The organism is Microbispora amethystogenes, assembly GCF_016863015.1.
In the GTDB taxonomy this organism is placed as follows: domain Bacteria; phylum Actinomycetota; class Actinomycetes; order Streptosporangiales; family Streptosporangiaceae; genus Microbispora; species Microbispora amethystogenes.
Genome location: NZ_BOOB01000021.1, coordinates 1 through 217129 on the forward strand (window position 1 = coordinate 1; position 217129 = coordinate 217129).

The window sequence follows — 217129 nt, forward strand, 5'->3', positions numbered from 1 at the left end:
GTCAACTCCGCATCGGCATGAGCACACCTAGGCTGTTCCGGTGACGACTCTTCGGACCGTCACCGTCGACGGCTCCCCCGTCCACGTCCTGGAGAGCGGCACGGGGCCCGCGGTGCTGATGCTGCACGGCTCCGGACCCGGCACGACCGGATCCGGAGCCTGGGCGACGACGGCAGAGGCGCTGGCCACGTCCTGGCACCTGGTGGCTCCCGACCAGGCGGGGTTCGGCCGTACGCCGATCCCGGCGGGCTCCAGGGGTGGGCTCCGGCTGTGGACGGAGCAGGCCGCGGGCCTGATGGATGCTCTCGGTACCGAGCACTACGCCGTGGTGGGTCACTCCATGGGCGGTGCCGTGGCGCTGGCGTTGGCGGCCGCGCGTCCCCAGCAGGTCACCCATGTCGTGGCGGTCTCGACGATGGGCGCCCCCGGGGCGCCGCTGTCCGCCGACCTCGACGCGGTCTGGGCCGCTCCCGCCGGCCCGTCAGGGGCACGGGACATGTTGAGTCGCCTCGTCTTCGACCAGGCGCTCGTGACCGAGTCGGCCGTCGCTGCCCGTGCGGCCGCGATGGAAGCGGGGGCGGCCGCATACGCGTCGCTGTTCCCTCCACCCAGGGCACGTTGGGCCGACGACCTCACCCTCTCGGCGCGAACGCTGGCAGGGGTCCGCGCGCCCGTGCTGCTCGTCCACGGCGCCGAGGACCGACTGACCCCGCTCGGGACGGCGGCCCTGCCCCTGCTCGAACACCTGGCCGATGTCCGTCTGCACGTGCTCGGCCGATGCGGGCACGTGCCGGCGCTCGAGCACCCGCACGACTTCAGGAGACTCCTGTCGTGCTTCCTCGGCCGGGAACGAGGTCACTGATCGCTGCGACGGGTGCGCAGCCCGTCGTCGTGATGCCGCGGGTTGCGCCCTAACTCGGGTAACCACTATAACCAGTTACATGGCATTGAGCTGGAAGCTGGTCGTCGACAGCGTGAACGCGCCCGTGCTGGCGGACTTCTGGGCCGCGGCGCTGGGCTACGAGGTGGAGGATCCCAGCGCGCTCGTCGGGCAGTTGCTGGCCGCCGGTCACCTCCCGGAGGAGGCGGCCGCCGAGCACGGCGGCCGCAGGATCTTCCGCGGCTACGCCGCGATCCGCCACCCCGACGACCCCTTCGACGCCACCAGCGGCGTCGGGCTCGGGCGGCGGCTGCTCTTCCAGGACGTGCCCGAGGGCAAGACCGGCAAGAACCGCCTGCACATCGACGTGCACGGTGAGCCCGGTGGTCTCGACGCCCTGGTGGCACGGCTGGAAGGCCTCGGCGCCACCCGCGTCCGCGAGGTGGACAGGGGCCCTGCCGGTCACTGGTGGATCATGCTCGACCCGGAGGGCAACGAGTTCTGCGCCACGTAGGCGAGCCCGGCCCCCGAGCGCGTCAGCCCAGCTCGACCGCCTGCCTGAGGAAGACGACGCCGTCGATCGTGTCGAGCCGGGCCGGGTCGAGCGGGAAGTAGCGGAAATCCCGGGAGACGCGCGGTGCGGGTTCGGTGACGGCCTCGGCCAGGCGGCGGGCGTCGACGAGAGAGCGGTCCCACGGGAGCGTGGACAGGATGCCCTCGACGGTGTCCGGGGGAGGGGCGTCGTCGCCGGTCGTGCCGAGGGCCGAGGCGAGGAAGGCGTACCGGTCGCCCAGGTGCGCTCCGGCGATGGCCCCCGCGCTCCACCACTCCAGCGTCTGGTCGCCGAGCGGCATGACGCTCTTGTTCCGCTGCAGGTGGAGGTTGTGGCCGAAGACCAGGGCCGGGCCGTGGCCGGCGACGGCCCGCAGGTTGGCGGCCATCATCGCGTCGCGCTGCGCCGACAGGCGGGTCCACCGCGCCTCGGACGCGTCGGCCATCAAGTGGTGGTAGCGGAGCAGGCCGACGGCGGTGCGGGCGTAGAGCGCCGCCCGCTCCCCGTCGTCCGCGCTCAGCCGCGGGACCTGCGTGTCGAGCAGCGCCACCAGGTCGTCGGCGATCAGCCGCAGCCGCCGGGCGTCGGCGGATCGCCCGATCGACCGCGCCGGGTCCCTGGCCGTGGCCTCGTCCGACCACCGGTCGTCCGGGCCGAGCAGTTCGTCCAGCGCCTCGGGAGTGCAGGGGAGCGGACCGTCGAGGAGGGCGTACAGGGCGGTGAGTGCCTCGCGTGGGCTCGCCGCCCAATACTCCAGCGGGCCGTCGAAGCCGAAGAACCGGAGCTGCTCGTCGTGCTCCTCGTTGTACGCGCGCATCCAGCGGACGAGTTCCCGGTTGGCGGCCGACGCGCCGAAGTTGTGGCTGAAGCCGCGTTCCATGACGTCGTCGAGGTCGCCCGCGCCCGTCCTGACGTGGTCGTCCACCACCAGGCCCATGAGACAGTCGCTCTCGATCGCGAACGACCGGTAGCCCTCGTGCTCGACCAGATGCCGGAAGACCTCGTTGCGCACCTCGCCCAGCTCGCCCACGAAGTGTCTCGCCTCGCCCAGGCCGAGCAGCAGGGGCCGCGCCGGCAGCGAGCGGAGGAACGCCGAGACTCCCGCGCCGTCGAGCGGCCGGGCCATGTCCTTGATATCCATGCCTTCGACGGTATCGTTGAACCCTAGGTGGAAACTTTTCCCCGCTTAGTGCTGATGATCGGCGATGAACCTTCAATCGGAGATGCATCCATGAGGCCGGTGGACCTGGCGCGGGAGCACGGCCTGTCCACCCAGGCGGTCAGGAACTACGAGGACGCCGGGATCCTGCCCGCCGCCGGGCGCACCCCTTCCGGCTACCGCGTCTACACGCCGCTGCACGCGCGGGCGCTGCGCGCGTTCCTCTCCCTCGTGCCCGGGCACGGTCACCAGACGGCCACGTCGATCATGCAGGCGGTCAACCGGGGCGCCACCGAGGACGCGCTGCGGATCGTCGACGAGAGCCACGCCCGGCTCCTGGACGACCGCCGCACTCTGGAGGCCGTCGAGGCCGCGCTCCACGACCTGGCGCCCGTGCCGCGGGAACGCGGCGACACGATCGACAGCGACACCTTCAACGGCGACACCTTCATCGGCCCGCTGGCGAGAAGGCTCGGCCTCCGCCCGGCCACCCTGCGCAAATGGGAGAACGCCGGGCTGGTCCGCCCGCGGCGCGACCCGCGGACGGGTTACCGGGTCTACGGCACCGACGACGTACGGGACGTCCGGCTGGCCCACCAGCTCAGGCGGGGCGGCTACCTGCTGGAGCAGATCGCCCCGCTGATCGCCCAGGTCCGCTCGGCCGGTGGGGTCGCTCCGCTGGAGTCGGCCATGGGTGACTGGCAGGCCCGCCTGTCCGCCCGGGGCCGCGCCATGCTCAGGGGCGCCGCCGACCTGGACGTCTACCTCCGGACCCGCGACCCCTGACCGGGAGACCTTCGAAACAGGCCACGCCGGCTCACCTGGCCGTGTAGCCGCCGTCGGCGACCAGCACGCTGCCCGTCATGAACGAGGAGTCGGCCGAGAGCACGAACTCGACGACCGACGCGATCTCGGCGGGCTCCGCCAGCCGGCCGAGCGGGATGTTCGCCGCCGAGTCCGCGAGCGTTTTTCCGAGGCGCGCCTGCTCCCGCTCCAGCATGGGTGTCCTCGTGCCGCCCGGCGCCACGGCGTTGAAGCGGATGCCCTGCTCGGCGTTCTCCAGTGCGAGGACGCGCATCAGGTTGATCACCGCCGCCTTCGACGAGCTGTACGCGCTGAGCCCGGGAGCGCCGACCGTTCCGAGTTCGGACGCGATCGCCGCGAAGGAGGGGGCGGACGACCGCGCGAGCAGCGGCAGGGCCGCCCGGGCCAGCACGAAGACAGCACGCAGGTTGACGTTCAGCACCTCGTCGAACGCCTGCGGGGACGTCTCGGCGGCCGGAGCGGTGTAGCCGATCCCCGCGCAGGCCGCGACTCCGTCGAGGCGTCCCTCGGCCTCCCCGAGCTCGTGGAGCAGCGACTCGACGGCGGCCTCGTCGGCCACGTCGATCGCCCGGCTCACGATCTCGGAGTCCAGTCGCTCCAAGCCGCTTTCGTCGAGATCGGCCGCCCACACCCGCCAGCCGCGTTCGTTCAGGCGTCGCGCGGTCGCCGCGCCGATTCCCGACGCGGCTCCGGTCACCAGGACGGTTCCAGGCATCGTGCTTCCTCTCTCCCGGATCCCCGGCGTCTTCACGGATTTGTCAGATCGTGTAAATGTACGTCAGCTTTGATCGACCTGTGGGGGTGACAATATGCCGCCGCCTCTGTGGTATGTCCAGATTTCGCGACATCAAGGTTTGATAACGCCACCCCTCGGCCGCTTCGGCATGCGGGCTGAGCTGCACCGGAGTTGTCGCACAGCCAAGGCCGCCCGTCGGTGGTTGCCGGTGGTGCTGGAGGGCCTCGTGTGAAATCGATGTGAACACCTACCGACCCCTAGACAACTCTGGAAGACCTCTGTCACATTTGAGGAACATGAGCCGTCCAGCAGGAGGGACACCGGTGGACCACAGCTCGGACCAGCGCTTTCTTCGGGCGGCGCGGGTGTATCCCGCTCTCGGCGACGACGTCCTGCACGACGCGGTGGTCGAGACGCGGGGCGACCGCGTCGTACGGGTGCGTACTGCGGCGGACGCCGCCGACGACCTCGCCCGGCCGGGCGCCCGCGTGATCGACTACGGGGACGCCACCGTCGTCCCCGGTCTCGTCGACGCGCACTGCCACATCACGCTGACCGGCGACGGCACCCCGTACGAGCAGCAGGTTCTCGACTCGGACGAGATGATGGCGCTCATCGCCGTCAGCAACCTGCAGCGGCATCTCGCCTCCGGCGTCACCACGATCCGGGACAACGGCGGGCGCAACCGCATCGTGTTCGAGGTGCGGGAGGCCGTCGAGCGGGGCTATGTCAGAGGACCCCGGATGCTGCTGGCCGGCCGCCCCATCACGCATTCGTACGGGCACTTCTACTGGTGCAACGGAGTCGCGGACGGCGCCGACCAGATCCGCGCGGCCGTGCGCCGCCTGGTGGCCGAGGGCGCCGACCACATCAAGATCATGGCCTCCGGCGGGGCGACGGCCGGGAACATCCCCTACTACTCCTCCTACACCGCCGCCGAGATGCGCGTCGCCGTCGAGACGGCGCACGGCCTCGGCCGGTTGACCACCGCGCACTGCCGGGCCACGTCCTCGATGCTCAACGCGGTCGAGGCCGGCCTCGACTGCATCGAGCACGGGGAGTTCCTCGTACCGGGCGAGATGATGGAGTTCGGCGGCGGCGTCGCCTCCAGCGGTCGCATGGTCTACGACCCGGCGGTCGCCCAGACGGTGCACGACGCGGGCACCTACATCAGCTTCACCGCCCAGACCGGCGGCTGGGAGACGCTGGTCGACCTGCGAAGGCGGGCCGAGCGCGGCCCGCTCGGCGACACGGAGAAGGGCCGGGTCTCCGCCATCGAGGCCTACTTCGACATGAAGCTCGGCATCCTGTCGTCGATGCTGGCCGACGGCCTGGGCCCGCGCATCGCGATCAGCAGCGACGCCGGTCCGTACGACGTCGCCTTCGGCGGGCTCCAGCACGGCATCGAGCTCGCCGTGGCGGCCGGCCTGACCCCGCTCGCGGCCATCCGCGCGGCGACCGCGGTCGCCGCCGAGGCCTGCGGCATCGCCGACCAGGTCGGCACCCTCGCGCCCGGCCGCCTCGCCGACCTGCTCGTGGTCGGCGGCGACGCCACCCGCGACGTCTCCCGGCTGTGGGACGTGCGGGCCGTCTACCAGAGCGGACGGCTGGTCGCCCCACTGGTCGTCGACTCGGGCGCGGACACCGGCGTGGTCCCCCTCCTGCCGGTCCGGCCCGCCGCCTCCGTCCCCGACTGCTGACCCGCCCGAACCACCCCCGGCCCCCGAACCACCCCCGGCCCCCGGACCGCCCCCGTCGAGAGGTGAGAACCCCATGTACCCACGAGACCTCAAGGGATACGGCAGGCGCCCGCCGCACGCCGGCTGGCCGGGGGGCGCGAAGGTCGCCCTGCAGTTCGTCGTCAACTACGAGGAGGGCGGCGAGCGTTCGGTCCTGCACGGGGACCGGTGCTCGGAGGCGTTCCTGACCGAGGAGCCGACCCGGGAGTTCCCCAACGTCCGCAACCTCAACGTCGAGTCGCAGTACGAGTACGGCAGCCGCGCCGGGTTCTGGCGGTTGCACCGGCTGTTCACCGAACGGGGGCTGCCGGTCACGGTCTTCGGCATCGCCGAGGCCCTGGAGCGCAACCCCGAGGCGGTCGCCGCGATGCGGGAGGCGGAATGGGAGATCGCCTGCCACGGCCTGCGCTGGATCGACTACGCGGAGATGCCGGCCGATCAGGAGCGGGAGCACATCCGCCGCGCGATCGACCTGCACACCAGGGTCACCGGCAGCCGGCCCGAAGGCTGGTACACCGGCCGGATGAGCCCGAACACCCGCCGCCTGGTGGCGGAGGAGGGAGGGTTCCTGTACGACTCGGACTCCTTCGCCGACGACCTGCCCTACTGGGAGCACGTCGCCGGCCGGGCGCACCTGGTCGTCCCGTACACCCTGGACAACAACGACGGCCGCTACCTCAACACCTACGGCTTCCAGTCGGAGAGCTTCTCCGCCTATCTGCGCCGGGCGCTCGACCTGCTGCGCGAGGAGGGGGACGACCGGCCGAAGATGATGAGCGTCGGGCTGCACACGCGCATCGCCGGCCGCCCCGGCCGGGCCGCCGACCTGATGCGTTTCCTCGACCACGCCGCCGGGGCGGGCGACGTGTGGGTCACCCGCCGCGTCGACGTCGCCCGGCACTGGCACGAGACGCATCCCGCCGTCCCGGCGTCCGCGTCCTGAGGGGGCCGGCGATGCGTGTGCTGGTGACCGGAGCCTGCGGCTTCGTGATGAGCGTGTTCATCCGGCGCTTCCTCCAGGAGCACGAGGAGGCGCGGGTGCTGGCCCTCGACGTGGGCGAACCGGACGACGCCTGGTCGGGCCATCTGGCGGACGTCGCCGGCCGGGTGGACGTCGAGCGCTGCGACGTGCGCGACCGCGACCGCCTCGCGACGCTGTTCGCCCGGCACCGGCCCGAGACCGTGGTGCACGGCGCCACCGTGACCCTGGTGCCCGAGTGGGAGCGGGAGGACCCCGGGCGGTTCCTGGACGTCAACGTCATGGGCACCGCCGCCGTTTTGGACGCCGCCCGCCGCGCCGGCTCGGTCGGCCGGGTCGTCCACGTCAGCAGCGCGGCCGTGTACGGCGCCGGCGACCCCGGGCGTACGGAACCGCAGGACGAGGACACGCCCCTGGAGCCCGACGACATTTACGGCGTCAGCAAGGTGGCCGCCGAACTGGTGGCCAGACGTTTCGCCTCCCTCTACGGCATGAGCGTGCCGATCGTGCGGTTCACGAAGGTGTTCGGCCCGATGGAGCGGCCCACCTCCGCCCGGACCCTGATGTCCCTGCCGTACCACCTGGCGCGGGCCCTCGTCGCCGGGACGCCGCTGGCGGTGACGCCGCGGACGCTCCGGGCGGCCGGCGACTGGATCAGCGCGGTCGACGTCGCCGCCGCGCTCGGGCTGCTGTGCACCCGGCCGGACGTGGGCAGTGTCGCGTTCAACCTGGCCGGCGGGGCCGGTGTCCCGGTGCCGCGGCTGGCCGAGTTGTTCGGCGTCGAGCTGGTCGCCGACCCGGCCACCGATTCGGAGCGGGCGGTCGCCGACATGGACCCCGCGCTGCGCTCGGGCAAGGACGGGATCTACGACGTGGGGAGGGCGGCGCGGCTCCTGGGGTGGCGGCCGCGCGACCTGGCGCGGCAGGTCGGCGAGTACCGGGAGTGGGCCCTCGCGCACTGGACCCCGGAGACCCTCGCCGGCCCCGGCGGCGTGACGTAGGCACTTCTCACATACGCGCGCCACATATCGCTGACCAACTCAAAAACACTCACCAAGATCCTCAGATCGCTAAATTTACCGTTTGGAAACCCGAGATGATGCACAACCGAAATCGGCGAGGAGTGTTCTGGTCGTGTCGCCCGCCGCGCACCACCCGGAGAGGCCGATGGCTCGTGAACCCTTCCCCTTCAGCCCCCCGCACCCTCGTGGAGCCGGCCGCGTGAGCGCGCGGCGCACGACCGGGACCGCCATGGCCGAGGCGCTCGCCGCCAACGGGGCGGACCTCGCCTTCGGCATCCCCGGCACGCACAACCTGGAGCTCTACCGCGGCATGGCGGCGAGCGGGATCCGCCACGTGGTGACGCGGCACGAGCAGGGCGCGGGCTACGCGGCGGACGGGTACGCCCGGGTCACCGGCCGTCCGGGGCTCGTCGTCACCACCAGCGGGCCCGGCCTGATGAACGCCATGGCCGCGATGGGCACCGCCTACGCCGACTCCGTACCGCTCCTGGTGCTCTCACCCGGGGTGCCCACCGGCCTGGAGCGCGCCGACTTCGGGTGGCTGCACGAGATGAAGGACCAGCGGGCCGCCGCCGACGCGGCGGTGGCGCGCAGCGTCCGGCCCGGCACCCCGGCGCAGGCCGTCGACGCCGTCCACGAGACCTTCGCCCGCTGGGCGGCCGAGCGGCCGCGTCCGGTGCACATCGAGGTGCCGCTGGACGTACTCGAGGCGCCCTGGGACGGCGAGGTTCCGGGCCCCTGGCGCGCGCCGCACCCGCCGGCGCCGTCCCGGGCGGCGGTGACGGAGGCCCTCGCCCTGCTCTCGCGGGCCGCGGCCCCGGTGATCGTCGCCGGGGGAGGCGCGCTGGGCGCCACCGCGCCGCTGCGGGCGGTCGCCGAGGCGCTCGGCGCGCCGGTGGTCACCACCACCGCGGGCAAGGGAGTGCTCGACGAGGACCATCCGCTGGCCGTCGGCCCGTTCCCCGGCTTCGCCGCCGCCCGCGGATTGATGGAGGACGCCGACGTCCTGCTCGTGGTGGGCAGCGAACTCGGCGACGCCGAACTGCCCGACCGCCTGGCGCCGCGCGGCGCCGTCATCCGGATCGACCTCGACCCGGCCCAGCTGCACAAGAACCTCCGCGCCGCGCTGCCGGTGCACGCCGACGCCCGGGAGACGCTGACCGCGCTGGCGGCCGGGCTCGCCGGACCGGCCGGGACGGAACGTGCCGCAGAAGGGGAACGGCGGGCGGCCGGAACCCGGGCCGGGTGCCTGGAGCAGGCCGCGGAGCAGGGCGGCCGGTGGCGTGAGGTGCAGGACGCGCTGCGGGCCGAGCTGCCCGGCGACGTCGTCGTGGTGGGCGACAGCTCCCAGGTCTCCTATCTGGGCACCGCGCCGTTCTGGCCGTTCTCCGCGCCGCGCCGCTACCTCGCGCCGGTCGGATACTCCACCCTCGGGTACGCCCTGCCGGCGGCGATCGGGGCGCGGCTCGCGGAGCCCGCGCGGCCGGTGGTGGCCCTGCTCGGCGACGGCGCGTTCATGTTCAGCGCCCAGGAGCTGGTCACCGGCGCCGAGCTGGGGCTCCCGCTTCCCGTGGTGATCCTCGACAACCACGGCTTCGGCGAGATCCGGCAGAACATGCTCGACCGCGACATCGCGCCGTACGCGGTGGACCTGGCCCGTCCCGACTTCGCGGCGCTCGCCCAGGCGATGGGCTGCCACGGCGTCCGGGTGACGGACGCCGCCGGCGCGGCCAAGCAGGCCGCCGCCGCGCTGACGGCCGCACGGCCGACCGTGATCGTCTGGGAGGTCGGATCGTGATGGAGAGGGGGATCGTGATGGAGGCGGGGCTCGTGAGAACCGTACGCAACATGATCGACGGGCGGTGGCGGGACGCCGCGGACGGGCGCACCGCCGAGGTGGTGGACCCGAGCACCGAGAAGGTGATCGCGGCCGCGCCGGTGTCGGCCGCGGTGGACGTGGACGCCGCGTGCCAGGCGGCCGAGCGGGCCTTCGCCGGGTGGCGGCGGACCACGCCGCGCGTCCGGCAGGACCTGCTGCTGCGGCTGGCCGACGCCGTCGCCGCCCGGGCGGGGGAGCTGGCCGAGGCCGAGTCGGCGAACACCGGCAAGCCCGCGGCCGCGTCGGCGGCCGAGGTGGCCGAGTGCGTGGACGTGCTGCGGTTCTTCGCCGGGGCGGCCCGTCTGCTGGAGGGCAGGTCGGCGGGGGAGTACCTCGACGACCACACCTCGATGATCCGGCGTGAGCCCGTCGGGGTGTGCGCCCAGGTGACGCCGTGGAACTACCCGCTGATGATGGCGGTCTGGAAGATCGCCCCCGCGCTCGCGGCGGGCAACACGGTGGTGCTGAAACCCGGCGACACCACGCCGCTCACCACGGTGCTGCTCGCCGAGATCGCGGCCGGGATCCTGCCGTCCGGCGTCGTCAACGTGGTGTGCGGCGACCGCGACACCGGGCGCGCCCTGGTGTCCCACGAGATCCCGCAGATGGTCTCCATCACCGGGTCGGTCAGGGCCGGGACGGAGGTGGCCGTCGCGGCGTCGGCGTCGCTCAAGCGCCTCCACCTGGAGCTCGGCGGCAAGGCGCCGGTGCTGGTCTTCGCCGACGCCGAACTGGACGTCGCCGTCCGCACGGTCGCCGAGGCCGGGTACGCCAACACGGGCCAGGACTGCACCGCGGCCACCCGGGTGCTGGTGCACGAGAGCGTCCACGACGAGTTCCTGGCGGGGCTGACCGCCGCGGCGGCGGCCGTCCGCGTCGGGCCGCCGGGTGACCCGGCGGCGGCGATCGGCCCGCTCAACAACGCGGCCCAGCTCCGGCGGGTGTCCGGGTTCGTGGAACGGCTGCCGGCACACGCCACCGTGACGACCGGCGGGGCCCGCGCCGCCGGCGAGGGCTACTTCTTCGCCCCCACCGTCGTGGCCGGCGTGCGGCAGGCCGACGAGGTGGTGCGTGAGGAGGTCTTCGGGCCGGTGGTGACCGTGCAGCCCTTCACCGCCGAGGAGGAGGCGGTGGCGCTCGCCAACGACACGGCGTACGGCCTCGCCTCCAGCGTGTGGACGCGGGACAACGCCCGTGCGCTGCGTGTCGCCGCCCGCCTCGACTTCGGGGCGGTCTGGCTCAACACCCACATGACCATGGTCTCCGAGATGCCGCACGGGGGCTTCAAGCACTCGGGCTACGGCAAGGACATGTCGGCCTACGGGTTCGACGACTACACGCGGATCAAGCACGTCATGAGCTTCACCGGGGAGCGGTGAGCGGTCGCCGCCGCGCACCGGACACGTCCGCCCGGACCGGGCCGGGCCGCGGGAGGGGGCCGGCGAACCGGTGCCCGGCCGGGCGGACGACCACCAAGGAAAAAGGAAAGGTAAGTGAGAACGTGAAGGTTTCACGCAATTTGTGGGCCGTCACTTCGCTGGCGCTGGCCCTCACCCTCACCGCCGCGTGCGGCGGAGGGAGCGGGAGCGGTGACGCCGGCGCGTCCGGCGACTCCGGTTCCGTCACCTACGCGGGCTTCGGCGGGACCGGCCAGGAGGCCATCGCCAAGGCGTGGCTCGACCCGTACGGCAAGGAGAGCGGCGTCAGGGTGGTCCAGGACAACCCCGTGACGTACGCCAAGATCCACCAGATGGTCGACGCCAAGAACGTGACCTGGGACATCGCCCAGGGCGGGGTCGACTTCGGGCTGGAGGGCAACCCGCGCCTGGAGGACATCGACTGCTCGGTCGTCGCCTGCGACGACTACGCGGACGGGCCGTTCAAGGTCTACAAGCAGGGCGTGCCGCTGTTCGTCTTCTCGATCGTGCTCGCCTACAACACCGACAAGTTCGGGGGCAACCCGCCCAAGAACTACGCCGCCTTCTTCGACACCGCGAAGTATCCCGGCAAGCGGGCCATCGACGGCACCGCCGGCTTCCAGGGCATCCTGGAGGCGGGGCTGATGGCGAACGGCACCCCCCGCGACAAGCTCTACCCGCTCGACGTCGACGCCGCGCTGAAGCTCCTGGAGCCGATCAAGGACGACCTGATCGTCTTCAAGGACGCCGCGGAGTGCATCAACCTGGTCTCCTCCGGCGAGGCCGTCATGGGCAACTGCTACAACGGGCGCGTCAAGCTGGCCAAGGACGAGGGCCAGCCGATCGACAACACCTGGGGCCAGCAGATCTACCTCTGCGACTACCTCTTCGTGCCGAAGGGCGCCAAGGACAAGGCGAACGCGATGAAGCTCATCGCCTACATCGCCAAGGCGGCCAACAACGGGAAGATCACCGAGTACATCCCGTACGGCCCGGCCAACCCCAAGGCCACGGCCTCCGGCACGTACGCCGCGGACGCCCCGACCGCCCACCAGCTGGAGGGCGAGGACGCCCCGATCGTCATGGACTCCGCCTGGTGGAACGCCAACATGGAGAAGGCGATCGAGAAGACCACCGCCTGGCTGGCGGGCTGACCACCGTGACGGCGGCCCGGCCGTGCCCGAGAGCGGAACGTGCTCGCACGCGGAACGCGGAAGCGGAACGCGCGGTGGAACGCGCGGCGAAGCGCGGACCGAAAAGAGGAGCACAGTGAGCGCACTTTCCCAGATCCCCTCCCGCGCGTCGTCTCCCGGCCCGCAGGCGGGGCCCGAGGCCGGCTCGGCCGTCCGGGCCGGTCACGGCGCCGGGCCCGGCGAAGGCCCTGCCCGCGCCCGGCGTTTCCCCCGGCCCGACTTCTGGAGCGGCGCCGGCCTGCCCGGCCTGGTCTTCGTCGTCGCCGCGTTCGTCGTCCCGATGGCCGTGGTGGTGGTCAAGAGCCTGACCGACCCCTCGCCGGCGAACTACACCGCGATCTTCACCAGTTCGGTCTACCAGCGCTCCGTCGTGGACACCCTGCAGATGGCGCTGGTGGTCACCGTTCTGTGCCTGCTGATCGGATATCCGTACGCCTACGCGATGGCCAGGTCAGGGACGGCCATGCGCACCTTCCTGATGGTCGCGCTGATGCTGGCCTTCTGGACGAGCCTGCTGGTGCGCACCTACGCCTGGCAGATCGTGCTGAACGACACCGGTCTCGTGAACACCGCGCTGCGCGACTGGCTCGGCCTCACGTCCGCCCCGATCCACATGATCAGGACACCCTTCGCGGTCTACGTCGGCATGGTCCACATCCTCCTGCCGTACGCCGTGCTCGCGTTGTTCGCCCAGCTCCGCTCGATCGACCCGGACGTCGAGCGGGCCGCGCAGGTGATGGGGGCGCGGCCGTGGCGCGTGTTCGCGCGGGTCACCCTGCCCCTGTCGCTGCCCGGCGCGGTGGCCGGAGGCGTCCTGGTGTTCGTCCTCGCCCTGGGCTTCTACATCACGCCGCAGCTGCTCGGCGGCGCCCGCCAGGTGTACGTGGGGCAAGCGATCATGCAGCAGATCGAGCAGTTCCTCAAACCGGGCGTCGGCGCGGCGATGGCGGTCCTGCTGTTCGTCGCGGTGCTGGCCGTCCTCGGGCTCGCCGCCCGGTTCGTCGGCCTGGGCAGGATCCTCGGTGTCGGCATGGGGAGGCGGCGATGAGGGCCGGCCTCGGCGTGCGGCTGTTCGCCTGCCTGATCGCGCTGCTGTTCGTCACGCCCACCCTGATCGTCGCGGCGACCTCGGTGACCTCCGGCTCGATGGTGACCTTCCCGCCCAAGGGCTTCTCCCTGCGCTGGTTCCAGGAGGTCCTCACCGATCCCGAGTGGCTCACCGCGCTCGGCAACAGCGCGCAGGTGGGGCTGCTCGCCGCGGTCCTGGCGATGGCGGCGGGCACCTCGCTCGCCTTCGCCGCGGCGCGCAGCCGCTTCCTGCCGCCCGCCCTCGTCACCGGCCTGGCCGTGCTGCCGATGACGGTGCCGCTCGTCGTCGCCGGCATCGGCTTCTACCTGGTCTACATCCGGGTCGGCCTGTCGGGGAACGTGCTCAGCCTGGGCATCGCCCACGCGGTGCTCGGCCTGCCGTTCGTGTTCGTGAACGTCCTGGCCGCGCTCACCGGCGTGGACCGCCGCGTCGAGGAGGCGGCCCGCGTGTCCGGGGCGACCGAGGCGGTCACGCTCCTGCGGATCACGCTGCCCCTGGTGGCCCCGGCCGCGCTGGTCGGCGGCGTGCTGGCCTTCGTCTCCTCCTGGGACGAGGTGGTCGTCGCCCTGTTCCTGAACACGCCGCAGTTCCGCACCCTGCCCGTCGTCATGTGGAGCCAGGTGCGCTCCGGCGTCGAGCCGTCCATCTCGGCGGTCGCGACGCTGATCACCCTCGTCTCGCTGCTCATGGCCGCCCTGGTCCTGGTGGGGCCGGCCGTGGTGAAGAAGGTAAGGAGAAGGACGTGACCGAGACGGCAACCCAGGCCGGCCCCGCCGGCCAGGAGGGCTCGCCGGGGGCGAGGGTCGAACTGGCCGGCATCGTGAAGGTGTACGGCGAGACGCGGGCCGTCGACGACGTGTCGCTGACCGTCGAGCCCGGTCAGTTCCTCACGCTGCTCGGCGCCTCGGGGTCGGGCAAGACCACGCTCCTGCGGATCATCGCCGGCTTCGTGGACGCCGACGAGGGCCGGATCGTGGTGAACGGCCGCGACATCTCCCAGGTCCCGGTGCACCAGCGCGGGATCGGCATGGTGTTCCAGAACTACGCGTTGTTCCCGCACCTGTCGGTCGCCGCCAACGTCGGCTTCCCGCTGGAGATGCGGGGGGTGCGCCGCCGCGACCGGGCGGCGCTGGTCGAGCGGGCGCTGGAGGCGGTGCACCTCGGCGGGTACGGCCGGCGCTCCCCGAAGGAGCTGTCCGGCGGGCAGCAGCAGCGGGTGGCGCTGGCCAGGGCCATCGTGGCCCGGCCGCCGCTGCTGCTGATGGACGAGCCGCTCGGCGCCCTCGACCGCAGGCTCCGCGAGGCCATGCAGATCGAGATCCGCAGGCTCAGCCGCGAGCTCGGGCTCACCGTCATCAACGTCACCCACGACCAGGAGGAGGCGCTGACGATGAGCGACCGCATCGCGCTGCTCGCCGGCGGCCGGCTGGTCCAGCACGGCACGCCCGAGGAGCTGTACGGGCTGCCCGAGAGCGAGGTCGCCGCCCGCTTCCTGGGCGAGTCCAACCTGTTCCGCGGCCGGGTCCGGCGGGAGGGCGCCGACTCCGTGCTGGCCCTGCCGTACGGGCGGGTGCTCGTCCCCGGCGACACGCCGGGGGAGCGGGAGGCGGTCGTCGTGGTGCGGCCGTCGGCCATCCGCATCCGGCCCGCCGGGGCGGAGCCGTCCGCGTCCGTCTCCCGCATGCCCGGCGTGGTGAGCGCCGACATCTACGCCGGCGACTCGCGCAAGGTCCTGGTCGCGGGCGCCGACGGCGCCGAACTGGTGGTCAGGTGCGAGTCCGGCGCCCCGCTGCCGTGCTCCGTGGGCGACGAGGTCGTCCTGGAGTGGGACCCCGGCTCCTGCCACATCATCCCCGGCGCGGCCTGACCGCGCCCGACCTGCGACGAGGGCGCCGCCAGGCGGCCGCCCACGCCTCCGGCATGCCCGGAAACCCCCGCAAACCCCGGGAACAACACCCAGAACAAGGAACGAGGAACGACATGGGACTGACCGAGCGCCAGCGCGCCGGAGTCGCCGCGGTGGAGGAACTCGGCAAGGAACTCTCGGAGTTCCACCGCCTCATCTGGTCGTACGCCGAGCCCGCCTGGCGGGAGTACCGGTCGGCGCAGGCGTACGTCGACCTGCTGAAGGCGGAGGGCTTCGAGGTGGAGGTGGGGTCGGGCGACATGCCGACCGCCTTCCACGCCCGGTGGGGCGACGACGGCCCCGCCATCGGGATGTACTCCGAGTACGACGCCTCGCCGGGTTACTCCCAGGACACCGTGCCCTACCGGCAGCCGCGCCCCGGCCTCCACCCGTGGGCGCCGGGCTTCACCGACGCGCACTCGGCCCTGGGCGTCGGCGCCCTCGCCGGGGCGCTCGCGACCAAGCGGGCGATCGAGCGCACCGGCGGCCGGGGGGTCGTCCACCTGTTCGGCGAGCCGGCCGAGAAGGTGTGCGGTTCCAAGCCCGTGCACGCCGCCAAGGGCTACTACGACGAGCTCGACGCGGTGATCAGCTACCACCCGCTGTTCGAGAACACGGCGGTGTGGGACATCCACAACTGCCTGTACTGGTCGGCGGTCTTCACCTTCCAGTGCTTCGAGGCGCAGCGGGACGACGCCCCGCCGTGGATCGACGGCGACCCCCTGGAGGGGTCGGGCATGGGCGCGCACAACAGCGTCCGCTCCCCGGGGGCGCTGGACGCGCTCGGGCTGATGATCACGGCGACGAAGTACGCCAAGGAGAACATGTTCCCCCGGACCGGCCTGTGGTCGCTCAACGAGGCGATCCTGGGCGCGGCCAACGCGACCGCCGACAACCTGCCGCCCCGGATCACCCAGATCCAGTTCAGCTGGCGCTCGCCCCTGATCGGCGTCCAGGAGCAGATCCTGGAGGTGCTCAGGCGCAACGCCAGGCACGTCGCCGGGCTGGCCAACTGCGAGGTCTCGATGCGCTGGGTGACCCGCACCCGGCCGGGCCTGAAGAACCACGTCATGGCGCAGGCGACGTACGAGAACCTGCTGGAGCTGGGGCCGCGCCGGTTCGCGCCCGAGGCGTACGAGTTCGCCCGCGAACTGGAGCGCACCCTCGGGCACGCGCCCTCCGACGACCCCTTCCGGCCGATGCTGCACCAGGTCACCGACCCGCGCGACCACGACGCGGCCACCCGCGCCACCCTCCCGCCGTGGCAGGACTGCACCGGGGCCGACGACTGCACCGAGTACACCTGGCACGCCCCCACCGTGCGCTTCTACACGGCCAAGCCGCTGCTGCGGGTGGTGGGGGAGGACCTCAACCACTGGGCCAACAACGCCATGAACGGCCTGGCCCCGGCGATCGACCCGGTGTGGGGCTACGCCGGCGAGGTCATCGCCGCGACCGCGCTGCGGCTCATCGACGACAGCGGACTGCTGGGCGCCGCCACGGAGGAGTTCCGGCGCAACCGCGAGGCCGCGCCCGAGGCGCTGCGCGACCCGCTGCTGCCGCGCGACTTCGCGCCGCCCGTCGAGCTGCCCTGGCCCGAGTACGTGACCACCGCCCGCGGCTTCGAGTGGCAACTGCCGACCACCACGGACTTCGGCGAGAAGCTCTAGCCGTCCGTGGGAACACTCTCCCGCCCCCGCCGCGACCCGGGTGCGCCGGTGGGGGCGAGCGGGACCGCGCTCGCGGTCACGATGGTCGGCGCGCTGTTCCTCACCGAGGGACTGGTGCAGATCCTGCTGCCGATCGGCCTGGAGGCGAGCGGCGCCGGGTCCGGGCTGCTGATCGGCGTGCTGCTCGCACTCGCCCAGGGCGCCGGCGTGGTCATGTCCCCGCCCGCGGCCCTGCGCGCCGACCGGCACGGGCGCGGCGGCGTGCTGTTCGCCGGCGGCCTCGTCCTCGCGGCGTGCGCGGCCGCGCTCGCCGCCGCCACGTCGTTCTCCTCGGCGTGGATCTGGGTGCTGCCGCTGCTCGGGTACGGCCTGGCCAGGGGCTCCGTCGTGACCACCACGCTGGCGGTGGTCGCCCGGTCCGGCGACCGCTACCGGACCCAGGGCCTCAACGGCGCGGCACAGCGCCTGTCGGCCGCGGTGGCGGCGACGCTGTCGGTCGTCCTGCTGGCGCGCCTCGGCACCGGGGGCGCCGCCGGGCCCGGGCTCTGGCTGGTCGTCCTGTCGGCCCTGGCCTTCGCGCTGCTCGCGCGGCGGGTGCGGGGCCGGGCCGACCGGGACGACCCCGCCGCCCTGACCGGCACGGCCGGCGCGCGCGCCGGCTACGCGGCGTCGCTGCGCATGCTGCGCCGCGAGCCCGCCCTGCAGGCGTCGTCGCTGATCAACCTCAACCTGAACACCGTGGTCCTGCTCGGCAACTCCTTCTATCCGATCGCGCTCGACGTGCCCGCCGAGCGGCTGCCGGGGCTGGTGCTGACGCTGCTGCTGTGCCGCGACCTGACCTCGGTCGCCGCCGGGCCCTTCTTCGGGCGGGTGGTCGCCCGCATCGGGCTGCGCGGCGCGGTGACGGTGTCCGGCGTGTGCGCGGTGGCCGGGCTGGCCGCGGTGGGGCTGGCCGGGAACGGCTTCGCCGGGGTCGCGGCGGGCGCCGTGCTGCACGGGCTGGCCGGGGCCACCGGCATCGGGGCCACCAACCTGCTGGCGACCGCGAGCACTTCCGCCGGAGGCACCGGCCTGCGGCTGGCCGCGACGAACTATCTCAACGGAGTGGGCATGCTGGTCCTGCCGGTGGTCTTCGGAGCGCTGCTCGACGTCTCCGGGCCCCGCGGCGTGTTCCTGGCCGGCGCCTGCGTCTCCGCCGCGATGCTCGCGGGCGTCCTGGCGCGCACCCCCGCCGCGTCCCCTGCGCGGGCACGGTGACAGGCACGGTGACAGGCACGGTGACAGGCACGGCGCGGCGGGCGGACGCGTCAGCCGGCGGCGGTCTCGAACCGCCACGGGCGGGGCAGCACCAGGACGCGCGCGTAGGGCAGCACGGTCAGGTCGCGCACGCCGTCCACGGCGACGACGCGGCGCGTCAGCGCGGCCAGGTCCCGCGCCGAGCCGCAGGCCGCCTCGGCCACGACATGGAACCGGCCCGCCGTCAGCGTGACGATCGGCAGCTCGGGCAGCGCGACCAGGGCGTCCAGGGCGGCCTCGGGGGAGCCGTCCAGGGTGATCCCGACGGAGGCCATCATGATGACGGGATCGGTGGACACCCGGTCGACCATCGCGGTCGCCTGGATCGTGCCGTCGCGGAACAGCGTCTGCGCCCGCTTGCGCACCACCCAGTAGGGGACCCCGAGCTCGTCCTCCATCTCCCGGAAGCTGGCCCTCGGGTTGTCGACGAGCAGGCGCAGCAACGCCACGTCGAGGTCGTCGAGCTCCGGCCGCCTCGGCGCCGGCGGCCCGGACCGCCGCGGCCTGCCCTGGCTTTCCCACTTGGCCACGTCGAGCTGGCGCCAGACCTCGTGGTCCCCCACGCCCTCGATCGTGCCGGCGATCCGCTGCACGATGTCGGCGAGGTCCGCGTCGTCGCGGGCGGCGACCTCGCACATGACGTCGTACGGGCCGATCGTCTGGGCGGCGAAGGTGACCTGGGGAGTGGCGTTGAGCGCGACGCGCAGCCGCTCGACGGGGCCGCGGTAGCGCAGGCCGACGGTGCCGAGCACGTCGTAGCCGAGGACGGCGGGGTCCACCAGCCCGATCACCCGCAGGACGCCGTCGCCGGCCAGGCGCGCCATGCGGGCGCGGACCGCGTCGGCCGACAGGCCGACCTGTTCTCCGATCCGGGCCAGCGGAGCCCGGCCGTCCTCCCGCAGCAGGCCGACGATCGCCTGGTCCTGCGCGTCAAGTTCGTATCGCTGCGTCAAGGATCCGCTTCCCGTTCCCGTCACCCGCCCGCGACGGCCCTCCCGCCCCGGACAGTGTGGCACAACCATGAACGCGTGCGTACGGATGCCGAACGCCAAATATCCACGATCGACTTCGCTGAATCGATGAACAATGCGAACAGACAATCCTCCGTCGTCGCCGGAGGCCCACCCGGGGCCCTTCGGGCTGGTGGCCCACCGTCCCTGGCGGCTCTGGATCCTCGGCTCCCTGCTGGCCCGGCTGCCCACGTCCATGGCGGGGCTGGTGCTGATGCTCGTGGGCGAGCGGGTCACCGGCTCGCTGGCGGAGGGCGCGCTGCTGGCCGGGGTGCTCAGCCTCTGCTCGGGGCCGCCCGGCCCGTTCTTCGGGCGGCTGCTCGACCGGCTCGAACTGCGCCGCGCGATGAGGGTGACGGTGGCCCTTTCCGGGCTGGTCACGCTGGGCCTGGTCGCGGCCGCCGAGGTGCGGGCGCCGATCTGGGCGTTGTACGTCCTGTCCGTCGTCCTCGGGCTGGCGACGGCGGGGATGTGGGGCGGCATGCGGGCCCTGCTCGTGGTGACGGTTCCGGCCGTCCAGCTCCGCCGCGCCCACTTCGCCGAGTCCCTGCTCGTCGAGCTGTGCTCGGTGGTCGGCCCGGTCCTGGTCAGCGTGCTCGTGCTGACGGGCGGGACCGTCGCCGCGCTCGCCGGGATGGCGGCCCTGTCGCTGCTGGGCGCCTGGCTCATGCGGGCCGTGCCGCCGCTGCCTCCGGCGCCCCGGCGCCCGGACACGCTCCTCCCGCCGCGCGACACGCAACTCGTCTCCGCCCTGGTGCTGTGGATCGGCCTGGCGTACGGGCTGCTCATGGCCAACGTGCCGCAGCGGATGGCGCAGTACGGCCTCGACTCCGGCGCCTCCGGCTGGTTCACCGCGGCCCTGCCCGCCGGGGCCTGCCTCGGCGGGATCGTCGTCAGCGCCTGGCCGCTGGGCCGCCGGCGTGCCCTGCTCACCACGACGGCCATGCTGCTCGCCTCGGCGGCCCTGGCCGTGCCGCCCGGGCTCGCGGGCGGCTCCCTCGGGTACGCCGCGGGGTTGTTCGCCGCCGGGCTGTTCATGGTGCCGCTCAACGGCCTGATGGCGACCGAGATCGAGGGACGGATGGGCCTGCGCCGCCGGGCCGAGGCGTTCTCCTACTTCGGGTCGGCCGCGGTCGCCGGCGGCTCCGGAGGCTACTTCCTCGCCGGCGCGCTGGACGGCCGGCTGGAACCGGCCGCCGTGGGCCTGCTGTCGTCCGCCGCGTTCCTGCTGCTCGCGCTGGTCCTCGCCGCCGTACTGCTGCTGCGGCGCGTCCGGAGGAGCCGCTGAGCCGAGCCATGCATACCCCAATGCAGACCCCCACGCCGGCCCACGCGCCCGCGCCCGCGCCCGCGGCACCTTCCCCCGACACCCACCCTGCTCCCGAGCCTGTTCGAACGGATTCCTGACCAGTGAGCGACGTCCCCTATCCGATCTCCTCCCCTCTGTCCCACCAGGAGCTGTTGCTGCTCGACATCGTCGCCGAGTCGGCCGACCCCGTCGGCGCGCGCATCGCGACGCGCCTCCTGGGCGACAGCGGCATCGCGCTGAGCGAGGCCAGCACGTCCCGGCTGCTCGCCCGGCTGGACGAACTGGGACTGACCGTCTCCTCTGGCCGCAAGGGCCGGGTGGTCACGGACGCGGGCCGCCGCGTGGCCCAGGTCACCCGGCGCACCCGGCGGCAGGCGAAAGGGCTGCACCAGGCGCTGGACATCCAGAACGCGCGTCAGCTGCTCGACCTGCTGTACGCCCGGCGCGGGGTGGAGCGCGAGGCCGCCCGGTGGGCCGCGGCCCGGGCCACCCCCGCCGACATCGAACGGCTCGAAGAACTGGTGAACGGGCACCGCGAGGCGCTCGACGCCGGCGGCGACGCCCGGCTGTGCGGCATGCGCTTCCACCGGGAGATCTTCCGCATCTCCCGCAACCGCCTGCTCCAGGCGATCGGCGACGTCGTGCTCGACGAGTCGCTCGAACCCCTGGAACGGGTGCTCGACGTCATCACGGGCGGCCACGGGACCCTCGCCCAGTCCGCTCCCGAGCACGTCGACGTCCTGGCCGCCATCCGCGCGGGCGACCCCGACGAGGCGGAGCGGACGATGCTCGCGCACGTCGACCGGCTGATCGAGGAGGCCGAACGCGCCGCGACGGACCGCGGCGCCGAGGTCGTCAAACGCCTGATCGAGCTCACGCTCTGACCCGAAGAGACACGAGGAAAACGAAAAGAAAGGGGAGAGGCACATGCCGATCCTGCGCCTTGACGCCCGCTACGTGGTGGCCTTCCAGGACGGTGAGCACCGGCTGCTGGAGAACGGCACCGTCGTCGTGGACGGCGACCGCGTCGTCTACACCGGCCGCGACTACCAGGGGCCGGCCGACGAGCGGGTGGACGCCGGAGACACGCTGGTCACGCCGGGGTTCATCAACACGCACGCCCACCTGGAGACCGCCCCGCTGGACAAGTCCTTCCAGGAGGACGTCGGGAAGCGGCAGTTCTTCTCCACCGGCCTGGTCGAGACCCTGCCGATGCAGGAGAACTCCATCGACGAGGAGGGCGTCGACACCTGCATCGACGTCTCGATGTCCGAGCTCATCCGTACGGGCACCACGACCGTGATGCACCAAGGGCTGCGGGGCCGGCGGGTGGCCGAGGCCTGCGAACGGGCCGGCCTGCGCGCCTACATCGCGGACGGGTACCGGTCGGGCCGCTGGTTCACCCCCGACGGGAACCGCGTCGCGTACGAGTGGGACGAGGACGGCGGGTTCGCCGGCCTGGAACGGGCCGTGCGGCTGATCGAGGAACTGCGCGACGGCGGTTCCGGACGCGTGCGGGGCTTCCTGTCCCCGTGGCAGGCCAACACCTGCACGCCCGACCTGCTGAAGGAGTCGCGGCGGCTGTCCGACGACCTGGAGGTGCCGCTGACGATCCACGCCGCCCAGGCGATGTTCGAGGTGATGGACGTCATGGCGGCGCACGGCATGACGCCGATCGAGTATCTGGAGTCGGCCGGGTTCCTCGGCCCCCGGGTCGTGCTCGGGCACGCGATCTTCACCACCGGCACCTCGTGGCTGAACCTGCCCGGGGACGACCTGCGGCGCATCGCGGACTCCGGCGCCTCGATCTCCTACAACGCCTGGACGTTCGCCCGGCGCGGCATCATGGTCGAATCGCTCCCCGGCTACCGGAGAGCCGGCGTCAACATCACGCTCGGCACGGACACCACGCCGCAGTCCATGATCGAGTCGATCCGCTGGTCGGCCATCCTGGGCAAGGTGGCCGACCGGCGCGCCGACTCCTGGCTCGCCACCCATCTGCTCGACGCCGCGACGGTCAACGCGGCCCGGCTGCTGGGCCGCGACGACCTCGGCCGGATCGCGCCGGGAGCCAAGGCCGACCTGCTGCTGTGGCGGCTCGACACCCCCGTCATGTCACCGGTCCGCGATCCCATCAGGAACCTCGTCTACTACGCGACCCGCGAGGACCTGGCGTCCGTGATGATCGACGGCGCGTGGGTGATGCGGGACGGCGCCCTGCTCACCGTGGACGAGGAGGGGATGACCGAGCGCCTCCAGCGGGCCGGCGAGCGCTCCTGGGCCCGGGTGCCGGACCACGACCGGCTCGGCCGCACCCTCGAAGAGGTCGCGCCGTCCTCCCTCCGCCCGTTCCGCTGACCGTTCCGTCCCCGTGCCGGAGGAGGTTCCGTGCCGGAGGAGAGTCCGGGCGCGTCGCCGGGGGCAGGCTCACGCCGACGGGTGCCGGCCTGCCCCCCGCGCCGCCTGTCTCCCCGGCCACTGCCGGACGTCGATCCGCTGCGGAACGAAGCGCCCGGCGCCTTTGGCGCCCGTGAACCGGCCGTCGCGGGCCACCACCCGGCCGCGGGAGATCGTGAGCTCGGGCAGGCCCGCACCGGTCATGCCCTCGTACGGCTCGTAGTCGCTGCCCCAGCCCGCCTCGAAGGCCGGCCAGGTCCACTCCCGCCCGGGGTTCCACAGCACCAGGTCGGCGTCCGCGCCCACGCGGATCACCCCCTTGCGGGGATACATGCCGAACGTCCGGGCCGGGCCGGTGGCCGACACCTCGACGAACCCCCGCAGGCCGAGCCGGCCCCGGGTGACCGCGTGGTCCCACAGCAGGGGGATCCGCGCGTCCAGGCCGGGGGCTCCCGGCGGCAGCACGGTGAAGTCGGCGGCGCCGGGCAGCTTGTGCTCCAGGCCGTAGGCGCAGTGGTCGGAGGCCACGCTGCCCAGGACTCCGGCGCGCAGCGCGTCCCAGAGGCGGTCCTGCGCGGCGGCGTCCCTGACCGGCGGCGTGATCACGTACTTCCACCCGTCGGGACGCCGGTACACCGAGTCGTCCAGCACCAGGTAGTGGGTACAGGTCTCCGCCTGCACCAGGACGCCCGACTCACCGGCCGCCTCGATGGCGGCCAGCGCCTCGCCGCCGGAGACGTGGTAGACGTACACCGGCGCGCCGAGCTCCCGGGCGAAGTGCGTCACCAGGCCGATCGCGGCGCTCTCCGCGCTGCCGGGCCGGCTGCGGGGGAAGCGGTCGATGGCCGCGGCCGAGCCGGACAGCACCGCGGACCTGGCGTGTTCGAGGATGGCGTGGTTCTCGGCGTGGAAACCGGCGAGCCCGCCCACCTCCGCCACGGTGGTCATCACCGCCCTGATCTCGCCGTCGTCGAGCCGGTCGTCGTACGTCGTGTAGATCTTGAAGGAGGCCAGGCCCTCGTCCACCAGGGCGGGGATCTCCCGCAGCCGGTCCGGGGTGATGCGGGCGATCACCGGATGGAAGGTGTAGTCGATCACCGATGGCGCCGCCTCGGCCATGCGCTCGCGGGCCGCGGCCAGGAGCGACCCGCCGGACGCCGGGACGAAGTCGATCACCGTGGTGGTGCCGCTGACCGCCGCCGCCCGGGTCGCCGAGGCGAAGTCGTCGAGGCTGCGGACGCCTTCCGCGATCGGCCAGGCGATGTGGGTGTGGGTGTCGATCCCCCCGGGGACCAGGACCGCGCCCGGTGAGGCCTCGACGATCCGCGTCCCCCGCAGGGTGCCCGGCGCGGCGAGCGCGGCGATCCTCTCGCCGGTGACGCCGACGTCGGCCACCTCGATGTCGTGCTCACCCACGACGAGGGCACCGCTCACCACGAGGTCGAAGTCATCACGCACCGGACATCTCCCGACAGTAATCCATCAACACGGAAAGATGTCTATCTCAGATATCAGATAACTGTCTAGGTCTATCAAAATTGAGGAAGATGCTTGTATCGTGACGATCGTGAATCGCCGCCTCCAGTGCGTGAAAGGTGACGCCGACATGACCGCTGCGCAGACCCAGCAGACCCATGGCCTCGGCAACCGGGACCTGCTCGACCAGTACCTCGCGGCGGGGTTCGCCGGACGCGTCGGATGGGGGGAGCGCGTGGCCCTCCTGGTCATCGACATGGCCGGAGCCTGGACGAGCCAGGACGAGATGATCGGCGCGAACCTCGACGGCGTGCTGCGCAACATCCGGCGGCTTCTGGACGTCGTGCGCACGCGTGACGACATTCCGGTGGTGTTCACCACCATGGCCTACGACGAGACGTACTCCGATCTTCCCCTCCCGAGCCGGCTGAAGACCCCGCACCTGGAGCGCATGATCCGGGGGTCCGAGCGCGTCCGGCTGGTGCCCGGGCTGGACCGCCGCCCGCACGAGGCGCTCATCGAGAAGCCGCGGGCCAGCGCGTTCTTCAACACCAACCTGCCGAGCATCCTCGCGGCCCAGCGCATCGACACGGTGGTCGTCGTCGGATGCAGCACCAGCGGGTGCGTCCGCTCGACCTGCGAGAGCGCCATCGACCACGGTCTGCGCGCCATCGTCCCGGCCGAGGCCGTGGGGGACCGCTCCGCCTCGGCGCACGAGGCCGCCCTCTTCGACATCAACGCCCGCTACGCCGACGTGCTGCCCATCGAGGAGGTCGTCGGCCACATCGAGCGGCTCCCGCGGACGGCCGGCGCCGTCACGACTGACGCGTGAACATCAGCAACCGGTCGAAGATGCGCACCTGGTCGCTGCGGGAGAAGTCGGTGACCTCGTCGATCAGCCGGGTGAGGTGACGGGCCATCGCCTCCTCCGCCGCCGCCGGCTCGCGGCGGCGGATCGCCGAGACGATCTCCGCGTGCTCGGGCACCGACTGGCTCACGGTGCCGTGGCCTCCGGTGATCACGTCGAGCACCTTCTCGAGCGGGACGAGCGACTCGTTGAGCACGGCGCCCGCCAGCGCCCCCAGGAGATCGCTGCCCGCGATGCGGGCGATCGCCCGGTGGAACTCCATGCCGATCTGGCGGGCGCGTTCGTCGTCGCCCAGGATCGACTCGTGACGGCGCAGGATCTCCTCGAGCCCCGCGACGTCGTCGTCGGTCGCCCGGCTCGCCGCCCGGCCGGCGATCTCCCGCTCGACACCCCGTCTGCCGTGCAGCAGGTCGAGCAGCTGCTCCACCGTGCGGATGTCGAAGGCCCGGGCGAACTCCTCCTCGTGACGCTGCCGCGCCGACATCGCCTCGGCGCAGCGCCGTCCGTGCTCGGTCAGCGTCCGGCCCTTGCGGCCGGACGGCATGGTGAGCCCGAAGTCGTCCAGGCGCTTGAAGATCCGTGAGACGGTCGCCTCGCTGATCTCCAGCCCGCTCTCGCGCAGCTGGCGGCCCGCGAGCCGGGCGCCCACGGGACCGTCGGCCCGCCACACGATGCCGAGCAGGCGCTCCTCTTCGAGGTCGAGGTCAGGAGCGGCGCCGTTCATCGCGGGGACGTCGGAAGCCGATGGTCGCGCTCGCCTCGCCACTTTGCGAGCCTCCCCATCCTTTGGTGGACCCCACTGAAGCGCCCATGATATCGGTCTGCCCGGCACCCGGAACGCTGACTAGAGCGGGTTGTCGTGGGCGATCAGGGCGAGCTGGACGCGGTTGTCCAGGCCGGTCTTGGCGAGGATGCGGGAGACGTAGCTCTTGACCGTGCCGACGCTCATGTGGAGCTCGGCCGCGATGTCCGCGTTGGACCTGCCCCGGCCGACCGCGGCGGCGACCTCGCGCTCGCGGTCGCTGAGCCTGGACAGCAGCCGGCGCGCGTCGTCGCGGCGGCGGTCCTCCGTCTCGGGCGCCAGGTGGGCGATCAGGCGCCGGGTCACGTCGGGCGACAGGATCGGCTCGCCCGCCGCCACCCGCAGGACCGCGTCCACGATGCCCTCCGGCGGGGTGTCCTTCAGCAGGAACCCGCCGGCCCCGGCGCGCAGCGCGCCGAAGACGTGCTCGTCGGCGTCGAACGTGGTCAGGATGACGACCTGGGGAGGGTCGGGCCGCCGCCGCAGCAGGCGGGTGGCGTCGATCCCGTTCAGGCCCGGCATCCGGATGTCCATGAGCACCACGTCGGGCGCGTGCGCGTCGACCGCGGCCGCGACGTCGGCGCCGTCGGCCACACCGCCCACCACGACGAGCTCGTCGGCGCCCCTGAGCATCAGGGTCAGACCCGCCCTGACGAGCGGGTCGTCGTCCACGACCAGCACGCGGATGGCGCTCACACCGGCCATGGTAGCCAGACCGCCAGCCGGAACCCGTCCTCGTCCACACCGGCCCGCTCCACCCGCCCGCCCGCCAGCTCGGCGCGCTCCCGCATCCCGGCCAGGCCGGCGCCCTCGCCCGCGACAGGACCCGCCACAGAGGCGGAACCGGAAGCGGAACCGGCGGCGGACGTCGCGACGGGGTTGCGCACCTCGATGGCCAGCCCCCGGCCGGGGGCGCCGTCGAGGCGTACGGTCACCGGCCGGCCGGGGGCGTGCCTGCGGGCGTTGGTGAGCCCTTCCTGGACGATCCGGTAGGCGGCCCGCGCCGTCGCGCCCGGCAGGCCGGGCAGGCGCACGCCGCCGTCGTGCAGGTCGACGCGCATGCCCGCCCGCCGTACCTCCTCGACCAGCGCCGGCAGGTCGGTCTCGGCCAGGACGGGCGCCTCGCGCAGGACCGAGATCACCTGGCGCAGCTCCTGCAGCGCGTGGTGGGCGCTGGAGCGCATGACCGCGGCCGCCTCGACCACCTCGGCGGGGTCGGCCCGCGCGTTGAACTCCAGCGCCCCGGCGTGCAGCGCCAGCAGCGACAGCCGGTGCGCCAGCACGTCGTGCATCTCGCGGGCGATGGCCAGGCGCTCGGTGTGGCGCGCCTGCTCGACGCGCCGCCGTTGTTCCTCCTCGGCCCTGCGGAGCCGCTCCGCCAGCGACAGCAGAAGTTGGCGGCGGGCCCGCGCCAGCATCCCCCATCCGGTCAGCGCCACCCCGAACAGCACCGCGACCAGCGCCCACACCGGGTACGGCGCCAGGCCCGGCGGCCGCAGCCAGAACCGGGCCAGCGTCGCCGCCACCCACGCCGCGCCCATGCCGATCGCCACCGCCGAACGCCGGTACAGGGCGGTCATCAGCGTGGCGATCCCGGCCGCGACCGACGCCGAGGCGGCGGGCACCGCCAGCGCCACGGCGATCAGCGCCGTGGTGGCCGGCCACCGGCGCGACAGCCACAGCGCCCCGCACGCCACCGCGCCGCCGGCCGCGTCGGCGACCAGGTGCCAGGCGGGCGCCTCGCCGAGGTCTCCTCGCACGACGACCGCGGCCGCGGCCAGCGCGCAGGCGACGCTCCCCGCCCGGATCGCCCGGTCCCGCCGGGTGCCGGCCGGGCCCGGCCGTACGTCTGCCGTCACGGACGCCCAGCGTAACGACGACGGGCGGGGCGGCGGCAGCAACCAAAGTCGACGCGGGGTTGTCACCTGGGTTGCCATGGGCAGGACCGGGGGCGGCAGACGCGGGGGGTGCGCGCGGCACACGCTGGCCGCATGACGGCGAACAAGACACGCGGCCGCCTGGCCGCCCTGCTCCTCGCGGTGATCACACCGCTCGTGGCCGAGTTCACCCTCGGCAACCCGCCGCTGCGCATGGCCTGGCTCCTGCTGCTGTGGATCCCGATCTACGGCGCGGGCGTCGTCCTGGTGCGCGAACTCGTACGGCGGGCCGGGACGGGCTGGACCGGGGTGCTGCTGCTCGGCGCGGCGTACGGCATCGTCGAGGAGGGCCTGGCGCTGCAGGCGCTGAGCAGCCCCACGATGTACGGCGCCGCCGGGTGGGCACCGCGGATCCTGGGCCTGAACAGCGCCTACACCGAGCTGCAGATCCCCTACCACGCGGTCTTCAGCGCCGCGATCCCGATCCTCCTGACCGATCTGATCGTCCCGTCCCTGCGCGACCGGCCCTACCTCGGCAGGCTCGGCACGTGGGTGGCAGGGGTGGTCTTCGTCCTCGGCGCGCTGCTGCTGCGGGTGACGGTCGTGACCACCATCGACCCCGGCTATCAGGCGCCGCCGGCGATCCTGGCGGGCTGCGCCGCCGCCGTGGCCCTGCTGGTGGCGGCCGGGCTGCGGCTGAGGTCCCGCCCACGCGCGGCGGCGACCAGGCCGCCCGCGCCCGCGGCGGCGGGGCTGTTCGGCGCGGTGGCCGCCTTCGCCTACCTGGCCTTGCTGTTCCCCTTCGGCGGCGCGACCCGGCCCGCCTTCACCCACGGCGGGTGGGTGCTCGTGCCCATGTCGGCCGCCGTGGTCGTGGCGGTGGCCGTCGCGTGGCTCCTGCGCCGGTGGACGGCGGACGGCCGATGGACCGACCGGCACAGCCTCGCCCTCGCCTCCGGCGCTCTCGTCGCCCACACCGCCTTCGGCCTGATCTCCAACACCGACACGGCAGCCGACCGCGCAGGCCTGGCGGCCGTCGGCGTGGTCATGGCAGGCCTGCTCGCCGTACTGGGCCGCCGGGTCGCCGGCCTCCTTCGCTTCTGCGAGTGATCACGTTTGTGGAGTGGACGAGGTTGGAGCCCTGGCGGGTCGCTCGTGCCCGGACCGACCGCGGTGAGACAGTGATCGTCAAGTGGATGGGACCGCGTGCCGACGGCAGGCATGCCGAGGCGTGGCGATTATGGACGGAAGTAGCCGCACTGCGGTTCCTGGCGGAGGACCTCCGCGTCGATCTGGCACCACGTGTGCTGGCGGCGGACATCTCTGCGGGACGCGTCATCCTGCAGGATCTCGCGCCACGGGTCGCACTGGACGGACTGTTGCGCGGCGATGGCATCGCCGCGCATGCCGTACGACTGGAGGCCTTCGCTCGTGCCCGTGGCGAACTCGGCGCGTTGACCGCCGGACAGGCGGGGCTGTACTACCGGCGGCGAGCGAGCCTCGGGCAGGTCGATCCGGTTGGATGTGGGTGAGCATGCCCGCACAGCCCGGCGGCTCGCCGCCGACGCAAGTCGCCGAGATCTATCGGCGGGCTCTGGCGGCCGGGGTGCCGCAGGCTGAGGACGATCGGCTCTACGGTGCCGCCCTGGCGGCGGCATGCGTGGCATTCGCGCTGACCCGCCTCTGGCGTCTGCCGGCACTGGACGGGCGGCCGGCGGGGGAGGACAGCCGCGCCCAACTCGTGACGACCTTGGAGGCTGCCGCCGCCACCGCTCAGGCGCACCACGCCCTGCCACAGCTGACGGGCCTGTGCCGGCGCCTGGCTGAGGCGCCGCGTTCTCGCTGGCCCGACGCGGATGTGGACATCGCTGCTCTGGCTCCCTACACGCCGCGACGCCGCTGATGTCTCCTGGGATCTCCCGGTTGGGTCCATGGTGGATAGACCGCGTACAGGTTCTCAGCTGATGGCGCCCCAGGTGAGAGAGAGGCCGGTGGCGGCGCGTTCGGTGCGGATCTCCATCATGCTGCCGAGGATGGTGGCGTGGTCGGACACCACGGGTGTGGCGTCGAGTGTGTAGGTGATCCGGGTGCTGACGAGCACCGGGCTGCCTTGCGGCTCCTGGAGGTGACGCGCGGCGGCGGGGTCGAGCAGCCCGGGCCGGACCACCTCGGACGCCCGGGCGACCGTCACCTCCGCGTCGGCGAGGGCCGTGTAGAGGGAGACGGCGGTGAAGTCGCGGTCGCGGATCCGGTCGGCGACCGGCCGGCGGACCCAGGACACCTGGTGCACGGCGGGACGCCCCGCGAACTCGCGGACCCGCTCCAGCCGCAGGGCGGTGTCGCCGGGGCGCAGCCGCAGCTCCGCGGCGATCCGGGCAGGGGCCCGGCGCACCGCCCGACCGGCCACCGCGGTGCGCACGTCATGGCCCTGCTTGCGCAGGTCGTCGACCAGGCTGCGGAGCGAGTCGAGCTGGTACGCCAGATGCGGCGGGGTGACAAACGTGCCCTTGCCGGGCCGCTGCACGATCAGCTTCTCGTCGCTGAGCTCCCGCAACGCCTGGCGCAGCGTCATGAGGGCCACCCCGTAGGAGGCGCTCAGCTCCCGTTGCGGCGGCAGAGCCTCACCCGGCGCGTAGTGCCCCGACCGGATCTTCGCGGCGAGGTCGGCGGCGATGGCGCGGTATCTCGCCTCGTGCCCGGCGTCGGGGCCCGCCTGGGGGTTCGCCTCGGGGGTCATCGTGGTCGGTCACACTCCTGGTCGAGGGCCTGCCGCAGGGGCGCGAGGAAGGCCCGCAGGTCGTCCGGCCCGGCCCCGTCGAGCACCCGCCGCATGACCGCGGCGCCGACCACCACGCCGTCGGCGTGCCGGCGGGCTCCGCGGGCCTGGTCCGGGGTGGAGATGCCGAATCCTAGCAAGACCGGCCGGTCGGTGACGCGCCTGATCCGCCCGGTGAGCTCCGCCGCCGACGCGGCGAGAGCGGCCCGTTCACCGGTGGTGCCCATCAGCGAGACCGCGTAGACGAAACCACGGCTCCGGGCCGAGATCTCCGCCAGCCGCGGCTGCGGCGTCGCCGGTGACGCCAGCAGGACCAGTTCGATCCCGGCGCCTTCGGCCACGCCGGTCAGCTCGTCCGCCTCGTGCACCGGCAGGTCGGGCACGATCAGGCCGCCGACGCCGGCCCGGCGGAGCGCGGCGCAGAACGCCTCGGGGCCGTCGTGCAGCACCAGGTTGTAGTAGGTGCTGACGACCAGCGGCACGCCCAGGTCCGGCAGGCCGGACAGCTCGGACAGATCGGCGAGGATCCGGCGGGTGCTCGCCCCCCGGGCCAGCGCCGCGTCGCTCGCCTGCTGGATGGTGACGCCGTCCAGCGTGGGGTCGGAGAAGGGCAGGCCGACCTCGATCGCGTCCGCCCCGGCGGCGGCGAACGCCCGCAGGTAGTCCGTCCAGCCCGGGGTGATCCCCCCGGTGACGTACGGCATGAGCAGGCCGCGGCCGACGTCCCGGCGGGCGCGCAGGTGGCGTTCGACCGCGCCCGCGGCCACGGCGGGGTTCGTCCTGGGGTAGGTCACAGCAGCTCCTTCAGGGTCGAGACGTCCTTGTCGCCGCGGCCGGACAACGTCATCAGCACCGTCGATCCCGCGGGCAGTTCGCCGTCGCCCGCCGCGCGGATCACCCAGGCGAGGGCGTGCGCGGATTCGAGCGCCGGGACGATGCCCTCGGTGCGCGCCAGCCGTACCGCCGCGCGGACCGCCTCGTCGTCGGTCACGGTGACGTAGCGGGCCCGGCCCAGGTCGCGCAGGTGCGCGTGCTCCGGGCCGACCCCCGGATAGTCAAGCCCGGCGGCGATGGAGTGCGCCTGGGTGATCTGCCCGTCGCCGTCCTGCAGGAACAGCGAGCGGCAGCCGTGCAGGACGCCCAGCCGGCCGCGGGCCGCCCCGGCGCCGCCCTCCGCCTCGACGCCGACCAGGCGCGCTGGAGTATCGGCGAAGCCGGCGAACGTGCCGGCCGCGTTGGATCCGCCGCCGACGCACGCGACCACGTGGTCCGGCACGCCGGTCCGCAGCTCGGCGGCGCACTGCGCGCGGGCCTCGTCGCCGATGACGCGCTGCAGCTCCCGGACCATCCAGGGGTACGGATCCGGCCCGACGACCGAGCCGATGCAGTAGTGGGAGTCGCCGGTCGCACCCACCCAGTGGCGCATGGCCTCGCTGGTCGCGTCCTTGAGGGTGCGGCTGCCCGTGATCACCGGGACCACCTCGGCGCCCAGCATGCGCATCCGGAAGACGTTCAGTGCCTGCCGCTCGATGTCGCGCTCGCCCATGAAGACCGTGGCCTCCAGCCCGAGCAGCGCGGCGGCGGTCGCGGTGGCCACCCCGTGCTGGCCCGCCCCCGTCTCGGCGATCAGCCTGCGCCGTCCCATCCGGGTGGCCAGCAGGGCCTGGCCCAGCACATTGTTGATCTTGTGGGATCCGGTGTGGGTGAGATCCTCGCGCTTGAGGTACAGCCGCACTCCCAGCTCCTCGGACAGGCGGAGGGCCGGGGTGAGCGGGGTCGGCCGCCCGGCGTGCACGGCGAGCAGCCGCGCCAGGGCGCCGCGGAACCCCGGGTCCGCCCAGGCCTCCCGGAACGCCTCGCCCACCTCGCGGCACGCCTCCACCAGGGACTCCGGCGCGTACCGTCCGCCGTACTCCCCGAACCGGCCCCGCGCCGGCGGACCGCCCATCACCCCGTCCGGCGGGACCGGCTCACGCCGCAGCGGCACCTCTCGCATGTCAGCTCCCATCGTTCTATAACTCATGAGTGAGTTCTATAACAGTGAGTGTGACATGGAGCGGCCCGGACGCGCCACCACGGGTCCGTCGCCGGTGACCGGCTCGGGGAGCCTCGGCGGGGCTGTGTCATGATCTCCGCAAAGCCCCGGCGCGGTCGTCCGCGCCCGACACCCCCGGAGGACCGGTGCCCCTCGTCGCCGGGGTCGACTCCTCGACCCAGTCGTGCAAAGTCGTCGTCCGCGACGCCGACACCGGGGAACTGGTGCGCGAAGGCCGCGCGCCACACCCCACCGGGACCGCCGTACCGCCGGCCGCGTGGGAGGCCGCACTTTCCGACGCGGTCGCACAGGCCGGCGGACTGGACGACGTGGCGGCGGCCTCGATCGCCGGGCAGATGCAGGGCATGGTGTGCCTCAACGCGGACGGCGCGGTGATCCGGGACGCGGTGCTGTGGAACGACACCCGCTCGGCCGGCGCCGCCGCCGACCTGATCTCGGATCTCGGCGGCGGGGAGGCGGGACGGCGAGCATGGGCGGAGGCGGTCGGCCTGGTACCGGTGGCCAGCTTCACCGTCACCAAACTGCGCTGGCTGGCCTCGGCCGAGCCGGACAACGCCGCCCGCACGGCCGCGGTGTGTCTGCCGCACGACTGGCTGACCTGGCGACTGTCCGGCGCGCCGGGGCTCGACGCGCTGCGCACCGACCGCAGCGAGGCCAGCGGGACCGGATACTGGTCGGCCGCGACCGGTGAGTACCGCCTGGACCTGATCCGGCTGGCGTTCGGCCGCGACGATGTGCTGCTGCCGCAGGTGCTCGGGCCCACCGGTCAGGCCGGGCACCTGCGCACCGGCGCGCCGCTGGGCCCCGGCGCCGGGGACTGCGCCGCGGCGGCGCTGGGTGCCGGTGCCGAGCCAGGCGACGTGATCGTGTCGATCGGCACCTCAGGCATCGTGTCCACCGTCTCCGACGTGCCGGCCGCGGACCCGAGCGGGATCGTCGCCGGGTTCGCCGACATGACCGGCCGGTTCCTGCCGGTGGTGTGCACGCTCAACGCCGCCCGGGTGCTGGACGCGGCCGCGACCATGCTGCGGGTGGACCACGCGGAGCTGTCGGCGCTGGCGCTGTCGGCCCCGCCGGGCGCCGACGGGCTGGTCCTGGTGCCCTACCTGGAGGGCGAGCGCACACCGAACCGCCCGCACGCCACCGGAGCCGTGCACGGCCTGACCCTGCGGACCTCGACCGCCGCGCACCTGGCCCGCGCGGCGGTGGAGGGCATGCTGTGCGCACTCGCCGACGGGCTGGACGCGATGATCGCGCAGGGCACGACGGTCAACCGGGTCATCCTGGTCGGCGGCGGCGCCCGTTCGGAGGCGGTGCGCCGGATCGCGCCGACGGTCTTCGGCCGCCCTGTGCTCGTCCCACCGCTGGGGGAGCACGTCGCCGACGGCGCAGCCCGCCAGGCGGCCTGGGTGCTGTCGGGCGGGGAGCGGCCGCCGTCGTGGACGGTCGGGCAGGTCGAGACGCACGAGGCGGATACTGTGGCGGCGATCCGCGAACGGTACGCCGTGGCCCGCGAGAACATCCTCGACCGCGCCGACTGATCGCGGCGGCACGGTCAGCGGGCCGGCGTCGCGAACCGCCGGCCACCGCGGGGTGAACCGCGCCGCTCGGCAGCCAGGGCCGATATTCCAGGGTGTGGGCGTCCATGGTGCGCAGGTAGATGAGTTTTCCGATGGCGGTCTTGACCGAGGTCTCGCTGGCGTCGGTGGCGGCTTTGATCAGGAGGCCAGCCGGGTCATCTTCAGCCCGGCGTCATACTTCAGCAGCCGGTCCAGATCCCCGCGCCGTTCGCCGGTCAAAGGAGGCGGGCGAGAGCTCCCGGACCTCAGCGTGGATCCCTGCGCATGCACCAGGTGCGGGGGCCGTTGTCGGGGAGCCGGACGTCGGCGGTGACCCTGAAACCGTGTCGCTCGTAGAACGCCACGTTCCGCTCGCTGGAGGTCTCCAGGAATGCCGGATACCCAGCTCGTTCGGCCTCTTCGAGACCGGGAAGCAGCACCGCGCCGCCAAGGCCCCGCCCCTGGAACTCGGGGGCGGTTCCCACCGTCTCCAGAAACCATCGCCTATGCCCTGCGTAACCGCCAACCGAAGCTCAGCCGACGCCGACGGTCTGCCACTCGGGTTCGATGACGGCGACGACACGTTCCTCCGTCCGGGAGTAGGGCCGGCCGATGTACTTCTCGGAGATCTGGTCGATGATCTCCCACGCCGCGTCGCCTTCGAGCCATCGGACGACCCGGCCGCGGACGATGACGGGCTGGAACGGGTTGTCGGCGGGCGCCAGGGAGAGTGCCACCCGGGGATCGCCGCGCAGGTTGCGGGCCTTGCGCGAGTGCGGCCCGGTGAGGAAGACGAGGTGGTCGCCGTGGGTTCCGGCCCAGAGGGGGACGGTGTGGGGCGAGCCGTCCGGCAGCACGGTGGCGAGGTGGGCCAGCGAGGTTCCGTCGAAGGCGCGGCGTACGTCGGGGTCGAGCATCTGCTTCTCCTTGCGGGGTTGTCGTCGGTGACACGGCCCGGCCGGTGGCGGGGGAGAGCCCCCACGCCGGGGACGAGGGTCAGCGTTCGACCTGGTAGTGGAGGTGGGTGACACCGGGCGCCGGGACGGCCTGGACGAGGCCCAGGCGCACGTGCCCGGGCAGCGACCGGAAGAAGGGACGCCCGCCGCCGAGCAGGATCGGCACCTGATGGAGGATCACCTCGTCGACGAGCCCGGCCCTGAGGGCCTCGGTGGCGACGCCGCCGCCCATGAGCCCGACGTCCTTGCCCCCGGCGGCCTCGCGTGCCGCCGCGACCGCGTCCTCGATGCCGGTGGTGATCAGGGTCTGCCGCTCGGTCATCTCGAGCGCGGGCCGGCGGCTGAGGACGAAGACCCGGGCCGCAGGATGGGGGCTGCCGCCTCCGAAACCGTCGGAGTCGTCGTACGTGGCGCGCCCTGCCACGATCGCGCCGACACGTCCGGCGAGGGTGTCGAAGACCTGGGCGCTGGGTCCGCTCAGTTCGAAGCCGCCGAACACCTGACTGGGCGTGTCGCCGTCGAAATACCAGTCGAACAGCATGCCCGCGTCGCCCAGTCCGCGCCCGGCGCCGGGGTCGCGCCCGGTGATGTACCCGTCGACCGACACCGCATGGGCAATGAGGACCTTGCTCATCGTGCGACTCCTTTTGGAGTTCCTTAAAGAGACTCCACGACAGTACCATCCTGAGTTCCCTGAGGGAACCTCAAGAACTAGACTGATCCCATGCAACGTACGAACTTCGGGGAGATGGCCTGCTCCATCGCACGCACGCTCGACGTGATCGGGGAGCCGTGGTCGCCGCTGATCCTGCGCGACGTGTGGGTCGGCATGAACCGGTTCGACCAGCTCCAGGCCGACCTCGGGATCTCACGCAAGGTGCTGACCGAGCGGCTCAACCACCTCGTCGGCCAGGGCGTGCTCGAACGCCGCCCCTACGACAACCGGCCACGCTACGAGTACCACCTGACCCAGAAGGGCGCCGAGCTGGTCGACCTGCTCATGGTCATGGCCGGCTGGGGAGACAGGTGGCTGGCGGGCGAAGCCGGGCCGCCGGTGCTCTACCGCCACCACGCCTGCGGTCAGATCAGTCACGTCGACCTGCGCTGTGCCCACTGCGGCCGGTCGATGCACGCCGGCGACATCGACCTGCTGCCGGGTCCGGGTGCCGCCGCCTGACCCTGGCCGCCGCGTCAGCGAAGGGCGTCCGCGTAGCGGCGGGCCAGGTGGGCGAAGGCGGCCTTGAGCTCGGCCGGGCCGACGACCTCGATGTCGGCGTCGAACCTGCCGACGGCGGCGGCCAGTCCGGTCCACGACCACGAGCCCAGGACGAGCCGGCAGCGGTCCGGGCCGAGCTCCTCGACGACCCCTTCGCGGGTGTAGCGGGACACGACGGCGGCGGGCAGGCCGAGGATCACCTCGCCGCGGCAGGGCCAGTCGCCGGAGCCGTCGGAGCCCCGGAACCTGGCGGCCACGAAGGCGGCCACCGTTCCTCCGGGCAGCTCGCGCGGGATGAAGCGGGGCCCGGCCGGGATGCGCGGGGTGATCCGGTCGGCGCGGAAGGTACGCCAGTCCTCCCGGTCGAGGTCCCAGGCGACGAGGTACCAGCGCCCGCCCCACGTGACGAGGTGATGGGGCTCCGCCCGCCGCGGCGGGGACCCCGCGTAGTCGAAACGCAACACCTCACGACTGTGGACGGCGGCGCTGAGGGCCATGATCACCTCGGCGCCGACCTGAGGGGCCGGCCGGGGCGCGGGGTGCTCGACGGCGGTGACCTGGAGGGTGTCGATCCGGTGGCGCAGCCGTGCGGGCATGACCTGCCGTACGGTGTTCAGCGCTCGGGCCGCGGCCTCCTCGATGCCGGCGCCGCTGGTGACGGCGGTCTGGAGCGCGATGGCCAGGGCGACGGCCTGCTCGTCGTCGAACAGCAGCGGGGGCAGCTCCGTGCCGGCGTCCAGCCGGTAGCCGCCGTCGGGTCCCTTGAAGGTCGCGATGGGATAGCCGAGCTCGCGCAGCCGGTCGATGTCACGGCGCACGGTACGCGGGCTGACCTCCAGCCGCTCGGCGAGCAGTGCCCCCGGCCAGTCCCGGCGCGTCTGGAGCAGTGAGAGCAACGCCAGCAGTCGCGCTGAGGTCTTCGGCATGAAATCCAGTGTGCCGTAGGTAGCGGCCACATCCTGACCGCTACCCCTGCGACGGTTGTCGCACAAGAGGCGCTGCACAGCGTCCAGAACCAATAGGAGCGGCATGTCCGTCAAGTCCGTCACTCATCTGAACTTCCGGGGCGACGCCCGCGCGGCGCTGGAGTTCTACCAGTCCGTCTTCGGCGGTCATCTCGCGGTCGTCACCTACAAGGACGCCGGGAACGTGCAGGACCCCGCCGAGGCGGACCAGGTGATGTGGGGCCAGGTGGTCGCCGGCAACGGCTTCCACGTGATGGCCTACGACGTGCCCTCGCGGCTGCCGTGGGACCGGGGCGAGAACTCGTTCTTCCTCTCCCTCCGCGGCGAGACCACCGAGGAGATCACCGCGTACTGGGAGAAGCTCTCAAACGGGGCGACCATCGCGGCGCCCCTGGAACCCGCGCAGTGGGCTCCGCTGTACGGCATGCTGACCGACCGTTTCGGCGTCGTCTGGGTCGTGGACGTCGCGCGCGAATACAACGGCTGAGCAGCGGGGGGCGTGGTGCGGAGGCCCGCACCACGCCCCGGCCTGACATCGAAGGGAACAACCAGCATGAGAACACGGCCCCTGGGGCGGACCGGAGTACAGGTCAGCGCCTACTGCCTGGGCACCATGATGTTCGGGCGGGTCGGCAACCCCGACCACGACGACTGCGTGCGCATCATCCACCGGGCCCTCGACGCCGGGATCAACGTCATCGACACCGCCGACGTCTACTCCTACAGCGAGACCGAGGAGATCGTCGGCAAGGCACTCGAGGGCCGCCGCGACGACGTCGTCCTCGCCACGAAGGTGAACGGGCCGATGGGCGAGGATCCCAACCGCGCGGGCAGCTCCCGGCGCTGGATCGTCACCGAGGTCGAGCACTCGCTGCGCCGCCTCCGGACCGACCACATCGACCTCTACCAGATCCACCATCCCGACCCCGGGACCGACATCGAGGACACCCTCTCCGCGCTGACCGACCTGATGGCCGCCGGCAAGGTACGCGCCATCGGCACCTCCAACTTCCCCGCCTCCGACATCGTCGAGGCCCAATGGGTGGCCGAGCGACGCGGCCTGGCGCGCTTCCGCACCGAGCAACCCCCGTACTCGCTCCTCAACCGCGGCATCGAACGCGAGGTCCTGCCCGTCTGCGAGCGCTACGGCATGGGCACGCTCGTGTGGGGTCCCCTCGGAATGGGCCTGCTCGGGGGCCGTTACCGCAAGGGCCGTGCGACTCAGGTCCCCGAGCGCCGGATGGCCTGGGTGCCCAGGCACATGACCGACGAACGCACGCTCGGCACCGTCGAGCGGCTCGCCCTGCTGGCCGAGGAGGCCGGGCTCGCGCCGGCCCACATGGCGATGGCGTTCACGGTCGCCCACCCGGGCGTGAGCGCGGCGATCATCGGGCCGCGCACCATGGAGCACCTCGACGACCTGCTGGCCGGGGCCGGGGCCGTGCTCGGGGACGACCTCCTCGACAGGATCGACGAGATCGTGCCGCCGGGCGCCGACATCGGCCCGCTCGACGTGTCCTACGACCCGCCTCCCATCACCCGGCCCGCGCTGCGCCGACGGCCGGCCGGCGAGCGTTCGGCGGCGTGACCCGTTGACCGTACTCGGCACCCGCGCGCTCAACCGCGCCACGCTCGCCCGGCAGTTGCTGCTCGACCGCGCCGGCCTGCCGGTCCTCGACTCCGTCGCGCATCTGTGCGGCCTGCAGGCGCAGGAGCCGCAGGAGCCGTTCGTGGGGCTCTGGTCGCGGCTGCGCGGGTTCGACCCGGCGGCGCTGTCGGACCTGCTGGTCCGCCGTGGTGTGGTGCGCACCCACCTCATGCGCCGCACCGTCCATCTGCTCACCGCCGGCGACGCCCTGGCCTGGCGGGCCCGCCACGACCCCATGCTGCGGCAGCGGGTGCTCGGAACCTACCGCCGCGAGCTCGCCGGGGTGAACCTCGACGAACTCGCGGCGGCGGGCCGGGCGGTGATGGCCGACGGCGAGCCACGCTCGATGGGCGAGCTCGCGAGGGCGCTGGCGGGCCGCTGGCCGGAGCCGGGACCGCGGGCGCTGGGCGAGATGCTGGTCGCCGCCCTCGTCCCGATGGCGCAGCTACCACCGCGCGGGCTGTGGCGCGCGAAGGCCGGGGTGCGCAACCTCCCGCTCTCCGCGTGGCTGGGGCAGGAGATCGACCCACCGGCCGCGGACGGCGCCGATCCGGTGGGGGAGACCCTTGTACGGCGTTATCTCGCCGCGTTCGGCCCCGCCGCCGTGGCCGACCTGCGCGCCTGGTGCGGGCTGGCGGGGCTGCCGGCCGCGGTGGCCGCGATCCGCGGTGAGCTGGTCTCCTTTCGCGACGAGCGGGGCCGGGAACTTCTCGACCTCCCCGGCGCACCGCGCCCCGACCCGGACACGCCCGCCCCGGTACGGTTCCTGCCGGCGTTCGACAACGCGATCCTCGGCTACCACGACCGCGGCCGGATCATCGACGACGCCGACCGCGGGCTGTCGGTCGCCGGCGCCCGCGTGGTCCTGGTCGACGGCCGGGTCGCCGCGACCTGGACCGTCGAGGACGGCGCAGTGATCGTCACTCCGCTGCGTTCCCTCTCCCGAGCCGGCCACGCCGACCTGGCCGAGGAAGGCCGGGCGCTGGCGTCGTTCCTGTCCGACGGCGACAGCGACCGCGTACGGATCCTGTGATCGGCAGGTCGTGCTGACCTGGACACTGTCGCCCGGGCGTGATCAGTGTCGGGGAGAACGTCCGGGTGAAGCCGTGGCGGGCCGGATGGCCCGCCACGGCCACACTCCCTAGTCCCCGGCCATCACGCTAGTCCCCGGCCATCACGGTGAAGGTGAATCCGGTGCTCGTCGTACGGCGCAGCGGAACGTCGCACTTGATCCGGCGCAGCACCTGGTTCCGGCTGAGTCCGAGCCCCTGCGCGATGAGCCGTTCCGGGCGCACCGGTACGGGATCGTCGAAGACGACCTCCACCTGGACCGGCCACGTCTCGTCGTGCCAGGCCGGCGGGGTGTCCAGCCGCCAGGCCCCCGTCCAGTCCAGGGTGAAGCGGTTACGCCGGGCGAACAGCGGACGGTGGCCGTCGCCGGTGGCCACGGTGAGGCGGGGCTCCGCGTCAGCGCGAGCGCAGGACGCAGAACTCGTTGCCCTCCGGGTCGGCGAGGACGACCCACGGGACGTCGCCCTGCCCGACGTCGGTGAGCGTCGCGCCGAGGCCCCTCAGCCGGGCCACCTCCGCCGCCTGGTCGTCACCGGCGTACGGCAGCAGGTCGAGATGGACGCGGTTCCACACGGTCTTCGGACCGGGCGTCGTACGAAGGAACTCCAGGTACGGACCGACACCCTTGGCGGAGCGCAGCGTCGCCTGGTCGTCGGTCACCTCGTGGAGGGTCCAGTCCATCGCCTCGTCCCAGAACCGGGCCATGACCCGGGGGTCCGCGCAGTCGACCACCACCGCGGCGATCGGCCCGGTGTCCCGGTACTTCTCCCGCGGCTCCAGCACGCAGAAGACGTTGCCCTCCGGATCGGCCAGAACCGTCCACGGCACGTCGCCCTGCCCGACGTCCGCGGGCGTCGCACCGAGATCCCGAAGGCGCGCGACCAGCTCCGCCTGGTGGGCCGCAGAGGTGGTGGCGAGATCGAGATGCACGCGGTATCGCACCGTTTCGGGGTCGGGGACGGCGACGACGTCGACGCAGACCGCGGCGGGGTCCGGCCAGACGAAGTCGCCCAACGGTTCGACGTTGGTCACGCCGGGTCCCTCGCTGGAGACGCCCCAGCCGAGCGCCTCCGCCCAGAACCCGCCGAGGGCTACGTCATCCCGAGCCTTGAAGTTCACCTGAACCAGTCGCAGCGCCATGCCGCCCAACCCTATGCCCGTTCACTCGATGAGATAGCGCTGGATCGTGGGGCTCAGCCAGGTGATGAGTTCTTCCTCCGTCGCCGCCACCATCGGCGGAAATTTCAGGATGTAGCGAGACAGGGCCATGCCCAGGAGTTGCGAGGCGACCAGGGACGCCCGCAGGGGAGCGCGCTCCGGATCGCCGGTCAGGCCGAGCACGAGCGGCATGACCTGGCCACCGAAGATCGTCCGCATGCGTTCGGCGGCGGCCTCGTTCGTCACGCCGGTGCGGAGCAGGACCTGCAGCCCTTCGTCGGCCTCCCACTTGCGCAGGAAGTGGCGCACCAGGCCGGCGCCGGCCTCGTCCGGCGCCAGCTCGGGCAGCTCCAGGTCGAACTCGGCCGCGGCGGCGAACAGCTTCTCCTTCGTGCCGAAGTAGCGCATCACCATGGCCGGGTCGATCCGCGCGTCGGCGGCGATGGCCCTGATCGTGGCCTTGTCGTAGCCGTCGGCGGCGAAGCGTTCGCGGGCCGCGGCGAGGATCACTGCCTTGGTCTCGACGGAGGATCTCTTCATGTCAACGATTGTAGGCCAACGCGTGTTGACATTCCAATCGGGACCGGCCTACCTTCATGTCAACAGTCGTTGACCAAGGAGGCGCAATGAACGCCGAAGTGCTCATCGTCGGGGCCGGGCCCGCCGGGCTCACCGCCGCGATCGTCCTGGCCCAGCAGGGCCGGCAGGTCATGATCGTCGATGCGCGGGCGGAGGGCGCCGGCACCTCCCGCGCCGCCGTGGTGCACCCCCGCACCCTGGAGGTCCTGGAGCCGTACGGCGTGGCGGAGCGGCTGGCCGCGCACGGCATCCACACTCCGGTCTTCGCCATCCGCGACCGCGACCGGTTGCTGGTGCCGGTGCCCTTCGACGGACTGCCCACCGCCTACCCCTACACCCTGATGATCTCCCAGGCCGACACCGAGGCCCACCTGCTGGCCCGCCTGCACGAACTCGGCGGCCAGGTGATCAGGCCCGCCCGGGTGAGCCACGTCGAGCAGGACGCCGGCGGCGTCACCGCCACCCTGGACGACGGGCAGCGGATCCGCGCCGCCTACCTGATCGGCGCCGACGGCCTGAACAGCACGGTCCGCGAGAGCGCCGGGATCGGCTTCACCGGCGGCACCTACGCCGAGTCGTTCGTCCTGGCCGACGTCCGCCTGTCCGGCGGGGTGCCGCGGAACGAGGTCATCCTGTACTTCTCGCCCGCCGGGCTGGTCGTCGTCGCCCCGCTGCCCGGCGGCATGCACCGGATCGTCGCCACCGTGGACGAGGCCCCCAAGGAACCCGGCATCCCCTTCGTGCAGCACCTGCTCGACACCCGTGGTCCCGAGGCCGAGCCCGCGCGGGTGCGGGAGCTGATCTGGAGCTCGCGCTTCCGGGTCCACCACCGCATCGCCGACACCTACCGCCAGGGCCGCCTCCTGCTGGCCGGCGACGCCGCCCACGTGCACTCGCCCGCCGGAGGCCAGGGCATGAACCTGGGCATCGACGACGCCGTGCACCTGGGAGAGACGCTGGCCCGGGTGCTCGGCGGCGAACCGGACAGTCTGCTCGACTCCTACGCCGCCACCCGCCGCCCGCAGGCCGAGCAGGTGGTCGCCCTCGCCGGGCGGCTCACGAGGCTGGCCACCGCCGCGGCCGGCCGCCGCGTGCTGCGCAACCTCCTCCTCGCCCTGGCCGGCCGCGTCCCCGCCGTACGCACCCGGCTGGCCTGGCAGCTGTCCGGCCTGAGCAGGCGGGATCCCGCCGGCAGCGGGGCAGCGGAACGGAAGGTCGCGGCGGGGAGGTAGGGAGGAAAAAGGGTTGGACGGGGTGACGCCCGGGCTTGTAGCGTGCACGCGACCGTGACGCCGCCCGAGGAGGTGAGACCCATGAACGCTGTAGCGATGTGGGTGCTCCCCCTTCCCGTCACGGCCGGCGACTGACGTAGGTGTCGCCGGGAGCGCCTCCCCACCAAGGCACTCCCGAAGGGCAACACCTATGCATTCCCAGCACTTCACCACCGAGCCGTCGGCGAACGACACGACCGGGCGCGACCTCACCGTCGGCGACGTCCCCGCGCTCGGGTCGCAGACCTCCGGCGCCGACCGCGCGCCGCTCATGGTCGATGTGATCATCGCCGGGTGCGGGCCGACCGGCGCGATGCTGGCCGCCGAGCTGCGGCTGCACGACGTACGGGTGCTCGTCCTGGAGAAGGAGACCGAACCCAAGTCGTTCGTCCGCATAGTCGGCCTGCATGTTCGCAGTCTCGAACTGATGGCGATGCGCGGACTGCTGGAGCGCCTTCTCCCGCATGGAAGACGGCGTCCGGCCGGCGGCTTCTTCGCCGCCATCGCCAAACCCGCGCCCAAGGACCTGGACTCGGCGTACGCCTATCTGCTGGGCATCCCGCAGCCGGTCGTCGAGCGCCTGCTCGAAGAACACGCCGTAGAGCTGGGTGCGCAGGTCCGGCGCGGTCGCGCGGTCACCGGTCTCGAGCAGGACGACGAGGGCGTGACCGTCGAGCTGGCCGACGGGGAACGGCTGCGGGCGCGCTATCTCGTCGGCTGTGACGGCGGGCGCAGCACGGTGCGCAAGCTGCTCGGCGTCGGCTTCCCGGGCGAGCCCTCGCGGACCGAGACGCTGATGGGCGAGATGGAAGCGGACGCGCCGCAGGAGGAGATCGCCGCCAAGGTGGCCGAACTCCGCGAGATTCACCCGTTCTGGCTCCGGCCCTTCGGCGGAGGGGTCTACAGCGTCGTCGTCCCGGCAGGGGGAGTCGGCGACCGCGCGCAGCCGCCCACCCTGGAGGATTTCAGGCAGCAGCTGCGCGCCGTCGCCGGGACCGATTTCGGCGTGCACTCCCCGCGCTGGTTGTCCCGCTTCGGGGACGCCACCCGGCTGGCCGAGCGTTACCGGGTCGGCCGGGTGCTGCTGGCCGGGGACGCGGCGCACATCCATCCCCCCATAGGCGGGCAGGGCCTCAACCTGGGGGTTCAGGACGCGTTCAACCTCGGCTGGAAACTGGCCGCACAGATCCGCGGCTGGGCGCCGGACACGCTCCTGGACACCTACCAGGCCGAGCGCCGTCCGGTCGCCGAGGACGTGCTGGACAACACCCGCGCCCAGACGGAACTGCTGTCCGCCGAACCGGGCGCGCAGGCCGTGCGCAGGCTGCTCACCGAACTGATGGACTTCGACGAGGTGAACCGCCACCTCATCGAGAAGATCACCGCGATCGGCGTCCGCTACGACTTCGGCGAGGGCCCCGACCTGCTCGGCCGCCGCCTGCGCGACATCGACGTGAAACAGGGCCGCCTCTACGACCTGCTGCACCGCGGCCGGGGCCTGCTGCTGGACCGCACCGCACGCCTGACCGCCGGCGGCTGGTCGGACCGGGTCGACCACCTCGCCGATCCCACCGCGGCACTGGACGTTCCCTGCGTCCTGCTGCGCCCCGACGGCCACGTCGCCTGGGTCGGCGACGATCAGCAGGACCTGGACGCCCACCTCGCCCGCTGGTTCGGCACACCGCTCCTCAAGGCGTCCCCAGCCCCGAAGTAGCCGGATGCGTGATCGGGATCGCGGTTCGTAGTCATCACGGGCGCGTGAGAGTGGGCTGGTCGATCGGGGCTTGTGCTTGATCGTGTTCATGTCGGAGGCGGTCGGGTGGAGGGCGGGTGGGGTGCGTCGGGAGTGGGAGCCGGAGGAGCCGATCGCCGCGTGGACACTGCTGGGCGGCGACTGGGAGCTGGTGCGAAACAAGACGGGCGCCACCCGCTCGGGCTTCGGCCGGACATTGAAGATCGTGCCGCTGGGCCGGGCGGAACGGGACGATCAAGTCACAAGCCCTCTACGGTGGGGCGGATGAGAATGGAGATCGATGAGGTCGGAGGGTGGCTGCGGGAGCGGCTGCCGGGGCTGGCGGAGGAGCACGGGGTGCCGGGGGTGGCGGTCGCCGTCGGCGCCGGGGGGCGGGTGGTCGAGGCGGCGGCGGGGGTGCTGAGCACTGCGACGGGGGTGGAGGCGACGGTCGACTCGGTGTTCCAGATCGGCTCGATCACCAAGGTGCTGACGGCGACGCTGGTGATGGGGCTCGCCGCCGAGGGGCTGGTGGAGCTCGACGCGCCGGTGGGCACGTATCTGCCCGGGTTCCGGGAGGCGACCGTCCGGCAGCTGCTGTGCCACACGGCCGGGTTCGAGGGGGACGTGTTCACCGACACGGGCAAGGGGGACGACTGCCTGGAGAGGTACGTGGAACTGCTGGCCGACGTGCCGCAGATCTTCGAGCCCGGGGAGATGTTCTCCTACAACAACGCGGGCTACAGCGTGCTCGGGCGGATCGTCGAGGTCATGCGGGGCGAGCCGTTCGACCGGTGCATGCGGAACCACCTGTTCGCGCCCCTGGGTATGACGCACGCGGCGAGCGATCCGTACGAGGCGATCCTCCATCGCACGGCGGTAGGGCACCTCGGCGGGCGGCCCGTCCCGGTCTGGGCGATGGCGCGGTCGAACGCGCCCGCCGGGTCGATGCTCGCCATGACCCCGCGCGACCTGCTGGCCTTCGCCCGGGCGCATCTCGCCGACGAGGGGCTGAGGGCCATGCGGGAGCCGCAGGTCGTCCTGCCGGACATCGGCTGGGGAACGGCCTGGGGCCTGGGCTGGGAGCTCTACGACCTGCCGGGCGGCCCGGTGTTCGGCCACAATGGCAACACCATCGGGCAGTCGGCCGTCCTGCGGATCGACCCCGTCCGCGACGTGTCCGTGGCGATCTTCACCAACGGCGGCGACCGCAAGCCGCTGATGAAGGAGATCCTCGGCAGGGTCGTCGGGTCGCCCGCCGAGCCCGTCCCGGATCCCTCGGCGCGTCCGGACGTCAGGCGCTGCGCGGGCGTCTACCTGTCGAGCACGAGCCGGACCACGGTGAGCGGGGACGAACAGGGACGGCTCTTGCTCGAGCACGTCCCCCTCGGCCTCGCGGTGGAGGCCGGCGACGAGCCGTACCGGACGGAACTGCTCAGCTGGCGGGAGGACTCCCTGCTGCCCGCGGAGCCCGGTCACGGGCCTGTCGCGTTTCTGGGTGATGACGGCGAGGGTCGTGCGCGTTACCTGCACACGGGCCGGGCCGACGTTCGTGCGGCCGGACGAATCGAAGCCTGACCATTCGCTGGGCCGGACGAACAACGCCATCCGCTACGTCGGCCTGACCATCAGCCGCATCATCGAGCACAGATCCGGATCCCACCGCCCCACAGGAGCTGGCCGGCCTCCAGAGGCCACGGCGCCACTCCGCCGTGGCCGCAGCTTCAGCGATCTGCGAACGCATAGGGACGTTCCCCGGCGTGGGCGGGCCGCCGAAAAAATAACTTGCGAGAATTACCCATCTCCCAAGTTATCCGTGTGTCGGTGCCGCGCAACTAATCGAGGCTTTCTGTTTTCTGTTTCCAGAAAATCAGAAAATCGGTAAGCTGCCCGTCGTGACGACCTCCGGAACCCCTGCCGTGACCGCTTCCGTGATCACCGCGTGCAAGCACTGCGGGGCGCCGATCGACCAGCCCGTACGGCGGGGCAGGCCGCGGGAGTACTGCCCGGACGGCGACTGCCAGGCGGCGGCGAAGCGGGAGCGGGAGCTGCGCCGCGCGACCCCGGGCCTGGAGGGCGCGCTGGCGCGGGTGGAGGACCTGTACGAGCGGATGGAGAAGGGCCTCGCCGCGGCGATCGACCCGCTGGCGCGGGTGCTGGAGCAGGAGCTGAGCCCGGCGGGGGTGGAGGCCAAGCTGAGCGCGGTCCAGGCGGAGGCGCACACCAGCGTCGCCATCGCCCGCGCCGAGCGGGAGCAGGCGCTGGAGCAGGTGCGCCTCGCCCGGGAGGCCGCCGAGGAGGCGCGGCGGGACGCGGAGGAGGCCCGCCGCCGCACCGACGAGGCCTACACGGAGCGGGACACGGCCTTCGCCGACGCCGAGACCGCCCGCGAGCAGGCCCTCGCCGCGCTGCGCGAGGCGGCCGCCACCGAGCGCCGGATCAGGCAGGAGGCCGATCAGGCGACCCGGCGGGCCGAGCTCGCCGAGACCGCCCGCGAGCAGGCCGTACGCGAGCTCGCCGACCGCGTGGACAAGGCCACGGCCGAGGTGCGGCAGGTGCGGGAACGGGCGGCGCGGGCCGGTGAGGAACGCGACCAGGCCCAGGCCGAGGCGCGGGCGGCGCGGGCGGAGGCCGAGCTGGCCCGCCGCGCGCACCGGGAGGCGGAGCAGGCGAGCGCCGCCGCGCTGGCGAGGGCCCAGTCCGCCGAGTCCGAGCGTGACCGCGCGGTGGCGCGGGCGGAGGCCGAGCGCGACCGGGCCGTCGCCCAGGCCCAGGACGAACGCGACCGGGCGCTGTCACGGGCGCAGGCCGCCGAGTCGGCCCGCGAGGAGGTGGTCGCGGAGGCCGCCCGCCTGCGGGCCGAGGCGGCGCAGGCCGAGGCGCGCGCCCGGGCCGCGGTCGCGGAGGCGGAGCGCGCGGTGGGGGAGTCGCGGTCGGCGGCGGCCGAGCGCGATCGGGTCCAGGCCGAGCTGTCGCTGGAGCTGTCACTGGAACGGGCGCGGCTCGACGACCTGCGTTCGCAGCTCGACGTGGCCAGGTCGGAGGCCGCCCAGCTGCGCGAACGGGCGGTCGCCGCGGAGCTACGGGCCGCCGGGGAGGCCCCGCAGCCGGACCGGTGACCGGGCGCCGATCAGTCCCGCTCGACCCGTGCTTCGTCCCAGACCGGTTCACCGCTCTCGTAGACGGATCCGCCGGCGCCGAAGACGAGGAAGCGGTCGAAGTCGGCGGCGAACCAGCGGTCATGGGTGACGGCCAGCACGGTGCCGGCGAAGGACGCGAGGCCCTGTTGCAGGGCCTCGGCACTGGCCAGGTCGAGGTTGTCGGTCGGCTCGTCGAGCAGCAGCAGTGTCGCCCCCGACAGTTCCAGCAGCAGGATCTGCAGCCGGGCCTGCTGCCCGCCGGACAGGGTCTCGAACCGCTGGTCGGCCGCCGGCGCGAGTTCGTAGCGGGCCAGCGCGGCCATGGCGTCGTTCAAGGTGAGGGCATGCCCGGCCGTGACCAGCTCGGCGGGGGTATGGCCGTCCAGGTCGGGCCTGGCGTGGGTCTGCACGAAGTGGCCGGGCACGACCCGGGCGCCGAGCCGTACGGAGCCGGTGTGGCGCACCGAGGGGACCGCGCCGTCCGCCGCTTCGGCCAGCAGTCGCAGGAAATGGGACTTGCCCGAACCGTTCGACCCCAGGACGCCCACGCGTTCGCCGTACCAGATCTCGACGTCGAACGGCCGCATCAGTCCAGTGAGCTCCAGTGCCTCGCAGACGACGGCGCGTTTGCCGGTCCGGCCGCCGCGCAGCCGCATCCGCACGTTCTGCCGTTTGGGCGGGCGCTCGGGCGGGCCTGCTTCCTCGAACCTCGCGAGCCGGGTACGGGCGGCCCGGTAGGCGGAGGCCAGGGCGTCGTTGTTGGCCGCCGTCTGCCGGAGGGTCTGCACCAGGCGCTTGAGCCTGGTGTGCTCCTCGTCCCAGCGGCGGCGCCGTTCCTCCAGCCGGTCGATGCGGTTCTGGCGGCCCTCGGCGTAGGTGGCGAAGCCCGCGCCGTGGACCCAGACGCCACGCGACTCCACGGTCACGATGCGGTCGGTCGCGTTGGCCAGCAACTGCCGGTCGTGGGAGACCAGCAGCACGGTCTTGGCGGTGCCGCGCAGCCGGTCTTCCAGCCATTCCTTGGCGGGCACGTCGAGGTAGTTGTCCGGTTCGTCCAGCAGCAGGACCTGATCCGGCCCACGCAGCAGCGCCTCCAGGACGAGGCGCTTCTGCTCGCCGCCCGACAGGGTGCTCACCCGGCGTTCCCGGACCGCGTCGTAGGGCAGGCCCAGGGCAGCTGTCGCACAGGTGTCCCACACCACCTCCATGGCGTAGCCACCGGCGTCGGCGTAGTCGCTGATCGCCTGCGCGTAGGCCAGTTGCGTCGTCTCGTCGTCGCGTCCCGCCATCGCCGACTCCGCCCGTCGCACCGCCGCGGCGGTGACGCGGACCCGGTCGGGGGCCACTGACAGCAGCAGATCGTGCAGGGTGCGGTCGTCGCGGACGCTGCCGATGAACTGCCGCATCACTCCCAGCCCGCCCGAGCAGGCCACCCGGCCGTCGTCCGGCCGCAGGTCTCCGGCGATCAGCCGCAGCAGAGTGGTCTTTCCCGCGCCGTTCGGTCCCACCAGCCCGGCCCTGACACCGTCGCCGACGCGGAACGACGCCTCGTGGAGAAGCAGCCGCCCGTCCGGCAGTACGTAGGTGAGCCGGTCCACCTCGACATGTCCCGCCACCGTGTTCTCCCTGCCGGGCGACGCCCTCCAGACCGTTGGTCGGGGAACGGATCATTGATCCGGTCCCCGACCACGATACTAGACTTGCCCGCGCGAGGACGAGGAGAGACGTGGTGGGAACGAAGCACTCAGGATCGCCGGGAGACGTGTGGCTGCGACCGCCCGCGCGGGCGGCGCGCGAAGCGCCGCCGCTCAGCCGCGATCGGATCGTGGCCGAGGCCATAGCCCTCCTGGACGAGGAAGGCGCCGACCGGCTGACCATGCGGCGGCTCGCCGAGCGCCTGGGGACCGGCTCCACGACGTTGTACTGGCACGTGAAGACCAAGAACGACGTCCTCGACCTCGCCCTCGACGCGATCTTCGCAGCGGTCGAGATCCCGCGCGCGGACGGCCAGGACTGGCGTGCCGGCATCACCGCGCTGATCAGCGGGTGGCGTGCCGTCCTGCTGGACCATCCCTGGTCGGCGGCGCTGCTCGGCCGGCCGATGCTCGGTCCCAACGTGCTCGCCCGCAGCGAGTTCCTGTACGCCACCCTGCTGGACGCCGGGGTAACTGAGCCGCACCTGACCGCCGCCGCGTACGGCTTGTCCAACTACGTCATCGGTTCCGCACTCATGCAGGCGACCTGGACGGCCGGGGAAGGGCAGGCCACGCGCGCCGCCGCTCAGGAGCGCTTCCGCGCCGACCGTGACCGGTATCCCGTCCTCGCCGCCCACGGCCCTCTGGCTTCGGACAGCGATTGGGACACCAGCTTCGCTCTCGGCCTCAGCTGGCTCCTCGACGGTGTCCACGCCACCGTCGAGGAGGCATCCAGTCGTGGCCGCGGGTCTTCCGGGAAGTGAGGGAGCCGGCCGCGCGGAGGATGTGCCGCCCCAGCGGGCGTGTACAGACGCGGTCCAGGCGGGTGGAGATCGGTCGGAAAGGGGATCGTCCACTCCTTTCCACTCTCAACCTATAGCGCACCAGGGGCCTTGCCACAAGACCCCGGTCGTGCCGCACAATCGTCGGCCGAGGCCGGGCCCGCGCCCATCGGGGGACGCCGGCGCACCACCGGACCGGATCGGAGCCGATGCCGTGAACCCCTTGACCACCAGCGCGTTCGACCTGCCCCACCACCTGTCCCACAAGGCCGGCCCGGAGCTGATCGCCGAGGACGAGCGGCGCTTCGCGGCCATCGCGGAGAGCCTGCGGCAGTCGGTCGCCGAGCTGTCCGGCCGCCTCGACGCCGAGCGCAGGGCGCCCGGCGGCGAGGGCCGGGAGGCGCTGGACCGCGACCTGGAGATCCACCGGCTGACCGCCCGCCTGCGTACGCTGCGCCGCTTCGGCCTGGACCTGTGCCTCGGGCGCATGGTCGGCGCGGACGGCTCCGAGCCCGTGTACGTCGGGCGGCTCGGCCTCACCGACAGCGCGGGCCGCCGGCTGCTGCTCGACTGGCGCTCTCCCGCGGCCGAGCCGTTCTTCGGCGCCACTCACGCCAACCCGATGGGGCTGGCGAGCCGCCGCAGGTACCGCTGGTCCGGAGGACGGGTCAGCGACTACTGGGACGAGGTGTTCACCCCGGACGGGTTCGAGGGGAACGCCGCGCTGGACGACCAGTCCGCGTTCATCGCCAGCCTGGGCGGCAGCCGGTCGTCGCGGATGCGGGACGTGCTCGGCACCATCCAGGCCGACCAGGACGCCGTCATCCGCGCGGGATCGCACGGCGCTCTCGTCGTCGACGGCGGCCCGGGCACGGGCAAGACCGTCGTCGCCCTGCACCGCGCGGCCTACCTGCTGTACGCCGACCCCCGCCTGGGTCACCGCCGGGGCGGCGTGCTGTTCGTCGGCCCGCACCAGCCCTACCTCGCCTACGTCTCCGACGTCCTGCCCAGCCTCGGAGAGGACGGCGTACGGACCTGTACCCTGCGGGACCTGGTCGCCGAGGGGGCTGCGGCGGGGGTGGAGACCGACCCGGAGGTGGCCCGCCTGAAGTCGTCCGCCCGCCTGGTGGAGGCGATCGAGCCGGCCGTCAGGTTCTACGAGAACCCGCCGGCCACGGGGATGACGGTCACGACGCCGTGGTCGGAGGTCTGGCTGAGCCCCGACGACTGGGCGGAGGCGTTCGAGGCGGCCGAACCCGGCATCCCGCACAACGACGCGCGCGACCTGATCTGGGAGGAGCTGCTCACGATCCTGGTGGACCGCCACGACGGCGACGCACCGCCCGACCTCGTCCGCCGGGCGCTGCTGCGCGACAGGGAGCTTCTCACGGTCTTCAACCGGGCCTGGCCCCTGATCGAGGCGGCCGACCTCGTCGGCGACCTGTGGTCGGTGCCCGCCTACCTGCGGATGTGTGCTCCCTGGCTCAGCGTGGAGGAGATCCGCGCGCTACGGCGCGCGGACGCGCAGGCCTGGACGGTGTCCGACCTGCCGCTCCTGGACGCGGCGCGGCAACGGCTCGGCGACCCGGAGGCCGCGCGCCGCAGGCGCCGGAACGAGGCCGCCGTCGCCGCCCAGCACGAGCACATGAACCGGGTCGTCGAGGACCTGATCGAGGCCGACGACTCCGAGATGCTCGTGATGTCGATGCTCCGCGGGCAGGACATGCGCGACGCCCTGGTCGACGAGGCCGCGCTGGCCGCCGGCGACCCCGACCCGCTCGCCGGCCCGTTCGCGCACATCGTCGTGGACGAGGCCCAGGAACTGACCGACGCGGAGTGGCAGATGCTGCTGCGGCGCTGCCCGTCCCGGAGCTTCACCGTCGTCGGGGACCGCGCCCAGGCCAGGCACGGGTTCACCGAGTCGTGGCGGGAACGGCTGGAGCGCATCGGGTTCGACCGGATCACCCTGGCCTCCCTGAGCATCAACTACCGGACGCCGGAGGAGGTCATGGCGGAGGCCGAGCCGGTCATCCGGGCCGTGCTCCCCGACGCGAACGTGCCGGTCTCCATCCGCAGCGGCGGCGTCCCGGTCGTGCACGGCCCGGTGTCGGAGCTGGGCTCGGTCCTCGGCACGTGGCTCGCCGCGCACGCCGAGGGGACCGCCTGCGTCATCGGCGACCCCACGTTCGAGGAGACGCCGCGCGTCCGGTCGCTGACCCCGGAGCTGTCGAAGGGGCTGGAGTTCGACCTTGTCGTGCTCGTCGACCCGGACACCTTCGGCGACGGCATCGAAGGAGCGGTCGACCGCTACGTCGCGATGACCCGGGCGACCCGCCGGCTCGTCATCCTCACCGGCCGTTCGGAGAATCTCAGTGATTCTCGTTCCTGATTCATCGGCATCCGCCAGGCCGGAGCCTGGTCTTACCCCGCCTCCACAGGCGTTCGGCGTCTCCGGGGAACTGCCCGGCGACGTGGAACTGCGCGGCGACCTCGCCGAAGCCGAGGTCGGAGATCGCCCCTGGCCATCCGCCGGTTGGCGACCATCCCTGTGACGTTGAGGGTTTCCACCGCGATGGCCCGCTTGGATCTCGCGAGTATCGGTAGTGGTGGCGTGGCCTCTGCGGAGGTGCTCCGGCCCGGAAACGCCGAAGTTGCTTAGATCCACGCGAAATGATGGAGCACCTTTCGCCATGTACGGGAGTGTCCGCGTTTCGTACTGACGAAGGAGATCAGCCATGGGAATTGCTCGTGGATGACGATGGGGTGGCCAGGTTCGAGGCCCTCTACAGGGAGACATACGACCAGATCGCGGCCTACGCCGCGCGCCGCTGTGACTTCCCACAGGACGCGGCCGATGTCGTGGCGGAGACCTTCACCATTGCCTGGCGCCGGGTGGCCGACCTGCCACCAGGGCATGAGGCCAGGCTCTGGCTGTATGGCGTAGCGCGCAAGGTGCTGGCCGACCACCGCCGGAGCGCGGTCCGACAGCGGCTGCACAGCGTGGAACTGGACGCGGAGATGGCCGATCTTTACGCGAACTCCCCTGACAGCGGCATTGAGCTGAGCGTGATCAGCACAGTGTTTCGGAGCCTGTCCGACAACGACCGTGAACTTCTTTCGCTGGTCGCCTGGGAGGGCCTGGGGCACGAGGAGATCGCCGCGATGCTGGGACTGTCCCGCAACGCCATGCGCATCAGGCTGTATCGCGCCCGCAAGCGCTTCTCGCGCGCACTTGACGAAGCCGGTGTCCCGTCTACAGCAAAAAGCCGGGCGATTCCGGCGGGGAGGTCGCTATGAGGAACGTCGATGAGGTCAACGAACTGCTGAGGCCCCTGGCCCGGGTCGAGCCCGGACAGCCGGACAGCCGCGCGTCCGGGACGGGGGCACGGGCGTTGCTGGCCTCGATCACCGCCCAGGAACCCGGCGTCGTTCCGCGAGGGCCGGGTCGTGCCCGCCGGCACACTCTGCACGGCCCTCGTCGTCTTGCGTTGGGCGTGACCGCAGCGGTCGCGCTCGCAACAGGCATCGTGGTGGGTCCGAGCCTGCTGGGCGGACGGGGCGCAGCGGTCTCCTACGCCAACTCCGCGATGGAGATCCACCTGGAAGGCGACCAGTACGTCGCCCGCATCAAGGACCCGTTCGCCGACCACGACAAGTACACCCAGGCGTTCCACGCGGTCGGCCTGAACGTCGACCTGCGCCCGGTGCCGACCTCGCCGAACGGCGTGGGGAAGATCCTGGGGATGATCATCGCGGACCGCGGCTCCTCCCGTCCTGACCCGGAAGCTACGCCAGATCCCTCCGGCCCCCGGTTCAACGGTGTCCCCCTCTCAATGGAGACGACGCCCAGAGGATGCCAGCCGGGACTGGACGACCACTGCATCATGGTGATGCGAATCCCCGCCGGTTTCACCGGTGACGTAGACGTCAGGCTGGGACGCCAAGCGAAGCCAGGGGAGGAATACGCGAACTTCGACTCGGCCATGGCGCCAGGCGAGATGTTCGACGGGGTTCGGCTGCGAGAGGGGCGTCCCGTGGCCGACATCCTGGCCGAGGCGCGCAAGCGTAACCTGACTGTGGTGTTCAGCCTCATTCGGATGGATGCGAAAACGGGCAGCATGTCATCCTTCGACCCGCTGCCTGCGGACCGGGTCGGGCCCGGCTGGATCGTCTGGAACGCGTGGCAAGTGAAGGCCGGCGTGATCCGGCTGCTCGTTACACCCGACCGTCTGCCCGAGAACCCGTTCTACAACGGAAGCGCGCCACCGCCCGCCTCCTGATCGGGCGCGCGACTCGGCTCCCGCCCCGCGACGGGCGGGGGCCGTCCGTTTGACCGGTCAGGTGTGGGCGGGGGTGATGACTCCGAACCACCGCTGCATGGCTGCCCGAAGTGCTTCGATCTCGGTGGGACCGGGCCGGGGCGACGCGGATGCCCAGGCCACGTAGCCGTCCGGTCGAAGGAGCAGGGCGGTGGGGGTGGGGATGCGGGAGCGCGCCGTGACGACATCGACGTGGTCGTGCCGCAGGGCGGGTGCGTCTGCCAGCGAAGCCTCTTCGGTCAGGTCGAGCAGCAGAGGGCGCGCGTTTCTGGTCAGCTCGGCCAGGCGGACCGGTCCAGCCGGGGTGTCCAGGTCCAGGTCCGGGGCGAACCGGCCGGTCAACGGGTGCGCCTCGGGTTCGCCCATGTCGTAGCGGACGTCGGCCCCGGCGAGGAGGTCGGCCAGGCGCTGTACGGTGCTTCGGTCGCCGAGCAGTTCGGTGAACACCGTGCGCAGTCCGGTGACATCGCTGCCGGGGGCTATCAAGGCCGATTGCGCCTGCGCGTTCAGCACCATGCGCTCGGCGGCCGATCGCCGCTCCGTCTCGTAGCTGTCCAGCAGCCCGGCCGGGGCGTTTCCGCGGATCTCGGCGGCGAGTTTCCAGCCCAGATTCACCGCGTCCTGCAGGCCGAGGTTGAGCCCCGGACCGCCTCCCGTGGCGGCGTACACGTGCGCGGCGTCACCGATCAGGAACACCCGGCCGTCGGCGAACCGTTCGGCGATCCGGGTGTTGCCGCCGGTCAGCCGGCGCAGCACGTGCGGCCCCGCTCCGTCGGGCGGATCGAGCGGCACGTCGACGCCGAGCACGCGGCGGATGCTCGCCCGCAGTTCCTCCAGGCTCATCGGCGCGTCGGTCGCGGGTGTGTCCCACTCGGTGGTGCTGATGAGCGGCGGGTGGCCCGGCAACGGCGCGTAGGAGAACCCGCCGTGTTCGGTGCGGTGGGGCAGGAACGGAAAGACAGCGCCGTGGCCGGGCACGTTCAGCGCGCCGGTCGCGGGATCGACCCATTCCGCCGGGACCGTCGCGTGCGCCGAGAGCACGGTCATCCGGTCGTAGGTGACGCCGGGGAACGCGATGCCGGAGAGCTTGCGCGTGGTGCTGTGGGCTCCGTCCGCGCCGACGAGGTACCGGGCCCGCAACTGGTAGGCCCCGCCCGGGCCCGCGACGTCGATGGTCACCCCGTCGTCGTCCTGCGACAGGCCGGCGAGCTCGTGTCCCCGGCGGATCTCCACGCCCAGTTCGACGGCGCGCTCCTGCAGGACCTGCACGATGCGTCGCTGTGGCACCGGCAGGGCATGGACGGGGCTGTCCTCCAGCAGGCTGAGGTCCAGGCCCATCGCGCCGAACATGAAGTATCCGGAGTTCGGCTGCGGAGGGTGCGGGCTGCCACTGAGACGTTCATGCAGTCCCCGGTGGTCGAGCACTCTCACGACCTGGCCGAGCAGTCCGTTCGCCTTCGGTTCTTCGCTGGGCTCGATCAGCCGCTCCAGCACGACCGGCCGGGCCCCTGCCAGGCTCAGTTCGCACGCCAGCATCAGCCCGTTCGGGCCACCACCGGCGACGACGACATCTGTGATCACGTGTTTCTCCTTGGGGTGAGGAGGCCAGGCTAGGGCTTAAAGTTGCGCATGCGCAAATTTGCGTGCGCGCAACTAGACTATGCTGAGACGGTGACGACGAGACGGACGGGGTTGCGCGAGCAGAAGAAGCAGGCCACCCGGGAGGCGTTGCGCGCGGCGGCTCTCCGGCTGGCTCTTGAGCGCGGGCCGGACAACGTGCGCGTCGATGACATCGCCGAGGCCGCCGGCGTCTCACCGAGGACGTACAACAACTACTTCTCCAGCCGCGAACAGGCGATCGTCGCCGCCGTGGCCGGCGAACGAGAGACCCGAGTCGCGGCGGCGGTGATCGACCGGCCCGACGGCGTCGGCCTCGCCGACGCCGTCGTCGAGGCCGTCGTGGATCAGTACACCGCCTCGGACGCGCCCGGCCAGGAGGCGCTGCTGCTGATCACCACCCGTCCCGCGCTGCGCGACGCGTTCATCGACACCACCACCGCGATCGAACGTCCCCTCACCGAGGCCATCGCCGAGCGTCTCGGGGATGGCGACCCGCACACCGCACGGGTGCTCGCGGCGAGCGTGACCGCCGCGGTCCGCGTGGCGATCGAGCAGTGGCTGCAGACGACCGTCTCGTCCTTCACGGCCGGCGGGCTCGTCGTGCCGTCCGGCTCGCTGCCGGACCTCCTGCGCGCCACGCTCGCACCCCTCACACCCGCACTCGACGCCGCGGAGCAACGAGCACTCCGCCACCGGCATCGGTGAGATCGAGATCCGGTCGGTGGTGCTCGTGCCCGCCGAGTACGCCGCGCCGAGCCGGGAACGCGAGGACTGTCCGCGGACGCGGATCGCGCACCGATGAGGTTTCCGCGCCGCGCCCGTCTGTACGTGTGAGATCGACTCACGGAAGGCTGCACGATGCGGAAACTGATCTTCGCCATGAACGTGACCCTGGACGGCTACATCGCCGCGACCGGCGACGACATCGGCTGGAGTGGGGACGAGGGACCGGACTCGTCGCCGAGGGCCGAGCTGTTCCAGTGGTGGCTCGACCGGGAGCGGGCGAACGAGATGCTCCTGTACGGGCGCAAGCTTTGGGAGACGATGAGCCCCTACTGGCCGACCGGCGACCAGCGGCCCGACGCCACCCCGGCGGAGATCGAATACGCGCGGAACTGGCGGGACACCCCGAAGGTGGTGTTCTCGTCGACGATCGACACGGTCGACTGGAACACCCGCCTGGTCACCGGCGACGCGGTCGCCGAGATCACCCGGCTCAAGGCCGGGGACGGCGGCCCGATGGGCATCGGCGGCGCGACGCTCGCCGGGGCGGCCATGCGGGCCGGGCTGATCGACGAGTACGCGCTGGTCACCAGGCCGGTCCTGGTGGGCGGCGGCACGCCGTTCTTCACCGCGCTGGACAGCTGGGTGAACCTGAACCTGGTCGAGACGCGGACGTTTCCCGGTGGCGTGGTGCTGACCCGATATGAGACGAGGCGATGAGCACGGGCCAGGCCCCGCCGGCAACGCCGGCGGGGCGGCGTTCGCGTCGCCGCGTCGGTGTTCAACCCGCCGGGGTGCTCATTCGGCGGTGACCGCGGTGACGGCGGCCCGTGCGCCGGACTCGTCGACGATGGGGCCTTCGCCTGACGACAGCGTCGGGGGCAGGCCCAGCCATGGTTTGCCGGTCGCGTCGAATCCGGTGAGCTCGGCGAGCTTCCCGTCGACGATGTGCAGGACCGCGATGGCGAACAGCCGGTGTTCCGGGTCGCCGGGGGTGCGGAGGTACAGCGCGGCGGCAGGCATGCGGTTGACCGTCGTGGCGACGCAGCGCCAGTCGTCGTGGCCGCGCTGGAAGAGCCCGCCGCAGACCCAGCCGTCCACCGCGTCCTTGGCCGTGACGGTCACGGTGCCCGGCTCGGGCAGCATCGCGAAGCGCAGGTCGTCGAGCAGCAGGGCCGTCAGCCCGTCGAGGTCGTTGCGCTCATGGGCGTTCATATACGACTTCACCACGCCGCGCTCGTCATCCGACAGCTCGTGCGTGGCAGGGCTCCGCCAGTCGAGGCGGCGGTCGGGCAGCTGCTCGCGTATCGTCACGCGCGCCCGCTGCAGTGCGCTGGTCACCGACGCGACGGTCAGCTCGAGGGCGTCGGCGGCCTTCGACGCCGGCCAGCCGAGGACGTCGCGCAGGACGAACACCGCCCGCTGCCGCGGCGGCAGGTGCTGGACGGCGACGATGAACGCCAGCTCGATCGTCTCCCGCGCCACCACCGATTCCTGCGGGTCCTCCGGGAGCATCCGGTCCGGGTAGGGCTGCAGGTAGCGCACTTCCGAGTCCGCGCCCGGCAGTCCGGCGGGCACGGGTGTGCGGTCGTTGCGCTTCTCCAGGAAGTCGAGGCAGGCGTTCGTCGCGATCCGGTACAGCCAGGTCCGTAGCGCGGCATGGCCCTTGAACGACTCCCGCTTGTTCCATGCCCGCAGGAACGTCTCCTGCGTCATGTCCTGGGCGTCCTCGTAGTTCGCGAGCATCCGGTAGCAGTGCACCTGCAGCTCACGCCGGTAGCGCTCGGTGACGAGCGCGAACTGTGCCGCGTCGTTCGAGCGGGCCGCCGCGATGAACGCGGCCTCGTCGCCGGCTGGCGGTCTGGCGTCGGTCATGGTCGTCAATCCTTCCGCGGGTGGCGAGGGGCTACCAGAACCGACGACGCGGCGGAGGATTTCCGATCGGTGAAACCGCTACCGGTCTACCGGAACCCCTTGCCGCGGCGGCAGCTCCGTGCCTATAGTCAACACATCGGTTGATAAAGAGGTTGGTTGATAAAGATGACGGTTAATGAGGCGGAGGACCGCCTGGACAGGGCGTTCGCCGCGCTGGGCGACCCGGTCCGGCGCGCGCTGATCGCCCGGCTGTCGCGGGGCGAGGCGACCGTGAACGAGCTCGCCGAGCCGTTCCCGATCACCAAGCAGGCCGTCTCGCGGCACATCCAGGTGCTGGAGGCGGCCGGGCTGATCACGCGGAGCCGTGACGGCCAGCGCCGCCCGTGTCGTCTCAATCCGGCGGCGCTCGAGGAGCTGACGAGCTGGATCGACACCTACCGGCTGACCCGCGAGGGGCAGTTCCGGCGCCTCGACGACGTACTCGGCGAGATAGGGGAGCAGGAATCATGATCGAGAACCCGACCACCATCACGGCCCAGCCCGGCAGCCCGTTCATCGAGGTCGTCCGCGACTTCGACGCGCCGCCCGCGCGGCTCTTCCGCGCGTACACCGACCCCGAGCTGGTCACCCGCTGGCTCGGTCCGCGGGACGTCGAGATGCGCCTCGTCGAGTACGACGCGCGCCCGGGCGGGACATACCGCTACGTGCACCGCGACACCGAGGGCGGCGAGCACGTCTTCCACGGCGTCTTCCACACCGTCACCCCCGGCGAGCGGATCATCCAGACCTTCGAGTACGAGGGCACGCCCGGTGTCGTCAGCCTCGACTCCGCGACGTTCGAGGATCTCGGCGGACGTACCCGGCTGTGGTCCCGTTCCGTGTTCCCGACCGTCGAGGCGCGGGACGCCATGATCGCCGGCGGGATGGAACGCGGCGTCGCCGACTCGATGGACCGCCTCGGCGAGCTGGTCCACGACCAGGGCGAGGACCGCCCGGAGGCCGGACCGGTCGTCCTGGACATCACGATGTCGCTGGACGGGTACGTCACCGCGCCGGGCGCCGGCCCCGATCACGGCCTGGGGGTGGGCGGTGAGATCCTGCACGCCTGGGTGACGGACGAGCGGACGCCGCGCGACGCGGAGATCCTCCACAGGTCCTTCGTCGACACCGGAGCCGTCATCATGGGCCGGCGCACCTTCGACGTCGTCGACGGGCCGAACGGATGGGGCGACGAGGTCGGCTACGGCCACGACCAGGACCAGGCCGTCGCCCCGCCCGTCTTCGTCGTCACCCACTCGAGGCCCGAGAAGGTGCGGCTGCGCGACCGGTTCCGCTTCGTCACCGACGGCCTCGACAGCGCCGTGGACAAGGCGCGCGCCGCCGCCGGGGGCAAGGACGTCGTGATCATGGGAGGCGGCGCGATCGCGGACCAGCTCCTGCGCGCCGGCCTGGTGGACATCCTCCGGATCCACCTCGCTCCCCTCATCCTCGGCGGCGGCACGTCGCTGTTCCCCGAGGGCATGCCCGAGTCCCTGCGGCTGGAGCCGCTCGGCTCCGTGTCCACCCCGGCCGCCGAGCACCTGACCTACCGTGTGATCAAGTGAGGGAAGGGTGCAGGGCCGTGGGTGTCCAGTCCCACAGGGGACCGAGCGCGCGCGGCGCGAGGCGCGCCCACAACGTCGAGGGCGTGACCCGGAGGGCGAGAACGGCCAGGGCATGGCTGATCGGCCCGGCGTCGATCATCTGATGCCCGGCCTGGCGGGCGCCGCGGGCGACGGCCTGGGTGCGGGGGCGGCGCCGGGCGTCGTAGGCGTCCAGCGCCGCGGGCACGGAGGCTCCGGCGGCGAGGGCGGCGGCCAGGACGACCGCGTCTTCGATCGACTGGCCGGCGCCCTGACCGCGATCGGGGCTCATGGCGTGGGCGGCGTCGCCGAGCAGGGCGATCCGGCCGCTGGTGTAGGCGGGCAGGTCGGGCAGCTCGTGGATGTCGATGTGGCGGACCTGCTCGGACGGTGTGGCCTCCAGGAGGGCGGGGATCGGGTCGTGCCAGCCGGAGACGCGCCGCCGCACCTGCTCCGGTTCGTCGTCGAAGCGGACGCCGGGCCGGTCGGCGGCAGTGCCCAGAGCCCAGTAGACCTGGCTCGGCGCGACGGGGTGGATGAGGAAGTAGCGGCCGCGGCCCAGGGTGATGCTGCCGCTCACCGGGATGGAGGTGCCGGCCAGGCCGAGCCAGGCGGTGTAGCCGAGGAAGCGCGGGGCGGGGGCATGCGGCCACAGCAGGCGGCGGGTGAGGCTGTGGATGCCGTCGGCGCCGACGACCAGGTCGGCCTCCCGCCGGCCGGTGGTGCAGGTGACGGTCACCTTCCCGGAGTCCTGGGCCAGGCCGGTGACCTCGACGCCGGTGTGCACCACGTCCTCGGGCAGCGCCTGCAGGAGCAGCCGGTGCAGGGCGGCGCGCCGGAAGGCGCGCAGCGGTGGTCTCCCGCCGGCGGGGGCGCGCATCAGGTGGCGGCCCGAGGGCAGGCGCATGGCGTGGGTGGCCCAGGTCGGCATGCTCGCCGCCTCGGCCTGGTCGGCCAGGCCGAGTTCGGCGAGGGCGCGCATCGCGTTGGGCGACTGCGACAGGCCGGCGCCCACCTCCCCGAAGGCGGGCACGCGCTCCAGCACGTCCACCCGCCAGCCGATGCGGCGCAGGGCGACGGCGGCGGCCAGGCCGCCGATGCCACCCCCGATCACGATCGCGTGGCCGGTCACCGGTCCTCCTCGCCGAGCGGCGGAGCCTGTTCGAACACCCTGGCCATCCATGCGAAGGTGGCGTGCGCCTGACGGACGCGAGCGGCCCGTTCGGCGTCGGGGCCGACGAGATCGAGGCCCCGGCGGGTGATGTCGAGGAACGAGGCGATCCCCGCCACCTGCTGCCGCACCACCGCCTGCCAGGCGTCGTCGGCCATCCGGTAGTACATGGTGCGGTCGCCCGGCCGGGTCCTCCAGGTGAGGAATCCCATGCCGGTCAGCAACCGCAGGTTCATGGTCAACGACGCGCGGCTGGCGCCGATGGCGGCGCTGATCTGCCCGGCCGACTGCTCCGGCGGATCGCAGACCATCAGCCAGCCCAGGATCCGCCCGGCGATCGGCGGCACGCCGTCGCGGGCCAGGTGCATGGCGACCTGCTCGGCCCATTCCAGCAGTCGCTCGTCGTCGGCCACTGAGACTCCCTGATTTCGTGAGTTTCAGTATGAAGTAAAACTCATGTACGCAGCAAGACGGCAAGCTGCCATGGTGCCGTCTCCTCGCCTTCCGGTACGCCGAGTACCTTGCCGGTTCGCTAACCTTCCGACCAGATCCGCAGGTAAGGTACGGGCGGTTGTGCGGCGGGAAGGCTCGTGGTGAACGACTCGGGCAAACCTCCGGGGGCGGGGCGGACGCGGCGGCGCGGCGCCTCCCTGGAGGAGGCGATCCTGCGCGCCGCGGTGGACGAGATGCTCGAATCCGGATACGCCGGGCTGACCATGGACAAGGTCGCCGCCCGCGCCGGCACCAACAAGAACGCCATCTACCGCCGCTGGCCCAGCCGTCTCGCACTCGGCGTCGCCGCCTACCGGCGACTGGTCACGGCGGTCCAGCCGCCCGACACCGGGGACCTGCGCGGCGACGTCCTGGAGATGCTGCGCGGGGCCAACCGCCACTGGAGCTCCCCCCTCGGCGCGATCCTGCGCGAGCTGATGTCGGCCGCCGGCGGCGCGCGGGAGTTCCTCACGCAGCTGCCGGAGCAGTCGGGCGACGCCGCGGCCGCCGCGTGGCTGACCGTCCTGGGCCGGGCGGTCGCGCGCGGCGAGGCGTCCCCCGAGGCGCTCCATCCCCGGGTCGCCACGGTGGCCGTCGTCCTGCTGCGCAACGAGTTCGTGGTGCGCGGGGTGCCCACCGCGCCCGACGACGTCCTCGTCGAGATCGTCGACGAGGTCTACCTGCCGCTGGTGCGCGGCCGCGGGTCGGCTCCGGCGCAGGACGTGGTGAAGTAGGCGGCGCTCTCGGCGTCCGACGGGTAGTACGACTCGATCGCGATCTCGTCGAGGGTGATGTCCGTCGGGGTGCCGAACGTCGTGGTGGTCGAGAACAGTCGCAGTTCCCGTTCACCGAAGCGGAAGATCATCGGGACGGCGATCTCGGACCCGATCGCGGGGCTCGCGTCCTCGGAGCCGGGTGCCAGGAGTTCCTCGTACAGGGCGGTGAGCTCGGGGTCGGGAGCCGTGGCGAGCTGACGTCCGATACGGGTACGCAGGAGCGAGCGCACCTCGGCCAGGTTGACGATCCGGTGAGCGAGCCCGCGCGGGTCCAGTCCCAGCCGCACCATGTTGACCGGCGGCCGTAGCAGGTCGGGGGCGACGTCCGCGAGGAACGGGTCGATGGCGCGATTGGTCATCACGATGTTCCATCGGCGGTCGATGACCAGCGCCGGGTACGGCTCGTGTGCGCGCAGCACGCGTGCGATCGCGTCCCAGGCCGCCGACAGGGCGTCCCCGTCGAGCGGCCGCTCGGCGTAGCGGGGCGCGAAGCCGGCGGCGAGCAACAGCACGTTGCGCTCACGCAACGGCACGTCGAGCTGGTCGGCGAGCCGGAGGACCATGTCGGCGCTCGGGTTGGACCTGCCGGTCTCCACCAGGCTGACGTGCCGGGCCGAGACGTCGGCGGCGATCGCGAGATCGAGCTGGCTGAGCCGCCGGCGATGCCGCCACTCCCGTAACAGTTCCCCGACCGTGCGCATGACCGCCGATGCTACTCATCGTGGCGCTGCGCGCCATGAAATGGGAGTTCATCGACACCGTCGCGAGCGGCGGAGACACTGCGTCCCGTGACTACGCGGAACACGACCACCGACAACAAGAGCATCGTCCAGCGGGCGCTGACGGCACTGGTCGCCACGGGCGACGTCGACGCGCTCGCGCCGTTGCTGAGCGACGACTTCGCCCATCACCGGCCGGATTCGACCTCGAAGACCAAGACGGAATGGCTCGCCGCCGTACGCGTCGCGCTCGTCCCGCTCGCGGGCATGCGGGTCGAGATCCTGCACGTGCTGGCCGATGGTGATCACGTCGTGATGCACTCGCGGCGCCGGCTGCCCGGCGCCGGGCCGGGGATCGCGGTCGTCGACATCTGGCGGCTCGACGACGGGCTGATCGCCGAGGCGTGGGAGATCATCGAGCCGGTGGCCCAGGCGACGGCCAATCTGACGTGGTGGGAATCGGCTGATCAGTGAGCCCCGGGACGCCGGAGGCGGTGTCCTGACCGACGAAGCCCGGGCCGGGGATCGGGAACCATGGTTCGCGATCCCCGGCCCGGGTGTCGTCAGGAGGCGAGCTCGGCGGGGTAAACCGGGTAGCCGTACCCGGCGACCTGCCAGGCGGGGCGGGTGCGGGCCTCGACGGCGCCGTTGCCGGTGTTGCCCTCGACGGTGCGGATGGTGCCGTCGCCGTTGTCCCTGACGACGAAGCCGACGTGCTGGATGTCGCCGATCTTCTTGCTGCCGCTCCAGCTGAAGAACACCACGGCTCCGGGCTTGGGCGTACGGCCCCAGCGGCCGTGGTCGGCGAACCAGCGGGCGTGCTCCACGGTGTAGGCGTCGGAACCCATCACCGGCTGGATGCCGAGCTGCTCGCCCACCCAGGAGACGAACATGTCGCACCAGGGGGCGTTCTCGTATTCCTGCAGCGCCCCGCCGTCGCGCGCCAGGGTCTCGCGGGCGCGCGGGCTGGTCATGTACCACTCCTGGAACTTGGTCCCGCCACCGGCGGAGTTCTCGCTGATGCCGACCTGGCTCGCGGCCAGCTTGATGACGTCCTGGGGGCCGACCTTGGGCAGCCGGGCAGCGATCTCGGTCAGGGACGGCGCGGCCGCGGCCGCTGCGGCCGGGCCCTTGCCGGAGACCGGGTTGTCCGCCGCCTGCGCGGCGGGCGAGGCGATCGCCACGGCCGAGGCGAGGACTCCGCCGGCGAGGGCCGTGCGCAGACAGGTCGTGAGGGCGTGCATGATGGGCGGACTCCCTTTGCTTCCATGCCGCCGACCGGGTTAGCTGACGGGTTCGGGCTGGAAGTCGCCCTACGGCAGGTATGCCGATTCACCCCAGGAAGAGGTTGGGTCCCCGGTTCCGCTTACGCGGATTAGGCGGCCGGGCGGCAGGCCGAGATCGGCCGGCCGCGTCGGTGTGAGGTGGGCTTTCTTGACCACTGAGATGAGCAAGTGGGCCCTGAGTTGCCCAAAACGTAATAGACACGCCCAAACCAGTCAAGTGATGACAAGTCGGGTTTTACCTGGTGAGATGCCGGACGGGCGGGCGCAAAGAACGGGTTCGCCCGCCCCGCCGGGGATGCCGCGTTCCCCTTCTTCTCCTCTGCTCACACCTTTGTTCGCTCACAGCGAACGCACCTCGCTCACCTGCGGGTGGAGCCGCTCCTCATGCTGGTGAGATGGCCGGACGCCTGGGTGAAGTACAACCCGGTCCCATGATCTTCGAGGTGAGCGTTGCCATCGTCGACCGCACCAGCCGGGAGCCGCCCAAGAAGGGCGCCCAGCTGGGCGCTGCGTGACGGTCGGCGGAGACATGGCGGCGCCGAGCACGTCGCACGAGGCGGCGGCCACGCACCCCGGCGACACACCATAGCCTTGGGGATCGGCCCCAGGGCGTCGCCGCCTCTTCGCGCGGACGAGGCGGCGCGGCGCCGCCGGCTCGGTGGGGACTTCTCGATCGTCATCCGGCCGGAATCCCGATCACGCCGGCCAGGCACCGCGCCTGGCGCGGTACGCCTGCGGGGTTACGCGCGGTCACGCGAAGACGATGGTCATCTCCGACACGGCGCACCCCGGGCGGTGGTCAATCGCAGGACGGGTACGGCCATGGGCCGTTCAGGTAGTCGAACATGGCGTTCCAGCTGTAGTACCAGTCCTCCGTGTCGGATTGGCACGCGATGAAGTTGTAACCGAAACTGCCCGAGTCGTCGTCGGGGTAATTGGTGAAGAGCGTGCTGTGGAAGACCAGAAACCATTTCGCTCTATTGCCGTTGTGCGCCCAGCACAGGGCTTTCAGGGTCTGGTCGCCCATGATGCCGGCCTCCTCCAGGTGTTGGAGAGCCGGCCATATCTCAGTCAGATCCCTGGGACGGTCCCAGCCGGAGATGGGCAGAAAATCTCCGCTGTTCGGTTCGAGAACGACGACCCGGTTTCCCGCGGTGAGCCAGTAGTAGCCGTTGCCGTCGGTCGTGGCGCAGGAGATTCCGTTGGCCCAGTGGTCTTTCTCTTCCTGACCGAAGTCTCCGCCGTCGATCCGGCCGAGCCCCGCCCAGGTCTCTGTCAGTCTCGACGGCGACCAGGTGATAGAGGTTCCGTAGCCGTCCGTTCTCGCGCAGTATGGGCCGTTGAACAGCCACCACATCCCGGTGCGGGGGACGAAGGTGCACGTGTCGAGCCCGCTGTCGAACTCCGCATGGCCCTTGAGGCAGGGCCATCCATAGGTGCTCCTGAAATCCCGAGGGTTGACGTGCATGGAGTTGCCGTCATACTCCGTGGAGAAGTAGACGGACGACACCGAGGACTCGTCCGGATTCGAATTGGTGGCAGTGAAGGCCCAACGCTTGTTGTAGAGGTTGATGGAGTTCACGGTCCACCACCGCAGGCCGTTCACGGGGTCCGGGGGGTTCCATCCTCCCGGGGGGACGTAGCCCTCGTCCGGCTCTGGCATCACGGCAGGATCGGGGAGGTATCCCTCCAATTTGACCCTTCCGTCCGACACGGTGCCCGACACCGCCTTGATCGACTCCGCCTCGGCGTCGATATAGATACTTATCGCCTCGAAGAGCGGCGCGAGTTCTTCGATTGCCTCCATGGACGCGTTCAGGAGCTGGTCGAAGAGCTTCTCCATGCCGCCGATCCAGACGACCGCCTGTTTGCTCAGGTGAATGGTGTAGCGAAGGCCGTCCAATTCGGTATAGACGTCTCCGCTGATGTCGGCCTTCCCCGTGTCGACCCCCCGGGGGCGCGGGCGGTGCACAAGCGTTCCATCGACAGGTTGATTGGGAAGCGGCATGGCGTCTCCTTCAGGCCGTCACGGACGTGCGCTCGCCGGCGCGCGAGATACGGGAAATCACACAGCTGTCGATACATCGAGTTTATCGAGCGGTGATACGCCTGTACAAGGGTTCTGCGACGGGCGGCCGAACCTCCGCAAATTCCCACCGGGCATCCCACGCCTTGACATTTCCGCCGCTCAGAGATATGCGCTGGTTTTCCGGCGGATACTGCGGCTACCCGAGGCCCGAAAATGACGTCTTCCGGCATCGCATTACCGGCCTGATATGCACGCCCGCAACCGGCATCGCCATAAACCCGGCCCATCCCGCGATCCTCATGCGTCCCGGTAGTTCTCGCCGAAAAGACAACGCTAACCGGCGACGGCCCAGCTCATAGGCGAAATCGCGTCGCGCGGGATGCCTCCTCGTGTTCGCGCGACATCCGCATGACGGTCACGGGTGAGGGGTGCTGTCCCTTAAGGGGCCTTGGCGAGTTGGAACACTCCGGTCCCCCTACCTGGGCAGACGTACGGTGACCGTCAGGCCGCCCTCCGGCCGGGCGCGGGCGTCGGCCGTACCGCCGTGCGCGACTGCGATGGCGCGGACGATGGACAGGCCGAGCCCGGCGCCGCGGGCCGACCGGATCCGGTCGCCGCCGTGCCGCCGGAACGGCTCGAACAGGTCGCCGACCTCGTACGGCGGCACCGGCGGCCCGGTGTTCTCCACCGTCAGGCACGCCCCGGCGTCGTCCTCGCGCAGCCGGACCCAGACCTCCCCGTCCCGCACGTTGTACTTGACGGCGTTCTCCAGGAGGTTGACCAGGCAGCGTTCCAGGAAGAGCGGGTCGCCGTGCGCGACGGCCGGGCTCAGGTCCTCGTGCACCGTGACCTTCCCCCGGCGCGGGTGCGGGCCGATCTGCTCCATCGCCGTACGGACGACCTGCCGCAGGTCCACCGGCCTGCGGGTGGTGATCTCCTGCTCCGACTGCGCCAGCATGAGCAGCCCGTCGATCAGCCGCTCGTACCGGGCGGTGGCGCCCAGCAGCGCCCGGGCCAGCGCCTTGAGGTCCTCCGACGCGGCGGGCTCCTCCAGCGACACCTCCAGCACCGTGCGGTTCACCGCCAGCGGGGTGCGCAGTTCGTGGGAGGCGTTGGCGATGAAACGGCGCTGGGCGTCGAAGACCCGGTGCAGCCGGTCGAGCATCGCGTCGAAGGTGTCGGCCAGCCGCTTGACCTCGTCCTGCGGGCCGCGCAGGGCGATCCGCTCGTGCAGCGTGCTCTCCGACAGCCGCTGCGCGGTCTCGGTCACCCGGTCGAGCGGGCGCAGCGCGCGGTCGGCCACCAGGTAACCCAGCACCACCGCGACCACCCCGACGAGGATCATCACGATCAGCGACGACCGGAGCACGTCGTTCAGCACGTCGGCGGCGCCCTGCTCGACGTCGGTGCGCACGCGGCGCGCGATCACGTCGGCGCCGAGCGCGCCGCCCGGCAGGCTGTCGGCGGGCAGGGCGGCGCCGGACACCGCGGGGGTGGGGCGCCCGCCGTCGCCCACCTTGTCCACCGCCACGACGAACCGCTGGTTGAGCGCGCGGGCGGTCAGCAGGTGGGTGAACCACAGCAGCACCGAGCCCGCGACGAAGAACAGCCCGCCGTACAGCAGGGTGAGCCGTGTCCGTAGCCCCAGCCTGCGCCACACCAGCAGGCGGCGGGTCACAGGCGGTACCCCCGGCCCGGGACGTTCTCGATCACCGGGGGGTCGCCCAGCTTCCTGCGCAGCGAGGTGATGGTGACGCGCAGCACGCCCGTGCCGGCGCCGGCGTGCTCGTCCCACACGCTCGCGCGCAGCCGCGCCGAGCTGACCAGGCCGCCGCCGGCGCGCATCAGCTCGTGCAGCACGTCGAACTCGCGGCGGCCCAGCGCCACCTGCCGCCCGTCCCGGGCCACCGTACGGCGGCCCGGGTCGAGCCGGATCCCGGCGCGCTCCAGCACCGGCGGCGCGGCCCGGGGGGCGCGCCGGGCCAGCGCCCGGACCCGCGCCACCAGCTCGGCGAACACGAAGGGCTTGACCAGGTAGTCGTCGGCGCCCAGGGCCAGGCCGCCGACCCGGTCCCGCACCCGGCCCGCCGCGGTCAGCATGAGGATCCGGCTCGCGCCGCTCGCCGTGACCAGCTCCCGGCACACCTCGTCCCCGTGGACGTCGGGCAGGTCGCGGTCGAGCACCACCACGTCGTAGCCGACGTAGGAGGCCAGCTCCAGCGCCTCCCGGCCGTCGTAGGCCACGTCGACCGCGATCGCGTGCAGCCGCAGCCCGCGGGCGACGGCGTCGGCCAGTTGTTCCTCGTCCTCGACCACCAGCACCCGCATCCTCGCCTCCCGCTCGGCACCGACAGTGGCGCACGCGGTGTTAGGCCCGGATAAGCGAAGCCTCCCGGATCACCGGCGGCTCCTCCTTATCCGTGGTTAGCACCGGCTGCGCTGGAGTTGGGCCCCGTCCCGGGCGAAGGCCCCGGGGGAGGAGGAACGACCATGCGCCTGCGACCGGCACGCTCACGACCCCTGCGCCCGCGACCCGTACGGACGGGGCTGCGCCTGGCCCTCGCCACAGCTCTCGCGACGACTCTCGCGACGGCGGCAGCCTGTGGTGGCGCCCGGGGCGGCGCCTCCGACGGCGCCTCCGACGGCGACGGGATCGCCGCCGCGTCCACGGCCAGGAGCACGGCCGGGGCCACGCCGTCCGCCTCGGCGAGCACCGACCTGCGCGAGGCCCAGCTCAAGTTCGCCCAGTGCATGCGGGAACACGGCGTGGACATGCCCGACCCCGACGCCTCCGGCCGCGTCCAGATCCGCGGCCGGAAGGGGGAGGAGGCGACGACCCGCGAGGCCATGCGGGCCTGCGAGCACTTCATGAAGAACGCCGTCGGCGACCGGGCGGGCGCCGACGACCCCCGGGAACGCGACCGGATGCTCAAGTTCGCCCAGTGCATGCGCGAACACGGCATCGACATGGCCGACCCCAAGCCCGGCGAGGGGCTCCTCGTCAAGGTCAAGCCGGGCCAGGAGAAGACGATGGAAGCGGCGCAGAAGGAGTGCGAGGAGTTCGCGCCGGGGGAGCGGCCGTGACGCGCCGGGCCCTGGTGCTCGCCGGGGCGGGCGTCCTGGCGCTGGCCGCCGCGGGAACGGCCGTCGCCGTGACGGGCGGCGGCCCCGGTGGCAGGCCGGGTGGAGGTGCGGGTGGAGGTGCGGGTGGAGGCGACGGCGCGGGCGGGCCCTCCGCGCGGGCCGTCCCGGCCACCACCCCGATCACCCGGCAGGACCTGGTCGACACCAAGACCGTGGAGGGATCGCTCACCTACTCCGGGGAGCGGCACATCGTCACCGACGCCCGGGGCGTCGTGACCTGGGTGCCCGCCGAGGGGGCGGTCGTCCGCCGGGGCCGCCCGCTGCTGCGGGTCGCCCGCCGCCCGGTCGTGCTGATGTACGGCACGCTGCCGCTCTACCGTACGCTCCGGCAGGGCGTCGCCGACGGGCCGGACGTCGAGCAGCTCGAACGCAACCTGAAGGTCCTCGGCTACGGCGGCGACCTGACGGTGGACGACCACTTCAGCTACGCCACCTATCTCGCCGTCAGGCAGTGGCAGGACGACGCCGGGCTGCCGCGGACCGGGCAGGTGGACGCCTCCCAGGTGGTGTTCCTGCCCGCCGCCGCCCGGGTGACCGACGCCAGGGCCGAGGTCGGCGCCAGGACCGGCCCCGGGCAACCGGCCCTGGTCGTGTCGGGCCTGCGCCGCCTCGTCCACGTCGACCTGTCCACGAGTGACCAGGCGCTGGTGCGGAAGGGCGCCACGGTCGCGGTGGAGCTGCCCGGCGGTGAACGCGTCAAAGGCAGGGTGACCTCGGTCGGCACGGTCGCCAAGGCGGCCTCGCAGGGTGAGGGCCAGGACGAGGACAGCACCGTCGACGTGGACATCACGCTGGCCAGGACCCCGAAAACCCGGCTCGACAAGGCGCCCGTGCAGGTGGAGCTGGTCAGCGAACGCCGTCGCGACGTGCTGGCCGTGCCGGTGGAGGCGCTGCTCGCGCTGCGCGAGGGCGGCTTCGGCGTGGAGGTGGTCGAGGGCGCCGCGACCCGGATCGTGCCGGTGGAGACCGGCGCCTTCGGCGGCGGAATGGTCGAGATCACCGGCGCCGGGCTCGCCGAGGGCATGAAGGTCGGGGTGCCCGCCCCATGAACCGGCTCCCGAACGAACCCGTCCGCGCCGGCGGGCCGTACGTCGTGGAACTGCGCGAGGTGACCCGGACCTACGGCGGCGTGCGGGCGCTGCGCGGGGTGGACCTGCTCGTCGAGCAGGGCGAGCTGGTGGCCGTCGCCGGGCCGTCCGGGTCGGGAAAGTCGACCATGCTCCACCTGATCGGCACCCTCGACCGGCCCACCACCGGCACCGTGCGGATCGCCGGGCACGACGTGCCGGGGCTGTCGGACCGCGAGCTGTCCGCGTTGCGCGCCCGCCACCTGGGGTTCGTCTTCCAGCAGTTCCATCTCGCCCCGGGGGTCGCGGCGCTGGACAACGTCGCCGACGGGCTCCTCTACACGGGCGTCCCGCCGCGGGCCCGGCGCGAGAAGGCCGCCGCGGCGCTGGAACGGGTGGGCCTCGGCCACCGCCTCGGCCACCGGCCCCACCAGCTGTCGGGCGGCGAGCAGCAGCGGGTCGCGGTGGCCCGAGCGGTGGCGGGCGACCCGCCGCTGCTACTCGCCGACGAGCCGACGGGCAACCTCGACTCGGAGGCCGGGACCGAGGTGCTGGCCGTCCTGCGGGACCTGCACGCCTCCGGCACCACGATCCTGGTCATCACCCACGACGCGGAGATCGCGGCGTGGTGCCCGCGCCAGGTGCGCGTCCGCGACGGGCGGATCGCCGGCGACGACGGCCCGGGAACGGGCCGCCGAGCGCCCGGGGCCGTCCCCGCGACGGCGAAGGGAGCGTCACGATGACCGGTGAGACCACGGGCGGGACGACCGGCGGGCGGCTCGTCCCGGCCCGGCTCGGGCCGTCCGACGTCCTGCGGACCGGCGTGGCCGGGCTGCGCACCCGCCCCGCCCGCGTGATCCTGTCCGCGCTCGGCATCGCCATCGGCATCGCGACCATGATCGCAGTGCTGGGCGTCTCGGCCTCCTCCCGGGAGGAGCTGCTGCGCCGCCTCGACCGGCTCGGCACCAACCTGCTGACCGTCTCGCCGGGCCACACGCTGTTCGGCGAGCAGGCGAAGCTGCCGGAGGAGGCGCTGCGCATGGTCCGGCGCATCGGACCGGTCCGCACGGCGTCGGCGACAGGAGTGGTCGGCACGACGATCCGGCGCACCGACCGCATCCCCGAGGCGGTGACCGGCGGCATCGCCGTCCAGGCCGCCACGTCCGGCCTGCTCGCCACCCTGGAGGGCCGGGTGACCGCGGGCGCCTGGCTGAACGCCGCCACCGAGACGCGGCCCGCCGTCGTGCTCGGCGCCAAGGCCGCCGAACGCCTCGGCGTCACCCGCACCGGCGTACGGGTGTGGATGGGCGAGCGGTGGTTCACCGTCGTCGGCATCCTCGGCCCGATGCCGCTCGCCCCCGAAATCGAACGCTCGGCGCTCGTCGGCTTCCCCGCCGCCGCCGACTACCTGGGCTTCGACGGCCATCCGACGACGATCTACGAGCGGTCGACCGAGGAGTCGGTGGAGGCCGTACGGGCCGTGCTGCCGCGCACGGTCAACCCGGAGAACCCGGAGGAGGTGACGGTGAGCAGGCCCTCGGACGCGCTCGCGGCCCGGGCCGCCGCCGCGAGCGCCTTCACCGGCCTGCTGCTGGGCCTCGGCGCGGTCGCGCTGCTCGTCGGCGGGGTCGGCGTCGCCAACACCATGGTGATCTCGGTGCTGGAGCGGCGCAGGGAGATCGGCCTGCGCCGCTCGCTCGGCGCCACCCGCGGGCAGGTGCGCCTGCAGTTCCTCACCGAGTCGCTGCTGCTGTCGGCCCTCGGCGGGCTGGCGGGCACGGTGCTCGGCGGCCTGGCGACCACCGCGTACGCACTGGCGCGCGGCTGGCCGCCGGTGGTGCCGCCCTGGGCGTTCGCGGGCGCGGCCGGCGCCGCGCTGGTCATCGGCACGATCGCCGGTCTCTACCCGGCGATGCGCGCGGCCCGGCTGCCGCCGACGGCCGCGCTGTCGGCCACCTGACCGGCCGGGCTACCGCCAGCCGTCCGGGTCGACCCCGCCCGGCACCGGGGCCGCCGGGTCGTACGGCTCACGGGTGAACACGAACGTGTTGAGGTCGAGATGCGTCACGCCGCCGGGGGAACGGACCACCCGCAGCGTCTCCCCGGCGTAGTAGCCGTCGAGACCGACCCAGGTGCCGTCCGCGTCGGGCACGAACCGGGACGCCCGGCCCCGCCCGTTGACCGGGCCGAGCGACAGGCCCCGCCGCGGCAGGACCCGCAGCACGTAGGGCGTCGGGCCCCAGTACCACGGCCCGGTCAGCTCCAGCAGGTCCTCGTCCACGGGCGACGGCCGCCACTCGGCGGGCAGCGGCGGCTCGTGCTCGGCCAGGATGTCCAGCAGCGCGGTGTCGAGGGGGCGCACCCCGGCGGTGGTGTTGGCCATCCACAGCACCGCCACGCCGTCGGCGGGGTCGGCCCACACGGTGGCCAGGAAGCCGGGCATCGACCCGGTGTGCCCGGCCAGCCGCCGCGGCCCGCCGGGCCCGGTGTGCCGGGCGACCTGGAAGCCCAGGCCGTAGCCGCGGGTCCAGGTGTCGCCGTCCTCCACCGTGGCCGGCTCACGCATCTCGGCCAGCGTGGCCGGGCGCAGCACCTCGCCGGTGTCGCCGGCGACGAACGCCGCCCAGCGGGCGAGGTCGGCGGGGGTGGACCACATCTGCCCGGCGGGGGCCATGGCGCCGTGGTCGTTCTCCGGCTCGGGCAGCAGCACGTCGGCCCACGGGTGCACGGCGTATCCGGTCGCGTGCGGCGGCCTCGGCCGGGGGGTGGTGTCGCGCATGCCGAGCGGCAGCAGGATCTCCTCACGCACCACCTGCTCCCACGGCGCCGACCGCTTGCGCGCGACCAGCTCGCCGAGCAGGGCGTACCCGAGGTTGGAGTAGTGGTAGCGGCGGCCGGGCCGGTGCCGCGCGGTCTCCGGGCCGAGCGCGGCGAGCAGGTCGGCCGGCGGCGTCCCCGGCGTGCGCTCCCACCACTGACCGGGCGACTCCGCGGTCAGCCCTCCGGTGTGCGACAGCAGCTGCGCGACCGTCACGTCGCCCAGCGGGGTGCCCGGCACGTGCTTGCCGAGGGGGTCCAGCAGGTCGAGCCGGCCCTCGTCGCGCAGCCGCATGACGGCCGTCGCGACGAACGTCTTGGTGATGGAGCCGATGCGATATTGGGTGTCCGGCGTGGGCGGCTCGTCGCCGACCCGGCCGCGCCCCCCGAACCAGGCGACCTCGCCGCCCCGCACGATCGCCGCCACCAGCGACGGCACCCGTGACTCCGCCTGCTCGGCCGCCAGCTTCGCCAGCAGCGCGCGGGCCGTCCCCTCGGAAACCATGCCCCACCCCTCCCGCTCCGTGATCCGCACCAGGCTAGCGCTCCGCCGCTCCCGCGGCCTCCGCATCCGCCCAGCTCACCGGTCAGGGGGAGCGGGCGAGACGGGAGGTCCGTGGGACGGCCGGCACGCCGGATGCTCAGCTCGCGAGACGGGCGGCCCGCGGAGTCGTCAGGCCGGGGGGTGGTCAGGTGGTGAGCTCGCCCAGCAGACGGGCGATCGCGTCGGCGCACCAGCCGAGCAGCCGCCCGCCGGCGGCCACCACCGCCCCCGCCGCGTCCGGGTTCTTGCCGGCCACGACGATGACCAGCGGGAGCACCAGGATGAGAACGCCCAGCTTCCTCGGCCATGTCGCCCTGCCGGGCCTGTCGGTCCGCATGGCTCCTCCTTCCGCCGTCACAGCGGTACGACCTCAGCATCCGTCCGGGCCGGACCGCCGTCAGGGTCCGAGGGTCACGGGCCGCGAGGACCAAGGCCACCGCCGCGCGTCCGTCCGGAGGCCCGGCCGGGACCGGCCTCCGGGGGCCGCGCACAACGCCGCGCCGCGGATCACCCGCCCCGGGACGCCGCGGGCTCGGAGAGCGGGCCGGGTTCACGCTCCCGGAAGCCACGCCCGCGCGTGCGGTCCATCTCGCGCCACTCGGGGCGCAGCCCGGCCAGGTTGGTGGTCAGGAAGTAGGCCGCGCCGCCGGCCAGCAGCACCGGTGCGAGGCCGAAGGCGGCCACCGCGGCCCCGGCGACCAGCCCGCCGAGGGGGATCCCGGCCCACGCCAGCGCGTCGCCCAGCCCGTTGACCCGCCCCAGCAGGGCGCGCGGCACCCGCTCGAACGCGATCGCGCCCAGGATCGGGTTGAGGAAGCCGGACCCGAACCCCCCGACGGCGAACACCGCGACCACCGCCCACATGGGCGCGTCGGCGGCGAGGACGAGGAACCTCGGCGCGCCGACCAGCAGGAACCCGGTGAAGAACACCGCCCGGCGCGGCAGCCGGTGCGCGGCGCCCGCGGCGAGCAGGCTCCCCGCGATCGCCGTCGCGCCCAGCACGCCGTTGCTCAGGCCGATGGCGGCCGGGCCGTTTCCGGACCGCTCGGCCCACACGGGCAGGAGCACCGTGTTCAGCGCCGCGTCGAGCAGGTTGGTGATGCCCACCATGACGATGACGGCCAGCAGCAGCGGTTCGCCGCGCAGGAAGACGAAGCCCTCGCCGAGACGCCGCCAGTATCCCGGCTCTCCGGGCGAGGCATCCCCCGGCGGGCGTCCCGGGCTCACGGCCGGGGCCGGCCGCCCCATGCCCCGCGGCAGCGCCAACGCGACGAGCAGCGCGGCGAGCGCGAAACACGCCGCGTTGACGACGAGACCGGTCAGGGGGCCCAGCAGCGCCACGAGGATCCCGCCGGCGGGCAGGCCGAGGGTCGACGACAGCCGTTCGGTCACGCCCGACAGTCCGGTGGCCCGCTCCAGCGGCACCCGGCCGCGCTCGGCCGCCTCCGGCACCATCACGTGCTTGGCGAGGTCGCCGGGGCCGCGCGCCGCGCCGACCACCGCGACCACGGCCAGCAGCAGCGGGAAGGACAACAGGCCGAGGGCGTGCAGCAGGGGTACGGCGGCGACGGCGGCCGCGCTGAGCAGGTCGGTGCTCGAGGAGATCCGCCGCGGGCCGGCCCGGTCCACCAGCGGCCCGGCCAGCGCCTTGACCACCACGTAGGGGGTCATCTCGCAGAACGCCACCAGGCCCGTCTGGGTGGCGCTGCCGGTGGTGACGAGCACGAACCACGGCAGCGCGACGGTCGAGACCCGGGTGCCGGTCAGCGCCACCGCCGTGGCCGCGAGCAGCCCGGTCAGCGCCCGCGCTCCCCGCTCCCGGGAGGACCCGCCCGGGCCGGTGCCGGGTTCGGCCACAGGTCCGGTCGCGGGCCCGGTCGCGGGTCCGGTCGCCGGGGCCGTCATGACGAGCCCCCGCCGTCGGGGTCGTGGTCCGGATCGTCGTCCGGATCGGGCCCAGGGTCCGCGCCGGGGTCGGGGGCGTCCAGTTCGGGCAGGATGTAGGAGATCAGCCCCACCCGCTCGGCGCCCTCCGGGGCGATGGCCGCCTCCTCGGGGACGTCACGGCGGTATCGGGCGATGACGTCGTGCAGTTCGTCCCGCAGCCGTACGGTCTCCCCGGGGGTGAGCCGCAGCGCCCAGCTGCTCATGTCGGCGGCGCTCCGCCACGGGCGGGGCATCGTCTGGAACTCGTTCACCGCCCGCTGCACGCGCAGGGTGTAGGCGGCGGCGACGGACTGCAGGTAGGCCAGCGCGACCTCGGGTTCCCGCTCGACCAGGTCGATGCCCTCGAAATACGTCGACCGGTGGACCGAGCGCCACCAGCGCTCCCGCGCGTTGCCGCGCCCGGCGTCCTCCTCGACGAAGCCCGCGGCGGCCAGTTGCCGCAGGTGGTAGCTCGCGGTGCCGGAGTTGACGCCCAGCCGCTCGGCGAGCCGGGTGGCGGTCGACGGTCCGTGCTTGCGCAGCAGGCCGATCAGCTGCACGCGTACGGGATGCGCCAGGGCGCGCAGGCCCTTGGCGTCCAGGACGACCACGTCGGGGTTGCCCGGGGTGTAGGGCGAGGACGGTGAGTCGGACATGCTCCCACCCTAAACCGCAAAGATTTCTTCGCAAAGGGTTCTTCGCGAAGAACTCTTTGCGGTCCTGCTCGGCGCGCACGGGCGAGGGCGTGGGGGAGAATGCCACCCATGACCACCGCGGGTCCCGAAGGCAGGCCGCCCGGCGTCCAGCTCGACGCCGTGCTGGAGCGGATCACCTATGCCAACGAGGAGACCGGGTACACGATCGCCAGGGTCGCCACCGAGCGGTCGGGCACCGAGCTGCTGACCGTGGTCGGGCCGCTGCTCGGGGCGCAGGTCGGCGAGTCGCTGCGGCTCACCGGCCGCTGGGGCTCCCACCCCAGGTACGGCAGGCAGTTCGAGGTCTGGTCGTACACCACGGTGCTCCCGGCGACCATCCAGGGCATCCAGCGCTACCTGGGCTCGGGCCTGATCAAGGGCATCGGCCCGAAGATGGCCGAGCGGATCGTGGACCACTTCGGCACCGACACCCTGCGGGTGATCGAGGAGGAGCCCAAGCGGCTGGTCGAGGTGCCCGGGCTCGGCCCCAAGCGGACCAAGATGATCGCCGCCGCCTGGGAGGAACAGAAGATCATCAAAGAGGTGATGATCTTTCTGCAGGGCGTCGGGGTGTCCACCTCCATCGCGGTGCGCATCTTCAAGCAGTATGGCGAGGACTCCATCGAGGTGGTCCGCAAGGAGCCCTACCGACTCGCCGACGACGTGTGGGGCATCGGGTTCAAGACGGCCGACACGATCGCCCAGGCCGTCGGCATCCCCCACGACAGCCCCGAGCGGGTCAAGGCCGGGCTGCGTTACACGCTGTCGCAGGGCGCCGACGACGGCCACTGCTTCCTGCCCGCCCCCAACCTCGTGGCCGACGCCGTGAAGATCCTGGAGGTGCCGGCCGCCCTGGCCGGGACCTGCCTGGAGGAACTGGTCGCCGAGGAGGGGGTGGTCCGCGAGGAGATCCCGGCCCGGGGGAGCGGCGAAGGCGACAGGAAAGGCGACGCCGGGGACGGCGACGTCACCGTCCCGGCGGTCTACCTCGTGCCCTTCCACCGCGCCGAGCTGTCGCTGGCCGGCACGCTGCGCGGCCTGCTGGCCTCGTCGCACGACCGGCTCAGGGCGTTCGCGGACGTCGACTGGCCCGCCGCCCTCGACTGGCTGCGCGGCCGCACCGGCGCCGACCTCGCCCCCGAGCAGGCCCAGGCCGTACGGCTCGCGCTGACCGAGAAGGTCGCGGTGCTGACCGGCGGCCCCGGCTGCGGCAAGAGCTTCACCGTCCGCTCGGTGGTGACGCTCGCGCGGGCCAAGCGCGCCAAGGTCATCCTCGCCGCCCCGACCGGGCGGGCGGCCAAGCGGCTGGCGGAGCTCACCGGGCACGAGGCCACCACCGTGCACCGGCTGCTCCAGTTGCGGCCCGGCGGGGACGCCACCTTCGACCGCGACAACCCCCTCGACGCCGACCTGGTGGTGGTGGACGAGGCGTCGATGCTCGACCTGCTGCTGGCCAACAAGCTGGCCAAGGCGGTCGCCCCGGGCGCGCACCTGCTGTTCGTCGGCGACGTCGACCAGCTTCCCTCCGTCGGCGCCGGCGAGGTGCTGCGCGACCTGCTCGCCGCCCCCGACGTCCCCCGGGTGCGGCTGACCCAGATCTTCCGCCAGGCGCAGGAGTCCGGCGTGGTCGTCAACGCCCACCGCGTCAACACCGGGCAGCACCCCCTCGTGCGGGAGTTCCCCGACTTCTTCCTGTTCCCCTGCGAGGAGCCCGAGGAGATCGCCGCGCTGACCGTGGACGTGGTCGCCCGCCGCATCCCGAAGAAGTTCGGGCTGAACCCCCGCAGGGACGTGCAGGTCCTGGCGCCGATGCACCGCGGCGCGGCCGGGGCGGGCGCGCTCAACATCGCCCTGCAGGAGGCGCTGACCCCCGCCCGCGAGGGCATGCCCGAGCGCCGGTACGGCGGCCGCGTCTTCCGCGTCGGCGACAAGGTCACCCAGTTGCGCAACAACTACGACAAGGGCGCGGCCGGGGTGTTCAACGGCACCGTGGGCGTGGTCACCGCCATCACCCCCGAGGAGAGCAAGCTGACCGTGCTCACCGACGAGGACGAGAACGTCGACTACTCCTTCGACGAGCTGGACGAGCTGGCGCACGCCTACGCCGTCAGCATCCATCGCTCCCAGGGCAGCGAGTATCCCGCCGTGGTCATCCCGCTGGCCACCAGCGCCTGGATGATGCTGCAGCGCAACCTGCTCTACACCGCCATCACCCGGGCCAAGAAGCTCGTGGTCGTCGTGGGGTCACGGCGGGCGCTCGGCCAGGCGGTCCGCACGCGGGGGGCGGGCCGCCGGCACACGGGGCTCACCCACCGCCTCCGCGTGCCGTGACCCGCCCCCCGGTCGTGCCAGTGCTCCGGTTCTGTCAGTACTTCGAGGTGTAGGTCACCAGGGACGGCTGGCCGACCGCCGTGGTGCCGTTGTAGCAGACCACGTCACGGACGTAGACGTCCGAGCCCGAGGTGGTCCACAGCGTGAGCAGGTTGCAGAAGGCCGGCCCCGGCCCGTACGCCGTGACCTGCACGTTGTTGGGCAGCAACCCGACCTTGGGGAAGGTCACCAGGCGCATGCCGGTCCCGGCCGACTGCACCGTGTTGACCGCGCCCGGGTAGTTGAAGTTGATCCCGGCGGGCAGCGGCGCGTACGGACCGGGGTTGGCCGGGGTGTTGTCGAAGGTGTAGGCGAAGTACTTCGGCGGCGCGAACGCCCCGGTGATGGCCCGCTCGCGCTGGTAGGTGAGGGTCCAGCCGGTGTCGAGCGGCGTGGTGGTCGCGTCGTGGCAGAGCACCTGGAACTTCTGCCCCGTCGCCGCCCAGCTCCAGGCGCCCACCTTGCACCGCGCCGGCACGCCGGAGTCGACCGCGGTGACCTGCACGTTCCCTGCCTGCGTGGACGAGCCGAGGCCGGGCATCCAGACGGTCCAGGTCCCGGTGGAGGTGTGGGTCACGGTGTTCACCGCGAGCGCCGAGTTGTAGTGGGAGGCGATGGACGAGCCGTTCCAGAAGACGTAGCCGTACGCCTGCGTCGCCGAGGTGAGTGCTCCGCTGCTGCTGGCGAAGACGATGGAGAACAACGCCTTCGCCGGGCCCCCGCCGAACCGGTAGCACCGCACGGCCACGATCTCGTCGGTGCCGGCCATACCCCACTTCTCGATCTGGCACCACTCGGCCGACTGCGTGATCGCGGTCACGTGCGCGATCCCGCCCGAGGGGATCCCGATCCCCGGGAACCGCACGAAGTACTCGCCGGGGACCCCCGGGGTGACGGTCACCGACCCGGACGTCCAGCTGCCCGCCTGGTAGGACAGGTTCGGGACGCCGGAGCTGGTGTTGACGTAGGCGAATCCCCACACGTCGGGAACGGCCGCGGAGGCGGCGCCCGCCGCTGCGGTCGTCCCCCCGGCGACCATCGCAACCATGACCAGTAGTCGGATGACCACGGTTCGTAACAGGCGCATGCCGTCCTCCATCGCGGTGGTGCCCAGTGGGCGTGCGAGATGTCGACGCCGGGCGGTCCCGGCGCGTCGTGCCCTGCTTCGGGTGGAGCGGTGATCGGGGTGGGGCGGGTGATCGAGTCGAGCCGTGATCAGGGTGGGGCGGGCGATCACGGTGAAGGCGGAAGGCTCACTTTCACCTTTCCGCTTTGTGATAACCCGTGTGGCGATCTTTGAAAAGACCCAATCCACCTGCCGGAATACGGCCGGGCGGGCGCCGTCGCGCTTCGGCCGAAAGGGTGCGCCCCTAGCGTGTGATCGGGCGCTTCCGAATCTCCCGCGCCGCGCCCCGTCTGCCGCCGACGCCGCACCGCGGGCCTCCGCGGGCCGGGCGCACCTGACCGAACACTTGATCAGACTTGACCTGCGCCTTACCGTTTACACAGGTGAGACCAGCGAAGAGCGACCGAAATGTGACCTGAGGGCCAGGGAAAATGCCAACATAAGAGGCAACCCCGAATAAGGTCTGATAGTGCCCTTCGCGCTCATGGGGGAGTAGTTGTGCTGAGCACTGCACGTCGTTCGATGACGCCGATCGCCGGTGTCGCCGTGGTTCTGACCGCGACTCTGTCGGCATGCTCCGGTGGGTCGGGCGGATCAGGCTCGACCGGAGACGGAGGGTCCGGAGGATCGGGGAACTCCGCCCCCGCGGTCCCGGCCCCCACGATCAAGATCAGCCCCGCGACGGGCAGTGCCGGTGTGCGCCCCGACAAGACCGTGGTCGTCACGGCCGCGGGCGGCCAGTTGCAGGAGGTCACCGTCAGGGCGGGCGGCACGACGGTCGAGGGCGAGTTCGACTCCACCCACACCAAGTGGACGTCCAAGCAGCCGCTCAAGCCCTCCAGCAAGTACACCGTCTCGGCCACCGCCGCCGGTGACGGCGGGCCCGCCAACGCGTCCAGCAGCTTCGCCACGCTCAAGCCGAAGTTCCCCCTGGAAATCGCCGACGTCACCCCCGGCATCAAGGGGGAGACCGTCGGCGTCGGCATGCCGATCATGGTGCGGTTCAACCGGCCGGTACAGGACAAGGGCGCCGTCGAGCAGGCTCTCGAGGTGGAGGCCCAGAAGCCGGTCAAGGGCGCCTGGCGGTGGATCGACGACACGTACGCGATCTACCGGCCGGCGAAGTACTGGCCCGCGCACCAGAAGGTGAAGTTCACCGCGCACCTCACCGGGGTGAAGGCCGGACGCGACACCTACGGCGTGGAGGACCACTCCACGACCATCAAGATCGGCGCCGCCTGGGTCAGCTCGGTCAACACCCGGACCCACATGATGGTGGTCAAGCGCGACGGCAAGGTCGTGCAGTCCATGAAGATCAGCGCGGGCAAGGCGACCACCCGCGAGTACACCACCACCAGCGGCGTCCACCTCACCATGGAACGCGGCAACCCGGTCACCATGATCTCCCCGGGGAAGAAGGAGGGCGACCCCGGCTACTACAAGGAGATCGTGAACCACGCGGTGCGCATCTCCAACAGCGGCGAGTACGTCCACAGCGCGCCGTGGTCGGTCGGCTCGCAGGGCCGCGCCAACGTCAGCCACGGCTGCGTCAACGCCAGCCCCTCGCAGGCCAAGTGGTTCTACGAGAACTTCCACCGCGGCGACGTCGTGAAGATCGTCGGCACGAACCGGGCGCTGGAGTGGAACAACGGCTGGGGCTTCTGGCAGATGCCGTTCAGCAAGTGGAAGCAGGGCAGTGCCCTGGAGTCCTGAGCCCCTGAGTCCTGGGGTCCTGGCCCGTCAGGGCCGGGACCCGGTGGGGTGTCCGCGAACTAGGTGATGCCCCACTTCATGAGGGCGAAGGCGCCCACGATCTTCAGCGCGACGAGCACCATGATCACGCAGAAGACGATCAGTGCGGGGCGGTGCTCGAAGTGTTTGCCCTCCTTGAGCGGGGGGCGTTTGGCGACGCGCTCGGCGATGCGCTCTTCCAGGGGTTTGCGGTGGAACATGCCTCCAGGTTATCGCCCTCCCTCTCCGCCCCACCAGCCGGGCGCGTCGGCCTCGCTCCCTAAACTTCCCCGAACTGACCAGCGATAGGGTGGTTTGGGGAGTCACGCGGAGAGGGGTGCCAAGATGCCGCGGCAGCCGTACTCGGTCGAGCAGGTGGCCGAACTGCTGGGTCTGCACGTCAAGACCGTGCGCAGCTACGTGCGCGACGGGCGGCTCAAGGCGGTGCGCATCGGCAAGCAGTACCGCATCGCCCCCGAGGACCTCGACGCCTTCCTGGGGCAGCCGGTGACGAACCCGGCCGCCGGGACCGCGGGCCGGCGGCGTCACGCCGAGGCGTCGAGCATCGTGCAGATCGACGCGATCACCCCCGACACCGCGATGACCGTGGGCAACACCCTGATCGCGGCCGTCAACGGACGCACCCCCGGTGGGCGGCCCCTGCGCGTCGAGACGATCTACGACGAGGACAGGGCGAGCTTGAAGATCATCATCGTGGGTGGTGTGGCCGACACCGCGGAGCTGCTGCGTTTCGTCACCACGCTGACCGAGAGCACCACCCTGGCCGAGAGCACCACCCTGGCCGAGAGCACCACCCTGACCGAGCACAGCACGACGGCCGGGGGCACCACGTGAGCACCGGACGAGAGCGCGGCACGCGCGATGCGGCCGCGCCGGACACGCCCGCAACCCGGCCGGACGAGGTGCGCGTCCTCACGCCTGGCCCGGCCGTGGCGGTCGGTCGGCCCTCGGTGGTCAGCCGGCGAGGCCGAGCCTGGCCGCGCGGGACAGCGGGGTCGCGGCACCCGGGCTGAGAGGCTCGGTCAGCATGATCGGCATCTGGGACATGAACCGCGGCCGGGTGCCGTGGTGGGGCTGCGCGGCGTGCACCAGGTAGGGGTGGCACACGTAGACGTCTCCCGGCAGCCCGGTCGCCAGGGCCACGGGCCGGTGGGCGCTCGCCTCGTCGAGCAGCGGCCCGGAGGCGAAGAACTCCAGCCCGCTCTCGCCGTGCGGTTCGAGCACGCGGGCGGTGTCGAGATGGGAGCCGACCCTGATGCGGGTCGGCGCGTCGTCCGGGCCGACCTCCGAGAACAGCATCAGCACGAGCAGCGTGCGGGACCTGGCGGTGACGTTCCCCCAGGCGCCGCCGGGCCCGGGGTCGTTCTGGTCGATGTGCCAGCCGGTGTCCCCGGCGTCGGAGGGATGCGGGAAACGGATCGGTATGTTGCCGATCGTGGCGCGCGGCTCCCAGCCGCCCTTCCCGGCGACCAGGTCGAGCGCCTCGGCGAGTGCGGGGCTGCGCACCGCCTCCCCGAACGGGCCCCGTCCCATCGGGTCGGGGCCTGCCCACACCACCGGCTGCGTCCAGTCGCCGGGCTCGTCGGGCGACAGCCCGACCTGCTGCCACAGGATGTCCCTGAGACGATCGCCGGTCTCCCGGGGGAAGGCCTCCTCCAGTTTGAGGAAGCCCTCGGCGACGAAACGATCGGCGTCGGTGTCAGTGACCATGCGGTGGACGGTAGCGATCACGACCCCGCGCGTCGACCGGTTTTCCGCCGCCTGCTTCCGCCGCTCCCCGCTTTCTCCGCTCCTGCTGTCGGTGTCGTCTGCTGCCGTCGCCCGGGGATCGCCTTACCAGGCCGGTCAGGCCGCTTCGGCGCTGAGGGCCCGCGCCACCGGCCGCCGGGCGGCCAGGCGGGCCGGCAGGGCGGTGAACGCCGCCGTCACCAGGAGGGTCACGAGTGCGGCGGCGAGCATCCAGGAGACGGGCGGCATGATCGTGTTCCTGGCGCTGAAGAGCCCGCACACACCGATGCCCAGGGGAACACCGGCCATGGCGCCGAGCAGGGCGGGCAGCACCTGGGCGGCCGACAGCCCCGCGGCGATCTGACCGGGGGTGGCGCCGAGCGTGCGGGCGACGGCCATGTTCGCCCGGGCCTCCATGGCCGTGGTCCAGGTGAGCGTGACGGTGTTCACGACGGCGAGCGCGATCAGCAGGATGGTGACGGCGAGCATCAGCCGGCGGTCGAGCTCGCCCCGCAGGTTGGGCAGGACGGAGGACCCGTTCAGGCCGTAGCCCCTCTCCTTCTGGGAGTAGACGGTCAGCAGGGCGACAGTCGCGATCACCGTGGTGGCGGTGGAGCACGCCTGCAGCACGGCGCGGCCCGGCCGGCGGGCGGTGAGCCGCAAACCGAGCAGCAGAGGGGTGGGCAGCAGCGCGGACAGCGCGGTGAGCAGCGGCCGGTGACGGGGCTGGTGCGCGGCGGCGGCCAGCGCCGTCACGGTCGCCGTACGCATGGCCCGCAGTGCGGGACGCAGGGTGGACAGCACCGCCACCGTCACGGCGAGGACGGTCGCCGCGGCGACGGTGGCGCCGCCGGGCCCGGCCGCGTCACCGATCCGGCTGGCGGTGGGGCTGGCGATGCCGGGCACGGTCAGGCGGGCGATCGCCAGCCCCACCGCGTCGCCGACCAGCGCCAGCGCCAGATACTCGGTGACCAGGACGGTGGCGATCAGGCCCGGAGTGGCGCCGACGGCCTTGAGCAGCCCGGCCCGGCGGGTCTGCTCGACGGCGCGTCCCGCGGCCAGCGCCGCCACTCCGGTGACGGCCAGGAAGCCCAGCAGCCAGCTCCCGACGACCAGGATCGGCTGGCTGTTCCTGAGGATGACCGTGTCCTGCGTGGCCATGAACTGCCAGGTGTGCAGGTTCACCCTGGCGGCGGGGTCGCGGTGGGCGTCCGAGAACGCCTCGACGAAGGCCTCGGCGGCGGCGGGGTCGCGCAGCTTGAGGTCCATGGCCGTGGTCACCGGCAGATCCCGGCCCGCCAGGGTCCGGGCGTCCGACCGGGTGAGCCAGACCAGGCCGCTGGAGTCGCTGGGGCCGCCGTACGGGCCGATCTGCGCCGCCCAGGGGTAGATGGAGGTGGCCGCGGTCACGGCGATCCCGACGACGAGGTACGACCGGCCGGCGATGGTGACACGGTCGCCGACGCCGATGCCGAGCGCCTCGGCGAAGCCCCGTTCGACGACCGCGCCGCCGGGCCGCACCCACCCGCCCGAGGTCACCAGCGGCCGGTTGACCGTGCCGGGCGTCTCGGCGAAACCGTGAACCACCACTCCGGACGCCACCGCGGGAGACCTGCCCGAGCCGTGTGTGGTGAGGTCGGCGTAGACGATGCGGTAGGGGCCGTGGTGAGCGATCACTTCGGGGTCGTCCGCCAGCGAGGCCAGGGCCGAGGTCACGGCGGGGCCCGTGTCGCCGGAGAGCGCCACCACGTCGGGCCCGGCGGTGGCCGCGCGGGTCTGCTCGTACAGCGCCTCGCTCACGCCGCGCAGGGACAGGCCCAGTGCCATCGTGGCGGTGGCCACGGTCACCGCGAGCAGCAGCATCGCGGCCTGCGCGCGGTGCCGGCGGACGTCGGCGAGAACGAGCCGGACGACGAGCACGAAGGAGCCCATCGCGGTCAGCTCTCCCACTCGATCAGGCCGCCGAGCCCCCGCGAGGACGAGCCGGTCAGCCGGGTGTCGTCGACGAACATGCCGTCGCGCATCGACACCAGCCGGTCCGCGGTGGCCGCGACCCGTTCGTCGTGCGTGACGATCACCAGGGTCTGCCCCGCCGTACGCAGATCCTCGAAGATCCTCAGCACGTCGAGCGTCGCCGCGGTGTCGAGGTTGCCGGTCGGCTCGTCGGCGAGCACGATCGGCGGCTCGTTGGCGAGCGCGCGGGCGATGGCGACCCGCTGACGCTGCCCGCCGGACAGCCGCGACGGCAGATGCCGGGCCCGCGCGGCGAGCCCGACCCGTTCCAGCAGGAGGCTCGCGCGGCGCCTGGCCTCGCGCGGCGAGCGCCCGGCCAGCAGCACCGGCAGCTCCACGTTCTCGGCGGCGGTCAGCTCCTCCATGAGGTGGAAGGCCTGGAAGACGAATCCCACCGACCGGCGTCGCAGCCGTGCCAGCGCACGCTCGCTCAGGGTGTCGACGCGCCGGCCGGCCAGCCACACCTCGCCGCGGGTGGGCCGCTCCAGCCCGCCGAGCAGGTGCAGCAGGGTGGACTTCCCGCAGCCGCTGGGGCCCATCACCGCCAGCGTCTGCCCCCGGGGCACCTCCAGGTCGACGTCGTCGACCGCGCGGACCCTGCCCTGCCCCTGTCCGTGCTCCTTCACCAGGCCGCGGATCTCCGCCACCGGACCCGCGACTGGACCCGCCACCGGATTGGGCACGGCATCCGACCCGTTCATCCGCCCTCGACTTCGTCGTTCTCGTCACCGTCTTCGTCACCGTCTTCGTCACCGGCGGTCGCTCCAACGGTGGTCGCGCCGCCCGCGTCCCCGGAGGACCAGGCCCGCTCGCAGGCCGCCAGCCAGCGCAGATCCGCTCGCAGCCGCAGCATGACCCCCTCCAGCAGCACGGCGGCCGATCCCTCCGGCTCGGCCAGGGCCGCCTGCTGCACCTCACGCAGGCGGCGCAGCAGCTCACGGCGCTGCGCCGCCACCAGTTCGACGGGGTCGGCCAGCCGGGCCGCGGCCGCCGCGACGAGCTTGAGATGAAACTCCGCCAGGTCCGGTTTCGGCCAGCCGACCTCGGCCAGCCACGCGGCCACCCGCCGCTGCCCGGCCGGCGTCAGCGCGTACACCTTGCGGTCCGCCCGGTCGGGCAGGCCGTCGCTCCGCTCGCAGACCACGAACCCCGCTTTTTCCAGCCGGGCCAGCGTCACGTAGATCTGGCCCTGGTTCATCGACTCGCCCAGCGGGCCGAGGGCCCGCCGCAGCCGGGCGCGCAGGTGATACCCGTACGACGGCTCCTTGGCGAGCATCGCCAGCACCGCGTCCTGCATCCCGCCTCGCACCCTCTCACAGATAACGGTTAGCTGATAGATAGCGGTTAGCCGTAGGAGGTGTCAAAACGACCGCCCCGTACCGGTGCCGCTTTCACCGCGAGCCGCGAGCAGGGGAGACAACCAGGGCGACCGTGACCAGCGCGTACGGCAGGAGGCGGCGCGGCGCGAAACCGGGGCGCGGCCAGCCGGGGGGGGCGCGGCGTGGCCTGGGGTCAGACGAGGGCGAGCTGGCGGTCGGGGGAGCGGCGGCGGCGCCAGCGCCGGGCGTGGCCGCCGATGCCGTAGGTCTCGGCCAGTGCCCGCACCTGCTCGGCGATCCGGCGGCGGTAGCCCTCCTCGGCGACCTGGCCCTTGCCGTACAGCGCCTGGTAACGCGGCACCAGGCCGGGGTGCTCGCGCTCCAGCCAGCCCAGGTATCCCTCGCGCACCCCGGACGGCAGGCGCAGCACGACCGGCGTCACGCTGACCGCCCCCGCCTCCGCCGCGCGCCTGACCGTGGCCAGCAGATGATCGCTGGAGTCGGTGACGAGCGGCAGGATCGGCGCCATCAGCACCCCGCAGGGGATGCCGGCGTCGTTGAGCGCGGCGCAGACCTCCAGCCGCCGCTGCGGCGTCGCGGCTCCGGGCTCCACGGCCCGCCGCACCCGGTCGTCGACGAAGCCGACCGACACCATGACACCGACCTGGGTCACCTTCGCGGCGTCGCGTAACAGGTCCAGGTCGCGCAGGATCAGCGGGCTCTTGGTCAGCACGGTGAACGGGTTGGCCGCGTCGGCCAGGGCCCGCACGACGCCCGGCATGAGGCGGTAGATCTCCTCCGCCGGCTGGTAGCAGTCGCCGGTGAGGCCGAGCGCGACCTGCTCGCCGCCCCAGCGCGGGGAGGCCAGCTCACGGCGCAGCCGGCGGGCGAGATCGGTCTTCACGACGATACGGGTGGAGAAGTCCCGGCCCGGATCCAGGCCGAGGTAGCGGTGGCCGCGCCGGGCCGCGCAGTAGCCGCAGCCCGCCTCGCATCCGCGGTAGGGGCTCGCGGCCCAGGTGAAGGGCAGCTCGGCGGCGTCGGGCACGCGCTCCAGCGCGGCGCGCGCGGGCACCTCGTAGCAGGTGATGCCGTCGAACACACGGGTGACGGCCTGCCGCTCGATACGAGGGCGGGCGGGGCCCGCGCCGACGATCGACTGCTGCTCAGCGCCTGTGATCGGCTGCTGCTCGGCACTGACGGTCGCATGCTGCTCGGCGGGCCGCGCCGTGCCCTGGTCCCCGGACGGGGAGTCGGGGCGGGAAGTGGCGTCGCGACGCATGAGGATCAGTAGAACACGCATTCGACCCCCACGCCAAGTGTCCACGCCCGGCGGCGCGCCTGGCATCGCGGGAGGCCGGGCGCACGTTACTCCACTTTCGTTGCGAACGCATGAAGTTCTGTTCAATGACGTCATAAGTGGCTAATCTCGTCGCATTCGCCCCAGCCAGGGGCCGTACCCCATGGAGAGCGGACGTGACGATGGCACGGTGGTTGGGCCGGCTGCTTCTGCCGATCGTCGTCGGCGTGCTGGCCCTCGCCGCCCTGGCCGCTCCCGCCGCCGCCCACGGCCAGCTCGCGATGTCCACCCCGGCCAAGGACAGCACGGTGAAGACCCCGCTGGAGTCGCTGCGGCTCTACTTCACCGAGGCGCCCGCCCCGAACGCCTACTTCGCCGTCACCGCGCCGAGCGGCGCCCGCGTCGACCAGACCTGGACGCACGGCCAGCCGGAACGGCTCGACAAGCCGGTCCAGGAGTACAACCTCGTCGACGGCGTGTGGGAGCCGAGCGTCTACAACACCGGGTTCCCCGCGGTGGTCCCCGTCGCCTACTGGCCCGAGCAGGGCGAGTACGTCGTCCATTACCTCTCGATCGCCTCCGACGGGGAGCCCGTCAAGGGAGAGCTGCGCTTCACCTACAAGGGCAGGACCACGGCGGCGCCCAAGGGCTGGAAGGCCCCGGCCAACGAGCCCGACGCCGCCCTGCTCGCCACGTCCGAGCCCGCAAGCGGCGCCACCGCGAACGCGACGCCCGACAACGGCGGCGGCGCGCTCGGGCCCGTGGCGCCCTCCCAGGCGGGCGCAGGCCCCACCACCGGCCCCGCCGCCGTGCCCGAGACCGGCGCCGGTACGGCCGGCCCGGCTCCCGCGGCGCGTACGGCGGCGCAGCAGGACGACTCCGGCACCGGCCTGTCGGTGTGGCTGGTGCCCGCCCTCCTCGTCGTGGCAGCGGGCGCCCTGATCCTGCGGGCGGCGCGCCGGCGGCCCGCCCCGGCCACCGGCGCCGCCCCGGCACGTACGGCGGGCCCGAAGAAGTCGGCGGCCGGACGGCCTTCCGGGCGCTCCACGCCCAAGCCGAAGACCCCCACGAGTTCGTCCCAGTCGCGGACGGCGAACCGCCCCAGGTCCGCCAAGCGGCGCTGAACCGCCCTCACCTCCGGAGAAATGTCGTGACGTTCACCCCTGCCCGCCGCCACCGTGCCCGCCGCCGCCCGCTGCTCGCCGCGCTCCTGCTCGGCGTGGCGCTGCCGATGGCGGTGTCGGCCTGCGGCGAGTCGGACACCGCCGCGCCCGCCGCCGCACCCACCACCGCGTCGTCCACCGAACTGCCCGCCGCGGCGGCGAGTGACGCGGCGACGGAGCCGGCCGCGCCCGCCACCGACGCGCCGGCCGACGCTCCCGCGGACGCGGACGTGAAGGAGATCGACGTCACGATCAAGGGCCGCAAGGTGACGCCGCCCCCGGGACGCATCGAGGTGGACAAGGGGCAGCGGGTGCGGATCACCGTCACCGGCGACGCCGCCGACGAGGCGCACCTGCACGGGTACGACAAGGAGGCGGAGCTGAAGCCCGGCACCCCCGCCACCATCGAGTTCACGGCCGACGAGACCGGCCTGTTCGAGATGGAGACCCACGAGTCCGGCCTCCAGCTGTTCCAGCTCGTGGTGCGGTAGGCCCGTCCCATGCTCCTCGCCCACGGGGTCGGCGGACGCCAGGACCTGCCGATCCCGTTCCCTGCCGCGCTGACCGGCGCGGCGCTGGCGTTGCTGGTGTCGTTCGTGGCACTCGGCGCGTTGTGGAAGGAGCCGCGGCTGGGCGGCGCCGACCCGCGCGCCCGCACCCTGCCGGGCGCGCTCCAGCGGGCCATGGCCACGCCGGCCTGGGACTGGGCCTGGCGGATCGCCGGGCTCCTCGCCGCCGCCTACTTCTGCGTCGGGCTGGTCTTCGGCCCCGACAAGGCCGACAACCCCACGGCGGGCGCGTTCTACGTTCTGTTCTGGGTCGGCCTGGTGCCGCTGTCGCTGCTGTTCGGCCCGGTGTGGCGCGCCCTGAGCCCGTTGCGGACGCTGCACCTGCTGGCCTGCACGGCCCTGCGGCGCGACCCGGACGCCGGCCTGCGCCCACTGCCGCCGGGCGTCGGCTACTGGCCGGCCTGCGCCGGGCTGTTCGCCTTCGTCTGGCTGGAACTCGTCGCCCCCGAACGGGCCACCCTGCCGGTCATCGGCGCCTGGCTCGCGGCGTACACGGTGATCATGCTCGCGGGAGCGGTCGTCTTCGGCGCCGGGTGGTTCGGCCACGCCGATCCGTTCGAGGCCTACAGCGGCATCGTGGGCAGGCTCGCGCCGGTGCACCGGCGCGACGACGGCGTCGTCGCCTGGCGCAACTCGCTCGACGGCATGGCCGGGCTGCGACCGGCGCCGGGACTGACGACGCTGGTGGTCGTCCTCCTTGGCTCCACCATGTACGACAGCCTGTCCAACGCCCCGATCTGGGTGCGGTTCATCCAGGAGAGCCCGATTCCGGCGCCGGTGACCGGCACCGCCGGGCTGCTGGCGGTCATCGGCCTGGTGCTCGCGGCGTACCGCGTCGCGACCGCGCTCGCCGGGCGGTGGGGCGCCGCCGGCGCCGGGACGACAGCGGGGAAAACGGCGGGGAAAACGGCGGGGAAAACGGCGGGGAAAACGGCGGGGAAAACGGCGGGGAAAACGGCAGAGACCACGGCGGGGACGACGACCGGGACAACAGCGGGGCAGACGGCGGGGGAGATCGCCCACTCGATCGTGCCGATCGCCGTCGGATACGTGATCGCCCACTACTACACGCTGTTCCTCCTGGAAGGGCAGCGGACCATCGCGCTGCTGTCCGACCCGCTGGACACCGGCGCCAACTGGCTGGGCACCGCCGGCTGGAAAATCCAGGCGCTCGGCACCACCCCCGCCGGAGTCGCCACCCTCCAGGTGACGGTGATCGTCGTCGGCCACGTGCTGGGCACCGTGCTGGCCCACGACCGCGCCCTCGCCCTGTTCCCCCGGCGGACCGCCGTCATCGGGCAGGTCCCCCTGCTCGTGCTGATGGTCGTCTACACCGTGGTGGGCCTGCTCCTGCTGTTCGCCGCCTGACGGGAGTGCCGCGAGCCCGGGGCGGCAGCGGCTGTCCCGCCGCCGCTCCCGCCCCGGGTCACCGCGTCAGCCGACCTTGATCGGCGCTATGTCGAACCTGTCGAGGTTCGGCGCCCACTGGCTGTCGAGCTCGGAGATGCACGGTGCCGGGCATCCCTGGGCCTTCGCGCCGTTGGCGGGATCGTTGTACACACTGATCGTGTTCGTACCGGCCTTGAGGCTCACCGGCACGCCGCGAGCCCACCAGTTGCCCCAGGACCAGGTGTTCTTGAACCAGTACCGCTTCGAGTCCCCGTCGTTGACGGAGATGTCGAGGGGCCGCGAGATGATGTCGGCGTTGTAGACGTGGCCGGACTTCCGCTCGTCGTTGGCGTACTGCACGACGAGCATGTAGTCACCCGCCTTGTCCACGTCGACCTGGAGGGTCAGCCGGTTCTGCGGTCCTTGTCCGATCCAGCCGACGAACTTCCCTCCGGAGGCGTAGCCGTGGTTGTCCACCGCGGCCGAGCCGGACCGGGCGGCGGACTCGGCCTCGATCACCTGCACCGGCCGGGGCCCGGACGTCGCCCGGGTCACACTCACCTTGTCAAGGCGCACCGGCGTGGGGCCGGAGGGCTCCACCGTCACCCGGTTGACGCCCGCCGACAGGAACAGCCGGTGCCGGTCGGCCTTCCAGAAGGTGCCGCCGCCCGGGTTGGCGTGGAGCACCGCACCGTCGACCGCGCGCCGGTCGAGCCCGATGTTCGCGGTGACCGACCCCGGCTTGCCGGGGCTGTTGTGCCGGAACTCCAGGTCGTAGTACCCGTCCTCCTCGGCGTACACGGTGAACATGGCCTCGCCGCCGCGCTTGAGGGTGAGGAAGCCCGCCTCCGACTGCTTCGGCTGGTCGTACTCGTAGGTCACGTCGCCCTTGGTCTGCGACCGCTCGGCCTCGTAGTCCCGGGTGACCGGGCCGGCGGCGGCCGGTTCCAGGTCGATGCGGTCCAGCGTCGCCTGGCCGACCGCGGTGCCCAGCTCCGGATGGGACTTGGCCAGCCGAATCTGGTTCGCGCCCGCCTGGAGCTGAACCACCACGTCCTTGCGAGTGCGCCACTGGAAGTTGAGCGTGGCCTGGTAGTCCACGAGCCGCGCCTGAGCGCCGTTGACCGTGAGCACCTGCTGGGCGGGCTGACCGGTCTGGTTCGCGTACAGGATGCCCAGCTTGTAGGCACCGGCCTTGGGCACGTTCACGTCGAACGTCACCGCACTGTTGCTCTGGGTGAGATTGCCGACGTGGCGCGTGCCGGAGGTGGCGGCCGCGTTCCAGTTCGACGGGGTGCCGAAGGTCTGAACCGTTCCGGCCGTGACGGTGGCCAGCTCCGCCTCGTACGAGCCTCGCCAGGGCAGGTCCACGGACTGGCGGGTGCCGACGCCGCCGGGCGAAAGCACGATCTCGTACACCGACATCTGGTCGACGTTATGCCCGCCGTCGCCTTCGACGCCCAGCCCGCGGATCGGGATCGTCAGCGACCCGTTCTCGGGAGCGAGGTCGACGTCGCGCAGCACGACCGGCGGCGGGGCGTCGGAGTTCTGGCCGCTCCACGTCGTCGCCGACACGGTCACGTTGACCTTGTCGCCGAACACTTCGCCGTCGATGCCGCCGACCACCACGTCGAAGTCGGCCGAGGCGCCGCCACCGGCCACGATGCGCGCTTGCCTGCGGTCGTCGTCGATGACCGCGATGCCTTCGAGCTTGTCGAGGGTGGTCGGGGTCGGGGGAGTGACCTTGACCGTGTCACCGCCGGCCATGTCGGCGTACATCTTGTAGAACCACCAGCCGCCGCCGGGCTTGTTGGTCTCCACGACGTCGCCGCCGAGCAGGCCGGCCGCGGTCCAGTACGCCTTGCCGCCCGCGTCGACCTTGGTGTCCTCGAACATGGCGACATACTGGATGAGCTGGCCGGGCACCGTCAGGTCGCGGTTGCCGCCGTACTCGTTGATGTTGATCGGGATGGGGGAGACGCCTCGTTCCTGCTCCAGGTTCCGGTAGGTCCGGTAGTTGGTGCGGTAGTAGTTGCCGCCGGCGGGGTTGAGGCTGCCGGACTCCAGCTGGTGCCAGGACACGAAGTCGGGCAGCACGTTGTTGTCGCGGGCGTAGGTGAGGAAGTCACCGTAGTTGCGGGCCCGGAAGGTGGCGTCGTTGAGGCCCATGACCCGCGCGCCCGGGTGGTTGGCGCGGATGTACTCCACGGCCGCCTTCCAGTGCGCCATCAGGGCGGCCATCCGGGTCTGGTACTGCGCGGTGTTGCCGGTGGAGGTGTTGTACCAGATGCCGTCGGGCTCGTTGAACGGCACGTAGACGATGCGGTCGGCGTACGGGCTGTTCTTGACCTGGTTGACGACCCAGGCGAGCTTCTGCATGTAGTTGTCGAAGCAGACCTGGTTGCAGGGGATCACGCCGCCCGCGTTCTCGTACGTCCACTGCGCGTACATGTCCTGGACGTTGACCTGGATGTACTTGCCGCCGTTGCGGAAGAACGAGGGCGCCACCGACAAGGCGTCGCCGTTGGGGTGCTGGGCGCCCGCGGGTGGCTTCTGGTTGACGGTGGTCAGCCGCAGCGGCTCGAGCGTGTTGTCGCTGGGCACGCCCTCGTCGCTCAGCCCGTACAGCGCTCCGCCGGCGGCGCCGCGGAACGCGCCGGTCCTCGTGCCGAGGTCGACGACCAGCTGCGTGGCCGCCGGGCCGTCTCCCTGTGCGGGGACCGCCGCCGTCACCCCTGCCGTCACGAGGGCGAACGTGGTTGTCACCGCGGCGATGATTCGCCGTGTTCGCCGATCTGTTGGTAATTTGGACATGCCTCTCCTCTGGCTCTCCAGTCGATGGCCGATGGGGTAGGGGGGTTCGTTGATCGAAGGTGGCCGGCCGAGCCCTTGCACAGGCGTTTCTCGGCCGGTTCACCGCGTTTTCTCATGTGGTCCGGTGTTTCCGGCTCCGCGCGGGCGGTGATCTACCGCCCAGGGGAATCCGTGTCGGCATGTGGTGCGCCGGGGGCTACTGGAACGCCGGGGCTACTGGAACAGGGCGTTGACTTCGTCGTTGGCCTTCGTGAGCGACGACGGCTCCGCTTCGAAGCTCAGCACCGCGTCGATCGCCGGGCCCATCACCGCACCGATGTCGCTGGCGTGGTCGGTGATCGGGAACAGCGAGGTCGTGTTCTCGTGGATCTGCACGGTGAAGGCGCCGATGTCGATGCCCTTGGCCTTGAACTTCTCCTCGGCGACGGTGAGCGCCTCAGGGATCGCCGGGAAGACGATGGCCTTGTCGCCGACCGTCTTCTGGCAGTCCGCGGACGCCAGGTACTTGACCCACCGCCAGGCCTGGTCCTTGTGCTTGGTGCCGGCGTAGATGGAGTCGGCCAGACCGTTGTAGATGGTCGCGCGCTTCCCGGAGGGGCCGACGGGCGTGGGGGCCGTGCCCACCTCGACCCCGTCGTAGCCGTAGTACGTGTTGATCATCCACGAGCCGTTGGTGGACAGCGCGTACTTGCCGGCGCCGAAGCCGTCGTTGACGCTGGTGCCGGACCGGGCGATGGCCAGGCTCGGCATGTACCCCTTGTCGATCAGCCCGCGCCACCACGCGATGGTCTTCTGGAAACGCGGGTCGTCGTACCGGAACTTCGTGCCCCACGGGTTCTTGTCCGTGAACTGCCAGCCGGTGGACAGCGCGTACATGCTCCACATCTGCTGGCCGACACCTGCGCCGTTGTTCTCGTCCAGGCCCAGGCCGTAGACCTTGACGTTCTTCTTGTCGAAGCCGGGCTCGTCGCCGCGCCTGCCGTTCTTGTCGACGGTGAGGCGCGCGATGATCTTCTCGTAGGTGCCGCCGTCGTCAGGGTTCCAGGTGAGCGACTTCATCTGGTCCTCGGTGATGCCGGCGTCGTCGAGCATCTTCTTGTTGTAGAAGATCGCCACCGTGTCGAAGTCCTTCGGCAGGCCGTACCGCTTGCCGTCGGCCGACACCCACAGGTCGGCGAGGCCGGGGGCGTAGACGTCGGTCTTGGTGCCGTCGGCGGCGACGAACTCGTCCAGCGGCAGGATCTGCTGCTTGCCCGCGAACTCGGGGTAGTAGTTCAGGTGGTTGGTGAAGACGTCCGGCGCGTTGCCGGACACGAGGTTGGTCGTGAGGCTGGTCCAGTAGTCGGCCCAGCCGAACTGTGAGATTTTCACGGTGATCTCGGGGTTCGCGGCGTGGAACGCGTCGGCGCAGGCCTGGTAGGCCGGCAACTGGTTGGAGTCCCACAGCCAGTAGCTGATCTCGGTCTTCTCCGGGGCCTGGGCGTTACCGCTCCCGCCGCCGCTGTCGTCCCCGCTGCCGCACCCGGCCAGGGCCAGCGGAAGTATCGTCGCGACAGCGGCGAGGCGCGTTATCCGTCTCATGCCAGATCTCCTTGTTGCGGTGGGGGGATGAGGGCGGTTCAGGGAGGGATCACTTGATCCCGGAGAACTGGATGGAGTTGACGATCCATCGTCCGAAAACGGTGAAGAGCGCGATGACCGGCAACGCGGCCAGAAGCGTCGCGGCCATGAGCCCGGACCAGTCCGGCCCGGCCTGCGGGCTCTGGGCACGGAAGATGCCCAGGGCCACGGTGAGCACCCGGACGTCGTTCTCCTGCCCTACGAGCAGTGGCCAGAAGTACTCGTTCCAGGCTCCGATGTAGACCAGCAGGGAGATGGTGGCGATCGGCGCCGAACTCATCGGCACGATCAACCGGAAGAAGATGTGCGCGTGCCCCGCGCCGTCCACGATCGCCGCCTCCTCCACCTCCCTGCTGATGTTGAGGAAGAACTGCCGCAGGAAGAACACCGCGAAGGGCGTCATGAACAGGTACGGCAGCACGATCCCCGCGTACGTGTTGAGCAGCCCGAGCTGCTTGACGGTCACGAAGTTGGGCAGCGCGGTGAAGATCGGCGGGATCATCAGGGCGGTGAGGAAGACGAAGAAGACCTTCTCCCGTCCGGGCCAGCGCAGCCGGGCGAACGCGTACGCCGCCATGGCGCTGAAGAACACCTGGCAGACCGTGATGACGGCCGAGGTGACCACCGAGTTCGCCAGGTACCGCCAGAAGTCGATGTTCGCGCCGGAGCCGCCCTCCGCGGTGGCCTCCGCCAGCGTCGCGATGCCCAGGACCCGCTTGAACGCGCCGAACGTGAAGTCCGTCGGCATGAGCGAACCCGGGTTCGCGAAAAGGGTCCGGTTGTTGGACAGGGAGATGCGCAGCATCCAGTAGAACGGCAGCAGCGTGATCAGGACGAACAGCACGAGGATCGCCCAGGCCGCCGTCCGCCGCCGGCTCAGCCGTCTCAATGCGTGGCTCATGGCCTGCCTCTCAGTCCAGGTCCGAGTCGCCGGCGCGGAGCAGCTTGAGCTGGAGCAGCGCGAGGCCGGCGAGAATCGCGAAGAGGGCGACGCAGACGGCGGCGGCGTAACCGAAGTTGAAGCGCTGGAACGCCTGCTCATAGATGTAGTAGTAGATGACCCGGGTCGCGTTGATCGGCCCGCCCTTGGTGGTGACCGCCACCGTGTCGAAGATCTGGAACGATCCGATGACGGTCAGCACGAGCACCAGCGCCAGGACGGGACGCAGCAGCGGCAGCGTGATCCGCCAGAACATCCTCGCCTCGGAGGCTCCGTCGGTCGCCGCCGCCTCGTACACGGTCTTCGGGATGGCCTGCAGGCCGGCGAAGATCAGCAGTGCGGTGTAGCCCACATGCCGCCAGACGTTGACCAGCGCGATGGTCGGGATCGCCGTGCTCGTCTCCCCGAAGAAGGCCACCGGGTCGAGGCCGATCCACTCCAGCGCCTGGTTCACGATGCCGAGCTGAGCGTCGAGCATCGTGTACCAGATCAGTGCGACCACCACATTGGCGACCAGGTACGGCAGCAGCAGCACGCCCCGGATCAGCCCGGAGCGGGTCAGCCGGTGCATCAGCACGGCCAGGCCGAGGGCGGCGATCGTCTGCACCCCGATGTTGACGACGACGTACTCGACCGTGACCTTCAGCGCGTTCCAGAACAGGCGGTCGCCGAGCAGGCGCCGGTAGTTGTCGAGCCCGGCCCATTCGGGCGGAGCGAGCAGGCTGTAGTCGGTGAAGCTGAGGTACGCGGTCCGCAGCGCCGGCCACAGGTAGAAGACGGCGAAGCCGACCGCCGCGGGCAGGAGGAAGACCATCGCGACGGGCAGGTCGCCCGCGCGGCGCCGGGGCCGCGGCGCGGACGTGTCGGACTGCGGCGGGGATGTGCCGGGCCGCGGCTCCGCCGTGCCGCTCTGCCGTTCGGTGCTGGTCCTCATGACGGTCAAGCCTTCGTGATGTGCAGCAGGAGCAGTTGTTCGGGGTGGAGCGGCGGGGCGGACAGGCCGACCTCCGCCAGCATCTGGCCGGTGACCACGACGCCCTCGGCCAGCCACGGGTTCGGGGCCACCGCGGTGGTGCCCGGACTGTCGCCCGGAGCCAGCGGTCGCACGCGGTAACGCCGGTGCGGGTCCAGTCCGGGGATGCGGACCCGTCCGGGCTGGGTGCGGGCGCCGGTGGCCATCGCCACCACCGAGAACAGCGCCTGGTCGCGGTCCGCCGACACGATTCCGTGCAGCCACAGCGCCGGATCGGGATGGTCGGCCCGTACGACGAGCCCACGGTGCAACCAGCCGCGCATCCGCTTGTAGAGCTGCACCCACCGCCGCAGCTCCGCGCGTTCCTCCCCGGAGGCCGCGGTCAGGTCCCACTCGATGCCGAAGTGGCCGAACAGCGCGGTGCCGGCCCGCAGCGCGAGGCTCTGCGTCCGTCCGGTGGTGTGCGCGCGCGCCGACCCCACGTGGGAACCGATCAGCTCAGGCGGCAGGAGCAAGGCCGTCCACCGCTGGATCGCCTGCCGCTCTGTGCCGTCGATGCAGTCGCTGGCCCAGACGCGATCGGTGCGCTCGAGAATGCCGAGGTCCACCCGGGCGCCGCCCGACGAGCACGACTCGATCTCCAGCCCGGGGTGACGCGCCCGCAGCTCGTCCATGAGGCGGTAGACCGCCCTGGTCTGCTCGTGCACTCCCGCGTCGACGAGATCGCGGTTGTGGTCCCACTTCAGGAACGCGATCCGGTACTCGCGCACGAGCGTGTCCAGCCGCTCCAGGATGTAGTCGTAGGCCTCCTGCCGGCGCAGGTCGAGCACCTGCTGATGACGGACCGGCGGGGGTTGCCGGCATTCGGTCGCCATGATCCAGTCGGGGTGCGCGCGGGCCAGGTCCGAGTCGGGGTTGACCATCTCGGGCTCGACCCACAGGCCGAAGTCCATGCCCCGCGCCCGTACGCGCTCGACGAGCGGGTGCAGCCCCTCCGGCCAGCGAGTCTCGTCGACGAACCAGTCGCCCAGCCCGGCCCGATCGTCGCGGCGGCCCCGGAACCAGCCGTCGTCGAGCACGAACCGCTCGGCCCCTACTTCGGCGGCCGCGTCGACCAGCGCCGTGAGCCGGCCCAGGTCGTGGTCGAAGTAGACCGCCTCCCAGGTGTTGACGATCACCGGTCGCCGGCCGCCCCGCCCGCTGCGAACCAGGCGATGGAAACGGGCGGCCATCTCGTCGAGGCCGTCCCCGTGGGCGGCGTAGACCCATGGGGTCTCGTACGACACGCCGGGCGCGAGCCGGACCTCGCCGCTCTGCAGCAGCTCGCCGCCCCCGACGACCGAATCGCCGGTGGGCAGCCGCTCGGCGTACGTCCGGTGGTTGCCGCTCCAGCCGACGTGGACGCCCCACACCTGGCCGGACCGGAACCCGAACCCCTTCTCGCCCGCGACCAGGATGAACGACGCGTCCGAGCCGGTGCGTCCGCGCCGCCCGTCGCGCACATGGGCGCCGGCCGAGAACGCGCGTCGCTGGGGGTCCCGCTCCCGGCTCCAGCGGCCGGTGAAGTCGAGCAGCTCGGTCGCCTCCGCCGGCACCGGCAGAGCCATCACCAGGCCGTCGAGCGTGTACCAGCCGGGAGCGGTGTTGCGGAGCACGGCTCGCATGCGGAGCACGCCGCCGGCCGTCAGGTCGAGGCGGAGTTCGAGGGACAGCCCGCAACCGGCGTCCGACGCCAGGACGGCCACCTCGCCGCCCTCACCGGCTCCGCGGTCGTGGACGCCGACGTGCTCCGTCTCGAACAGCGGCGACCAGTGCCGGCCGTCGCGGTGGCCCAGGACACCGGGAAGGCCGAACCACCCCGTCGCCGACTCCGGCACCACCGCGACCGAAGCGGGCGTGTCGAGCGAGTTCGGCACCGTCGCCGGCAGCGAGGCCAGCGCCAACGCAGAAAGGTCCGCGTCCGACGCGCGCAGCAGCGGGCGTCCCCAGTGCAGCACCCGTGGCAGCCGGGGGCCGCGGCAGTCGAGCACCAGGCTCACCCCGGACGCCTGGAGGTGGACGAAGCCGTCGGCTCCGCGCCCGGCCGACCGCTCCGTGACCTCGTCGCCCGCACCGGGGGAGTGCGGATCTCCCCCTTCGGCGACAGCTTCCACGATTGCCACACTTACGTCCTTTTCATCCCGAATCTGGCGTGCATCAACCGCCGAGAGCCTGGGGCCCGGCTACGTGTCTCGATGAGGGTGAGAAGTGTGTTAGCGGTCACATGTATCGTTCAATGGAGCCGAGAGTGACATGCCGTCCGTGTTACGTCAAGGTGTCGTCCGGGGCTTCGCCGGGGTGCGTCCGGGGTGATGCGCGCACCGGTCCGCGCGACCCTCTCCGGGGCGTGCGGTGCGTGTTAGAGTCCGGAGGCATTCGAGGGTCCGGGCGCCCGTGACACCATGAGTGGTGCGAATGTCAGAGACAGCCGATCGGGGGAAAATGGCCGGCGCGAACGATCGTCACTCCGTCCGCCGCCCCAGCATCGACGATGTCGCAAAACTCGCCGGCGTATCACGGCAGACGGTTTCCAATGTGCTGAACGGCCGCAAGGATTACTTCTCGACACAGACGCAGACCCGCGTCGTGGCCGCGATGGAAGCGCTTTCATACAAGCCGAACCGTGCGGCCCAGACCCTGCGCTCCCGGCGGAGCATGCAAATCGGTTACCACATGTCCGGCGAGGAACTGGAGACGGTGAAAGGCTTCACCCTCAGCTTCCTCCAGGCGCTGATAAAGGCGGCGGCCCGCCGGGGCTACCAGATACTGGTGTTCACACACACCGACGAAGACCCCTTGTCCGTGTTCACCGAGCTGACCACCCGGGGCACCATCGACGCGCTGATCATCTCGGAGTCACAGGTGGACGACCCCCGCGTCCGGCTGCTGGCGCGAGGCACGCTGCCCTTCGTGTCCTTCGGCCGCCTCGCCCCCGACCTCCCCCAGCAGTGGGTCGACATCGACAACGCCCACGGCATGGCCATGCTCATGGACTACCTGGTCGCGAAGGCGTACGGCCGGTTCGCCTACGTGGGGGCCGAGGGCGACGAGTACTGGAAGCGCGAACGGCTCCACGGCTTCCGGCGGGGCCTCGACCGCCATGGGCTCGAAGTGAGGGACGAAGACGTCTTCGAGGGCTCCGGCGACGCGATTCGCGACCACGTACGCCGGATGCTGAGCCGGCGGCAACGGCCCGACGCGATCGTCACCAGCAGCGACTCCATCGCCGCCGTCGTGGTCAACATCGGTCATTCCCTCGGCCTGCGCGCCGGCCGCGACATCGCGGTCACCGGCTTCGACGGCGGAGCGATGGGACTGATCACCGAACCGACCATCACGAGCGTACGGATTCCGCTGGAGAAGGTCGCCGGCGAACTGATCGACCGATGCCAGGCCGAAATAGACGCGGGGCCCACCGGACGCCCGGGAGTGCTGGTGCCGACCGAGATATTCCAGGGCGGAAGCGCCTGACTTCCCGGTTCTCATGGGCCGTCCGCGGCGCCGCGGAAAAGCACAGAGATGTTCTGCTCTCCGGCGAGGAGAACACCGCCGGAAGGACGGTCTTCCGCGCGCGGACAATGGCAGCGGGCCATCTGCGAACCAGGTGCCTCATTTTTCGGAGGACCAAGGGTCGCGGACTTTCCCGCACGCGAACGCGGTTTGATGCCGGACGACCGCGTGTGAGCGCGCGGGATCACGGCGACGAGGCTGTTGTCAGGGACCGGCGGCGGAGGCGGCGGCGTGGCAGGCGCCGTGGCCGTCGGCGCGGGCGACCACGCGTCCGGCCCGCACGCGCACCGCCGCCTCGGTCCCGTCGCTCACCGCCGGCACCCCGGCCGCCGCCGCGACGGCCCCCCGCTCGTCGTACACCACCCGAAGACGCGGCCAGGCCCGCCGGGGGAACGCCTCCCGCAGGCAGCCGCGCAGGTCGGCGAGGACCAGCCGCACCAGCGGCCCCAGCTCACCGGGGTCACCGGTCACCAGCACGGCGGTCACCTCGTCACCGGCTCTCGCGCCCCGCACCGCCTCCTCCACCGCGCTCAGGCGGTGCAGCCCGACGACCGCCACCACCCCGTCACCGGAGAGCGGCGCGGGACCGCCGCGCAGCGCGTCGGCCGCCGCCGGCGGCGCCCACGGCGCGTCCGCGGGCCGGGCAGGGGCCGCCCAGGGCAGATGCGGCGGGTCCCACCGGTCGCCGAGGTCGAGATCGGCCAGCCGTTCGCACGCGCTGACGACGTCGAACTCCTCCACGAAACCGGGCGCGGCGTCGGCCATCTGGCTCATGCCGTGCAGCGTCGTCAGCGCGACCTCCGCGACCCGCACCATGCGCCCGCCCCCGGCGGCCACCCCCTCCAGGGCGAGCCCGAGCAACATCCCGTTCAGCTTCATGAGCTGCGCGAACGGCTTCCTGGTCCGCTCGTCGGCGATGATCTCCGGCATCAGGTCCATGCCGATCCTGCCCGGGCCGTCGGTCGCCAGGGGAAGCCGCGCCACCCAGGCCCGGGCGAACGCGGCGAGCGCCTCACGGGCGCCTGCGACCCGCGGCGCGCCGTCCCGGGCCGGGCCACCGGCGCCGAAGACACCTCCGGGCGCCCCGCCGTCCGGGGGAGCGCCGTCCCCGCCATAGACCCCGCCACGTGGCCCGGCCCCCGGGGGAGCGGCGCTGTCCGGCCCCTCGCTGTCCGGCCCCTCGCTGTCCGGCCCTTCGCTGTCCGGCGCGGCGGCGCCCTCGGCGAGCTCGGCCAGCACCGCGAAGTACAGCGCCCGCTTGCCCGGGAAGTTGGAGTAGACCGCACCCCGGGTCAGCCCGGCACGCTCGGCGATGGCGTCGATCTTGGCGACGCGGAACCCCCGTTCGGTGAACTCGTCCCGTGCTGCGGCCAGCACCCTCGCCCGGTTGCGCGCCTGAAGCTCCGCCCTGGACAGGCGTTCCATCACCCTCCTCGCCGCGACGGCCACGGCTTGCCGACCGCCGAACACCCAAGATACCGTCGCCATCCAGATGATATGAACATGTGAGTTGAACATCTGGAGGAATGCGATGACCGGCACCCTGCCCGAGATCGACCTGTCCCGCCCGGAGGTCCTGCGCGACGCCCTCGCCGCGTACGGACAAGCCCGCGAAGACGGCCCGCTCGCGCGGCTGCTGGTTCCCGGCTTCGGCCCCACCTACGCCCTGACCAGACACGACGGGGCGAGAGCGATGCTCGGCGACGCCCGGTTCGAGCTCGACTCCACCAGCTACATGCGTCCGGAGGTTCCCGCGGGCTGCCTGCCGTACATGCGAACCATGAGCGAGATGAACGGCGCGGAGCACGCGCGGCTACGCAAACTGGTCGCCCCGGCCTTCACCCCCCGCCGGGCCGCCGAGTTCCGGCCGCGGATCGCCGCCATCGTCGACGCGCTGCTCGACGAGCTGCCCGCGCACGCCGACGGCGGGCAGACCGATCTGCTGCCGCATTTCGCCCGGCCGCTGCCGATGGACGTCATCTGCGCCCTCGTCGGCGTCCCCGAGGAGGACCGCCCACGCTGGCGCGAGTACGGCGCCACCGTCGCCGGAGCCGCCGGCGACGACTTCGCGCGGGCCATCCCGGGAATCATGGCCGGCGCCAAAGCCGCCGTCGCCGCGCGCCGCGACCCCGGTCACCCCGGCGTGGGGGACGATCTGGTGGGCGACCTCGTCCGCGTCCAGGCCGAGGACGGCGACCGGCTGAGCGACACCGAGATCGTCACCCTGGTCTGGCACCTGGTCATCGCCGGGCAGACTCCGGCCAACCTCATCGCCAACGCCGTGGCCGCCCTGCTGTCGCACCCCGACCAGCTCGCCGCCCTGCGCGCCGACCCCGCGCTCATGCCCCGCGCCGTCGAGGAGCTCACCCGCTGGTGCGGCCCCGCGCAGCTGGCGGTCCCGCGTCAGGCCCGCCGCGACGTCGATCTGTACGGCACGACGGTGCCCGAAGGCGCGAAGGTCACCGCTCTCATCTCCGCCGCCAACCGCGACCCACGTGCGTTCGACGACCCCGACCGGCTCGATCTCGCCCGGGTGCCGGCCACCGGCCACCTGGGCTTCTCCCACGGCCCGCACTTCTGCCTCGGCGCCTCCATCGCCCGCGTGCAGACCCAGGTCGCGCTCACCGCGCTGCTGCACCGGTTCCCCCAGATGGCCCTGGCCGCCCCGGTGGAGGAACTGCAGGCCGTCGACCCCGGCACCCGCCGGCTGACCGCACTGCCGGTGACCCTGTGAACTCCTGCTCGCTCCGTCATCGGCGACGCCGCGTCGTCCGCTCGCGCCCCGAACAGTTCAGCGAGCCTTTCCCCGCCCCGGCACAGCCCACTCGGTATAGCTGGAGCTCCGGCCCGGCAATCCCATGGCCAGGAAGAGCCCTCGCGCCTAAAATTGGGACAAGCGTACCGCTTTGTCTGTGAGGTTCCTCCATGGCCTGGCTCCTGCTCGCCGCCGCGATCGCCTCGGAGGTCCTGGCCACCTCCGCGCTCAAACTCAGCGACGGCCTCACCCGCTGGGGCTGGACCATCGTGGTCGCCGCCGGATACATCGCCTCGTTCATCCTGCTCGCCTGGGCGCTCAAACTCCGCATGCCCGTCGGCATCGCGTACGCGGTGTGGGCGGGCACCGGAACCGCGGCGATCGCACTGATCGGCGCGCTCTTCCTCGGTGAGCACATGAACCTGATCAAGGTCGCGGGCATCACCCTGATCATCGCCGGGGTGGCCGTGCTCAACCTCTCCGGCGCGCACTGATCGTTTGACCCCGGCTCCGAGTGCCGGTAAGGGTGGGTCCGGACGGTTGCCGGGTTCCTCGTAACCCGCACGTCCCGACGGCTCGCATCCCGACGACCCGCGCATCCCGACAAGCCAGGGGAGGACCACGGCGTGCCCGACCAGGACCGGCCCGCGACCGGTGTCGCCACGGCGGGCACGGCGAGCACGGCTGGCGTAGGTGGCACCGCGACCGCTCGGCGGCCCTCGCCACGACCGCCCGCGTCAGAGGAGCCATCGTCTCGGCGGCCGCAGCAGCGGGCCGTACGCCGGCGGGAGGCGCTGCTCGACGCGGCGGTCGACCTGCTCGGCGAGGGCGGCTTCGCCGCGGTCACCCACCGCGCGGTGGCCGGGCGGGCCGCTCTTCCGCTCGCGGCCACCTCCTACTACTTCTCCTGCCGCGACCAGCTGCTGGCCGAGGCGTTCGCGCTGCTCGTGGAGCGTGAGCTCGCCCGCATGCGCGCCACCGTACGGCAGCCGACGGGCCGTTCGGCCGCCGCGGTCGCCGAGGCCCTCACCGACGTGTACGCCGCGGACCGGCTGCGCGAGCTCGGACTGTGGGAGCTGTACCTGCAGGCCGGCCGCGACCCGGCGCTGCAGGCCGTCGCCCGCGCCTGGACCGACGGCTGCGACGAGATCGTCGCCTCCGCGCTGCGCGGCGCGGGTTATCCCTGCGGTCACTCCGAGGTCCGATTCGTTGCGGCGTTGTTGTCGGGACTGTGGGTGGAGGATGTCGTCGAAGCCCGCGCCGACTCGCGGGACCGCGCCCGCGACGCGGTGACCCGCGCACTGACCACGCTCCAGACCCCCGCCGGAGGCCACCCATGATCCTTCACCTCGCGCTGGCCGCCGACTGGGACGCCGCCGTCGCCGTCGGCGAATACCGCGTCTCCACCCTCGGCGTGACCCTGGAGGAGGAGGGCTTCGTCCACGCCTGCTCCGATCTGCTCCAGCTGCGTGGCGTGGCCGGTCGCTACTACGGTCAGGTCACCGAGCCGCTGGTGGTGCTGGAGATCGACGAGGAGCGGCTCGGCTGCCCGGTCAGGCTGGAGGTGCCCGAAGGCACGGGGGAGGCGTTCCCCCACATCTACGGGCCGATCCCGGTGACCGCCGTGGTCGCCGTCACGCCCTTCACCCGGTGAACCCGCCCCTCACGGACGGCACCGCGACGGCACGGCGTTCGTTCCCGGAGCGGCGTGATCTCTTGAGACTGGTGGTTCGGGCGGCGGTTCCTGTGCCGCGTGTCCGATTCGTTCAAGACGCCGCGCCCGCCCGCCGTCTACCGTGACCGCCATGACACCATCGTTCGACCTCATCGGCCTCGTCGTGGCCGACATGGCCGCGTCCCTGGCCTTCTACCGCCGACTGGGCATGGACATCCCCGTGTCGGCGGACACCGAGCCCCATGCGGAGATGACCCTTGACCGAGGGCTCCGCCTCGCCTGGGACACCGTCGACACCATCCGGTCCTTCGACCCCGCGTGGACGCCCGCCACGGGCGGCCCGAGGATGTCCCTCGCCTTCCGCTGCGACAGCCCCGGAGAGGTCGACCGCCTGTACGCCGACCTGGTCGAGGCGGGCTATCCGGGGCACCTGCCGCCGTGGGACGCCTTCTGGGGGCAGCGTTACGCCGTCGTCCACGACCCGGACGGCAACGGCGTGGACCTGTTCGCGCCGCTGCCCGGTGCCTGACCCGGGGTCGCCGGCCAGGAGACCCTGAGCCGATTGCCCGCCCGAGGCTACGCACAGTGGTCCGAAGGTGATCGCGATGACACGAGAGGACCCGCGTACCACGTGTTGGCCGCCCTGCAGGATCTGCGCGCGGAGGCGGAGTCACTCGGCTGATCGACTCTGCGGGAGCCCACCGCAAGTCACCGGTCACCCGGGATCAGCAAACCGGCTCGGTGGCGTGACTCGGTGGCGCGGCTCAGCGGGTCAGCTCGCCCAGGGTGGCACCGGTCAGCGACTTCACTTCCCGCGCGAGATGGGCCTGATCGGCGTATCCGGCAGCGCCGGCCACCACGGCGTAGGGGACACCCCGGCGGGCCAGGGCCAGAGCGCGGTTCATCCGGAGGATCCGGCCGAGCGTCTTCGGGCCGTATCCGAAGGCGTCCAGGCACCGGCGATGCAGTTGCCGCACCCCGAGCCCCGCACCGGCCGCGACCTCCGCGACCGGCAGGCCCGCACGGACGCCGCCTACCACGGCAGAGATGAGCGCCGCGGAGACGGGCGTGGTGCCGGCTGAGTCCCCGGCCACGCGGATCCGGCCCAGCGCCGCCTCCTCGAGGACCACGCCGGGGTCGGCGGCCTCGGCGGCCCGCTCCGACAACCGCCGCGCCTCGGCCCCCGGCCACACCTCAGCCAGCGGCACCCGTAGGTCGCGCAGCTCGTGGGCGGCCACGCCAAGGATCCCCGGCGCGGTGCCGGGGCCGAAACGCAGCCCCACATATCGGCTGCCCGCACGATCACGCACCAGGTGCGCCGCCGTGTCCGGCCCGGCCACCAGCAACGCGCCGTCCATCCAGATCAGATCCATGCAGCCGTCGGGCAGCACCCGCCGGACCGGCCGGGGACCGGGATCAGGAGCGGACCCATGAGCGCTATCGGGAGCGGTGCCGGGGGCCTCCTGCCACCACAGCACCGCCCCCGGAACGCGCGCCCGTCTCTCCTCGTACACCCGGCAATCATCCCCCTCACGCGCTCGGCACTGCCATCAGGCCCTGCGGAGTGGGAGGGCGACAGGGGTCAGTCGGTGCCGGCCTCCATGGCGGCGTGGTCGAGCAGTTCCTCGTCGGCGGAGACCTCGCCGCGGGAGGCGATGGCCTCGGCCCCGCCCTCCGGCATCGCACCGATCAGCTCGGTCGAGGCCACGAGGGTGGCGTCGGTCAGCATCGGGTGGGGGGTGCCCACCATGCCGACCCTGGCGTACTGCTCCAGCTTCGCCCGCGAGTCGGCGATGTCCAGGTTGCGCATGGTCAGCTGGCCGATGCGGTCGACCGGGCCGAAAGCGGAGTCCTCGGTGCGCTCCATGGACAGCTTGTCCGGGTGGTAGCTGAAAGCCGGGCCGGAGGTGTCCAGGACGGAGTAGTCCTCGCCGCGGCGCAGCCGCAGGGTCACCTCGCCGGTGACCGCGGTCCCGACCCAGCGCTGCAGCGACTCGCGCAGCATCAGCCCCTGCGGGTCCAGCCAGCGGCCCTCGTACAGCAGCCTGCCCAGCCGCCGCCCCTCGACGTGGTAGCTGGCCAGGGTGTCCTCGTTGTGGATCGCGTTGACCAGCCGCTCGTAGGCCGCGTGCAGCAGCGCCATGCCCGGCGCCTCGTAGATGCCCCGGCTCTTGGCCTCGATGATCCGGTTTTCGATCTGGTCGGACATGCCCAGGCCGTGGCGACCGCCGATGGCGTTGGCCTCCAGCACCAGGTCGACGGCGGAGGTGAACTCCTTGCCGTTGATCGTCACCGGCCGTCCCTGCTCGAAGCCGATCGTGACGTCCTCGGGAGCGATCTCGACGTCCTGGTCCCAGAACCGCACTCCCATGATGGGCTCGACGATCTCGAGGCCCGTGTCCAGGTGCTCCAGCGACTTGGCCTCGTGGGTCGCGCCCCAGATGTTGGCGTCGGTGGAGTAGGCCTTCTCCACGCTGTCGCGGTAGGGCAGCCCGTGGGCCACCAGCCACTCGGACATCTCCTTGCGGCCGCCGAGCTCGCCGACGAAGTCGGCGTCCAGCCAGGGCTTGTAGATGCGCAGGGACGGGTTGGCGAGCAGGCCGTACCGGTAGAACCGCTCGATGTCGTTGCCCTTGAAGGTCGACCCGTCGCCCCAGATCTGCACCCCGTCTTCGAGCATCGCCCGCACCAGCAGGGTGCCCGTCACCGCCCGCCCGAGCGGAGTGGTGTTGAAGTAGGTGCGGCCGCCGGAGCGGATGTGGAACGCCCCGCACGCCAGGGCCGCCAGCCCCTCCTCCACGAGGGCGGCCCGGCAGTCGACCAGCCGGGCGACCTCCGCGCCGTAGGCGGTGGCGCGCCCCGGCACCGAGGCGATGTCGGGCTCGTCGTACTGGCCGACGTCGGCGGTGTAGGTGCAGGGCACCGCGCCCTTCTCGCGCATCCACGCGACCGCTACCGAGGTGTCGAGACCACCGGAGAAGGCGATGCCGACACGTTCGCCGGCAGGCAGGGAGGTGAGGACCTTGGACATGAGTAGAATATATACACCCCAGTGCATGGACATGCAATGCGGATCGAGCTGACGGGATGCAAAGACAGCCCGCCCCCGCGCCGTCAGCGGGGGTGGCCGGCCCGCAACCAGCCGACGTAGTCGGCCACGGCGCGGTCCAGGTCGTATTCGGGGACGAACCCGGTGTCCTCCCGTAACCGCGCGACGTCCAGGGGAGCGTCGAGGCCCGAGGATCCCGGGGTGCGCCCGGGCAGCAGCGCGGGTACGGCTCCCGGCACGACCCTGCCGACGGCGGCGGCGACCTCGTGGTTGGCGGTGACCCGGCCGCTGCCCACGTTGTAGGTGCGGTGGCGCAGGGCCCGAGCCGTCTGCAACAGCGCGATCGCCCGCCCGCAGTCACGCGCGTAACACATGTCGATGGAGTCCTCGGCGTAAACCGGCGGCGCCCCCGCAACCGCCGGTCCTCCAGGAGCGGCGCCGACAGGGGAAGGCCGGGCCGGTGGGGGTTCAGCCGGTGAGGGTCCGGCGGGTGAGGGTCCGGCGGGTGAGGGTCCGGCGGGTGAGGGTCCGGCGGGGGAGGCGCCCAGCGGTGCGAGGCCGCCGCGCACGGCCTCGGCGTCTCCCGCGCCGGACCTCGCCCCGGCGCGTACGGCCGCGTGGACGAGACCGGGAGCGGCGAAGAAGGGAGAGGACGGCCTGCCCAGCGGACCCCAGATCGCGCCGATCCGCACGCTGACCACCTCCTGCCCGGACGAGGCGGCGAGATCGGCCACGATCTCGCCGATCTTCTTGCTCGCCGGGATCGGATGCGGGCTCGCGACCGGCAGCGGCGCGTCCTCCCGATAGGAGCGGCCGCCGACCCCGGCGTACACGCCGATGGTGCTGGCGGCCACGACGCGGGTCACGCCCCACTCCCGCGCGGCACGCAGCACGGTGAACAGCCCCGCCGTGTTCGCCTGCGCCTCCTCCAGCGGCGGCGACGACCCCAGCCCCGCGGCGGCGAGGTGCACGATGCCCGTGATGCGATGGCGCCGGCCCACCGCCCGCACACTGCCGGCGTCGGCACAGTCGAGCGGCTCCATCACGGCGTGCCCGTCCGGCGCCCCTCGCAGCAGGGCGGGCGGCGCTCCCGCCGACCGCTGCCCGAGCACGCACCGTTCGCCCAGGTCGAGCAGGGCCCGTACGACGTGCGCGCCGATGAATCCCCGGCCACCCGTCACCAAGATCATGATGATTCCCCAGTTCGCTAGCAGGCTAACGATCAGCGTAACGAGGAAGTCGTTAGCCTGCAAACGAATCGTAGGATTGACCGGTGACCGAAGTTCTGAGGCTGCTCACGCGAGTGCAGAAGCTCCTGCGGGCCGCGGCCGACGAGGCGATGAGCCGCCACGGCGTACGGATCGGCCAGAACCTCGTGCTGGAGGTCCTCTGGCAGGCCGACGGCCTCACACCGGGGGAGCTGGCCGCCCGCCTGCAGGTCACCACACCGACCATCGTCAACACCGCGACCCGGATGGAAGACGCCGGCCTGCTGGTACGCCGCCGCGACCCCGCCGACGGCCGCCTCGTGCGGCTGCACCTGACCCCCCGGGCCCGCGCGGCCGAACGCCCGATCACCGAGGCGAGACGACGGCTCGCCGAACACGCGACCGCGACCCTCACCGACGAGGAACGGCGTCACCTCCTCAGCGCACTGCAAAAGATCATCGACCAGATGACCGGGCCCACGCCGCCCCCCGATCACAGCGAGGACACCCCCTCCACCGGCACAGGCGACCCCTGACCGGCACTGCTCGTGCGGCGGGACGCAGCCGTGGGCTACCCGCGTGCGTCGTTCACGCGCACAGCGCACGCTCCAGACGCCGCGACGCGAACCAGACACCCGCGACGGCCAGCACCGTCAGATACAGCGCGTGACCGAGCGTGCCCCACCCCGGCGCTCCCATGCAGAGGCCGCGCACCAGCTCGACCGCGTGATACAGGGGAGTGACCTGGATCAGCACCTCCACCCCGACGGGATAGTCCCGCACGGGGGAGAACGTCCCGGAGAACAGGAACAGGGCGAACTGACCCGTGTTCATCAGGTCGAAATCCTGCCACCCGCGCATCAGCGTGCTGACCGCCATCCCCAGCCCGCCGAAGGCCAGTCCCACCAGCACCGTCGCCGGGAACGCGGCCACCGCCCAGCCGGCTTCGGTCAGCCCCATCGTGACCATCACGACGAGGAAGATCGCCGTGTAGACCGAACCCCGCACGATCGCCCAGACCAACTCGCCGACCGCGACCTCCACCGGCCGCACCGGCGTCGCCAGCACCGCCTCGAACGTCTTCATGTACTTCATCTTGAAGAAGAAGTTGAACGTGGTCTCCGCCAAGGCCCCCGACATCGCCGACACCGCCAGCATCGCCGGGGCGACGAACGACGCGTACGACATGGTCCGCCCGTCCACCGTCAGCTCACCGATCAGCGCGCCCACACCGACACCGATCGACAGCAGATACAGCAGCGGCTCGAAGAACCCCGACAGCAGCACGATCCAGTACGACGGCCCCGAGCGCAGCGCGCCGACGTTGCGGTTGATGACGGCGCCCACCCGGCCAGGGGAGAGGCGGGAGACCACCAGACTCGTCACCATCAGTCCTCCAGCCTCCCGCGGAACGCCCGCACCGCCAGCACGAACCCGGCCACCGCCCACACCAGCAGATAACCGGCGTGCGCCCAGACCGGCCAGGCCGGCGCCCGGCCCAGCGTCGCCGCCCGGCACAACTCCACCGCATGCCACAGGGGAGAGGCGTACGCCAGCAGCCGCAACCCCACCACGAGCTGCCCGACCGGGAAGAACACCCCCGAGAACAGCGCCGCCGGCAACACGATCAACCGGAACAGCAGGGCGAAGTAACTGTCATGGTCGATCGAGGCGGAGAACGCGGCCACGGGCGCCGCCACCGCCACCGTCACCAGGGCGCACACCAGCACGGTCACCGGCGCCCACGGGGAATGCAGCCCCCCGAAGAACACCACCACGACCAGGAACACCACCACCGTCGCCGTCACCCGGAAGACCAGGTAGAGCAGATGACCGCGGACCATGTCCGCCATGCCCACCGGAGTCGCCCGCATCGCGTGGTACGCCCGGACCCACTTGAAGTCCGCGAGCACCGCGTAGGTCGACTCGCCCACCGCGATCTGGAACGCCGTCGACGCGAGCACCCCTGGCACGATCCACGACAGGTAGTCGACCCCCTGCACCGAACCGACGTAGCCGCCCACCCCGATGCCGATGCTCAACAGGAACAGCACCGGCATGACGAACGACGAGAACACCGACGCCTGCCACACCCGCCGATACAGGGTCAGGTGCCGCTCCAGCACCGCGAAGGTCGGATGAGCCGACCGCGTGAGCGCCATCTCAGTCCACCAGCGTCCGGCCCGTCAGGTGGAGGAACACGTCCTCCAGCGTCGACCTCCGCACCAGCACACTGGACGGCGCCAGCCCGCGCCGCTGCACCTCCGCCAGCGCCGCGTCCCCGTCGTCCACGTACACCAGCACCCGATCCGGCAGCGGATCGACCCGCTTGCCGACCCCCGCCAGCGCGGCGGCGTGCCCCGCGATCCCTTCCAGCCCGTCGGGGAACCGCAGCTCGACCACCTCCGCCGTCGAGTACGTCTCGATCAGCGACCGCGGCGACCCCTCGGCCACGATCCTCCCGCCGTCCATCACCACCAGCCGGTCGCACAACTGCTCGGCCTCGTCCATGTAGTGCGTGGTGAGCACCAGCGTCACGCCCTGCTGCTTCAACCGGAACAGCCGCTCCCACAGCAGATGACGCGCCTGCGGGTCCAGCCCCGTCGTCGGCTCGTCCAGCAGCACCAGATCGGGCTCGTTCACCATCGCCCGCGCGATGGTCAGCCGCCGCTTCATTCCCCCCGACAGCGGCTCGACCTTCCCGTTCGCGCGGTCGGACAACTGCACGAAGTCCAGAAGCTCGTCCGCGCGCCTGCGGCTCTCCGCCCGTGACAACCCGAAATACCTGGCGTACGTCACCAGGTTCTCCCGCACCGTCAGATCGGGATCGAGGTTGTCGAGCTGCGGGCACACCCCCAGCCGCGCCCGGATCCGCGGCCCGTCCCGCACCGCGTCCATCCCCAGGATGCGCAGCTCCCCGGCGGTCGGCACCGACACACACCCGATCATGCGCATCGTCGAGGACTTCCCGGCCCCGTTGGGACCCAGGAACCCGAACGCCTCGCCCCGCGCCACCTCCAGGTCGATCCCGTCGACGGCGGTGAAGTCTCCGAAGCGTTTGACCAGGCCACGCGCCACGATCAGAGGTTGGTCAGCCACGATCCGAGACCCTAACCAACGGCCCCGACATTTCCGCAACAGGTTATCGGCACCCCCGCCACGCCCCCGGACGTCCCCGCCTCCCCGGGCACGGACGAGGGCCCCCGCACGCGCACTCCGCGCGGGCCGTACCCTGACGTGCGTGAGCACGTTCGAACTGGGCACCGATGGCCCGCGGGTCATCCTCGTCGGCGTCGACGGCTCCGACACCTCGCTCCGCGCCACCGCCTACGCCTGGGGGCTGGCCCGCCGCCAGGGCTCCCACGTCGTGCTCCTCCATGTCACCGACCCCGGCACGATCAGCACGATGATGCCCACCGCCTCGGCATCGGTCGTCGAGGCGGGGGAGCAGGTCGCCGCGGAGCTCCGCGAGCAGGTGGAGCACCACGCCCGGACCCTCCACTCCCACGTCGGCTACTCCTTCCGCACCGAGTACGGCGACGCCGCCGGAGTCATCGCCAAGATCGCCGACGAGATCAGGGCGGACGCGGTCGTCGTGGGCGCCTCGACCCAGGCCGGGCACCGTTTCATCGGTTCGGTCGCGCTCCGCCTGGTCCGCGCCGGCCGATGGCCGGTCACCGTCGTGCCCTGACCGCCCCTTGAGCCCGGGTCAAGCCCAGGAAGCCCGGGTCAAGCCCAGGAAGCCCGGGTCAAGCCCAGGAAGCCCGGGTCAAGCACAGATCAGCGGTGACCCGGGCCGGACACGTCGAGAGCGCGCAGCCCCTCCAGCACCCGCAGGAGCGTCGCCTCGTCCGGGCCGTCCGCGCGCACTCCCACGGGATGACGCCGCTCCCGCCGCGGCAGCGCCCCGGCGGACCCCGCCGCCGGCGGCACCGCCGACGACACTCCGGACGCGAGCCCCGTCACGACCGCCGCGAACACCCCCGGCAACGGCTCCCGCGTCACCCCCGGAGAAGCGTCCTCCGCCGGGCCGAAGGCCACCACATCGGCCGACGCGATCGCCAGCTCGCACCACACGATCTTCCCCCGGTCCGGCGCCGTGTAGTGCCCCCAGCGCCGCGCCAGGCTTCCCACCAGCACCAGCCCCCGGCCGCTCTCACCCGGCTCGTCACCCGCGTCGCCGCCTGGCACGGGCTCGCGGCCGCTGCCGTCCCACACCTCGATGAACACGCTGCGCGGCCCGGGAGCCTCCCGCACCCGCAGCGCCACCGTACGCAGCGCCACCGGGAACATCGACGACGCCACCGGCGGGCTCACCACGGCGTCCGTCGCCCGCACCGCGTTCGTCACCAGCTCCGAGACGACCAGCTCCGCCGTGTCCGCCAGATGCCCGAGCTGCCACCCCCGCAGCTGGCACCGTACGAACGCACGGGCCCGCCGCGGCGCGGTCGCGACCGACCCGAACACCCGGTACGCGATCCTGCCGCCTTCCCGCGCGGGGAAGGGGGAGGTCAGCATCCCGTGGAGCGGCTCTGGACGGACCGGCCTGCGGCGGCCGGCGCGGCCACTGGGGGAGTAGGCATGTCTCCGATCATCCGTCATGCCCGGCGGTAAAGCGTCAGCCTTGACAGCATTCGCCGAACTTTCTCCGACTCATCACCGAAAAGACACGGGGAAAGTCCCCGGAATGCCGCCGCGTACCTGACAGGAGATGACAGGAAAAGCCGCCACCCTGGTCCCATGAACACGCACGCCACCGGCACATTCGACGTCACCGGCTGGAACGACCTGGCCACCGAGGAGAAGCAGGGTGCCACGTTCGGCCGCGCCCAAATCACCAAGACCTTCCAGGGCGACCTCACCGGCACCAGCACCACCGAGATCCTGACCGTCGGCACCCCCGACGGCCCCGCCGCCTACGTCGGCGTCGAACACTTCGAGGGCGCCCTGCACGGGCGCAAGGGCACCTTCGTCCTGCAGCACAGCGCCGCCAGCCACAACGGCGAGCAGTGGATGAAGTGGCAGATCGTCCCCGCCACCGGCACCGGCGAACTGACCGGCCTCACGGGGGAGGGCGCCATCCGCGTCGAGGACGGCCACCACTACACCCTCGGCTACACCCTGCCCGAGGCCTAATCGGCTCCCGGCTGGGTAGCCGTGTGCCCATGGTGAAATCCGCTGATCGGCAGTCCGCGGTCGCCGCGCCGGACCCGGCCGCCCCCGCGCCCGCCACCCCCCGCACCACGGCGCGCCGCACAGACGCCTCCCGCGCCGAACAGCCGGGCGCCGCCCGCACCGAGGCACCCGCGACCAGGGCCCTCGACACAAAGGCCTCCCGTACCAAGGCCCCGCGCGTCGCGGTCATCGCGCACCGCAAGAAGACCATCGGCGGCGGCCTCGACGAGCTGCGTAAGCTCATCACGGGCTACGAGGTCGAGGACCTGCTGTGGTACGAGGTCCCCAAGAGCAAGAAGGCGCCCAAGAAGGTCCGCCAGGCGCTCAAGGACGGCGCCGAGCTGTTCTTCGTCTGGGGCGGCGACGGCACCGTGCAACGCTGCGTCGACGCCCTGGCCGGCAGCGACGCTGCCGTCGCCATCGTCCCCGCCGGGACCGCCAACCTGCTCGCCCGCAACCTCGACATCCCCGAGGACCTGGCCGAGGCCGTACGGATCGGCTTCGAGGGCCGCCGCGCCAGACTCGACCTCGGCAAGATCAACGGCGAGCACTTCGCGGTCATGGCGGGCGTCGGCCTGGACGCCGAGATGATCGCCGACGCCGACCGGGGCCTCAAGGACCGCCTCGGCCGCCTCGCCTACATCTGGACCGGCCTGCGGCACGTCGGCGGCTCCGTGACCCCGATGAAGGTCAAGGTCGACGGCAACGACTGGTTCGAGGGCGACGCCAGCTGCGTGCTCGTCGGCAACGTCGGCACCGTCACCGGAGGCATCGACGTCTTCGAGGACGCCCGCTACGACGACGGCTGGCTGGAGGTCGGCGTCTCCACCGCCGAAGGCCCCATCCAGTGGGCGCGCACCCTCGGCCGGATGAGCGCCGGCAACGCCGAGAAGTCCCCCTTCGTCCGCATCACCCGCGCCAGGAAGGTGTCGGTCAAGCTGCAGACCCCCATGGCGTACGAACTGGACGGGGGAGCGCGCGACCGGGTCAAGCGCATCACGGTCAAGGTGGTGCCCCAAGCCGTCACCCTCTGCCTGCCCGACACCACCGGCTGACCCGCGCCGCTCGGCGCTCCGATTCCGCCACTGTTCAGCCACCGTCCCGGCCGTCACCATGCACGACCTTCCCGTACGGCCGGGACGGCCCGGCGCCCGCTCACCGGGCATGCCTGCGAGGCCGGGGATGGGCGACTCACCACGGTCCTGGCTCAGTCACTGCGACTCAGCCGGTGCCTCCGCAGGAAGGCAGGTCTTTCGCGGCGAGCAGGGCCTTCGCCGTCTCGTGAGTGTCGGGATGTTCCGGGCCCAGAAGTCTCATGCGCTCACGGAAATCCCTCTTCATGATGGACAGGGCTTCTCCGTGACGCCCTTGCAGAGTGAGGACGATGGCCAGGTTGCCTCTCGTGTGAGCTGTTTCTCTGTGATGCCTGCCAAGGATCCTCTCGCGCTTGCGCAGGACGTCCCGAAGAAGGCGCTCCGATTCCGGATAGAGGCCGCGGCACTGCAAAATGGTAGCCAGGTTGTGCTGGACGCCCACCACGATGGCCTCACTCCGCCCAAGCTTGCCGGCGGCGGAAATGGCGGCCTCGCCCAAACGTTCGGCCTCCTGCCAGGCGTTGCTGAGCCGCAGCATCGCGACCAACGGCGGCGCCAGCTCGAGCAGTCGCCGTTGGTCGTGTTTCGGCTGCCTGGCCGATGTGCTGAGAAGTGCTTCGAAATGGGCGACCAACAGGCGCCAGACGGGCCAATGGCTGGGGAGACGGAAGTCCAGCGCCTTTGCCGCCGCAGTGAGCATGCGCAAAGCCGTGTTCCAGGAAGACCTGCTCCGCCGCCGAGGCGCAGGGGTCTGTTGGCGTATGGTCGTCGCAACCAGATCGTGCATCCTGATGCCCCGAGGTTCGGAAGGGGAGGCCCAGTCGATGAGCCCCATCCTGTCCAGGCCTTCCAAAGCGGTGACATCCACGGCAGGCGCCCTCTGGCCGCGCTGGAGAGATGGACTGTTCGCGCATTGTCGAGGCGAAGTCGTTGTTCAAGGCCTCGAGATAGGTGTTGAAGGTCCTGTGCCGGCTGTTCTTCGCACTGATGTGGATCCCGGCCAGATGCAGCGCCAGCGGCAGTCCGTTCAGCCGATGTCCCACCGCCAGCGCGGCAGCACGATCACTGTCTCCTGGGACGAGGTCCATCAGAAGGTCAGCGGCGGCATCGGGGGATAGGGGACCGAGAAGGTGCAGCTCGCACAGTCGCCCCCATGTTGTCGGTGCCCTGTCCCGGGACGTCACGACGATGGAGCAGTTCCGGCTGACTCGAATCCAGCCGGTCCCGTCGGCGACCTGGTCTCCGGTCACCGCCAGCACCGACTGCGGATCGTCGGCATTGTCGATGATCAGTAGACGGCCACTGACGGCCGCTGTCTGCTCAATGGCGCTCCAGAAGAGATCGGCCGCGTTCCTGCGCCCCGACATGGCTTCGCGAACGGCCGGTTCCGGCACGTTCAGCTCCGCGGGCTGTGCGCAACACGATCGGGAGGAGCGGTCAGCTCGATGAGCTTCTCGGCCGCCGCCCGGTCGACGGCGAAGTCGGTCTTGCCGCCGAGGAGATGGCCGTAGATCCGGGCGACGCTGGAGACCGTCACGTCGATTCCTCCGCCGCCTGGGAAAGCGGCCCCGGTCCCCAGCGCTCACCCCTGGGGGTGCCGGCGACCAGGATGTCGACCGGGCCGGTGGTCGCGGGGCGGGCGGTGACGGGGGTGGTGACGACCGGGTCGGCGATGAAGTCCCGCATCCAGCGGAAGCTGGCCTTCGGCGTGCGCGCCTGGGTGTCGTAGTCGACGTGCACGAGGCCGAACCTCGCCGAATACCCCCGCGCCCACTCGAAGTTGTCCAGCAACGACCAGCAGAAGTACCCGCGCACGTCGGCGCCCGCCGTCATCGCCTCACGGGTCGCGGTCAGGTGGTCGCGCAGGTAGTCGATGCGCCCGGTGTCCTCCAGCGCGCCGTCGTCGCCGTACCCGTTCTCGGTGATGTAGACGGGCGGCAGGTCGGGATAGCGGGTGGTCAGGCCGACCAGGGTCTCGTACAGGCCCTCGGGCTCCACCACCCAGCCCAGCCCGCTGGTGCGCGCGTCCTCGGGCGTGACGGTGCGCACGCCCAAATCGAACGCCGAGCGCCGGACGGGATCGGCCTCCTCGTACGGCGCCGCCTCCACGTGCAGGCGGTAGTAGTAGTTCACCCCGAGGAAGTCCACCGGCCTGCCGACGATCTCCAAATCGCCGTCCCGGCGGAAGGAGAAGCCGCTGATCCGGCCGAACGTCTCGGCCATGTCGGCGGCGTAGGCACCGCCGAAGAGAGGTTCGGTGAACTGCCGGTTGACCAGCAGGTCCATCCGGCGCGCGGCCTGGACGTCCTGCGGCGACGAGGTGACGGGAACCGTCGGCGACATGTTGAGCGTCACCCCGATCTGCTGACCGGACCTGGCCATCTCCCGCAGGCGCCCCACGGCGAGGCCGTGCCCGAGCAGAAGGTGGTGGGCCGAGGCGAGCGCGCCGTGCCCCTCCTTGGCGCCGGGCGCGTGCCGGCCCTCGCCGTAGCCGACGATGGCCGAGCAGTACGGCTCGTTCAGCGTGATCCAGTTCGACACCGACTCGCCGAGGGCGTCGTACATCACCTCGGCGTAGTCGGCGAAACGCTCGGCGGTGTCGCGGACCCGCCAGCCCCCAAGGTCCTCGAGCGCTTGCGGCAGGTCCCAGTGGTACAGAGTGACGTACGGCTCGATGCCGCCCTCCCGCAGGGCGTCCACCAGCCGCCGGTAGAAGTCCAGCCCGCGCCGGTTCACCGGCCCGCGCCCGTCGGGCAGCACCCGCGGCCAGGCAACGGAGAATCGGTAGGCCCCCGCCCCCAGGTCTTTCATGAGGCCGACATCCTCTTGCCAGCGGTGGTAGTGGTCGCAGGCGAACTCACCCGATTCGCCCCGTGCCACCGCGCCGGGCACCCGGCAGAAGGTGTCCCAGATCGAGGGCCCCCGGCCGTCGGTGTCAACGGCCCCCTCGATCTGGTACGCCGCGGTGGCCGTGCCCCACACGAAGCCGGTTGGAAAGGTCCGCGGCCGGGTGCGACTGTCCTCGATCGCCGTCATCCCTTGATCGCTCCTGACATGATTCCTCCGATGATCTGCCGGCCCAGGGCCGCGAAGACGGCCACGACGGGCACTGTCGCCAGCACCGTGCCGGTGAGCACGAGCGCGTAGTCGGTCGTGTAGCCGCTGGCCAGCGAGGAGAGCGCGACCTGCACGGTCGGGTTCTCCGGGGTGAGGACCACCAGCGGCCAGAAGAAGTCGTTCCACGCCTGCATGAACGTGAACAGCCCGAGCACGGCCGCGGCCGGCCGCGCCGCGGGCACCACCACGTGCCAGAACAGGCGCAAGGTGGAGCAGCCGTCGATCCGTCCGGCCTCCAGGAGTTCGTCCGGCACCGCGCTCGACAGGTACTGCGTCATGAAGAAGACACCGAACGCCGTGACCAGGCCGGGCACGATCACCGCCTCCAGCCGGCCGGTCCAGCCGAGCTCCGCCATGAGGATGTAGAGCGGGATGATCCCGAGCTGGTGCGGCACGGTGGTGGTCGCGATGGCCACGACCAGCAGCGACGTCCGGCCCCGGAAGCGGAGCTTGGCGAAGGCGAACCCGGCCAGCGTGGAGAACAGCACGACCGAGACGGTGACCGAGCCGGAGACGATGAAGGAGTTGAGCATCGCCTTACCGAACGCGGTCGTGTCGAAGACCCGCGCGATGTTCTCGAACAGGTGCCCGCCGGGCGTCAGGACGGGAGGCACGCGGGCGATGGCGTCGTTGTCGTGCGACGCCACGATGAGCGACCAGTAGACGGGGAACAGGGAGCCGAGCAGGACGGCGACCAGCGCCGCATAGGTCCAGAACCCGGCCGAGCGGCGCCCGCCGCGGGAGCGGGCCGCCCGCGAGCGGGGCATGCGCGCCTGCCGGGGCGCCTCGGTGATGATCGTCGTCACGTCAGCTTCTCCTGATCCGGCGGGTGACCGAGTAGTTGACCAGAGCCATGACCACGATGATCAGGCACAGGGTCCATGCGATGGCCGAGGCGTAGCCGAACTTGTACAGGCTGAACCCCTGCTCGTAGAGGTAGAGGCCGACGGTCTGGAACTGTCGGTCCGAGCCCCCCGTCGGGTTGCCCGTGCCGGCTTGGAACAGCAGCGGCTCGGCGATGATCTGGAAGCCGCCGATGGTGGACACGACGGCGGTGAAGATGATCGTCGGCCGCAGCATCGGGATCGTGATCTTCCGGAACTGGGTGAACTGGCCGGCCCCGTCCAGCGTCGCGGCCTCGTACAGATGCTCGGGGATCGTCTGCATGGCGGCCAGGTAGATCAGCGCGTTGTAGCCGGTCCACCGCCAGATGACGATGAGCGAGATGGCGATGTGCGAGGACAGGGTGCCCGCCTGCCAGTCCACCGGGTCGAGCCCCACCAGATCGAGCGCCCAGTTGACCATGCCGAAGTCGCGGCCGAAGAGCTGGGCGAAGATGATCGTGACGGCGACGATGGACGTCACGTTGGGCAGCAGCACGCCCATCCGGAAGAACGTGCGGGCACGCAGGCTGCGGTTGAGCATGTGCGCGATGAACAGGGCCGCGAGCAGCTGCGGCACGGTGGACAGCAGCCAGATGCTGACGGTGTTGAACAGCGCGTTCCAGAAGTAGTCGTCGGTCAGCAGTTCGGCGTAGTTCGCCAGCCCCACCCAGTGCCGGGTGGGCTCCAGCAGGTTCCAGTTCGTGAGCGAGACGTACGCGGTGTACAGCAGCGGGAACATCCCCACCGCGCCGAACAGCAGGAAGAACGGGGCGATGTAGAAGTACGGCGAGCCCTTGACGTCGAGCTGGTAGGCCCAGCGGCGCCGTGGCCCGGATCGTGCGAGGGTCATGGGTCCATCCCGGGGAAGGGGTGACGGCGAGCCCTTACCTCCCGCCGTCACCCGGCTTGGCTGGGCGGCTACTGCTCGATGCGCTCGACGTCCTTGAGCATCTGCTCCCAGGCCTGCGGGCCGTCCTGCTTGCCCTCCTCCACTCGGTTGATCGCGTCGCGGATGGCGGTCTGGATGTCGCCGGCCCGCGGCCCTTGGTACTGCGGCTTCAGGTTCAGCGCGGCGGTGGTGAAGACCTGCCCGACCGGGGCGTCGTTGAAGAAGGCGTTCTTCAGGTTCTTGACCTCGGGCTTCTCGTACGTCGCCACTGTTGAAGGCAGGATGCCGTGCGCCTTGAACACCTCGATCTGCTGCTCGGGAGCCGTCAGCCAGGTGATCAGGTCCACCGCCTCCTTCACGTGCTTGCTCTGCGCCGGAACCGTCAGGTAGGAGCCGCCCCAGTTGCCGCCGCCGCCGGGGATGGCCGCGATGTCCCACTTGCCGGCGAATGCCTTGGCCTGGTCCTGGATCTTCGCGAGCATCCAGGCGGGGCAGGCGATGGTGGCGAACTGACTCTTGGCGAAGCCGGTGTTCCACGCCGGGGAGCTGCCCACCAGCTTGGCCGACTCGCCGTCGGCTACGGCCTTGAGCACCTCGTCGTACGCCGAGCGGACCACCGGGTTGGTGGCGACGACCACGTGGTCGGAGGCGTCGTAGTAGCCGGTCTCGGCCTGCCCGATCATCGCGTTGAAGATCTGTGCGCCGCCGTCGAAGAAGCTGGCGCCCTCCGGCTTGTTCGCGGTGTACTTCCTGCCGGCCTCGAAGTACGACGCCCAGTCCGGCCAGAGCTTGCTCACCTCGTCGCGCTCGGTGGGCAGGCCGGCCTTCTCGAACAGGTCGCGCCGGTAGCACATGGCCAGGCCGCCGACGTCCGTCCCGTATCCGATCTGGGCCCCGTTCTTGGCCACCGACGCCTGCCACTTCCACGGCAACCACCGGTCCTTGAGCCCGTCGGCGCCGTGCTTGCGCAGGTCGACGAAGCGCTCCGGCTGCGCCCTGAACTGGGCGATGAAGCCGGTGTCGATGCCCTCCACGTCCGCCGCGCCGCTGCCCGTCGCCAGATGGGCGGCCAGGTTGCGATGGTGGTCGTTGTACGCCGACGTACGCTCGACGATCTTGATGTTCGGGTGGGCGGCCTCGTACTTGGCGTACAGGTCCTTGAACCCCATGTTCCCGAACAGGTTGAGAGTGAGGGTGACGGGGCCGTCGCCGGACGAGCCGGTCGAGCCGCCGCAGCCGGCGGTGAGCACGCCGACGGCGAGCACACCCACGAGCAGACGAAGTTTCGCAGCAGACACCGTGAACTCCTTGGCAGGAAGAAGGGGCGTGGCTGCGAGATGCGACGGTCGAGCCGCGGCAACGAAAAGCATCGACCGATACGCCCGCCATGAGACATAACAGCGGCACGCGATGTCAAATCACGAAAACGTAACACCGATGAAATTACCGGCAACCTTGACAGACTTCCCACGATTGCGTAATTTCCTCGAAACCGGTTACATGAAACCGGTTGCAGCGAGATGCGGCAGCGTTCGATCCGTGGCAACGATCAGAGAGCTGGCACGCCTGTGCGGCGTGTCCCCGGCAACCGTCTCCCGCGATTTCAACAATCCGGAGGTAGCGAACGCGAAGACCAGGACGCAGGTTCTGCGGGCGGCGCGTCAGATCGGCTACCTGCCCAACGAGTCGGCCCGCACGCCGGCCACCAAGAAGTCCTTCATGGTCGGCCTCGTGTGGGGGACACCGACCACCGCCGCCCCGGCTGGCGGCACCCGTTTTTCCAGGAAATCCTCGTCGGCCTGAAGACCGCGCTCAGCGGGCGCGGATATCACCTCCTCATGCTCGCCACCAGCGGGGAGAGGAACGGTGAGCGGACCGACGACGCCTTCGCGCGGGCCGTGCACAGGCACAACCTGGACGGCGTGGTGATGATCGACAGCGGCACGTGGGACCCCTCACTGCGGCGGCCGGAGGGAGGCGGGCCGCCGCCGGCGGCGGGGCCCGGCGCGGGCGGCGGGGCCCGGCGCGGGCGGCGGCTCGGTGACCGGCGCTCTTGCGAGGGGCGAGCGCGGCGAGTAGGTTCCGGGTACGCCGTCGAGCCCGGAAGGAGGTCAGAACAATGTCCGATGTTCTGCGCCCCGTCCGCGTTCCGGCGTCCGCGCGGATCTGATCGGGGGCGTTCCGCCTTCCCGGAGGATCATTCATGACCGATCCGGAGGTGGGCGCCGCTCTGCTGCGGACCGCGCACGAGGCACTCGGCGGGCCGGGGTCGTACTACGCCTCCTTGCCGCCGCACTGGCGGAGCAGGCCGGACATCCTCACCGCGGTGCGGGCGCCGATGGCCGCGGCCCGCCTCGCCGGCCTGGCCGGGCGCGGTGAGCGGCTGAGATACGCCTGGACGGGCTCGCCTCCGCCGGCGACCCCCGGGAGGTACGCCTTCCGCCCGGCCGCCGACGCGGCGGAGGTCCACGCTTTGGTGGCACGGATCGCGGAGCCCGACCTGCTGACGGGCGCCGAGATCGCGCGGGCGGTGGGCGGTGTGGACACGGCCGCCGATCCGCTGGCCTGGTGGACCGGGCCGATCGACAATTGGCGTGTGGCGCTGGACGCGGGGGAGCCGGTCGGCCTGGCCGGAACGGCCGGTGACGCCGTAGCGCCGCCGCCTGTGAGCCAGATACGGCGCGCAAGCGCGAGCGAAGAGGCGAAGGTGAGCTCGGGCCACGGCGCTCCCACGTCATAACATCCCCGCCGCAGCGCCGCGACGTCACGGGCGCCGGCGTTGAGGGCGACAACCGGTCTGCCAGTGCATTCAGCGGCGGGGAAACCTGGCGCGCAGCTCCCATCACGTATTTGACATAATGTTTATTATCGAGCAACGAGTTAGAGGTGCGGGAAGGGGTGGATCGGGCTGGTCGCGCGGCTGTGTCCGTTCACCGCATCTACGGCGTCAGGCAAACTCCCGCACCGAGGAGAACGCCGAACCCGGCACGCTCAACCGCCGTCTGTGTGACGTCGCGGCATCTGGCTCCGCGGAGCTGCTACACGGCCCAGACGCCGCCCACATGCCGGGCTCGCGTCATGATCACGCCGCCATGCCGGGTCCGGCCTTTGCACCGGCCATTGCACCGGCCATTTCCGCTCCGGGACGCCGATTCCGGGCCTCGCCGGCTTCGATACGCCACGGGACGGGAACCCGGCGGACATCGTTTCGCCGCGCGCCGGACCTCATCGATCGGAGAACCGGGACCCCCACTCGTCCCCCTATACCGGACAGAAGGTGGATTCTGTTTGGTATGGATCAAACCGGCACGGACTTATTGGAAGGCGCTGAACGTCGCCTCCGGGCGGTCGCGCTTGGCGTACAGGTCCCAAGCGGCGTCGGCGATCACGTCCGGGTCGAGGGACCTACTCCCCACGTCGCCGAAGCGCTCGGGCTGGGAGGTCACCAGCCGGTGGATGTCACCCCGTTCGACCAGTCCCCCGATGATCAGGTTTCCGGCGTAGACGCCCTCCCCTGCCAACGCGACGTTGAGGGTCAGGGCGTAGGCGCGCAGCGCCGCCGCCGACAGCGCCAGGCTTCCGAGCGCGGGCATCGGCATGACGGCGCTCAACCCACCGGCGAACAACAGCCCGCCCTCCCCTCTCTCGATCATGCCGGGCAGCACCGCGCCGACCGCGTCGATCGCCGGATACAGGAAGTCCATCGCCTCCCTGGCGTCGCCGGCGGTCGTCTCGGTGATCGGCCGGGGCGGGGTGTTCAGGTCGGAGGCTCCCGGCCCGTAGTAGAGAACGTCGATCGCGCCGAAACGATCGGTGATCGCGCCCAGGGCGGAGACGAGCCGGTCGCGGTCGCGTACATCGGCGGCGAAGGACGCCGCCTCGATCCCCGCTTCGGCCAGGGCCGCCACGTATCCGGCGTGCCGGGCCTCGGTCCGGGAGATCAGCGCCACGGCGTACCCCTCGCGCCCGAACCGATGCGCGACGGACATGCCGAGTCCGGGCCCGGCACCGATGACGGCGACGGTCTTGCGTGCTGCTGCAGGCATGGGGCACCTCTCCAGGTCGGTAAGTTGAGGATCGTCTCAACTTGAGCGCGACACTAGCACAAACTTGAGGCAACCCTCAGATTCGTATGATGGGAGGCATGGCAGCCGGATCGAAACCGCTGCGGTCGGATGCCGCGCGCAACCGCGACAAACTGCTGGTCGCGGCCACCCAGGTGCTCGCCGAGCGCGGGCTCGACGCTCCGCTGGAGCACATCGCCCGCCGTGCCGGCGTCAGCATCGGCACTCTCTACAACCACTTCCCGACCCGGGAGGCGCTCCTCGGGGCGGTCCTCCCCCAGCGGATGGCCGCTCTCGACGAGATCACCGCGGCGGCGCTGGCTCACCCCGACCCCTGGGCGGGCTTCGCCGGTTTCCTCGAAGGGCTGTTCACCCTGCAGGCCGAGGATCACAGCCTCAACGAGGCTCTGACGCAGAGCTTCTCCCTGGCCACTGACGTGAGCCAGGCGTGCCACCGCGGCTTCCGGGACGTCGAGCGCATCATCGAGCGGGCCAGGACCGCCGGCCGTCTACGGGCCGATTTCGCGCCCACGGATCTGGTCACCCTGATCTGGGCGATGTCGCAGGTCATCCGTGAGTCGATGGAGACCGCTCCGGACACGTGGCGCCGTTTCCTGGCCTTCTTCCTCGACGGCCTGCGCGCCGAGGCCGCGCATCCCCTCCCCCAGGGGCACCGGTCCGCTGATCGGTGATCGGCTGGCAACCGATCTTCGCCGTGCCACGTCTCATGTAGGTCCCCTACGCCCCATGAGTCCCATCAGGAGCCGGCGTTGCGTATGCGTGCGGTGGTCTCGTTCGTCTTCGCGGGTTGGCTCGCGGTGCTGTGTCAACCGGTTGAGGCCGCTCCCCTGCCGGGCGCGGAACGCGGCCTGCGCATGGCCACCGAGGTCGTCGAGTACGAATGCACGACCGACGGCGTCACCGAGAAGCAGAACGTCGAGATCAACGTCGAGCTGACCATGCCGGACGACGCCACGACGGGCCGGCAGATGTCCATCGGCTGGCGCGGGACGTACGTCACCGGCAGCGAGCTGCGGGCGCCCGCCGGCGGGCTCTCCGGCGTCAAGCTGTACGCGTACGCGGCCCTGACCGGGATCGCGAACCTGACCTCCGCGACCGGCGTGAGCGAGCACTTGAGCACGATCGCCGGCGGGGAGATCATTCCGCTGCCGACGGCCGCCGTGAGCCTGAAGACGACCGCGTCGAACGCGGGCACGGCCTCGGTGCGGCCGGCCGCCGTCAACATCGGCCCCTCGCCCACCGCGCCGGTGATCGAGTGCGAGGTGCGGAACGCGGACGAGCTCACCGCCTACACCCTCACCGTCACCCGGGACGGGCAGTCGAGCACCAGCCCCTCCCCGAGCGCTACGCCGTCCGCGAGCGCCACCACCAGTGGCAGCCCCAAGCCGACCCGGACCGTCACGGCCACGGTGACCGCGGCCGTACCGGACGATGACGACGATGTGGCCCCGGCGGCCCGGGACGCGATCGAGACGCCGATCGGCGCGGCCGCGACCGGAGGCGGTGGCGAGGCCGGGCCGGACGGCCGCATGTACGTGCTGACCGGTCTCGCGATCTGTCTGGCCGCCGGCGCCGGGCTCCTGCTGCGCCGCCGCCTCCTGGCACGGTGAGCGTGCCGCTCCCGGATCGAATGCGGCGTGAACTTTTCACGGGTCCGGCAGGTCCTCTTTCCCGAACGGCTGCCCGGCCGGAAACCACGTTTCCGGCCGGGCCTGGACAGGCGATAAGTCGATCGCCGCTGCGTGTACTGTGTCCGCGGACGAACAGGCCGGCAGTTTCGGACTGCGTGTCCTCCGCAGCAGTATTTTCACCTCTCGTTTCGACCTGACTTTCGGTCCGCGCCGAAAATCGCGGTCATTGACCGTTCCCGGCGGCGGTGATGAATTCACGTGGCGAGAGTGAGGCGGGAGAAGGGGATTGCACATGTTCGCTGCGAAAACGGCCCGGCGGGCGCTGGCGCTCGGATCGGCGCTGGTCACGACCGGGGTGCTGGCTCTGGTGGCCGCGCCACAACCGGCCATGGCGTCCGGCATCACGGTGCAGGTGACGGTCGACTGCCTCAACGTGAACTTCTTCGGCGACACCTCCGACTGGTATGCCACCGACCTGCGGTTCGGCGGCGTGTCGGTGCCCTACAGCAGCGCGACCGCCATCCCGGCCACGCACTCGTGGCAGTTCACCCAGACGGTGCCCAGCGGGACGACGGCCGTCGGCGCCGGCGGCATCTGCAGCGGCGGACACCAGTACGACTTCTTCGGCTCCACCGGCTATGCCAGCATCCCCGCGGGCACGACCACCGTCATCGGCACCTGGGCCTGCACCACCGCCCCGGTCTACCCCGGGCCGTGGCAGACCAACTGCTACGTGCAGTCCGTCTCCTTCAGCTGAGCTCGTACGGCCGGCCCTCCTCTCGTACGGTGAAGCGAGAGGAGGGCCGGCCGGCATGGACGAGGAGATCCTGGTAGGGGGCGTCAACCGGGTCGTCAGGATCGGCGGCACGGTGCGCCGCCCGGCCCGCCGGTGGACGCCGGCGGTTCACGCATTGCTGGAGCACCTGGCGGCGGCCCGGTTCGCGGGGGCGCCGAGAGCGCACGGGATGGACGGCGAGGGCCGGGAGGTGCTCGACTTCCTGCCGGGGCGGGTGCCCGACTATCCCCTGCCGCCGTACGCGGCGTCGGCGAAGGCGCTGGCGGACGTCGGCGAGCTGCTGCGGGACTATCACGACGCGACGGTGGGCTTTGAGCCTCCGGGGGACGCGGAGTGGTACTTCTCCCCACGGACTCCGGCCGAGGTGGTGTGCCACGGCGACGTGGCGCCCTACAACTGCGTCTTCCGTGATGGGCGGCCGGTGGCGTTCATCGACTTCGACACCGCGCATCCGGGCCCCCGGGTGTGGGATGTGGCGTACGCGGCGTACCGCTTCGTGCCCTTGCACGATCCCGGTCGTGACCCGGCTGCCCCGCCGGTGGTGGAACAGGCGCGGCGGCTGGGTCTTTTCGCCGGCGCGTACGGGCTCGGCTCGGGCGATCGGAAGGCGCTGGTCGCCACCGCGTCGGCCCGGCTGGAGCACCTGGTGAACCACATGCGTGAACGGGCACGGGCGGGTGACGAGGCCTTCGCCGCCCATCTGGCGCGCGGCGACGACACCCTCTACCTCACCGATATAGCCCACATCGCCCGCCATGACGCGCTCTTCCGCGCGGCGGTGATCTGTACCTGAATTGCCGGTTGGGGCCACTATCGCGCCGACGCGCGTTTTACGATCACCACATGCCTAACCTGGGTCCGATGGAGTTCGTGCTCCTCGGCGTCATCGTGATCGTGCTGCTTGGTTTCTTCGTCGTCTTCGCCGCCGTGCGGGCAGGTGCGCGGCCCGCGGGTCCGCTCGCCTGGCGCAGTCCGGGCTTGGCGCCACCGGTCTCGGCAGCTCTGCTGCAGCGCGTACGGGAGTTGTACGCGGAGAACAAGAAAATCGAGGCGATCAAGCTGATCCGCGAGGAGACCGGGCTGGGGCTGAAGGAGGCGAAGGACCTGGCCGACGGGATCGGCGCGGGCCGGCCGCTGCCCGTGGCCACGGCGCGTCACGGGTACGACCTGGCCGCGCGGGCGCGGGAGCTGAAGGAGGCGGGCCGTGTGGAGCAGGCGGTGTTCCTGGTGCGCGGTGAGACGGGCATGAGCCAGAGCGAGGCGGAGCGGTTCGTCGACGCGCTCGGCGTGGAGTAGAAACGGCGCCTGCTCCCGGAGCGGGTGGCCGCGCGGTTCCACGCCGGTTCGGGGCCGGATGATTGTTGTCGGTCCCGGGCGGTACGGTGTCGATCATGCTGCCCCCGCAGGTGAACCGGCTGACCGTGCAGGAGGCCGCGGACCGTTATGTGGAGCTGGTCCGGGCCAAGACCGTGACCGGGGCGCTCTCGCCCGCGACCGCCGAGGTGTACGCGCGGGACGTGGCCACGTTCGTACGGCTGGCGGGCGACGCCCGGGTGCTGGACGACCTGACCGGTGAGGACGTCGACGCGGTGCTGCTGGCGTTCGCGCGCAAGCCGGACGAGCGCCGGCGCGGGCGCGGTGAGGACGGCACGGCCGACGAGGGCTCGTCGGGTGACGGTGCCTCTCGTGGAGGTGGGGCGCGGGGAGCGACCCCGCGGGGTGGTCCGGGGCAGAGCGCGGCGTCGCAGGCGAGGTTCCGCCGGTCGGTGTCGGCGTTGTTCCGGCATGCCGCGTCGGCGGGGTGGGTGCATCTGGACCCGATGGCCGCCTCGTCGGTGCGGGCACGGGAGCGGGGCGGGCTGCGGCCGGAACGCCGGGCGCTGACCCGGGAGCAGGCCGAGGGCCTGATCGAGGCGGCCCGCTCCCCCGCCCCGCCGCCTGAGCCGGGCGGCTCGGACGGGCGCCGCCGCCGGGTGGATCAACGGACCGAGGTACGGGACGCGCTGGTGGTGATGCTGCTGGCCGCGCTGGGGCCGCGGGTGTCGGAGCTGGTGCGGGCGAACGTGGAGGATTTCTACACCAACGACGGGATGCGTTACTGGCGGATCTTCGGCAAGGGCGGGCGTACCCGCGACGTGCCGCTCCCCCGTGACGTGGCCGCCGCGCTGGACGCGTACCTCGCGGTGCGCGTGGCCGGGGACGGCGAGAAGGCGCTGCTGCTGTCGTGGCGGGGCAGGCGGCTGGCCCGGGGCGACGTGCAGGCGGTGATCGACCGGGTGCGGCAGGGGGTGGAGCCCGGGCGGAGCCGGGAGGTGACGCCGCACGGGCTGCGGCACACGACGGCGACGCACCTGCTGGCCGACGGCACGGACATGGACGCGGTGCGGCGGGTGCTGGGGCACAGCGACCTGTCGACGCTCGGACGTTACCGCGACGATCTGCCCGGCGAGCTGGAGGTGGCGATGGGGTCGCACCCGCTGCTGCGCCGCCGTGGCGGCGGCCGGGCCGGGCGGACCGCGCCCGGCGGGGAGAGCGGTCCCGGGGAGGGCTGATCCCCGGGCCGCCGTAGGTCCGCCGGCCGCGTGCCTGCTGGGCAGCGTGCCTGCCGGGCCGGGTCAGCTCAGGCAGGTCAGCTCACGGGGTTCCAGCCGTCGGAACCGGCCAGGTACTTCTGCGGGGTGTAGTTGGCGGCCTGCGCGTCGCTCAGCTGCGGGCGGTTGGCGTTGACCGTGGCTCCGGCGCCGGTGTTCCGGTATTCGAAGAAGCGGGCGTTCTTCCATGAGTTGCCCGACATGTCGGTCCAGGGCTGGGAGGTCTTGATGGTCGAGCTGAGGGTGGACTCCCGGTAGAGCACCTGGGCGTTGGGACCCCAGGGCCGTCCCAGCTGGGTGGTGTCGCCGGTCGCGCCGCTGATCCGGGACTTGTAGATGAGGAACCCGTACGGCTTGGCGGCGTCGGTCCTGGCCGCGGTGATGGGGGCGCCGCTGCTGCGCTTCTCGTAGATGTCGCAGTCGTGCAGCACGGCGGTGCCGTCCCCGAAGATGAAGTCGACGGTGCCGTCGATGTAGGAGCTTCTGACGTACGCGCGGGCGGAGGCGTTGACCAGGAAGGTGTCCTGGTCGCCCAGCAGCCGTACGTTCGACAGGGTCGCCCGGTCGGCGTTGAGGTTCAGCGCGACCGCCTGCTGGTTGACGGTGGAGCCGTCCTCGACGTAGTCGTTGGAGACCGTCAGGTTGGTGAGGGCGGAGTCGTGGCCGTTGACGAACGCGGTGGCGCTGTTGAACGTGCCGTACGCGCCGGCCGCGTGGTTGTTGACGATCAGGACGTCCCTGGCCGAGGAGCCGAGGCCCTGCAGGGTGATGTACGGCTTGTTCGCCGGGATGGTGACGATCTCCCGGTAGGTTCCGGGCTTGATCGTGATGACTTTCCTGCTGGAGTTGCCGGTCGGCACCGCGTCGATCGCGGCCTGCACCGTCCGGTAGGTGCCGGTGCCGTCGGCGGCGACGGTGGGCTTCCCGGTCGTGGGCGTCGCCGTCGGCGTCGCGGAAGGTGTCGCAGAGGGCGTCACCGTGGGAGTCACCGTGGGAGTCGCCGAGGGTGTCACGGTGGGGGTGACGGTGGGCGTCACCGTCGGCGTCACCGAGGGGGTGGGTGACGAGGTGGTGGTGGAGCCGGTGCAGGTCACGCCGTTGAGCGTGAAAGCCGCCGGCTTGGGGTTGGAACCCGACCACGAGCCGTTGAACCCGATCGAGACGGACGCGCCGGTGGCGATGGCGGCGTTGTAATCCACGTTCGTGGCCGTGACGTTCTGCCCGCTCTGGCTCCAGTTGGCCGACCAGCCGGTCGTCACCTTCTGACCCGAGCTGGGGAAGGTGAAGGCGAGCGTCCAGCCGTTGACGGCGCTGCCGAGATTCTGCACGGTGACGGCGGCGCTGAAGCCGCCCGGCCACTCGCTGGTGGTGTAGGTGACGGCGCAGCCGGTCGCGGCGGTCGCCGTTCCCGGGACCCCGGCGGCGAGGCCGCCCACGACCAGCGCGGCCGCCAGAGCCGCCGTACCACCGCGGCGGCCGCTTCGGGAGCCGCTGTGCGGGCCGGGACTCGCCGTCCCAGGCGTGGTGTCGGGCATCTGCGCTCCTTCGGGACGGGTCATCGTGGACGGAAAGCCGCTGCTCGCACCATGCGAGCGAAAGCCTCCGCACGGTAAGATCGCCCGGCGGAATAAGTCAACCGTCCAAACTAATGCGGCGGCGTCGCCGCTGCTCGGCCGCGACCCGGGCCGGAAAGTTTCACCCGCTCTCCCCTGCCCCGGCTCGGGGCCGGGCGGTCACAGGACAGCGGCGAGGCGGTCCGTCAGCAGATGGCGCCATCCCCCGTCCATGATGGATCGGGCCCGCCGCTGCAGTTCGCTGCCGGGATCGAAGCCCTCGTGGGTGAGGAACAGCCGGGTGCCCCTGCCTTCGGGTTCGAGCGTCCAGGTGATCGTCCAGTCGGCGGCGGCGCGGCTGGCGGGGTCGGCGTCGCGCCAGCCGAGGCGGAGCATGCGCTCGGGTTCGAAGGCCAGCACCTCGGCCTGCACGGTGCCGGAGAACCCGGTGCCGGGCATGGCCATGCCGGCCATGGTGTAGCGGTGGCCTACGGCGAGGCGGAAGTCTCCCGGCATGAACCACCGGGCGAGCAGCCCGGGGTCGGTCAGGGCCTGCCACACGCGGGCGGGCGGATGCGCCAGGAACTCGTCGAGCCGCAGCACGGCCAGGTCGCCGGTGTCGTTCACGTCGTTTATCTCGTTCATCTCGTCTCCTGGTCTCCGGTACGGCCGAGAGCGGCGGCGTCCCCGATGTCATCCATGTCGTCTGTGCCGTCTGTGTCGTCCATGCCGTCGAGCAGGTCGCGCAGGCCGGTCAGCCTGCCGCGCCAGAACCGCTCGTACGGGTCGAGCCAGTCGCGGACGCGGGCGAGCGGGACGGCCTCCAGACGGTAGAGCCTGCGCCTGCCGTCGCGGCGTTCGCTGACCAGGCCCGCCTCGCGCAGCACGCGGAGGTGCTCGGAGAAGCTGGGCCGGGCCATCGCGAAGCCGGAGGCCAGGTCCTGCACCGACTGGGGGCCCTGTTCGCGCAGCAGGCGCAGGACCTCGCGCCGCACCGGGCTGGCGAGGGCGGCGAAGATCTCGTCTTCCGCGGGGGCGGCGGGAGTGATGTCCACGCGTTCCATAATACGTAGGAAATCTCCTACCTGTCATCGCTTAGGTAGGATATTTCCTACCCCAACACTCCGCAGGCGGTCACTTGACTGCGATCTTCACGCAGCCTTTCACGCTTCCGAAACGCACCGGAAACACATCACCGTGAAGATGGGGACTCGTGATCAGGGCCATACTGTTCGACCTCGACGAGACCCTCTTCGACCATCGCCGGGCCGTCGCCCACGCCGCGACCCGCTGGATGGAGACGGTCTGCCCCGGCCATGAGCTGCTGCCGGAGGCGCCGGCGCTGTGGCTCGACCTGGAGGACAAGCATCTGCCGGCCTGGCACGCCGGCGAGTGCTCGTTCGCCGAGCAGCGGCGCAGACGGCTGCGGGAGTTCTGCGACCGGCTGGGCATGCCCGCGCCGGCCGACCCGGACGCGGCCTTCGCCGGGTTCCTCACCCACTACGAGGACGCCTGGGCCGCCTTCCCCGACGTGGCCGCGACACTCGCGGCGCTCGGCGACGGGCTGACACTGGGCGTGCTCAGCAACGGCGATCCCGTGCAGCAGGAGGCCAAGCTGCGGCGCCTCGGGCTGATGGACCGCATGGAGGTCGTCCTGACCCCCGAGACGCTCGGCGCGTTCAAGCCGGCCCCGGAGTGCTACCTGCGGGCGGCGGCGAAGCTGGGGCTGCGGCCCGAGGAAGTGCTGATGGTCGGCGACAACCTGCTGCTGGACGCCGTCGCGCCCGCCCGGGTCGGCATGCACGGCGTCTGGCTCGACCGCTACCGCGCCGAGCCCTCCCCCGGTTTCGCCTCGTCGGGCGAACCCGCCGGCTCCGTGGTGAGGGTCACCACGCTGCGCGATCTGCCGGGCGTGCTGGACGGCCTGAATCCCCGCCTGGCCGACGCCGTCCGCGCCGCCTGAGACAGAGCCGCCTAAGACAGAGGCGCCTAAGACAGGCGCGCCCGACCCGCTACGGGGCAGATCAATCAAACCAGTTTGATGTACCATGCTCGTCATGGTGTCGTCCGCGCACGCCGTCCCGCCGGCGTTCGTCCGGCTGGCCGCGCACGCGGTGCGGTGGCGGCTGCTGAGCGAGCTCGCATACGGCGACCTGCGCGTGCGGGAGCTGGTGGCGCTGGTCGGCGAGCCGCAGAACGTGGTCTCCTACCACCTGCGGCTCCTGCGCTCGGACGGGCTGGTCACGGCCCGGCGCAGCAGCCACGACGGCCGTGACAGCTACTACCGCCTGGACCTGGAGCGCTGCGCGGAGACGCTGGCCGCCGCGGGCACCGCCCTGCATCCCGCGCTGCGCCTGGTGCCCGCACAGCCGGCGGCCGCGGGCGATCCGGTCACGTCCCCTGCGACGCCCGCCGTGACGTCCTCGGTGCTGTTCGTGTGCACCGGCAACAGCGCCCGCTCGCCCGTCGCCGAGGCCCTGCTGCGTCACCGCGCCGGCGGCCGCGCCGACGTGGCCAGCGCGGGCAGCCACCCCAAGCCCCGTACGCACCCCGACGCCGTTCGCGTGCTGCGCAGGGGGTACGGCATCGACATCGCCGACCGGCGGCCCCGGCATCTGGACACGCTGACCGGCCGCCGCTTCGACTACGTGATCACTCTGTGCGACAAGGTCCGTGAGGTCTGCCCCGAGCCCGGCGGCCACTCGCGGCACCTGCACTGGAGCATCCCCGACCCGGCCGCCACCGGCGACGGGACCGGCCAGGCCGGTTATCCGGCGTTCGAACGCGCCGCCGCCGAGATCGACACCCGCATCCGCTACCTGCTCCCCGTCCTCACCCACCCTCCACGAACCTGACCGAGGAGGCACAACCATGACATCACCCGACCGGTTCGCCGGCGTCCGCTACATCGTCAACGACGTGCAGGCGGCCGTCGACTTCTACACGACGCATCTGGGGTTCACCCTGCGGGCCGCCGCCGCGCCCGCCTTCGCCGACGTCGTACGCGGGCCGCTGCGGCTGCTGCTGTCCGGCCCGGCCAGTTCCGGCGCCCGCGCCACCCCGGACGACGCGGGGGCCGCCGGCCGCAACCGCGTCCACCTGATCGTCGACGACCTGGACACCGAGGTCGCCCGGCTGCGGGCCGCGGGCCTGCCGTTCCGGAGCGACGTGGTCACCGGTCCCGGCGGGCGGCAGATCCTGCTCGCCGACCCGGCCGGCAACCTGGTCGAACTGTTCCAGCCCGCCTGAGGCCGGGCTCAGCGGCGTACGGCGGCGACGCCGAGGCCGCGGCGGGAGAAACCCAGCCGTTCGTAGACGGCGATCGCCGGGGCGTTCCAGTCGTCGACCATCAGTGCCGCCCGCCCGTGCGCGTCGAGCAGCGCGGACGCCGCGAACCGGCACACCCGCTCCCCCAGCCCGTGCCCCCGCGCGGGCACGGCGGTCGCGACGCCGGCGAGCAGCCCCACCGACGGCGCGGACCACGCGTCGGCCGCGACCGCCAGCAGCGCCCCCGCGCCGTCGCGGATCCCGGCCCACCGGCGCACCCCCGGCAGGCCCGGCACGGCGTACGAGTGGGGGTGGGCGGCGGCGAGCAGGGCGGCCACCTCCGGCTCGTCGGCGGGTTCCAGCCACCCGGCCTCCGCCCCGATCGACCATGCGCCCGCCGACGCCCCCTGCGCCGGGTCCGGGGCGCCCGCACGCGGCGGGGCGAGCTTCTCGGCCGTCATCCAGGTGAAGTGACCCGCGAGCTCCAGCTCGGGCGCGGCGCGGACCACCTCCTCCAGGAGAGCGGCCTCGCCGAGCGGCCGGAACGACGGGCCGGCCTCGGCCAGGGCGTGCCGCAGGAGCGGGACGACCCGGGCCGGCTCGCCCCTGACCACGAGGCGGTCGCGCCGCGCCAGCGCCGGGCTCGCCACCGCCACCGCGTCGCCGTACGCCCAGGCGCGGACGCCGGGCCGCATGCCCTGCGCCGCCCACATGACGAGGTCGGCGTCGCCGGAGGCGGCGGCGACCTCGGGCTCACCGGCCAGCGGGCTCACCGACGGGATCGGCCGCACCGGCGTCCCTACAGGATCGCGCCGGGGGTGTAGGCGGCGGCGCCGGGATGGCGCGCGGTGATCTCCCCGGCCCGCGCGACGACCGCCGCGACCTGACCGGCGGCGGCTCCGGCGAAGGTCGACCGGTCGGCGAGCAGCGCGTCGAGTTCGGCGCGGCCGAGCGGGAAGCGCTCGTCGGCGGCGAGGCGGTCGAGCAGTTCGTTGCCGGCGCCGCGCGAGCGCATGGCCAGCGCCGCGGCGACGGCGTGCTCCTTGATGACCTCGTGGGCGGTCTCGCGGCCCACCCCGGCCCGTACGGCGGCCATGAGCATCTTGGTCGTGGCGAGGAACGGCAGGTAGCGGCCCAGCTCGGCCTCGATGACGGCGGGGAACGCGCCGAACTCGTCCAGCACGGTCAGCATGGTCTCGGCCAGGCCGTCGAAGGCGAAGAACGCGTCGGGCAGCGCGACCCGGCGCACGACCGAGCAGGACACGTCGCCTTCGTTCCACTGGTCTCCGGCGAGCTCCCCGGCCATCGAGGCGTACCCGCGCAGGACCACGGTGAGGCCGTTGACGCGTTCGCAGGAGCGGGTGTTCATCTTGTGCGGCATCGCCGACGAGCCGACCTGGCCCTCCTTGAAGCCCTCGGTGACGAGTTCGTGCCCGGCCATCAGGCGGATCGTCTTGGCCAGGGAGGAGGGGGCGGCGGCCAGCTGCACCAGGGTGGTCAGCACGTCGTAGTCGAGCGAGCGGGGATAGACCTGCCCGACGCTGGTGAAGCGGCGGGGGAAGCCGAGGTGCGCGGCGACGCGGTCCTCCAGCGCGGCCAGCCGGCCGGAGCCGCCGAGCAGGTCGAGCATGTCCTGCGCGGTGCCGACGGGGCCCTTGACGCCGCGCAGGGGGTAGCGCTCGAGCAGGTTCTCCAGCCGTTCGTAGGCGACGATCAGTTCGTCGGCGGCGGTGGCGAAGCGCTTGCCGAGGGTGGTGGCCTGCGCGGCGACGTTGTGCGAACGGCCGGCCATGACGGTGGCGGCGTGCTCGGCGGCCAGGCGGGCCAGGCGGGCCAGCAGCGCCACGACCCGGTCGCGCACCAGCAGCAGGCTGTCGCGGATCTGCAGCTGCTCGACGTTCTCGGTCAGGTCGCGGGAGGTCATGCCCTTGTGGACGTGCTCGTGCCCGGCGAGGGCGTTGAACTCCTCGATGCGGGCCTTCACGTCATGCCGGGTGATCTTCTCCCGGTCGGCGATGGAGGCGAGGTCGACCTGCTCGGCGATCTTCTCGTAGTCGGCGATCGCCTGTTCGGGGACGTCGATCCCGAGGTCGGCCTGTGCCTTGAGGACGGCCAGCCAGAGCCGGCGCTCCAGCACCACCTTGTGCTCGGGTGACCACAGGCGGGCCAGTTCCGGCGAGGCGTAACGGGAGGCGAGGACATTCGGGATACGCGGCTTGGCACTCACGTTGGCCCAGTCTATTGAGGGCCGCCGCCCGCCGGACGCGGGAGGACCCCGGGACGGTCGTCGCGGGGACCGTCCCGGGGTCCTCCCTTCCTCCATGCTGCCCTCATGGCGCCGTCACAGGCACCTCATCGGGCGGGTTCGAGGGCCTCCTCGTCGTACACCGTGACCTCGCCGTCGTCGCCCCCGGGCCGGGCGGGAGCGCGGCGCATGCGCTCCTTCAGCCGTTCGACGATGACGTAGAGGGCGGGCACCAGGACCAGCGTGAGCAGCGTCGAGGACAGCAGGCCGCCGATCACGACGATGGCCAGCGGCTGGGAGATGAACCCGCCCGACCCGGTCACGCCCAGCGCCATCGGGGTGAGCGCGCAGATCGTCGCGATCGCGGTCATCAGGATGGGACGCAGGCGGCGCCGGCCGCCCTCGATGACCGCCTCGGTCACGCCGAGCCCCTGCTCGCGATACTGGTTGATCAGGTCGATCAGCACGATGGCGTTGGTGACGACGATGCCGATCAGCATCAGCATGCCGATCAGGGCGGGCACGCCGAGCGCGGTGTCGGTGACCAGCAGCAGTCCGATGGCGCCGGTCGCCGCGAACGGGATCGACACCAGCAGGATCAGCGGCTGCACGAGGCTGCGGAACGTCGCCACCATGATCATGAAGACGATCGCGATGGCGATCAGCATCGCCATGCCGAGGTCGGCGAACGCCTTCTGCTGGTCGGAGCTCGCGCCGCCGATCTTGTACGTCACCCCGGACGGCAGCGTCAGGGTCTTCAGCTTGTCGGTGACCTTGGCAGTGATCGCGCCCAGGTTGGAGGCGTCGGCCGCGCCCGACACGGTCGCGGTGCGGTCGCCGTCCTGGCGGGTGATCTGGGTCGGCCCGTCGGCCTTGACGACGTCGGCGACATCGGACAGCTTCACCAGGCCGGTCGCGGTGGGCACGGTGAGCTTCTTGATCGCGGCGAGGTCGTCGGGGGCGTCGCCGGACCCGCGCAGGATCACGTCGCTGGAGCGGCCGTCCACGTCGATCGAGCCGACCGGCGCGCCGCGGAACGCCTGCGCGACCAGCTGCCCGACGCCGGCCTCGGTCAGGCCGCGGGCGGCGGCCTTCTCGCGGTCCACGTGCACCTCGACCCGGGGGATGCTGTCTTCGAGGTTGGAGGAGACGTCCCGCAGGCCGTCCACGCCGGCCATGGCGTCGCGGACCGAGGCGGCGGCCGTCTTCAGCGCGTCCTGATCGGGCCCCTGCACGATGACCTGCACCTGGTCGGAGTTGAACCCGCCCCCGCCGCCGTTGCCGCCGACGGTGACGTCGCCGATGCCGGACAGGCCCTTCAGCCGCTCACGCAGCCGCTCCTCCAGGACGGGCGTGTCCACGCCCTCCTGCAGGGTGACGGAGTAGGAGGCGCGGTCGGAGGCGCCGCCCAGCCCGCCGAGGAAGCGGTTGCCGCCGCCGACCGTCACCTGGTAGGACTTCACGTCCCGGTCGGCGGCCAGCACCTCCTCGATCTCCTTGGCGGCCGCGTCGGTGGTCGCGAGGTCGGTCCCGGCCGGCATCCGCTGGCTGATCTGCGTGGTGTCGTTGCCGGAGGAGTCGAGGAAGTTGGTCTTCAGCTTGGGCGCCAGCGCCATCGTCGCGGCGAACACCACGACGCCGATGAGCACCGTCACCAGGCGCCGCCGGGTCGCGAAGCGCAGCACCGGCAGGTAGATCCGCTGCAGCGGGCTGCGCAGCTCCCTGCGCTCGGCGTCCTCGCGTACGGCCTGCGCCTCCTGCGGGGTGAGCTTCGGCGCCTTGAGGAACCAGTACGCCAGGACCGGGATGACGGTCAGCGCGACCAGCAGCGACGCCAGCAGCGCCACGGTGACCGTGATGGCGAAGGAGCTGAACAGCTCCCCGACCAGCCCGCCGACGAAGCCGATCGGCAGGAACACCGCGACCGTGGTCAGCGTGGAGGCGGTGACCGCGCCGGACACCTCGCGTACGGCCGTCAGGACCGCACTCCGTTTCTCCTCGCCGTAGGCGAGATGGCGCTTGATGTTCTCCAGCACCACGATGGAGTCGTCGACGACCCGGCCGACCGCGATCGTCAGCGCGCCCAGCGTGAGCAGGTTGAGCGAGTAGTCGCCCGCCCACAGCGCGATCAGGGCGATCACGACCGACAGCGGGATGGACACCGCCGTGACCAGCGTCGAACGCACCGACAGCAGGAACACCAGGATGACGAGCACGGCGAACGCCAGGCCCAGCAGGCCCTCGGTGGTGAGGTCCTCGATGGACCTCTCGACGTACGGCGCCTGGTCGAACACGACGTTCAGCTCGGCGCTGTCGCCGAGAGCGCGGGTCAGCCCCGGGAGGGCGTCGTTGACGTCGTGGGAGATCTGCACCGCGTTGCCGTCGGGGACCATGGTGATCGAGACGCCGAGGCTGGGTGAGCCGTTGGTGCGGGTGATGGTGGTCGCGGTGGCGTTCTCGATCTTGATGTCGGCCACGTCGCCCAGCTTGACCGGCTTGGGCGCCCTGGCCGGAGCCGCCGCGCCGCCCGCCGCACCGGCTCCCCCGGCTGTCGCGCCGCGCCCGGCCGGCGCCTGGCCGGGGAGCCCCTGACCCCCGGCCGCCCCGCGCTGGCTTCCGCCCGCCTGCCCGGCCGGGGCGCTCGCGGGGGTGAGGTACAGGTTCTCCAGGTCCTTCACCGAACGGACGGGATCGCCGATCTGCACGGTCAGCGACTTGCCGTCCTCGGTCAGCGTGCCGGCCGGGATGGACACCCCGTTGGCCCGCAGGAGGTCGGGAATCGCGGCGGCCGACAGCCCCAGGAAGGCCATCTTGCCCAGATCGGGGGTGATGACGACCTGCTGCTCGCGGGCTCCGCTGACGGTGACGTCGCGCACGCCCTCGATCGACTGCAGCTCCGGCACCATGATGCGCTCGATCTTGTCGGCCATGGCGTGCTCGTCGCCGCCGTCGCCCACGGCGATCGCCATGACCGGGATGTCGTCGGTGCTGCCCGCCACCACCTGGGGGTCGACGTCGGCCGGAAGCTGCGCCTTGATCCGGCTCACGGCCTGCTGCATCTTGCCGGTCATCTGGTCGATGTCGGTGCCGTACTCGTAGGCGACCTGCACCTGCGACATCCCCTCACGGGAGGTGGAGGTGATGTCGGTGACGCCGGCGATGCCCTGGAAGGCGCTCTCGATCGGCTTGGTGACCTGCTCCTCCACGATGTCGGGAGCGGCCCCGGGATAGCTCGCCACCGTGAAGGCCGCCGGGAACTCCAGGGACGGGAAGAGCTGTTGCTTCAGCGAGGGGATCGCGAAGAGGCCGAATCCCGCGAGCACCAGCGCGACCATGATCACGAGTGCGCGGTTGGCAAGGCTCAGCCTGGCCAAGGAGGTCATCCGAACTCCTGACAACGGAGGAAGTGTTTGGCGCAACCCTAACACTTCGCATGGCCCTAACATTTAGCCGGTGTATTAAACGCTGGTAACCTCTCGTGACGAGAGGTGGAACGTGAACGACAGCGCAGCCGAGCGACGCCCCCGCACCGGAACGGGATCCGAGGAGACCCCGTACGCGAGCCGGGAAGGGAGCCCGGAGACGGACCGGACGAGCGGCCCCCGCCCCCCGGCCGGCCGCCCGTACGCCCACGCCCGCGCGGACGAGGCCACCCCCGGGGAGGCCACCGCGGAAGAGGAGACCGAGCGCGGAGAGATCATCACCAGGCTCGCGGATCTCCAGCGTAGCCTGGGCCGCTTCTTCGCGCGCGACCGCTCGATGCCGCTGATGGCCTCCACGTTGACCATGCAGCAGTTCAAGGTCGTCATGCTCCTGTCGTTCGCGGGGCCCACCTCGGGCCAGGAGCTCTCCCGCCACCTCGGCGTCGGCCTGGCGACCGTCACCGGCATCGTCGACCGGGTGGTCGCGCAGGGCCTGGTCACCCGGCACGAGGACCCCCACGACCGCCGCGTACGCCTGGTCGAGCTCACCGAGGCGGGGCGGCGGCTCACCGGCGAGATCATCGAAGCCGGCACGGGCGGCTACGTCCGCCTCCTGCGGCGGCTCGACACCGAGACCCTGCGCACCATGGAAACGGTCATGCGCAAGATCGAGGACGCGATGCGCGACCTGCACGCCGAGGAGACCGTCACCGATGCCGTGAACGGCGTCATCGACGACCTCTCCTCCGGCGTCGCCGCCCACGCCACCGAGGCCGCCGAGGCCGCGGACGATCCGGCGTCCACCAGAGGGCTCCCCCGGCGCGGCTGACCGCCCGCGCGGCCCGTGGGAGTGCGCAGGGGTGGGCGCCGGACCGGGGCGGGCCGCTGCTAGCGTCACCCGATGTGCCGATCCACATCGAAGAGCTCTTCTCGCTGACCGGCCGGGTGGCCCTGGTCACCGGAGGCAGTTCCGGCATCGGATACGCGATGGCGGAGTCCCTCGGGCGTGCGGGGGCGGCCGTGATCCTGGTCGCCCGCCGGGAGAGGGAACTCGCCGAGGCCGCCGCCCGGCTCGACGGCCACGGAGTGCGGGCGGCGACGATCAGCGCCGACCTCGGCGACCGCGCCGCGATCGACCGCGTGTGCGAGCAGGCGCACGGATTCTTCGGCGACGTCGACATCCTCGTCAACGACGCCGCCAACAACATCCGCAGGCCCATGGCCGACCTCACCGCCGGCGACTACGACCAGACCATCGCCGTCAACCTCACCGCGCCGTTCCTGCTCGGGCAGCACTTCGGCCCCCGGATGGCCGCCCGCGGCTGGGGACGGATCATCAACGTCGGCTCCCAGCAGTCGATCAGCGCCTTCGGCGACAGCGGCGTCTACGGCGTGTCCAAGGCCGCCGTGTGCGGGCTGACCCGTTCGCAGGCCGAGGCGTGGTCCGGCCGCGGGGTCACCGCCAACACGATCGTGCCGGGATTCGTGCTGACTCCGCTCAACGCTGCCGCCCAGGCCGTCCCCGGGCGCGTGGAGGCGATGGCCGCCCGGACCATGACCGGCCGCAACGGCGTCCCGGGCGACTTCCGCGGCGTGGCCGTGTTCCTCGCCTCCGACGCCGCGTCGTACGTCACGGGCCAGGCCATCTGTGTCGACGGCGGCTTCAGCGTGCACTGACCGGGCGGCGCGCCCGCCGGAGGACCGGTGCCGCCGCCACCGGATACCGGCCACCCCGGAGACACCCCGGAGGCAGCCTGGAGACGCCGTCACTCGGAGCCGCAACCGGTGCAGGCCCCGGCGGCCGCACTCCAACACGCTCTCGCCCGTCCATCTGGGCGGGTGCCCTCCGCACGGCCTTCCACACGGCCTTTCGCAGAGCCGGTCGACCGGCGTCCCCGATGCCGGTGGGCATAGTGACAGAGCACCGTTCCTTGGCTACTCATCGTCACTACCGGGGTCCCACGCCGGGTAGGAGGGTCACGTCCCGGCGGAACCAGATGAGCGACAGCGAACGCCGGGGCAGGAACAGGAAGGCACGCACCGAGATGTCCCGCTACCGCACGCGGAGCCCGCGCGGCGCGATCGTCCCCGCGACGGACCTCGCGCCAGTCACCACGACGGTTCCCGCGATCCGGCGGCCGGCCCTGGCCCCGCGCCCTGTGGCCCCGCCCGTGGCCGCGTTCCTGGCCGCGTTCCTGGCCGCGATGGCCATACCGGCGGCGGGAATCGCCACCGCGCGGCCGGCCGCCGCACAGGTCACCTCGCCCCATGTCCGTACGGCGGCTACCGCGTTCCACGCGCCCCACCCCGGCGGCGGTGGCGGCGGGGGTCAGATCATCAGCGGCGGACAGGCCACCGGCGCGCAGGGCAGGTCGGGTGCGGGCAGGTCCAACCAGAACTTCAACGGCCTGCAGGCTCCCACGTTCGTCATCGGACGGACCCAGCAGGTGATGACCGGAGTCGGCGGGTACGCCGGGCAGGCCCTCGTCTGCGGATCCCGGCCCGCCGTCTGCCTGGCCGGGCAGAACATGCCCACCCACTTCAGGTCCTGACGCCCCCCGCCGCGCGCGGCGGCGGGAAGGGTCAGCGGCGGCGGACCACCCGGTGACCGGCGCCCTCGTGCCACATCTCGATCACCAACTGCTCCCCCGACTCGTCCACGCGCGTGTGGACCACCTCGGTCACCTCGACCCGGAACAGGTGGGAGTCCTCCCCCGGCGGCACTCCGTACGCCTCGCGCGCGGCCGGGTCGGTGACCTCGACGGCCCGCCCGGCCAGCTTGGCCTCGCCGTCCCAGGAGGCCGGATCCCCCTCGTCCGGGTCGACGGAGGGGCCGTGGATCGCCACCCGCGGATCGCGGCGCAGGTCGAGCGCCTTCATCGCCCCCGGCATCGACCCCAGCCACACCTCCCCGTCCTTGAACTCCACCTCGGTGCCGCTGATGCGCGGCGAGCCGTCCCGCCGCAGCGTCGCCATCGTCTTGTGCCTGCCCTTTCCCATGCTCGCCAGCACGCGCGCCGCCAGCGCGGGAATCTCCTTCTCGATCTCCTGCCAGGAAGCCATGCGGCCATCCTGCCGGACCCCACCGACATTCCTCCGGTCCACCGCGCGGCGGTGAGACCAGGCGGATGAAAGTTGCACGCCCCGCCTAACTCCCCCGCAGCTCATGACCGCGCACGAGGCGTTCTCCTTGACCGTTCCACACGGCCTCATCACGATCGCACGGCAAGATCCTCCAGCAAAGGGACGTCATGAGCACCCTGCGTACCACCAGGCCGGCCCTCGCGCTCCTCATGGGCGCAGTGGTGGCCGCCCAGACCCTCGCGGGCATCCCCTCCGCCAACGCCGAGGCGGCACCGGTCAACGTCACCGTCAACACCCGCGCGGCCTTGGCCGTCGCGTCCGACACCGCCGTGGGCACCAACCACGCGATCTGGGACTCCAACCTCGGGACGAACGAGACCGCGGACCTCCTCAAGGCCGCCGGTGTGAAGATGCTGCGCTACCCCGGTGGGTCGTACGCCGACATCTACCACTGGAAGACCCACACCGCCCCCGGCGGCTACGTCGCCCCCGACACGGACTTCGACACCTTCATCCGCGGCGCGCAGCGCACCGGCGCGCAGCCGATCGTCATCGCCAACTACGGCACCGGCACCGCCGAGGAGGCCGCCGACTGGGTCAAGTACGCCAACATCACCAAGGGCTACGGCGTCAAGTACTGGGAGATCGGCAACGAGAACTACGGCAACGGCCACTACGGCGCCGACTGGGAGGCCGACGACCACGCCGACAAGACCCCGGCCGAGTACGCCAGGAACGTCGTGAAGTACGCCGACGCGATGAAGGCCGTCGACCCCACCGTCAAGATCGGCGCGGTGCTCACCACCCCCGCCAACTGGCCCGACGGCATCGTCGCCGAAGGCGACCAGGCCACCTGGAACAACACCGTCCTGTCGATCGCCGCCTCGAAGATCGACTTCGTCATCCTGCACTGGTATCCCCCGCACACCGACGTCGCCGACGTCCTCACCAAGACCGCGCACATCCCCGACATGATCTCCATGGTCAAGCAGCAGATCACCAGGCACGCGGGCGCCCGCGCCGGTGACATCGGCATCGCCATGACCGAGATCAACAGCGGGATCGCGTACAACACCCAGCCCGCCGCGCTGTTCGCCGCCGACGCCTACGCGGGCCTCATGGAACAGGGCCTGTTCACGATCGACTGGTGGAACGTCCACAACGGGATCGGCACCGTCAGCACCGTCGCCGGCCACACCGACTACGGCGACTTCGGCATGCTGTCCAGCGCCGGCTGCACGGGCGACGTCTGCGAACCCCCCTTCAACACGCCCTTCGCGCCCTACCACGCGATCTCCATGGTCAGCGCGTTCGCGCGGCCCGGCGACCAGTTCGTCCGCGCGGCCACCGACGAGCCGCTGGTCGCGGCCCACGCCGTCCGCCGCCCCAACGGCGACCTCGCCGTGCTGCTGGTCAACCGCGACCCCGACAACGAGCGCCAGGTGAAGATCGGCTATGCCGGGTTCGCCCCCGCCGCCGAGGCGCCCGCGGTGTCCAGCCTCACCAACGGCGCGACGTCCGTCAGCACCGGCCACGGCGGCACCGCCACCACCCAGACCCTCCCGCCGTACTCGGTGACCACGCTGGTGCTGCACCCGGCGGCGGCCACCACAGGCGCCCCCGCGGCGCCCGGGCAGCCCACCGTCAGCGGCGTCACCGACAGGACCGCCACCATCTCCTGGCCCGCCTCCGCACCGGGCGCCGCCCCCATCGCCAAGTACGAGATCCACCGCCAGAACGGCGCCGTCACCGAGCAGCTCGGCGAGACCTCCGTCACCTCCTACGTGGTGCACAACCTCAACCCCGGCACCCGCTACACGGTCAACGTGATCGCCCGCGACACCGCCGGCCGCGTCTCCTGGGCCTCCGCTCCGCTCACCTTCACCACCGGCTCTCCCGACGAGAGCTCCTGCGCCGTACGCCTGACGGACACCACCGACTGGGCCAGCGGGTTCGTCGGCAACGTCGACATCACCAACACCGGCACCGCCGCCCTCGACGGCTGGACCCTCAACTTCACCTGGCCCACCACGTGGCAGAGCGTCAGCAGCGGATGGAGCGCCAACTGGACGCAGAGCGGGAAGTCCGTGACCGTCACCAGCACACCGGACAACCGCAAGCTCGCCCCCGGCGCCACCACCTCCATCGGCTTCGTCGGCGCCTACAGCGGCCCCAACGTGCTGCCCACCGCCTTCACCCTGAACGGCACCGTCTGCACCACCCGGTGACCCGGGCCTCCTGAAGACGAGCACGGCGCGGCGTACCGGCCGGTGAACCCGGTACGCCGCGCCCCGGGCAGGGCCTCAGCGGCTTCAGCCAGGGAGCGGCGTGCCGTTCTAGCCCCGCTCGACGACGGCGTGCTCCGACTCGGCCGGCTCCGCCGCCGCGACGGAGTCGCCGGCCTCGGCTGGAGCCCGCAGCTTCCCGATCGCCGCCTCGTCCCCCCGCTCGGCCAGCCGCCTCGTCGTGGCCGAGGACTCGCCGTAGGCGCGGGCCCACACTCGCAGCGCGCCACCCCCCGCGCGCTCTGCCCGTTCAGGGCTCGGGCTTGCGCCAGACGATGCTGTAGCGGAACAGCGGGTGCCGGCGATACCGGGAGCCGGGCAGGATCTCGGCGGCGATCGCCCGCATCTGCGGGTACGTCACCGGCGGCGGCCACACCGTGGGGGACGGATGCTGCCAGTGGCCCTTCGTGACGCGGAGGAAGGTGCCGAGGACGGTGCCGGCCAGGTCGTGCGGCAGGTCACCGGGCAGGGTGCTGCGCGCCAGCCCGACGACGGCCAGGACGCCCCCGGGACGCAGCAGGTCGCGCATGCGGGCCAGCCCGGTCGCGGCGTCCATGTGGTGCAGGGTGGCCACGGACACCACGACGTCGAACGAGGCCGGTGCGAAGGGGTGGGTGAGGAAGTCGCCGAGGATGTAGTCGACGTCGCCGGGCTGCTCGCGGGCCTGCTCGATGCTGGGCGCGTCGAGGTCGACGTCGAGGTCGATGCCGACGACGCGCGGCACCGTCCGCCGGAGCTCGCGAGCGAGCATGCCCTCGCCACAGCCCACGTCGAGAGCCCGCTTGGCTCCATCGGGAACCGCCCGCAGGATGCGGGGATGGTAATGGATGTTGTGGTTCCATCGCCTGCCGCCGTTCGCTGACATGGGCTCATCCTGCCGTGCCGGGCTCCTGCTCCGTGCCGTACAGCCGGGACAGGTCGGCGACGGCCTCGGCCATCAGCGCGCGCAACTCGGGCGGTTCCAGCACCTCGACCAGGGTGCCCAGGCGCAGCAGCAGCCACCGCGCGTGCGTGAGCGACTCGATCGGCACCGTCAGCCGCGTCCACCCGCCGGGCTCGGAGTGCCCGTTCGCCAGCGCCTTGTCGGCGACGTCGCCGCCGAGGGTGTACCGGAACAGGTCCTGCCCGCCCGGTGCGAGCCGTACGACCGCCTCGGCGGTGTACATGCGCGCGGCGAACCCCTCGGCGAAGCCGCGCCAGAACTCCGCGAGGTCGAAGTCCGGCGGCCGTTCGAAACGCTCGTCGAGGACCTCGGCCTCGATGATCCGGCCCACCCGGTAGGTCCGCACCGTGCCGGAACAGGCCGCGGCCAGATACCACGAGCCGCCCTTCAGCACCAGGCCGTACGGATGCAGCAGGCGGTCCACCTCGGCCGGGCCCCAGCGGCGGTACCGCATGCGGAGCACCCGTTCCTCCCAGACCGCCTCCGCGACCTCCGTGAGGAACGGCGCCTCGTCGGCGCTGCGGTACCACCCCGGCACGTCGAGGTGGAACCGCTCACGCATCCGGGCCGCGTGCGACCGCGGCCCGGGCGGCAGCGCGGCCAGCAGCTTCAGCTCCGCCGCCGCCGCGAACTCTCCCAGCCCCAGCTCGGCGGCCGGGCCCGGCAGGCCCGCCAGGAACAGCGAGGACGCCTCCTCCACGGTCAGCCCGTTCAGGCGGGTGCGGTAGCCGTCGAGCAGCCGGTAGCCGCCCAGCGGCCCGCGGTCGGCGTACACGGGCACTCCGGCGGCGGAAAGCGCCTCGACATCCCGATAGACGGTCCGGACCGACACTTCGAGCTCTTCGGCGAGTTCGGCGGCGGTCACCCTGTTGCGGGTTTGGAGCAACAGGAGCAGGGACAGCAACCGACTGGCACGCATGTCAACCAGTCTGCCACCTTTACAATGTAGATCAATAAGCAGGAGGCGGCGTGCGGCACCAAGTCGTCAACGCCGGTCGGTGGGGGTCATCTCCTGCTCACCCGCGACGACCAGGCCGGACTCGTACGCGAAGACGACGGCCTGGGCCCGGTCGCGCAGGTCCAGTTTCGTCAGCAGATTGCTCACGTGACTCTTGACCGTGTGCTCGGAGACCACCAGGTCCGCGGCGATCTCGGCGTTGGACCGGCCCCGTGCGAGCAGCCGCAGCGTGTCCGTCTCCCGGTCGGTGAGCTCACCGAGCCGCCGCTGTAGCCGGGGCCGGGCACGTCCACGCCCGACGAACTCGGCGACCAGACGCCGGGTGATCGCGGGGGCCAGCAGCGACTCCCCCGCGGCCACCAGGCGGACGGCGCGTACGAGGTCGTCCCGGCGGACGTCCTTGAGCAGGAAACCACTGGCCCCGGCGCGCAGGGCGTCGTAGACGTACTCGTCGGCGTCGTACATCGTCAGGACCAGCACCTTCGCGCAAGTCCTGCGACACACCCGTGCGGTGGCCTCGACGCCGTCCACGCCGGGCATCCGGATGTCCATGAGCACCACGTCCGGCTCCAGTTCGACCGCCTTCGCGACGGCCTCGGCGCCGTCGGCCGCCTCGCCGACCACGGCGATGTCGTCATGGGCGCCGAGGATCATCGCGAAGCCGCCGCGGAACAGGTCCTGGTCGTCGGCGACGAGCACGCGCAGCACGCCGTCAGCCGATCGGCAGGGTCGCGGTGACCGTGAGACCCGGGTTCCCCGGCCGGACGGCAAGCCGGCCGCCGCACGCCGTGACCCGCTCCCGCATCCCGATCATGCCGTGTCCCTCCCGTAGCTCCCGCCCGCCCCGGCCGTCGTCGGCGACCTCGACGTCCAGGGTGTCACCGGACCAGCGGACCCGTACGCGGACGGTGCTCGCGCCGGCGTGCCGGATCGTGTTGGTCAGCGCCTCCTGGACGATCCGGTACGCCGCGACGTCCACGTCGGAGGGAAGGCGCCGTGGCTCACCCCGCATGTCGGCGGAGACGTCCAGGCCCGCCCGGCGGGCGTTGTCCAGCAGGCCGGGCAGGGCGTCGAGCCCGGGTTGCGGCCCCCGGGCCGGAGCCGGGCCACCGGGCCCCTCGCTTCCGCGCAGCGCGCCGAGGATCAGGCGGAGCTGGCCGATCGCGTCCCGCCCCGCCTCCGCGATCGCCTCGAAGACCGCCTCGGCCTTCTCCGGGTGATCGCGCACCACCAGCGGGCCGGTCTCCGCCTGGATCACCATGAGGCCGACCGAGTGGGTCACGATGTCGTGCATGTCGCGGGCGATCCGCGTGCGTTCACGTGCGACTGCGGCGGCACGTTCCTCGCGGACACGAGCTTCGCGCTCCCGTTCGGCCGCACGGCCGGCCCGCCGGGCTCGTGCGCTCACACCGAGGGCGTACGCGGCGACGATCGCGGTGAGGAGGTAACGGTAGGTCTCCAGGTTCTCCTGCGGGACGACGAGCGACACGGCCACGCCGGCGGCGAGGCCCGCGACGCCCCCGGCGCGCCGTGCCCGGGAGAGGTCCGCCGCCGCGAACGTGTAGGTGCATACGAGCACGCCGTAGGGCAGCAGCAGAACCAGAGCCCCGGAGTGCGGCAACGGCTTCACCGCGATCGCTAGGACCGTCGTGGCGCAGCCCACGACGGCCCCGACGGGGAGGATGGCGCGGCGCCGCCACAGCACGGGCACCGACATCAGGACGGCGAGCGCCACGGCCCACCACGGCTGCCGGTACGGGACCAGGAGGGGTGTCACCGTCATCACGGTGACGACGGCGGCGATCGCGACGTCGGCCCTTGATGGACTCAGGATGCTCGCCCGCATGACCGGCTCCGGGGTTGTCGGAGAGAACCCGGCAAGACTATGCGCGCGCCCCCGCCGTCGCCTCCCCCGCTCGGCTGACGGCCGTCTCACTCCTTCGAGTGAGACCCGCTGCCACGACTCTCCGAGCCGTCCCGGTCCCCGAGACCGGGACCCGGACCGCTCCCGCCGGTGATGTGCGTCCAGGCCGGGTCCTGGAGGGTCGGGGCGGCTGAAAAGGAGGCTGCACGATGAACTCACCGATCCGGCGTCTGGCCGTGGCGCTCGCCGCCACGGCGCTGTCGGCGACGCTGTTGCATTTCGGCACCGGGCTCACGCCGGTGCCCTGGCTCACCTGGCTCGCACCGCTGCCGGTGCTCGTCCTCGCCCACCATGCCGGCGCTCGCACCACGTTCCTCGCGGCGTCGGCCGCCTGGCTCGGCGGCGAGACGGCGATGTGGGGCTACTTCCTCGGCACAGTGCAAATTCCGCCGCCGACGGTCGTGTCGTTGGTCGTCGGGTCGGCGCTGCTGTTCGGGCTGGTCGTCCTGTCGTCCCGGGCGCTGGTGCTGAGGGGACGTCCGCTGACGGCCGCCGCCGTCGTGCCGGCGGCCTGGGTCGCCGTCGAGTACGCGTTCTCGGTCCTGTCGCCGAACGGGGCATGGTGGAGCCTGGCCTACACCCAGGCCGACGTCCTTCCGGTCCTGCAGACCGTCTCGGTCACCGGACCGTGGGGAGTCACGTTCCTGGTCCTCGGGGTCCCCGCGGCCGTCGCCGTGTTCTTCGCACCGCGGGCGGCCGGGCGGCTGCGGGTGGCGGTCGCCGCCGCGACCATCCTGGCCCTGGCGCTGGGGTACGGCGCCTGGCGGCTGCGCGCGCCGTACGGTGAGGGCGCGGAGAAGGTGGCGCTGCTCGCCACCGACCGGATGACGGACGGCTGGGTTCCGGTCGCCTCGGCGGAGGGACGTGCTCTCCTCGGGCGGTACACGGCGCGGATCCCGGGCCTCGCCGCACGCGGCGCGCGGGTCGTGGTCATGCCGGAGAAGGTCTTCATCGCCGACGACGCGACGCTGCCCGTCCTGGCGGCGCCGCTGGCGCGGCTCGCCGCCGACCACCACGTCGACATCATCGCCGGGCTGATCCTCAAGCGGTCCGGCGTCCTCCGCAACGCGGCCGTCGACTTCCCCGCCGACGGGAGCCGGCCGGTCGAGTACTTCAAGCACCACCTCATCCCCGGGCTGGAAAGCGACTTCCAACCCGGGGACCGCAAGGCCTTCGTGCCCGGTTCGGGCCTCCGCTGGGCGATCGCGATCTGTTTCGACCTTGATCTGCCCGGCCTGGTGCGCGACTACCGCAGGAGTGGCGCCACGGCGCTCTTCGTGCCCGGCTGGGACTTCGGCCAGGACCGCTGGCTGCACGGCAGGATGGCGGTCACCCGGGGTGTCGAGACCGGGCTCACCGTGGCGCGTGCGGCGCGGGACGGCGACCTGGTCGTGAGCGACGCCAACGGCCGGATCCGGACCGAGGCGCACAGTGCGGACGCGCCGTTCGTGTCCGTACTCGCGGCGCTGCCCAGCGGCTCGGCCGACACGCTCTACACCAGGTTCGGCGACTGGTTCGCCTGGGCCTGCGCTCTCCTGCTGCTGCTCGCGCTCGCGTCCCTGACCCGCATCCGGGCCGCGGCAGGCGGGCACCCCAGCGGCCGAGGGACCCAGGCCGCCGGTGACGACCGGATCATCCGCGTCCGGCCTGCGGCTCGCTGACCCTCACCATCGCCGGCGCGGGGTCTGAAAGTTTCCTCACCAGGGCCCCGGCGGCGGACGAAAACGCAGGCCGCCGGACCGGGCCCCCGCCGGACCGTTGCCTCGGACGCGGAAGACGCTTTCGATGATTGACAAGCCGGTATGCGGCCCCCCTCCCCTCCCGGGAGCACGTGATGCCCAAGCGTCTGTCCGCGGCACTCGCGGCCGTCCTCTGCGCCATAACCGCCGCCGCGGTGCTCGTCGCGACCCGTCCGGCCCCCGCGGGCGCGGCGACCGGCGGATTCGACTTCACCAGGCCGCAGGTCGCCGTCACGGGCCTGCAGACACCCTGGGGGATGGCGTTCCTGCCTGACCGCAGCGCCCTCGTGACCGAACGCGCCACCGCGGACATCTGGCGGGTGTATCCGGGAACCACGCCCACCCGGGTCACCACCATCCAGAACGTGTACACGACGGGCGACGGTGGCCTGCTCGGCATCGCCCTGTCCCCTGCCTTTTCGCAGGACCTGTTCGTCTACGTGTACCTCACCAGCGCCTCCGACAACCGCGTGGTCCGGTTCCGGTGGGGCTCCCCCAACGCGCAGCAGGTCGTCCTCAGCGGCATTCCCCGCGGCCAGTCCCGCAACGGCGGGCGCATCGCCTTCGGCCCCGACGGCATGCTGTACGTCGCCACCGGCGACGCCGGCAACCCCAACAACGCGCAGAACGGCACCCTGGGCGGCAAGATCCTGCGTGTCAGGCCCGACGGCACGGTGCCCGCGGACAACCCGTTCGCCGGATCGCCGGTCTACAGCTACGGCCACCGCAACGTGCAGGGCCTCGCCTGGGACGTGGGCGGCCGGCTGTACGCCACGGAGTTCGGCGAGGACGCCTGGGACGAGCTCAACGCCATCGTTCCGGGAGGCAACTACGGCTGGCCGTCCTGCCAAGGTGTGTGCGGCGACGCACGCTGGCGTGACCCGATCCTGACCTGGCGCCCGGCCGATGCGTCGCCCAGCGGCCTCGCGTACGCCAACGGGACGCTCTTCGCCGCGGCCCTGCGCGGAATGCGGCTGTGGGCGGCGCCGGCCGCGGGCGGCTCGGCGGGCACCCCGGTGGCCGAGCTTCAGGGGAGGTACGGACGGCTGCGCACCGTGGCCCTCGGTCTGGACGGCTGGCTCTGGGTGACGACGAGCAACCACGACGTCGGCGGGACTCCTGTCCTCGGCGACGATCGGATCATCCGGATCCCGCCCGTCGACGGCGGGCCGCCGTCCTCGCCATCAGCCGGTCCGTCGCTCTCACCGTCGGCCAGTCCGTCACCGTCGCCGTCGCCGTCCGGCGGCTCCTCGCCGTGTCTCTCCCCATCGCCCAGCCCTTCACCGTCACCGAGCTCGTCGCCGTCGCCCAGCCCTTCCGCGACGCCGTCACCAAGCCCCTCGCCGTCGGTCAGTCCTTCAGTGACGCCGTCACCAAGCCCCTCGCCGTCACCAAGCCCCTCGCCGTCACCAAGCCCCTCGCCGTCACCAAGCCCCTCGCCGTCACCATCGCCAAGCGCCTCACCGTCCCCGTCACCAAGCCCCTCGCCCAGTGCCTCGCCGTGCCCCTCTCCAACGCCCAGCCCTTCACCGTCGCCAAGCCCCTCGCCGTCACCCAGCCCTTCCGCGACGCCATCGCCCAGCCCGTCGGCGTCCACCGGTACGCGTTCGTGCGAAGCGACGATCCGCTTCATCCTCTCGTGGACGGCGGCCTCACGGGGCGAACTGACGGTGCGGAACACGGGAACGCTGCCCATCTCCTCGTGGACCGTCACCTTCAGGGTCCCCAACGGTCTGAGCTACGTGCAGATGTGGAACGGCGGCCCCACCCCGCCGGGAGCCATGGTGACCGTCACCAACCAGCCCTGGAACGGCGCGCTGCCGCCGGGCGCGTGGGTGACGATGGACTTCGCGATCGGCTGGTCCGGCGGCGCTGTCCAGGCGCCGTCGCCCATCACCTGTACGGCCAACTGACCCCCAAGCTGAGTCGCTCAGGATCGGCCTAGGTGGCCCGCGGCGGGCTGTCTCATGACCTCGGGAGCGCAGTCAGCGCGGTCATCCGCGCCCGACCCCTCGGTGTGGCGATGTGGGTGCGATCAGTTGGTTACGCGCGCGCTCGGGCGCGTCGCAAGGGTGGTGATGAAGGTGGCGATCTCGTCGGGATTCTCTTCGGCCATGAAGTGCCCGGATACGGTCGGCTGGAAGGTCAGGTCCGGCGCCCAGGCCCGCCACAGCGATGCGGCGTCGAAGCCAAGCTGGGAGCCCCAGTCCTGTGAGATGACGCCCACCGGCATCGCGAGCTGCGCGCCACGCTCACGGTCGGCTCGATCCATCTCCAGATCGATGCTCGCGGTGGCCCGGTAGTCGGCCACGATGGAGTCGATCGCGGCGACCGAGCTGTCGAGGTAGTAGGCGCGCTCCTCAGGGGTGAAAGTCGTGCCGCTGGGGTCCCATTCGTCCAGGAAGGAGCCGAAGAACTCCGGAGCGACTGCGCGGATCATCTTCTCGGGAAGCCCGATGGGCTGAGCCATCAGGTACAGGTGCCAGGCGACCTTGGCGTCGACTCCCCGCAGAACGGCCCACGTGTCGAGGGTGGGCAGGACGTCGAGGATCCCCAGGTAGTCCACGACCGCGGGGTGGTCCAGGCCTGCGCGGACGGCGACCAGTGCACCGCGGTCGTGCCCGACGAGCCCGAAGTGGTCCACGCCGAGGGCGGACGCGACCGTCACGATGTCCTGAGCCATCGTGCGCTTGGAGTACGTGGCGGGGTCGGTCCCGTCCGGCTTGTCGCTGGCGCCATATCCGCGCAGGTCAGGGATGATAACCGTGTGGTCGTCGGCAAGCCTCGTCGCGACGTGGCGCCACATGTAGTGGGTCTGCGGGAACCCGTGCAGGAGGACCACGGCCGGCCCGCTCCCGCCGGCCACGACGTTGAGGTTGACGCCGTTGGTGCCGGGGATGGCCTGGTAGTCGAAGCCTTTGATCGTCAGGCGGCTGGTCATGCGTTCTCCTTCGCGTCGGGCGCGGCGGTCTCATGGGCGGTGGGGGCCGGGTGGCCGGAGAAGATCCCGGCGGGCAGGGGGGCCCGCCCGGACGATGCCTTCAGGGCTGGGATGACGATGGTGTCGACGAGTGCGGACAGGTACTCCTCGTCGACTGCGAGGTCGTTGACCCGTCGCAGCAGGAGGGCGGCACCGACCACCTCGTCGAATGCGAAAGGGTCCGCGCCGTCGGGCAGCTCGCCGCGCGCGATCGCGGCGTCGATGACCTGTCGCGGCAACCGGGCTCCTGTCGGGCCGATGGCGTTCTCGATGGCCTCGCACAGGTCCGGGTCCTCCAGGCCCGCCTGCAGGAGCAGCATCGCGGTCTGACTGTCCGCAGCGCGCATGGTCTGGTCCAGGCGCCGGCACAGGCTCAACACGTCCCCGCGCAGGCTGCCCGTGGCGATCGGCTCGCCGGCCCCGCGCTGTGCGGGCCCAGCCTTGACCGCAGCGATCACCATCTCCCGCTTGGACCCCCACCGTCGATACAGGCTCGCCTTGGATGTCTGGCACCGTCGGGCGACCTCCTCGAAGGACATCCCCTCGTAACCCGACTCAGCCAGCACCTCCAGTACGACAGCAGTGATCCGCTGATCCAGAGCCGCATCACGGGGACGGCCACGCGCCGCCCTATCAACACTATTTCGATACGTCACGGCCCGTATCGTAATGCATGGGGACCGAACTCCACCAATCAACGTCTCCGGTCAGTACAGCCAGGCCGGCCGCGTCGTCGCCGGTCATGGTCCTCCCCCGTGAGGACCATGACCGGACGGGGCCGCCCCATGCGGCGGCGGGCGCTCAACCGGTTCGGTCGTCTGCGCCAGGCGAGGTTGCGGCGGCCTACTCGTCGCGGGCGGCGGACCGTTCGGCGATCTCGGTCTTCACCGTCTCGTGCAGCTCGTCCGACGTGAAGCCGAGGTTGCGCAGAATCCGCGCGGCCGGGCTCTCTTCCACGCGGATCAGGCCGAGGAGCGTGTGCTCCGTGCCGACCCAGTCGTGGCCGAGATCGGCCGACGCGCGGGACGCCTGCTCGATGGCGTCCTTGCTCTCCGGCCGGAACGCGATGTGACCCCGCAGCGCCTTCTGCCCGGCCGGCGGCATGGCCTCCTCGATCGCGTCGCGGATGCGTTGCTCCGACTCGGTCTTCGCCGTCAGCACCTCGTACGCCAGGCCCCGGGGTTCGCCGAGCAGGCCGAGCAGGAGGTGTTCGGTGCCGATGAAGTCGTGCTTGTGCGTACGGGCGGCCTCCTGTGCCAGCACGATGCTGTGCCGGTTCAGGTCGGTGAACCGCTCGAACACGTTGGGCGCGTGGCGTTGCTGGGCGGCCTGCTTGGACACCCCGATGGCGTCGCCGACCTCGCTCCACGACGCGCCGGCCTGCTTGGCCTTGCCGACGTAGTGGCCGACGAGCTGGTCGGCGAGGTCGGACAGGGTCTGGGCACGCAGTTGCGCCTCGCTGATGCGGGCCAGGTGGTCGGCGTCGGGGAGTTCCTCGTCGAGCCGGGCGATCAGGTCGGCGAGGCTGATGTTGAGTGGACTCATGCGTCAACCGTAGCTTGACGATTCCCGCATCGTCAATCCGCAATTGACGCCCGATCCGACCCTGTTCGGCCCGAGCCGGGTAGTCCCTTCCCGGTCACCTTCCGGAAGCCGGTCAGCGAGAGCCGCTCGGCCCGCCGCCCTCACCTGACGACGGCGTTTGTGCAGTTGAACTGGGTAGCGAGCTATGTGTGCGGGCTGAGAGTCAGAAGGTATAGGCCCGTCGAGCCGACCACGGCGAGGCGTTCTCCCGTGGGACCGAAGGCGCATGCTAGCGCGGCTTCGCCCAGGGAGACGGTGCAAATCCGTCGGAGAGTTCGGGTATCGAACAGGGAGATGCCTCCGTCCTCGCTGACGGTGGCGATGCGTGAGCTTGTGGGATCTACGGCAAGGCCGCGAGGCTTGGGCCATAGTGCCGTCTCGATGGTGAGACCGTCTGCGCCGCGGAGCGTGAGGCGCATGTCCGGGAAGCCGAAGGTATTCACGGCCACTCCGGATGCGATCCTAAAATCCTGACACAATTGAGTGCTGCCCATCACCCACTCGAATTCATCGGCATCTGCCCATTCGCCTATCACGGAGAGTCCGTCAGAAGTGATCGTTATCAGGCCGTCTGTCCAGGTCGTGTCGGTAGCTTCCGCCCTCTCATAAACGACTGCCGGAATCGTCGACTTCACGTTCCGGACCACGAGACGGTCCCGCAGTGGTGCTGTCACGGCATCGATTGCGCGATCGATGGGGCTCTTGAAATGATCTGCCAGGTCAAGCAGACGGTCGTTTGAGACCGCTGGTTGCTGTCTCGCGGTCGGCCGCCACAGCCGCACGGTGGAGTCCACGTAGGCCACCGCAAGCTGGTCATCAGCGGGCCCCCAGGCAAGATCAAGCACCCCGGTGTACCTGGAATCGATATCCTTGTACGTCCTGCCTTGCGGATCGTCGACATTCCACAGCGACACCATACTCCCGGGTCCGGTGCCTCCCCAGATGCCTGCCCCGTTGGAGGCGATGGCGAAGGCTCGGCTATCAGGCCGCCACGAGATCGCGCACGGGAAGCCAAACCACCAAGCGTGACCTTCCCACGCTTTACCCAGCCCGGTAGGAGCGACCCCCACCACGCCGATCTCCCTATCGGCGGCTACGGCGATCTTGCGTCCGTCAGGACTCCAGGCCAGAGCGCGCGCCTGCGACTCCTCGCCGAACATCCCGTGGTGATGGGCATGGTCGCTGGACGCCGGGTCGGGCCAGCGGATCACGGTGCCATACCCCGTCAGACAGGCAAGGCCGCCGGCGGGATGCCAGTCCATCGATCGGACTGCTCCTGCCTGTCGCAGCGTTCGCAGTAGGCGCCCGTCGAACGGGGACCAGAGCTGGATATCATCGCCTGCGGCAAGGGCGAGCAGTCTGGAGTCAGGACTCCAGGCCATCGCAGGGCTTCCGCCATGAAGGAACTGACCCACTACCAACTTCTCGGTAGAGGGAAATTCCGCCCGGACCTTGCCCGTGCTGGTGTCGGTGATCAGGATCCGCAGCCACTGTCCCGGCTGCCGCAGGCCATCCCGGTGCGTAATCGGATTGGCGAGGTGGTGGCCACCCTTTGGGTGCGCCCCAAAAACGGCGAGGTGATGTTGATCCGGGCTCAGCCATGCCTTGAGTACCAGACCCGCGTCGATCTGCAGCTGTGATTCCTGAACGCCTGACTGGGGGTTCCAGCGCCGGATGGTGCCGTCGTCACCCCCCACGGTCATCAAGAGGCCATCGTTCTGCCAGAAGGCGGACGAGACCTGGCCATGGTGACCGGACAAAGAGCGGATATGACGAGGCTCGGCGACGTAGGGGAAGGGCTGTACGGGGAAAAGGCCACAGTCGGGGAGTTCCTCGCGAAAGTGATCAATCTCGACATGTCCGAACAGGCGGCTGTACAGCGTCAGTGCCACATCTGTCCGCTCCATATTGCGATTTGACGGCAGATTCGGATATCGGCGCAGCATAGCAAGGAGCCGGCGAATGTGGTTGTCTTCGTGGTGGGCGTCGTCGGCGGCGATATAGGCCTGCAGGTCTGATTCGGCTGCCGCCGGACCGCCGTGGTGGATGCGTGTCACCAGGTAACGGAAGTCCTGCATCAGCATGCCGAGACTCTCGCGCTGTCCGGCTTGGAGCAGATGATAGGCGAGTTGGGGGCCGAGATCGGGGTGCGGACTCAAAGGCAGCGCGTGCCATCCGGCCGCCGTATGGCACGCCTCCAAAAGTGCCCGGCTGGTGCGGCCGACCAGCTGTGCGTCTCGGTGGCGCAGTAGGTCACGGAGCACCACGTGCAGGCGTACACCGTCCGGCTCGACCGTCTCTAGCAATGAATGATTGAAGAAACGAACGCACTCGCTTTCCGTCCCCGCGACATCAAGTCCCCATAGGCGCTCCAGGAGCTGATAGGGGATCGGCGCTTCCTCCGGGAACGCCGCGAGTTGCCGATACCGGTCCCGGGATCCCTCCCCGTGCGGGGACGTGGCCGCCAGTTCCTCCAGGCTGATGTCCAGCGTTGCCGCGATACGTCGTTCATTGGTGTGAGCGTGCTCGTCGAGCACGCTCACACCGCGGTGGTCCAGCGCTGCGGCGAGTTCCTGGACGACTGCCGCAAGCGGCATACGGCCCAGCACGCTCCGCAGGGTCCCTCCCAGCAGGGACAGCGCCAGTGGCCAACGTCCGCACCGCTCCAGCAGCGGGGACACCTCCCGCGCAGAAGAGCCAGCCACTTTTTGCAGCAGGAGTGCCGTCGCTTCCCGTGTCGTCATAGGGCCGACCCGTACCTCATGATGACCGCGGGCGATGGGTCGCTGTCGGCTGGTCACCAAGGTCACGCACTGGCGGCCGCCAAGAAACCATTCCACATCCTCGGTGTCCCAGGCGTCGTCCAGAACGAGCAGGATCCTGCGGTCGCCCAGAGCCCTGACAAAGGCCGCAGCCGCCGTAGGCACATGGCGGTACTCGGCAGGCCCGTCACCGGTCAATAAGGTGATCAGGTCAGAGAGGACGCTGATCAGCCTCGGATCATGGTCGGTTGCGCCATGTGGGCGGCGCCCTACCGCCACCCACAGCACACCGTCGGGAAAATGATCCTTCACCTGTCGGCAGGCCCACGCCGCCAGCAGCGTCTTGCCATAGCCGCCGGCGCCGGTGACAACGATCGGCCCCCCACCTCGGAAGGCCGGGTTCACCAGCGCTTCAACCAGAGCATCACCGACCGCCGGGCGCTCGACGAAATCCCGCAACCTGCTCGTGGGCGCCATGAACAGGGCCGCCGGCGTCGCCTGGCTGGTGCCAGCGCCGGCGACGTTTAAATGCACGCCGCCGTGCACAGTGGCACCTTTCTCGATCACCACCTGGCCCGCGGTCGCGTTGTCGCCCTGCTGGGTGATGCCGCGGTTCTCGCCGATAATGGCGGCGCGCTCGCCGTGTGCGGACGCCTCACCATCTGAGGGAGTTTGTGGGCCGGTCACCGCAAGGTGATGGAGTTGTCGCCCTGCTGCACCACCCCGGTGTTGCTGCCAATGACGGCAACCCGCTCACCCACCGCGGTGACCCTGCTCGGCGCCTCGGCGGCGGGCAGCATGCGGGTCAGTTCGGCGGCCAGCGCCGGATCGGCCGCCAATGCCTTTTTCACCTGCAGGCGCAGCGCGGCCACTGCATCATCGGTATCCGCTGCGTTAGCGTCCTTTTGTGCCTGGGCCAGGTCGGTGATGGCGGCCTGGATCTGCGCATGGGATTGCCCACGCTTAATGATGCGCTGCAGCAGCCGCCGCCCTAGACTCACCGTCTCGTCAGCAATCGTGTCCTGGGCCTTGGCCGCCACCGCCTGCCCATAGGCACCGGCCGCAGCGGTCAGATATGGCATGAGCTGATCGGCCAACACCGCGATGTCCACCTCAGTCCCTCCCACCCGAACGCGTACGTATCGCGATCGTAGCGTCGCAACATCATCGAATCAGGGAAATGCCTCCCGGCGCGATGGAGCGGCTCTCACCTCTCACGCGGAGGCTCGGCTACGGCCCCGTGACAGCTCCTGGAACCCCTTGATGTGCTCCGACGGCCGCGTTACGGATTTCCGCCCGGATATGATCACGACCCCGAGGCGCCACAGCAGGCGGCACCGTCCGCGGCGACCGTCGCGCTCGCGCCGATCGTGTCCGCGTCGGCCTTGACCACGTACACCTCCCAAGGCTCGCCTCCGGGGCCGTGCACCCAGACCTTGTCCTGGAGGGCGTAGCAGCAGGTGGTGTCGTTCTCCTCGAAGGTCGCGAGGCCGGCCTCCCTGAGCCGCTCGGTCGCGTCCGTGACCAGGGAGGTGTCCTCGACCTCCACGCCGAGGTGGTCCATCCGGGTGGGCTCGCCCTGCTCACCTTCCAGCAGCACCAGCTTCAGCGGCGGCTCGGCGACGGCGAAGTTGGCGTAGCCGGGCCGCCGCTTGGCGGGCTCGACGCCGAACAGCTTGGAGTAGAAGGCGATCGACCCTTCCAGGTCGGCGACGCGCAGGGCGAGCTGGACACGGGACATGGGCTCCTCCGGGACTGTGAAGCGGCAGGCAAGACCGCTGTTTCGATAATTGTCTAATCAAGATACAGCGGCAGTTTGTGCCTTTGGATAGAGCCGTGTCAAATTAGAGACATGTCGAAACAGGGATCGCCGATCGTCGACGCCGGCGTGGACGGGTCCGGCGTGGGGTGTTGCGCCCCGCTGGCATCCGAGCCGTTGCCGGAGCGCGAGGCCGTGGAGCTCGCACCGCTGTTCAAGGCCATCGCCGATCCCGTACGGCTGCGCCTGCTGTCGCTGATCGCCTGCCACGAGGGCGGCGAGGCGTGTGTGTGCGACCTCACGGCGGCCTTCGACCTCACTCCGCCGACGATCAGCCACCACCTCAAGGTGCTCAGGCAGGCCGGGCTCATCGGCTCCGAACGGCGGGGCACCTGGGTGTACTACTGGGTCAACTCCGGCGTGCTGGCCCGGATGTCGGCGCTGATCGGCCCGGCCTAGGCCCCCGCACCCGGCCCTGTCACCGCACTGACAGCAGAGGCGATCGCCATCCCGGGCCCGACGTGGGCGATCCTGGGGCCGGGGCCGCTCGCCGACGCCCTCCACCTGATCGACGCAACCGTCGCGGACGTCGCCGCCCCTCACCATTGCTTGCAGGTGGGGTGAACTTGCTCCCTGGTGTGTGGTTCAACCCCGTCAGCTTTACAAAGTAGATTCACTTGCTCTCGGACAGAGTCTGTGTTCAAATGAACACATGGAAAGTGCCGACCGCATGCGAGCGATCATGAATGCGCTGCGCACCACCGACAGCGTCTCCGTGGCCGAGCTGGCACTGGCATACGGGGTATCGGAGATGACCATCCGCCGGGACCTCGACGAGCTCGCCCAGCAGGGCGTGGTCCGCCGGGTGCGCGGCGGCGCGCTGAGCCTGCTGCTGCGCGGCGAGGAGCCGCCGTTCGGGGTGCGTGAGCGCGAGGCGGTCGATGCCAAGCGACGTATCGCCGCGGAGGTCGCCTCCCTGCTGGCCGATGGTGAGGCCGTGGTGCTCGACGGCGGCACGACCGCGCTGGAGGTCGCGCGGGTCGTACGCGACCGCCGGCTGACCGTGCTGCCGCTCGCGCTCCAGGCGGCGCAGGAACTCGCCGCCGCGCCTCGCGTCCGTCTCGTGCTGCCCGGCGGAGAGGTGCGCCACGGTGAGATGAACTTCGTCGGTCCGCTCACCGAGGCGTCCATCAAGGCCCTGCGGTTCGACACCGCGGTCGTCGGCTGCTGCGGCCTGTCCGCCGAGCACGGCCTGACCGCGCACGACCTGCCCGAAGTGGCCATCAAGCAGGCCGCGATCGCGTCGGCCCGCCGGGTGGTGGTGGTCTGCGACTCGGGTAAGTTCAACCGGACGGCGTTCGGCGCGGTCTGCGGACTCGACCGGCTCGACGTCGTCGTCACCGACGACGGGATCCCCAAGGATCAGCACGACGCCCTCGCCGCCGCCGGAGTCACCGTACGCACGGTCCCTGCTGTGGCGTCCGTTCCCTGACAGATCCCCGCCAGGCAGCCCGTGCCGGCCGTCCCGCACACGAGCCCGCCACAACGCCCCAAACGCCCACGGAGGTCACCCGCCCGCCCACGTCACCTCGCCTCCCGTCGCGCGGTGTCTTGCCCGCCACGACCGGCGGCCGCCCCTCTTCCGTCAGCGCACCGTCCCGGTCACCGCGCCAACCCCCGCCACAGGGCCGTTGTCAGCATGCCGCCGCCGGCACCGTCCACCGTTTCCGTCCACAGCCACATGCCGCGCGTGAGGTCAGGCGACTCTACGGGCCGGCGCGGCGCCACCCCTCTCCCCCGCGCACACCCAGCGCGCATGGACGCGTGATTCCGGCCGCCCGCACGCACGCCGGACGTGATCGATCACACATAGGCGGGTGTTCGTCCGAACACCACCACGGCTCCGGCCGCTCATAGCACTCCACCCGGACAGGCCCCGCCGCCCGGGTCCTGCCCGCAACCACCGCCTTCGAGGAGCGATGCGTCATGGCTCTGTCCGCCCCCACCCGTCCGGCGCTCGTGCGCGCCCGGGTGGCCGTCTACGGGCTGTTCCTGCTGTCCGGGATGGCCATCGGCACGTGGACCAGCCGGATCCCCGCGATCAAGGCCGACCTGCGGCTCAGTGACGGCGCGCTGAGCCTGGGACTGCTCGGCATCGCCGTCGGCGCGATCACCGGCATGCAGATCGTCGGCCGGTTGGTGGACAGATACGGCAGCTACCGGACGATGCTGCCGGTGGCCCTCGCGCAGGGCGTCGTCCTCGTGCTCCCCGCCTATGCCCCGAACCTGGCGACGCTCGCGTTCGCCCTGTTCGTCTTCGGCGCGGTGCACGGCACCCTCGACGTCGCGATGAACGCCAACGCCGTCGTGGTCGAGCGGGCCTACGGCAGGCCGATCCTGTCGTCCTTCCACGCGGTGTTCAGCGTCGGCGGGTTCGCGGGGGCGTCCGCGGGCGGGCTGTTCGCCCACGCCGATGTGAGCCCGGCCCTGACCTTCGCGTCGGTGGGCGTGGTCATCCTGCTCGTCGCGCTGCTGAGCGCCCGCTGGGCGCTGCGCGACGCCCCGCCGGCGCGCACGGCACCGGCCGCCCCGGTCACGCCCTCCGGAAGCGGCCCGGCCCGGCGGCGCGTCAGCGGCGGCGTGCTGTTCCTCGGCGTCCTGGCGTTCTGCTGCCTGGTCGGCGAAGGCGCCTCGGCCGACTGGGGATCGGTCTACCTGCGCGACAACCTGGGGTCCTCTCCCGGCTTCGCCGCCGCGGCCTACGCCGCCTTCTCGATCATGATGACGGCCGGGCGGTTCGCCGGAGACCGTCTCGCCGCCTGGCTGGGCCCGGTCACGCTGGTGCGCTGCTGCGGGCTGCTCGCCGGGGCGGGCCTCGCGGCCGGGGTCCTCGCCGGCCGGCCGGTCGCCGGTGTCGTGGCGTTCGGGCTGTTCGGCGCGGGCCTGTCGTGCATCATCCCGCAGGTGTTCTCGGCCGCCGGGCACCGCGACCCCGCGCAGTCGGGCCGGGCGCTGGCGGCCGTGGCGAGCCTCGGCTACACCGGTTTCCTCACCGGCCCGGTTCTCATCGGCGGCCTGGCGGAGGCCGTCACCCTTCCGTACGCGCTGCTGGTGCCCGCCCTGCTCGCGCTGTTCGTCGCCCTCGCGGCGCCGGCCGTACGGGCGCCGCGGCGTGAGCCCGCCGATCAGGCGCCGGTGACCCTGATGCCGCCGCAGACGCCGTAGCCGCGGACGCGGACGAGAGCGCGGACGCGGCGGTCGTCGCCGGAGCCACCACGCGACCGCCGAACAGCCTGAAGCCCTCGACTTCGACGGCCGCGTCGGCCGGCACCCGCAGCCGCACCCCACCGAGGAGGCCGGGGTGATTGGGAGATGGTCAGGTGGCGAGGAACTGGTCGTAGGCGAGCTTGGCGACCAGGGCGGCCACCACGCACAGCAGGACGACCCGGACGAACCCCGAGCCGCGGCTGAGCGCCATCCGGGCACCGATCTGCGCCCCGGCGATGTTGCAGGCGGCCATGGCCAGTCCCACGGCCCACAACACGTGCCCCTGGGCGGCGAAGACGGCGAGGGCGCCCAGGTTCGTGCCGGTGTTGATGACCTTCGCCGTGGCCGAGGCGTGGACGAAGTCCATCCCGAGGACCGAGGTGAACGCGATGAGCAGGAACGTCCCGGTGCCCGGCCCGAGGATGCCGTCGTAGTAGGCGATCGCCACGCCCGAGACCACCAGCGCCGCCACGACCCGCCCGCGGGTACGCAGGTGCGGCTGGGGCAGGCGGCCGAACGCCGGTCGCAGGGTCACGAACGCGGCCACGCCCAGCAGCACGACCATGACCAGCGGCTTCAGCACGGCGGCGTCGAGCAGGGCCGCCGACGCGGCGCCCAGACCGGCGAAGGCGACCGCCAGCGCCCCGGCGGGCACGGCCACGGCGCGGTCCAGTTTCGTCCTGCGGGCGTAGGTCACGGCCGCCGAGGCGGTGCCGAAGATGGCGGCGGACTTGTTCGTCGCCAGCGCCTGGACCGGCGGGACGCCGGCCAGGAGCAGCACCGGAAGCTGCAGCACGCCCCCGCCGCCGACGACGGCGTCGACCCACCCGGCGGCCACCGCGGCGAGCAGCAACAGCACGATCTGCCCGGCGTGCATGCGCCCCCGTCCTCCTTTTGCCGCCGCTCGGCCCTCGCTTGACCGGCGCCTGGCAGAGCCGAGCCTAGGTCATATCTGGCAGATCATGCCCTGCTGCGCCTCGCTGCGTTGTCGTGGTCGCCGATAACGCCGTTGTCAGCCCCTCCTCCGCCTTGCGATGCATCCACCTGGATCCCCGCTCGCGACGGGCAGCATTTGTCAGACGCTCCCCAGCGGACGGCCGTCACCCCAGCGCGGGCGTCCCTCCCGACCGGGTCGCGTCATGGTCGCGCCGACGATTGCCGCCGTCGATGAACGGTGACACGAGGCTGACGGCGCGCGCACGTTCGGCGTCGATCGTGGTTCGGCATGGACGAGCCACGCGCTGTTCCCTCTCGGTCCCGTGACCGGCGGTACGCCGCGGTCACACTGCTGATCTGCCTCATCGTGTCCGCCGTCCTCGCCGCCGGGGGCCGGCTGCTCCGCACCGGCGCACAGGAGGAGCCGCCGCCGATGTCCGGCTCGACGCCGGCGTCGAGCGCCCACGCCCTGCCGTGGGCTCTGCCCTGGCCGTCGACGGGGCAGGCGGCGGTCGAGATCGCCGGGCGGGCGGACAGCCTCCGCATGCACGGCGAGCAGCGGCCCGTGCCGATCGCGAGCGTCACCAAGGTGATGACCGCCCTGGTGGTTCTTCGCCACCACCCGCTCGGCGGGAACGACACCGGGCCGCCCATCCGGGTCGACCGGCAGGCGGCGATCGAGGCGGGGAACCGCGACGAGTCCACCGTGCCGGTCACCGAAGGCCAGATCCTCACCGAGCGGCAGCTTCTCGAGCTGATGCTGATCCCCTCGGGGAACAACGCCGCACGTCTGCTGGCCCGCTGGGACGCCGGCTCGGAGCAGGCCTTCGTCCGGGAGATGAACGCGGCCGCCGCCAGGCTGGGCATGACCAACACCACCTACACCGGGGCGAGCGGGTACGAGCCCACCACGGTCAGCACGGCGGTGGATCAGCTCAAGCTGGCCGGGCAGGCCATGAAGAACCCCGTGCTGCGTGACATCGTCGCCACCGTCAGGACCACCGTGCCGGGCGTGCCGGGCGAGATCGTCAACTCCAACAAGCTGCTCGGGCTGCCCGGGGTGGTCGGCATCAAGACCGGCACCAGCACGCCGGCGGGCGGAGCGCTGCTGTGGGCCGTCCGTTCCGCTTCCGGGGCCCGCGACCGGCTGATCCTCGGGGTGGTTCTAAGCCAGGGCGACCCCGGCGACACGCTCGAGGAGAAGAAGGAGGCCGCGTTCGCCGCGAGCAGGGAGCTGATCGCGGCGGCCCGGCGGCCGCGCGTGCCCCTGGAACGCCCACCGGCGACCGGTGGAGGGGACGCCACCGTCACTCTGGGCATTCCCGAGCGTCGGCGTTCCGCCCGGCGCCGACGACGGTGATCTTGGCGGCGTTTCCGGGCACCGCGGCGGCGGCCGTGCACACGATCTGCTCGACGGCCAGCGCCGGCAGGTCGCCGACCGCGGCGGACAGGGTCACCGCCAGGTGGCCGGGCGGCCCGGCGGTCACCGAGAACGGGGCGGCTTCGGGCGGGACACCGGTGGTGAGCCCGTGCGCCTGTTCCTCCGCGGTGGGCCCGGCCGCCAGCAGCGCGAGCCGGTCGGCCGGGAACAGCGGACGGCCGCTGGATTGCCGCGTCACCGCGCTGAGACGGCCGTTCTTCACCAGGTAGAGAGTGATCGTCGTGGCGCGTGCGACGGTTCCGCTCGGCGGATCCGCGCCGGTGATGACGTCGCTGGGCCGCACGCCGCAGCCGGCCAGGACGGCGAGCGACAGCAGGCCCGCGCCGAGGACACCGCGGGCGAACCCGGGCCTCACTCCGGGCCTCACTCCGGGCCTCGCTCCGGGCCTCGCTCCGGGCCTCACTCCGGGCCTCACTCCGGGCCTCGCTCTGGGTCTCCGTCCGGATCGTGTGCCCGGCGCGGCAGGCGCAACGTGAAGACGGCGCCGCCGTCCGGGGCGTTGGCGACGGTGAGGTCGCCCTGGTGCAGGCGCGCGTTCTCCCGCGCGATGGCAAGGCCCAGTCCGCTGCCCTCGGACCTGGCCCGGGCCGCGCTGGCCTTGTAGAACCGGTCGAACACGTGCGGCAGCACCGCTTCGTCGAGTCCCGGCCCGTGGTCGCGGACCTCGACGGCGATCCTGTGCTGGTCGGCGCGAAGCCGTACCGACACCGGCGGTTCGCCGTGCCGCAGGGCGTTGCCGACCAGGTTGGCGAGGACGACGTCCACCCGGCGCGGGTCCAGCCACGCCGTCACCGCGGCCGCGAGCTCGGTGCGCACCAGCTCCGACCAGCCCCGGACGCGCAGGGTCGCGCGCACCAGCTCGGCCATGTCGACCTCGTTCAGCGCGAGGGCCGCCACGCCGGAGTCGAACCTGCTGATCTCGATGAGATCGTTCACCAGCGCGGTGAGGTTGAGCGTCTCCCGGCTGACCAGCCTGGCGGCCCTGCCCGCGGGCTCCGGCAGCCCGGCCGCCTCCTCGTCCAGGACGTCGGCGACCGCGGCCAGCGCGGCCAGCGGCGTACGCAGCTCATGCGACACGTCGGCCACGAACCGGCGGGCGTCGGCCTCCATCGCGCGCAGCTGCTCGACGTGCCGTTCCAGCTCCGCGGCGGTGTCGTTGAACGTGCGCGCCACCTCGGCCAGCTCGTCTGAGCCGCGCACCTCGATCCTGGTCCGCATCTCGCCCCTGCCCAGCAGGCGTGCCGCCCGGCCGAGCTCGCGCACCGGGCGCAGCACGCCACGGGTGGCGAGCGACGCGAGGACGACCGCGAACGCCAGGGCCACCCCGCCGTTCTGCCAGGCGGACGCGGCGAGTTCGTCGATGCTGAGCTGCTCGGGAAGCAGGCTGCGCGCGGAGTAGACCTCGATCCCCGACACCCGCGCCGTCCGGTCCCGTTCGACGATCAGCAGCGGCGTTCCGATGATCAGGAAGGGCGCCCCCCGCCACACCACGCGCTGCCACGCGATGTCGCCGCCGGCCACCGCCCGCCGCAGCTCTCCGGGAACCATCCCGGGATCCAGGGCCGGGGCGCTCTCGTCCAGTCTCCAGTCCCCCGGCGGCCTGACCGGCGCGTTCGGGATCACTCCGGGATCCGGCGCCGGCCCGTTCCCGCCCGGCCTCCGGTCCCCCGGCGGTGGCCTGACCGGCGCGTACACCCCGTGGTAAAGGGCGATCGCGGAGCTGTTCCGGTCGGTCACCGCAGCGGCGATCTCGCCGAGCTCGTCCGGGCCCGGCGCCGGATTCCGCAACGGATAGAGGGCCTGCAGGCGGCCTCTCATCGCCTGCACCGCGGCGTCCTGGGTCCGCGCCAGGATGGCGGTGCGGGCCTGGACGTACATCCCGCCGGCCACCGCCGCCGCGGTGACCACGCACAGCAGCGCGAAGGCGGACAGCAGCCGGGCACGCAGCCCCAGGCTCGGCCGAGATGCCACCGGCGGGCTCACACCGGCCCGAACCGGTACCCGAACCCACGCACCGTCTGCACGTAGACGGGCGCCGCCGAGTCGTCCTCGATCTTCGCGCGCAACCGCTGCACGCACGCGTCCACGAGACGCGAGTCGCCGAAGTACCCGTGCTCCCACACCGACTCCAGCAGTTGCTGGCGGCTGTGCACCCGGCCCGGCGTGCCGGAGAGCTCGAGCAGCAGGCGCAGCTCGGTCGGGGCGAGGCTGACCGGCACGCCGCGGTTGGCGACCACCAGCCCGGCCCGGTCGATGGTCAGGTCCCCGTGCCGCTCCAGGTCCGCCTGGTCGCGGCCGACCCGCCGGAGCACCGCGCGGATGCGCGCCTCGAGCACCCTGGGCTGCACCGGCTTGACCACGTAGTCGTCGGCGCCCGCCTCCAGACCGGCCACCACGTCCATGTCGTCGCCGCGCGCGGTGAGCATGATGATCGGTAACTCCCGGGTGGCCCTGATGCGGCGGCAGATCTCGAACCCGTCCATGCCGGGCAACATCAGGTCGAGCACGACGACGTCGGGGAGGTCCGTACGCAGCCGCTCCAGGCCCTGCTCACCGGACTCCACCGCCCGCACCCGGTACCCGTGCCGGCTCAGGGCCAGCTCAAGGCCCTCCCGCACGGCCGGGTCATCCTCGATCAGCAACACTCGCGACACGCCGCCGGGTTTCACCGCACGCTCCACAACTCGCCTGCCGGGCAACCCCGTCCATTGTGGCGCGGCCGTGTCCCCGCCTCGTCAGCGGCGTGTCATGGTTGTGTCACGACCGCGCCGGCGGCGGCCGACAAGGACGTGCGCGCAGCACGTACGCGGAGAGGTCAGATGGGGCCGCGGCCGTCGTCGAGGTCCATCGGCCACGGCGACTCGCTGCCGCTCCCGGACGGGCCGGGGGTGGGCCGCTGCGGCACCGGTGAGGCGGGCTCGGGCGGCGGGCTGGGCACGAACTGCGTGTTCGGCAGCGGCCGGGCCGGTTCCTGCTCGTCCTCGCCGCGGAAGAGCAGCAGCCAGGCGGCCACGAGGAGCACGAGCACCAGCGTGGCCAGCAGCGTCGAGGCGAGCACGACCGAGCGCCGGGTGGCGACCGCCGGAGGCGGCGGGGCCGGCGGGCCGGGCACCGCGGGGGTGGCGTCGCCCTGCCAGTAGTGCAGGAAGTCGGGCCCGTGCCGCTGCCCGATGAGCGTTCCGGACACCGTGACCGGGTCGAGGAACCGCTCGGCCCCCGGGGCGTTCGGCGCGTACGGCACGGCCACCCAGGGGGCGGGACCGTCGTGCATGGCCAGGACGGGCGGCGTGTCGGGGGCGACCCGGCCGCGCATCCGGTCGACCAGCGTGGCGCCCCACCCGAGCACGCCCGTACGGCCCTGCCGCTCGGCCTCCTTGATCGCGGTGACGAACCGGTCCCGGGCCGCCGCGTCGAGGGCGGCGCCGCTGCTGAGGACCGCCACCGACACCACCCGGCCGTCGGGCGCCTGGCCCAGGTAGACGAGCCCGGCCTGGGCCGTGCGCAGGCGTGCCTGCAGCGCGATCGGCCCCACGTGGGTCGGGTCGCCGTACTGAAGAGGGGTCACCATCTCCTCCACATCAAAACACACAAGCACGACAACTCATGGGCGCGACAGGGGGTGTGGCGCGCGCCCGGACGGGCAAATGGGAGAGAAATGGATTCTCCCGCCGAGTCACGGTTGAATAACGAGCATGACCGTTGCCGATGAACGCAGTGACCCCGAGCCCGGCGAGGGCGTCGCGGAGCAGGAGGACGGGGAGGCTCGGCTGGATTCCCTGATGGACGCGCTCGCCGAGGTCCGCCGTGTGATCGTCGGGCAGGACCACATGGTCGAGCGGCTGCTGGTGGCGCTGCTCGCCCGGGGACACTGCCTGCTCGAAGGCGTGCCGGGGGTGGCCAAGACCCTCGCGGCCTCGACGCTGGCCGTCGTGACCGGCGGCTCGTTCGCCCGGATCCAGTTCACCCCCGACCTCGTGCCCAGCGACATCGTCGGCACCCGCGTCTACCATCCCGGTTCCGAGAGCTTCGACGTCGAGCTCGGGCCGGTGTTCGTGAACTTCCTGCTGGCCGACGAGATCAACCGGGCCCCGGCGAAGGTGCAGTCGGCGCTGCTGGAGGTGATGGCCGAGCGGCAGGTCACGCTGGCCGGGCGGACCCACCCGCTGCCCCGCCCGTTCGTCGTGCTGGCCACGCAGAACCCGATCGAGTCCGAGGGCGTCTACCCGCTGCCCGAGGTGCAGCGCGACCGGTTCCTGTTCCGGGTGGTGGTGTCCCATCCGAGCGCCCACGAGGAGCTGGAGATCCTCCAGCGGATGAGCGTCCGGCCGCCGGTGCCGAGGCCGGTGCTCGACCCGGCCACCCTGCTGCGGCTGCAGGACATGGCCGAGGAGGTCTCGGTCCACCAGCTCGTGGCCGACTACGTCGTACGGCTGGTCATGGCGACGCGGACCCCGTCGGAGTACGGCCTGCCCGACCTGGAGGACACGATCGAGATCGGGGTGAGCCCCCGGGCCACGCTGGGCCTGATCTCCGCCGGGCGGGCGCTGGCCCTGCTGCGCGGGCGCGACTACCTGCTGCCCGACGACATCCGCGACGTCGCCGTGGACGTGATGGCGCACCGGCTGATGCTCACCTTCGACGCGCTGGCCGACGAGGTGGACCCCGCCGAGGTCGTCGGGCGGATCCTGCGGACCGTGCCGCCGCCCCTCGTGGTGTGGAACCAGGGCATGCGATGAGCGGCGCGAACCCCGATCAGGCGCTGCGGCGGCTGGAGCTCACGGTGGTGCGGCGGCTCGACGGGCTGCTGCAGGGCCGCCACCAGGGCCTGATCCCCGGGCCGGGCAGCGAGCACGGCGACAGCCGGGTGTACGTGCCCGGCGAGGACGACGTGCGCCGCATGGACTGGGCGGTCACCGCCCGCACGACGGTCCCGCACGTGCGGGACCTGATCGCCGACCGGGAGCTGGAGACCTGGGCGCTGGCCGACCTGTCGGCCAGCATGGAGTTCGGCACCGCCGAGGTCTCCAAACGCGACCTGGTGATCTCCGCCGTGGGGGCGATCGGGATCCTCGCCGGACGGGTGGGCGACCGGTTCGGCGCCTACGTCCTGTACGGCGACGACGTGCACCGGTATCCGGCCCGGCAGGGCCGGCCCCGGCTGTACGCGTTACTGCACTCGCTGCTCGGCGCGCCGCCCGCGCAGGGCTCGGTCGATCTCGGGGAGGGTCTGGAGATGATGGCGGCGGCGCACCGCAAACGGGGGCTGCGGGTGGTCGTCTCCGACTTCCTCGACCCGGCCGACTCCTGGGAGCCGCCGCTGCGCCGCCTGGCCGCGCGGCACCAGGTGCTGGCCGTGGAGGTGGTCGATCCGCGCGAGCTGGAGCTTCCCGACGTGGGTTTCGTGACCCTCACCGACCCGGAGACCGGGCGCTCGCGCGGCGTCCACCTGTCGCGCGGGCTCAGGGAGCGGTACGCCGAGGCGGCGGCCGAGCAGCGCTGGGAGATCCGTACGGCGCTGCGCCGGGCCGGGGCCGCGCACCTGGTGCTGCGCACCGACCGCGACTGGGTGTTCGACCTCGCCGGATTCGTGCTGCGGCAGCGGCGCACGGCCCATCTGATGCGGCGGGCCGCGGGCAGGAGGGCGGGCGCGTGACCTTCCTGTCCCCCGGCTGGCTCTGGCTGTTCGTCCTGGTCGCGGTGCTGATCGCGGCGTACGTGGCGCTGCAGTTCGCCCGCCGCCGCTACACGCTGCGCTTCACCAACCTGGCGCTGCTGTCGCTGGTGGCGCCGGAGCGGCCCTCGTGGCGGCGGCACGTGCCTGCGGTGCTGTTCTTGATCATGATGGCCCTGCTGGTCATGGGCGCGGCCCGGCCCGCGGGCGCGGTCAAGGTGCCCAGGGACCGGGCCACCATCATGATCGCCGTGGACGTGTCGCTGTCGATGGATTCCAACGACGTCGAGCCCACCCGGCTCGTCGCGGCCAAGCAGGCCGCCCAGCAGTTCGTACGGGACCTGCCGGACCGGTTCAACGTCGGGGTGGTGGCCTTCGCCCGTTCGGCGGCCGTGGTGATCTCCCCCACGACCGACCACGCGGCCGTGACCACCGCGATCTCCAGCCTGACCACCCGGGCCGGCACGGCGATCGGCGAGGCGGTGTTCAACTCGCTCGACTCGATCAGGTCGTTCGACCAGCGGGCGGTGACCGATCCGCCGCCCGCGGCGATCGTGCTGCTGTCGGACGGCGACAACACCTCCGGCCGGTCGGTCAACGAGGCCGTGGAGGCGGCGGTCGGCGCCAAGGTGCCGGTGTCCACGATCGCGTACGGCACGCCGGAGGGAACCGTCACGATCGACAACCGGTCGGTGCAGGTGCCGGTCAACAAGGCCACGCTGCAGTCGTTGTCGGACGGCACCGGGGGCCGGGCGTACACCGCCGAGTCGGGCAGCGAGCTGCGGGACGTCTACGCCCAGATCGGCAGCTCGCTCGGCTACAAGGTGGTGCACCAGGAGATCACCCAGCGGTTCCTCGTCGCCGCGATCATCGCCGGGATGCTCGCCGCCGCCGCGGCCATGCTGCTCGGCGCCCGCATACCCTGACCGGATCACGCTCGCGTCCCGGCGACCGGCGCCTCATGGGCCGCCGCGCCGCCGGGCGCCGCCGGATGACGGGGAGCCCGGCGGAAGGCCAGCCCGGCCGCCAGGCACGCCACGGGCACCACGGGAAGCACGTAGCGGTGGTCGAAATCGAGCACGGCCACCGGCGCGACCAGCAGCGTGACGGCGACCGCCCAGGGCAGCGCCGCAGTCCGGGGCCGCCGTACCGCGCCCACGGCGCCCACCAGCAGGACGGCGGCCAGCAGCGGCCCGCGCAGGTAGGCCGGGTACTGGTAGGCGACGAGCAGATCGGCGTACGGCCGGACCGAGCGCATCCCGGTGAGACCCGGGTCGTATTCCCTTCTGACCTGCTCGACGAGCGGCTGATCGGCGGGTAGCGACCACATGCCTGCGGCGAAACCGAACGCGGGGACGACGCGCGCCGGGTGGGCGACGGGAGTCCAGGGGAACGCGAGCGCGGTGTCCCTCGCCACGGCGCGCAGGTAGTCCAGCGGCTGGGCGGCGATGGCGCGCAGCGCGAAGGCACGGGCCCGGTCGTTGAGCGCGGCGTGCCCGCCGGGGAGCCGGTTGAGGGAGGACTCCCTCGCCCACACGTACTCCCCTGCGGCGTCCAGGACGGTCCCGTTCGGGCACAGCGGAGCGAGGTCCGGCGGAGGACGGACGACCGAGCAGTCCGCGAAGGTCATGGTGCGGGCCCACAGCGCGACCCCGTCCCCGCCGCCGATCGCGAACCTGCCGTGGACCCCGGCGTACCATCCCGCGTACGCGGCGACCGGCAGCAGGCCGGACAGGGCGAGCACGGCCAGGCGGCGCCAGGGGACGCGGCGTACGGCGAGCACCAGCACGGCGAGCAGGATCAGCGGCAGCGCGATCGTCCGCGTGAGGGCGGCTCCCGCGAGGAGCAGGCCGGCGGCCGCGGCGGCGCGCGCGGACGGCACCGGGCGGCGGGCCAGCAGAGCCGTGGCCGCCACGACCAGCAGGATGAACAGCGAGTCGGAGAGCACCGCGTGCTCCAGGCGGAGGAACGACGGCGTCGAACAGCACCGGCGCCGAGGCGGCCACGGCGGCCCAGCCGGGCAGGCCCCCGCGGCGCAGCGCCGCGTAGACGACGACGCCGGTCGCCAGCCCCATCGCGTGCTGCACGGCGACGACCACCTCGACGCTGTGGAAGGGCAGGAGGGCACGCAGCAGCAGGGGGGCACGCCCGCGGCAGCCGGGCGTGCCCGCGGGCATGCCGGTGTCAGCGCTGGGCAAGCGGCCGGTGAAGGCAGGGATGGAGACTGGGGCGCCGGGCCGGACTCGGCCGCGACGCCACCGCGGCGGCAGGCGCGGGCGTGGAGGGGCGCCCGGTGCGGCTCGCGCCGCGACCTGGGCGGGGACCGCTTGGCCGTGCTCAGCGACGCTCGGGGCAGAAGGCGTCCCTGGGACGCGGCTGAGGGTTCGGTGTGGGATTGACCAGCATGAGCGCCTGTCCGTCGGCGACCATGACCCCTTCGTAGACGTACCAGGAAGCCGGGGCGGACGGCCTGGCGCTCTTGGTGACGTAGGAGGTGAACTTCGCCCGCACGCCGCGCTCCCGCAGCAGGGGCAGGACCTCGGCGACGGTCTTGTTGACGTAGTCCACGCAGTGGAAGGGCTCGCCCTCCGCGTCGACGGCCTCCAGGATGCCGTAGCGCTCCCCCGGCCGGGCGGCGCGGCCGATCAGCACGATCGCGTGCCCGTGGAAACCGACCGGGATGCGGAAGCCGATCGGGCAGCCGGCGAACCGCACGCACTCGCCCGGCGCCTCGATTGTGGTGATCGCGCTGTGGTCCCGGGTGCCGTCGAAATAGAGCGGCCGCCCCACCGAGGTCGCCGCCGTGGGCACGATCCGCACCTCCACGTCCAAGCCGCGCTGGCGCAGTTCACGCTGGTACGTCGCGGGATCGGCGAACAGGTCCCGCACCATGACGACGTAGTGGCCGCCCTCCCGCCTGATGTCGAGCGCGGCGGAGGCCGGAGCGGGACCGAGCCCGGCCGCTCCGGGGACGAGCCAGGACACGGCGAGCAGGACGGCGGCGAGCGGGAGGACGACCGCCGCCAGGCGGAGCCGGACATTCCGGAGGGCCCTGCGGGCCATGTGCCGGAGCCGGTCCCGGTGACCGCATGCCGGAGCCGGCCCCGAGACGATCTCCTCCAGCAGCTCCATGGCCAGCGGTGTCATCCCCGGGCCGGGGTCGGGGGCGATCCCGGCGACCAGGCGGCGCAGGTCGCGGTCGCGCGCGGAGTCCTGAACGCGTCCACGCGCGCGGTCGTGTACTCGGTCGTGTACTCGGTCGCACGCGGGGTCCTGTACGGGACCATGTGCGCGACCGTACGTGCCGCCGTGTGGGCGGTCCTGTGAGCGGTGGTCCATCACGCCTCTCCTCCCGCCAGCGCCGCCATCCGGACCCCGTACCGGGCCATGTCCACTCCCGCGGAGCTCAGCTCCGCGGCGAGGCGTTTGCGGGCCCGGTGCAGCCGGAGGCGGGCGGCCCCGCGCGAGCAGCCGAGCACCGTGGCGATCTCCGCCGACGCCAGCCCTTCCCAGCTCGCCAGCGCCAGCACCTCGCCGTCGTCGGGGCCGAGCCGCCAGAACGCCCGGCGTACGGCGTACGGCGTCGAGCTCCTCGTGGTCCGGGCCCACCGCTGCTCCCCCGTCACCGTTTTCCCCGCCATCTCGTACCTGTCCGGAAGGCCGGAAGTGTTTCACCCCGTCTCCGCGGAGATCACCGCTCCGCGCCGTTGGTACGTTTGGGCACGTGGCCCATTACTTCGAGGAGCGTCCCGAGGCGGACAGCCGGCCGGGGACGGTCACCCTGGTCCTCCCGGATCTGCACCTGCGCCTGGAGACCGACAGCGGGGTGTTCTCCCCCGAGCGGATCGACGCCGGGACCCGGGTGCTGCTGGAGAGCGTGCCCGCGCCCCCGCCCGACGGCGACCTGCTCGACCTGGGCTGCGGCTACGGCCCGATCGCGCTGACCATGGCGTCCCGGGCGCCGGGGGCGACGGTCTGGGCCGTCGACGTGAACCGCCGCTCGGTGGAACTGTGCCGTCGGAACGCCGCGAGCGCCCGCCTTGACAAAGTAAGGTCGGTGCACGCCGACGAGGTGCCGGACGACGTGAGGTTCCGGGCCATCTGGTCGAACCCCGCTATCCGGATCGGCAAGGCCGCCCTCCACGCCATGCTCACGCGGTGGCTCGACCGGCTCACGCCCGATGGCAGCGCCTACCTCGTCGTACAGAAGCACCTGGGCTCCGACTCGCTGCAGCGCTGGCTGAACGAGCAGGGCTGGCCCGCCACACGGCTCGCCTCCAGGTCCGCCTACCGCGTCCTGCGGGTGGACGCCCGGCCCGCACCCTCCCCCACACCGTCCCCTCGACCGTCCGCCGTACGCGGCTTTTCCGGCGACCAGGAGCGATGAGCGCCCCGATGAACACGACCAACCCGCGTAGGCAGCTCAAGCCGACCGACGTCAAGCGGCTCAACCGCACCTGGCGCCGCAACACCGAGGGCCGTCTGGCGCTGATCCTCGAATCCGTCACGGGCCCCTTCAACATCGGCTCGGTCTTCCGCACCGCCGCGGCGTTCGGCGTGCAGACGATCTGGCTGGCCGGAAACGCCACCCCGCCCACCAACCCCAAGGCCCAGAAGACCGCGCTCGGCACCGACCGGCTGGTCGAGTGGCACGAGCCGGTCCCGGTGACCGACGCCGTGCGCGCCGCCAGGCAGGAGGGCTACCGGGTCGTCGCCGTCGAACTGACCGGCGACGCCGCGCCGCTGCACGAGGCCGCGCTGGACGGGGATGTCTGCCTGGTGCTGGGCAGCGAGGACCACGGCGTCTCCCCCGCCTGCCTGGAGGCCGCCGACGCCGTGGCCTACATCCCGCAGGTGGGGAGGGTCGGATCGGTCAACGTGGCGGTCGCGGCGGCGATCGCGATGGCCGAGGCCAGGCGACGGGAATGGGCGTCGATGGGCGCCTCGTGACCCAAATGTTCATGTCCGCGCGCTGACGCACTCTCCGAGACCCGGCATACTCCTTTCGTGCACCGCCGTTTCGCCTTCCTCGACCATCCCGGCCCGCTCGCCTTCGCGCACCGCGGCGGTGCCGCCGAGGGCCGGGAGAACACGATGGAGGCCTTCTCCAGGGCCGTCGGCCTCGGCTACACCTACCTGGAGACCGACGCCCACGCGACCTCCGACGGCGTCCTGCTCGCGTTCCACGACCACACCCTCGACCGCGTCACCGACCGCGCCGGGCGCGTCTCCCGCCTCCCCTACCGCGAGGTGCGCGAGGCGAGGATCGGCGGACGGCACGAGATCCCCCTGATCGAGGACCTGCTCGGCACCTGGCCGGACGTGCGGTTCAACATCGACGTCAAGGAGAGCGCCGCGATCGCGCCGCTCGCCCACGCCATCCGCCGCACCGGCGCCCACGACCGGGTCTGCCTGACGTCGTTCTCCGACGCCCGGCTGTCGCGCGCCCTGCGCGCGATCGACCGGGAGGTCTGCTACTCGCTCGGCCCGCGCGGCCTCGCCGCCCTGCGCACCGCCGCGATGGGCGGCGGGTACGGCAGGCTGCTGTCCGGGCTGGCCCGGGCGGGGGTCCCGTGCGCGCAGGCGCCGATCGGGTTCCGCGGCCTGCGGGTGACCACCCGCGCCCTCGTACGGACCGCGCACGCGATCGGCATGCAGGTGCACGTGTGGACGGTCAACGACCCGGCGACGATGGCCCACCTGCTCGACCTCGGCGTGGACGGCATCATGACCGACAACATCAGCGGCCTGCGCGACGTCCTCAAGTCGCGCGGGCAGTGGCACCCCCGCCCGGTGGTCCCGTAACCCCCGTCCCCCTGACCCGCCCGGCACGACCGCTCCACACGCGAGGAGAGACGATGACCGCCCCCCAGGTCGTTCAGGAGGAGCTTCCCGGCGCGCGACGGCGTGAGCAGCGCGGCTGGTACTGGTACGACTGGGCCGACTCGGCGTTCCAGACGACGGTCCTGACCGTCTTCCTCGGGCCGTACCTGACCTCGGTCGCCACGACGGCGGCGGGCGGCCCGGAGGGCTTCGTGTCGTTCCTGGGCCTGGACCTGCGGCCGAAGGCGTACTTCACCGCGATGGTGACGATCTCGGTGCTGCTCCAGATCGTGGTCATGCCGGTCGTCGGCGCCCTGGCCGACCACACCGGGCGCAAGCGGCACATCCTCGGGTCGCTCGCCTTCACCGGCGCGGCCGCCACCCTGGGGTTCTACCTCGTCTCGGGCGACGCGTACCTGCTGGGCGGCGCGCTGTTCCTGCTCGCCAACGTCACCTTCGGCTCGGCGCGGGTCGTGTACGACTCCTTCCTGCCCCAGATCGCCGGGGCGGAGGAACGCGACACGATCTCCAGCAGGGGCTGGGGCTTCGGCTACCTCGGCGGCGGCCTGCTGCTCGCGCTCAACCTGGTGGTCTACCTGTTCGCCGACATCGACAAGGGCCTGGCGGTACGGATCAGCCTGGCCTCGGCCGGCCTGTGGTGGGGCGCCTTCACGATCATCCCGATGCTGCGCCTGCGCGACCGGCGGGTGCCGGTCCACGAGGCGACCGCGGCGCGGGCGGTCGCCGGCAGCGTGCGCCAGCTCGGCCGTACGATCGCCGAGGCGCGCCGCTATCCCCGCACGCTGCTGTTCCTCGCGGCCTACCTGGTCTACAACGACGGCGTGCAGACCGTGATCGGGTTCTCCGCGACGTACGCCGACCAGGAGCTGGGGCTGGGGCAGACCCACCAGATCGGCGCGATCCTGATGGTCCAGTTCATCGCGGTGGGCGGCGCCCTCGGGCTGGGGCGGCTCGCGGCGGTGTTCGGGACCAAGCGCACGGTTCTCGCCAGCCTGGTGGTGTGGACCGTGGTGGTGGGGGTGGCCTACTTCCTGCAGAAGGGCGCGGCCCTGCAGTTCTACGCGATCGCGTTCGCCATCGCGATCGTCATGGGCGGCACGCAGGCGCTGTCGCGTTCGATGTACTCGCTGGTGATCCCGCCGGGGCGGGAGGCGGAGTACTTCAGCCTCTACCAGGTCAGCGACAAGGGGTCGGCGTTCCTCGGCTCGCTGGTGCTCACGCTGGCGCTCCAGCTCACCGACAGCTACCGCACCGCGATCGTCTCGCTGATCGTGTTCTTCGTCCTCGGATTCGTGCTGCTCACGACCGTCAACCTGCCCCGGGCCATCCGCGAGGCGGGCAACGAGGTCCCCGACCACATCTGAGGGCGCGTTCTGGGAGGGATCGTCCGTGCTGCCTGGAGGCATGACCCCGCGACGGGCGGTCCGGCTGGTGCTGACCCACCGCGCCAGGGCCTTCGTCCCCGCCTGGCTGCGGGCCGGCTGGTGGCCGCCCCTTCCCGGAGGGCGGGAGGTGCGGCGCTGGGCCCGCGCCCCGGGCTGGGTGGGCAACGGGCTCGCGCCCGCGGTGGCCGTCGCGATCTCCACGCTGGTCGCCTGGCACCTCGGTCATCGGGGCGAGGAGTTAGTCCTCGTCGCCGGGGTCGCGCTGGCCGCCGGCCGGCTGGTGCCCGTCGTCTGGCCCGCACCGGTGCGGGATCGGCACGTCGCCCGGCGCGCGGAGCACCCCGACCTGCATGCGATGGTCTCCGAGGTGGCCGGCGAGCTCGGGGTCCGGCGCCCGTCACGCGTGTGTCTCGCCCCCGTCGCCGAGAGCGGTGGCACCCGGCTGGGGCCGCGGCGTACGGAGCTGTGGATCGGCCTGCCCTACCTCATGGGGTTCGAACGGGCGGAGCTGCGCGCGGTGATCGCCTTCGAGCTCGTCTTCCTGGAAGCGCGCCGGTCGTGGCCGCTCGGCGCGCTTTGGGAGGTCTGGAAGGCGGGGGTGCGGATGAAGCCCGCCGTGCAACGGGAGATCGGCGCGGTGGTGCGGGCCCTCGTCACCGAGGCCGACATGGCCGGCTGCCGTGTGTCGGATCCGCGGACCACGGCGAACGCGGTTCTGCGCGGCATGCTCATGAGCCTGTCCTTCGACTGGTTCGTGCACCGCTACGCCGCGGATCTGCCCGCCCACCGGTATCTTCCGCTGGACCTCTACCCGGCCTGGCGCTGGAAGGTGCACAAGGACGACCTTCTGGCCCGGCTCATGCCGCGATACCTCGAACTCTCCGCGGCCGACTCCCTGGGCCTCGACGCGACCAGCCGCATGGCGGAGCTGGGGGTCGTCCTCGATCAGCCGCCCGGGCCGGCGGCGGACCCGATCATGTCCACGCCCGGTCTCGCCGTCGAGGCGCGGTTCGCCCGCTGCCGGCTCGGCGACGTCCTCGCCGGCACCCCGGCCATGCGCCGTGAGCTCACGTTTCCCGACGTTCCGGAAACCGTCTGGGATGAGATCATGAAGTGCCGCCATGACCAGGTCCTCCGGGCCGCGGCCGCGCTCACCGGTCGTGAGCACCTGACCCTCGCCGACCTGATGGAGATCCTCGCGGCCGGGCGCGGTGCGGAACTCGTCCGGGAGCACAGGGAGGGGGTGTGTACCCACCCCACGGCCGGGGTCTGTGTCCTTTTCCCCGTTCTCCATCGCCATCTGCGGACGAAGGGCTACAGGTACGGTCAGGCGCTGCGCCAACGAGAACTCATCGGCCCCGGAGGAGACCGCGTCGACGTGATACAGCTCGCCGAGGCGATCGAGCGGGGTGGCCCATTACCCGAGATCGTGCCTCTCCGGTATCAGCCGGCGGGTTAAGTCGATCTTGAGGGAGCGCTTTATACCGCACAGCTGGGACCGGTGGGACGGAAAAAGCGCGATTGGATCAGGTCTCGGCTGGGAATCCCTTCACGGTATCAGGCGTTGTACGCGGTGGCGAACGAACCCCCTCGAAGGCGGGGACCTCAGGAGGCTTAAGAACATGGGCGAGCGTGCACTTCGCGGTACCCGGCTCGGCGCGACCAGCTACGAGAACGACCGCAACACCGATCTGGCGCCTCGCCAGGAGGTGACCTACACGTGCCCGAAGGGCCATCTCACCACCGTCCCGCTCGCCGTCGAGGCCGAAATCCCGACGACCTGGGAGTGCCGTCACTGCGGCAGTCCCGCGCTGCGGGTGGACGCGGAGCAGCCGCAGCAGAAGAAGGCGAAGCCGCCGCGGACCCACTGGGACATGCTTCTCGAGCGCCGTTCGATCGAGGACCTTGAGGAGGTGCTCAACGAGCGCCTCGCCATCCTGAGGGAGCAGCGGCGCAAGAGCGCGTAGGACGCCTGTGACGCCCCCTGCGGCCCTGATCTCCAGGGCCGCAGGGGGCGTTTCTCGTGTGTCGGAGGGCGCGTGCGGGCGCACCGAGTGGCGCGTCAGGACACCCCGGCCCGCTCCGGGGGCTCGGCGGCGGTGAGGTGGTGGCGCAGGCGCTCGCCCTCGACGTCGAGGTCGGGCAGCGCCCGGTCCAGGGCACGGGGCAGCCACCACGCGGCGCGGCCGAGCATGGACATCACGGCGGGGACGAGGGTCATCCGGACCACGAAGGCGTCGACGAGCACGCCGACGGCCAGTGCGAAGCCCATCGACTTGATGATCGGGTCGTTCATGAACACGAACCCGCCGAACACGGCCGTCATGATCAGCGCCGCGGCGGTGACGACCCGCGCGTTGTGCCCCATGCCGTTGATCGTCGCCTGGCGGGGAGCGTCGCCGCGCACGTAGTCCTCGCGCATCCGCGAGACCAGGAACACCTCGTAGTCCATGGCCAGGCCGAACAGGATGCCGATGAGCAGGATCGGCAGGAAGCTGACCAGCGGGCCCGGCACGTCCACGCCCAGCAGGCCGGCCAGGTGACCCTGCTGGAAGATCGCCACGGTGATGCCGAAGGTCGAGCCGACGGTGAGCAGGAAGCCCAGCGCGGCCTTGACCGGGACGAGGATCGAGCGGAAGACCAGCATCAGCAGCAGCACCGACAGGCCGACCACCAGCAGCAGGTACACCGGCATGGCGTCGGCGAGCTTGTCGGAGACGTCGATGCCGACGGCCGTGGCGCCGGTGACGGCGATCTCGGCGCCGCCGATGCCGGCGACCTTGGCGCGGATGGCGTGGACGGCGTCCTCGGTGGCCGCGGCGGTGGGCCCGGCCTTGGGGATGATGGTCAGCAGCGCGGTGGTGCCCGCGGCGTTCGGCTGCGGAGGGGCCACGGCCAGCACGCCGGGGGTCTGCTGGATCAGCTTGGCGGCCTGCCCGGCGGCGGCGGTCGTGGCCGCGCGGTCGGCGCCGGAGACCACGGCGATCAGGCGGGCGTTGAAGCCCTCGCCGAATCCCTCGCTGGTCAGGTCGTACGCCTCGCGGGCCGGGGTGCCGGGGGCGGCGGTGCCGGCGTCGGGCAGGGCGAGGCGCAGGTCCTGGGCCGGCAGCGTGAGCGCGCCCAGGGCGAGGACGCCGGCCACCAGAATCGGCACGCGCAGCCGGGTGACCAGCCGTCCCCAGGTGTAGCCGAAGCCGCGGCCGGCCGCGCCCACGTCGTCCCCGGTGCGCTGCCTGCGGGGCAGCACGCGGGCCCCGGCGTACGACAGGAAGGCCGGCAGCAGCGTGAGGGCGACCAGGACGGCGACGGCCACGGTGCCCGCGGCGGCCAGGCCCATCACGCTGAGGAACGGGATGCCGACCACCGACAGGCCGGCGAGCGCGATGACCACGGTGGCCCCGGCGAACACGACCGCCGATCCGGCGGTGCCGACCGCCCGGCCGGCGGCCTCCGCGGGTTCGACTCCCTCGGCGAGGAACTGGCGATAGCGGGAGGTGATGAACAACGAGTAGTCGATGCCGACGGCCAGGCCCAGCATCAGCGCCAGCACCGGGGTGACGGAGGTCAGTTCGACGACGCCGCTGAGCGCGAACAGCCCGCCCATGCCGGCGCCCACGCCGATCAGCGCGTTCAGCAGGGTCATCCCGGCGGCCACCAGCGAGCCGAAGGTGACGATCAGCACCACGGCGGCGATCACGACGCCGATCCCTTCCGACCCGCCGACCTCCGGCGCGGCCTTCAGGATCTCGCCGCCGTGCTCGACCCGCAGCCCCGCCGCCGAGGAGCCGGCTTTGAGGTACGCCGCGCGCTGGGCGTCGGTCACGTCCTCGACCGCGTGGGCGAACTGCACCTGGACCAGGGCGTAGCGGCCGTCGGGAGAGACCGCGCCGGTCCGGAACGGGTCCAGGGCGGCGACGACGCCGGGAATGGCCGCGGCCTCCTTGACCACGGGCGCGACCGCGGCGGGCGCGAGCTTCCGGCCCTGCGGAGCGGCGACCACGATGGCCCCGGTGGCACCGCTGGCCTGCGGGAACTCCTTGGCCAGTGCGTCGAGCGCCCGCTGCGACTCGGTGCCGGGCATCGAGAACTTGTCGCCGGCCGGGCCGTGGAAGGCCGCGGCGGCCAGGCCCAGGACCACCAGCAGGAGCAGCCACAGGGCGGCGACGCGCCCGCGCCTGCGGAAGGAGAACCGGCCCAGCCGGTACAGCAGGGTTGCCACAGAGATCTCTTTCTCGGGAGGGTCAGCCGGTCGGCAGACCGAGCGTCCGCAACGCGCCGCGGGTCAGTTCCGCGCGCAGTGTCTCTTCGGGGATCACGCATTCACTGGCGCTGGTCAGGATGATCCCGAGCATCGCCATCCAGGCCCAGACGCGGGCCTGGGGGGCGTCCGAGCGGCCCGACAGGGCCTCGGTGAGCCGTTCGACGATGTGGTCGGCGGCGGGCAGCTCCGGCCGGTTGATCAGCGCGTCGACGTCCTGCAGGAGGATCTTCACCTGGAGCCGGAAGCGCAGGGACAGGTCGACGAGCCCGGTGACGGCGGCACGGGCCGCCTCCTCACCGCGCAGCCCGGCGAGCCGCCCTTCCAGCTCGGCGAACTCCGGTCCGACGGGCGCCAGCAGCTCGGTCAGGATCGCGTCCTTGTTGGTGAAGTGGTACAGCAGGGACGCCTTGGAGCAGCCCGCGTCCGTGGCGATGTCCTGCAGGGAGGTGCCACGGAAGCCGTGGGCGGCGAACAGCCGCACGGCCGAGTCGAGGATGTCCGCGCGCGTTGTGGTTGCGCGTGCCATGCGGACACCTTAGCTGACCGATCGGCCAGTAATTGACCGATCGGCCAGGAGATGCTGCCTTTGTGATGGAATTAACGCTGCTTCCCCGAAGACGCGGCTTTCCCGTAGACGTAGGCGTCAGGGGCGCAGCAGGACCTTGACCGCCCGGCGCTCGTCCATGGCCTTGTAGGCCTCGGCGGCCTCCTCCAGGGGAAGTTCGAGGTCGAAGACCTTGCCGGGGTCGATCTCGCGGTCCCAGATCAGCCGGATCAGCTCCGGCAGGAAGCGGCGCACCGGGGCCGGGCCGCCGTGCAGGTGCACGCCGGAGAAGAACAGCTCCATGGCGGGCAGCTCGACTCCGTGGGTGACGCCGACGTAGCCGACGTGCCCGCCGGGACGGGTGGAGCGGATGGCCTGCATCATCGACTCCTGGGTGCCGACCGCCTCGATGACCGAGTGCGCGCCCAGCCCGCCGGTCAGGTCCTTGAGCCTGGCCACGCCTTCGTCGCCGCGTTCGGTGACGATGTCGGTGGCGCCGAACTCGATCGCGAGCTTCTGCCGGTCGGCGTGCCGGCTGAAGACGACGATCCGCTCGGCGCCCAGCCGGCCCGCGGCGAGCACGCCGAGCAGGCCGACGGCGCCGTCGCCGACGACCGCGACGGTCTTGCCGGGACCGGCCTCGGCGGCGACCGCGGCGAACCAGCCGGTGCCCAGTACGTCGGAGGCGGCCAGCAGGCTCGGGATCAGGTCGGCTCCGGGCATTTCGGGGGTGGCGACCAGGGTGCCGTCCGCCAGGGGGACGCGGACCAGCTGCGCCTGGGTGCCGATGGCGCCCATCGGCACGGCGTGCACGCAGCGGGACTGGTAACCGGCCCGGCAGATCTCACAGGTGTTGTCGGAGGCGAAGAACGAGCCGACCACGAACTGGCCGGGCGTGATGTCGCGGACCTCGGCGCCGACCTCCTCGACGACGCCGACGTACTCATGTCCCATCGGGGACGGTCCGTCGTGTGTGGTCACACCTCGGTAGGGCCACAGGTCCGATCCGCAGACGCAGGCCGCGGACAGCCGGATGATCGCGTCGGTCGGTTCGAGGATCTCCGGGTTCTCGCGCTGCTCGACCCGGACGTCACCGGGGGCGTGCATCACCACGGCTCGCATCTCGTCACTCCTTCGTGAGTCTCTCCCAGCGGCTTGCCTACGGACCGCTGGCCGAACCACCGGGCCACGACCCAGTGAACGCGCTGGTCAGAGGGCAGGGAAGGCACCGATGATAGGCGTACCGGCAGGACGCCCCGACCACGGCGCCGGCCCGTTCGGTGTGGCCCGGGTGACACCGACGTGCTGCGGGCGGCCCCGCCGCTGGTGCGGGGAGTCAGCCCGCCGGCCTACGGACGGGTTCACGTTCTCACGCACCGCGACCTCACCGTCACGGGCGCGATCTTGACTGCGGCTTTTCACCAAGTCATCATCCTGCTGTTCTCCGGTGCAGGCTTGATCGCATTCACGGCGCATGGCGGAGGTGCTTCGCGGCGAAGGAAGCAGCCATTCCATAAACGACGCCCAGCTGAGGACAGAGATGAAAATCGCGTGGAGCACCAGAGACATGGCCGTGCCGGATCGGTTCACCTTCTGGAACGACACCATGTCGAGGACGCTTGTGCCGGTGCGGCTGGCCACGGACCATCCCGCCCGCTTCAACGGATCGGCGCAGGTGTTCGGCCTCGGCGCACTGCAGTTCTCCCTGATGAACCACTGCCTGCTGCAGGCGAGCCGGCCCGCGAAGCTCATCCGGCAGTCGGATCCGGAAGTCTTCCAGTTGCATCTCGTTCTCAACGGCCGGGGCCGCATGACTCAGGCGGGACGGGATGCCGCCTTCCAGACGGGGCAGCTGCTCCTCATCGACTCCTCCCGGCCGTTCGGGGGATGGCGGGGATCCGCCGAGGATCCGGCCAGGTCACTGATCGTCCAGTTCCCCAGGGCCGCGCTCGGGCTGCGGTCCGACATGGTCGGGCAGCTCACCGCCGCGCCGATCCCCATCCGCCACGGCATCACCCGTGTCCTGGCCGGGCACCTCAAGCACCTGGCGGAGAACGCCGACGGGCTCACGCCCCGTGACGCGCAGACGGTGGCCGCCGTCACCTTCGACCTGGTCGCGGCGGCCTGCGCCGACCGGCTGGAGGCCACCGCGCTGCTGTCACCCGAATCGCGACGCCAGGCCCTGCTGTCGCTGATCCACGACTTCGTCCGGCAGCGGCTCGGCGACCCGGACCTCACCCCTGCGACGATCGCCGCGGCCCACCAGATCTCCGTACGGCACCTGTACAAGCTCTTCGAGGAGCAGGGCGTCACCGTGGCGGCCTGGATCCGCCGCTGCCGGCTGGAACAGTGCCACCGCGACCTGGCCGATCCCCGGCAGCGTTCCCGTCAGATCCAGGACATCGCCACTCGGTGGGGCTTCGCCGATGCCGCGACCTTCAGCCGGGCCTTCCGCGCCGCGTACGGCATGTCACCCCGTGATCACCGCAGACTGGCGGCGGGCGACGGCCCTTCGGAGGACGCTCCCCCGCGGCCCTGACACCTCCCGGCGATGTCGGGGTCAGAGGTCGAGCAGGTCGGCCGACACCTGCCAGAGGAGGGTGGCCGCCTCCGGATCGAGCGCGTACTCGGCCACGCCCCGGCGGGTGCCCGGGCGATGCGGCCCGGCCTCCTGGCAGTCCTCGAAGTATCGCCCGGTGACGCCCTCCACCAGCGGCGAGGCCGCGAGCAGCACCGACGTGGCCGCGCCCTGCTCGGGCGTCTTCCAGGCGGGGCCGTCGCCGCCCATCTGGGCGCGCATGCGCTGGAGCTCCTCCTCGGTGACGTGCCGCTGGAGGTTGGTCGGGATCGCGCCCGGCATGAGCGCGTTGACCACGATGCCGTCACCGGCCCAGCGCCTGCCCGCCTCGACCGCGAACAGCACGTTGGCGGTCTTGGACTGCCCGTAGGCCAGCCACGGGTCGTACGGGCGCTCCCGGAACTGGATGTCGTCGAAGACGACCGGCGAGCGCAGGTGGGCGCTGGAGCTGACCGACACGACGCGGGCGCCGCCGGCCGCCGCGAGCGCCGGGCGCAGGCCGGCGGCGAGCGCGAAGTGCCCGAGGTGGTTGGTGGCGAACTGCGACTCCCAGCCCTCGGGGGTGCGCGCCTCGGGCGAGGCCATCACGCCCGCGTTGTTGACCAGGATGTGCAGCGGCCCCTCCCAGGTCGCGGTGAAGGCCGCGACGGACGCCTGGTCCATCAGGTCGAGCGGTGCCACCCGCACCCGGGCGTTGCCGGTGGCGAGGGCGAGGTCGTCGGCCACCCGCTTGCCCGCGCCGAGGTCGCGGACCGCGATCGTCACCTCGGCTCCCGCGGCGGCCAGCGCCCGCGCGGTCTCGACGCCGATGCCCGACGCGCCGCCGGTCACGACCGCCCGCCGTCCGCGCAGGTCGACGCCCTCGATCACCTCGGCGGCGGTGGAGCCGGCGGTGAACGGCGTGGTGACGCGCGTCTTCTCAGTCGTGTTCCGAGTCATGTTCGTTCCCCGTCCCGTACGGCGGCGCGGGCCCCCTGGGAGTCCGGGCCGCTACAATCAGAACAAACCGGAGGAACCTCCGGTACGACTGCGACTCTAACCGGAGCGTCCTCCGGTTAGCAACCCGTGCCGTAACCCGTGCCGTGGAGGAGCCGTGTCCGCCCCCGCTCGACCGACCGGAGTCAAGCCGTTGCGCGCCGACGCGCGGCGCAACCGCGAGCGGCTGCTCGACGTCGCCGTACGGGCGTTCTCCCAGGAGGGGCCGGACGTCACGCTCGACGCGATCGCGAAGGAGGCGGGCGTCGGCATCGGCACGCTCTACCGCCACTTCCCCACGAGGGAGGCGCTGATCGAGGCGGCCTACCGCAACGAGCTGGCGAAGCTGTGCGACGCGGCGGCCGGGCTGCTGGAGGAGATGCCGCCGGACGTGGCGCTGCGCACCTGGATGGACCGCTTCGCCGACTACCTCGCGACCAAGCGGGGCATGGCGGACGCGCTCCGCGCGGTGATCGCCGCCGGCGCCAACCCGTACGCCCACAGCCGTGACCGGCTGGTCGGCGCGATCGGCACGCTGATCGAGGCGGGGGCCGCCGCCGGGGTGTTCCGGCGGGACGTGGCGGCAGAGGACGTGCTCACCGGCATGAACGGCGCCTGCCTCGCCGCCGGCGAGCCCGCGCAGCGCGAGCAGGCCGGACGGGTGATCGACCTGCTCGTGGACGGCCTGCGCCACGGCGCTTCCGGGGCGACGGCCTGAGGGCGCCGCCCGTCACCGCTGTCATGCCGAGGGCCGGCGGCGCGCCCCCCAGCGCGCAACCGGCCCCCTCGATGGATCCGCTCACACCCGGTGCCAGCGGGCCTCCGCGAAGCAGTAGACGGCGAACAGCACCAGGCCGATCGCGACCACGACCAGCAGCCACGGACCGGCCGGGGTGTCGGCGAGCGCCTTGAGCGCGTCGTCGATGCCGGCCGCCTTGTCCGGGTCGTACGTGAGGGCCGCCTGGCCGATCAGGGCGCCGGCGGCCAGGGCGATGACGCCGCGGGCGATGTAGCCGGCCTTGCCGAGCTTGACCACGACACCGCGGGCCCGGGGCTCGGTCACGTGCATGTCCCGCATGAACTTCTCGGTCCAGCCCTCGTAGATCCAGTACACGCCGAGGGCGATCACGCCGAGAGCCAGCAGGCCGACCAGGAACTGCCCGCCGGGCAGGTCGAACAGCGCCTTGGTCGCGTCCTGCGACTGGCTGTCGGACGAGGCGGCGGCCTTGTTCTGGGTGAGCAGCGCCACCATGGAGTAGACGAGGGCGGCGTAGACGACGGCCCTGGCCACGGCCTCCACCCGCTCCCTGGCCTCGGGCCGGCCCCAGACGGCTTCGGAGATCTGCCAGATCACCAGCGCGGCCAGGCCGACCGCCATGAGCCACAGCAGGGGGTCACCCAGGGGGGAGTCGCGCACGATCTGGAGCGCGCTGCTCTTGTCGGCCTCCCCGCCGCCGCCGAAGGCGATCTGGAGCGCGACCAGGCCGATGATGGCGTACAGGACGCCTCGGGCGGCGAAGCCGACCTTGGCGAGTTTTTCCAGGGCGGGGTGGTCGGCCGCCCTCCGGGCCGTGCCTTCCAATCGCCGGCCGGTCTGATGCGCGGTCGTCATCACGGTTCTCTCCCTCTGGAGGCGGATCGATCTTCCTGCTGACCCAGAGAAGGAGGATTAAACGTCGGCCTGCTCAACCCGCCAGGCGCAGGGCCTCGGCGGCGACGGCGTGCCGCAGGTCGCGGATGCCGGGCCGTCCCCGCAGGGGATGCACGTTGTTGGTGAGCAGCACGACGGTCAGGCGGCGGGCGGGGTCGACCACCAGCGACGTGCCGGTGAAGCCCGAATGGCCGAACGCGCCGGTGAGAGGGCCCACGATGGCCGGGTCGCCGATCCGCACCCCGAGCCCCTGCCGGAAGGCGGCGCCCGGGACGCCCTGGTCGCGCAGCATCTCGGCGGTCCACTCGGGAGACAGGATCGGGCCGCCGCCGGTGCGCAGCGCCTCGCCGAAGCGGACGAGATCGGCGGCGGTGGAGAACAGCCCGGCGTGCCCGGTCACGCCGCCCAGCGCGTGGGCCGTCTCGTCGTGCACCTCACCTCTGACGCAACCGGCGGCGCTTCGCTCCGGCTTGAACTCGGTCGCGACGGCCCGCTCCGGCTCGACCGGCCCGTACGTCGTGGCACCGAGGCCGAGCGGCCCGGTGACCCGCTCGCGCACGAGCACGTCCAGCGGCGCGCCGCCGGCGGTCTCCGCCACCCGCCCGGCCGTGATCATGCCGACGTCCGAGTAGAGGTGGGTGCCCGGCGGCATCTGCGCCGGGGTGGAGAGCACCAGGTCCCAGCGGGTCTCCTCCGGCTCCCTCTCCACCCGGCGGCTCGCGGGCAGGCCGGCCGAATGCGTCAGCAGGTGCCGTACGGTGATCCCGGGCCGGTACCCGTAGAACCGGGGCAGCCGCGCGGCCACCGGCTCGTCGAGGCCGAGCGTGCCCTCCTGGGCCAGTGAGACCACCACCGCCGCCGTGAACATCTTGGTCAGCGAGGCGATGTCGAAGAGCGCGTCCATCGCGACGGGGGGCAGCCCTGAATCCAGCCCGAACAGCGGTTCCTCGGCGGGCCCGGCGTACCGCACGGCCTCCCCCACGGCGGCCGCGGCGACCGTACGCCCGTCCAGGGCGATCACGGCGACCGCCGCCGCGGCGACCCCGGGCACGGCGGCGTGCAGGATCTCGTCCAACCCGGACGCATTTACAAAGTAAGGCACAAGGTCACCTCTCGCCGGATGTCCGGTCAGGCGCCGCGCAACGCCGGGCCGAGCCGGTCGCCGTGCGCGGCGAGCAGCGCCCTCGCGTCGTCGGCCCCGACCCCACGCTCGATCATCACCACGGCCGTCTTCACGTCGCGCCCGGCGTGCTCCAGCACCTCCCGGGCGTCCGGCACCTCCGCGCCGGTGATGTCGGAGACGATGCGGGCCGCCCGGTCGACGAGCTTGGAGTTGCTGGCCACGACGTCGACCATGAAGTTCCCGTACGTGCGGCCCGACCTGATCATCGTGATCGTGGAGATCATGTTGAGCACCAGCTTCTGGGCCGTGCCCGCCTTGAGCCGGGTCGAGCCGGTGACGACCTCCGGCCCCACGATGACCTCGATCGCCCGTTCGGCGGCCAGGGCGAGCGGGGTGCCGGTGTTGCAGGCCAGGCCCACGGTCAGCGCGCCGCGCCGCCGGGCCTCCTCGACCGCGCCGACGACGTACGGCGCGCGCCCGCTGGCGGAGATGCCGACGACCGAGTCGAGCGGGCCGGCGCTCTTGTCGCGGATCACGGCGGCGCCGGCTTCGGCGTCGTCCTCGGCGCCCTCGACGGAGCGCACCAGCGCGGCATCGCCACCCGCGATGATGCCCTGCACCAGGTCGGGGTGGGTGCCGAAGGTCGGCGGGCACTCCGACGCGTCGAGCACCGCGAGCCGCCCCGAGGTGCCCGCGCCGACGTAGAGCAGCCTGCCGCCGTCCGCCATCCGGGCGGCGATCGCGTCGACGGCCGCGGAGATCGCCGGGACCGCCTGGCCCACCGCGGCCGGGACGGCGGCGTCGGCGGCGTTCATCAGGCGCGCGATCTCCTCCGTCGGCATGGTGTCGATTCCGCTGTAGCGGGGATCGCTCTGTTCGGTGGCGAGAGCGGCGAGTGAGTGCGTCATGGTTCCTCAGCTTCGGAGTGCCTTGTACTGATGGATCGCGTGCGTACGGGACTGGAACGGCTGGTGGCCGCGCCCCGGACCGGGCGGGAGCGGGTGGGCCTCGTCACCAACCCCACCGGAGTCCTGCCCGATCTGACCCCCGCCGCACCGGCCCTGCTGGCCGCGGGAACGCGCGTGACCACGCTTTTCGGTCCCGAACACGGGCTGCGCGGCACGGCGCAGGCGGGCGGCGGCGAGGCCGCCGCGGCCGATCCCGTCACCGGCCTGCCCGTGGCCGACACCTACGGCCGTACGGGCGCCGAACTGGACGCGCTCGTCGCGGCGTCCGGCGTGGAGGCGCTGGTCTTCGACATGGCCGACGTGGGCGCCCGGTTCTACACCTACGTGTGGACGATGTGCGACCTGATGGGCTCGGCGGCCCGCCTCGGGCTGCCGTTCACCGTGCTCGACCGGCCCAACCCGATCGGCGGCGCGGTGGCCGAGGGCCCGGTGCTCGACCCCGCCTTCGCGAGCTTCGTCGGCCGCGCCGCGCTGCCGCTCCGGCACGGGCTCACGCCGGGCGAGATCGCCTTGTCCGCCAACCGAGCGACCGGCGCCGCGCTGGAGGTCGTGCCGATGGAGGGCTGGCGCCGGGAGTGGCACTTCGACCGGACCGGGCTGCCCTGGGTGATGCCGTCGGCGAACATGCCGACCCTCGACACCGCGCTGGTCTATCCCGGCACCGGGCTGCTGGAGGGCGTGAACGCCGCGGAGGGCCGGGGCACGACCCGGCCGTTCGAGCTGGTCGGCGCGCCGTACGCGGACGGGCGGCTCGCCGCCGCGCTGAACGGTCTCGGCCTGCCGGGCGTGCGCTTCCGCGACACGTCGTTCACCCCGGCGTACGGCAGGCACGCCGGTGTGCCGGTGCGCGGCGTCCAGCTTCACGTGACCGATCGCGCGGCCTTCCGGCCGGTGCTGACCGGGGTGTCCCTGCTGCACGAGCTGCGCACCCTCTATCCGGACGACTTCGCCTGCGACCCGTTCCTCGACCTGCTGTGGGGCTCGGGCTCGCTGCGCGCGCACCTGGAGGCCGGACGCGACCCCCGCGGGCTGTGCCCCCCGCCGGGGCCCCCGGAGGGTGATCTGCTGTACGACTGAACCGGCCCCACCGGCCCATCCGGTGAGCCGCCGGGCGGGCCGCACCGGTATCGGCCCAGGTATCGGCCCAGGTATCAGCCCAGGTATCAGCCCAGGTATCAGCCCAGGTATCGGCGCGGGCATCAGCCGAGGCGGCGGCGGTAGAGCCAGAAGACGCGCTCGGCGCGGGCGGCGACCGCCCGGGAGTAGAACCGCAGCGGGCCCACCCAGCCGATCTGCGCCGAGGTCAGCCCGGCGGCGGCCTGCTCGGCCAGGCAGCGGCGCAACAGCACCCGGCCGACGCCGAGGCCGCGGGCGGCCTCCGCCGTCCCCATCGGGCCGAACCACAGCGGCCTGGCGCCCCAGGCGGCGAAGCCGAGGATCTCCCCGTCGCGGGCGGCGTAGTGCAGACCGGTCGCCTGCTCGGCCTCCCAGGCCCACGCGTCGTTCCACTGCTCGCGGACGAAGGCCACGACGCCGCTCCGCTCCCCCGCGGGCGCCGCCGCGACCGTCACCCCGGCGGCGTCGAGCCTCGCCAGGTCGGCCTCGTGCCCGGCCTCGTCGTAGCGGGCCGGAAGGTCGGCGGTCATGTTCCAGGCGACGCGGTAGCGCTCGTAACCCAGACTCTCGGCCAGGCAGGCCGCCGGGGTGTAGCGCACGTCGATGCCCGGCCAGGCGTAGCAGGGCGCGTTGCCGGCGAACCTCGCCTCGGTCGCGCCCTTGGCCCGCATCCACTCCTCGGCGGCGGCGACCAGCGCCCGGCCGATCCCCCGGCCCCGCGCGGCGGGGTCGACGGCGATCAGGTCGACGTGCCCGGCGCCGTCCGCGCCGATCGACGCGAACACCGCCCCCCGCGGACCCACATCCCTGCGACCGGCCCCCGGCAAGCCCGCGCCCTCCGGACCGGTGCCCTGCGGACCGGCCGGCTCGGCGCCCGTCACGTTCGCGGCGGGAACGGCGAGGACGGTCCACTCGCGGCCCGGCGGCGGGGCGGCGAGCCGCCGTACGAGCAGCGCGGCGTCGCCTGCGTCGGCCCACAGCGCGGCGGCGGCCAGGCGCTCCAGCCGCTCGTCGACCTCGACCGCCTCCACCGTGACCACTTCCACCGTGACCACCTCCGCCCGGGCCGGCGTCACTCACCCACCCCCACCGGGATCACGCTACGCCGCCTGGGGTGGAAGCAGGCCTGCTCCTGCTCGGTGTCCTGCCCGGGCCCGCCGTCACGGCCCAGGACGGGGGTCTCCTGCTCGCAGCGTTCGGTGCTGAACGGGCAGCGCGGGACGAACAGGCACCCGCCAAGGCGCCCCTCCCCCTGCGGCTCCTTCGGCACGACCCGCTCGGCCCCCGGCCGCTCCAGGCCGTGCAGGACCGGGATCGCCGACAACAGCGACTGCGTGTACGGGTGGACGGGGTCGGCGATGATCTTCTCGGTGGCGCCACGCTCCACCACCTGCCCCCGGTAGAGCACGTACAACTCGCCGTCGTCGCCGATGTAGCGGGCGGTGGCGATGTCGTGGGTGATGAACAGCACGCCGACGCCGAGCCGCTCGCGCAGGTCCTTGAGCAGCGCGAGGATCCCCAGCCGCAGGGACACGTCGATCATCGAGACGGCCTCGTCGGCGACCAGGACCTCGGGGTCCATGGTGAGCGCGCGGGCGATCACCACGCGCTGGCGCATGCCGCCGGACAGCTGGTGCGGGTAGCGCGGCAGCACGTAGCCGGGGTCGATCCCGACCATCGACAGCAGCTCCTGCGCCCGGCTGTCGATCCACGACCTCGGGCGGCCCGTCTGGCGGGCGCGCAGCGCCAGCGGGGCCTCCAGGGCCTGGTGGATGGTCCGCGTGGGGTTGAGCGCCGAGTAGGGGTCCTGGTGGATGAGCTGGACCCGGCGGAAGTACGGCTGGCGCCGCCGGTGGCTCAGCGACGACATCGGCACCCCGTCGATGACGATCTCGCCGGCGTCGTGGGTCTCCAGGCCGGCGATGATCCGGCCGAGAGTGGTCTTGCCGCTCCCCGACTCGCCGATGAACGAGACGGCTCCGCCCCTTTCGACGGCGAAGTCGACGTCGCGCAGCGCGGGCACCTCGCGGGCGCCGAGCACGCCGCCGCGCTGGCGGAAGGTCTTGGAGATCCCGGTCCCCGTGATCACACGAGCTCCTCTCGTCCGACCAGCTCCAGGGGGCGGCCGGTGGCGTGGCAGGCGACCGTACGGCCGTCGTGGGTGACGGCGGCGGGGTCGTCCGTCTCGCAGATGTCCATGCGCCGCTCGCAGCGCTCGCGGAACACGCAGCCCTGCGCGGGCAGCGTGCCGAGCGTCGGCGGGCGCCCGGGCAGCGCCCGGGCGAGGGACAGGTCGCCCGTGAGACGCGGGATCGCCCGGATCAGGCCCCGCGTGTACGGGTGGCGGGCGTCGCCGAGCACCTCGGTCACCGGCCCGTGCTCGACGACCCGCCCGCCGTACATGACGGCGAGGTCGTCGGCGACCTCGGCGACCGCGCCGACGTCGTGGGTGATGACGAGGGTGGTGAGCGCCCGCTCCTCGTGGACCTCCCGGATGATCCGCAGGATCGTCGCCTGCGTGATCATGTCGAGGGCGGTGGTCGGCTCGTCCAGAACGACGACTTTGGCGTTCAGGACGAGCGCGAGCATGATGCCGACCCGCTGGCGCATGCCGCCGGACAGCTCGTGCTGGTAGGAGTCGAGCACCCGGGCGCCGTCCATGCCCATGCGGGCCAGCAGGTCCCGGGCGTCGCGCACCAGCGCCCGCGGGTCCTCCACGTCGTGGGAGCGGCCGAGGTCGAGCAGCTGCTTGCCGATGGTCTTGAGCGGGTTCAGCGAGTTCTGCGCGGCCTGGAAGACGTAGCCGACCTCGCGGCCGCGGGCGCGGCGCAGGTCCTCGCCGCGCAGCGTCAGCACGTCGCCGAGCCCGTCGATCTCGACGCTGCCCGCCGCGATCCTGCCGGGCGGCTGCACGGCGTTGAGCAGCGAGAGCGCGAGGGTCGACTTGCCCGAGCCCGACTCGCCGACGACACCGGTGATCGTGCCGGGGGCGAGGGTCAGGTCGACGCCGCGGACGGCGGGCAGCTCGCCCGCCGGGGTCTTGTAGACGACCGTGAGGTCCCGGATGCGGACCCCCGGTGCCTCCATGTCACGTGCCGCCGCGTGAGGTGTGGCCGTGTGAGCGGTCATAGGGGCTACTCCTCCCGCAGGCGGGGGTTGAAGATCTCGTCCATCGCGTCGACGATCAGCACGATGCCGAGCGTGAGCAGCAGGATCGCGATCAGCGGGGCCATCAGGTACGGCAGCGCGGCCGGGGTGGTGAGCGCGCCGCCGTTGAAGACGGCGAGGTTGAGCATCACGCCCCAGTTGTTGGACTCGAACGGCAGCACGCCGAGGAAGAACAGGCCGACCTGGGCGTACACCGCGCCGGTGACGGCGATCAGCATGTTCATCGCGATGTACGGCGCCATGCTCGGCAGCAGCTCGCGGCCGACGATGTGCCGGGTCGGCAGGCCGAGCCCGCGGGCGGCCTCGATGAAGCCGCGTTCGCGCAGCGACAGCGTCTGCGACCGCACGGCGCGGGCGATGCCGCCCCAGCCGAGCACCCCGAGCACCAGGCCCATCTCCAGCGGGCTCTCGAACTTCCACACGGTGGACAGCACGAGCAGCAGCGGCAGGCCGGGGATGGCGAGGTTCATGTCGGTCAGCCGCATCAGCACGGTGTCCCACCGGCCGCGGTGGAAGCCCGCGAACAGCCCGATGACGGTGCCGAGCGCGACCGTGATGACGGCCGTGGCGAGGCCGGTGAGCAGCACGTACCGCGCGCCGGTGATCACGAGGGCGAGCACGTCGGTGCCCTCGAAGTCGGTGCCGAAGGGGTGGGCGAGGCTCGGCGGCGCGTAGAGGGCGTTGTCGTCGCGCGGCAGTTGGGCGGGGTAGAGCAGCGGCCCGGCCACGCCCATGAGCGCGAACAGGACGACGATGACCACTCCGGCCATGCGGCTGGGTTTGCGCCGCAGCACCCGCCACACGCCGCGCCAGAAGTTGCGCCGCAGCGTGGCCCGGGTGGTCTCGGCGGGCGGCGCCGCCGGAGGCCCGGCGGGGTTGACGATGACGGTCATGCCGCGCCTCCGCTCCTGACCCGGGGGTCGATCACCGTGTACAGCAGGTCGGCGACGATGTTGGCGACGACGATGCCCACCGTGATCACCAGGAACGTGCCGCCCATCAGGGCGTAGTCGCGGCTGCTGATGCTGTTGACGAGCAGCAGGCCGAGGCCCGGGTAGTTGAAGATCTGCTCGATGAAGATCGAGCCGCCGAAGAGCATGCCGATCGACAGGGCGAGGATCGTGAACAGCGGCAGGATCGCGTTGCGCGCGAGATACCGGAACACGATGCCGCGCCGCAGACCGCGCAGTTCGGCCGCGAGGATGAAGTCGTCGCCGAGCACGGCGACCACGTTCGACTTCATGGCGAGGATCCATCCGCCGTAGCTGGCCAGGGTGTACGTCACCACCGGCAGCACGGCGTGGTGCACCAGCGAGCCGATGTATCCGGGGTTGAGGCCGGGGACGAACTCGACGTCCACCGGCCCGCCGGACGGCATGATCGGCCACAGCGTCGCGAAGATCGCGGTGAGCAGCAGGCCGATCACGTACACCGGCACGCCGTGCAGCAGCGACCCGGACAGGGCGAGCGCGTCGCCGAGCCGGCCGGACCGCTTGATCGCGGCGTACACGCCCATGGTCACGCCGAGCAAGAAGCTGAGCAGCGTGCCGGCGAGGACCGGCAGCACGGTCCAGCGCGCCGCGTGGCCGATCAGCGTGGTCACCTCGACGCCGGGCGTGCTGAGCGAGCGCCCGAGGTCGAAGTGGAGCAGCGAGCCCAGGTAGCCCACGTACTGCTGCCAGAGGTTGCCGGTGGGCAGGAAGCCGTACAGGACGGCGGTGGCCCGCTCGGCCTGCTCGGGCGACATGCCCTTCTGGATCAGGCTCTCGTACTGCCCGAGCACGGGGTTGCCGGGGATCTCCCGGATGATGACGAAGCTGATCGTGGCCACGGCCCAGATCATGACCAGGCCGCGTACGACGTGGCCCGCGACCTTCCTGGCGATTGCGGCGGCCCGGTGCCGCCCGGGGACCGTCTGCGTCATGCCCGCCCCTTCTCCGCTTTCCTGATCATCCCGAGCTGCATCCACACGCCGGACGACAGCCGCAGGGCCTGGTCGTCGTCGGGCGGGAACGCCGTGTAGCGGGAGGTGTTGACGAACTGCGTGTTGACGTAGTCCCAGAGCTGGACGACCGGAAGCTGCTCGTTGGCGACCTTGGCGAGGACGCCGACGATGCGCTTCTGCTCCTCCTGCGACGCGTAGTTCAGCTTGCCGGTCAGCTCGCCGGGGTCGACGACCCCGGCCTCGCCGGCGTCGACCTTCTCCGGGCCGCCCATCCAGTTGCCCTCGGTGCCGGGCGCCACGTGCCGCAGCCGCCCGCCGAACATCTGCCAGCCGTTCGCCTGGCCGAACAGCCGCTGGAAGATGTTGTACGGCGACGGGCCGAGGCCGATCAGCCACAGTCCCAGGTCGTACTTGCCCTCGGCCAGCTCGCCCAGGTAGAGCGTGTAGTCGGCGGCGGTGACCACGCTCGCGTCGACACCGTGGTCGGCGAGCTGGCTGCTGATCGACTTGCCCGCGGCGACCCAGTCGGAGAACGACGCGGGCACGTGGATGCGGACCTTCCAGGGGCTGCCGTCCGGCATGGCCCACCGGCCGTTCCGCTTGGTCATGCCCGCCGCCTTGAGCTCGGCGTCGGCCTTGGCGGGGTTGATCCGATACTGCTCCAGGCCGTCGAACCCGGAGCCGAGCCAGGCCCGGGCCGCCTGGGCGTGGATGCCGGAGGTGGTGGCGGCGGGAGTGCCGCCCTCCGGGGAGGCGATCCTCGTGACCTGGGCGCGGTCGATCAGGTAGGCCAGCGCCCGCCGCACGTGCACGTTGTCGTACGGCTTGTGCGCCTGGTTGAACGCGAGCGAGACGGCGACCGGCGAGTAGCCCTTGATCACCTTGCTGCCGCGGGCCTCGCGGATCCGGTTCATGACGGCGGTGGGCACGGAGGTGAAGGGGGCGTTGTCCAGCCGCCCGGCGATCAGGTAGTTCCAGATCTGCTCGTTGCCCGTGTAGTTGAGAATCTTCACCTTGTCCGGCGCGATCTTCTGCCGGTCGTAGAAGTAGGGGTTGCGCGTGAGCAGCGCCGCGCCCGGGTTGACCCGCTCCAGCACGAAGGGCCCGGCCGACACGTCGTGGCCCGGGTCGTAGGCGATGACCTTCTCCGCCAGCCCGGTGATCGCGCTCTTCGCCTTCTCGGCCACCGCGCCCTGCCCGTGCTGGGCGGTCTTGAGCAGCTGCCAGAAGTCGGCGGGAAGGAGCTTGCCGAAGACGTGCGCGGGCACGACCACGGTCGACAGCAGGTTGGCGAGGAACGTCGAGCTGCGGTTGGCCCCCTGCGTGATCCGCACCGTGGTGGGGTCGACGACCTGGATGTCGGCGGCGGCGCCGGCCGCCTTCGGGTCCAGCGCGTACGCCGTGCCGCCCTGGGTATAGGCGAGACCGATCGAGACGCGCACGTCCTCGCTGGTCACGGGCACGCCGTCGGACCACTTGGCGTCCGGGCGCAGGTGGATGTCGACGTGCGACCGGTCGGGGGACGTCGTCCAGCTCCCGGCGATGGCCGGGTAGAACTGGTTGGGATCGGTGGGGTCGTTCTTGGGCCACGCCAGCGCCATGCCGTTGTATCCCGAGAAGACCGATCCGACGGGGTTGAACGGGTTGATCGGCGCGCTCGCGTTGATCTGCTTGCTGCCGTCGATCGTGGTGAACACGCCGCCGCCCGTGCGGGCGGTCTCCGTCGTCCCGGTAGTGCCGCAGGCGGTGGCTGTGGCGATCGACGCCACTGCCATGATCGCCGCGAGTCGCTTCATGGGCTGCTCCTGGTTCCCGATTGCCTGGACAATACGGGCGCACTCGCGACCCGTCAATTTTTTCCATGCCTGGAGACGGCTGTGGAGTTAATTTTTACCGATGCCCGTGACCTGCGGGAACGTCTCTCCGGTTGCGGTCATCGCGGTCGGCCGGCGAGCCAGCGGGCCGCCGCCCGCGCCGACGCCGTCGAGTTGCCGTGGGTGGCGAGGTAGAGCCGCCCGGCGGGCGTCCCGGGCACCCCGGTCTCGACCACCACGGCGTCCGGCCGGGCCCGCAGCGCCTCCTCCAGCAGGCGCCGCATCCAGGCGTGCCGTACGGCGTCGTGGACGGCGATCACCAGCGGGCGCCCGGTGTCGCCCAGCAGGGCGAGCAGGTCCGGCGCGGCCTCCTCGTCGTTCGCCTCGGCCGTGACGGTGCCGGGCAGGATCTCCTCCAGCGCCTGCCCCAGGGTGAGGGGGGTGACCCGGCCCACGGCCTGGCTGGGGCGCGCCGCCATGCTCACCACCAGCGGCGCCCGCGTCAGCACCCCCGGCCCCACCACTCCGGCCGGTGTGTACGGGGTGGTGGGGAAAGCGGCGGGCGTAGCCGGTGGGGGCGGCGTGCTCGGAATCGCAGGCCTGGCGGCGGTGGGCCTGGTGGGGGCTGTGGGCCCGGTCACCGCGGGTCCTTCGGCCGGCGTGGCCGCTGTGAGTCCTGCGGTCACCCGCAGGGCGGCGGTGGCCGCCGCGAGGCCGAGGCCTTCGTCGGCGTCCCCGGCCGCCGCCGCCCTGGCGTCCGCCCGCGCGTCGTACCAGGCGGCCAGGTCCCGGACCCGGCCCGCCGCCTCGGCGAGGCGGTCCTCCTTCAGCCGTCCCTCGCGGACCGCCGCGGTGATCGCGTCGCGCAGCGCGTACACGCTCTCTCCCCCGGCCGACGACACCCCGACGCAGATCGCGTCCGCTCCGGCGGCCAGCGCGCGCACCGCGATCTCGCCGGGGGCGTGCAGGGCGGCGACCGCGCGCATCTCGATGGCGTCGGTCACCACGAGCCCGCCGAACCCCATCTCCTCGCGCAGCAGCCCGGTCAGCACGGCCCGGCTCAGCGTCGCGGGCAGCGGGCCGACGGCGGGGACGAGCAGGTGCCCGCACATCACCGCGCGCACCCCGGCCGCGATGGCGGCCCGGAAGGGCGGCAGGTCGCGCCGTTCGATCACCTCCCGCGAGGCCCGTACGGCGGGCAGCGCGAGGTGGGAGTCGGTCACGGTGTCGCCGTGACCGGGGAAGTGCTTGGCGCAGGCGGCCACGCCCGCGCTCTGCAGGCCCTCGATCCACGCCGCGCCGTGCCGGCCGACCGCCTCGGGGTCGGAGCCGAACGAGCGCACGCCGATGACGGGGTTGCGGGGGTCGGCGTTGACGTCGACGACCGGGGCGTAGTCGAGGGTGACACCGGCGGCGGCGACCATCCGGCCGATCTGCCGCCCGACCCGCCGGGTCAGCGACTCGTCGTCCGCGACGCCCAGCGCGAGGTTGCCCGGCCAGGAGCTTCCGGTGGCGGCCTCCAGCCGGGTGACGGACCCGCCCTCCTCGTCCACCGCCACGATCACGTCCGGCCGCTCCCGGCGCAGCGCGGCGACCAGCGCCCTCGTCCCGTCCGCCGCATCCGCTGGGCCGCCTATTGCGCCGCCCGCCTCCCCGGCGCCGGCGTCGTCGCGGTCGCCGGTGCGATCGACGGTGCGGGGGGCGGCGCGGGTGACGTTGCGGGCGAAGAGCACCACGCCGCCGAGGCCGTCCGCGAGCGCGCGGAGCAGCCAGGCGGGCGGCTCGGTGCCCTCGAACCCGGGCTGGAGCACGGCCATCGCCAGCCGGTCCAGGCCGTCCCCGCTCGCTCCGCCCGCGGTCACCGGACGGCCTGCCCGATCAGCGCGCGGTGCGCCGCGGCGGCCCGGGGATCGTCTCCGAGGACGGCCCGCAGCGCGAGCGCGGCGGCGCCCGCCGCCGCGTCCCGCGCGGGCACCAGGTCGGCCCACCTGCCCAGCTCCGCCCAGACCAGGTGGGCGAGCTCGGTCGGCTCGGTCAGCAGCGATCCCGCCAGCACCAGCGGACCTCCGCCTCCCCTCGCCCACGCCCCGCTCCACGGGACGCCCTCGCCGCACACCACCCGTGCCGTACGGCACAGCCTGCGCGCGGCCTCGCCGACGACGCCGCGCGCCACCTCGTCGCCCTCGCGGGCGGCGGTGTCCACGACCGGCGCGAGCGTGCCGAGCCAGGCGGGCCCCTGCTCGGCGACCCGCGCGTACACGGCCGCCACCAGTTCCCCGGCGAGCGCGGGCCCGTCGTCCTCTCCGGCCGAGCCCGCCCCGAGGACGGCCTCGGCCACCCTGGCCACCAGGAGGGTCGGGGCGCCCCGGCCGTCGATGGCGTTCAGCGCCGCGGCGGCGCCCCGGCGGCCCAGCCACACGCCCGATCCCTCGTCGCCGAGCAGCCAGCCGAGCCCGTCGGCCCGCCGTACGACGCGGCGGGCGCGGACGCGGGCGCCGATCGCGCCGGTGCCGGCCACCAGCACCGCGCCGTCCGGCTCGACGGTCGCCCCGGTGAAGGCCACGAGCACGTCGGAGACCACCACCGGACGTCCTGCGAGCCCCGCGTCCCGCCAGGCCCGCTCGGCCGGTTCGGCCGCGCCGGCGACTCCCGCGAGGCCGAACACGCCTCCGGCGACCCGGCCGGGGTCGAGGCCCGCCAGAGCGCCGAGCAGCGCGGCGCGCAGGTTGGCCGCCGGGTCGGGAACCGAGATCGCGTTGGCGCCGCCGGCCCGTCCCCGTCCGGCGACCTCGCCCGACTCCCCGGCCACGACGCAGCGCGTGCTGGTTCCTCCCCCGTCCACCCCGATGAACAGAGCCCCCACGACCGCTCCCTATGGAGATGCCTTCCATCAACCTATAAGTCGGTGGAAATCGTCTACAACGGTGGCCGGAGCGGCCGGGGGGCCGGGCTACTTCTGGCTGTCGGTGAGGTCCACCATCGCGGTGGCCGCACGGAAGAACTTGTTGCGGCCGAGGTCACCGATGGTCTTGATGTGGAACGCCTTCTTCAGCATCTCCGCGTCCTCCGCGCTGACGCCGGAGAGCGCCTCCACCGGCGCCTTGACGATCTCCTCCAGGCTCTTGTCCTCGTACGCGCGGTCGAGCAGCTTGGCAAGATCCGCTGTCACAGCCATGACTCCCCCAATCACCAGGCCCCGATACCTGGTGAAATGCCCCATGCACCCATTTCCTATGCGAGCGCGCGGGCGGCCCGCTTTGCGGAGGCCACCGCCGACGTTGATCTTTTCCCTTACTGTTCCCCCATGTCCGTCCATCGACGTCTCCGCCGCCGGCTGACCCGCGAGGTCACTCTTCCCTGGGGCCTGGGCGTCGCCGCCCTCGGCCTCGCCCTGGTCGTGGGCGGCCTCGTGACCGTACGCCTCGGGTTCGGCGACGTCCGGCTCACGCTGGCCAAGGGGCGCGCGATGCTGAACGGATCGGGCGTCTCCGGCACCTTCCAGCCCGACGACGGCCCGGCGGTCCTCCTACCGGGCGTGATCCCCTGGACCGACGGATCCGGCTCCGTTCACCACGGAGGACGGCCCGCGTGCCTGTGGGACCGGGATCCGTCGGACGGGATGAACCGCAGCCCGGGAGCCCGCGTGCAGGCGGGATACCGGTGGGTGGAGACCCCCGGCGGGACCTCCTATCCCCTGGTCATGTGGCTCCGCTGTCCCTGACGCGCTTTCGGCCGGTGCCCGTCGTGGGTCAGCCGGCCAGGTTGCGCAGGGAGCGCACCGACCAGACCAGGGTGAGCGCGGTCAGCGCGGCGAAGAGGGCGAAGGCCACCGGGATGGTCCCGGCGCTCAGGTCGCCGCGGAACAGCGACCGGCCCGCCTCGACGGCGTAGTAGAGCGGGTTGAACTTGGCGAGCGTCTGCAGCCACTGGGGTCCGAGCGACACCGGCAGGAACAGCCCGGCGATGAGGGTCAGCGGCATGGCGAAGAACTGCACCAGTTGCGACATGCCGTTCTCGTCGCGCAGGGTCAGCGCCAGGCCGTAGGACAGGCTGGCCGCGAACAGGCCGGTCGCGGCCATGAGCAGGAGCACGAGGACCATCTCCGTCAGCCCGATCCGCAGGCCCATGAGCGCGGCGATGCCGATCACCAGGATCGCCTGCAGCACCAGGACGATCACGTCCTTGACGAGACGGCCCAAAATGATCGCGGGACGCCAGGCCTGGCTGACCGCGAGCCGCTCCAGCATGCCGTTGCGGGTCTCGTTGATCATTCCGAAGCCCGCGAACATGGAGCCGAACAAGGCGATCATCATCATGGAGCCCGGCGTGAACATCGCGAGCACGTCCGTCATCTTCCCGCCGGGGACCGTGCTCCTCAGCAGCGGTGCGAAGAACACCAGGTAGAGCACCGGCTGCATGATCCCGAACAACGGCCAGACCGGGTTGGCGAAGAGTTTCCTGAGCTCGTAGCCGAGGAAGAGCATCGTGTGTCGAAACATCGTGGAGTCCCGGAGGTCAGGCGGCGTCGCGCAGCGAACGGCCGGTGTGCTTGAGGAACACGTCGTCGAGGGTGGCGCGTTCGAGGGAGACCGACCGGATGCCCAGGCCGTTCTCCTCCAGGGTGCGCAGCATGTGCATCAGGCCGTGCTCCCCGTCGTCGAGGTACGCGCGGACGGTGCCGGGCTCGGCCCGGACCTCCTTGACGTACGGCTGCGCGGCGAGGAGCTCCCGGGCGGCGTCCGTGTCCTCCAGCCGGAGCGTCACGACGTCGCCCGCGACCTCCTTCTTGAGCTCCTCCGGCGTGCCCCTCGCGACGATCTTGCCGTGGTCGACGATGACCAGCCGGTCGCAGAGCGCGTCGGCCTCATCCAGGTAGTGCGTGGTGAGCAGCACGCTGGTGCCCTGTTCGCGCAGTTTGCGCACCTCGTCCCAGAGGTTGGCCCGGTTCTGGGGGTCGAGGCCGGTGGTCGGCTCGTCCAGGAAGATCAGCGGTGGCGCGTTCACCAGTCCGACGGCGATCGCGAAGCGCCGCTTCTGCCCTCCTGAGAGGGTCTTCGCGGGGCGGTTCGCGATCTCGGTGAGGCTGAACGCGGCGAGCAGCTCGTCGGCCCTCGCCTGGGCCTGCCTGCGGGACATCCCGCTGATCCGGGCCGCGAGGAGCAGGCTCTCGATGCCGGGGGCGGTGTCGTCGACGCCGCCCGCCTGGCTCACGTAGCCGATGTTCTCGCGGACCTTGGCCGCCTCCCGGGCGACGTCGAAACCGGCCACCCGGGCGCTGCCCGAGGTGGGCACGGTGAAGGTCGCGAGCATCCGGACGGTGGTGGTCTTGCCCGCGCCGTTCGGGCCGAGGACCGCGAAGACCTCGCCCCTCTCGACCTGGAGGTCGATGCCGCGTACGGCCTCGACCTCCTCCTTCTTCCCTCGTCCTCGTTTCGCGTGAAAGGTCTTGCGCAGGTCGTGCGCTTCGATGATCATTTTCTCTCCGGTGATCAGGGGGTCACCAGCCTGATGGCTCACCCGGGGAGAGAGTCAACAGCTTTTTGACGGCTCCCGGCCTCGGGACCATGTCAAAGGTCGCGGACGGCGCGAGCCCCCCTCTCGGAGGTCCCGGGAGGGGGGCTCGCCCGGATCGGGCGGGAGGACGGCTCAGGCGCGGGAACGGCGCAGGGCCGTGATGCCCGCGCCGGCTCCGACCAGGCCGGCGACGAGGCCGAGGCCGCCGAGCACCAGGGCCGCGGTGCCGCTGCCGCCTTCGTCGTCGTCATCATCCTCCGCCGCGGCCACGGACGGCGCCGCGTCGGGGTTGGCGGCCACCGCGGCGGAGGGAGAGGCCGCGGCCTCGTCGCCACCCTCCTCCGCCTGGGGCGCGACGAGCTTGAGCGTGGGCGCCGGGTGCTCGGCCTCGGACCCGTCGGCCTTCGGCGGGTCCGCCCACTTGACCACCTCGCCGCTCGAGTAGGTCTGCTCGGTGGGGAAGGACAGCGCGTCCACGTTCTTGGGCAGCGGGCCGACCGAGGCCTCGAACTCCTGGAACTGGCCGGACTCGATCTTCCCTCCGGTCCAAGTGATCTTCAGGACCGATTCGGTGATCTTGTCGCCGTCGTCCGACACGACGGGCTGGGGCAGCTTGCCCTGGGTCACCTTGACCTTCCACCCGGACACCGGGCGGACCGAGACGAACGGCAGCGGGTGGTCGGTGGGGAACGCCACCTCCACCTTGGTGGTGGCGGCGTCGTCGCGCTCGTTGGGCACCCGGAAGGCGATCTTGGTCCAGCCGCCCTGCTCGGCGGTGCCGGGGTTGACGGTGACGTGGGCGAGTGCGGGAAGGGAAAGACCGAGGGTGAGGGCGAGGGCACCCGCGGCGACCGCCGACACACGGCGGACGTATGAAGTCATGGGGGTTCTCCAGTCTCTGTACTGAAATGCCGGGAACGCGCGAGCAGGGGCGCCTCGGGAAGACGGCCGGAAGCAAGGGCCGCCGAACGGAACGAGGGACTCTCGCACCGCCGTTTCCCGCATGGCAGACCCCCGCGGGGCACGTCTCCCCCTGTCGTGGGGCGGCGGAGGAGACGCCTCCGCCGGGAGATACGCGCCGCTCGCGCGGGACGCTCAGAAGACGGGAGAAACGGGTGGCCCGCGGCGGACGACCGCGTGCCGCAGCACCCATCCCGGGCGTGGCAGGCGGGTCCGTCCTCGCGCGGCGCGCACACGGGGACGGGTGATCCCCGCGAGACCGGCCCGTAGCAGCGCCACCAGCGCGGCGAGCATCGTGAGGCAGCGGGCCGCCCCGGCGCCGATCCGGCGCAGCACCGACCACAACGCCTCCTCGCCGCGCGACAGCCACAGCCCGGTGAGCAGCGCGGCGGTGAGGTGGGCGGTCAGCATGCCGGTCTGGGTGGTGAGACCGCCGTGCCAGGTGATGTGGGCGGGCGCCCCGGCGGAGGCCGAGGCGTCGAACAGCAGGTGCAGGAACACCTGTGCGCCGACCAGCAGCCCGACGATCACCTGAGGCGACCGTTCCCGGCCCGCCGCGACCGCCGCGCCCGCCGTGACGGCGAGCAGGCCGACGAGCAGCGCCCCGGTCGTGGGCCCGCCTCCCCCGGCGAACCAGTGCGCGCCCATGGCGAGAAGCACGCCGACGGCCGCGAAGGCGGCCGACCGCGCGAGCCGGAGGGAGAGCGTGGCGCGCATGACGCCGGGATTATCGCACACCACCGTGATCTCGTCCCTGGGTCGCGCCCCGGCGATTCATGCCCGCCGCGTGTGTGCCGAGGCGTCGTCTCGCCGCGTCGCCGCGCCGGTCACAAGGATTCCGGGCCGGCTCGGAGATCTCCGCAGTGCCCGGGTCACCGCCCGTTCCGGCATTCGACACATCCACCTGAATCCGCGCTTGGGACGGACGGCGTCCTCCCGGTCGCCCGCTCCTGCGCACGCGCACCGGAAGGCGCCATCGGCGCTGAAGTTTTCACCGCGACGTCGTGATCGCGGCCGGCGAGTGCGGCAGCACTCCCCTAACGGCAACAATCCGGTCATACTCATGACCGACCAACGGTGCCGAACCGAGGAAACCCCCCGATGACCTCTCCCCCCGGGCGGCGCGGCCCCATCGCCGCCGGGCCGATCGCCGCCGTCGTGGCGACGGCGGCGGCCGTGCTGCTGCTCGCCCTGTGGTTCGGCGGCGCCGGGCCGCGCCCGGCCATCGAGGGGCTGCCCTCACCCGGCGTGCTGACCACCTGGGGCCTGCCCGTCGCCCGCCTCGTGCTCGACGTGTGCGCCGCCGCGACCGTCGGCGTGCTGCTCGCGTCCGTCGTCCTGGTCCCCGCGCGTGCCGGGGCCGTGAGAACCGGGAAAACGACCACCAGCCCTTCACGCACCAGCCGTTCACGCACTGGATCCGGGGACGCCGGGGACGCCGAGGGTGCAGCCTCCCGGCGGCTGGCCCGGGCCGCCGCCGCGTGGGCGGCCGGATGGGCGCTGAGCGCGGCGGTCACCGAGGTCCTGACCCTGTCGGACTTCCTGGGGCTGCCTGCGGGCCAGGCGCTGCGCTCCGGCGCTCTCTACGTTTTCCTGGTGAACATCCCGCAGGGCCAGGCGTTCGCTCTGGTGGCGGTGGCGGCCGCGGCGGTCGCCGCCGGGGCGCTCCTGCCAGGGGGACGCGCGTGGCGGGCCGTGCTGCTGGCGGTGGCGATCCTCGCGGTGCTGCCCCCGGCGTACGTGGGGCACTCGGCCTCGGCGGCCGACCACAACCTCGCCGTCCTCAGCCTGATGGCGCACGTCACGGCCGTCGTGCTGTGGACCGGCGGCCTCTACGCCCTCGTCGCGCACCTGCGCGCCGCGCCCGGCCTGGCTGTCGCGGTGAGCCGGTTCAGCACGCTCGCCCTGGGCTGCTTCGCCGCCGCCGCGGCGTCCGGCGCGCTCAACGCCTGGGTGCGGCTCGGCGCGCTCCCCCCGCTGTGGCAGTCCAGGTACGGCCTGCTGGTCCTGGCCAAGATCGCCGCGCTGGCCGTGCTGGGCTGGTTCGGGTGGCGGCACCGGCGCGCGACGATCGAGGCGCTGCGGTCCGGCACGTCCCGGGCGCCGTTCGTCCGGCTGGCCGCCGGGGAGATCACGATGATGGCCGGCACCGTGGCGCTGGCCGTGGCGCTGGGGCGCAGCGCCCCGCCCGCAGGCGAGGCGCAGCACCAGCACGACGCCCTGGGATACGCCCTCCCGCCGTTCACCCCCGGCACACTCGTCACGGACCTGCGGCCCGACCCGATCGCGCTGATCCTGCTCGCGGCGGCCGCGGCGGCCTACCTGTCCGGTGTGCGACGCCTGCGGGCGGACGGCACGGGGTGGCCGGCCGGGCGGACCGTCTCCTGGCTGGCGGGCCTGCTGGTCCTCGCCTACGCCACGTCCGGCGGGGTCGCGGCGTACGCGCCGGCCATGTTCTCCGCCCACGCGGCGCAGTACGCGCTGCTCGGCGCGGTGGGGCCCGCCCTGCTCGCCGCCGGCGCCCCGCTCACGCTGTGGCGGCTCGCCCATCCGGGCCCGGACGCGCTGGACGGCCCGGCGGCCCGCACGCTGTCCCATCCGGTGGCGGCGCTGGCCCTGTACGCGCTGCCGTACCCGGCGCTGTATCTGACCGGGCTGTTCGCGTTCGCCCAGCCGAGCCTCGCCCTGCGGCTGGCCGCGCAGACCGTCGTGGTGGTCACCGCGGTGATCTTCTTCGTCGTCACGGCCGGTGTCGACCCGCTCCCGCGCGCGATCCGGCCGCAGGTCCGCGTGTGGATGCTCATCGGGGCGATCGCCGTACGGGCCTGGACGGGCCTGGCGGTGCTCACCGGACCGGGGCAGGCGCCGCAGTGGTACGCGGCGCTCGGACTGCCCTGGGCCCCGGACCCGGCGGCCGACCAGCGGACGGGGGCGCTGCTCGGCACCGGGGCGGTGGTCGCCGTCCTGGCGGCCCTCCTCGCGCTGCTGCTCGCCCGGCTGGTCGCGGCGCGGCGGCGGACCGCCGCGGCGCCGGTCCCCGCCACGAGCCGGCGGGTGTGATCGCGGAACCCGGACGGGGCGAAAGCGGCCGGCGGAGCGAGTGACCCGCCTCGGCCCGCTTCGACGACCCGCGTCGCCCGATCTGACAGCGGTCCGGGCCGCCCGGCCGAGCGGGCTCGGCCGCTCACCTCGGGCGCTCACCTCGGGCGTTCGCCGGGCGGCCTGTCCTCAGCCCTCGCGCCGTCCCGCCGGACGCAACCCGTCGAGGACGATCTCGAGCGCCTTGTCCTGCAGTCTCTCGTCCCAGCCGCCTCGCTCCGCCGCCGCGGAGACGCCGGCGATGAGCGCCATCAGCTCGGGACCGGTGACGTCCGGCCGGATGTCACCCGCCTCCTGAGCGCGCCGCAGGGGCACGTCCAGCGCCGACTGCAGCTTCAGTGCGGTGGCCCTGGTCTCCGGCTCGATGTCGATCCCGGCGAGCGCGAGCACGTCGGAGAACGCCCGCTTGGTGCGGGACTGGGTGACCATCCTGGTGAAGAACCCGACGACCGCGGCTCCCGCGTCCGGCGCGTCCGCCAGCGACTCGGCCTCGTCGATCAAGGTATGCAGACGGGCCCGCATGATGGCCTCGCGTGATCGTCGGTGACGTGGTGGCCCCCCGGGAAAGGGCCAGGTTCCAGACGCTGTTCTTCGCCGTCTTCACCATCGGCGGCATCGCCGGACCTCTGATCGGCGGCCTGTTCGTCGGCGCCGGCACGCTGCTCGGCGCGGCCGGCTGGCGCTGGATCTTCTTCGCCAACATCCCGTTCAGCCTGACGGCGCTCGCTCTCATCGGCGTGTTCATGCGGCTGCCCAGGCCGGGCCTCCGGCACAGGATCGACGTCCTCGGCGCCGTGCTCGTCGTCGCGGGCGTGGTCAGCCTGCTGCTCGTGACCGTGTGGGGCGGCCAGGAGTACGCGTGGAGTTCACCACAGATCATCGGGCTGATCGTCTGCGGGCTGCTGCTGCTCGCTGCCTTCGTCTGGTGGGAGCGCCGCGCCTCCGAGCCGATCCTTCCCATGCACCTGTTCCGCAACTCGATCTTCACCGTCTCCTCCGTACTCGCCCTGGTGATGGGCGTCACCAGCACCGGTGTGCTGGCCTTCCTCGCCCTGTACCTGGAGGGCGCGAAGGACGCCTCGCCGACCGAGGCGGGTCTCGGGCTGCTGCCGCTGATGCTCGGGCTGCTGCTCACGTCGTTCTTCTCGGCACGGCTCATCGCGAAGACGGGGCGCTACCGGCCCTACCCGATCGCCGGCTTCGCTGTCTCGGGGATCGGCATGGTGCTGCTGTCACTGCTCGACGAGAACACCTCGGGAGTCATCCGCGCCCTGTACCTGGCGGTCGTCGGCATGGGCATGGGCCTCGGCATCCAGGTCCTCACCGTCGCGGTGCAGAACTCCGTGGAGCGCAAGGACATGGGGGTGGCCACCGCCGCCGGCCCGTTCTTCCGCGCCATCGGCGGCTCGTTCGGCACGGCGCTGTTCGGCGCGATCCTGACGACCACCCTGGTCGGCGACCTGCGGACGAGCCTGAACGGGCAGCGCCTGCCGAGCGGCCGGGACGTGTCGTCCACTCCGTCCGTCGGCGAGGTGCACAGCTGGCCCGCCGGGATCCGCGCCGCCTTCACGCACGCCCTGACGCACGGCTGGTCCCTCGTGTGTCTCGTCGCCGCCGGTTTCCTCGCGGCGGGCTTCGTGCTGAGCTGGTTCCTCAAGGAGGTGGAGCTCGGCGGCGCCCCCGCGCCGAAGCCGAGCCCCGCGTCCGCCAAGGCGTAGGCCAGGCGTCCGATCGCCGCGTGGCGGAGGATCAGCGGCGGCCGCGGGGGGCGCCGTCGCGGTCCCTCCGGACGGTGGGCCGCTTGCCCTTGATGGTGGTCTGGCGCAGCGCCTCGACCACCTCGTCCACGGCGGCGTCGGGGATCTCGACCAGCGTGAACCGGTCGGCGATCTCGATGGCGCCGATCTCCCGCCCGGTGACCCTGGTCTCCCCCGTGATCGCGCCGACGATGTCCTGGGGGCGCACCCCGGCACTGCGGCCGGCGCCCACGAACACCCGGCTCATCGCGCCGCCGCCGCGCCGCCCGCGCCGGTCGTCGCGGCCGTACCGGTCGTCGCGGCCCTCGCGCGTCCCGCGCTCGGGACGCGGCGCGCGCGGCGCCACCTCGGGGATCTCCTCCTCGTCGGCGGCGGCTCCGGTGGACTCGTGGGCGAGCTTGACCGCGGCCAGCGCGATGTCCATCAGGTCGAACTCGTCGGCGAGCGTCTCGACCACGACCCTGAAGCGGTCGAGGTCGCCGTCCTCCATCAGGCTCTCCTGCAGCGCGGCCCGGGTGAGCTCCAGGCGGCGGGCGCGCAGGTCGGCGACGGTCGGGACCTTCTCGACCGTGATCCTGCTGCGGGTGACCCGCTCGATGGTCTTCAGCATCCGGTGCTCGCGGGGCTCGGCGAGCGTGATCGCGACGCCCTCACGGCCCGCCCGGCCGACCCGGCCGATGCGGTGCACGTACGACTCCGGCGCGGACGGCACGTCGTAGTTGATGACGTGCGTGAGCTGTTCGATGTCGAGGCCGCGCGCCGCCACGTCGGTCGCCATCAGCAGGTCGGCGGTGCCGCTGCGCAGCCTGCCCATCACCCGGTCGCGCTGCTCCTGCCCCATGCCGCCGTGCAGGGCCTCGGCCCGGTAGCCGCGGCCGTTCATGGTCTCGGTGAGCTGGTCGACCTCCTCGCGGGTGCGGCAGAACACGATCGCCGCGGTCGGCGCCTCCACGTCGAGCACCCGGCCCAGCGCGGCCGGCTTGTACGCCCTGCTCACGATGTAGGCGCTCTGCCGGATGAGCGGCGCCTCCCCGGCGGCGGGCGCCTCCCGCTCGATCCTGATCCGGACGGGCTCGCGCAGGTGGCGGCGGGCGATCCCGTCGATGCGCGGCGGCATCGTCGCGGAGAACAGCACGGTCTGCCGTTCCTCGGGGATGTCCTGGAGGATCGCCTCGATGTCCTCGGCGAAGCCCATGTCGAGCATCTCGTCGGCCTCGTCGAGGACGACCATGCGCAGCCCCTTCAGCGGCAGCGTCCCCCGGCCGATGTGGTCGAGCGCGCGGCCCGGCGTGGCGACGACGACGTCCACCCCGCGCTCCAGCGCCCGCAGCTGCCGGCCGATCGGCTGGCCGCCGTAGATGGGCAGCACCCGCGTGCCGAGGTCGCGTCCGTAGCGGTGCATCGCCTCCGACACCTGGACGGCGAGCTCACGCGTGGGCACCAGCACCAGCCCGGCGGGCTCGCCGCCGTCGTCCGCGCCCCCGGCGTGGAAGACGCCGTGCAGCCGCTGCAGCATGGGCAGCGCGAAGGCGGCGGTCTTGCCCGTCCCGGTGGCGGCCTGCCCGAGCAGGTCGCGGCCTTCCAGCAACGGCGGGATGGCCTCCCGCTGGATGGGGGTGGGCTCCTCGTAACCGAGGCCGGACAACGCCTTGAGGAGCTCCGGACCAAGCGCCAGGTCGGCGAAGCCGGGTCCGTCTTCGATCTCGTTCACGGACATGTCAAGCTCCTCATGGGGCGGATGTGCACGGGAAGACCCTACGGTCTTTCCGCCCGTACCCCGAACTGCACCCCCCGCACCCGGCGGCGCACCCGGGGTGACCGTACGGGCCCGGGGGCGACCGCGCGGCCGGGCACGCAATAGCGTACGACCGTGGATCTCCGGGAACTGAGACGCGCCAGGTTCGCGGTGTCGGTCGTCTTCGCCCTGCACGGCGCGGTGACGGGTGGTTTCGCCTCTCGCATCCCCTGGATCCAGGATCATGTGGGTGTGGGGCCCGGCGGCCTCGGCCTGGCGCTGCTCGCTCCGGCGGTGGGCTCGATCCTGGCGATGCCGACCGCGGGCCGGATCACGCACCGGTTCGGCGGGCGGACCGTCACCCGGGTCTCGATCGGCCTGTGGTGCCTGGCCCTCGTCCTGCCCCCGCTGGCGCCCAACCTGCCGCTGCTGTGCGCGGCGCTCCTGGCGTACGGCGCGGTGGCGGGCGTCGCCGACGTCGCGATGAACGCCCAGGGAGTGGTGGCCGAGCAGCGGCTCGGCCGGCCGATCATGTCCGGCCTGCACGGGATGTGGAGCGTGGGCGCGCTCGCGGGCGGCGCGGTGGGGACGCTGGCGGCCAACGCGGGCCTCGACGCCCGCGCGCATCTGGGCGGGGCCGCGGTCGTGCTGGTCCTTATGGCCCTCATGGTGGGGCCGCTGCTGCTCGACGTGCGGGCGGACGAGGAGGAGGCGGCTCCGGCGCACTTCGTGCTGCCGTCGCGCGCCGTCGTGCTCATCGGGCTGGTGGGCTTCTGCGCGGTGTTCGGAGAGTCCGCGGCCCAGGACTGGTGCGCGGTCTACCTCGGGCAGGTGACCGGCGCGTCCGAGGCCGTGGGCGCCGCCGCGTACACGGCCTTCGCCTGCACGATGGCGGCGGGCCGGCTGTGCGGCGACGCGGTGGTCCGCAGGCTCGGCCCGGTCACGGCCGTCCAGGGCGGCGGCGCGCTGGCGGCGCTCGGCGCGCTGCTCGTGGTGGCCGCGCGCACCCCGGTCCCGGCGGCCACCGGGTTCATGCTGATCGGCCTGGGGATCGCGGTGGTCGTCCCGCTGGTGTTCGCGGCGGCGGGCCACGCCGGGCGCACGCCGAGCGAGGGCGTCGCGGGAGCCGCCACGGTCAGCTATGCGTCGGGCTTCGTCGCACCGAGCGCGATCGGCGGGATCGCCTCACTGACCGGGCTGCCCGCGTCGTTCGGCCTGGTCGCCGTGCTGCTGCTGGCCGTCGCGCTCGGCGCGGGCAGGCTCGCGCCCTCCGCGCGGGAGGCGCCTCAGCGGACGGCGCCGACCCCGCACAGGAAGTAGTTCACGACGCCCAGCAGGCGCGGGTCGAAGGCGTCGTGCTCGGGCCGCCACTGGTGCAGGTTGACGACGCCGGGCTCGACCAGGTCGAGCCCTTCGAAGAACGGGGTGATCTCGCCCGACCGGCGGGCGACGAACTGCGCCGAGGCGCCCTGGTAGATCCGCTCCACGTCCGGCGCGCGCTCCGGGCGCTCGTCGACCGCGACGTGCGACATCGCGAGGTAGCTGCCGGGGGCGAGCGCGTCGCGGATCCGGCCGATCAGCCGGCGGGGCTCGTCGGAGTCGGGCAGGAAGTGGACGATGGCGAGCAGCAGGACGGCGACCGGCCGGCCGAAGTCCAGGTGGCCGCGCACGTCCGGATGGGCCAGGATCTCCTCCGGCCGCCGCAGGTCGCCCTGCACGACCCGCACCTCCGGGCTGTCCTGGAGCAGCGCGCGGGCGTGTGCGAGCACCTGCGGGTCGTTGTCGACGTACACCGTCCGCGCGCCGGGCGCGTGCTCGGCCGCCACCTGGTGGACGTTGCGCTGGGTCGGCAGGCCCGCGCCGATGTCGAGGAACTGCCGGATGCCGCGCCCGGCGAGGAACCGCACGGCGCGGACGAGGAACTCCCGGTTCTCCCTGATGCCCAGGGGGACCTCCGGCACGTGCTTCAGCACCTGCTCGGCCGCCGCGCGGTCGGCGGGGAAGTTGTCCTTGCCGCCCAGGAAGTAGTCGTACATCCGGGCCGCGTTGGGCACGTTCGGATCGAAACCAGACCCGGCGCCCGATGCTGTGACAGGCCCGCTACCGGTCCCGGACTGCCCCGGATCCATGGTGATCTCCCCCCTCGCCAGTGGAGATCACTGTAACCACAGGCGGGAAATCGGCGCCATCTTCATCTGATCGCGAAGTAGAACGCGATATTTCCCGAATAGCCGCACCACCCGGTGTCATGATCGCCTCATGTCCGCACCCTCCGAGACCGCTCCCGAGCCTGGCCCCGAGCCTGGTCCCGGGGCCGGCCCCGGGACCGGGCGGGCGCGCCGCGTGCTGGGCGCGTGGCTCGCCGACGGCGTCACCAGGGGCAACATGTGGGCCCTGCTGGCGCTCGCCGCGGCGGGGACGGCGGTGATCTCCTTCCTGCCGTCGGCCCAGCCGCACGTGCTCACCGTGATCCTGGGCCTGCCCGAGTCCCGGCAGGGCACCGTCGTCGGCCTCCTCAACACGGCGGCCGAGATCGCCATGGTCGTGAGCCTCGCGTGGTACGGCGCGCTGGCCGACCGGTTCGGTCGGCGGGTGATCGTGGTCGCCGGGCTGGCCCTGTGCGCCGCCGGCACCGCGTTGTTCCCGTTCGCCGGGAACACGGCCGCGCTGGCCGGACTGCGGGTGGTGTTCGGCCTCGGTGTCGCGGCGATCAACGCGATGCTGTCCACGATCGCGGTCGACTACGTGCGCAGCAGGTCGCGCGGCGCGTCGTACGGGCTCGTCGGCTTCTTCGGCGGGCTCGGCGCGCTGGTCGCCGTGCTGGTCCTGGTGCGGCTGCCGCAGACGCTGGAGTCGGGCGGCATGGAACCGGTCCGGGCGGCCCGCACGGCGTTCCTGCTGATCGCGGCGGGGATCGTGATCGCGGCGGGCCTGCTGTGGCTGACGCTGTCCGGGCGGCGGCCCGTCGCGGCGGCGCGGGTGCCGCTGGTCCGCCTGGTGCGCGAGGGCGTGGCCCTCGTCCGCGACCCGGGGGTGGCCCTGTCGTACGCGGCGTCGTTCGTGGCGCGCGCCGACCTCGCGATCGTGGTCGCCTTCATGTCATTGTGGATCAAGAACTACGGCACGGAGCACGGCGGCCTCACCGGCGCGGCGGCGCTGGCCAGGGCGGGCGCGGTGGTGGGCGTGTCACAGATGGTCGCGCTGCTGTGCGCGCCGCTGTTCGGGTGGCTGGGCGACCGCATGCGGCGTCAGGACCTGGTCGTCCTGGCGCAGGCCGTCGCCGCCGTCGCCTATCTGTCGACGCTGCTCGTCACCGACCCCCTCGGCCCGGGCATGATGCTGGTCGCCGTGCTGATCGGCGTCGGTGAGATCGCCGCCATCACTACGGCGGGCCCGCTGCTCGCGCAGCAGGCGCCCGCGGAGGTGCGGGGGTCGGCGTTCGGCGTCCACACGCTCTGCGGCGCGGCCGGCGTGATGATCGTCTCCGCGCTCGGCGGGGCGTTGTTCGACGCCTGGCGCCCCGCCGGGCCGTTCGTCGTGGCCGGCGTCTTCAGCCTGGCCGTCGCGTGCTTCGGCCTGGCCGTACGACGGCGGGTGACGCCCAGGACCGAGGCCGACGTCGCCGGCGAGGCCGTCCCCGGCCCACAGGCCGGAAGCCGCTGAGGGAGGCGCCCCGGCGTCATAGTGGCGCTTCCCTGAAGCGAGACCGTCGCGAGGGGCGGGCGCGAAGCGGCGCGGGCACGGCATGGCACGGCGCGGGCAAGACGCGGGGCTGGCATGGCACGG

204 protein-coding genes, 1 pseudogene and 1 riboswitch are annotated in these 217129 nt (G+C 72.2%); of the genes and pseudogenes, 98 read left to right on the forward strand and 107 right to left on the reverse strand.

All coding sequences use genetic code 11. From position 1 onward, the window contains the following. Positions 1–40 precede the first annotated feature (40 nt). Both Mam01_RS15835 and Mam01_RS15840 read left to right on the forward strand, forming a co-directional pair. The gene (locus tag Mam01_RS15835; RefSeq protein ID WP_204286087.1) at positions 41–862 is read left to right on the forward strand and encodes an alpha/beta fold hydrolase; all 822 of its coding nucleotides are present in this window, start codon (positions 41–43) and stop codon (positions 860–862) included. Positions 863–941: 79 nt separating this feature from the next. Beyond that, on the forward strand, positions 942–1394 hold the full coding sequence (locus Mam01_RS15840; RefSeq protein WP_204286088.1) for a VOC family protein: 453 nt from the start codon (positions 942–944) through the stop codon (positions 1392–1394). Positions 1395–1416: 22 nt separating this feature from the next. Here Mam01_RS15840 and Mam01_RS15845 read toward each other — a convergent pair whose 3' ends face one another. Beyond that, on the reverse strand, positions 1417–2574 hold the full coding sequence (locus tag Mam01_RS15845) for an erythromycin esterase family protein (protein WP_239101341.1): 1158 nt from the start codon (positions 2572–2574) through the stop codon (positions 1417–1419). Positions 2575–2664: 90 nt separating this feature from the next. Between Mam01_RS15845 and Mam01_RS15850 the strand changes: the two genes are divergently transcribed. Further along, entirely contained in the window at positions 2665–3378 is a 714-nt protein-coding gene (locus tag Mam01_RS15850) for a TioE family transcriptional regulator (RefSeq protein ID WP_204286089.1), read from the forward strand. Between the two features lie 31 nt (positions 3379–3409). On the opposite strand, the gene Mam01_RS15855 is transcribed toward Mam01_RS15850, so the two are convergent. Then, positions 3410–4132, reverse strand: coding sequence for an SDR family NAD(P)-dependent oxidoreductase (locus Mam01_RS15855; RefSeq protein WP_204286090.1), 723 nt, complete (start codon positions 4130–4132; stop codon positions 3410–3412). A gap of 344 nt (positions 4133–4476) precedes the next feature. Between Mam01_RS15855 and Mam01_RS15860 the strand changes: the two genes are divergently transcribed. The 11 genes from Mam01_RS15860 (at position 4477) to Mam01_RS15910 (ending at position 18306) form a co-directional block, all read left to right on the forward strand. Continuing rightward, a complete protein-coding gene (locus tag Mam01_RS15860; RefSeq protein ID WP_204286091.1) occupies positions 4477–5853 on the forward strand; it encodes an amidohydrolase family protein in 1377 nt (458 codons plus the stop codon). A 73-nt stretch (positions 5854–5926) separates the two neighbouring features. After that, positions 5927–6835 (forward strand): allantoinase PuuE, encoded by a 909-nt coding sequence (puuE, locus tag Mam01_RS15865; protein WP_204286092.1) that lies wholly within the window; start codon positions 5927–5929, stop codon positions 6833–6835. An 11-nt stretch (positions 6836–6846) separates the two neighbouring features. Continuing rightward, the gene (locus Mam01_RS15870; protein ID WP_204286093.1) at positions 6847–7872 is read left to right on the forward strand and encodes an NAD-dependent epimerase/dehydratase family protein; all 1026 of its coding nucleotides are present in this window, start codon (positions 6847–6849) and stop codon (positions 7870–7872) included. Between the two features lie 220 nt (positions 7873–8092). Beyond that, positions 8093–9691, forward strand: a complete 1599-nt coding sequence (locus tag Mam01_RS15875) for a thiamine pyrophosphate-binding protein (RefSeq protein WP_204286094.1) — start codon at positions 8093–8095, stop codon at positions 9689–9691. Between the two features lie 17 nt (positions 9692–9708). After that, positions 9709–11151: an aminobutyraldehyde dehydrogenase gene (locus Mam01_RS15880; protein WP_204286248.1), complete on the forward strand. Its 1443-nt coding sequence runs from the start codon at positions 9709–9711 to the stop codon at positions 11149–11151. Between the two features lie 122 nt (positions 11152–11273). After that, complete coding sequence (locus Mam01_RS15885) at positions 11274–12344, forward strand: extracellular solute-binding protein (protein WP_204286095.1); 1071 nt, start codon at positions 11274–11276, stop codon at positions 12342–12344. A 115-nt stretch (positions 12345–12459) separates the two neighbouring features. Then, positions 12460–13431 carry an ABC transporter permease gene (locus tag Mam01_RS15890; RefSeq protein WP_204286096.1) on the forward strand — a complete coding sequence of 324 codons (972 nt, stop codon included), beginning with the start codon at positions 12460–12462 and terminating at the stop codon, positions 13429–13431. Next, complete coding sequence (locus Mam01_RS15895) at positions 13428–14219, forward strand: ABC transporter permease (RefSeq protein WP_150934151.1); 792 nt, start codon at positions 13428–13430, stop codon at positions 14217–14219. Before Mam01_RS15890 ends, Mam01_RS15895 begins: the two co-directional genes overlap by 4 nt. Further along, positions 14216–15340 (forward strand): ABC transporter ATP-binding protein, encoded by a 1125-nt coding sequence (locus Mam01_RS15900; RefSeq protein WP_204286097.1) that lies wholly within the window; start codon positions 14216–14218, stop codon positions 15338–15340. Before Mam01_RS15895 ends, Mam01_RS15900 begins: the two co-directional genes overlap by 4 nt. 113 nt (positions 15341–15453) lie before the next feature. Beyond that, positions 15454–17049: a zinc-binding metallopeptidase family protein gene (locus tag Mam01_RS15905; RefSeq protein ID WP_204286098.1), complete on the forward strand. Its 1596-nt coding sequence runs from the start codon at positions 15454–15456 to the stop codon at positions 17047–17049. Between the two features lie 6 nt (positions 17050–17055). Next, entirely contained in the window at positions 17056–18306 is a 1251-nt protein-coding gene (locus Mam01_RS15910; RefSeq protein ID WP_204286099.1) for an MFS transporter, read from the forward strand. A gap of 50 nt (positions 18307–18356) precedes the next feature. On the opposite strand, the gene Mam01_RS15915 is transcribed toward Mam01_RS15910, so the two are convergent. Then, positions 18357–19298: an Lrp/AsnC family transcriptional regulator gene (locus Mam01_RS15915; RefSeq protein WP_204286100.1), complete on the reverse strand. Its 942-nt coding sequence runs from the start codon at positions 19296–19298 to the stop codon at positions 18357–18359. A 133-nt stretch (positions 19299–19431) separates the two neighbouring features. Here Mam01_RS15915 and Mam01_RS15920 point away from each other — a divergent pair, with 133 nt between their 5' ends. From Mam01_RS15920 to Mam01_RS15930, 3 genes are all read left to right on the forward strand, one after another. Further along, a complete protein-coding gene (locus Mam01_RS15920; RefSeq protein ID WP_204286101.1) occupies positions 19432–20643 on the forward strand; it encodes an MFS transporter in 1212 nt (403 codons plus the stop codon). Between the two features lie 122 nt (positions 20644–20765). After that, positions 20766–21548: an FCD domain-containing protein gene (locus Mam01_RS15925; protein ID WP_204286102.1), complete on the forward strand. Its 783-nt coding sequence runs from the start codon at positions 20766–20768 to the stop codon at positions 21546–21548. A gap of 43 nt (positions 21549–21591) precedes the next feature. Further along, positions 21592–23022 (forward strand): amidohydrolase family protein, encoded by a 1431-nt coding sequence (locus tag Mam01_RS15930; RefSeq protein WP_204286103.1) that lies wholly within the window; start codon positions 21592–21594, stop codon positions 23020–23022. 69 nt (positions 23023–23091) lie between these two features. Here the strand turns inward: Mam01_RS15930 and hydA are convergent, their stop codons facing one another. Beyond that, entirely contained in the window at positions 23092–24519 is a 1428-nt protein-coding gene (hydA, locus tag Mam01_RS15935) for a dihydropyrimidinase (RefSeq protein ID WP_204286104.1), read from the reverse strand. Between the two features lie 148 nt (positions 24520–24667). Here hydA and Mam01_RS15940 point away from each other — a divergent pair, with 148 nt between their 5' ends. After that, positions 24668–25369: an isochorismatase family protein gene (locus Mam01_RS15940; protein ID WP_204286105.1), complete on the forward strand. Its 702-nt coding sequence runs from the start codon at positions 24668–24670 to the stop codon at positions 25367–25369. Here Mam01_RS15940 and Mam01_RS15945 read toward each other — a convergent pair. The 3 genes from Mam01_RS15945 to Mam01_RS15955 all read right to left on the reverse strand — a co-directional run bounded on the left by Mam01_RS15945 (position 25353) and on the right by Mam01_RS15955 (position 28066). Beyond that, positions 25353–26171 (reverse strand): FCD domain-containing protein, encoded by an 819-nt coding sequence (locus Mam01_RS15945; protein WP_204286106.1) that lies wholly within the window; start codon positions 26169–26171, stop codon positions 25353–25355. The genes Mam01_RS15940 and Mam01_RS15945 overlap by 17 nt on opposite strands. Positions 26172–26249: 78 nt before the next feature. Continuing rightward, positions 26250–26912 carry a response regulator gene (locus Mam01_RS15950; protein WP_204286107.1) on the reverse strand — a complete coding sequence of 221 codons (663 nt, stop codon included), beginning with the start codon at positions 26910–26912 and terminating at the stop codon, positions 26250–26252. Then, the gene (locus Mam01_RS15955; RefSeq protein ID WP_204286108.1) at positions 26900–28066 is read right to left on the reverse strand and encodes a sensor histidine kinase; all 1167 of its coding nucleotides are present in this window, start codon (positions 28064–28066) and stop codon (positions 26900–26902) included. The genes Mam01_RS15950 and Mam01_RS15955 overlap by 13 nt, the downstream gene beginning before the upstream one ends. A 132-nt stretch (positions 28067–28198) precedes the next feature. On the opposite strand from Mam01_RS15955, the gene Mam01_RS15960 reads away from it, so the two are divergent. The 3 genes from Mam01_RS15960 to Mam01_RS15970 all read left to right on the forward strand — a co-directional run bounded on the left by Mam01_RS15960 (position 28199) and on the right by Mam01_RS15970 (position 29987). Further along, positions 28199–29194, forward strand: a complete 996-nt coding sequence (locus tag Mam01_RS15960) for an AF_0692 family protein (RefSeq protein ID WP_204286109.1) — start codon at positions 28199–28201, stop codon at positions 29192–29194. A 71-nt stretch (positions 29195–29265) separates the two neighbouring features. Next, the gene (locus Mam01_RS15965) at positions 29266–29616 is read left to right on the forward strand and encodes a hypothetical protein (protein ID WP_204286110.1); all 351 of its coding nucleotides are present in this window, start codon (positions 29266–29268) and stop codon (positions 29614–29616) included. Positions 29617–29618: 2 nt separating this feature from the next. After that, on the forward strand, positions 29619–29987 hold the full coding sequence (locus tag Mam01_RS15970; protein ID WP_204286111.1) for a hypothetical protein: 369 nt from the start codon (positions 29619–29621) through the stop codon (positions 29985–29987). 54 nt (positions 29988–30041) lie between these two features. On the opposite strand, the gene Mam01_RS15975 is transcribed toward Mam01_RS15970, so the two are convergent. Genes Mam01_RS15975 through trpB form a run of 3 tightly spaced genes read right to left on the reverse strand, consistent with a single transcriptional unit; the run spans position 30042 to position 32856 of the window. Next, positions 30042–30821 (reverse strand): GntR family transcriptional regulator, encoded by a 780-nt coding sequence (locus Mam01_RS15975; protein WP_204286112.1) that lies wholly within the window; start codon positions 30819–30821, stop codon positions 30042–30044. Next, positions 30818–31654, reverse strand: coding sequence for a tryptophan synthase subunit alpha (gene trpA, locus Mam01_RS15980; protein ID WP_204286113.1), 837 nt, complete (start codon positions 31652–31654; stop codon positions 30818–30820). Before trpA ends, Mam01_RS15975 begins: the two co-directional genes overlap by 4 nt. Continuing rightward, positions 31651–32856: a tryptophan synthase subunit beta gene (gene trpB, locus Mam01_RS15985; RefSeq protein ID WP_204286114.1), complete on the reverse strand. Its 1206-nt coding sequence runs from the start codon at positions 32854–32856 to the stop codon at positions 31651–31653. The genes trpA and trpB overlap by 4 nt, the downstream gene beginning before the upstream one ends. Positions 32857–33041: 185 nt before the next feature. Between trpB and Mam01_RS15990 the strand changes: the two genes are divergently transcribed. After that, on the forward strand, positions 33042–34457 hold the full coding sequence (locus Mam01_RS15990; protein ID WP_204286115.1) for a xylulokinase: 1416 nt from the start codon (positions 33042–33044) through the stop codon (positions 34455–34457). A 284-nt stretch (positions 34458–34741) separates the two neighbouring features. On the opposite strand, the pseudogene Mam01_RS15995 reads toward Mam01_RS15990, so the two are convergent. From Mam01_RS15995 to Mam01_RS16005, 3 genes and pseudogenes are all read right to left on the reverse strand, one after another. Further along, positions 34742–34972 (reverse strand): annotated as a pseudogene (locus Mam01_RS15995) (GNAT family N-acetyltransferase); the annotation flags it as partial. 36 nt (positions 34973–35008) lie between these two features. After that, positions 35009–35392 (reverse strand): TIGR03618 family F420-dependent PPOX class oxidoreductase, encoded by a 384-nt coding sequence (locus Mam01_RS16000; protein ID WP_204286116.1) that lies wholly within the window; start codon positions 35390–35392, stop codon positions 35009–35011. Between the two features lie 79 nt (positions 35393–35471). Then, positions 35472–36065, reverse strand: a complete 594-nt coding sequence (locus tag Mam01_RS16005; protein ID WP_204286117.1) for a dihydrofolate reductase family protein — start codon at positions 36063–36065, stop codon at positions 35472–35474. Positions 36066–36155: 90 nt separating this feature from the next. Between Mam01_RS16005 and Mam01_RS16010 the strand changes: the two genes are divergently transcribed. Beyond that, on the forward strand, positions 36156–36608 hold the full coding sequence (locus Mam01_RS16010; RefSeq protein ID WP_204286118.1) for a winged helix-turn-helix transcriptional regulator: 453 nt from the start codon (positions 36156–36158) through the stop codon (positions 36606–36608). A 14-nt stretch (positions 36609–36622) separates the two neighbouring features. Here Mam01_RS16010 and Mam01_RS16015 read toward each other — a convergent pair whose 3' ends face one another. Then, complete coding sequence (locus tag Mam01_RS16015) at positions 36623–37573, reverse strand: helix-turn-helix transcriptional regulator (protein WP_204286119.1); 951 nt, start codon at positions 37571–37573, stop codon at positions 36623–36625. Positions 37574–37676: 103 nt separating this feature from the next. Here Mam01_RS16015 and Mam01_RS16020 point away from each other — a divergent pair, with 103 nt between their 5' ends. From Mam01_RS16020 to Mam01_RS16030, 3 genes are all read left to right on the forward strand, one after another. After that, on the forward strand, positions 37677–38099 hold the full coding sequence (locus Mam01_RS16020) for a VOC family protein (RefSeq protein WP_204286120.1): 423 nt from the start codon (positions 37677–37679) through the stop codon (positions 38097–38099). A gap of 66 nt (positions 38100–38165) precedes the next feature. Next, a complete protein-coding gene (locus Mam01_RS16025; protein ID WP_204286121.1) occupies positions 38166–39200 on the forward strand; it encodes an aldo/keto reductase in 1035 nt (344 codons plus the stop codon). A 4-nt stretch (positions 39201–39204) separates the two neighbouring features. Continuing rightward, positions 39205–40293 (forward strand): winged helix DNA-binding domain-containing protein, encoded by a 1089-nt coding sequence (locus Mam01_RS16030; protein WP_204286122.1) that lies wholly within the window; start codon positions 39205–39207, stop codon positions 40291–40293. A 127-nt stretch (positions 40294–40420) separates the two neighbouring features. Here the strand turns inward: Mam01_RS16030 and Mam01_RS16035 are convergent, their stop codons facing one another. From Mam01_RS16035 to Mam01_RS16045, 3 genes are read right to left on the reverse strand one after another with little or no spacing between them, the layout of a single operon-like run. Continuing rightward, positions 40421–40708, reverse strand: a complete 288-nt coding sequence (locus Mam01_RS16035) for a DUF1062 domain-containing protein (protein WP_307820057.1) — start codon at positions 40706–40708, stop codon at positions 40421–40423. Between the two features lie 19 nt (positions 40709–40727). Beyond that, entirely contained in the window at positions 40728–41471 is a 744-nt protein-coding gene (locus Mam01_RS16040; protein WP_204286123.1) for a VOC family protein, read from the reverse strand. A gap of 21 nt (positions 41472–41492) precedes the next feature. Further along, positions 41493–42029: a TetR/AcrR family transcriptional regulator gene (locus Mam01_RS16045; protein WP_204286124.1), complete on the reverse strand. Its 537-nt coding sequence runs from the start codon at positions 42027–42029 to the stop codon at positions 41493–41495. 86 nt (positions 42030–42115) lie between these two features. On the opposite strand from Mam01_RS16045, the gene Mam01_RS16050 reads away from it, so the two are divergent. The 4 genes from Mam01_RS16050 to Mam01_RS16065 all read left to right on the forward strand — a co-directional run bounded on the left by Mam01_RS16050 (position 42116) and on the right by Mam01_RS16065 (position 48190). Further along, positions 42116–43300 (forward strand): FAD-dependent oxidoreductase, encoded by a 1185-nt coding sequence (locus tag Mam01_RS16050; protein ID WP_204286125.1) that lies wholly within the window; start codon positions 42116–42118, stop codon positions 43298–43300. 310 nt (positions 43301–43610) lie between these two features. Beyond that, on the forward strand, positions 43611–45053 hold the full coding sequence (rox, locus tag Mam01_RS16055) for a rifampin monooxygenase (RefSeq protein WP_204286250.1): 1443 nt from the start codon (positions 43611–43613) through the stop codon (positions 45051–45053). A gap of 303 nt (positions 45054–45356) precedes the next feature. Beyond that, the gene (locus Mam01_RS16060) at positions 45357–46649 is read left to right on the forward strand and encodes a serine hydrolase domain-containing protein (RefSeq protein ID WP_239101342.1); all 1293 of its coding nucleotides are present in this window, start codon (positions 45357–45359) and stop codon (positions 46647–46649) included. Between the two features lie 317 nt (positions 46650–46966). After that, on the forward strand, positions 46967–48190 hold the full coding sequence (locus Mam01_RS16065) for a coiled-coil domain-containing protein (RefSeq protein WP_239101343.1): 1224 nt from the start codon (positions 46967–46969) through the stop codon (positions 48188–48190). A gap of 11 nt (positions 48191–48201) precedes the next feature. Here the strand turns inward: Mam01_RS16065 and Mam01_RS16070 are convergent, their stop codons facing one another. Continuing rightward, a complete protein-coding gene (locus tag Mam01_RS16070; protein ID WP_204286126.1) occupies positions 48202–49827 on the reverse strand; it encodes an ABC-F family ATP-binding cassette domain-containing protein in 1626 nt (541 codons plus the stop codon). Positions 49828–49940: 113 nt separating this feature from the next. Between Mam01_RS16070 and Mam01_RS16075 the strand changes: the two genes are divergently transcribed. From Mam01_RS16075 to Mam01_RS16090, 4 genes are all read left to right on the forward strand, one after another. Continuing rightward, complete coding sequence (locus Mam01_RS16075) at positions 49941–50669, forward strand: TetR/AcrR family transcriptional regulator (RefSeq protein ID WP_239101344.1); 729 nt, start codon at positions 49941–49943, stop codon at positions 50667–50669. 232 nt (positions 50670–50901) lie between these two features. Beyond that, positions 50902–53076 carry an RNA polymerase recycling motor ATPase HelR gene (gene helR, locus Mam01_RS16080; RefSeq protein ID WP_204286128.1) on the forward strand — a complete coding sequence of 725 codons (2175 nt, stop codon included), beginning with the start codon at positions 50902–50904 and terminating at the stop codon, positions 53074–53076. A gap of 359 nt (positions 53077–53435) precedes the next feature. After that, positions 53436–53984, forward strand: a complete 549-nt coding sequence (locus Mam01_RS16085) for an RNA polymerase sigma factor (protein WP_204286253.1) — start codon at positions 53436–53438, stop codon at positions 53982–53984. Beyond that, positions 53981–54967 (forward strand): hypothetical protein, encoded by a 987-nt coding sequence (locus Mam01_RS16090; protein ID WP_204286129.1) that lies wholly within the window; start codon positions 53981–53983, stop codon positions 54965–54967. The genes Mam01_RS16085 and Mam01_RS16090 overlap by 4 nt, the downstream gene beginning before the upstream one ends. Before the next feature lie 57 nt (positions 54968–55024). On the opposite strand, the gene Mam01_RS16095 is transcribed toward Mam01_RS16090, so the two are convergent. Next, positions 55025–56587, reverse strand: coding sequence for an FAD-dependent monooxygenase (locus tag Mam01_RS16095; RefSeq protein WP_239101345.1), 1563 nt, complete (start codon positions 56585–56587; stop codon positions 55025–55027). Between the two features lie 90 nt (positions 56588–56677). On the opposite strand from Mam01_RS16095, the gene Mam01_RS16100 reads away from it, so the two are divergent. After that, positions 56678–57331 (forward strand): TetR/AcrR family transcriptional regulator, encoded by a 654-nt coding sequence (locus Mam01_RS16100; RefSeq protein ID WP_239101346.1) that lies wholly within the window; start codon positions 56678–56680, stop codon positions 57329–57331. Between the two features lie 153 nt (positions 57332–57484). Further along, the gene (locus Mam01_RS16105; RefSeq protein ID WP_204286131.1) at positions 57485–58069 is read left to right on the forward strand and encodes a dihydrofolate reductase family protein; all 585 of its coding nucleotides are present in this window, start codon (positions 57485–57487) and stop codon (positions 58067–58069) included. Positions 58070–58147: 78 nt separating this feature from the next. On the opposite strand, the gene Mam01_RS16110 is transcribed toward Mam01_RS16105, so the two are convergent. Next, complete coding sequence (locus tag Mam01_RS16110; protein ID WP_204286132.1) at positions 58148–59224, reverse strand: RNA polymerase subunit sigma-70; 1077 nt, start codon at positions 59222–59224, stop codon at positions 58148–58150. Positions 59225–59389: 165 nt separating this feature from the next. Between Mam01_RS16110 and Mam01_RS16115 the strand changes: the two genes are divergently transcribed. Then, positions 59390–59734, forward strand: a complete 345-nt coding sequence (locus tag Mam01_RS16115) for an ArsR/SmtB family transcription factor (RefSeq protein ID WP_204286133.1) — start codon at positions 59390–59392, stop codon at positions 59732–59734. Beyond that, the gene (locus tag Mam01_RS36695; protein WP_239101347.1) at positions 59731–60828 is read left to right on the forward strand and encodes an SRPBCC domain-containing protein; all 1098 of its coding nucleotides are present in this window, start codon (positions 59731–59733) and stop codon (positions 60826–60828) included. The genes Mam01_RS16115 and Mam01_RS36695 overlap by 4 nt, the downstream gene beginning before the upstream one ends. Here Mam01_RS36695 and Mam01_RS16130 read toward each other — a convergent pair. Then, a complete protein-coding gene (locus Mam01_RS16130) occupies positions 60821–61978 on the reverse strand; it encodes an FAD-dependent monooxygenase (protein WP_204286134.1) in 1158 nt (385 codons plus the stop codon). The genes Mam01_RS36695 and Mam01_RS16130 overlap by 8 nt on opposite strands. Next, positions 61975–62430: a GbsR/MarR family transcriptional regulator gene (locus Mam01_RS16135; RefSeq protein ID WP_204286135.1), complete on the reverse strand. Its 456-nt coding sequence runs from the start codon at positions 62428–62430 to the stop codon at positions 61975–61977. Before Mam01_RS16135 ends, Mam01_RS16130 begins: the two co-directional genes overlap by 4 nt. 177 nt (positions 62431–62607) lie before the next feature. Between Mam01_RS16135 and Mam01_RS16140 the strand changes: the two genes are divergently transcribed. After that, complete coding sequence (locus Mam01_RS16140; protein WP_239101348.1) at positions 62608–63243, forward strand: TetR/AcrR family transcriptional regulator; 636 nt, start codon at positions 62608–62610, stop codon at positions 63241–63243. Here Mam01_RS16140 and Mam01_RS16145 read toward each other — a convergent pair. Further along, positions 63186–63986, reverse strand: coding sequence for a helix-turn-helix domain-containing protein (locus tag Mam01_RS16145; RefSeq protein ID WP_204286136.1), 801 nt, complete (start codon positions 63984–63986; stop codon positions 63186–63188). The genes Mam01_RS16140 and Mam01_RS16145 overlap by 58 nt on opposite strands. 87 nt (positions 63987–64073) lie before the next feature. On the opposite strand from Mam01_RS16145, the gene Mam01_RS16150 reads away from it, so the two are divergent. Continuing rightward, entirely contained in the window at positions 64074–64478 is a 405-nt protein-coding gene (locus Mam01_RS16150) for a nuclear transport factor 2 family protein (RefSeq protein WP_204286137.1), read from the forward strand. Positions 64479–64567: 89 nt separating this feature from the next. Here the strand turns inward: Mam01_RS16150 and Mam01_RS16155 are convergent, their stop codons facing one another. The 4 genes from Mam01_RS16155 to Mam01_RS16170 form a co-directional block, all read right to left on the reverse strand. Continuing rightward, on the reverse strand, positions 64568–65248 hold the full coding sequence (locus Mam01_RS16155) for a CHAP domain-containing protein (protein WP_204286138.1): 681 nt from the start codon (positions 65246–65248) through the stop codon (positions 64568–64570). A 13-nt stretch (positions 65249–65261) separates the two neighbouring features. After that, positions 65262–65396, reverse strand: a riboswitch (cyclic di-AMP (ydaO/yuaA leader). Between the two features lie 693 nt (positions 65397–66089). After that, positions 66090–67298, reverse strand: coding sequence for a hypothetical protein (locus Mam01_RS16160; RefSeq protein WP_204286139.1), 1209 nt, complete (start codon positions 67296–67298; stop codon positions 66090–66092). 496 nt (positions 67299–67794) lie between these two features. Continuing rightward, positions 67795–68997 carry a sensor histidine kinase gene (locus Mam01_RS16165; protein WP_239101349.1) on the reverse strand — a complete coding sequence of 401 codons (1203 nt, stop codon included), beginning with the start codon at positions 68995–68997 and terminating at the stop codon, positions 67795–67797. Beyond that, on the reverse strand, positions 68994–69647 hold the full coding sequence (locus Mam01_RS16170; protein WP_204286140.1) for a response regulator transcription factor: 654 nt from the start codon (positions 69645–69647) through the stop codon (positions 68994–68996). The genes Mam01_RS16165 and Mam01_RS16170 overlap by 4 nt, the downstream gene beginning before the upstream one ends. Before the next feature lie 162 nt (positions 69648–69809). Between Mam01_RS16170 and Mam01_RS16175 the strand changes: the two genes are divergently transcribed. From Mam01_RS16175 to Mam01_RS16190, 4 genes are read left to right on the forward strand one after another with little or no spacing between them, the layout of a single operon-like run. Continuing rightward, positions 69810–70403 (forward strand): hypothetical protein, encoded by a 594-nt coding sequence (locus Mam01_RS16175; protein ID WP_204286141.1) that lies wholly within the window; start codon positions 69810–69812, stop codon positions 70401–70403. Continuing rightward, positions 70400–71512 carry an efflux RND transporter periplasmic adaptor subunit gene (locus Mam01_RS16180; protein WP_239101350.1) on the forward strand — a complete coding sequence of 371 codons (1113 nt, stop codon included), beginning with the start codon at positions 70400–70402 and terminating at the stop codon, positions 71510–71512. Before Mam01_RS16175 ends, Mam01_RS16180 begins: the two co-directional genes overlap by 4 nt. Beyond that, on the forward strand, positions 71509–72273 hold the full coding sequence (locus Mam01_RS16185) for an ABC transporter ATP-binding protein (protein ID WP_204286142.1): 765 nt from the start codon (positions 71509–71511) through the stop codon (positions 72271–72273). The genes Mam01_RS16180 and Mam01_RS16185 overlap by 4 nt, the downstream gene beginning before the upstream one ends. After that, positions 72270–73490 (forward strand): ABC transporter permease, encoded by a 1221-nt coding sequence (locus Mam01_RS16190; RefSeq protein ID WP_204286143.1) that lies wholly within the window; start codon positions 72270–72272, stop codon positions 73488–73490. The genes Mam01_RS16185 and Mam01_RS16190 overlap by 4 nt, the downstream gene beginning before the upstream one ends. A gap of 9 nt (positions 73491–73499) precedes the next feature. Here Mam01_RS16190 and Mam01_RS16195 read toward each other — a convergent pair whose 3' ends face one another. The 4 genes from Mam01_RS16195 to Mam01_RS16210 form a co-directional block, all read right to left on the reverse strand. After that, entirely contained in the window at positions 73500–74852 is a 1353-nt protein-coding gene (locus Mam01_RS16195; RefSeq protein ID WP_204286144.1) for a serine hydrolase domain-containing protein, read from the reverse strand. 184 nt (positions 74853–75036) lie between these two features. Further along, entirely contained in the window at positions 75037–75228 is a 192-nt protein-coding gene (locus Mam01_RS16200) for a hypothetical protein (RefSeq protein WP_204286145.1), read from the reverse strand. Between the two features lie 170 nt (positions 75229–75398). After that, a complete protein-coding gene (locus tag Mam01_RS16205; protein ID WP_204286146.1) occupies positions 75399–76796 on the reverse strand; it encodes an MFS transporter in 1398 nt (465 codons plus the stop codon). Further along, positions 76793–77473: an ArsR/SmtB family transcription factor gene (locus tag Mam01_RS16210; protein ID WP_204286147.1), complete on the reverse strand. Its 681-nt coding sequence runs from the start codon at positions 77471–77473 to the stop codon at positions 76793–76795. Before Mam01_RS16210 ends, Mam01_RS16205 begins: the two co-directional genes overlap by 4 nt. 108 nt (positions 77474–77581) lie before the next feature. Between Mam01_RS16210 and recD2 the strand changes: the two genes are divergently transcribed. Continuing rightward, a complete protein-coding gene (gene recD2 / locus Mam01_RS16215) occupies positions 77582–79843 on the forward strand; it encodes an SF1B family DNA helicase RecD2 (protein ID WP_204286148.1) in 2262 nt (753 codons plus the stop codon). Between the two features lie 34 nt (positions 79844–79877). On the opposite strand, the gene Mam01_RS16220 is transcribed toward recD2, so the two are convergent. Next, complete coding sequence (locus tag Mam01_RS16220; RefSeq protein WP_204286149.1) at positions 79878–80969, reverse strand: hypothetical protein; 1092 nt, start codon at positions 80967–80969, stop codon at positions 79878–79880. A gap of 537 nt (positions 80970–81506) precedes the next feature. On the opposite strand from Mam01_RS16220, the gene Mam01_RS16225 reads away from it, so the two are divergent. Further along, positions 81507–82721: a L,D-transpeptidase gene (locus Mam01_RS16225; protein WP_239101351.1), complete on the forward strand. Its 1215-nt coding sequence runs from the start codon at positions 81507–81509 to the stop codon at positions 82719–82721. Between the two features lie 59 nt (positions 82722–82780). On the opposite strand, the gene Mam01_RS16230 is transcribed toward Mam01_RS16225, so the two are convergent. Further along, a complete protein-coding gene (locus Mam01_RS16230) occupies positions 82781–82960 on the reverse strand; it encodes a hypothetical protein (protein ID WP_150934085.1) in 180 nt (59 codons plus the stop codon). 124 nt (positions 82961–83084) lie between these two features. Between Mam01_RS16230 and Mam01_RS16235 the strand changes: the two genes are divergently transcribed. Next, on the forward strand, positions 83085–83594 hold the full coding sequence (locus Mam01_RS16235; RefSeq protein ID WP_204286150.1) for a helix-turn-helix domain-containing protein: 510 nt from the start codon (positions 83085–83087) through the stop codon (positions 83592–83594). Positions 83595–83714: 120 nt separating this feature from the next. Here Mam01_RS16235 and Mam01_RS16240 read toward each other — a convergent pair whose 3' ends face one another. The 5 genes from Mam01_RS16240 to Mam01_RS16260 form a co-directional block, all read right to left on the reverse strand. Further along, positions 83715–84470, reverse strand: coding sequence for a phytanoyl-CoA dioxygenase family protein (locus tag Mam01_RS16240; protein WP_204286151.1), 756 nt, complete (start codon positions 84468–84470; stop codon positions 83715–83717). A 135-nt stretch (positions 84471–84605) separates the two neighbouring features. Then, the gene (locus tag Mam01_RS16245; RefSeq protein WP_239101352.1) at positions 84606–86438 is read right to left on the reverse strand and encodes an ABC transporter permease; all 1833 of its coding nucleotides are present in this window, start codon (positions 86436–86438) and stop codon (positions 84606–84608) included. Further along, positions 86426–87202, reverse strand: coding sequence for an ABC transporter ATP-binding protein (locus Mam01_RS16250; RefSeq protein WP_204286152.1), 777 nt, complete (start codon positions 87200–87202; stop codon positions 86426–86428). Before Mam01_RS16250 ends, Mam01_RS16245 begins: the two co-directional genes overlap by 13 nt. Next, positions 87199–87798 (reverse strand): PadR family transcriptional regulator, encoded by a 600-nt coding sequence (locus tag Mam01_RS16255; RefSeq protein WP_204286153.1) that lies wholly within the window; start codon positions 87796–87798, stop codon positions 87199–87201. The genes Mam01_RS16250 and Mam01_RS16255 overlap by 4 nt, the downstream gene beginning before the upstream one ends. Before the next feature lie 215 nt (positions 87799–88013). Next, positions 88014–89123, reverse strand: coding sequence for a radical SAM protein (locus tag Mam01_RS16260; RefSeq protein WP_239101353.1), 1110 nt, complete (start codon positions 89121–89123; stop codon positions 88014–88016). Between the two features lie 179 nt (positions 89124–89302). On the opposite strand from Mam01_RS16260, the gene Mam01_RS16265 reads away from it, so the two are divergent. From Mam01_RS16265 to Mam01_RS16275, 3 genes are read left to right on the forward strand one after another with little or no spacing between them, the layout of a single operon-like run. Then, positions 89303–90244, forward strand: coding sequence for a copper resistance CopC family protein (locus Mam01_RS16265; protein ID WP_239101375.1), 942 nt, complete (start codon positions 89303–89305; stop codon positions 90242–90244). A 26-nt stretch (positions 90245–90270) separates the two neighbouring features. Further along, complete coding sequence (locus Mam01_RS16270) at positions 90271–90774, forward strand: cupredoxin domain-containing protein (RefSeq protein ID WP_204286155.1); 504 nt, start codon at positions 90271–90273, stop codon at positions 90772–90774. Positions 90775–90783: 9 nt separating this feature from the next. Next, entirely contained in the window at positions 90784–92220 is a 1437-nt protein-coding gene (locus Mam01_RS16275; protein WP_204286156.1) for a hypothetical protein, read from the forward strand. Between the two features lie 66 nt (positions 92221–92286). Here Mam01_RS16275 and Mam01_RS16280 read toward each other — a convergent pair whose 3' ends face one another. From Mam01_RS16280 to Mam01_RS16300, 5 genes are all read right to left on the reverse strand, one after another. Further along, positions 92287–95007 (reverse strand): CBM35 domain-containing protein, encoded by a 2721-nt coding sequence (locus Mam01_RS16280; protein ID WP_204286157.1) that lies wholly within the window; start codon positions 95005–95007, stop codon positions 92287–92289. Positions 95008–95268: 261 nt separating this feature from the next. After that, positions 95269–96636, reverse strand: a complete 1368-nt coding sequence (locus tag Mam01_RS16285; protein ID WP_204286158.1) for an ABC transporter substrate-binding protein — start codon at positions 96634–96636, stop codon at positions 95269–95271. Positions 96637–96685: 49 nt separating this feature from the next. Continuing rightward, complete coding sequence (locus Mam01_RS16290; protein WP_204286159.1) at positions 96686–97576, reverse strand: carbohydrate ABC transporter permease; 891 nt, start codon at positions 97574–97576, stop codon at positions 96686–96688. Between the two features lie 10 nt (positions 97577–97586). Then, the gene (locus tag Mam01_RS16295) at positions 97587–98549 is read right to left on the reverse strand and encodes a carbohydrate ABC transporter permease (RefSeq protein WP_204286160.1); all 963 of its coding nucleotides are present in this window, start codon (positions 98547–98549) and stop codon (positions 97587–97589) included. Between the two features lie 5 nt (positions 98550–98554). Then, positions 98555–100750: an alpha-galactosidase gene (locus Mam01_RS16300; protein ID WP_425563091.1), complete on the reverse strand. Its 2196-nt coding sequence runs from the start codon at positions 100748–100750 to the stop codon at positions 98555–98557. Positions 100751–101069: 319 nt separating this feature from the next. On the opposite strand from Mam01_RS16300, the gene Mam01_RS16305 reads away from it, so the two are divergent. Then, positions 101070–102098 carry a LacI family DNA-binding transcriptional regulator gene (locus Mam01_RS16305; RefSeq protein WP_204286161.1) on the forward strand — a complete coding sequence of 343 codons (1029 nt, stop codon included), beginning with the start codon at positions 101070–101072 and terminating at the stop codon, positions 102096–102098. Positions 102099–102341: 243 nt separating this feature from the next. Here Mam01_RS16305 and Mam01_RS36700 read toward each other — a convergent pair whose 3' ends face one another. Next, a complete protein-coding gene (locus Mam01_RS36700; protein WP_239101354.1) occupies positions 102342–103562 on the reverse strand; it encodes a helix-turn-helix domain-containing protein in 1221 nt (406 codons plus the stop codon). Positions 103563–103668: 106 nt separating this feature from the next. Here Mam01_RS36700 and Mam01_RS16315 point away from each other — a divergent pair, with 106 nt between their 5' ends. From Mam01_RS16315 to Mam01_RS16335, 5 genes are all read left to right on the forward strand, one after another. After that, a complete protein-coding gene (locus Mam01_RS16315; RefSeq protein ID WP_204286162.1) occupies positions 103669–104871 on the forward strand; it encodes a cytochrome P450 family protein in 1203 nt (400 codons plus the stop codon). Between the two features lie 191 nt (positions 104872–105062). After that, entirely contained in the window at positions 105063–105386 is a 324-nt protein-coding gene (locus Mam01_RS16320; RefSeq protein WP_204286163.1) for a DMT family transporter, read from the forward strand. A 132-nt stretch (positions 105387–105518) separates the two neighbouring features. Further along, complete coding sequence (locus Mam01_RS16325; protein ID WP_204286164.1) at positions 105519–106232, forward strand: TetR/AcrR family transcriptional regulator; 714 nt, start codon at positions 105519–105521, stop codon at positions 106230–106232. Continuing rightward, positions 106229–106546 (forward strand): DUF952 domain-containing protein, encoded by a 318-nt coding sequence (locus tag Mam01_RS16330; protein ID WP_204286165.1) that lies wholly within the window; start codon positions 106229–106231, stop codon positions 106544–106546. The genes Mam01_RS16325 and Mam01_RS16330 overlap by 4 nt, the downstream gene beginning before the upstream one ends. Before the next feature lie 151 nt (positions 106547–106697). Then, positions 106698–107096, forward strand: coding sequence for a VOC family protein (locus Mam01_RS16335; protein ID WP_204286166.1), 399 nt, complete (start codon positions 106698–106700; stop codon positions 107094–107096). Positions 107097–107331: 235 nt separating this feature from the next. Here the strand turns inward: Mam01_RS16335 and Mam01_RS16340 are convergent, their stop codons facing one another. The 3 genes from Mam01_RS16340 to Mam01_RS16350 form a co-directional block, all read right to left on the reverse strand. Further along, positions 107332–108081: a helix-turn-helix domain-containing protein gene (locus tag Mam01_RS16340; RefSeq protein ID WP_204286167.1), complete on the reverse strand. Its 750-nt coding sequence runs from the start codon at positions 108079–108081 to the stop codon at positions 107332–107334. A 68-nt stretch (positions 108082–108149) separates the two neighbouring features. After that, the gene (argG, locus tag Mam01_RS16345; protein ID WP_150934067.1) at positions 108150–109598 is read right to left on the reverse strand and encodes an argininosuccinate synthase; all 1449 of its coding nucleotides are present in this window, start codon (positions 109596–109598) and stop codon (positions 108150–108152) included. Positions 109599–109681: 83 nt separating this feature from the next. Then, positions 109682–110806, reverse strand: a complete 1125-nt coding sequence (locus tag Mam01_RS16350; RefSeq protein ID WP_204286168.1) for an NAD-dependent epimerase/dehydratase family protein — start codon at positions 110804–110806, stop codon at positions 109682–109684. An 83-nt stretch (positions 110807–110889) separates the two neighbouring features. On the opposite strand from Mam01_RS16350, the gene Mam01_RS16355 reads away from it, so the two are divergent. Continuing rightward, a complete protein-coding gene (locus Mam01_RS16355) occupies positions 110890–111360 on the forward strand; it encodes a MarR family winged helix-turn-helix transcriptional regulator (protein ID WP_204286169.1) in 471 nt (156 codons plus the stop codon). A gap of 52 nt (positions 111361–111412) precedes the next feature. Here the strand turns inward: Mam01_RS16355 and Mam01_RS16360 are convergent, their stop codons facing one another. Genes Mam01_RS16360 through Mam01_RS16370 form a run of 3 tightly spaced genes read right to left on the reverse strand, consistent with a single transcriptional unit; the run spans position 111413 to position 113923 of the window. Next, the gene (locus tag Mam01_RS16360) at positions 111413–112213 is read right to left on the reverse strand and encodes an ABC transporter permease (RefSeq protein ID WP_204286170.1); all 801 of its coding nucleotides are present in this window, start codon (positions 112211–112213) and stop codon (positions 111413–111415) included. Beyond that, a complete protein-coding gene (locus Mam01_RS16365; protein ID WP_204286171.1) occupies positions 112213–112986 on the reverse strand; it encodes an ABC transporter permease in 774 nt (257 codons plus the stop codon). The genes Mam01_RS16360 and Mam01_RS16365 overlap by 1 nt, the downstream gene beginning before the upstream one ends. A 1-nt stretch (position 112987) precedes the next feature. Then, positions 112988–113923: an ABC transporter ATP-binding protein gene (locus tag Mam01_RS16370; protein WP_239101355.1), complete on the reverse strand. Its 936-nt coding sequence runs from the start codon at positions 113921–113923 to the stop codon at positions 112988–112990. A 142-nt stretch (positions 113924–114065) separates the two neighbouring features. On the opposite strand from Mam01_RS16370, the gene Mam01_RS16375 reads away from it, so the two are divergent. Continuing rightward, positions 114066–114515: a universal stress protein gene (locus Mam01_RS16375; RefSeq protein WP_239101356.1), complete on the forward strand. Its 450-nt coding sequence runs from the start codon at positions 114066–114068 to the stop codon at positions 114513–114515. Between the two features lie 89 nt (positions 114516–114604). Here the strand turns inward: Mam01_RS16375 and Mam01_RS16380 are convergent, their stop codons facing one another. Then, the gene (locus Mam01_RS16380; RefSeq protein WP_204286173.1) at positions 114605–115342 is read right to left on the reverse strand and encodes an ATP-binding protein; all 738 of its coding nucleotides are present in this window, start codon (positions 115340–115342) and stop codon (positions 114605–114607) included. A gap of 222 nt (positions 115343–115564) precedes the next feature. Between Mam01_RS16380 and Mam01_RS16385 the strand changes: the two genes are divergently transcribed. Together Mam01_RS16385 and Mam01_RS16390 are read left to right on the forward strand one after the other, a co-directional pair. After that, positions 115565–115960, forward strand: a complete 396-nt coding sequence (locus tag Mam01_RS16385; protein ID WP_204286174.1) for a DUF3224 domain-containing protein — start codon at positions 115565–115567, stop codon at positions 115958–115960. A gap of 29 nt (positions 115961–115989) precedes the next feature. After that, complete coding sequence (locus tag Mam01_RS16390; RefSeq protein WP_204286175.1) at positions 115990–117054, forward strand: diacylglycerol/lipid kinase family protein; 1065 nt, start codon at positions 115990–115992, stop codon at positions 117052–117054. Positions 117055–117220: 166 nt separating this feature from the next. Here the strand turns inward: Mam01_RS16390 and Mam01_RS16395 are convergent, their stop codons facing one another. The 6 genes from Mam01_RS16395 to Mam01_RS16420 form a co-directional block, all read right to left on the reverse strand. After that, a complete protein-coding gene (locus tag Mam01_RS16395) occupies positions 117221–117793 on the reverse strand; it encodes a tetratricopeptide repeat protein (RefSeq protein ID WP_204286176.1) in 573 nt (190 codons plus the stop codon). Between the two features lie 696 nt (positions 117794–118489). Then, positions 118490–118630 carry an SAM-dependent methyltransferase gene (locus Mam01_RS16400; protein WP_239101357.1) on the reverse strand — a complete coding sequence of 47 codons (141 nt, stop codon included), beginning with the start codon at positions 118628–118630 and terminating at the stop codon, positions 118490–118492. After that, positions 118627–120129 (reverse strand): GH1 family beta-glucosidase, encoded by a 1503-nt coding sequence (locus Mam01_RS16405; protein ID WP_204286177.1) that lies wholly within the window; start codon positions 120127–120129, stop codon positions 118627–118629. The genes Mam01_RS16400 and Mam01_RS16405 overlap by 4 nt, the downstream gene beginning before the upstream one ends. After that, complete coding sequence (locus tag Mam01_RS16410) at positions 120126–120977, reverse strand: carbohydrate ABC transporter permease (protein ID WP_169982819.1); 852 nt, start codon at positions 120975–120977, stop codon at positions 120126–120128. The genes Mam01_RS16405 and Mam01_RS16410 overlap by 4 nt, the downstream gene beginning before the upstream one ends. A gap of 40 nt (positions 120978–121017) precedes the next feature. Then, positions 121018–121944 carry a carbohydrate ABC transporter permease gene (locus Mam01_RS16415; protein WP_182875223.1) on the reverse strand — a complete coding sequence of 309 codons (927 nt, stop codon included), beginning with the start codon at positions 121942–121944 and terminating at the stop codon, positions 121018–121020. A 68-nt stretch (positions 121945–122012) separates the two neighbouring features. After that, positions 122013–123281, reverse strand: coding sequence for an ABC transporter substrate-binding protein (locus Mam01_RS16420; RefSeq protein WP_239101359.1), 1269 nt, complete (start codon positions 123279–123281; stop codon positions 122013–122015). Positions 123282–123522: 241 nt separating this feature from the next. Here Mam01_RS16420 and Mam01_RS16425 point away from each other — a divergent pair, with 241 nt between their 5' ends. Further along, positions 123523–123786 (forward strand): LacI family DNA-binding transcriptional regulator, encoded by a 264-nt coding sequence (locus Mam01_RS16425; RefSeq protein ID WP_204286178.1) that lies wholly within the window; start codon positions 123523–123525, stop codon positions 123784–123786. A gap of 400 nt (positions 123787–124186) precedes the next feature. Next, a complete protein-coding gene (locus tag Mam01_RS16430; RefSeq protein WP_204286179.1) occupies positions 124187–124723 on the forward strand; it encodes a hypothetical protein in 537 nt (178 codons plus the stop codon). 574 nt (positions 124724–125297) lie between these two features. Here the strand turns inward: Mam01_RS16430 and Mam01_RS16435 are convergent. Beyond that, on the reverse strand, positions 125298–126029 hold the full coding sequence (locus Mam01_RS16435; RefSeq protein ID WP_204286180.1) for an SDR family NAD(P)-dependent oxidoreductase: 732 nt from the start codon (positions 126027–126029) through the stop codon (positions 125298–125300). A 98-nt stretch (positions 126030–126127) separates the two neighbouring features. Between Mam01_RS16435 and Mam01_RS16440 the strand changes: the two genes are divergently transcribed. The 6 genes from Mam01_RS16440 to Mam01_RS16465 all read left to right on the forward strand — a co-directional run bounded on the left by Mam01_RS16440 (position 126128) and on the right by Mam01_RS16465 (position 131047). After that, on the forward strand, positions 126128–126739 hold the full coding sequence (locus Mam01_RS16440; RefSeq protein WP_204286181.1) for a TetR/AcrR family transcriptional regulator: 612 nt from the start codon (positions 126128–126130) through the stop codon (positions 126737–126739). Positions 126740–126817: 78 nt separating this feature from the next. Next, complete coding sequence (locus Mam01_RS16445) at positions 126818–127678, forward strand: hypothetical protein (protein ID WP_204286182.1); 861 nt, start codon at positions 126818–126820, stop codon at positions 127676–127678. 313 nt (positions 127679–127991) lie between these two features. Continuing rightward, positions 127992–128456, forward strand: a complete 465-nt coding sequence (locus Mam01_RS16450) for a hypothetical protein (RefSeq protein WP_204286183.1) — start codon at positions 127992–127994, stop codon at positions 128454–128456. A 55-nt stretch (positions 128457–128511) separates the two neighbouring features. Continuing rightward, complete coding sequence (locus Mam01_RS16455) at positions 128512–129288, forward strand: phosphotransferase enzyme family protein (protein ID WP_204286184.1); 777 nt, start codon at positions 128512–128514, stop codon at positions 129286–129288. A gap of 50 nt (positions 129289–129338) precedes the next feature. Beyond that, positions 129339–129791, forward strand: coding sequence for a ribosomal protein L7/L12 (locus tag Mam01_RS16460; RefSeq protein ID WP_204286185.1), 453 nt, complete (start codon positions 129339–129341; stop codon positions 129789–129791). 95 nt (positions 129792–129886) lie between these two features. Continuing rightward, positions 129887–131047, forward strand: a complete 1161-nt coding sequence (locus tag Mam01_RS16465) for a tyrosine-type recombinase/integrase (RefSeq protein ID WP_204286186.1) — start codon at positions 129887–129889, stop codon at positions 131045–131047. Positions 131048–131124: 77 nt separating this feature from the next. Here the strand turns inward: Mam01_RS16465 and Mam01_RS16470 are convergent, their stop codons facing one another. The 3 genes from Mam01_RS16470 to Mam01_RS16480 all read right to left on the reverse strand — a co-directional run bounded on the left by Mam01_RS16470 (position 131125) and on the right by Mam01_RS16480 (position 133694). After that, a complete protein-coding gene (locus Mam01_RS16470; RefSeq protein ID WP_204286187.1) occupies positions 131125–132621 on the reverse strand; it encodes a pectinesterase family protein in 1497 nt (498 codons plus the stop codon). A 198-nt stretch (positions 132622–132819) separates the two neighbouring features. Beyond that, positions 132820–133284, reverse strand: a complete 465-nt coding sequence (locus Mam01_RS16475; protein ID WP_204286188.1) for an SRPBCC family protein — start codon at positions 133282–133284, stop codon at positions 132820–132822. Then, positions 133281–133694, reverse strand: coding sequence for an ArsR/SmtB family transcription factor (locus tag Mam01_RS16480; RefSeq protein ID WP_239101360.1), 414 nt, complete (start codon positions 133692–133694; stop codon positions 133281–133283). Before Mam01_RS16480 ends, Mam01_RS16475 begins: the two co-directional genes overlap by 4 nt. Before the next feature lie 158 nt (positions 133695–133852). Between Mam01_RS16480 and Mam01_RS16485 the strand changes: the two genes are divergently transcribed. The 3 genes from Mam01_RS16485 to Mam01_RS16495 all read left to right on the forward strand — a co-directional run bounded on the left by Mam01_RS16485 (position 133853) and on the right by Mam01_RS16495 (position 135888). Beyond that, positions 133853–134602 (forward strand): HAD family hydrolase, encoded by a 750-nt coding sequence (locus tag Mam01_RS16485; protein WP_204286190.1) that lies wholly within the window; start codon positions 133853–133855, stop codon positions 134600–134602. 94 nt (positions 134603–134696) lie between these two features. After that, on the forward strand, positions 134697–135494 hold the full coding sequence (locus Mam01_RS16490) for an arsenate reductase/protein-tyrosine-phosphatase family protein (protein ID WP_204286191.1): 798 nt from the start codon (positions 134697–134699) through the stop codon (positions 135492–135494). Positions 135495–135510: 16 nt separating this feature from the next. Then, positions 135511–135888 carry a VOC family protein gene (locus Mam01_RS16495; protein WP_204286192.1) on the forward strand — a complete coding sequence of 126 codons (378 nt, stop codon included), beginning with the start codon at positions 135511–135513 and terminating at the stop codon, positions 135886–135888. An 8-nt stretch (positions 135889–135896) separates the two neighbouring features. Here the strand turns inward: Mam01_RS16495 and Mam01_RS16500 are convergent, their stop codons facing one another. The 3 genes from Mam01_RS16500 to Mam01_RS16510 form a co-directional block, all read right to left on the reverse strand. After that, positions 135897–136697, reverse strand: a complete 801-nt coding sequence (locus tag Mam01_RS16500; RefSeq protein WP_204286193.1) for a GNAT family N-acetyltransferase — start codon at positions 136695–136697, stop codon at positions 135897–135899. A gap of 8 nt (positions 136698–136705) precedes the next feature. After that, complete coding sequence (gene purB / locus Mam01_RS16505) at positions 136706–138133, reverse strand: adenylosuccinate lyase (protein ID WP_204286194.1); 1428 nt, start codon at positions 138131–138133, stop codon at positions 136706–136708. Between the two features lie 125 nt (positions 138134–138258). Further along, complete coding sequence (locus Mam01_RS16510) at positions 138259–141534, reverse strand: efflux RND transporter permease subunit (protein ID WP_204286195.1); 3276 nt, start codon at positions 141532–141534, stop codon at positions 138259–138261. A 112-nt stretch (positions 141535–141646) separates the two neighbouring features. On the opposite strand from Mam01_RS16510, the gene Mam01_RS16515 reads away from it, so the two are divergent. The 3 genes from Mam01_RS16515 (at position 141647) to Mam01_RS16525 (ending at position 144125) form a co-directional block, all read left to right on the forward strand. Further along, entirely contained in the window at positions 141647–142402 is a 756-nt protein-coding gene (locus Mam01_RS16515; protein WP_239101361.1) for a MarR family winged helix-turn-helix transcriptional regulator, read from the forward strand. A 74-nt stretch (positions 142403–142476) separates the two neighbouring features. Further along, positions 142477–143250 carry an SDR family NAD(P)-dependent oxidoreductase gene (locus Mam01_RS16520; RefSeq protein WP_204286196.1) on the forward strand — a complete coding sequence of 258 codons (774 nt, stop codon included), beginning with the start codon at positions 142477–142479 and terminating at the stop codon, positions 143248–143250. 320 nt (positions 143251–143570) lie between these two features. Then, a complete protein-coding gene (locus Mam01_RS16525) occupies positions 143571–144125 on the forward strand; it encodes a hypothetical protein (RefSeq protein ID WP_204286197.1) in 555 nt (184 codons plus the stop codon). 31 nt (positions 144126–144156) lie between these two features. Here Mam01_RS16525 and Mam01_RS16530 read toward each other — a convergent pair whose 3' ends face one another. Next, positions 144157–144636 carry a pyridoxamine 5'-phosphate oxidase family protein gene (locus Mam01_RS16530; protein WP_204286198.1) on the reverse strand — a complete coding sequence of 160 codons (480 nt, stop codon included), beginning with the start codon at positions 144634–144636 and terminating at the stop codon, positions 144157–144159. A gap of 188 nt (positions 144637–144824) precedes the next feature. Between Mam01_RS16530 and Mam01_RS16535 the strand changes: the two genes are divergently transcribed. Continuing rightward, positions 144825–146885 (forward strand): cellulose binding domain-containing protein, encoded by a 2061-nt coding sequence (locus tag Mam01_RS16535; RefSeq protein WP_239101362.1) that lies wholly within the window; start codon positions 144825–144827, stop codon positions 146883–146885. Between the two features lie 108 nt (positions 146886–146993). Here Mam01_RS16535 and Mam01_RS16540 read toward each other — a convergent pair whose 3' ends face one another. The 5 genes from Mam01_RS16540 to Mam01_RS16560 all read right to left on the reverse strand — a co-directional run bounded on the left by Mam01_RS16540 (position 146994) and on the right by Mam01_RS16560 (position 150689). Continuing rightward, positions 146994–147158: a hypothetical protein gene (locus tag Mam01_RS16540; protein ID WP_204286199.1), complete on the reverse strand. Its 165-nt coding sequence runs from the start codon at positions 147156–147158 to the stop codon at positions 146994–146996. A gap of 34 nt (positions 147159–147192) precedes the next feature. Further along, the gene (locus Mam01_RS16545; protein WP_204286200.1) at positions 147193–147807 is read right to left on the reverse strand and encodes a class I SAM-dependent methyltransferase; all 615 of its coding nucleotides are present in this window, start codon (positions 147805–147807) and stop codon (positions 147193–147195) included. A 4-nt stretch (positions 147808–147811) separates the two neighbouring features. Continuing rightward, complete coding sequence (locus Mam01_RS16550; protein ID WP_204286201.1) at positions 147812–148804, reverse strand: helix-turn-helix transcriptional regulator; 993 nt, start codon at positions 148802–148804, stop codon at positions 147812–147814. Between the two features lie 66 nt (positions 148805–148870). After that, positions 148871–149551, reverse strand: a complete 681-nt coding sequence (locus Mam01_RS16555; protein WP_204286202.1) for a response regulator — start codon at positions 149549–149551, stop codon at positions 148871–148873. Positions 149552–149555: 4 nt separating this feature from the next. After that, on the reverse strand, positions 149556–150689 hold the full coding sequence (locus tag Mam01_RS16560; protein WP_204286203.1) for a sensor histidine kinase: 1134 nt from the start codon (positions 150687–150689) through the stop codon (positions 149556–149558). Between the two features lie 227 nt (positions 150690–150916). On the opposite strand from Mam01_RS16560, the gene Mam01_RS16565 reads away from it, so the two are divergent. Together Mam01_RS16565 and Mam01_RS16570 are read left to right on the forward strand one after the other, a co-directional pair. Further along, on the forward strand, positions 150917–152428 hold the full coding sequence (locus Mam01_RS16565; protein WP_204286204.1) for a nitrilase-related carbon-nitrogen hydrolase: 1512 nt from the start codon (positions 150917–150919) through the stop codon (positions 152426–152428). A gap of 173 nt (positions 152429–152601) precedes the next feature. Then, a complete protein-coding gene (locus Mam01_RS16570; RefSeq protein WP_204286205.1) occupies positions 152602–154419 on the forward strand; it encodes a PQQ-dependent sugar dehydrogenase in 1818 nt (605 codons plus the stop codon). A 122-nt stretch (positions 154420–154541) separates the two neighbouring features. Here the strand turns inward: Mam01_RS16570 and Mam01_RS16575 are convergent, their stop codons facing one another. The 6 genes from Mam01_RS16575 to Mam01_RS16600 form a co-directional block, all read right to left on the reverse strand. After that, a complete protein-coding gene (locus Mam01_RS16575) occupies positions 154542–155447 on the reverse strand; it encodes an alpha/beta fold hydrolase (RefSeq protein ID WP_204286206.1) in 906 nt (301 codons plus the stop codon). Further along, on the reverse strand, positions 155444–156052 hold the full coding sequence (locus Mam01_RS16580) for a TetR/AcrR family transcriptional regulator (RefSeq protein ID WP_239101363.1): 609 nt from the start codon (positions 156050–156052) through the stop codon (positions 155444–155446). Before Mam01_RS16580 ends, Mam01_RS16575 begins: the two co-directional genes overlap by 4 nt. Positions 156053–156329: 277 nt before the next feature. After that, positions 156330–157031, reverse strand: a complete 702-nt coding sequence (locus Mam01_RS16585; protein WP_150934032.1) for a Clp protease N-terminal domain-containing protein — start codon at positions 157029–157031, stop codon at positions 156330–156332. Positions 157032–157213: 182 nt separating this feature from the next. Further along, a complete protein-coding gene (locus tag Mam01_RS16590; protein ID WP_204286207.1) occupies positions 157214–160519 on the reverse strand; it encodes an NB-ARC domain-containing protein in 3306 nt (1101 codons plus the stop codon). Further along, entirely contained in the window at positions 160516–160944 is a 429-nt protein-coding gene (locus tag Mam01_RS16595; RefSeq protein WP_204286208.1) for a hypothetical protein, read from the reverse strand. Before Mam01_RS16595 ends, Mam01_RS16590 begins: the two co-directional genes overlap by 4 nt. A gap of 194 nt (positions 160945–161138) precedes the next feature. After that, entirely contained in the window at positions 161139–161573 is a 435-nt protein-coding gene (locus tag Mam01_RS16600) for an ArsI/CadI family heavy metal resistance metalloenzyme (RefSeq protein WP_204286209.1), read from the reverse strand. Positions 161574–161684: 111 nt separating this feature from the next. Between Mam01_RS16600 and Mam01_RS16605 the strand changes: the two genes are divergently transcribed. From Mam01_RS16605 to Mam01_RS16615, 3 genes are all read left to right on the forward strand, one after another. Beyond that, the gene (locus Mam01_RS16605) at positions 161685–162050 is read left to right on the forward strand and encodes an ArsR/SmtB family transcription factor (protein ID WP_204286210.1); all 366 of its coding nucleotides are present in this window, start codon (positions 161685–161687) and stop codon (positions 162048–162050) included. Between the two features lie 253 nt (positions 162051–162303). Continuing rightward, positions 162304–163083 (forward strand): DeoR/GlpR family DNA-binding transcription regulator, encoded by a 780-nt coding sequence (locus tag Mam01_RS16610; RefSeq protein WP_239101364.1) that lies wholly within the window; start codon positions 162304–162306, stop codon positions 163081–163083. 494 nt (positions 163084–163577) lie between these two features. Continuing rightward, positions 163578–164816 (forward strand): MFS transporter, encoded by a 1239-nt coding sequence (locus Mam01_RS16615; protein WP_204286211.1) that lies wholly within the window; start codon positions 163578–163580, stop codon positions 164814–164816. A gap of 151 nt (positions 164817–164967) precedes the next feature. Here Mam01_RS16615 and Mam01_RS16620 read toward each other — a convergent pair whose 3' ends face one another. Then, on the reverse strand, positions 164968–165735 hold the full coding sequence (locus tag Mam01_RS16620) for a TSUP family transporter (RefSeq protein WP_204286212.1): 768 nt from the start codon (positions 165733–165735) through the stop codon (positions 164968–164970). Between the two features lie 348 nt (positions 165736–166083). Here Mam01_RS16620 and Mam01_RS16625 point away from each other — a divergent pair, with 348 nt between their 5' ends. Further along, positions 166084–167154, forward strand: coding sequence for a D-alanyl-D-alanine carboxypeptidase family protein (locus Mam01_RS16625; protein WP_204286213.1), 1071 nt, complete (start codon positions 166084–166086; stop codon positions 167152–167154). Here the strand turns inward: Mam01_RS16625 and Mam01_RS16630 are convergent. The 4 genes from Mam01_RS16630 to Mam01_RS16645 form a co-directional block, all read right to left on the reverse strand. Next, on the reverse strand, positions 167102–167590 hold the full coding sequence (locus tag Mam01_RS16630; RefSeq protein WP_204286214.1) for a hypothetical protein: 489 nt from the start codon (positions 167588–167590) through the stop codon (positions 167102–167104). The two genes, Mam01_RS16625 and Mam01_RS16630, sit on opposite strands and share 53 nt — an antisense overlap. A gap of 56 nt (positions 167591–167646) precedes the next feature. Further along, positions 167647–169206: an ATP-binding protein gene (locus tag Mam01_RS16635; RefSeq protein ID WP_204286215.1), complete on the reverse strand. Its 1560-nt coding sequence runs from the start codon at positions 169204–169206 to the stop codon at positions 167647–167649. Positions 169207–169214: 8 nt separating this feature from the next. Next, positions 169215–169889 carry a response regulator gene (locus Mam01_RS16640; protein WP_204286216.1) on the reverse strand — a complete coding sequence of 225 codons (675 nt, stop codon included), beginning with the start codon at positions 169887–169889 and terminating at the stop codon, positions 169215–169217. A 161-nt stretch (positions 169890–170050) separates the two neighbouring features. Then, positions 170051–170803, reverse strand: a complete 753-nt coding sequence (locus Mam01_RS16645) for a hypothetical protein (protein ID WP_239101365.1) — start codon at positions 170801–170803, stop codon at positions 170051–170053. Between the two features lie 124 nt (positions 170804–170927). On the opposite strand from Mam01_RS16645, the gene Mam01_RS16650 reads away from it, so the two are divergent. The 3 genes from Mam01_RS16650 to Mam01_RS16660 are packed head-to-tail and all read left to right on the forward strand — an operon-like array spanning position 170928 to position 173832. Beyond that, complete coding sequence (locus tag Mam01_RS16650; RefSeq protein WP_204286218.1) at positions 170928–171971, forward strand: AAA family ATPase; 1044 nt, start codon at positions 170928–170930, stop codon at positions 171969–171971. Next, complete coding sequence (locus Mam01_RS16655; RefSeq protein ID WP_150934022.1) at positions 171968–172888, forward strand: DUF58 domain-containing protein; 921 nt, start codon at positions 171968–171970, stop codon at positions 172886–172888. Before Mam01_RS16650 ends, Mam01_RS16655 begins: the two co-directional genes overlap by 4 nt. Continuing rightward, a complete protein-coding gene (locus Mam01_RS16660; protein ID WP_204286219.1) occupies positions 172885–173832 on the forward strand; it encodes a VWA domain-containing protein in 948 nt (315 codons plus the stop codon). Before Mam01_RS16655 ends, Mam01_RS16660 begins: the two co-directional genes overlap by 4 nt. Positions 173833–173837: 5 nt before the next feature. Here the strand turns inward: Mam01_RS16660 and Mam01_RS16665 are convergent, their stop codons facing one another. The 3 genes from Mam01_RS16665 to Mam01_RS16675 form a co-directional block, all read right to left on the reverse strand. Then, the gene (locus Mam01_RS16665; protein WP_239101366.1) at positions 173838–174854 is read right to left on the reverse strand and encodes a hypothetical protein; all 1017 of its coding nucleotides are present in this window, start codon (positions 174852–174854) and stop codon (positions 173838–173840) included. 389 nt (positions 174855–175243) lie between these two features. Further along, positions 175244–176245 (reverse strand): hypothetical protein, encoded by a 1002-nt coding sequence (locus Mam01_RS16670; protein WP_239101367.1) that lies wholly within the window; start codon positions 176243–176245, stop codon positions 175244–175246. Next, positions 176245–176547 carry an RNA polymerase sigma factor gene (locus Mam01_RS16675; protein WP_204286220.1) on the reverse strand — a complete coding sequence of 101 codons (303 nt, stop codon included), beginning with the start codon at positions 176545–176547 and terminating at the stop codon, positions 176245–176247. The genes Mam01_RS16670 and Mam01_RS16675 overlap by 1 nt, the downstream gene beginning before the upstream one ends. Positions 176548–176630: 83 nt before the next feature. On the opposite strand from Mam01_RS16675, the gene Mam01_RS16680 reads away from it, so the two are divergent. The 6 genes from Mam01_RS16680 to Mam01_RS16705 all read left to right on the forward strand — a co-directional run bounded on the left by Mam01_RS16680 (position 176631) and on the right by Mam01_RS16705 (position 182102). Then, positions 176631–177293: a class I SAM-dependent methyltransferase gene (locus Mam01_RS16680; protein ID WP_204286221.1), complete on the forward strand. Its 663-nt coding sequence runs from the start codon at positions 176631–176633 to the stop codon at positions 177291–177293. After that, positions 177290–177856 carry a TrmH family RNA methyltransferase gene (locus tag Mam01_RS16685; RefSeq protein ID WP_239101368.1) on the forward strand — a complete coding sequence of 189 codons (567 nt, stop codon included), beginning with the start codon at positions 177290–177292 and terminating at the stop codon, positions 177854–177856. The genes Mam01_RS16680 and Mam01_RS16685 overlap by 4 nt, the downstream gene beginning before the upstream one ends. A 57-nt stretch (positions 177857–177913) precedes the next feature. Next, positions 177914–178711 (forward strand): glycerophosphodiester phosphodiesterase family protein, encoded by a 798-nt coding sequence (locus tag Mam01_RS16690; protein WP_204286222.1) that lies wholly within the window; start codon positions 177914–177916, stop codon positions 178709–178711. 53 nt (positions 178712–178764) lie between these two features. Next, a complete protein-coding gene (locus Mam01_RS16695) occupies positions 178765–180114 on the forward strand; it encodes an MFS transporter (protein ID WP_150934015.1) in 1350 nt (449 codons plus the stop codon). A gap of 40 nt (positions 180115–180154) precedes the next feature. Then, a complete protein-coding gene (locus Mam01_RS16700; protein WP_204286223.1) occupies positions 180155–181594 on the forward strand; it encodes a M48 family metalloprotease in 1440 nt (479 codons plus the stop codon). A gap of 163 nt (positions 181595–181757) precedes the next feature. Next, positions 181758–182102, forward strand: coding sequence for an RNA polymerase-binding protein RbpA (locus Mam01_RS16705; protein ID WP_079316970.1), 345 nt, complete (start codon positions 181758–181760; stop codon positions 182100–182102). Between the two features lie 95 nt (positions 182103–182197). Here the strand turns inward: Mam01_RS16705 and Mam01_RS16710 are convergent, their stop codons facing one another. The 3 genes from Mam01_RS16710 to Mam01_RS16720 all read right to left on the reverse strand — a co-directional run bounded on the left by Mam01_RS16710 (position 182198) and on the right by Mam01_RS16720 (position 186062). Then, positions 182198–184354: an MMPL family transporter gene (locus Mam01_RS16710; protein WP_204286224.1), complete on the reverse strand. Its 2157-nt coding sequence runs from the start codon at positions 184352–184354 to the stop codon at positions 182198–182200. Between the two features lie 22 nt (positions 184355–184376). Then, positions 184377–184922 carry a TetR/AcrR family transcriptional regulator gene (locus Mam01_RS16715; RefSeq protein ID WP_204286225.1) on the reverse strand — a complete coding sequence of 182 codons (546 nt, stop codon included), beginning with the start codon at positions 184920–184922 and terminating at the stop codon, positions 184377–184379. A gap of 117 nt (positions 184923–185039) precedes the next feature. Next, positions 185040–186062, reverse strand: coding sequence for a zinc-dependent alcohol dehydrogenase family protein (locus Mam01_RS16720; RefSeq protein WP_204286226.1), 1023 nt, complete (start codon positions 186060–186062; stop codon positions 185040–185042). A 445-nt stretch (positions 186063–186507) separates the two neighbouring features. Between Mam01_RS16720 and Mam01_RS16725 the strand changes: the two genes are divergently transcribed. Beyond that, on the forward strand, positions 186508–187479 hold the full coding sequence (locus Mam01_RS16725) for an AraC-like ligand-binding domain-containing protein (RefSeq protein WP_204286227.1): 972 nt from the start codon (positions 186508–186510) through the stop codon (positions 187477–187479). Positions 187480–187500: 21 nt separating this feature from the next. Here Mam01_RS16725 and Mam01_RS16730 read toward each other — a convergent pair whose 3' ends face one another. Continuing rightward, positions 187501–188457, reverse strand: a complete 957-nt coding sequence (locus tag Mam01_RS16730) for an SDR family NAD(P)-dependent oxidoreductase (RefSeq protein WP_204286228.1) — start codon at positions 188455–188457, stop codon at positions 187501–187503. Positions 188458–188611: 154 nt separating this feature from the next. On the opposite strand from Mam01_RS16730, the gene Mam01_RS16735 reads away from it, so the two are divergent. Next, complete coding sequence (locus tag Mam01_RS16735) at positions 188612–189211, forward strand: TetR/AcrR family transcriptional regulator (RefSeq protein ID WP_204286229.1); 600 nt, start codon at positions 188612–188614, stop codon at positions 189209–189211. A gap of 81 nt (positions 189212–189292) precedes the next feature. Here the strand turns inward: Mam01_RS16735 and Mam01_RS16740 are convergent, their stop codons facing one another. The 3 genes from Mam01_RS16740 to murQ all read right to left on the reverse strand — a co-directional run bounded on the left by Mam01_RS16740 (position 189293) and on the right by murQ (position 192175). Continuing rightward, positions 189293–190105, reverse strand: coding sequence for a DUF1206 domain-containing protein (locus Mam01_RS16740; protein WP_204286230.1), 813 nt, complete (start codon positions 190103–190105; stop codon positions 189293–189295). Positions 190106–190178: 73 nt separating this feature from the next. After that, positions 190179–191246: a serine hydrolase domain-containing protein gene (locus tag Mam01_RS16745; RefSeq protein WP_239101369.1), complete on the reverse strand. Its 1068-nt coding sequence runs from the start codon at positions 191244–191246 to the stop codon at positions 190179–190181. Between the two features lie 26 nt (positions 191247–191272). Then, a complete protein-coding gene (gene murQ / locus Mam01_RS16750; protein ID WP_204286231.1) occupies positions 191273–192175 on the reverse strand; it encodes an N-acetylmuramic acid 6-phosphate etherase in 903 nt (300 codons plus the stop codon). Between the two features lie 30 nt (positions 192176–192205). Here murQ and Mam01_RS16755 point away from each other — a divergent pair, with 30 nt between their 5' ends. After that, the gene (locus Mam01_RS16755) at positions 192206–193312 is read left to right on the forward strand and encodes an exo-beta-N-acetylmuramidase NamZ family protein (RefSeq protein WP_204286232.1); all 1107 of its coding nucleotides are present in this window, start codon (positions 192206–192208) and stop codon (positions 193310–193312) included. 122 nt (positions 193313–193434) lie between these two features. Here the strand turns inward: Mam01_RS16755 and Mam01_RS16760 are convergent, their stop codons facing one another. The 9 genes from Mam01_RS16760 to Mam01_RS16800 form a co-directional block, all read right to left on the reverse strand. Then, on the reverse strand, positions 193435–194397 hold the full coding sequence (locus Mam01_RS16760) for a GNAT family N-acetyltransferase (protein WP_239101370.1): 963 nt from the start codon (positions 194395–194397) through the stop codon (positions 193435–193437). A gap of 26 nt (positions 194398–194423) precedes the next feature. Further along, positions 194424–195440: an ABC transporter ATP-binding protein gene (locus Mam01_RS16765; RefSeq protein WP_204286233.1), complete on the reverse strand. Its 1017-nt coding sequence runs from the start codon at positions 195438–195440 to the stop codon at positions 194424–194426. Then, a complete protein-coding gene (locus Mam01_RS16770) occupies positions 195437–196480 on the reverse strand; it encodes an ABC transporter ATP-binding protein (protein ID WP_239101371.1) in 1044 nt (347 codons plus the stop codon). Before Mam01_RS16770 ends, Mam01_RS16765 begins: the two co-directional genes overlap by 4 nt. 5 nt (positions 196481–196485) lie before the next feature. Next, on the reverse strand, positions 196486–197412 hold the full coding sequence (locus Mam01_RS16775) for an ABC transporter permease (protein WP_204286234.1): 927 nt from the start codon (positions 197410–197412) through the stop codon (positions 196486–196488). Next, on the reverse strand, positions 197409–198443 hold the full coding sequence (locus Mam01_RS16780) for an ABC transporter permease (RefSeq protein WP_150934001.1): 1035 nt from the start codon (positions 198441–198443) through the stop codon (positions 197409–197411). Before Mam01_RS16780 ends, Mam01_RS16775 begins: the two co-directional genes overlap by 4 nt. Beyond that, positions 198440–200260: an ABC transporter substrate-binding protein gene (locus Mam01_RS16785; protein WP_204286235.1), complete on the reverse strand. Its 1821-nt coding sequence runs from the start codon at positions 200258–200260 to the stop codon at positions 198440–198442. The genes Mam01_RS16780 and Mam01_RS16785 overlap by 4 nt, the downstream gene beginning before the upstream one ends. A 137-nt stretch (positions 200261–200397) precedes the next feature. Beyond that, positions 200398–202140, reverse strand: coding sequence for a glycoside hydrolase family 3 N-terminal domain-containing protein (locus tag Mam01_RS16790; protein WP_239101372.1), 1743 nt, complete (start codon positions 202138–202140; stop codon positions 200398–200400). Then, entirely contained in the window at positions 202137–203141 is a 1005-nt protein-coding gene (locus tag Mam01_RS16795) for an N-acetylglucosamine kinase (protein ID WP_239101373.1), read from the reverse strand. Before Mam01_RS16795 ends, Mam01_RS16790 begins: the two co-directional genes overlap by 4 nt. 87 nt (positions 203142–203228) lie before the next feature. After that, positions 203229–203447, reverse strand: a complete 219-nt coding sequence (locus tag Mam01_RS16800) for a hypothetical protein (protein ID WP_204286236.1) — start codon at positions 203445–203447, stop codon at positions 203229–203231. Positions 203448–203582: 135 nt separating this feature from the next. Between Mam01_RS16800 and Mam01_RS16805 the strand changes: the two genes are divergently transcribed. Further along, positions 203583–203999, forward strand: a complete 417-nt coding sequence (locus tag Mam01_RS16805; RefSeq protein WP_204286237.1) for a hypothetical protein — start codon at positions 203583–203585, stop codon at positions 203997–203999. 28 nt (positions 204000–204027) lie between these two features. Here the strand turns inward: Mam01_RS16805 and Mam01_RS16810 are convergent, their stop codons facing one another. The 4 genes from Mam01_RS16810 to Mam01_RS16825 form a co-directional block, all read right to left on the reverse strand. After that, a complete protein-coding gene (locus Mam01_RS16810) occupies positions 204028–204777 on the reverse strand; it encodes an ABC transporter permease (protein ID WP_150933997.1) in 750 nt (249 codons plus the stop codon). Between the two features lie 16 nt (positions 204778–204793). After that, the gene (locus tag Mam01_RS16815) at positions 204794–205753 is read right to left on the reverse strand and encodes an ATP-binding cassette domain-containing protein (protein ID WP_191910120.1); all 960 of its coding nucleotides are present in this window, start codon (positions 205751–205753) and stop codon (positions 204794–204796) included. Positions 205754–205924: 171 nt separating this feature from the next. After that, positions 205925–206674: a YcnI family copper-binding membrane protein gene (locus Mam01_RS16820; RefSeq protein WP_204286238.1), complete on the reverse strand. Its 750-nt coding sequence runs from the start codon at positions 206672–206674 to the stop codon at positions 205925–205927. Between the two features lie 213 nt (positions 206675–206887). Beyond that, positions 206888–207469: an MFS transporter gene (locus tag Mam01_RS16825; RefSeq protein ID WP_204286239.1), complete on the reverse strand. Its 582-nt coding sequence runs from the start codon at positions 207467–207469 to the stop codon at positions 206888–206890. A 384-nt stretch (positions 207470–207853) separates the two neighbouring features. On the opposite strand from Mam01_RS16825, the gene Mam01_RS16830 reads away from it, so the two are divergent. Then, positions 207854–209812: a bifunctional copper resistance protein CopD/cytochrome c oxidase assembly protein gene (locus Mam01_RS16830; RefSeq protein ID WP_204286240.1), complete on the forward strand. Its 1959-nt coding sequence runs from the start codon at positions 207854–207856 to the stop codon at positions 209810–209812. Positions 209813–209980: 168 nt separating this feature from the next. On the opposite strand, the gene Mam01_RS16835 is transcribed toward Mam01_RS16830, so the two are convergent. Then, complete coding sequence (locus Mam01_RS16835; protein WP_204286241.1) at positions 209981–210373, reverse strand: SbtR family transcriptional regulator; 393 nt, start codon at positions 210371–210373, stop codon at positions 209981–209983. A gap of 11 nt (positions 210374–210384) precedes the next feature. On the opposite strand from Mam01_RS16835, the gene Mam01_RS16840 reads away from it, so the two are divergent. Beyond that, positions 210385–211569, forward strand: coding sequence for an MFS transporter (locus Mam01_RS16840; protein WP_204286242.1), 1185 nt, complete (start codon positions 210385–210387; stop codon positions 211567–211569). Between the two features lie 31 nt (positions 211570–211600). Here the strand turns inward: Mam01_RS16840 and Mam01_RS16845 are convergent, their stop codons facing one another. After that, on the reverse strand, positions 211601–213325 hold the full coding sequence (locus Mam01_RS16845; RefSeq protein WP_204286243.1) for a DEAD/DEAH box helicase: 1725 nt from the start codon (positions 213323–213325) through the stop codon (positions 211601–211603). A 153-nt stretch (positions 213326–213478) separates the two neighbouring features. Here Mam01_RS16845 and Mam01_RS16850 point away from each other — a divergent pair, with 153 nt between their 5' ends. Beyond that, entirely contained in the window at positions 213479–214663 is a 1185-nt protein-coding gene (locus Mam01_RS16850; RefSeq protein WP_204286244.1) for an MFS transporter, read from the forward strand. Here Mam01_RS16850 and Mam01_RS16855 read toward each other — a convergent pair. Beyond that, positions 214630–215397: an SAM-dependent methyltransferase gene (locus Mam01_RS16855; protein WP_239101374.1), complete on the reverse strand. Its 768-nt coding sequence runs from the start codon at positions 215395–215397 to the stop codon at positions 214630–214632. The two genes, Mam01_RS16850 and Mam01_RS16855, sit on opposite strands and share 34 nt — an antisense overlap. A gap of 205 nt (positions 215398–215602) precedes the next feature. Between Mam01_RS16855 and Mam01_RS16860 the strand changes: the two genes are divergently transcribed. After that, positions 215603–217006, forward strand: a complete 1404-nt coding sequence (locus Mam01_RS16860) for an MFS transporter (protein WP_204286246.1) — start codon at positions 215603–215605, stop codon at positions 217004–217006. Positions 217007–217129 lie beyond the last annotated feature (123 nt).

Coding starts and splice junctions, on each gene's coding strand:
- Mam01_RS15840 (WP_204286088.1), top strand. CDS start 942: ATGGCATTGAGCTGGAAGCTGGTCGTCGACAGCGTGAACGCGCCCGTG.
- Mam01_RS15845 (WP_239101341.1), bottom strand. CDS start 2,574: ATGGATATCAAGGACATGGCCCGGCCGCTCGACGGCGCGGGAGTCTCG.
- Mam01_RS15850 (WP_204286089.1), top strand. CDS start 2,665: ATGAGGCCGGTGGACCTGGCGCGGGAGCACGGCCTGTCCACCCAGGCG.
- Mam01_RS15855 (WP_204286090.1), bottom strand. CDS start 4,132: ATGCCTGGAACCGTCCTGGTGACCGGAGCCGCGTCGGGAATCGGCGCG.
- puuE (WP_204286092.1), top strand. CDS start 5,927: ATGTACCCACGAGACCTCAAGGGATACGGCAGGCGCCCGCCGCACGCC.
- Mam01_RS15870 (WP_204286093.1), top strand. CDS start 6,847: ATGCGTGTGCTGGTGACCGGAGCCTGCGGCTTCGTGATGAGCGTGTTC.
- Mam01_RS15880 (WP_204286248.1), top strand. CDS start 9,709: ATGGAGGCGGGGCTCGTGAGAACCGTACGCAACATGATCGACGGGCGG.
- Mam01_RS15895 (WP_150934151.1), top strand. CDS start 13,428: ATGAGGGCCGGCCTCGGCGTGCGGCTGTTCGCCTGCCTGATCGCGCTG.
- Mam01_RS15905 (WP_204286098.1), top strand. CDS start 15,454: ATGGGACTGACCGAGCGCCAGCGCGCCGGAGTCGCCGCGGTGGAGGAA.
- Mam01_RS15920 (WP_204286101.1), top strand. CDS start 19,432: ATGCGAACAGACAATCCTCCGTCGTCGCCGGAGGCCCACCCGGGGCCC.
- Mam01_RS15930 (WP_204286103.1), top strand. CDS start 21,592: ATGCCGATCCTGCGCCTTGACGCCCGCTACGTGGTGGCCTTCCAGGAC.
- Mam01_RS15940 (WP_204286105.1), top strand. CDS start 24,668: ATGACCGCTGCGCAGACCCAGCAGACCCATGGCCTCGGCAACCGGGAC.
- Mam01_RS15950 (WP_204286107.1), bottom strand. CDS start 26,912: ATGGCCGGTGTGAGCGCCATCCGCGTGCTGGTCGTGGACGACGACCCG.
- Mam01_RS15960 (WP_204286109.1), top strand. CDS start 28,199: ATGACGGCGAACAAGACACGCGGCCGCCTGGCCGCCCTGCTCCTCGCG.
- Mam01_RS15970 (WP_204286111.1), top strand. CDS start 29,619: ATGCCCGCACAGCCCGGCGGCTCGCCGCCGACGCAAGTCGCCGAGATC.
- Mam01_RS15975 (WP_204286112.1), bottom strand. CDS start 30,821: ATGACCCCCGAGGCGAACCCCCAGGCGGGCCCCGACGCCGGGCACGAG.
- trpB (WP_204286114.1), bottom strand. CDS start 32,856: ATGCGAGAGGTGCCGCTGCGGCGTGAGCCGGTCCCGCCGGACGGGGTG.
- Mam01_RS16000 (WP_204286116.1), bottom strand. CDS start 35,392: ATGCTCGACCCCGACGTACGCCGCGCCTTCGACGGAACCTCGCTGGCC.
- Mam01_RS16005 (WP_204286117.1), bottom strand. CDS start 36,065: ATGAGCAAGGTCCTCATTGCCCATGCGGTGTCGGTCGACGGGTACATC.
- Mam01_RS16010 (WP_204286118.1), top strand. CDS start 36,156: ATGCAACGTACGAACTTCGGGGAGATGGCCTGCTCCATCGCACGCACG.
- Mam01_RS16015 (WP_204286119.1), bottom strand. CDS start 37,573: ATGCCGAAGACCTCAGCGCGACTGCTGGCGTTGCTCTCACTGCTCCAG.
- Mam01_RS16020 (WP_204286120.1), top strand. CDS start 37,677: ATGTCCGTCAAGTCCGTCACTCATCTGAACTTCCGGGGCGACGCCCGC.
- Mam01_RS16025 (WP_204286121.1), top strand. CDS start 38,166: ATGAGAACACGGCCCCTGGGGCGGACCGGAGTACAGGTCAGCGCCTAC.
- Mam01_RS16040 (WP_204286123.1), bottom strand. CDS start 41,471: ATGGCGCTGCGACTGGTTCAGGTGAACTTCAAGGCTCGGGATGACGTA.
- Mam01_RS16045 (WP_204286124.1), bottom strand. CDS start 42,029: ATGAAGAGATCCTCCGTCGAGACCAAGGCAGTGATCCTCGCCGCGGCC.
- Mam01_RS16050 (WP_204286125.1), top strand. CDS start 42,116: ATGAACGCCGAAGTGCTCATCGTCGGGGCCGGGCCCGCCGGGCTCACC.
- rox (WP_204286250.1), top strand. CDS start 43,611: ATGGTCGATGTGATCATCGCCGGGTGCGGGCCGACCGGCGCGATGCTG.
- Mam01_RS16060 (WP_239101342.1), top strand. CDS start 45,357: ATGAGAATGGAGATCGATGAGGTCGGAGGGTGGCTGCGGGAGCGGCTG.
- Mam01_RS16090 (WP_204286129.1), top strand. CDS start 53,981: ATGAGGAACGTCGATGAGGTCAACGAACTGCTGAGGCCCCTGGCCCGG.
- Mam01_RS16105 (WP_204286131.1), top strand. CDS start 57,485: ATGCGGAAACTGATCTTCGCCATGAACGTGACCCTGGACGGCTACATC.
- Mam01_RS16110 (WP_204286132.1), bottom strand. CDS start 59,224: ATGACCGACGCCAGACCGCCAGCCGGCGACGAGGCCGCGTTCATCGCG.
- Mam01_RS16115 (WP_204286133.1), top strand. CDS start 59,390: ATGACGGTTAATGAGGCGGAGGACCGCCTGGACAGGGCGTTCGCCGCG.
- Mam01_RS36695 (WP_239101347.1), top strand. CDS start 59,731: ATGATCGAGAACCCGACCACCATCACGGCCCAGCCCGGCAGCCCGTTC.
- Mam01_RS16145 (WP_204286136.1), bottom strand. CDS start 63,986: ATGCGCACGGTCGGGGAACTGTTACGGGAGTGGCGGCATCGCCGGCGG.
- Mam01_RS16155 (WP_204286138.1), bottom strand. CDS start 65,248: ATGCACGCCCTCACGACCTGTCTGCGCACGGCCCTCGCCGGCGGAGTC.
- Mam01_RS16160 (WP_204286139.1), bottom strand. CDS start 67,298: ATGCCGCTTCCCAATCAACCTGTCGATGGAACGCTTGTGCACCGCCCG.
- Mam01_RS16170 (WP_204286140.1), bottom strand. CDS start 69,647: ATGCGGGTGCTGGTGGTCGAGGACGAGGAACAACTGGCCGACGCCGTC.
- Mam01_RS16175 (WP_204286141.1), top strand. CDS start 69,810: ATGCGCCTGCGACCGGCACGCTCACGACCCCTGCGCCCGCGACCCGTA.
- Mam01_RS16185 (WP_204286142.1), top strand. CDS start 71,509: ATGAACCGGCTCCCGAACGAACCCGTCCGCGCCGGCGGGCCGTACGTC.
- Mam01_RS16190 (WP_204286143.1), top strand. CDS start 72,270: ATGACCGGTGAGACCACGGGCGGGACGACCGGCGGGCGGCTCGTCCCG.
- Mam01_RS16195 (WP_204286144.1), bottom strand. CDS start 74,852: ATGGTTTCCGAGGGGACGGCCCGCGCGCTGCTGGCGAAGCTGGCGGCC.
- Mam01_RS16200 (WP_204286145.1), bottom strand. CDS start 75,228: ATGCGGACCGACAGGCCCGGCAGGGCGACATGGCCGAGGAAGCTGGGC.
- Mam01_RS16205 (WP_204286146.1), bottom strand. CDS start 76,796: ATGACGGCCCCGGCGACCGGACCCGCGACCGGGCCCGCGACCGGACCT.
- Mam01_RS16210 (WP_204286147.1), bottom strand. CDS start 77,473: ATGTCCGACTCACCGTCCTCGCCCTACACCCCGGGCAACCCCGACGTG.
- recD2 (WP_204286148.1), top strand. CDS start 77,582: ATGACCACCGCGGGTCCCGAAGGCAGGCCGCCCGGCGTCCAGCTCGAC.
- Mam01_RS16220 (WP_204286149.1), bottom strand. CDS start 80,969: ATGCGCCTGTTACGAACCGTGGTCATCCGACTACTGGTCATGGTTGCG.
- Mam01_RS16230 (WP_150934085.1), bottom strand. CDS start 82,960: ATGTTCCACCGCAAACCCCTGGAAGAGCGCATCGCCGAGCGCGTCGCC.
- Mam01_RS16235 (WP_204286150.1), top strand. CDS start 83,085: ATGCCGCGGCAGCCGTACTCGGTCGAGCAGGTGGCCGAACTGCTGGGT.
- Mam01_RS16240 (WP_204286151.1), bottom strand. CDS start 84,470: ATGGTCACTGACACCGACGCCGATCGTTTCGTCGCCGAGGGCTTCCTC.
- Mam01_RS16250 (WP_204286152.1), bottom strand. CDS start 87,202: ATGAACGGGTCGGATGCCGTGCCCAATCCGGTGGCGGGTCCAGTCGCG.
- Mam01_RS16255 (WP_204286153.1), bottom strand. CDS start 87,798: ATGCAGGACGCGGTGCTGGCGATGCTCGCCAAGGAGCCGTCGTACGGG.
- Mam01_RS16260 (WP_239101353.1), bottom strand. CDS start 89,123: ATGCGTGTTCTACTGATCCTCATGCGTCGCGACGCCACTTCCCGCCCC.
- Mam01_RS16265 (WP_239101375.1), top strand. CDS start 89,303: ATGGCACGGTGGTTGGGCCGGCTGCTTCTGCCGATCGTCGTCGGCGTG.
- Mam01_RS16275 (WP_204286156.1), top strand. CDS start 90,784: ATGCTCCTCGCCCACGGGGTCGGCGGACGCCAGGACCTGCCGATCCCG.
- Mam01_RS16285 (WP_204286158.1), bottom strand. CDS start 96,636: ATGAGACGGATAACGCGCCTCGCCGCTGTCGCGACGATACTTCCGCTG.
- Mam01_RS16290 (WP_204286159.1), bottom strand. CDS start 97,576: ATGAGCCACGCATTGAGACGGCTGAGCCGGCGGCGGACGGCGGCCTGG.
- Mam01_RS16295 (WP_204286160.1), bottom strand. CDS start 98,549: ATGAGGACCAGCACCGAACGGCAGAGCGGCACGGCGGAGCCGCGGCCC.
- Mam01_RS16305 (WP_204286161.1), top strand. CDS start 101,070: ATGGCCGGCGCGAACGATCGTCACTCCGTCCGCCGCCCCAGCATCGAC.
- Mam01_RS36700 (WP_239101354.1), bottom strand. CDS start 103,562: ATGGAACGCCTGTCCAGGGCGGAGCTTCAGGCGCGCAACCGGGCGAGG.
- Mam01_RS16315 (WP_204286162.1), top strand. CDS start 103,669: ATGACCGGCACCCTGCCCGAGATCGACCTGTCCCGCCCGGAGGTCCTG.
- Mam01_RS16320 (WP_204286163.1), top strand. CDS start 105,063: ATGGCCTGGCTCCTGCTCGCCGCCGCGATCGCCTCGGAGGTCCTGGCC.
- Mam01_RS16330 (WP_204286165.1), top strand. CDS start 106,229: ATGATCCTTCACCTCGCGCTGGCCGCCGACTGGGACGCCGCCGTCGCC.
- Mam01_RS16335 (WP_204286166.1), top strand. CDS start 106,698: ATGACACCATCGTTCGACCTCATCGGCCTCGTCGTGGCCGACATGGCC.
- argG (WP_150934067.1), bottom strand. CDS start 109,598: ATGTCCAAGGTCCTCACCTCCCTGCCTGCCGGCGAACGTGTCGGCATC.
- Mam01_RS16350 (WP_204286168.1), bottom strand. CDS start 110,806: ATGATCTTGGTGACGGGTGGCCGGGGATTCATCGGCGCGCACGTCGTA.
- Mam01_RS16360 (WP_204286170.1), bottom strand. CDS start 112,213: ATGGTGACGAGTCTGGTGGTCTCCCGCCTCTCCCCTGGCCGGGTGGGC.
- Mam01_RS16365 (WP_204286171.1), bottom strand. CDS start 112,986: ATGGCGCTCACGCGGTCGGCTCATCCGACCTTCGCGGTGCTGGAGCGG.
- Mam01_RS16380 (WP_204286173.1), bottom strand. CDS start 115,342: ATGCTGACCTCCCCCTTCCCCGCGCGGGAAGGCGGCAGGATCGCGTAC.
- Mam01_RS16385 (WP_204286174.1), top strand. CDS start 115,565: ATGAACACGCACGCCACCGGCACATTCGACGTCACCGGCTGGAACGAC.
- Mam01_RS16390 (WP_204286175.1), top strand. CDS start 115,990: ATGGTGAAATCCGCTGATCGGCAGTCCGCGGTCGCCGCGCCGGACCCG.
- Mam01_RS16395 (WP_204286176.1), bottom strand. CDS start 117,793: ATGCTCACTGCGGCGGCAAAGGCGCTGGACTTCCGTCTCCCCAGCCAT.
- Mam01_RS16405 (WP_204286177.1), bottom strand. CDS start 120,129: ATGACGGCGATCGAGGACAGTCGCACCCGGCCGCGGACCTTTCCAACC.
- Mam01_RS16410 (WP_169982819.1), bottom strand. CDS start 120,977: ATGCCCCGCTCGCGGGCGGCCCGCTCCCGCGGCGGGCGCCGCTCGGCC.
- Mam01_RS16415 (WP_182875223.1), bottom strand. CDS start 121,944: ATGACCCTCGCACGATCCGGGCCACGGCGCCGCTGGGCCTACCAGCTC.
- Mam01_RS16430 (WP_204286179.1), top strand. CDS start 124,187: ATGACCGATCCGGAGGTGGGCGCCGCTCTGCTGCGGACCGCGCACGAG.
- Mam01_RS16435 (WP_204286180.1), bottom strand. CDS start 126,029: ATGCCTGCAGCAGCACGCAAGACCGTCGCCGTCATCGGTGCCGGGCCC.
- Mam01_RS16440 (WP_204286181.1), top strand. CDS start 126,128: ATGGCAGCCGGATCGAAACCGCTGCGGTCGGATGCCGCGCGCAACCGC.
- Mam01_RS16450 (WP_204286183.1), top strand. CDS start 127,992: ATGTTCGCTGCGAAAACGGCCCGGCGGGCGCTGGCGCTCGGATCGGCG.
- Mam01_RS16455 (WP_204286184.1), top strand. CDS start 128,512: ATGGACGAGGAGATCCTGGTAGGGGGCGTCAACCGGGTCGTCAGGATC.
- Mam01_RS16460 (WP_204286185.1), top strand. CDS start 129,339: ATGCCTAACCTGGGTCCGATGGAGTTCGTGCTCCTCGGCGTCATCGTG.
- Mam01_RS16465 (WP_204286186.1), top strand. CDS start 129,887: ATGCTGCCCCCGCAGGTGAACCGGCTGACCGTGCAGGAGGCCGCGGAC.
- Mam01_RS16470 (WP_204286187.1), bottom strand. CDS start 132,621: ATGCCCGACACCACGCCTGGGACGGCGAGTCCCGGCCCGCACAGCGGC.
- Mam01_RS16475 (WP_204286188.1), bottom strand. CDS start 133,284: ATGAACGAGATAAACGACGTGAACGACACCGGCGACCTGGCCGTGCTG.
- Mam01_RS16490 (WP_204286191.1), top strand. CDS start 134,697: ATGGTGTCGTCCGCGCACGCCGTCCCGCCGGCGTTCGTCCGGCTGGCC.
- Mam01_RS16495 (WP_204286192.1), top strand. CDS start 135,511: ATGACATCACCCGACCGGTTCGCCGGCGTCCGCTACATCGTCAACGAC.
- Mam01_RS16510 (WP_204286195.1), bottom strand. CDS start 141,534: ATGACCTCCTTGGCCAGGCTGAGCCTTGCCAACCGCGCACTCGTGATC.
- Mam01_RS16525 (WP_204286197.1), top strand. CDS start 143,571: ATGAGCGACAGCGAACGCCGGGGCAGGAACAGGAAGGCACGCACCGAG.
- Mam01_RS16530 (WP_204286198.1), bottom strand. CDS start 144,636: ATGGCTTCCTGGCAGGAGATCGAGAAGGAGATTCCCGCGCTGGCGGCG.
- Mam01_RS16535 (WP_239101362.1), top strand. CDS start 144,825: ATGAGCACCCTGCGTACCACCAGGCCGGCCCTCGCGCTCCTCATGGGC.
- Mam01_RS16545 (WP_204286200.1), bottom strand. CDS start 147,807: ATGTCAGCGAACGGCGGCAGGCGATGGAACCACAACATCCATTACCAT.
- Mam01_RS16550 (WP_204286201.1), bottom strand. CDS start 148,804: ATGCGTGCCAGTCGGTTGCTGTCCCTGCTCCTGTTGCTCCAAACCCGC.
- Mam01_RS16560 (WP_204286203.1), bottom strand. CDS start 150,689: ATGCGGGCGAGCATCCTGAGTCCATCAAGGGCCGACGTCGCGATCGCC.
- Mam01_RS16565 (WP_204286204.1), top strand. CDS start 150,917: ATGAACTCACCGATCCGGCGTCTGGCCGTGGCGCTCGCCGCCACGGCG.
- Mam01_RS16570 (WP_204286205.1), top strand. CDS start 152,602: ATGCCCAAGCGTCTGTCCGCGGCACTCGCGGCCGTCCTCTGCGCCATA.
- Mam01_RS16575 (WP_204286206.1), bottom strand. CDS start 155,447: ATGACCAGCCGCCTGACGATCAAAGGCTTCGACTACCAGGCCATCCCC.
- Mam01_RS16585 (WP_150934032.1), bottom strand. CDS start 157,031: ATGAGTCCACTCAACATCAGCCTCGCCGACCTGATCGCCCGGCTCGAC.
- Mam01_RS16600 (WP_204286209.1), bottom strand. CDS start 161,573: ATGTCCCGTGTCCAGCTCGCCCTGCGCGTCGCCGACCTGGAAGGGTCG.
- Mam01_RS16605 (WP_204286210.1), top strand. CDS start 161,685: ATGTCGAAACAGGGATCGCCGATCGTCGACGCCGGCGTGGACGGGTCC.
- Mam01_RS16610 (WP_239101364.1), top strand. CDS start 162,304: ATGGAAAGTGCCGACCGCATGCGAGCGATCATGAATGCGCTGCGCACC.
- Mam01_RS16615 (WP_204286211.1), top strand. CDS start 163,578: ATGGCTCTGTCCGCCCCCACCCGTCCGGCGCTCGTGCGCGCCCGGGTG.
- Mam01_RS16620 (WP_204286212.1), bottom strand. CDS start 165,735: ATGCACGCCGGGCAGATCGTGCTGTTGCTGCTCGCCGCGGTGGCCGCC.
- Mam01_RS16625 (WP_204286213.1), top strand. CDS start 166,084: ATGGACGAGCCACGCGCTGTTCCCTCTCGGTCCCGTGACCGGCGGTAC.
- Mam01_RS16645 (WP_239101365.1), bottom strand. CDS start 170,803: ATGGTGACCCCTCTTCAGTACGGCGACCCGACCCACGTGGGGCCGATC.
- Mam01_RS16650 (WP_204286218.1), top strand. CDS start 170,928: ATGACCGTTGCCGATGAACGCAGTGACCCCGAGCCCGGCGAGGGCGTC.
- Mam01_RS16655 (WP_150934022.1), top strand. CDS start 171,968: ATGAGCGGCGCGAACCCCGATCAGGCGCTGCGGCGGCTGGAGCTCACG.
- Mam01_RS16670 (WP_239101367.1), bottom strand. CDS start 176,245: ATGGACCACCGCTCACAGGACCGCCCACACGGCGGCACGTACGGTCGC.
- Mam01_RS16675 (WP_204286220.1), bottom strand. CDS start 176,547: ATGGCGGGGAAAACGGTGACGGGGGAGCAGCGGTGGGCCCGGACCACG.
- Mam01_RS16685 (WP_239101368.1), top strand. CDS start 177,290: ATGAGCGCCCCGATGAACACGACCAACCCGCGTAGGCAGCTCAAGCCG.
- Mam01_RS16695 (WP_150934015.1), top strand. CDS start 178,765: ATGACCGCCCCCCAGGTCGTTCAGGAGGAGCTTCCCGGCGCGCGACGG.
- Mam01_RS16700 (WP_204286223.1), top strand. CDS start 180,155: ATGACCCCGCGACGGGCGGTCCGGCTGGTGCTGACCCACCGCGCCAGG.
- Mam01_RS16705 (WP_079316970.1), top strand. CDS start 181,758: ATGGGCGAGCGTGCACTTCGCGGTACCCGGCTCGGCGCGACCAGCTAC.
- Mam01_RS16715 (WP_204286225.1), bottom strand. CDS start 184,922: ATGGCACGCGCAACCACAACGCGCGCGGACATCCTCGACTCGGCCGTG.
- Mam01_RS16720 (WP_204286226.1), bottom strand. CDS start 186,062: ATGCGAGCCGTGGTGATGCACGCCCCCGGTGACGTCCGGGTCGAGCAG.
- Mam01_RS16725 (WP_204286227.1), top strand. CDS start 186,508: ATGGCCGTGCCGGATCGGTTCACCTTCTGGAACGACACCATGTCGAGG.
- Mam01_RS16730 (WP_204286228.1), bottom strand. CDS start 188,457: ATGACTCGGAACACGACTGAGAAGACGCGCGTCACCACGCCGTTCACC.
- Mam01_RS16740 (WP_204286230.1), bottom strand. CDS start 190,105: ATGACGACCGCGCATCAGACCGGCCGGCGATTGGAAGGCACGGCCCGG.
- murQ (WP_204286231.1), bottom strand. CDS start 192,175: ATGACGCACTCACTCGCCGCTCTCGCCACCGAACAGAGCGATCCCCGC.
- Mam01_RS16755 (WP_204286232.1), top strand. CDS start 192,206: ATGGATCGCGTGCGTACGGGACTGGAACGGCTGGTGGCCGCGCCCCGG.
- Mam01_RS16770 (WP_239101371.1), bottom strand. CDS start 196,480: ATGACCGCTCACACGGCCACACCTCACGCGGCGGCACGTGACATGGAG.
- Mam01_RS16775 (WP_204286234.1), bottom strand. CDS start 197,412: ATGACCGTCATCGTCAACCCCGCCGGGCCTCCGGCGGCGCCGCCCGCC.
- Mam01_RS16780 (WP_150934001.1), bottom strand. CDS start 198,443: ATGACGCAGACGGTCCCCGGGCGGCACCGGGCCGCCGCAATCGCCAGG.
- Mam01_RS16785 (WP_204286235.1), bottom strand. CDS start 200,260: ATGAAGCGACTCGCGGCGATCATGGCAGTGGCGTCGATCGCCACAGCC.
- Mam01_RS16805 (WP_204286237.1), top strand. CDS start 203,583: ATGTCCGTCCATCGACGTCTCCGCCGCCGGCTGACCCGCGAGGTCACT.
- Mam01_RS16810 (WP_150933997.1), bottom strand. CDS start 204,777: ATGTTTCGACACACGATGCTCTTCCTCGGCTACGAGCTCAGGAAACTC.
- Mam01_RS16815 (WP_191910120.1), bottom strand. CDS start 205,753: ATGATCATCGAAGCGCACGACCTGCGCAAGACCTTTCACGCGAAACGA.
- Mam01_RS16820 (WP_204286238.1), bottom strand. CDS start 206,674: ATGACTTCATACGTCCGCCGTGTGTCGGCGGTCGCCGCGGGTGCCCTC.
- Mam01_RS16825 (WP_204286239.1), bottom strand. CDS start 207,469: ATGCGCGCCACGCTCTCCCTCCGGCTCGCGCGGTCGGCCGCCTTCGCG.
- Mam01_RS16830 (WP_204286240.1), top strand. CDS start 207,854: ATGACCTCTCCCCCCGGGCGGCGCGGCCCCATCGCCGCCGGGCCGATC.
- Mam01_RS16835 (WP_204286241.1), bottom strand. CDS start 210,373: ATGCGGGCCCGTCTGCATACCTTGATCGACGAGGCCGAGTCGCTGGCG.
- Mam01_RS16845 (WP_204286243.1), bottom strand. CDS start 213,325: ATGTCCGTGAACGAGATCGAAGACGGACCCGGCTTCGCCGACCTGGCG.
- Mam01_RS16860 (WP_204286246.1), top strand. CDS start 215,603: ATGTCCGCACCCTCCGAGACCGCTCCCGAGCCTGGCCCCGAGCCTGGT.